The sequence below is a fragment of the Delftia sp. DS1230 genome (assembly GCF_040112715.1).
GTDB classification, from domain to species: domain Bacteria; phylum Pseudomonadota; class Gammaproteobacteria; order Burkholderiales; family Burkholderiaceae_C; genus Comamonas; species Comamonas tsuruhatensis.
In genome coordinates, this window is the sequence record NZ_CP157763.1 from 1194409 (window position 1) to 1420673 (window position 226265).

The 226265-nt window shown below is 66.2% G+C and carries 203 protein-coding genes and 5 tRNA genes (2 of these 208 only partly in view); 119 read left to right on the top strand and 89 right to left on the bottom strand.

Annotation, left to right across the window (positions count from 1 at the left end):
- From AAN986_RS05345 to AAN986_RS05385, 9 genes are all read left to right on the top strand, one after another.
- Positions 1-203: the final stretch of a type 4a pilus biogenesis protein PilO gene (locus AAN986_RS05345; RefSeq protein WP_016445539.1), read on the top strand. 478 nt of this gene lie to the left of the window's left edge; the window shows 203 of its 681 coding nt (coding positions 479-681); the start codon falls outside the window, past its left edge; the stop codon is at positions 201-203.
- Positions 200-748, top strand: a complete 549-nt coding sequence (locus AAN986_RS05350; RefSeq protein ID WP_034364816.1) for a pilus assembly protein PilP — start codon at positions 200-202, stop codon at positions 746-748. The genes AAN986_RS05345 and AAN986_RS05350 overlap by 4 nt, the downstream gene beginning before the upstream one ends.
- A complete protein-coding gene (locus tag AAN986_RS05355) occupies positions 745-2898 on the top strand; it encodes a type IV pilus secretin PilQ (protein WP_082138029.1) in 2154 nt (717 codons plus the stop codon). Before AAN986_RS05350 ends, AAN986_RS05355 begins: the two co-directional genes overlap by 4 nt.
- Positions 2899-2920: 22 nt before the next feature.
- Positions 2921-4348: an Ig domain-containing protein gene (locus AAN986_RS05360; protein WP_016445542.1), complete on the top strand. Its 1428-nt coding sequence runs from the start codon at positions 2921-2923 to the stop codon at positions 4346-4348.
- A 65-nt stretch (positions 4349-4413) separates the two neighbouring features.
- Entirely contained in the window at positions 4414-4944 is a 531-nt protein-coding gene (locus AAN986_RS05365) for a shikimate kinase (protein ID WP_016445543.1), read from the top strand.
- Positions 4945-5073: 129 nt separating this feature from the next.
- On the top strand, positions 5074-6192 hold the full coding sequence (gene aroB, locus AAN986_RS05370) for a 3-dehydroquinate synthase (protein WP_034364813.1): 1119 nt from the start codon (positions 5074-5076) through the stop codon (positions 6190-6192).
- Between the two features lie 65 nt (positions 6193-6257).
- Positions 6258-7436, top strand: a complete 1179-nt coding sequence (locus AAN986_RS05375; protein ID WP_047217115.1) for a deoxyguanosinetriphosphate triphosphohydrolase — start codon at positions 6258-6260, stop codon at positions 7434-7436.
- Between the two features lie 138 nt (positions 7437-7574).
- Entirely contained in the window at positions 7575-8195 is a 621-nt protein-coding gene (locus tag AAN986_RS05380; protein WP_016445546.1) for a DUF1415 domain-containing protein, read from the top strand.
- Positions 8192-9073 (top strand): SAM-dependent methyltransferase, encoded by an 882-nt coding sequence (locus AAN986_RS05385; RefSeq protein ID WP_047217114.1) that lies wholly within the window; start codon positions 8192-8194, stop codon positions 9071-9073. Before AAN986_RS05380 ends, AAN986_RS05385 begins: the two co-directional genes overlap by 4 nt.
- 19 nt (positions 9074-9092) lie before the next feature.
- On the opposite strand, the gene AAN986_RS05390 is transcribed toward AAN986_RS05385, so the two are convergent.
- Entirely contained in the window at positions 9093-10190 is a 1098-nt protein-coding gene (locus AAN986_RS05390; RefSeq protein WP_047217113.1) for an MBL fold metallo-hydrolase, read from the bottom strand.
- A 194-nt stretch (positions 10191-10384) separates the two neighbouring features.
- Between AAN986_RS05390 and AAN986_RS05395 the strand changes: the two genes are divergently transcribed.
- The 3 genes from AAN986_RS05395 to AAN986_RS05405 all read left to right on the top strand — a co-directional run bounded on the left by AAN986_RS05395 (position 10385) and on the right by AAN986_RS05405 (position 14402).
- Complete coding sequence (locus AAN986_RS05395; protein ID WP_043789997.1) at positions 10385-11800, top strand: alkaline phosphatase; 1416 nt, start codon at positions 10385-10387, stop codon at positions 11798-11800.
- Between the two features lie 191 nt (positions 11801-11991).
- Positions 11992-13509, top strand: coding sequence for an alkaline phosphatase (locus tag AAN986_RS05400; RefSeq protein WP_047217112.1), 1518 nt, complete (start codon positions 11992-11994; stop codon positions 13507-13509).
- A 95-nt stretch (positions 13510-13604) separates the two neighbouring features.
- The gene (locus tag AAN986_RS05405; RefSeq protein WP_047217111.1) at positions 13605-14402 is read left to right on the top strand and encodes a hypothetical protein; all 798 of its coding nucleotides are present in this window, start codon (positions 13605-13607) and stop codon (positions 14400-14402) included.
- A gap of 196 nt (positions 14403-14598) precedes the next feature.
- Here the strand turns inward: AAN986_RS05405 and AAN986_RS05410 are convergent, their stop codons facing one another.
- The 5 genes from AAN986_RS05410 to AAN986_RS05430 all read right to left on the bottom strand — a co-directional run bounded on the left by AAN986_RS05410 (position 14599) and on the right by AAN986_RS05430 (position 19189).
- Complete coding sequence (locus tag AAN986_RS05410; protein ID WP_017407531.1) at positions 14599-15606, bottom strand: tripartite tricarboxylate transporter substrate binding protein; 1008 nt, start codon at positions 15604-15606, stop codon at positions 14599-14601.
- Positions 15607-15770: 164 nt separating this feature from the next.
- Positions 15771-16511, bottom strand: coding sequence for an SDR family oxidoreductase (locus tag AAN986_RS05415; protein WP_016450985.1), 741 nt, complete (start codon positions 16509-16511; stop codon positions 15771-15773).
- Positions 16512-16518: 7 nt separating this feature from the next.
- Positions 16519-17730: a 3-oxoadipyl-CoA thiolase gene (gene pcaF, locus AAN986_RS05420; RefSeq protein WP_013800774.1), complete on the bottom strand. Its 1212-nt coding sequence runs from the start codon at positions 17728-17730 to the stop codon at positions 16519-16521.
- Between the two features lie 71 nt (positions 17731-17801).
- A complete protein-coding gene (locus AAN986_RS05425; RefSeq protein ID WP_026062883.1) occupies positions 17802-18461 on the bottom strand; it encodes a 3-oxoacid CoA-transferase subunit B in 660 nt (219 codons plus the stop codon).
- 26 nt (positions 18462-18487) lie between these two features.
- Positions 18488-19189, bottom strand: coding sequence for a 3-oxoacid CoA-transferase subunit A (locus AAN986_RS05430; protein ID WP_012207359.1), 702 nt, complete (start codon positions 19187-19189; stop codon positions 18488-18490).
- Positions 19190-19275: 86 nt separating this feature from the next.
- Here AAN986_RS05430 and AAN986_RS05435 point away from each other — a divergent pair, with 86 nt between their 5' ends.
- The 4 genes from AAN986_RS05435 to AAN986_RS05450 all read left to right on the top strand — a co-directional run bounded on the left by AAN986_RS05435 (position 19276) and on the right by AAN986_RS05450 (position 27380).
- A complete protein-coding gene (locus AAN986_RS05435) occupies positions 19276-20115 on the top strand; it encodes an IclR family transcriptional regulator C-terminal domain-containing protein (protein ID WP_047217110.1) in 840 nt (279 codons plus the stop codon).
- Positions 20116-20205: 90 nt separating this feature from the next.
- The gene (locus AAN986_RS05440; RefSeq protein ID WP_016445555.1) at positions 20206-20916 is read left to right on the top strand and encodes a transposase; all 711 of its coding nucleotides are present in this window, start codon (positions 20206-20208) and stop codon (positions 20914-20916) included.
- A 188-nt stretch (positions 20917-21104) separates the two neighbouring features.
- The gene (locus tag AAN986_RS05445; RefSeq protein WP_047217109.1) at positions 21105-25835 is read left to right on the top strand and encodes a glutamate synthase-related protein; all 4731 of its coding nucleotides are present in this window, start codon (positions 21105-21107) and stop codon (positions 25833-25835) included.
- A gap of 69 nt (positions 25836-25904) precedes the next feature.
- Entirely contained in the window at positions 25905-27380 is a 1476-nt protein-coding gene (locus tag AAN986_RS05450; protein WP_016445557.1) for a glutamate synthase subunit beta, read from the top strand.
- A 210-nt stretch (positions 27381-27590) separates the two neighbouring features.
- Here AAN986_RS05450 and tatC read toward each other — a convergent pair whose 3' ends face one another.
- The 10 genes from tatC to galE all read right to left on the bottom strand — a co-directional run bounded on the left by tatC (position 27591) and on the right by galE (position 34265).
- A complete protein-coding gene (gene tatC, locus AAN986_RS05455; protein WP_016445558.1) occupies positions 27591-28415 on the bottom strand; it encodes a twin-arginine translocase subunit TatC in 825 nt (274 codons plus the stop codon).
- Between the two features lie 150 nt (positions 28416-28565).
- Positions 28566-29063, bottom strand: coding sequence for a Sec-independent protein translocase protein TatB (gene tatB, locus AAN986_RS05460; protein ID WP_016445559.1), 498 nt, complete (start codon positions 29061-29063; stop codon positions 28566-28568).
- 21 nt (positions 29064-29084) lie between these two features.
- Positions 29085-29324 carry a Sec-independent protein translocase subunit TatA gene (tatA, locus tag AAN986_RS05465; protein WP_016445560.1) on the bottom strand — a complete coding sequence of 80 codons (240 nt, stop codon included), beginning with the start codon at positions 29322-29324 and terminating at the stop codon, positions 29085-29087.
- Between the two features lie 155 nt (positions 29325-29479).
- A complete protein-coding gene (locus AAN986_RS05470; protein WP_016445561.1) occupies positions 29480-29842 on the bottom strand; it encodes a histidine triad nucleotide-binding protein in 363 nt (120 codons plus the stop codon).
- 42 nt (positions 29843-29884) lie between these two features.
- The gene (locus AAN986_RS05475) at positions 29885-30916 is read right to left on the bottom strand and encodes a patatin-like phospholipase family protein (protein WP_016445562.1); all 1032 of its coding nucleotides are present in this window, start codon (positions 30914-30916) and stop codon (positions 29885-29887) included.
- 19 nt (positions 30917-30935) lie between these two features.
- Positions 30936-31328, bottom strand: a complete 393-nt coding sequence (locus AAN986_RS05480; protein WP_013800783.1) for a membrane protein — start codon at positions 31326-31328, stop codon at positions 30936-30938.
- A complete protein-coding gene (locus tag AAN986_RS05485; protein ID WP_016445563.1) occupies positions 31325-31738 on the bottom strand; it encodes a phosphoribosyl-ATP diphosphatase in 414 nt (137 codons plus the stop codon). Before AAN986_RS05485 ends, AAN986_RS05480 begins: the two co-directional genes overlap by 4 nt.
- Entirely contained in the window at positions 31735-32133 is a 399-nt protein-coding gene (hisI, locus tag AAN986_RS05490; protein ID WP_174538852.1) for a phosphoribosyl-AMP cyclohydrolase, read from the bottom strand. The genes AAN986_RS05485 and hisI overlap by 4 nt, the downstream gene beginning before the upstream one ends.
- Positions 32134-32377: 244 nt before the next feature.
- On the bottom strand, positions 32378-33178 hold the full coding sequence (gene hisF / locus AAN986_RS05495) for an imidazole glycerol phosphate synthase subunit HisF (protein WP_013800786.1): 801 nt from the start codon (positions 33176-33178) through the stop codon (positions 32378-32380).
- 76 nt (positions 33179-33254) lie between these two features.
- Positions 33255-34265 carry a UDP-glucose 4-epimerase GalE gene (galE, locus tag AAN986_RS05500; protein WP_047217108.1) on the bottom strand — a complete coding sequence of 337 codons (1011 nt, stop codon included), beginning with the start codon at positions 34263-34265 and terminating at the stop codon, positions 33255-33257.
- 234 nt (positions 34266-34499) lie between these two features.
- Here galE and AAN986_RS05505 point away from each other — a divergent pair, with 234 nt between their 5' ends.
- From AAN986_RS05505 to hisA, 29 genes are all read left to right on the top strand, one after another.
- Entirely contained in the window at positions 34500-37319 is a 2820-nt protein-coding gene (locus AAN986_RS05505) for a bifunctional glycoside hydrolase 114/ polysaccharide deacetylase family protein (protein ID WP_047217107.1), read from the top strand.
- The gene (locus AAN986_RS05510; protein ID WP_047217106.1) at positions 37285-41133 is read left to right on the top strand and encodes a tetratricopeptide repeat protein; all 3849 of its coding nucleotides are present in this window, start codon (positions 37285-37287) and stop codon (positions 41131-41133) included. The genes AAN986_RS05505 and AAN986_RS05510 overlap by 35 nt, the downstream gene beginning before the upstream one ends.
- 25 nt (positions 41134-41158) lie before the next feature.
- The gene (locus AAN986_RS05515; RefSeq protein WP_016445568.1) at positions 41159-41710 is read left to right on the top strand and encodes a hypothetical protein; all 552 of its coding nucleotides are present in this window, start codon (positions 41159-41161) and stop codon (positions 41708-41710) included.
- A gap of 22 nt (positions 41711-41732) precedes the next feature.
- On the top strand, positions 41733-43112 hold the full coding sequence (locus tag AAN986_RS05520) for a PelD GGDEF domain-containing protein (protein ID WP_047217105.1): 1380 nt from the start codon (positions 41733-41735) through the stop codon (positions 43110-43112).
- Entirely contained in the window at positions 43105-44127 is a 1023-nt protein-coding gene (locus tag AAN986_RS05525; RefSeq protein WP_016445570.1) for a hypothetical protein, read from the top strand. The genes AAN986_RS05520 and AAN986_RS05525 overlap by 8 nt, the downstream gene beginning before the upstream one ends.
- On the top strand, positions 44124-45680 hold the full coding sequence (gene pelF / locus AAN986_RS05530; protein WP_047217104.1) for a GT4 family glycosyltransferase PelF: 1557 nt from the start codon (positions 44124-44126) through the stop codon (positions 45678-45680). Before AAN986_RS05525 ends, pelF begins: the two co-directional genes overlap by 4 nt.
- Positions 45680-47053: an exopolysaccharide Pel transporter PelG gene (gene pelG / locus AAN986_RS05535; RefSeq protein WP_016445572.1), complete on the top strand. Its 1374-nt coding sequence runs from the start codon at positions 45680-45682 to the stop codon at positions 47051-47053. The genes pelF and pelG overlap by 1 nt, the downstream gene beginning before the upstream one ends.
- A 208-nt stretch (positions 47054-47261) precedes the next feature.
- Positions 47262-48068, top strand: coding sequence for an amino acid ABC transporter substrate-binding protein (locus AAN986_RS05540; protein ID WP_016445573.1), 807 nt, complete (start codon positions 47262-47264; stop codon positions 48066-48068).
- 131 nt (positions 48069-48199) lie between these two features.
- A complete protein-coding gene (locus AAN986_RS05545; RefSeq protein ID WP_012207336.1) occupies positions 48200-48853 on the top strand; it encodes an amino acid ABC transporter permease in 654 nt (217 codons plus the stop codon).
- Positions 48834-49622, top strand: a complete 789-nt coding sequence (locus tag AAN986_RS05550; RefSeq protein ID WP_082138028.1) for an amino acid ABC transporter ATP-binding protein — start codon at positions 48834-48836, stop codon at positions 49620-49622. The genes AAN986_RS05545 and AAN986_RS05550 overlap by 20 nt, the downstream gene beginning before the upstream one ends.
- Positions 49623-49840: 218 nt before the next feature.
- Positions 49841-50680, top strand: coding sequence for an ABC transporter ATP-binding protein (locus AAN986_RS05555; protein WP_016445575.1), 840 nt, complete (start codon positions 49841-49843; stop codon positions 50678-50680).
- Positions 50677-51459, top strand: coding sequence for a lipid asymmetry maintenance ABC transporter permease subunit MlaE (mlaE, locus tag AAN986_RS05560; RefSeq protein WP_016445576.1), 783 nt, complete (start codon positions 50677-50679; stop codon positions 51457-51459). Before AAN986_RS05555 ends, mlaE begins: the two co-directional genes overlap by 4 nt.
- Positions 51460-51502: 43 nt before the next feature.
- Positions 51503-51988 (top strand): outer membrane lipid asymmetry maintenance protein MlaD, encoded by a 486-nt coding sequence (mlaD, locus tag AAN986_RS05565; protein ID WP_016445577.1) that lies wholly within the window; start codon positions 51503-51505, stop codon positions 51986-51988.
- Positions 51985-52785 carry a VacJ family lipoprotein gene (locus tag AAN986_RS05570; protein WP_046239369.1) on the top strand — a complete coding sequence of 267 codons (801 nt, stop codon included), beginning with the start codon at positions 51985-51987 and terminating at the stop codon, positions 52783-52785. The genes mlaD and AAN986_RS05570 overlap by 4 nt, the downstream gene beginning before the upstream one ends.
- 115 nt (positions 52786-52900) lie before the next feature.
- Entirely contained in the window at positions 52901-53542 is a 642-nt protein-coding gene (locus tag AAN986_RS05575; RefSeq protein WP_016445579.1) for an ABC transporter substrate-binding protein, read from the top strand.
- A gap of 20 nt (positions 53543-53562) precedes the next feature.
- Complete coding sequence (locus AAN986_RS05580) at positions 53563-53850, top strand: STAS domain-containing protein (protein ID WP_047217101.1); 288 nt, start codon at positions 53563-53565, stop codon at positions 53848-53850.
- A gap of 73 nt (positions 53851-53923) precedes the next feature.
- The gene (locus AAN986_RS05585) at positions 53924-54853 is read left to right on the top strand and encodes an ABC transporter ATP-binding protein (protein ID WP_013800798.1); all 930 of its coding nucleotides are present in this window, start codon (positions 53924-53926) and stop codon (positions 54851-54853) included.
- Entirely contained in the window at positions 54850-55605 is a 756-nt protein-coding gene (locus tag AAN986_RS05590) for an ABC transporter permease (RefSeq protein ID WP_016445581.1), read from the top strand. The genes AAN986_RS05585 and AAN986_RS05590 overlap by 4 nt, the downstream gene beginning before the upstream one ends.
- Before the next feature lie 126 nt (positions 55606-55731).
- Entirely contained in the window at positions 55732-55980 is a 249-nt protein-coding gene (locus AAN986_RS05595; protein WP_012207326.1) for a BolA family protein, read from the top strand.
- 104 nt (positions 55981-56084) lie between these two features.
- Complete coding sequence (gene murA, locus AAN986_RS05600) at positions 56085-57353, top strand: UDP-N-acetylglucosamine 1-carboxyvinyltransferase (RefSeq protein ID WP_047217100.1); 1269 nt, start codon at positions 56085-56087, stop codon at positions 57351-57353.
- A complete protein-coding gene (gene hisG, locus AAN986_RS05605) occupies positions 57350-58000 on the top strand; it encodes an ATP phosphoribosyltransferase (RefSeq protein ID WP_047217099.1) in 651 nt (216 codons plus the stop codon). The genes murA and hisG overlap by 4 nt, the downstream gene beginning before the upstream one ends.
- Entirely contained in the window at positions 57984-58655 is a 672-nt protein-coding gene (locus AAN986_RS05610) for a DUF6348 family protein (protein ID WP_047217098.1), read from the top strand. The genes hisG and AAN986_RS05610 overlap by 17 nt, the downstream gene beginning before the upstream one ends.
- Positions 58656-58672: 17 nt before the next feature.
- Positions 58673-59989, top strand: a complete 1317-nt coding sequence (gene hisD / locus AAN986_RS05615; protein WP_013800800.1) for a histidinol dehydrogenase — start codon at positions 58673-58675, stop codon at positions 59987-59989.
- A gap of 77 nt (positions 59990-60066) precedes the next feature.
- Positions 60067-60372: a hypothetical protein gene (locus tag AAN986_RS05620; RefSeq protein ID WP_174538854.1), complete on the top strand. Its 306-nt coding sequence runs from the start codon at positions 60067-60069 to the stop codon at positions 60370-60372.
- Entirely contained in the window at positions 60369-60806 is a 438-nt protein-coding gene (locus AAN986_RS05625; protein WP_047217097.1) for a PIN domain-containing protein, read from the top strand. Before AAN986_RS05620 ends, AAN986_RS05625 begins: the two co-directional genes overlap by 4 nt.
- Before the next feature lie 53 nt (positions 60807-60859).
- Positions 60860-61984 (top strand): histidinol-phosphate transaminase, encoded by a 1125-nt coding sequence (gene hisC, locus AAN986_RS05630; RefSeq protein ID WP_047217178.1) that lies wholly within the window; start codon positions 60860-60862, stop codon positions 61982-61984.
- Entirely contained in the window at positions 61981-62586 is a 606-nt protein-coding gene (gene hisB, locus AAN986_RS05635; protein ID WP_047217096.1) for an imidazoleglycerol-phosphate dehydratase HisB, read from the top strand. Before hisC ends, hisB begins: the two co-directional genes overlap by 4 nt.
- A gap of 81 nt (positions 62587-62667) precedes the next feature.
- Positions 62668-63336, top strand: a complete 669-nt coding sequence (hisH, locus tag AAN986_RS05640) for an imidazole glycerol phosphate synthase subunit HisH (protein WP_017405475.1) — start codon at positions 62668-62670, stop codon at positions 63334-63336.
- A gap of 61 nt (positions 63337-63397) precedes the next feature.
- On the top strand, positions 63398-64138 hold the full coding sequence (hisA, locus tag AAN986_RS05645; protein WP_016445590.1) for a 1-(5-phosphoribosyl)-5-[(5-phosphoribosylamino)methylideneamino]imidazole-4-carboxamide isomerase: 741 nt from the start codon (positions 63398-63400) through the stop codon (positions 64136-64138).
- Between the two features lie 85 nt (positions 64139-64223).
- Here hisA and AAN986_RS05650 read toward each other — a convergent pair whose 3' ends face one another.
- Positions 64224-65408 (bottom strand): spherulation-specific family 4 protein, encoded by a 1185-nt coding sequence (locus tag AAN986_RS05650; RefSeq protein ID WP_043790009.1) that lies wholly within the window; start codon positions 65406-65408, stop codon positions 64224-64226.
- Between the two features lie 85 nt (positions 65409-65493).
- Here AAN986_RS05650 and AAN986_RS05655 point away from each other — a divergent pair, with 85 nt between their 5' ends.
- Positions 65494-66396, top strand: a complete 903-nt coding sequence (locus AAN986_RS05655) for a D-hexose-6-phosphate mutarotase (RefSeq protein WP_241150306.1) — start codon at positions 65494-65496, stop codon at positions 66394-66396.
- Between the two features lie 70 nt (positions 66397-66466).
- Here the strand turns inward: AAN986_RS05655 and AAN986_RS05660 are convergent, their stop codons facing one another.
- Positions 66467-67618: a Do family serine endopeptidase gene (locus tag AAN986_RS05660; RefSeq protein WP_016445593.1), complete on the bottom strand. Its 1152-nt coding sequence runs from the start codon at positions 67616-67618 to the stop codon at positions 66467-66469.
- A gap of 299 nt (positions 67619-67917) precedes the next feature.
- Between AAN986_RS05660 and AAN986_RS05665 the strand changes: the two genes are divergently transcribed.
- The 3 genes from AAN986_RS05665 to pdxA all read left to right on the top strand — a co-directional run bounded on the left by AAN986_RS05665 (position 67918) and on the right by pdxA (position 71253).
- Positions 67918-69243, top strand: a complete 1326-nt coding sequence (locus AAN986_RS05665) for an MFS transporter (protein WP_016445594.1) — start codon at positions 67918-67920, stop codon at positions 69241-69243.
- A 74-nt stretch (positions 69244-69317) separates the two neighbouring features.
- Entirely contained in the window at positions 69318-70079 is a 762-nt protein-coding gene (locus AAN986_RS05670; RefSeq protein ID WP_047217095.1) for a Nif3-like dinuclear metal center hexameric protein, read from the top strand.
- Positions 70080-70191: 112 nt separating this feature from the next.
- Positions 70192-71253: a 4-hydroxythreonine-4-phosphate dehydrogenase PdxA gene (gene pdxA / locus AAN986_RS05675; RefSeq protein WP_047217094.1), complete on the top strand. Its 1062-nt coding sequence runs from the start codon at positions 70192-70194 to the stop codon at positions 71251-71253.
- A 92-nt stretch (positions 71254-71345) separates the two neighbouring features.
- Here the strand turns inward: pdxA and mscL are convergent, their stop codons facing one another.
- Positions 71346-71774, bottom strand: coding sequence for a large conductance mechanosensitive channel protein MscL (gene mscL, locus AAN986_RS05680; protein WP_012207302.1), 429 nt, complete (start codon positions 71772-71774; stop codon positions 71346-71348).
- 149 nt (positions 71775-71923) lie between these two features.
- On the opposite strand from mscL, the gene petA reads away from it, so the two are divergent.
- The 6 genes from petA (at position 71924) to AAN986_RS05710 (ending at position 76255) form a co-directional block, all read left to right on the top strand.
- Entirely contained in the window at positions 71924-72520 is a 597-nt protein-coding gene (gene petA, locus AAN986_RS05685; RefSeq protein WP_016445597.1) for a ubiquinol-cytochrome c reductase iron-sulfur subunit, read from the top strand.
- Between the two features lie 14 nt (positions 72521-72534).
- Complete coding sequence (locus tag AAN986_RS05690) at positions 72535-73950, top strand: cytochrome bc complex cytochrome b subunit (protein WP_016451018.1); 1416 nt, start codon at positions 72535-72537, stop codon at positions 73948-73950.
- A gap of 17 nt (positions 73951-73967) precedes the next feature.
- Positions 73968-74723 (top strand): cytochrome c1, encoded by a 756-nt coding sequence (locus AAN986_RS05695; RefSeq protein WP_016445599.1) that lies wholly within the window; start codon positions 73968-73970, stop codon positions 74721-74723.
- Between the two features lie 104 nt (positions 74724-74827).
- Positions 74828-75439 (top strand): glutathione S-transferase N-terminal domain-containing protein, encoded by a 612-nt coding sequence (locus AAN986_RS05700; RefSeq protein WP_012207298.1) that lies wholly within the window; start codon positions 74828-74830, stop codon positions 75437-75439.
- 110 nt (positions 75440-75549) lie between these two features.
- Positions 75550-76080, top strand: coding sequence for a ClpXP protease specificity-enhancing factor (locus tag AAN986_RS05705; protein WP_017405520.1), 531 nt, complete (start codon positions 75550-75552; stop codon positions 76078-76080).
- A gap of 99 nt (positions 76081-76179) precedes the next feature.
- Positions 76180-76255: transfer RNA gene (locus AAN986_RS05710), tRNA-Thr, on the top strand.
- A gap of 69 nt (positions 76256-76324) precedes the next feature.
- Here the strand turns inward: AAN986_RS05710 and AAN986_RS05715 are convergent.
- Complete coding sequence (locus AAN986_RS05715; protein ID WP_016445601.1) at positions 76325-76630, bottom strand: hypothetical protein; 306 nt, start codon at positions 76628-76630, stop codon at positions 76325-76327.
- 310 nt (positions 76631-76940) lie between these two features.
- Here AAN986_RS05715 and secA point away from each other — a divergent pair, with 310 nt between their 5' ends.
- The 4 genes from secA to AAN986_RS05735 all read left to right on the top strand — a co-directional run bounded on the left by secA (position 76941) and on the right by AAN986_RS05735 (position 82750).
- Entirely contained in the window at positions 76941-79688 is a 2748-nt protein-coding gene (gene secA, locus AAN986_RS05720; RefSeq protein ID WP_047217093.1) for a preprotein translocase subunit SecA, read from the top strand.
- A gap of 150 nt (positions 79689-79838) precedes the next feature.
- Positions 79839-81071 (top strand): bifunctional glutamate N-acetyltransferase/amino-acid acetyltransferase ArgJ, encoded by a 1233-nt coding sequence (gene argJ / locus AAN986_RS05725; protein WP_017405522.1) that lies wholly within the window; start codon positions 79839-79841, stop codon positions 81069-81071.
- Positions 81072-81236: 165 nt separating this feature from the next.
- The gene (locus AAN986_RS05730) at positions 81237-82193 is read left to right on the top strand and encodes an ATP-binding protein (protein WP_047217092.1); all 957 of its coding nucleotides are present in this window, start codon (positions 81237-81239) and stop codon (positions 82191-82193) included.
- Positions 82194-82243: 50 nt separating this feature from the next.
- Positions 82244-82750, top strand: coding sequence for an NUDIX domain-containing protein (locus AAN986_RS05735; RefSeq protein WP_016445605.1), 507 nt, complete (start codon positions 82244-82246; stop codon positions 82748-82750).
- A 10-nt stretch (positions 82751-82760) separates the two neighbouring features.
- Here the strand turns inward: AAN986_RS05735 and AAN986_RS05740 are convergent, their stop codons facing one another.
- The 8 genes from AAN986_RS05740 to AAN986_RS05775 all read right to left on the bottom strand — a co-directional run bounded on the left by AAN986_RS05740 (position 82761) and on the right by AAN986_RS05775 (position 89570).
- Positions 82761-82997 (bottom strand): DNA gyrase inhibitor YacG, encoded by a 237-nt coding sequence (locus AAN986_RS05740; RefSeq protein WP_223275109.1) that lies wholly within the window; start codon positions 82995-82997, stop codon positions 82761-82763.
- A gap of 17 nt (positions 82998-83014) precedes the next feature.
- Positions 83015-83770, bottom strand: coding sequence for a cell division protein ZapD (gene zapD, locus AAN986_RS05745; RefSeq protein WP_016445607.1), 756 nt, complete (start codon positions 83768-83770; stop codon positions 83015-83017).
- Positions 83771-83859: 89 nt separating this feature from the next.
- Positions 83860-84498 carry a dephospho-CoA kinase gene (coaE, locus tag AAN986_RS05750; RefSeq protein WP_016445608.1) on the bottom strand — a complete coding sequence of 213 codons (639 nt, stop codon included), beginning with the start codon at positions 84496-84498 and terminating at the stop codon, positions 83860-83862.
- A gap of 14 nt (positions 84499-84512) precedes the next feature.
- Entirely contained in the window at positions 84513-85406 is an 894-nt protein-coding gene (locus AAN986_RS05755; protein ID WP_016445609.1) for an A24 family peptidase, read from the bottom strand.
- Complete coding sequence (locus AAN986_RS05760; protein WP_016445610.1) at positions 85406-86623, bottom strand: type II secretion system F family protein; 1218 nt, start codon at positions 86621-86623, stop codon at positions 85406-85408. Before AAN986_RS05760 ends, AAN986_RS05755 begins: the two co-directional genes overlap by 1 nt.
- Before the next feature lie 38 nt (positions 86624-86661).
- Positions 86662-88404: a type IV-A pilus assembly ATPase PilB gene (gene pilB, locus AAN986_RS05765; RefSeq protein ID WP_034364744.1), complete on the bottom strand. Its 1743-nt coding sequence runs from the start codon at positions 88402-88404 to the stop codon at positions 86662-86664.
- Positions 88405-88532: 128 nt separating this feature from the next.
- Positions 88533-88609: transfer RNA gene (locus AAN986_RS05770), tRNA-Pro, on the bottom strand.
- 31 nt (positions 88610-88640) lie between these two features.
- The gene (locus AAN986_RS05775; protein ID WP_043789750.1) at positions 88641-89570 is read right to left on the bottom strand and encodes a polyprenyl synthetase family protein; all 930 of its coding nucleotides are present in this window, start codon (positions 89568-89570) and stop codon (positions 88641-88643) included.
- 230 nt (positions 89571-89800) lie between these two features.
- On the opposite strand from AAN986_RS05775, the gene rplU reads away from it, so the two are divergent.
- The 4 genes from rplU to proB all read left to right on the top strand — a co-directional run bounded on the left by rplU (position 89801) and on the right by proB (position 92882).
- A complete protein-coding gene (gene rplU / locus AAN986_RS05780; RefSeq protein WP_012207284.1) occupies positions 89801-90112 on the top strand; it encodes a 50S ribosomal protein L21 in 312 nt (103 codons plus the stop codon).
- Positions 90113-90127: 15 nt separating this feature from the next.
- Positions 90128-90385 carry a 50S ribosomal protein L27 gene (rpmA, locus tag AAN986_RS05785; RefSeq protein WP_012207283.1) on the top strand — a complete coding sequence of 86 codons (258 nt, stop codon included), beginning with the start codon at positions 90128-90130 and terminating at the stop codon, positions 90383-90385.
- Positions 90386-90534: 149 nt separating this feature from the next.
- Positions 90535-91650: an Obg family GTPase CgtA gene (cgtA, locus tag AAN986_RS05790; RefSeq protein ID WP_016451026.1), complete on the top strand. Its 1116-nt coding sequence runs from the start codon at positions 90535-90537 to the stop codon at positions 91648-91650.
- Between the two features lie 83 nt (positions 91651-91733).
- Entirely contained in the window at positions 91734-92882 is a 1149-nt protein-coding gene (gene proB / locus AAN986_RS05795) for a glutamate 5-kinase (RefSeq protein ID WP_016445651.1), read from the top strand.
- Between the two features lie 71 nt (positions 92883-92953).
- On the opposite strand, the gene AAN986_RS05800 is transcribed toward proB, so the two are convergent.
- On the bottom strand, positions 92954-93640 hold the full coding sequence (locus AAN986_RS05800; RefSeq protein ID WP_016445652.1) for an RNA pyrophosphohydrolase: 687 nt from the start codon (positions 93638-93640) through the stop codon (positions 92954-92956).
- A 93-nt stretch (positions 93641-93733) separates the two neighbouring features.
- Between AAN986_RS05800 and AAN986_RS05805 the strand changes: the two genes are divergently transcribed.
- A complete protein-coding gene (locus tag AAN986_RS05805; RefSeq protein ID WP_349335599.1) occupies positions 93734-95479 on the top strand; it encodes a proline--tRNA ligase in 1746 nt (581 codons plus the stop codon).
- The gene (locus tag AAN986_RS05810; RefSeq protein WP_016445654.1) at positions 95476-96129 is read left to right on the top strand and encodes a lytic transglycosylase domain-containing protein; all 654 of its coding nucleotides are present in this window, start codon (positions 95476-95478) and stop codon (positions 96127-96129) included. The genes AAN986_RS05805 and AAN986_RS05810 overlap by 4 nt, the downstream gene beginning before the upstream one ends.
- Positions 96130-96189: 60 nt before the next feature.
- Here the strand turns inward: AAN986_RS05810 and AAN986_RS05815 are convergent, their stop codons facing one another.
- The 5 genes from AAN986_RS05815 to hemA all read right to left on the bottom strand — a co-directional run bounded on the left by AAN986_RS05815 (position 96190) and on the right by hemA (position 101630).
- The gene (locus AAN986_RS05815) at positions 96190-97563 is read right to left on the bottom strand and encodes a hemolysin family protein (RefSeq protein WP_016445655.1); all 1374 of its coding nucleotides are present in this window, start codon (positions 97561-97563) and stop codon (positions 96190-96192) included.
- Between the two features lie 212 nt (positions 97564-97775).
- Complete coding sequence (gene grxD, locus AAN986_RS05820) at positions 97776-98099, bottom strand: Grx4 family monothiol glutaredoxin (RefSeq protein ID WP_012207276.1); 324 nt, start codon at positions 98097-98099, stop codon at positions 97776-97778.
- A 116-nt stretch (positions 98100-98215) separates the two neighbouring features.
- Complete coding sequence (gene prmC, locus AAN986_RS05825) at positions 98216-99085, bottom strand: peptide chain release factor N(5)-glutamine methyltransferase (protein ID WP_047217090.1); 870 nt, start codon at positions 99083-99085, stop codon at positions 98216-98218.
- A gap of 10 nt (positions 99086-99095) precedes the next feature.
- Entirely contained in the window at positions 99096-100178 is a 1083-nt protein-coding gene (prfA, locus tag AAN986_RS05830) for a peptide chain release factor 1 (protein ID WP_047217089.1), read from the bottom strand.
- Positions 100179-100304: 126 nt separating this feature from the next.
- Positions 100305-101630, bottom strand: coding sequence for a glutamyl-tRNA reductase (hemA, locus tag AAN986_RS05835; protein ID WP_017405531.1), 1326 nt, complete (start codon positions 101628-101630; stop codon positions 100305-100307).
- A 72-nt stretch (positions 101631-101702) separates the two neighbouring features.
- Between hemA and AAN986_RS05840 the strand changes: the two genes are divergently transcribed.
- On the top strand, positions 101703-101978 hold the full coding sequence (locus tag AAN986_RS05840; RefSeq protein WP_047217088.1) for a hypothetical protein: 276 nt from the start codon (positions 101703-101705) through the stop codon (positions 101976-101978).
- 55 nt (positions 101979-102033) lie between these two features.
- Here AAN986_RS05840 and AAN986_RS05845 read toward each other — a convergent pair whose 3' ends face one another.
- Complete coding sequence (locus AAN986_RS05845; protein ID WP_047217087.1) at positions 102034-102957, bottom strand: LysR substrate-binding domain-containing protein; 924 nt, start codon at positions 102955-102957, stop codon at positions 102034-102036.
- Between the two features lie 140 nt (positions 102958-103097).
- Here AAN986_RS05845 and AAN986_RS05850 point away from each other — a divergent pair, with 140 nt between their 5' ends.
- The gene (locus tag AAN986_RS05850; RefSeq protein WP_016445661.1) at positions 103098-104090 is read left to right on the top strand and encodes a tripartite tricarboxylate transporter substrate binding protein BugE; all 993 of its coding nucleotides are present in this window, start codon (positions 103098-103100) and stop codon (positions 104088-104090) included.
- Positions 104090-104995 carry an N-formylglutamate amidohydrolase gene (locus AAN986_RS05855; protein WP_047217086.1) on the top strand — a complete coding sequence of 302 codons (906 nt, stop codon included), beginning with the start codon at positions 104090-104092 and terminating at the stop codon, positions 104993-104995. Before AAN986_RS05850 ends, AAN986_RS05855 begins: the two co-directional genes overlap by 1 nt.
- On the opposite strand, the gene AAN986_RS05860 is transcribed toward AAN986_RS05855, so the two are convergent.
- From AAN986_RS05860 to ugpB, 6 genes are all read right to left on the bottom strand, one after another.
- The gene (locus tag AAN986_RS05860) at positions 104992-107409 is read right to left on the bottom strand and encodes a DUF3772 domain-containing protein (protein WP_047217085.1); all 2418 of its coding nucleotides are present in this window, start codon (positions 107407-107409) and stop codon (positions 104992-104994) included. The genes AAN986_RS05855 and AAN986_RS05860 overlap by 4 nt on opposite strands.
- A gap of 150 nt (positions 107410-107559) precedes the next feature.
- Complete coding sequence (gene ugpQ, locus AAN986_RS05865; protein WP_047217084.1) at positions 107560-108324, bottom strand: glycerophosphodiester phosphodiesterase; 765 nt, start codon at positions 108322-108324, stop codon at positions 107560-107562.
- A 90-nt stretch (positions 108325-108414) separates the two neighbouring features.
- Positions 108415-109425 (bottom strand): sn-glycerol-3-phosphate ABC transporter ATP-binding protein UgpC, encoded by a 1011-nt coding sequence (ugpC, locus tag AAN986_RS05870; protein ID WP_016445665.1) that lies wholly within the window; start codon positions 109423-109425, stop codon positions 108415-108417.
- An 86-nt stretch (positions 109426-109511) separates the two neighbouring features.
- Positions 109512-110360: a sn-glycerol-3-phosphate ABC transporter permease UgpE gene (gene ugpE / locus AAN986_RS05875; RefSeq protein ID WP_016445666.1), complete on the bottom strand. Its 849-nt coding sequence runs from the start codon at positions 110358-110360 to the stop codon at positions 109512-109514.
- 2 nt (positions 110361-110362) lie between these two features.
- Complete coding sequence (gene ugpA / locus AAN986_RS05880) at positions 110363-111244, bottom strand: sn-glycerol-3-phosphate ABC transporter permease UgpA (protein WP_016445667.1); 882 nt, start codon at positions 111242-111244, stop codon at positions 110363-110365.
- 123 nt (positions 111245-111367) lie between these two features.
- Positions 111368-112672 (bottom strand): sn-glycerol-3-phosphate ABC transporter substrate-binding protein UgpB, encoded by a 1305-nt coding sequence (ugpB, locus tag AAN986_RS05885; protein WP_012207263.1) that lies wholly within the window; start codon positions 112670-112672, stop codon positions 111368-111370.
- A gap of 421 nt (positions 112673-113093) precedes the next feature.
- Between ugpB and AAN986_RS05890 the strand changes: the two genes are divergently transcribed.
- The 21 genes from AAN986_RS05890 (at position 113094) to AAN986_RS05990 (ending at position 136765) form a co-directional block, all read left to right on the top strand.
- Entirely contained in the window at positions 113094-117008 is a 3915-nt protein-coding gene (locus AAN986_RS05890) for an FAD/FMN-binding oxidoreductase (RefSeq protein ID WP_016445668.1), read from the top strand.
- Positions 117008-117463, top strand: a complete 456-nt coding sequence (locus AAN986_RS05895; protein ID WP_047217083.1) for an HIT family protein — start codon at positions 117008-117010, stop codon at positions 117461-117463. Before AAN986_RS05890 ends, AAN986_RS05895 begins: the two co-directional genes overlap by 1 nt.
- Positions 117464-117473: 10 nt before the next feature.
- On the top strand, positions 117474-117896 hold the full coding sequence (locus AAN986_RS05900; protein ID WP_047217082.1) for a DUF971 domain-containing protein: 423 nt from the start codon (positions 117474-117476) through the stop codon (positions 117894-117896).
- A 239-nt stretch (positions 117897-118135) separates the two neighbouring features.
- A complete protein-coding gene (gene ubiE / locus AAN986_RS05905; RefSeq protein ID WP_012207259.1) occupies positions 118136-118867 on the top strand; it encodes a bifunctional demethylmenaquinone methyltransferase/2-methoxy-6-polyprenyl-1,4-benzoquinol methylase UbiE in 732 nt (243 codons plus the stop codon).
- Between the two features lie 53 nt (positions 118868-118920).
- Positions 118921-119943, top strand: coding sequence for a TIM44-like domain-containing protein (locus tag AAN986_RS05910; protein WP_016445672.1), 1023 nt, complete (start codon positions 118921-118923; stop codon positions 119941-119943).
- Positions 119944-119973: 30 nt separating this feature from the next.
- A complete protein-coding gene (locus AAN986_RS05915; RefSeq protein WP_026062830.1) occupies positions 119974-120612 on the top strand; it encodes a hypothetical protein in 639 nt (212 codons plus the stop codon).
- Positions 120609-122174 (top strand): ubiquinone biosynthesis regulatory protein kinase UbiB, encoded by a 1566-nt coding sequence (gene ubiB / locus AAN986_RS05920; protein ID WP_016445674.1) that lies wholly within the window; start codon positions 120609-120611, stop codon positions 122172-122174. The genes AAN986_RS05915 and ubiB overlap by 4 nt, the downstream gene beginning before the upstream one ends.
- Positions 122175-122232: 58 nt before the next feature.
- The gene (locus AAN986_RS05925; RefSeq protein WP_047217081.1) at positions 122233-123681 is read left to right on the top strand and encodes a sodium:solute symporter family protein; all 1449 of its coding nucleotides are present in this window, start codon (positions 122233-122235) and stop codon (positions 123679-123681) included.
- Positions 123682-123858: 177 nt separating this feature from the next.
- On the top strand, positions 123859-125877 hold the full coding sequence (locus AAN986_RS05930) for a DUF11 domain-containing protein (RefSeq protein ID WP_047217080.1): 2019 nt from the start codon (positions 123859-123861) through the stop codon (positions 125875-125877).
- Positions 125878-126096: 219 nt separating this feature from the next.
- The gene (locus tag AAN986_RS05935) at positions 126097-126414 is read left to right on the top strand and encodes an FmdB family zinc ribbon protein (protein ID WP_016445677.1); all 318 of its coding nucleotides are present in this window, start codon (positions 126097-126099) and stop codon (positions 126412-126414) included.
- A 16-nt stretch (positions 126415-126430) separates the two neighbouring features.
- Complete coding sequence (locus AAN986_RS05940) at positions 126431-127054, top strand: DUF502 domain-containing protein (RefSeq protein ID WP_016445678.1); 624 nt, start codon at positions 126431-126433, stop codon at positions 127052-127054.
- A gap of 41 nt (positions 127055-127095) precedes the next feature.
- Positions 127096-128898, top strand: a complete 1803-nt coding sequence (gene aspS, locus AAN986_RS05945; RefSeq protein ID WP_016445679.1) for an aspartate--tRNA ligase — start codon at positions 127096-127098, stop codon at positions 128896-128898.
- A 79-nt stretch (positions 128899-128977) separates the two neighbouring features.
- Positions 128978-129799 carry a CsgG/HfaB family protein gene (locus tag AAN986_RS05950; protein WP_047217079.1) on the top strand — a complete coding sequence of 274 codons (822 nt, stop codon included), beginning with the start codon at positions 128978-128980 and terminating at the stop codon, positions 129797-129799.
- A gap of 8 nt (positions 129800-129807) precedes the next feature.
- Entirely contained in the window at positions 129808-130284 is a 477-nt protein-coding gene (nudB, locus tag AAN986_RS05955) for a dihydroneopterin triphosphate diphosphatase (RefSeq protein WP_046241037.1), read from the top strand.
- 27 nt (positions 130285-130311) lie between these two features.
- Positions 130312-131082, top strand: coding sequence for an endonuclease/exonuclease/phosphatase family protein (locus AAN986_RS05960; RefSeq protein WP_016445682.1), 771 nt, complete (start codon positions 130312-130314; stop codon positions 131080-131082).
- Between the two features lie 129 nt (positions 131083-131211).
- Entirely contained in the window at positions 131212-131934 is a 723-nt protein-coding gene (gene folE, locus AAN986_RS05965) for a GTP cyclohydrolase I (protein WP_016445683.1), read from the top strand.
- 105 nt (positions 131935-132039) lie between these two features.
- The gene (locus AAN986_RS05970) at positions 132040-132921 is read left to right on the top strand and encodes an EamA family transporter (protein ID WP_017406293.1); all 882 of its coding nucleotides are present in this window, start codon (positions 132040-132042) and stop codon (positions 132919-132921) included.
- A 14-nt stretch (positions 132922-132935) separates the two neighbouring features.
- Positions 132936-133799, top strand: coding sequence for a DUF429 domain-containing protein (locus AAN986_RS05975; protein ID WP_047217078.1), 864 nt, complete (start codon positions 132936-132938; stop codon positions 133797-133799).
- A gap of 42 nt (positions 133800-133841) precedes the next feature.
- Complete coding sequence (locus AAN986_RS05980) at positions 133842-134486, top strand: LysE family translocator (protein ID WP_016445686.1); 645 nt, start codon at positions 133842-133844, stop codon at positions 134484-134486.
- 97 nt (positions 134487-134583) lie between these two features.
- Positions 134584-135609: an AraC family transcriptional regulator gene (locus AAN986_RS05985; protein WP_026062612.1), complete on the top strand. Its 1026-nt coding sequence runs from the start codon at positions 134584-134586 to the stop codon at positions 135607-135609.
- 142 nt (positions 135610-135751) lie between these two features.
- A complete protein-coding gene (locus AAN986_RS05990) occupies positions 135752-136765 on the top strand; it encodes a tripartite tricarboxylate transporter substrate binding protein (protein ID WP_016445688.1) in 1014 nt (337 codons plus the stop codon).
- On the opposite strand, the gene AAN986_RS05995 is transcribed toward AAN986_RS05990, so the two are convergent.
- The 6 genes from AAN986_RS05995 to AAN986_RS06020 form a co-directional block, all read right to left on the bottom strand.
- Entirely contained in the window at positions 136752-138203 is a 1452-nt protein-coding gene (locus AAN986_RS05995) for an amidase (protein ID WP_016445689.1), read from the bottom strand. The two genes, AAN986_RS05990 and AAN986_RS05995, sit on opposite strands and share 14 nt — an antisense overlap.
- Before the next feature lie 100 nt (positions 138204-138303).
- On the bottom strand, positions 138304-139797 hold the full coding sequence (locus AAN986_RS06000) for an ABC transporter substrate-binding protein (RefSeq protein ID WP_034364072.1): 1494 nt from the start codon (positions 139795-139797) through the stop codon (positions 138304-138306).
- 136 nt (positions 139798-139933) lie between these two features.
- Positions 139934-140776 (bottom strand): ATP-binding cassette domain-containing protein, encoded by an 843-nt coding sequence (locus tag AAN986_RS06005; protein ID WP_034364074.1) that lies wholly within the window; start codon positions 140774-140776, stop codon positions 139934-139936.
- Positions 140773-141828, bottom strand: coding sequence for an ABC transporter ATP-binding protein (locus AAN986_RS06010; RefSeq protein ID WP_047217077.1), 1056 nt, complete (start codon positions 141826-141828; stop codon positions 140773-140775). Before AAN986_RS06010 ends, AAN986_RS06005 begins: the two co-directional genes overlap by 4 nt.
- 14 nt (positions 141829-141842) lie before the next feature.
- Entirely contained in the window at positions 141843-142760 is a 918-nt protein-coding gene (locus AAN986_RS06015; RefSeq protein WP_016445693.1) for an ABC transporter permease, read from the bottom strand.
- A complete protein-coding gene (locus AAN986_RS06020) occupies positions 142757-143719 on the bottom strand; it encodes an ABC transporter permease (RefSeq protein ID WP_016445694.1) in 963 nt (320 codons plus the stop codon). Before AAN986_RS06020 ends, AAN986_RS06015 begins: the two co-directional genes overlap by 4 nt.
- Before the next feature lie 290 nt (positions 143720-144009).
- On the opposite strand from AAN986_RS06020, the gene AAN986_RS06025 reads away from it, so the two are divergent.
- Positions 144010-144273, top strand: coding sequence for a YfhL family 4Fe-4S dicluster ferredoxin (locus AAN986_RS06025; RefSeq protein ID WP_016445695.1), 264 nt, complete (start codon positions 144010-144012; stop codon positions 144271-144273).
- Positions 144274-144277: 4 nt separating this feature from the next.
- On the opposite strand, the gene pth is transcribed toward AAN986_RS06025, so the two are convergent.
- From pth to AAN986_RS06060, 7 genes are all read right to left on the bottom strand, one after another.
- Positions 144278-144901 carry an aminoacyl-tRNA hydrolase gene (gene pth, locus AAN986_RS06030; protein WP_016445696.1) on the bottom strand — a complete coding sequence of 208 codons (624 nt, stop codon included), beginning with the start codon at positions 144899-144901 and terminating at the stop codon, positions 144278-144280.
- A 124-nt stretch (positions 144902-145025) separates the two neighbouring features.
- Positions 145026-145655 carry a 50S ribosomal protein L25/general stress protein Ctc gene (locus AAN986_RS06035; protein WP_047217076.1) on the bottom strand — a complete coding sequence of 210 codons (630 nt, stop codon included), beginning with the start codon at positions 145653-145655 and terminating at the stop codon, positions 145026-145028.
- Positions 145656-145827: 172 nt separating this feature from the next.
- Positions 145828-146787, bottom strand: coding sequence for a ribose-phosphate pyrophosphokinase (locus AAN986_RS06040; protein WP_026063011.1), 960 nt, complete (start codon positions 146785-146787; stop codon positions 145828-145830).
- Positions 146788-146831: 44 nt separating this feature from the next.
- A tRNA-Gln gene (locus AAN986_RS06045) sits at positions 146832-146908 on the bottom strand.
- Positions 146909-146937: 29 nt separating this feature from the next.
- A complete protein-coding gene (gene ispE, locus AAN986_RS06050; RefSeq protein WP_047217075.1) occupies positions 146938-147801 on the bottom strand; it encodes a 4-(cytidine 5'-diphospho)-2-C-methyl-D-erythritol kinase in 864 nt (287 codons plus the stop codon).
- A gap of 72 nt (positions 147802-147873) precedes the next feature.
- Positions 147874-148386, bottom strand: a complete 513-nt coding sequence (locus AAN986_RS06055; RefSeq protein ID WP_046240494.1) for an outer membrane lipoprotein LolB — start codon at positions 148384-148386, stop codon at positions 147874-147876.
- A 44-nt stretch (positions 148387-148430) separates the two neighbouring features.
- Positions 148431-150167, bottom strand: coding sequence for a tetratricopeptide repeat protein (locus AAN986_RS06060; RefSeq protein WP_338132700.1), 1737 nt, complete (start codon positions 150165-150167; stop codon positions 148431-148433).
- 113 nt (positions 150168-150280) lie between these two features.
- Between AAN986_RS06060 and mutM the strand changes: the two genes are divergently transcribed.
- The 3 genes from mutM (at position 150281) to mutY (ending at position 154518) form a co-directional block, all read left to right on the top strand.
- On the top strand, positions 150281-151108 hold the full coding sequence (gene mutM, locus AAN986_RS06065) for a bifunctional DNA-formamidopyrimidine glycosylase/DNA-(apurinic or apyrimidinic site) lyase (protein WP_016445702.1): 828 nt from the start codon (positions 150281-150283) through the stop codon (positions 151106-151108).
- 337 nt (positions 151109-151445) lie between these two features.
- Positions 151446-153443, top strand: coding sequence for a dynamin family protein (locus AAN986_RS06070; RefSeq protein ID WP_017405122.1), 1998 nt, complete (start codon positions 151446-151448; stop codon positions 153441-153443).
- A gap of 4 nt (positions 153444-153447) precedes the next feature.
- A complete protein-coding gene (mutY, locus tag AAN986_RS06075) occupies positions 153448-154518 on the top strand; it encodes an A/G-specific adenine glycosylase (protein WP_017405123.1) in 1071 nt (356 codons plus the stop codon).
- A 22-nt stretch (positions 154519-154540) separates the two neighbouring features.
- On the opposite strand, the gene AAN986_RS06080 is transcribed toward mutY, so the two are convergent.
- From AAN986_RS06080 to AAN986_RS06110, 7 genes are all read right to left on the bottom strand, one after another.
- Complete coding sequence (locus AAN986_RS06080) at positions 154541-154801, bottom strand: hypothetical protein (protein WP_017405124.1); 261 nt, start codon at positions 154799-154801, stop codon at positions 154541-154543.
- Positions 154798-156231, bottom strand: coding sequence for a cell envelope integrity protein CreD (gene creD / locus AAN986_RS06085; protein WP_047217073.1), 1434 nt, complete (start codon positions 156229-156231; stop codon positions 154798-154800). Before creD ends, AAN986_RS06080 begins: the two co-directional genes overlap by 4 nt.
- Positions 156232-156355: 124 nt before the next feature.
- Complete coding sequence (creC, locus tag AAN986_RS06090) at positions 156356-157816, bottom strand: two-component system sensor histidine kinase CreC (RefSeq protein WP_047217072.1); 1461 nt, start codon at positions 157814-157816, stop codon at positions 156356-156358.
- Between the two features lie 16 nt (positions 157817-157832).
- Positions 157833-158540 (bottom strand): two-component system response regulator CreB, encoded by a 708-nt coding sequence (gene creB / locus AAN986_RS06095; RefSeq protein ID WP_047217071.1) that lies wholly within the window; start codon positions 158538-158540, stop codon positions 157833-157835.
- A 45-nt stretch (positions 158541-158585) separates the two neighbouring features.
- Positions 158586-159488 (bottom strand): RNase adapter RapZ, encoded by a 903-nt coding sequence (gene rapZ / locus AAN986_RS06100; protein WP_016445709.1) that lies wholly within the window; start codon positions 159486-159488, stop codon positions 158586-158588.
- A gap of 4 nt (positions 159489-159492) precedes the next feature.
- Positions 159493-161268, bottom strand: a complete 1776-nt coding sequence (gene recN / locus AAN986_RS06105) for a DNA repair protein RecN (RefSeq protein ID WP_046986090.1) — start codon at positions 161266-161268, stop codon at positions 159493-159495.
- Positions 161269-161270: 2 nt separating this feature from the next.
- The gene (locus AAN986_RS06110; protein ID WP_016451050.1) at positions 161271-162167 is read right to left on the bottom strand and encodes an NAD kinase; all 897 of its coding nucleotides are present in this window, start codon (positions 162165-162167) and stop codon (positions 161271-161273) included.
- A gap of 30 nt (positions 162168-162197) precedes the next feature.
- Here AAN986_RS06110 and hrcA point away from each other — a divergent pair, with 30 nt between their 5' ends.
- From hrcA to AAN986_RS06125, 3 genes are all read left to right on the top strand, one after another.
- The gene (gene hrcA / locus AAN986_RS06115) at positions 162198-163202 is read left to right on the top strand and encodes a heat-inducible transcriptional repressor HrcA (protein WP_016445711.1); all 1005 of its coding nucleotides are present in this window, start codon (positions 162198-162200) and stop codon (positions 163200-163202) included.
- 67 nt (positions 163203-163269) lie between these two features.
- Positions 163270-163348, top strand: a tRNA-Ile gene (locus AAN986_RS06120).
- 178 nt (positions 163349-163526) lie between these two features.
- A tRNA-Arg gene (locus AAN986_RS06125) sits at positions 163527-163603 on the top strand.
- Positions 163604-163682: 79 nt separating this feature from the next.
- On the opposite strand, the gene AAN986_RS06130 is transcribed toward AAN986_RS06125, so the two are convergent.
- The 5 genes from AAN986_RS06130 to AAN986_RS06150 form a co-directional block, all read right to left on the bottom strand.
- The gene (locus tag AAN986_RS06130) at positions 163683-166061 is read right to left on the bottom strand and encodes a CHASE2 domain-containing protein (RefSeq protein WP_047217070.1); all 2379 of its coding nucleotides are present in this window, start codon (positions 166059-166061) and stop codon (positions 163683-163685) included.
- Between the two features lie 27 nt (positions 166062-166088).
- Positions 166089-167879 carry a FecR domain-containing protein gene (locus AAN986_RS06135; RefSeq protein ID WP_047217069.1) on the bottom strand — a complete coding sequence of 597 codons (1791 nt, stop codon included), beginning with the start codon at positions 167877-167879 and terminating at the stop codon, positions 166089-166091.
- Positions 167876-168589 (bottom strand): response regulator transcription factor, encoded by a 714-nt coding sequence (locus AAN986_RS06140; protein WP_047217068.1) that lies wholly within the window; start codon positions 168587-168589, stop codon positions 167876-167878. The genes AAN986_RS06135 and AAN986_RS06140 overlap by 4 nt, the downstream gene beginning before the upstream one ends.
- 95 nt (positions 168590-168684) lie before the next feature.
- The gene (locus tag AAN986_RS06145) at positions 168685-169977 is read right to left on the bottom strand and encodes a tryptophan--tRNA ligase (protein WP_017404606.1); all 1293 of its coding nucleotides are present in this window, start codon (positions 169975-169977) and stop codon (positions 168685-168687) included.
- Between the two features lie 75 nt (positions 169978-170052).
- Entirely contained in the window at positions 170053-170721 is a 669-nt protein-coding gene (locus AAN986_RS06150; RefSeq protein ID WP_026062180.1) for a site-2 protease family protein, read from the bottom strand.
- A 185-nt stretch (positions 170722-170906) separates the two neighbouring features.
- Here AAN986_RS06150 and AAN986_RS06155 point away from each other — a divergent pair, with 185 nt between their 5' ends.
- Positions 170907-172232: a methyl-accepting chemotaxis protein gene (locus AAN986_RS06155; RefSeq protein ID WP_047217067.1), complete on the top strand. Its 1326-nt coding sequence runs from the start codon at positions 170907-170909 to the stop codon at positions 172230-172232.
- 77 nt (positions 172233-172309) lie between these two features.
- Here the strand turns inward: AAN986_RS06155 and AAN986_RS06160 are convergent, their stop codons facing one another.
- Together AAN986_RS06160 and AAN986_RS06165 are read right to left on the bottom strand one after the other, a co-directional pair.
- The gene (locus AAN986_RS06160; RefSeq protein WP_016445718.1) at positions 172310-172954 is read right to left on the bottom strand and encodes an L-threonylcarbamoyladenylate synthase; all 645 of its coding nucleotides are present in this window, start codon (positions 172952-172954) and stop codon (positions 172310-172312) included.
- Between the two features lie 25 nt (positions 172955-172979).
- Complete coding sequence (locus AAN986_RS06165; protein WP_016445719.1) at positions 172980-173843, bottom strand: 3',5'-nucleoside bisphosphate phosphatase; 864 nt, start codon at positions 173841-173843, stop codon at positions 172980-172982.
- Between the two features lie 211 nt (positions 173844-174054).
- Between AAN986_RS06165 and AAN986_RS06170 the strand changes: the two genes are divergently transcribed.
- Positions 174055-175827 carry a methyl-accepting chemotaxis protein gene (locus AAN986_RS06170; RefSeq protein WP_046984442.1) on the top strand — a complete coding sequence of 591 codons (1773 nt, stop codon included), beginning with the start codon at positions 174055-174057 and terminating at the stop codon, positions 175825-175827.
- Positions 175828-175884: 57 nt separating this feature from the next.
- Here the strand turns inward: AAN986_RS06170 and AAN986_RS06175 are convergent, their stop codons facing one another.
- From AAN986_RS06175 to AAN986_RS06205, 7 genes are all read right to left on the bottom strand, one after another.
- Complete coding sequence (locus AAN986_RS06175) at positions 175885-176547, bottom strand: DUF799 domain-containing protein (protein ID WP_017407772.1); 663 nt, start codon at positions 176545-176547, stop codon at positions 175885-175887.
- 1 nt (position 176548) lies between these two features.
- Positions 176549-176923 (bottom strand): DUF4810 domain-containing protein, encoded by a 375-nt coding sequence (locus tag AAN986_RS06180; protein WP_034364091.1) that lies wholly within the window; start codon positions 176921-176923, stop codon positions 176549-176551.
- Positions 176920-177600 carry a CsgG/HfaB family protein gene (locus tag AAN986_RS06185; RefSeq protein WP_016445723.1) on the bottom strand — a complete coding sequence of 227 codons (681 nt, stop codon included), beginning with the start codon at positions 177598-177600 and terminating at the stop codon, positions 176920-176922. Before AAN986_RS06185 ends, AAN986_RS06180 begins: the two co-directional genes overlap by 4 nt.
- A gap of 98 nt (positions 177601-177698) precedes the next feature.
- Positions 177699-179417, bottom strand: coding sequence for a single-stranded-DNA-specific exonuclease RecJ (gene recJ, locus AAN986_RS06190; protein WP_047217066.1), 1719 nt, complete (start codon positions 179415-179417; stop codon positions 177699-177701).
- Between the two features lie 10 nt (positions 179418-179427).
- Positions 179428-180426: a phosphoglycerate mutase gene (locus AAN986_RS06195; protein WP_047217065.1), complete on the bottom strand. Its 999-nt coding sequence runs from the start codon at positions 180424-180426 to the stop codon at positions 179428-179430.
- Positions 180427-180492: 66 nt separating this feature from the next.
- On the bottom strand, positions 180493-181818 hold the full coding sequence (locus AAN986_RS06200) for a sulfatase-like hydrolase/transferase (RefSeq protein WP_047217177.1): 1326 nt from the start codon (positions 181816-181818) through the stop codon (positions 180493-180495).
- A gap of 44 nt (positions 181819-181862) precedes the next feature.
- Entirely contained in the window at positions 181863-182885 is a 1023-nt protein-coding gene (locus AAN986_RS06205; RefSeq protein WP_047217064.1) for a tripartite tricarboxylate transporter substrate binding protein, read from the bottom strand.
- Between the two features lie 180 nt (positions 182886-183065).
- Here AAN986_RS06205 and AAN986_RS06210 point away from each other — a divergent pair, with 180 nt between their 5' ends.
- The 3 genes from AAN986_RS06210 to lolD all read left to right on the top strand — a co-directional run bounded on the left by AAN986_RS06210 (position 183066) and on the right by lolD (position 185560).
- Positions 183066-183536, top strand: a complete 471-nt coding sequence (locus AAN986_RS06210) for a MarR family transcriptional regulator (RefSeq protein ID WP_016445728.1) — start codon at positions 183066-183068, stop codon at positions 183534-183536.
- A 61-nt stretch (positions 183537-183597) separates the two neighbouring features.
- Positions 183598-184851, top strand: coding sequence for a lipoprotein-releasing ABC transporter permease subunit (locus AAN986_RS06215; RefSeq protein WP_034347641.1), 1254 nt, complete (start codon positions 183598-183600; stop codon positions 184849-184851).
- Complete coding sequence (gene lolD / locus AAN986_RS06220; protein ID WP_013800885.1) at positions 184844-185560, top strand: lipoprotein-releasing ABC transporter ATP-binding protein LolD; 717 nt, start codon at positions 184844-184846, stop codon at positions 185558-185560. Before AAN986_RS06215 ends, lolD begins: the two co-directional genes overlap by 8 nt.
- A 43-nt stretch (positions 185561-185603) precedes the next feature.
- Here lolD and AAN986_RS06225 read toward each other — a convergent pair whose 3' ends face one another.
- Positions 185604-187070: a methyl-accepting chemotaxis protein gene (locus AAN986_RS06225; RefSeq protein ID WP_047217063.1), complete on the bottom strand. Its 1467-nt coding sequence runs from the start codon at positions 187068-187070 to the stop codon at positions 185604-185606.
- 214 nt (positions 187071-187284) lie between these two features.
- On the opposite strand from AAN986_RS06225, the gene AAN986_RS06230 reads away from it, so the two are divergent.
- The 9 genes from AAN986_RS06230 to AAN986_RS06270 all read left to right on the top strand — a co-directional run bounded on the left by AAN986_RS06230 (position 187285) and on the right by AAN986_RS06270 (position 198969).
- A complete protein-coding gene (locus AAN986_RS06230; protein ID WP_043782790.1) occupies positions 187285-188106 on the top strand; it encodes a TatD family hydrolase in 822 nt (273 codons plus the stop codon).
- Positions 188107-188176: 70 nt separating this feature from the next.
- Positions 188177-188722, top strand: coding sequence for a DNA-deoxyinosine glycosylase (locus tag AAN986_RS06235; protein WP_046984438.1), 546 nt, complete (start codon positions 188177-188179; stop codon positions 188720-188722).
- Positions 188723-188742: 20 nt separating this feature from the next.
- Positions 188743-189543 carry a hypothetical protein gene (locus AAN986_RS06240; RefSeq protein WP_016445733.1) on the top strand — a complete coding sequence of 267 codons (801 nt, stop codon included), beginning with the start codon at positions 188743-188745 and terminating at the stop codon, positions 189541-189543.
- 69 nt (positions 189544-189612) lie between these two features.
- Complete coding sequence (locus AAN986_RS06245; RefSeq protein ID WP_016445734.1) at positions 189613-191415, top strand: GspE/PulE family protein; 1803 nt, start codon at positions 189613-189615, stop codon at positions 191413-191415.
- A gap of 196 nt (positions 191416-191611) precedes the next feature.
- Complete coding sequence (locus AAN986_RS06250; RefSeq protein WP_016445735.1) at positions 191612-192100, top strand: tripartite tricarboxylate transporter TctB family protein; 489 nt, start codon at positions 191612-191614, stop codon at positions 192098-192100.
- Positions 192101-192115: 15 nt separating this feature from the next.
- A complete protein-coding gene (locus tag AAN986_RS06255) occupies positions 192116-193627 on the top strand; it encodes a tripartite tricarboxylate transporter permease (RefSeq protein ID WP_016445736.1) in 1512 nt (503 codons plus the stop codon).
- A 153-nt stretch (positions 193628-193780) separates the two neighbouring features.
- Positions 193781-195097 carry a DUF3422 domain-containing protein gene (locus AAN986_RS06260; RefSeq protein WP_016445737.1) on the top strand — a complete coding sequence of 439 codons (1317 nt, stop codon included), beginning with the start codon at positions 193781-193783 and terminating at the stop codon, positions 195095-195097.
- Between the two features lie 140 nt (positions 195098-195237).
- Positions 195238-196035, top strand: a complete 798-nt coding sequence (locus AAN986_RS06265; protein ID WP_016445738.1) for an SDR family oxidoreductase — start codon at positions 195238-195240, stop codon at positions 196033-196035.
- A 183-nt stretch (positions 196036-196218) separates the two neighbouring features.
- Entirely contained in the window at positions 196219-198969 is a 2751-nt protein-coding gene (locus AAN986_RS06270; protein WP_047217420.1) for an EAL domain-containing protein, read from the top strand.
- On the opposite strand, the gene AAN986_RS06275 is transcribed toward AAN986_RS06270, so the two are convergent.
- Positions 198944-199855 (bottom strand): DMT family transporter, encoded by a 912-nt coding sequence (locus AAN986_RS06275; protein WP_034364101.1) that lies wholly within the window; start codon positions 199853-199855, stop codon positions 198944-198946. The two genes, AAN986_RS06270 and AAN986_RS06275, sit on opposite strands and share 26 nt — an antisense overlap.
- 141 nt (positions 199856-199996) lie before the next feature.
- Between AAN986_RS06275 and AAN986_RS06280 the strand changes: the two genes are divergently transcribed.
- Positions 199997-200977, top strand: coding sequence for a quinone oxidoreductase (locus AAN986_RS06280; RefSeq protein WP_016445741.1), 981 nt, complete (start codon positions 199997-199999; stop codon positions 200975-200977).
- The gene (locus AAN986_RS06285; RefSeq protein WP_016451091.1) at positions 200974-201798 is read left to right on the top strand and encodes an NUDIX domain-containing protein; all 825 of its coding nucleotides are present in this window, start codon (positions 200974-200976) and stop codon (positions 201796-201798) included. Before AAN986_RS06280 ends, AAN986_RS06285 begins: the two co-directional genes overlap by 4 nt.
- Before the next feature lie 21 nt (positions 201799-201819).
- On the opposite strand, the gene AAN986_RS06290 is transcribed toward AAN986_RS06285, so the two are convergent.
- The 4 genes from AAN986_RS06290 to AAN986_RS06305 form a co-directional block, all read right to left on the bottom strand.
- Entirely contained in the window at positions 201820-203484 is a 1665-nt protein-coding gene (locus AAN986_RS06290; RefSeq protein ID WP_349335600.1) for a Na/Pi cotransporter family protein, read from the bottom strand.
- 258 nt (positions 203485-203742) lie between these two features.
- A complete protein-coding gene (gene lspA / locus AAN986_RS06295) occupies positions 203743-204258 on the bottom strand; it encodes a signal peptidase II (protein ID WP_016445744.1) in 516 nt (171 codons plus the stop codon).
- Positions 204259-204276: 18 nt separating this feature from the next.
- Positions 204277-207132, bottom strand: a complete 2856-nt coding sequence (ileS, locus tag AAN986_RS06300) for an isoleucine--tRNA ligase (protein WP_047217419.1) — start codon at positions 207130-207132, stop codon at positions 204277-204279.
- A gap of 105 nt (positions 207133-207237) precedes the next feature.
- Positions 207238-208287, bottom strand: coding sequence for a bifunctional riboflavin kinase/FAD synthetase (locus AAN986_RS06305; RefSeq protein ID WP_034399628.1), 1050 nt, complete (start codon positions 208285-208287; stop codon positions 207238-207240).
- A 157-nt stretch (positions 208288-208444) separates the two neighbouring features.
- On the opposite strand from AAN986_RS06305, the gene AAN986_RS06310 reads away from it, so the two are divergent.
- Positions 208445-209053, top strand: coding sequence for an HNH endonuclease (locus AAN986_RS06310; RefSeq protein ID WP_016445747.1), 609 nt, complete (start codon positions 208445-208447; stop codon positions 209051-209053).
- 9 nt (positions 209054-209062) lie between these two features.
- Here AAN986_RS06310 and AAN986_RS06315 read toward each other — a convergent pair whose 3' ends face one another.
- From AAN986_RS06315 to AAN986_RS06325, 3 genes are all read right to left on the bottom strand, one after another.
- Complete coding sequence (locus AAN986_RS06315) at positions 209063-210409, bottom strand: methyltransferase domain-containing protein (protein ID WP_016445748.1); 1347 nt, start codon at positions 210407-210409, stop codon at positions 209063-209065.
- A gap of 91 nt (positions 210410-210500) precedes the next feature.
- Entirely contained in the window at positions 210501-212570 is a 2070-nt protein-coding gene (locus AAN986_RS06320) for an ATP-binding protein (protein WP_047217418.1), read from the bottom strand.
- Positions 212558-214537: an ATP-binding protein gene (locus AAN986_RS06325; RefSeq protein ID WP_047217417.1), complete on the bottom strand. Its 1980-nt coding sequence runs from the start codon at positions 214535-214537 to the stop codon at positions 212558-212560. The genes AAN986_RS06320 and AAN986_RS06325 overlap by 13 nt, the downstream gene beginning before the upstream one ends.
- 168 nt (positions 214538-214705) lie before the next feature.
- On the opposite strand from AAN986_RS06325, the gene AAN986_RS06330 reads away from it, so the two are divergent.
- The 3 genes from AAN986_RS06330 (at position 214706) to AAN986_RS06340 (ending at position 219142) form a co-directional block, all read left to right on the top strand.
- Complete coding sequence (locus tag AAN986_RS06330) at positions 214706-215407, top strand: response regulator transcription factor (protein WP_016445751.1); 702 nt, start codon at positions 214706-214708, stop codon at positions 215405-215407.
- Positions 215408-215754: 347 nt separating this feature from the next.
- Complete coding sequence (locus AAN986_RS06335; RefSeq protein WP_235434587.1) at positions 215755-218070, top strand: IPTL-CTERM sorting domain-containing protein; 2316 nt, start codon at positions 215755-215757, stop codon at positions 218068-218070.
- 124 nt (positions 218071-218194) lie between these two features.
- A complete protein-coding gene (locus AAN986_RS06340) occupies positions 218195-219142 on the top strand; it encodes a bestrophin family protein (protein ID WP_047217415.1) in 948 nt (315 codons plus the stop codon).
- 102 nt (positions 219143-219244) lie between these two features.
- On the opposite strand, the gene AAN986_RS06345 is transcribed toward AAN986_RS06340, so the two are convergent.
- The 3 genes from AAN986_RS06345 to AAN986_RS06355 all read right to left on the bottom strand — a co-directional run bounded on the left by AAN986_RS06345 (position 219245) and on the right by AAN986_RS06355 (position 222401).
- Positions 219245-220360, bottom strand: coding sequence for an acyl-CoA dehydrogenase family protein (locus tag AAN986_RS06345; RefSeq protein WP_047217414.1), 1116 nt, complete (start codon positions 220358-220360; stop codon positions 219245-219247).
- Between the two features lie 69 nt (positions 220361-220429).
- Positions 220430-221611, bottom strand: a complete 1182-nt coding sequence (locus AAN986_RS06350; RefSeq protein WP_017405188.1) for an acyl-CoA dehydrogenase family protein — start codon at positions 221609-221611, stop codon at positions 220430-220432.
- A 109-nt stretch (positions 221612-221720) separates the two neighbouring features.
- A complete protein-coding gene (locus AAN986_RS06355) occupies positions 221721-222401 on the bottom strand; it encodes a YceH family protein (RefSeq protein ID WP_016445756.1) in 681 nt (226 codons plus the stop codon).
- Between the two features lie 96 nt (positions 222402-222497).
- Here AAN986_RS06355 and purN point away from each other — a divergent pair, with 96 nt between their 5' ends.
- Positions 222498-223076, top strand: coding sequence for a phosphoribosylglycinamide formyltransferase (purN, locus tag AAN986_RS06360; protein WP_016445757.1), 579 nt, complete (start codon positions 222498-222500; stop codon positions 223074-223076).
- A 7-nt stretch (positions 223077-223083) separates the two neighbouring features.
- Here purN and AAN986_RS06365 read toward each other — a convergent pair whose 3' ends face one another.
- Positions 223084-223356 (bottom strand): DUF1653 domain-containing protein, encoded by a 273-nt coding sequence (locus tag AAN986_RS06365; RefSeq protein ID WP_016445758.1) that lies wholly within the window; start codon positions 223354-223356, stop codon positions 223084-223086.
- Between the two features lie 92 nt (positions 223357-223448).
- Between AAN986_RS06365 and AAN986_RS06370 the strand changes: the two genes are divergently transcribed.
- On the top strand, positions 223449-224777 hold the full coding sequence (locus AAN986_RS06370) for an RsmB/NOP family class I SAM-dependent RNA methyltransferase (protein ID WP_047217413.1): 1329 nt from the start codon (positions 223449-223451) through the stop codon (positions 224775-224777).
- Between the two features lie 116 nt (positions 224778-224893).
- Positions 224894-226117 carry a fatty acid desaturase gene (locus AAN986_RS06375; RefSeq protein ID WP_016451099.1) on the top strand — a complete coding sequence of 408 codons (1224 nt, stop codon included), beginning with the start codon at positions 224894-224896 and terminating at the stop codon, positions 226115-226117.
- On the opposite strand, the gene AAN986_RS06380 is transcribed toward AAN986_RS06375, so the two are convergent.
- Positions 226092-226265 carry the final stretch of a hypothetical protein gene (locus AAN986_RS06380; RefSeq protein ID WP_016445761.1) on the bottom strand. 195 nt of this gene lie beyond the right edge of the window, so the window shows 174 of its 369 coding nt (coding positions 196-369); its start codon lies off the right edge, out of view — the gene reads right to left on this strand; the stop codon is at positions 226092-226094. The genes AAN986_RS06375 and AAN986_RS06380 overlap by 26 nt on opposite strands.

A 226265-nucleotide genomic window follows, 5' to 3' on the forward strand; every position in this document is an offset into this window, starting at 1 on the left:
GCTTTCATGACATCGGTTCATTCGCTTCCGACGTGGCCTACCTGTCTCGCATCGTGACCTTGAACAACTTGTCGATTGTCCCTGTGGGCAAGGACGGAAGCGAGGTCCTGAGCATGGAGGCGACGGCGCGAACCTTCCGCTATCTGGATGCCGATGAAGTGCAGGCGCAGCGCGCGGCTGCCGGGAAGGGCAAGAAGAAATGAGACACATGCGCTGCAGCGTCTTGCTTATGTTGTCTGGCTGTTTGGCCGTCTCGGGCTGCACTTCTTCTGATCAAGAGGAGTTGCAAACCTGGATGGCGCAGGAGAAAGCCAATGCAAAGCCTCGGGTCAAGCCTTTGGAAGAGCCCAAAGCGTTTACGCCCCAAGCCTACCTGGGGGCTGATGGCATGGACCCCTTCAATCCCTTGAAACTGATGCAGGTGCTGCGCAAGGAATCGGCCCAGACCAATGCGAATACCAGCCTGATTGCCGCAGAACTCAACCGCCGCAAGGAGCCGCTGGAAGCAGAGCCCCTGGATGCAATGACCATGGTGGGCAGCCTGGACAAGAAGGGTGTGCCTACGGCGCTGATCAAGGTAGGAGCCTTGCTGTATCAGGTTCGTGCAGGAAATTACCTGGGACAGAACTACGGAAAGATCACCCGGATCACGGAGACTTCCATCCAGTTGCGGGAAATCGTCCAGGATGGCAGCGGCGACTGGATAGAAAGAAATAGCACACTGGAGTTGCAGGAGGGAAGGAAATGATGGGTACACATCGCAGCATGTCTCATAAAGCTCGCTGGGGAATCGCCTTGGGCGGTTGGTTGCTGGGCTCTTTTGCATGGGCGCAGTCCGCGATAGAGTCGGTCTCCGGTTCCCTCCAGGGGAGCACCGAGGTGGTGCGCATCGAGCTTTCCGAAGCGCTGGTTGCGGACCCGACCGGATTTGCGATCCAGTCGCCTGCACGGATCGCGCTGGATTTTCCTGGCGCAACCAATGCGACGGGCAAATCGATGGTCGAGCTCAACCAGGGCAACCTGCGTTCCATCAATATCGTGGAGGCCTCGGGCCGTTCCCGGCTGGTGCTGAATTTGAAAACGGCGACTTCCTACCGCACTGAGCGCCAAGGCAAGGCGTTGCTGATCCTGCTGGATCCTGTAGCTGCGTCTGCTGCGGTGAAGCCTTCTGCACAGCAGGGTGTGTTCGAAGCCAAGACAGCCGTCGGTAGCGATGTCCAACCCATTCGGGATGTTGATTTCCGTCGTGGCAGCGATGGCTCGGGCCGCATCGTCGTGGGATTGAGCAATAGCCAGGTCGGCGTGGACCTGCGCCGCGAAGGCAAGGAACTGGTCGTCGATTTTCTGCGTTCCTCCCTGCCTGAAGGCTTGCGCCGCAAGCTGGATGTTGCGGATTTCGGAACACCGGTGCAGACAATCTCCTCGGTGCAGCAGGGGGAATCCGTGCGCATGCGTATCGCTCCCGTCGGTGACTGGGAGCACAGTGCCTACCAAAGCGACAGCCAGTTTGTGATCGAGGTCCGCCAGAAAAAGGTGGATGTGGGCAAGCTCACGCAGGGCCCCGGCTACAGCGGTGAAAAGCTCTCCCTGAATTTCCAGAACATCGAAGTGCGGTCCCTGCTGCAGGTGATTGCCGACTTCACGAACTTCAACATCGTGACCTCGGACACGGTTTCCGGGGCGCTGACCCTGCGTCTGAAGGATGTTCCCTGGGACCAGGCGCTGCAGATCATCATGGATGCCAAGGGCCTGGGCATGCGCAAGTCGGGCTCGGTGCTCTGGATTGCGCCCAAGGATGAGATCGATGCGCGCACCAAGCGTGACTATGAAGCCGCGATGGAAATCCAGAAACTGGAGCCGCTGCGCACCCAGAGCTTTCAGCTGAACTATGCGAAGGCGGCCGATATTCTTCAACAGATCAGCGCAAGCAGCGGTGGTGGCGGCGGGACTGGCGGAACCTCCACCAGATTTCTGTCTGAGCGCGGATCTGCGATTTCGGAGCCCCGAACCAACCAGCTGTTCGTGACCGACACAGCCACGAAACTGGAAGAAGTGAAGGTGCTGCTGGCGACACTGGACGTGCCTGTTCGCCAAGTGCTGATCGAAGCTCGTATCGTTGAAGCCCGTGACACATTTGGCCGTGCACTGGGCGTCCGTCTAGGCGGCGGGGATTTGCGGGCTCAACGCGGTGGCGATGGGGGATACAGCATTGGTGGGGATAACCGCGTGGCCATCGGTACGGGTTTTGACAATGCCAATGCTTCAGCTGGGGCAAGCGGGCAGGCTGTGAATACCTCGGGAAATTTTGTCAATCTGCCTGGGAAGCTGTCAAACGTGGCGAACTCCGGGACGTTTGCCATGTCTATTTTCAATGCGGCTGCAAATCGATTCCTGACTCTTGAGCTTTCTGCCATGGAGTCCGATGGCCAGGGAAAGATCATTTCCAGCCCGAGGTTGGTAACGGCTGATCAAACCAAGGCATTGATTGAGCAGGGTACTGAGTACCCCTACTCTGTGACTGCGCCTAACGGTGCGACGACCATTGCTTTCAAAAAGGCTGTTCTGAAACTGGAGGTGACGCCTCAAATCACTCCCGAAGGCGATATCATTCTGGACCTCGATGTCAACAAGGATTCACGTGGTGAGAGCACGTTGCAAGGCGTTGCCATCGATACCAAGCATGTGCGTACCCAGGTTCTTGTCCAGAATGGTGGAACTGTAGTGATCGGCGGTATCTTCGAGATGGAGGAGACCAATACGGAAAACAAGATTCCGCTATTGGGCGATGTCCCTGTTCTGGGGCATCTTTTCAAAAGTCGCGTGAGAGAGTCCCAGAAGCGGGAAATGCTGGTATTTATTACACCGAAGATGTTGGCTGACATCAGAAGTGCTCGTTGAATGTAGTAGGAGATAGATAATCATGCAAAAAATCATGTTCGGTGCCATGCTGGCACTCGGTCTGGCCGGGTGTGGTGGTGGTGGAGGGAGTGCTGGTGAGACAAATCAGCCGTATACCATTTCGCTGCGCGCAGATAAGACGCAGCTGCCGGTGAATATTGGAAATGCCGGTCCTGGTATTGGTGCTGATGCGGCATATACGACAACAATGTATGTCGAGGCTCGTCAAGGAAATATGCCTATTCCTGGTGGGGATGGCATTTTTCAATGCGCCGTAACTGCAGGTCTTGATTCGGCAGTTCTGTATTATCTTGATGGAACGGATAAAAAAGACGATAAAGGAAATATCTCAGCCAGTCGTTCCATTGTGCTGGGCTCCAACTCTGGTAGTGCCACTTTCCACTTGCACGCAATCGACAAGGCTGGTGTAGCAAGCGTGACTTGCACGGTGACCGATCCCCGCGATAAGCGCCAGGTGAGTGCTGTGACCAGTGTTAATGTCGGTGGCGCTGCGCAGGGCATTCCTGCCAGCACGCTGGCCGTGACCCAGACGCCTGGCTATCTGGGATCCCGCGACAACCTCTCCAATCTGCGAAATAACGTAGCACTGGAAGTGAAGGTGGTCGACGACCGCAATCAACCGGTCACTGGTACCAGCCCCAATGTGCAGGTTCGGATTTTGCCCAGCTCGGCTTATGAAGGTGCGCGCCTGATCTCTGGATCCAAGGCTGGCTCTTCGTTGCAAGTCAATTCGCTCAACGGCATCGCACAGCTGTCGCTTTCCAGTGGCCCCGATAGCGGCGCCATCGTGCTGGAAACGACCGTGGACCGCCGGGACAATGATGTCAGCAATGGCATTCAGGATCCCATCAGGGCCTATACCGTTGTGGGTGTCTACCATGAGATCGCCAAGACGCCTCTGGCCCTGCCTGATGGCTTGAGCATCACGGGTGTCAAGGACCAGCCTCTGGTGTACGGCTTTGCAGCAACAGGCGGCATTCCTCCTTACCGCTGGTCGACACTGGGCGGTGTTCCAGACGGTATGCGCCTGAGCAGCGACGGCGTGCTTTCCGGTACGCCGACGGTGGTCGGAACCTTCAACATGCTGGTACGTGTGCAGGACGCACAGGGCACCGTGGTCGACAAGACCGTGACCGTGACCATTGCGGCCAAGGCACCTCTGGCCTTCACTGCACCGACTATCTCTGGCGTCCGTGGTGTGGCCCTGGCGTACGCACTGTCGGCAACCGGCGGTACCGCTCCCTACACGTGGGTGAGTCTGGGTGGCACTCCCGAAGGGCTGGCGTTGTCCAGCGACGGCATCTTGTCGGGTACTCCGACGGCGGATGGCACCTTCAACATGATTGTGCGCGTCACGGATGCCGACAACACGGTGATCACGAGGAACATGACCATCACGGTGGCCAAGCCGGCAACCACGACGCCGTAAAGGCGATGCCGTTCACGGCCATGGGAGATAATTTTGATTTCCCATGGCCCGTGCGGTAACAGCAAATGGATGTTTCAGGCTTGGTAACCCGGGTGGCCCTGATCGGCCTGCCCGGCTCCGGCAAATCGACCATAGGGCGCCAGCTGGCGCGCCTGTGGTCGATGCGTTTTGTGGATTCGGACCATGTGATCGAGCAGCGCCTGGGCTGCAGCATCCGGGAGTTTTTCGAGCGTGAGGGCGAGCAGGCTTTTCGCGACATGGAGTCGCAGGTCATTGATGAGCTGTCGGCCTCCACATCCAGTCTGCTGTTGTCCACGGGCGGCGGCGTGGTGCTGCGCGAGCAAAACCGCCGCCATCTGCATGAGCGCACCCAGGTCTTCTACCTGGATTGCACGCCAGAGGATATCGCCGCACGGCTGCGCAACGATGTGACGCGGCCCTTGCTGCAGGTGGAGGATCCGGCGTTGCGCCTGCGCGAGTTGCTGCTGCAGCGCGAGCCCCTGTATCTGGAGACGGCGCACTTCGTGATCCAGACATCCGGCCTGTCTGTGGCGCAGGCCGCCCAGCGCATACGCATGCAGGCGGAACTGGCCTGAACGCTGCCCGCTGAAACACCAAAGGCCTCGGCACTTGCCGAGGCCTTTTTCTTTAAGATCGGCAGTTGCCGGGCGCGCTGCCGTGTCGCGGAAACCTTTTCATTCTTTCTCCCCTGGAGCGACATCATCTTGCCCCACGCCTCCTCCTCGCCTGCTGCCCAGGTCGTGACCATTGACCTGGGTGAGCGCTCCTATCCGATTGCCATCGGCACCGGCCTGCTGGACCAGGCAGCCACCTATGCCGCGCTGCCTTCTGCGGCACAGGCCGTCATCGTCAGCAACGATGTGGTCGCACCGCTCTATGAGCCCGCACTGCGCCGCGTGCTGGAGCAGCGCTACCGCAGCGTGCGGACCGTGGTGCTGCCCGATGGCGAGGCCCACAAGGACTGGCAGACGCTGAATCTGATCTTCGATGACCTGCTGTCCGGTGGTTGCGACCGCAAGACCGTGCTGTTCGCGCTGGGCGGCGGCGTCATCGGCGACATGACGGGCTTTGCTGCCGCCAGCTACATGCGCGGCGTGCCCTTCGTGCAAGTGCCCACCACGCTGTTGTCGCAGGTGGACTCGTCGGTGGGCGGCAAGACCGCCATCAACCATCCGCTGGGCAAGAACATGATCGGCGCCTTCTACCAGCCGCAGCTGGTGGTTTGCGATCTGGCCTCGCTGGACACGCTGCCCGTGCGCGAGCTGAGCGCCGGCCTGGCCGAGGTCATCAAGTACGGGCCCATCGCCGACATGGACTTCCTGGCCTGGCTGGAGGAGAACATGGATGCCTTGCTTGCCCGCGACCGCACTGCACTGGCGCACGCGATCAAGCGCAGCGTGGAGATCAAGGCCTGGGTGGTGGGGCAGGACGAGAAAGAGGCCGGATTGCGCGCCATTCTCAATTTCGGCCACACCTTCGGGCATGCGATCGAAGCCGGCATGGGCTACGGCAACTGGCTGCACGGCGAAGGCGTGGGCGCCGGCATGGTCATGGCGGCCGAGCTGTCGCAGCGCCTTGGCCTGGTGGATGCCGCCTTTGTGCAAAGGCTGCGCGTGCTGATCGAACGTGCGGGCCTGCCGGTGCGCGGCGCCGTGCTGGATGCGCGTGACAACGCTGGCCGCTATCTGGAGCTGATGCGCGTGGACAAGAAGTCCGAGGCGGGCGAGATCCGCTTCGTTCTCATTGACGGGCCGGGAAAGGCCGTCATGCGCTCGGCGCCCGATGCCTTGGTGCGCGAAGTCATAGACGCCTGCTGCGCCTGACGCGCGGCGCTGGGGGGCAAGCCGGAACTGCTAGAGTGCCCTTGTCAGCATGATGAGGCGATCGAATGCAGAAACAGGCCCTGGCCCCCTATGCCTGCAACCCGGCGTTCAGCCGGGGGCGGCGTTTCCCGGAGGCGCCTGCGCCCACGCGCAGCGACTTCCAGCGCGACCGGGACCGCATCGTCCATTCCTCGGCCTTCCGGCGCCTGGTCTACAAGACTCAGGTCTTCGTCAACCATGAGGGCGACCTGTTCCGCACCCGCCTGACGCACTCGCTGGAAGTGGCCCAGCTGGGCCGCTCGGTGGCCCGGTCGCTGCAACTGGACGAAGATCTGGTCGAGGCCATCTGTCTGGCCCACGACCTGGGCCACACCCCCTTCGGCCATGCGGGCCAGGATGCGCTCAATGCCTGCATGCAGCCGCATGGCGGCTTCGAGCACAACCTGCAAAGCCTGCGCGTGGTGGACCGGCTGGAAGAGCGCTATCCAGCCTTTGACGGCCTGAACCTGAGCTTCGAGACGCGCGAGGGCGTTCTCAAGCATTGCTCGCGCACCAATGCCGAGCACCTGGAGGCGCGCGAGCCCGGCGGGGTGGCGCAGCGTTTTCTGCTGGGCTGGCAGCCTTCGCTGGAGGCCCAGCTGTGCAACCTGGCCGATGCCATTGCCTACAACGCCCATGACGTGGACGATGGCGTGCGCTCCGGCCTGATCACCATGCCCCAGCTGTGCGAGGCTGTTCCCCTGTTCGCGCGCTATCACGACGCAACACTGGCCGAGCATCCTCAACTGGGCATGCCCCTGGCCGAGCGGCGCCTGCTGTACGAAAGCATCCGCCGCATGCTCAGCGATCAGGTCTATGACGTGATCGCTGCCACGCAGCAGCGCATTGCGCAGGCGCGGCCCTGTTCGGTGGACGAGGTGCGCGCCCAGCCTGGCCCTCTGGTGGGCTTCAGCGATACCATGAGGCAGCAGTCGCAACAGCTCAAGCAGTTCCTGTTCCGCAATCTCTACCGCCATGAGCAGGTGGTGAAGACCATGGAAGGCGCGCAGCAGGTGGTGGCCGAGCTGTTTGCGGCCTACATGGTCGAGCCCGACCGCATGAAGCCGCGCTTCGTGCAGCGGGCCATGCTGGCCGAGGACGTATCGGCGCGTGCGCGGGTGGTGGCCGACTTCATCGCCGGGATGACGGACCGCTACGCGGCCCGCGAGCATGAGCTGCTGACAGGCCTGCGCCTGCTGGGCTGAGAAATCCGAGCAACGGCGTCGCCGGGGCGGCGCGGCTAGAATGCGGACCCTGCGTGACAGGGCAGGGAAGGGTTCCTGGACGGTTTCGCAATGTCTGGGGGCGCAGTGCCCCCGTTCGCATTTTTGAAGGGCACAGCCATGACCGATACCAACCACGAGATTCGCGCGGCCGAGTTTCCGCCTGTCACCGTGATCGAGGATACGGTGCACTGGCTCGAAAAGGCCGTGATCGGCCTGAACCTGTGCCCCTTCGCCAAGGGCGTGCACATCAAGGGCCAGATCCACTACACGGTCAGCCAGGCCACCGACGCCGAAGGCGTGGCGGCAGACCTGCACCGCGAGCTGGAAGCCCTGGCCGAGGCCTCCCCGGACAAGCGCGACACCACGCTGCTGATCCTGCCGCACGCATTGCAGGACTTCCTGGACTTCAACGACTTTCTCGAAGTGGCCGACGCCATGGTCGAGGAGCTGGACCTGGGCGGCATACTGCAGGTGGCCTCGTTCCACCCGCAGTTCCAGTTCGAGGGCACCGAAGCCGACGACGTCACCAACTGCACCAACCGCTCGCCCTATCCCACGCTGCACCTGCTGCGCGAGGACAGCATAGACAAGGCGGTCGAGGTGTTCCCCGAAGCCGAATCCATCTACGAGCGCAACATGGAGACGCTGGAGAAGATCGGCATCGAAGGCTGGCTGGACCTGGGTGTGGGCGCGCGCTGCCCTATGGCGCACGCAGCCAAGCCGGGCGCTGCCGAATGAAGGCGCGCCAGGGCAAGCCTGCCGCAAAGCCCGAGCAGGATGTGACCGCGCAGCTGGGCCTCAAGCCCGGCCAGTCCATCGAACTGCTCAAGGCGCTGCACATCCTCACGCGCGAAGGCAAGATCAACCAGGATTCGCGGCGCAAGCTCAAGCAGGTCTACCACCTGTACCAGTTCATCGCCCCCATCCTCGAAGAACTGTCGGCCGACGACCATGCGGTCACCCTGGCCGACCACGGCGCCGGCAAGTCCTATCTGGGCTTCATCCTCTACGACCTGTATTTCAAGCCGCTGGGGCGCGGCCATATCTACGGCATAGAAACGCGCGCGCCGCTGGTGGAGGCTTCGCAGAAGCTGGCTGCCGAGCTGGGCTTCGAGCGCATGGGCTTCCTGAACATGTCGGTGGCCGAATCCACGCATGCCGACTTCATGCCTGCGCAATTCGACGTGGTCACGGCCCTGCACGCCTGCGACACCGCCACCGACGATGCCATCGCCTTCGGCCTGGAGAAGAAGGCCAAGGCCATGGTGCTGGTGCCCTGCTGCCAGGCCGAGGTCGCAGCCTGCCTGCGCCAGACCAAGGCGCTGAGCCTGACGCGCACGCCGCTGGCCGAACTGTGGCGCCATCCCATACACACCCGCGAAATGGGCAGCCAGCTCACCAACGTGCTGCGCTGCCTGTACCTGGAGGCCTGCGGCTACCAGGTCACCGTGACAGAGCTGGTGGGCTGGGAGCACAGCATGAAGAACGAGCTGATCATTGCGCGCTACACGGGGCAGAAAAAGCGCAGTGCGGTCGAGCGCATGCGCGCCATCCTGGCGGAGTTCGGCCTGCAGGATGCGATGGCACAGCGCTATCCGCTGCTGCAGGCAGCCTGAGCCGGTTGCCGCTGCAGTCTCAGGCCCCCGCCACGGCGCGGTACCAGGCGATGCCATCGGCATCGACGCTGCGCTGCACCTGCCCCGCATGCATCAAATGATTCAGGCAGGCCAGGCTTTCGCCCGTGGCCATGCCCAGCAGGGCGGGGCTGGATTCGCTGATCGGGCGTGAGAAGAGGGCGCCGAAGACATCGACGGCGCGACGCGGCTCGGCCAGGGCGGCCAGCAGCCGGTCGCTGGCACGCTCCTGGCCTGCCACCAGCGAATCGATGCGCGCATGCAGGCCGCGAAAGCAATCGCCGTGCGCGGGCAGGACGAGCACATCGTCGGGCACTTCGCGCCTGACCTTTTCCAGAGACTCCATCCAGTCGGCCATGGGGTTGGCGTCGGGTTCCATGGGGTGGACCGAGACGTTGGACGAGATGCGCGGCAGCACCTGGTCGCCCGAGATCAGCAGCTTGAGATCGGGGCAGTACAGGCTGGCGTGCTCGGGCGAGTGGCCGCTGCCGACCACCACGCGCCACAGGTGTTTTCCTATGCGCAGTTCCTCTCCATCGTGCAGGCGGCGGTAGCTGTCGGGCAGGGCATGGATGTGCTTGCCGAAGTTGCCGAAGCGGGCGCGGTAGGACTCCAGTGCGCTGTCGCTCCAGCCTGCGCGGCGGTAGAAGGCGATGGCGTCGGGCGGGGCCTCGCGGCTGCAGTCCGAGACCACGACGCGGCAGTTGAGGTACTCCAGGCGCGTCATGTACAGGGGCACATGGAACTTGCGCGTCAGCCATCCGGCCAAGCCCACATGGTCGGGGTGCATGTGGGTGACGAAGACGCGCGTCAGCGAGCGGCCATCGGTGGATTGGGAGAACAGCGCGCGCCAGGTGGCCACGCCTTCGTCGGTGCGCGCACCCGTATCGACGATGGCCCAGCCCTGGCCGTCATCGATGGCCCAGAGATTGATGTGGTCCAGCGCATAGGGCAGGGGCATGCGCAGCCAGAGCACGCCGGGCGCCACCTCCAGCGTCTGCCCGTGCTGCGGCGGCGCCTCGAACGGGTAGTCGAGCACCGGCCTGGGCGGCGCTTCCGGGGCCTGCGAGGCGATCGGGTCTTGGGCTGTCTGGTTCATGGGGTTCCTTGTTCCGTCGCTGGGTTTGCCGCAATGCTATCCGGCCCTCAGCGCCTTGCCTGCAACGATACGCCTGCCGGCCTGGGCTGACTGTCACTGGCTCGTCACGGGCTGTTCCTACAGTGCACAAATCAATCAACAGGGGGAGGGCGCGGCCTTGCCGCGGGGTCCCCTGCCTACAGAGGGATATCCGCATGAAACTGAAGATGTTGTGCAGCGCGCTGGCCGGTGCGTCGCTGCTGTTGAGCGCCTGTGGCGGCAGCGATGGATCGTCCGCTGCCACCCCGACCAAGAACGTGCTGTTCTTCCTGGGTGACGGCATGGGCATCACCACCATGACCGCCGCGCGCATCTACAGCGTGGGCGAAGACGGTGAGCTGACCATGGACAAGCTGCCCGAGACGGCCTTCGTCCACACCTTCTCGAACGACGCCCAGGTGACGGACAGCGCACCCTCGATGGCCGCCTACATGACCGGCGTGAAGATGAACAACGAAGTCATCTCCATGACGCCCGACACCAAGGCCACGGATGCCAGCGGCAAGGCCTATCACACCAACTACGACAGCACCTGCCCCAGCGGCAACGGCCAGGCCGTTCCCACGCTGCTCGAGCAGATGAAGTCCGCCGGCTACGGCACGGGCGTGGTCTCCACCGCGCGCATCACGCATGCCACGCCGGCAGCCACCTATTCGCATGTCTGCCACCGCGATGCGGAGAACACCATCGCCGCGGCCCTGGTGCCCGGCGGATCCGGCTACAACAGCAAGCTCGGCGACGGCGTGGACGTGATCCTGGGCGGTGGCTCGTACTACTTCACGCCCAAGGCCGACGGCGGCCGCCGCAACGACAGCCGCAACCTGATCGCCGAGTTCAAGACGCAAAAGTACAGCTACGCCGCCAACAAGAGCGAGTTCGACAAGCTGCCCGTGGACGGCAGCAAGATCGCCGGCCTGTTCACCAAGGACCACATGGCCTATGACCTGGACCGCGATGCGACCAAGGAACCGAGCCTGGCCGAGATGACGGGCAAGGCCATCGACGCGCTGTCGGCCAAGAAGAAGGGCTTCTTCCTGATGGTGGAAGGCGGCCGCATCGACCATGCACTGCACGCCACCAACGCGCGCCGCGCGCTGCAGGATACCGTGGCCTTCGACAACGCCATCCAGACCGCTTTGGACAAGATGGCCAAGCTTGATCCGGGCCTGAAGAACACGCTGATCGTCGTCACAGCCGACCATGACCACACGCTGCACCTGAACGGCTATGCCGCGCGCACCGGCAAGACCGAGGCCGGCAAGCCCGGCGTGCTGGGCCTGGTCAAGAACTACGTGGACGGCAAGGCCTCCACCGATGTGGATGGCAATCCCTACACCATCCTGGGCTTCGGCAACGGTCCCAAGCGCCTGGCCACGCGCGGCCCCATCGACGCGGCCACGCTGGAGAGCCCCGACTACCTGCAGGAGGCCGTGGTGCCCCTGGCCTCCGAAACCCACGGCGGCGGCGACGTGTTCCTGGGGGCTCAAGGCATGGGTGCCGATACGTTCTCGGGCGTGATCGACAACACGGCCGTGTTCAACCTGATCAAGAAGAGCATCGGCTTGCAATGAAACACCCCCTGAGCGACTGCGTCGCTTCCCCCTCTCTCGCTTCGCGGGAGGGGGACGACGCCCTCGCTGCGGGGCGGCCCTTGCTCGGCGTCCGCCGCCTGGGCCACGCCGGTTTCATGCGGTCCTAGCACGCTGTACGACCAGGGTCTTGTACCGCAATCAAGGCATTCAAAGTATTCAAGGAATTCCACATGCATCCGATCCTCCAAAAGACCTCCCTCGCCCTGGCGGCGGCCGGCGCGCTGGCGCTGCTGGCGCCTGCAGCCCATGCGGCTGGCGAGGCCAAGAACGTCATCTTCTTCCTCGGCGACGGCATGGGCCCGGTCACCGTGACCGCCGCGCGCATCTACAAGGGTGAAAAGCAGCTGGCCGAAAAGGCCGGCTCCCTGGCCAGCAGCGAACGCGCCACGCTGACCATGCAGTCCCTGCCCTACGCCAGCCGCATCAAGACCTTCTCGCGCGATGGCCAGACCACGGACAGCGCGCCCTCGATGGCCGCCTACATGACCGGCGTGAAGATGAACAACGAAGTCATCTCCATGTCGGCCGAGACCATGGCCTACGCGGCCAACGGCCAGCAGTACATCAACGGCGAGGACACCACCTGCCCGGCCGGCAACGGCCAGCCCGCGCAGACCCTGCTGGAGCTGTCCAAGGCCAAGGGCCGCGCCGTGGGCGCCATCTCCACCACGCGCGTGGGCCATGCGACGCCTGCGGCCACCTATGCCCATATCTGCAACCGCAATGGCTACAACAGCATTGCCGAGCAGTCCGTGCCCGGCCATGCCAACTACAACGCCAGGCTGGGCGACGGCATCGACGTGCTCATGGGTGGCGGCCAGCGCAACTACCTGCCCAAGTCGGTCAACCCCAGCAGCAAGCGCACGGACACGGCCAACCTCGTGGACATGATGAAGGCCAAGGGCTACGCCTATGTTGCCAAGGGCAGCGAGCTGGCGGCCCTGGACGCGACCAAGGCGCCCAAGCTGCTGGGCCTGTTCACGCAAAGCGAAATGGCCTACGAGCTGGACCGCGTCAAGCAAAGGCTGGACGAGCCCAGCCTGTCCGACATGACCGGCAAGGCGCTGGACGTGCTCAGCCGCAATGACAAGGGCTTCTTCCTGATGGTGGAAGGCGGCCGCATCGACCACGCACTGCACGGCACCAATGCCAAGCGCGCGCTGGAAGACACGCTGGCCTTCGACCGCGCCATCGAGACCGCCATGGCCTACATGGAAAAGAAGGATCCGGGCCTGAAGAACACGCTGATCGTCGTCACCGCCGATCACGACCACAACATGGTGTTCAACGGCTACTCCAGGATCGGCAACCCCATCCTGGGCAAGGTGCAGGACTACCAGAGCGGCCAGATGGCCAAGGCCCAGGACGGCAAGCCCTACACCACGCTGGCCTTCGGCAATGGCGGACGTCCCAACGCCACGGCCTCCAGCCAGGTCAATGCCGAAGATGGCAACAAGCCCTGGATCGCGCCCACGCGCGGCGCTGAGCGCCAGGACCTCAGCGTCGTGGACACCACGGACGACAACTACCTGCAGGAGGTGGGCCTGAACCTGGGCACGCCGGGCTCCGAGACCCATGGCGGCGGCGACGTGATGCTGTTCGCCGGCGGCGCGGGAGCCAAGATCTTCAAGGGCACGATGGACAACACCAAGGTGTTCTCCAAGGTCCGCGAAGCCGCTGGCCTGTAATTGTTTTCTCCTTCGTTGGCTGCTTGCCAACCCCTGGCCGGAGCCGTGGCACATGCGTGTGCCCGGCCCCGGTTTTTTCGCATTGGCTGGATTCCATGACGCTTTCCCTTCCGGCGCCGCGCGCGGCGCGCCACATCTACGCGGCCGCGCTGCTGGCCTGTTCCGTCTCCGCAGCATGGGCCGCCGAGCCAGCCAAGGCGGCGGCACCCGTACCCACGGCCGCAGTCCCTGCGGATTCCGTGGCGCGCACCACGGCCGCCGTACAGGCCACGCCCGAGGCCGACCTGCGCATCACCTACGAAGCCATGAGCGTGGGCAGCGACGGCGTGCAGCGCAGCAGCGTCTATACCAACCGCGTCTACCGCCGCAAGGCCCAGCTATGGATAGAGCGCGAAATGCCCGCCGCCCTGCGCCAGAGCCAGGAGCACGGCCATGACCACGCCCACGGCCCGCACGCCGGCCACGCCCATGACGAAGCCCGCGCCGCACCCCTGTCCATACGCCGCGCCGATGATGGCAAGGTGGGCGTGGAAGTCATCCTGGCCAAGCTGCGCCGCGTCATCAGCGTGGACCTGGCCCACCACGGCAACGTGGGCTACGGCGGCTCCTTCGACAACGTGTACTGGATCGTGCCTCCCACCGCGCTGCAGGGCATGGAGCGCGTGGGCAAGCCGCACAACGGCGTGCAGCGCTACCGCGGCAAGGCAGGCGAGCAGACCACTGTCATCGACTGGGACGTGGCCAACCAGTTCGCCCGCCGCGTGGAGCGCAGCGACTCCCACGGCACCGAGCGCATCGTCGTCACCGCCACCAAGCTGCCCGCACCGCTGGCCCAGCCCTGGAAGGCCATCGAAGGCTACGACAAGGGTGACTACTCCGACTTGCTGGATTGAACCCCAGCCCCCAACGCAAAAGAGCTGCCCGAAGGCAGCTCTTTTTTCATTCCAACGCTCAAGCGCACGGCGCAGGAAACCGGCGCAGCCTAAAGCGGGAGACACCGAGGAAGGGCCTGGGCCGGCCGCGCCGCCCCGCACCGAGGGTGTCGTCCCCCTCAGGGGGAAGCCGCGCAGCGGCTCAGGGGGAGGCCAGTTACACCTGCGCTCCAGAGTCTTTTACGACCTTGCTCCACTTCGTCGATTCGGCCTTGATGTAGGCGAGGAATTCGGCTGGCGTATCGATCACGACATCACCTCCCTGGTCGTTGATCTTCTTGACCACGGCCGGGTCCTTGAGCACCTTGGCAATTGCCGTGTACAGGCGCTGCTGCACGGCGGCTGGCGTCTTGGCCTGGGTCCAGAGACCGAACCACGAAGTGGCCTCGTAGCCGGGCACGCCGGCTTCGGCCACGGTGGGCACATCGGGCAGTTCGGGCGAGCGCTTGGCCGTGGTCACGGCGATGGGACGCAGCTTGCCCGAGCGCACATGCTGGATGGCCGAGGGCATGTTGTCGAACATGATGGCGATCTGGTTGCCCAGCAGGTCGGTGATGGCCGGGGCGCTGCCCTTGTAGGGCACGTGCACCATGTCCAGGCCCGTCATGGAGCGGAACAGCTCGCCCGACAGGTGGATGGAGCTGCCGCTGCCCGAGGAGCCGTAGTTCAGCTTGCCGGGGTTGGCGCGCGCGTAGGCGATCATTTCCTTGACGGTCTTGAACGGCTGGCTGGGGTGGGCTACCAGCAGGTTGGGCACGTTGGCCACGCGCGTCAGGGGCGAGAAGTCCTTGATGGGGTCGAAGCCGGGCTTGGCGTAGAGCGCGGCATTGATGGCATGCGTGCCCACGGTGCCCATGAACAGCGTGTAGCCGTCGGCCGGCGCACGTGCGGCGGCCACGGCGCCGATGTTGCCGCCCGCGCCGGGCTTGTTGTCCACGATCACGGTCTGGCCCAGCTCCTGCTGCAGCGCCTGGGCGACGATGCGCGCCAGGATGTCGGTGGTGCCGCCAGCGGCGAAGGGCACGAGGATGGTGATGGGCTTGCTGGGGAAGCCGTCCTGGGCCAGGGCGGCGGTGCCGGACAGGGCGCCGAGCGCGGTCAGGGATGCGGCTGCCAGCGCCTGCAGGCCACGGCGGCGGGTGAAACGGGTGGTTTGATCAAACATCGAGAGGTCTCCTGATTCGGCAATAAGGTGGATGGCCGGACCCGGCAACGCCGGGCTGGGCCAGGGCAATGCCCTGTGTGGCGCACGCCTGTGCAGGCGGGCGCTTCCAGTGGTTCTTCTTGAAGGGGGTTGTGCCTGGGAAGGCGTTCGGCTAAACGGGTCGGTCAGACGGGCGCCACGCCCAGCGTGGTGCCGCCGCAGATGTAGAGCACCTGGCCGGTGACGAAGCCGTTGTCGGGCGACAGGAAGAACAGCGCGGCGCGCGCCACGTCTTCCGGTGTGCCCATGCGGCCCACGGCAATGCTGTTGAGGATGCGCTGGGTCTGCGGCGCGCCTTCGGGGTTGCTCTTGGTGAACAGCTCGGTGGCGATGGGGCCGGGGCCCAGGGCATTGACCGTGATGCGGTCGCGGCCCAGCTCCATCGCCAGGGTGCGCGTCAGGCCGATCAGGCCGGCCTTGGTCGCCGAGTAGACGATGCGGTCGGGCTTGCCCAGCGCGGCGCGCGAGGACATGTTCACGATGCGGCCCTCGCCGCAGGCGCGCAGCGTGGGCAGGAAGGCCTGCACCAGCAGCATGGGCGCGCGCAGGTGCAGTCCCACCACGTCGTCGAGATGCTGGGTGCTGGCGTTGTCGATGGTGCCGGGGCGCGTGGCGCCCGCGTTGTTGACCAGGGCCACCACGTTGTGCGCGGCGGCAATGCGGGCCGCCGCCTCGGCGGTGGCCTGCTCGCTGGTCAGGTCGGCCTGGTAGCTCACCAGCAGCGGATGGCTCCAATCGGGCAGCACGTAGTCGAGGTTGACCACGGCGCGGCCCTGGGCCAGCAGGGCCTCGGCGATGGCGCGGCCGATGCCGTTGCTGGCGCCGCTGACCACGGTGACGGGTGTCTTGTTATCCACGGTGCTCATCGCAGTCTCAGACCTTTTCCAGGATCACGGCAATGCCCTGGCCCACGCCGATGCACATGGTGCACAGCGCGTAGCGGCCGCCCAGCGTGTGCAGCTGGTTCACGGCGGTGGTGGCCAGGCGGGCGCCGGAGGCGCCCAGCGGATGGCCCAGCGCAATGGCGCCGCCCCATTGGTTGACGCGGCGGTCATCGTCGGCAATGCCCAGATCGCGCAGCACGGCCAGGCCCTGCGCGGCGAAGGCTTCGTTCAGCTCGATCACGTCCATCTGCTCCAGCGTCAGGCCAGTCAGGGCCAGCACCTTGCGCACGGCGGGCGCGGGGCCGAAGCCCATGATGCGCGGTGCCACGCCGGCCACGGCCATGCCGACCACGCGGGCGCGCGGCACCAGGTTGTATTGCTGGGCGGCTTCCTCGTTGGCCAGCAGCAGGGCGCAGGCGCCGTCGTTCACGCCGCTGGCATTGCCGGCCGTCACCGTGCCATCCGGGCGCACCACGCCCTTGAGCTTGGCCAGCGCCTCGATGGTGGTGGCGCGCGGATGCTCGTCCTGGCTCACCACGATGGCGTCGCCCTTCTTCTGGGCAATGGACACGGACACGATTTCCTTGGCCAGGTAGCCGGCCGCGATGGCGGCGGCGGCCTTTTGCTGGCTGGCCAGGGCCATGCGGTCCTGGGCTTCGCGCTCGATCTTGAAGTCGTCGGCCACGTTCTCGGCCGTCTCGGGCATGGAGTCCACGCCGTACTGCTGCTTCATCAGCTTGTTGACGAAGCGCCAGCCGATGGTGGTGTCATAGACGGCGTTGCTGCGGCTGAAGGCGCTTTCTGCCTTGGGCATGACGAAGGGCGCACGGCTCATGCTTTCCACGCCGCCCGCGATCATCAGGCGGGCCTCGCCCGCCTTGATGGCGCGCGCGGCCGTGCCCACGGCGTCCAGGCCCGAACCGCACAGGCGGTTGATGGTGGCGCCCGGCACATCGATGGGCAGGCCGGCCAGCAGGGCGGACATGCGTGCCACGTTGCGGTTGTCTTCGCCGGCCTGGTTGGCGCAGCCGTAGAGCACGTCGGCCACGGCCGTCCAGTCCACGCCGGGGTTGCGCTCCATCAGCGCCTTGATCGGCACGGCGCCGAGGTCATCGGCACGCACCGGGGACAGGGCGCCGCCGTAGCGGCCGAAGGGGGTGCGGATGGCGTCGCAGATGAAGGCCTGGTTGGACTGGCTCATGGTGTCTCCTGGAAAAAGAATGAAGAGGTGCCGGGGTGCGCCGCAGCGCACCCACTGGGGGAGCGGAGGGATCAGGCCGTGGCCGTCGCGTCCTTGATGGGCAGGCCCACGATGGACTGCAGCTCGGCGTGCGAGAGGCCGGGCACGGTGTCGATCAGGCGCAGGCCCTCGGGCGTGCATTCCAGCGTGCACAGGTCGGTGTAGATGCGCTTGACGCAGGACAGGCCCGTGAGCGGGTAGCTGCAGGCCTCGACGACCTTGCATTCGCCGGTCTTGGTCAGCAGATCCATCATCACCCAGGTCTGGCGTGCACCCACGGCCAGGTCCATGGCGCCGCCCACGGCGGGAATGGCACCGGCCTCGCCCGTGCTCCAGTTGGCCAGGTCGCCCGTGGCCGAAACCTGGAAGGCGCCCAGCACGCAGATGTCCAGGTGGCCGCCGCGCATCATGGCGAAGCTGTCGGCATGGTGGAAATAGCAGCCGCCCGGCAGCAGGGTGACGGGCTGCTTGCCGGCATTGGTCAGGTCATAGTCCTCCTGGCCTTCGGCGGGCGCCGGGCCCATGCCCAGGATGCCGTTCTCGCTTTGCAGGATGACCTCGCGGCCGGCCGGGATGTGGTTGGCCACCTGGGTGGGCATGCCGATGCCCAGGTTGACATAGGCGCCGTCGAAGATGTCTTCGGCCACGCGCCGGGCCAGCTCTTGCTTGCTGCGTTTCTGGTAGCTGCTCATGCTCTTGCTTTCGGCGGTTGGGGCGCTCATGCGGTTTTCTTGAAGCCGCCGGCCTGGGTGGCCACGCGGTCGATCTTCACGATCTGGCTCACGTAGATGCCGGGCGTGACCACGGCCTCGGGGTCCAGCGCGCCCAGCTCCACGATCTCGTGCACGGTGGCGATCGTGTGCTTGGCCGCCGTGGCCATCACGGGCCCGAAGTTGCGGGCCGACATGCGGTAGGTGAGATTGCCCCAGCGGTCGCCCTTCTCGGCCTTGACCAGTGCCACGTCGCCGTGGATGGGATGCTCCAGCACATAGTGCTTGCCGTTGATCTCGCGCGTTTCCTTGCCGTTGGCCAGCTCCGTGCCATAGGCCGTGGGGCAGAAGAAGCCGCCGATGCCGGCGCCGGCGGCGCGCAGGCGCTCGGCCAGGTTGCCCTGGGGCACGAGTTCCAGCTCGATCTTGCCGCTGCGGTACAGGTCGTCGAACACCCAGCTGTCCACCTGGCGGGGGAAGCTGCAGATGATCTTGCGCACCTGGCCGCTCTTGAGCAGCGCGGCCAGGCCCTGGTCGCCGTTGCCCGCGTTGTTGTTGACCACGGTCAGCTCGCGTGCGCCCTGGGCGATCAGGCCGTCGATGAGTTCGGTGGGATTGCCCGAGGTGCCGAAGCCCCCGATCAGCACGGTGGAGCCGTCCTGGACGCCCGACAACGCCTCGGCGATGGTGTCGGTGATTTTGTTGATCACTTGCTTGTCTCCGGTATGCAGGCCGCTGGCGCTGCGCTAAAATGTTCGTATGTAGAACAAAAGTTCGCAGAAAGAATTATAGGGCCATGGAAAAAAATGCCGCTTCCGTAATTTCCACAGGTGGGGTTGAAGAAGAGGGCGGTACGCCGCGCCCCGGCGACAGCTATGTGCAGTCCTTTGCGCGCGGCCTGGGCGTGATCCGCTCGTTCAGCGCCGAGGCGCCCGCGCAGACGCTCAGCGAGGTGGCGGCGCGCACGGGGCTCACGCGCGCCGGGGCCCGGCGCATCCTGCTGACGCTGCAGACGCTGGGCTATGTGAAGAGCGACGGCAAGCTGTTCCAGCTCACGCCGCGCATCATGGAACTGGGCTTTGCCTACCTCAGCTCCACCCCGGTCTGGAACCTGGCCGAGCCCGTGATGGAAAACCTGGTCGACGAGGTCAAGGAGTCCTGCTCGGCTGCCGTGCTCGATGGGAGCGACATCGTCTATGTGCTGCGCGTGCATACCCACAAGATCATGAGCACCAACCTCAGCGTGGGCTCGCGCCTGCCGGCCTGCTGGACTTCGATGGGGCGCGTGCTGCTGGCCGGCGAGAGCGATGAATCCCTGCAGGCCCTGCTGGATGCGCGCGAGCGCCGGCAGTTCACGGCGCTGACCGAGCAGGACGACGAGCGCCTGCGCCAGCGCATTCTGGAGGTGCGCGCCCAGGGCTGGGCCCTGGTGGACCAGGAACTGGCCGAAGGCCTGATCTCCATCGCGGCGCCCGTGAAGAACGCGGCAGGGCGCACCGTGGCCGCGCTCAACATCAGCGGCCAGGCCAACCGCAACAGCGCCGAGATGATGCGCGTGCAACTGCTGCCCCGGCTGCTGGCTGCCACGCAGCTGGTGAGCCAGCTGCTGAGGGCCTCGTCGCGTCTTTCCCTGTAAAACGGAGTGTGGCGCAGTGCGGCAGCGCGGGGCGGGGCGCTCCATAATTGCCGCTCCACGCCCTGCACCCGCTTGCCTGCACCCAGCACCATGGCCCGCCTGCCCAGACTCACCATTGCGGATCTGCCGCACCACATCATCCAGCTCGGCAACAACGGCGCGGACATCTTCATCGATGCCCAGGACCGGGAGACCATGCTGGGGCTGCTGCGCGAGATGGCGCGCAGCTGCGAGCTGGCCGTGCATGCCTACGTGCTCCTGCCCAGCCAGTTCCACCTGCTGGCCACGCCGCGCACCGACGATGGCCTGCCCAGGTTCATGCAGGCCGTGGGCCGGCGCTATGTCCGCTACTTCAACGACCGCCACGGCCGCAGCGGCACGCTGTGGGAAGGCCGCTATCGCGGCACGGTGCTGCAGCCCAGCTGGCTGCTGCCCACCATGGTCTTCATGGACGACAGCCCCGTGCGCGCCGGCCTGGTCCAGCGGCCGGCCGACTGGCCCTGGTCCAGCTACGCGCACAACGCCGGCTTGCGCAGCGACGCGCTGATCCAGCCGCATGCCGTGTTCTGGGAACTGGGCAACACCCCGTTTGCGCGCGACGCGGCGTATGTGTCGGCCGTGGAAGAGGGCGTCAGCAGCGATGACGGCGAACGCATCAGCCAGTCGGCGCTGCGGGGCTGGGCGCTGGGCGATGAGCAATTCATTGCCGATTTACAACAGCGCACCGAGCGCCGCGTGACCCGCCAGCGCGCCGGCCGTCCGCCAGGACGGACCAATGAGCGCACCACAACAGTGCGTTAGTACCCACTGATGGCCTGCAAGTGCTTGATTCCTCATCGCAGGCCTCTGTGAAATAAATATGTCCCTTATTAATTTCCGATTTTTTTGTTCTGGAATTAATTGGGATCTGACCCTTATATAAATTTATTGCATGAGGTGATGCCTTGCCTTAATCTTGCGTTCCCTGCGAAAAATTTGAGGATTCCGCCATGACGACGGCTGCCGAGATCAAGCATCTCCAAGACCACGGTCTGTACTCCAAGAGCAACGAGCACGACGCCTGCGGCCTCGGCTTTGTTGCGCATATCAAGGGCGTCAAGCGCCATGACATCGTCACCGGCGCGCTCAAGATCCTCGAAAACATCGACCATCGCGGCGCCGTGGGCGCCGACAAGCTCATGGGCGATGGCGCGGGCATTCTGATCCAGATTCCCGACCAGCTCTACCGCGAAGAGATGGCAAAGCAGGGCGTGGCCCTGCCGCCCGCGGGCGAGTACGGCGTGGGCATGATCTTCCTGCCCAAGGAACACGCCTCGCGCCTGGCCTGCGAGCAGGAGATGGAACGCGCCATCAAGGCCGAAGGCCAGGTCCTGCTGGGCTGGCGCGATGTGCCCGTGAACCGCGACATGCCCATGTCGCCCACGGTCCAGGAAAAGGAACCCATCCTGCGCCAGGTCTTCATCGGCCGCGGCGCCGACGTGATCGTGCAGGACGCGCTGGAGCGCAAGCTGTACGTGATCCGCAAGACGGCCAGCGCCGCCATCCAGAACCTCAAGCTCAAGCACAGCAAGGAATACTACGTTCCCAGCATGAGCAGCCGCACCGTGGTCTACAAGGGCCTGCTGCTGGCCGACCAGGTGGGCGTGTACTACAACGACCTGTCCGACGAGCGCTGCGTCTCGGCCATCGGCCTGGTGCACCAGCGCTTTTCGACCAACACCTTCCCCGAGTGGCCGCTGGCCCACCCCTACCGCTACGTGGCCCACAACGGTGAAATCAACACCGTGCGCGGCAACTACAACTGGATGCTGGCGCGCGAAGGCGTGATGGCCTCGCCCGTGCTGGCCGAGGACCTCAAGAAGCTCTATCCCATCAGCTTCGCCGGCCAGTCCGACACGGCAACGTTCGACAACTGCCTGGAACTGCTGACCATGGCCGGCTACCCCATCAGCCAGGCCGTGATGATGATGATTCCCGAGCCCTGGGAACAGCACGAGTCCATGGACGAGCGCCGCCGCGCCTTCTATGAATACCACGCCGCCATGATGGAGCCCTGGGACGGCCCGGCCTCCATCGTGTTCACCGACGGCCGCCAGATCGGCGCCACGCTGGACCGCAACGGCCTGCGCCCCTCGCGCTACGTGATCACCGATGACGACCTGGTCATCCTGGCGTCCGAAGCCGGCGTGCTGCCCGTGCCCGACAGCGCCATCGTGCGCAAGTGGCGTCTGCAGCCCGGCAAGATGCTGCTGATCGACCTGGAGCAGGGCCGCCTGATCGAGGACGACGAGCTCAAGGCCAACATCGTCAACACCAAGCCCTACAAGCAGTGGATCGAGAACCTGCGCATCAAGCTGGGCAGCGTGGGCGGTGACACCCATGCCGGCCCCGAGGCCGCCAGCCTGCCGCTGCTCGAGCGCCAGCAGGCCTTCGGCTTCACGCAGGAAGACATCAAGTTCCTGCTGGCCCCCATGGCCAAGAACGGCGAGGAAGGCATCGGCTCCATGGGCAACGACAGCCCGCTGGCCGTGCTGTCGGACAAGAACAAGCCGCTGTACAACTACTTCCGCCAGATGTTCGCGCAGGTGACCAACCCGCCGATCGACCCCATCCGCGAAGCCATCGTGATGTCGCTGGTGTCCTTCATCGGACCCAAGCCCAACCTGCTGGACATCAACCAGGTCAACCCGCCCATGCGCCTGGAAGTGCACCAGCCCGTGCTGGACTTCGCCGACATGGCCAAGCTGCGCGACATCGAACGACACACGCAGGGCAAGTTCAAGAGCGCAACGATCGACATCACCTACCCGCTGTCCTGGGGCAAGCAGGGCGTGGAAGCCAAGCTGGCATCGCTGTGCGCGCAGGCCGTGGACGCCATCAAGGGCGGCGCCAACATCCTGATCATCAGCGACCGCCATGTGAGCGCCACCCAGGTGGCCATCCCCGCGCTGCTGGCGCTGTCGGCCATCCACCAGCACCTGGTGCGCGAGGGCCTGCGCACCACGGCCGGCCTGGTCGTGGAAACGGGCACGGCGCGCGAAGTGCACCACTTCGCCGTGCTGGCAGGCTACGGCGCAGAGGCCGTGCACCCCTACCTGGCCATGGAAACCCTGGCCGACATGCACAAGGAGCTGGGTGGCGACCTGTCGGCCGACAAGGCCATCTACAACTACGTCAAGGCCATCGGCAAGGGCCTGTCCAAGATCATGTCCAAGATGGGCGTGTCCACCTACATGTCCTATTGCGGCGCCCAGCTGTTCGAGGTGATCGGCCTGAACAGCGACACCGTGGACAAGTACTTCACCGGCACGGCCAGCCGTGTCGAGGGCATCGGCGTGTTCGAGATCGCCGAGGAAACCATCCGCAACCACCGCGCGGCCTTCGGTGACGATCCCGTGCTGGAGACCATGCTGGACGCCGGTGGCGAATACGCCTGGCGCGCCCGTGGCGAAGAGCACATGTGGTCGCCCGACGCCATCGCCAAGCTGCAGCATTCCACGCGCTCCAACAACTGGAGCACGTACAAGGAATACGCCCAGCTGATCAACGACCAGAGCAAGCGCCACATGACGCTGCGCGGCCTGTTCGAGTTCAAGTTCGACCCGGCCAAGGCCATTCCGCTGGACCAGGTCGAGTCGGCCAAGGAGATCGTCAAGCGCTTTGCCACGGGCGCCATGTCCCTGGGCTCGATCAGCACCGAGGCCCATGCCACGCTGGCCGTGGCCATGAACCGCATCGGCGGCAAGAGCAACACCGGCGAAGGCGGGGAAGATCCCCAGCGCTACCGCAACGAGCTCAAGGGCATCCCGATCAGGAAGGGCGAGACCCTGGGCTCCATCATCGGCGCCGACAAGGTCGAGGCCGACATCGAGCTGCAGGACGGCGACTCGCTGCGCTCCAGGATCAAGCAGGTGGCATCGGGCCGCTTCGGCGTCACGGCCGAGTACCTGTCGTCCTCGGACCAGGTGCAGATCAAGATGGCCCAGGGCGCCAAGCCCGGCGAAGGCGGCCAGCTGCCCGGCGGCAAGGTGTCCGACTACATCGGCAAGCTGCGCCACTCCGTGCCCGGCGTCGGACTGATCTCGCCCCCGCCCCACCACGACATCTACTCCATCGAGGATCTGGCCCAGCTGATCCATGACCTGAAGAACGTGGCGCCGCACGCCGACATCTCGGTCAAGCTCGTGTCCGAAGTGGGCGTGGGCACCATCGCGGCCGGCGTGGCCAAGTGCAAGAGCGACCACGTGGTCATCGCAGGCCATGACGGCGGCACGGGCGCATCGCCCTGGTCGTCCATCAAGCATGCGGGCTCGCCCTGGGAGATCGGCCTGGCCGAGACCCAGCAGACCCTGGTGCTCAACCGCCTGCGCGGCCGCATCCGCGTGCAGGCCGACGGCCAGATGAAGACCGGCCGCGACGTCGTCATCGGCGCGCTGCTGGGCGCCGACGAGTTCGGCTTCGCCACGGCGCCCCTGGTCGTCGAGGGCTGCATCATGATGCGCAAGTGCCACCTGAACACCTGCCCCGTGGGCGTGGCCACGCAGGACCCGGTGCTGCGCGCCAAGTTCTCGGGCAAGCCCGAGCATGTGGTGAACTACTTCTTCTTCATCGCCGAGGAAGTGCGCCAGATCATGGCCCAGCTGGGCGTTGCCAAGTTCGACGACCTGATCGGCCGTGCCGACCTGCTGGACACCCGCAAGGGCCTGCAGCACTGGAAGGCCCAGGGCCTGGACTTCTCGCGCCTGTTCGCCCAGCCCGAAGTGCCCGCCGACGTGGCGCGCTTCCATGTCGAAAAGCAGGATCACCTGCTGGACAAGGCGCTGGACGTGAAGCTCATCGAGCGCTGCAAGCCCGCCATCGAGAACGGCGAGCGCGTGCGCATCATGGAAGTGGCGCGCAACGTCAACCGCTCCGTGGGCGCCATGCTCTCCGGTGCCGTGACGCGCGTGCATCCCGAAGGCCTGCCCGATGACACCATCCGCATCCACTTCGAGGGAACCGGCGGCCAGTCCTTCGGCGCCTTCCTGTGCAACGGCATCACGCTGAACCTGCGCGGCGACGCCAACGACTACACGGGCAAGGGCCTGTCCGGCGGCCGCGTGGTGGTGCATGCCAGCCATGAATTCCGCGGCGACACGACGACCAACACCATCGTCGGCAACACCGTGATGTTCGGCGCCACCAGCGGCGAGGCCTTCTTCGGCGGCGTGGCCGGCGAGCGTTTCGCGGTGCGCCTGTCGGGCGCCACCGCCGTGGTCGAAGGCGTGGGCGACCACGGCTGCGAATACATGACCGGCGGCACCGTGGTGGTGCTGGGCAAGACCGGCCGCAACTTCGCTGCCGGCATGAGCGGCGGCGTGGCCTATGTCTACGACGAGGATGGCCGCTTCGCCGAGCGCTGCAACAAGGCGTCCGTCTCGCTGGACCAGGTGCTGCCCCATGACGAGCACCTGGCCCAGGTCTCGCCTGCCGTCTGGCACCGCCGCGAGACCGACGAGCGCCAACTGCGCGCGCTGATCGAGGCGCACAGCCGCTGGACGGGCTCCAAGCGCGCCCGCGATCTGCTGGACAACTGGGCGGCGGCCCGCTCCAAGTTCGTCAAGGTCTTCCCCAGCGAATACAAGCGTGCCCTGTCCGAGATGTACGAGCGCCAGGTGATGGAAGAGCCCGCCACGCCCGAGGTCGAGGAACACGCCAAGGAGGCGGTGGCCGCCAAATAACAAGGAAGCGAAGGATGCGGGCAGCGGCCCGCACCCATCCCTGCACCCCACACATCAGGACAACGAATCATGGGAAAGACCACCGGCTTCATGGAATATGAGCGCCTCGAGGAGGGCTATGCGCCCGTCGCCGAGCGCGTGAAGCACTACAAGGAATTCGTCATCGGCCTCGATGACAGCCAGGCCAAGATCCAGGGCGCGCGCTGCATGGACTGCGGCACGCCGTTCTGCAACAACGGCTGCCCGGTCAACAACATCATTCCGGACTTCAACGACCTGGTCTTCCACGGCGGCTGGAAGAGCGCCAGCGCCGTGCTGCACAGCACCAACAACTTCCCCGAGTTCACGGGCCGCATCTGCCCCGCACCCTGCGAGGCCGCCTGCACCCTGAACATCAACGACGACGCCGTGGGCATCAAGTCCATCGAGCACGCCATCATCGACCGTGCCTGGGCCGAAGGCTGGGTCAAGCCGCTGCCCAGCAGCCGCAAGACCGGCAAGAAGGTCGCCGTGGTCGGCGCCGGCCCCGCAGGCCTGGCGGCCTCGCAGCAGCTGGCCCGCGCCGGCCACGATGTGACGCTGTTCGAGAAGAACGACCGCGTCGGCGGCCTGCTGCGCTACGGCATTCCCGACTTCAAGATGGAGAAGTCGCACATCGACCGCCGCGTCGAGCAGCTCGTGGCCGAAGGCGTCAAGATCCGTACCGGCGTGCTGGTGGCGGGCAAGGACGGCCTGGGCGAAGACTCCAAGGTCACCAACTGGGCCAAGGAAACCGTCAGCCCCGAGCAGCTCATGGCCGAGTTCGACGCCGTGCTGCTGACCGGCGGTGCCGAGCAGTCGCGCGACCTGCCCGTGCCCGGCCGCGAACTCAAGGGCATCCATTTCGCCATGGAGTTCCTGCCGCAGCAAAACAAGGTCAACGCCGGCGACAAGCTCAAGGGCCAGCTGCGGGCCGATGGCAAGCATGTCATCGTCATCGGCGGCGGCGACACCGGCTCCGACTGCGTGGGCACCAGCAACCGCCATGGCGCCGTCAGCGTGACCCAGTTCGAGCTGATGCCCATGCCGCCCGAGCAGGAGAACAAGCCCCTGGTCTGGCCCTACTGGCCGATCAAGCTGCGCACCAGCTCCAGCCACGAGGAAGGCTGCGAGCGCGAGTTCGCCATCGCCACCAAGGAGTTCATCGGCGAGAAGGGCCAGGTCACGGCCGTCAAGACCGTGCGCATCGAAATGAAGGATGGCAAGATGGTCGAGGTGCCCGGCAGCGAGCAGGTGCTCAAGGCCGACCTGGTGCTGCTGGCCATGGGCTTCGTCAGCCCCGTGCAGGCCGTGCTCGATGCCTTTGGCGTGGACAAGGACGCACGCGGCAACGCCAAGGCCACCACCGACTTCACGGGCGGCTACGCCACCAGCGTGCCCAAGCTCTTCGCCGCCGGCGACGTGCGCCGCGGCCAGTCCCTGGTGGTCTGGGCCATCCGCGAAGGCCGCCAGGCCGCTCGCTCCATTGACGAGTTCCTCATGGGCACGTCCGACCTGCCTCGGTGAGATGCCAACCCCGGAAGGGGCTTGGCCATAGACAAAGAAAAAGCCCTTGGTGATGAACCAAGGGCTTTTTATTACAAATTCCTCGTGTTTCAGCGTAGGCCCTTGAAACTGGCGCGCCCTAAAGCGAGGGACACCGAGGAAGGGCCTGGGCCGGCCGCGCCGCCCCGCACCGAGGGTGTCGTCCCCCTCTGGGGGAAGGCGCGAAGCGACTCAGGGGGAGGGTTTATCCTCTGCGGGCTTGTCCACTGCGGTGCCGGGTTCGGCTTCTTCTTCCGGCGCCTTGGAGACGCGGCTGAACCAGCCGGCGCCCAGGATGCCGATCTCGTAAAGAATGCACATGGGCACGGCCAGGGCCAGCTGGGAGATCACGTCGGGCGGCGTGACCACGGCGGCGATGATGAAGGCCACCACGATGAAATAGCCGCGGAAGGACTTGAGCTTGGCGATGTCCACCAGGCCGAAGCGCACCAGCAGCATGACCACGATGGGCACCTGGAAGGCCAGGCCAAAGGCCAGGTACAGCGACAGGATGGCCTCCACATACGATGCAATGTCCGGCGTGGCCGCCACGCTGTCCGGGGTGAAGCCCTGGATGAAGGCGAACATCTTGTCGAGCACGAAGAACTGCACGAAGGCGATGCCGATATAGGCCAGCAGGCTGCCGAAGATGATCAGCGGCAGCGCAAAGCGCTTTTCATGGCTGTAAAGGCCGGGCGCCACGAAGGCCCACATCTGGTACATGATCCAGGGCAGCACGGCCAAGATGCCCACCATCATCAGTACCTTGAGCGGCACGAAGAAGGGGGTGAACACGCCGACTGCGATGAGCTTGGCATCGGGCGGCATGTGGGCCTTGATCGGGTGGGCGATGAAGTCGATCAGCCCGTTGGGGCCGGGCCATACGGCCAGCACGGCGATCGCCAGACCGATGCCGTAGATGCAGTAGAGCAGGCGGTCGCGCAGCTCCATCAGGTGCTGGACGAAAGGCTGCTCGGTGCCTGCCAGCTCGTCGTCTTTAGGTGGAATGTCGGACATGGTGCGAAACCGCGGCGGGCCGCAAGGGCGTCCACGGACCTGGTATGAAAAGCAGAAAGCCCGACGGATCGGGCAGGGTGGGGCGATGGCGGGTGCCCGGATGGCAGAGGCTGGGCCGGTTGCCTCGTGGCCCGCTGCGCGCCAGCATCTTCAGCGGGACTTCTGGGGACGAAAGCGCGCCACGCGCGCCGCGCCCGACTGCGCCTTGGTGCGCACGCCGGCACGGGCCTTGTACCACTGGGGCACGGCAGCACGCTTGAGGCGCCAGTTCTTGCCCGGGTGGCGGTAGGCCGGCGCCACGGCGCTGTACGTATCGCTGCCTGAATCGTAGGAAGAGGAGTCGTACGAGGAAGACGTGCCGTTGAGCGATGCCGTGGACTCGTTCCAGTCCTTCTCGAAATTGGCGGCCGAAGTGTGGATGGACTGCTCGACGTCACGCGCCGCGCCTTCCACCGTGTCCTTCATCTTGCGCAACTCGTCGAGTTCCATCGAACGGTTGACCTCGGCCTTCACATCGGAGACGTAGCGCTGGGCCTTGCCCAGCAGGGTACCGACGGTGCGCGCCACGCGCGGCAGCTTCTCGGGGCCGATGACCACGAGAGCCACGGCGCCGATCAGCGCCATCTTGGACAGACCGATATCAAACATGGAGGCTTGGCGTGCGGAGCATCAGCTCTTTTGCTTGGCTTCGACGTCGATGGTGGCCTTGTCGGTGGCTGTCTGGCCTGCAACCTGGCCAGGGGCAGCTGCGGGGGTGTCGGTGGAGGTCGAGCCGTCCTTCACACCGTCCTTGAAGCCCTTGACTGCACCGCCAAGGTCGGAACCGATGTTCTTCAGCTTCTTGGTTCCGAACACCAGAACCACGATGGCCAGGACGATCAGCCAATGCCAGATGGAAAACGAGCCCATGAGAATCTCTCCTAAGAATTGCAGATCATTTTAGACGCCGGGCCATGGCGGCAGTTCGCAAGGCCCCACAAAAGCCGTTCGGCCGGCGCATGTACGCAGAAGTCGCAAGCAAGAGGCGGGCCATCTTGCGCGCAAGCCTGCGTCCAGCAAAGGCTTCAGCCCTTCAGCCAGGGGCGGGGGCCGCCCATGACATGGATGTGCAGGTGGTGGACTTCCTGTCCGCCCTCGGTGCCCGTGTTGACCACCAGACGGAAACCGCCGTCGGGATACGGATTGCAGCCTTGCTCGGCGGCCAGGCGGGGCGCCAGCACCATCATGCGGCCCAGCAGCGCAGCGTCGTCGGCCTGGACCTGGGCCATGGAGGGGATGTGCTTCTTGGGCACCATCAGAAAGTGGATGGGCGCGCCGGGATGGATGTCGTGGAAGGCGAAGACTTCATCGTCCTCATAGACCTTGCGGGAAGGGATCTCGCCTTTGATGATGCGGCAAAACAGGCAGTTCGGGTCGTGGTCGTGCATGGCGCTACGGGAGTCCTGGGAAGCTGGCGGTGGATCGAAAAATCAGGGTGAATTGTCGTTGATGTGCAGTGTCTGGCGCACGCCGATGTCGCTGCGGTGCTGCTGGAGCCAGTGCTGCCCCTGCTCGCGCCCCAGTTCGAACAGCTCGCGCACGAAACGCATGTCGGAGCGCGTCTTGGTCGAGGCGCCGTAGCCCTTGAGCACCGCGCCGCCGTCCACGCGGTGCAGCAGCACCTTTTTGTAGCGTGCCGGGTCCAGCTTGCCCTGCTCCAGCAGGCGTTTGACGAATTCGATGGCGCGCAGCTCGGACAGCAGGCCGGCGTTGAAGGTGACCTCGTTCATGCGGTCCATGATGTCGGCCGCCGTGTTGGGCAGGTCGGTGTGCTCGATGGGATTGATCTGCACCAGCAGGATGTCGCTGGACGCCGTGCCGTAGATCAGGGGATACAGGGCGGGATTGCCCGAGAAACCGCCGTCCCAGTAAGGCTCGCCATCGATTTCCACGGCCTTGAACAGCTGGGGCAGGCAGGCCGAGGCCATGACCGCGTCGGCACTGAGCCTTCTGCCCGAAAAGATGCTTCCCCGGCCCGTGCGCACATTGGTGGCGCAGACAAAGACCTTGGGCACCACGCCCTCCACGGGCGGACGCGTCAGCGCCTCGAAATCCACGACCCGTTCGAGCAGCTTGCGCAGCGGGTTGATGTCCAGCGGGTTGGTCTGGTAGGGCGAGAAGAACTGGTTGAGCACACCCATGAAGGGGCTGCCCGGCAATGGCGCGCCCCACATCAGGCTGCCCATGGTGCCCACGCCTTCCCACAGTTCGGTCAGCGAGGCGCGGGCCAATTGGGCGCCCAGCGCCTGGGCGGCCACAGGATCGCTTTCCTGGCGCGCTGCCTGGGCAAAGCCCTGTGCCAGGGCCACGGCATTCATGGCGCCGGCGCTGGTGCCGCTGATGCCGTCGAAGACAAGGCTGCCGTCTTCCAGCAGTGCGTCCAGCACGCCCCAGGTCAGGGCGCCGTGCGAGCCCCCGCCCTGCAGGGCGAGGTTGATCTTGCAGGTCGGGGTGGAGGACATGGCGGGCGGGCCGGCGGCTTCAGCGGTCCACGGCCTGGTTGCGGTTCATGGCGACCATGCCGCGCACGATGCGGTACAGGAACCAGATGGAGATCACCGTCCAGGCGATCCAGCCGGGCACGAAGAACAGCAGCCACAGCGGTGCCGTGACCAGGTACAGGATGCCGGCCCAGATCACGCTGCGGATGCGCCACGAGAAATGGTTGGCCATCCAGCTGCCTTCGGCGTCGCCGCGCTTGACCAGGTCGATGATCAGGGCGATCACCAGCAGCGCGATGCTGGGCTGGGCGCCGGGCACGACGGCGGCCACGGCCACCACCAGGTGCAGCAGGTAGCTGACCCAGCCCCAGGCCTTGAGGCCTTCGATGCGGGACTGGTCCAGGGCACGGACTTCGATGTAATCGTCATTCATGGCAGCGGTCCTTTCTCGTTCACATCACGTTCCTGGGCCTTGCGCAGCGCCTTTTCCTCGATGCCGCTGGTGCCTTCGCGGCGCTCCAGCTCGGCGACGACCTGGGCGGGCGTCAGGCCATAGTGGGCCAGGGCGATCATGCTATGGAACCACAGATCGGCCACTTCGTAGAGGATTTTGCCGGCGTCCCCGCCATGGTCTGCGTCCTTGGCGGCCATGACGACTTCGGTGGCCTCTTCGCCGATCTTCTTCAAAAAGGCATCCGGGCCCTTGTGCAGCAGGCGGGCGACGTAGCTTTTGTCGGGGTCGCCGCCGTTGGCGGGCTTGCGGCTTTCGATGACGGCGGCCAGGCGCGCCAGGGCGTCCTGCGAGGAAGTGCTTGCGGTGTCGTTCATGTTCGTGGAATTCATTTGTAGATCGATTCGGGGTCTTTCAAGACCGGATCGACGGCCTGCCACTGGCCATCGCGCAGCACGCTGTAGAAGCAGCTGTGGCGCCCCGTGTGGCAGGCAATGCCGGGCTCGTGGCCGGTCTGGGTGATCTTGAGCAGGACCACGTCGTTGTCGCAGTCGATGCGCACCTCGTGCACGGTCTGCACGTGGCCCGATTCCTCGCCCTTGAACCACAGCTTGTTGCGCGAGCGGCTGAAATAGACGGCGCGGCCCAGCTCGGCCGTCTTGGCCAGGGCCTCGCGGTTCATCCAGGCGAACATCAGCACGTCGCCCGTGTCCTTTTCCTGCGCGATCACGGGCACCAGGCCCTGCGCATCCCATTTGACTTGATCTAGCCAGTTCATTGCCTGCATTGTGAATATCCTGGGTTGGAATCCCTGTGACAGCATTGTCAGGAATTGCCTGGATTGAAAATACACCCCCTGAGTCGCTTCGCGCCTTCCCCCTCTCTCGCTGCGCGGGAGGGAGACGACAGCCTTGCTGCGGGGCGGCCCTTGCTCGCTGTCCCTGGTCCCTTGGGCCGCGCCGGTTTCATGGGTTGTGGGCGGCGCGAGCGCCATGGAAAACTGAAATGAAGGAGTCCGCCGAAGCGCCGTATCAGAGGCGCACGGGCACGCCGCGCTCGGCCATGCGCTGCTTGGCCTGGCCCACGGTGAATTCGCCATAGTGGAAGATGCTGGCGGCCAGCACGGCGTCGGCGCCGCCCAGGGTCACGCCATCGGCCAGGTCGTCCAGCGAGCCCACGCCGCCGGAGGCGATCACGGGCACGGGCACGGCGTCGCTGACGGCGCGCGTGAGCTTCAGGTCGAACCCGGACTTGGTGCCGTCGCGGTCCATGCTGGTCAGCAGGATCTCGCCCGCGCCGCGGCGCGCCATTTCGGCGGCCCACTGCACGGCGTCCAGGCCGGTGTTCTTGCGTCCGCCGTGGCTGTAGACATCCCAGCCGGGGCCGGCGGCGCGGCCGTCGGCGCCGATGCGCTGCTCGTCTTCGGCGGTGCGGCGCTTGGCGTCGATGGCCACCACGATGCACTGCGCGCCGTACTTGTCGGAGGCGGCATTGATCACATCGGGATTGGCGATGGCGGCCGAGTTGAAGCTGGTCTTGTCGGCGCCCGCGTTGAGCAGGCGGCGCACGTCCTCGACGGTGCGCACGCCACCGCCCACGGTCAGCGGAATGAAGACCTGGCTGGCCACCGATTCGATGATGGGCAGGATCAGGTCTCGGCCATCGCTGGTGGCCGTGATGTCCAGGAAGGTCAGCTCGTCCGCGCCCTGGGCGTTGTAGCGCGCGGCGATCTCCACCGGGTCGCCCGCATCGCGCAGCTCCACGAAGTTCACGCCTTTGACGACGCGCCCTCCCGTGACGTCAAGACAGGGGATGATGCGTTTGGCAAGCATGGGCAGACTCGTGGCTAGGGCGTGAAACAAGGGCGAAAAGATACCACGCCCTCGGCGCCCGCAGGCGCTGCGGGGTTCAGCGCTTGAGACCTGCGGCCTGGCTTTGCCAGCGCCATGCGTCCTCGCACATGCGGTCCAGGTCCAGCATGGCCTTCCAGCCCAGCAGGCGCTCGGCCTCGGCGGGGTCGGCCCAGCACTGGGCCACGTCGCCGGGGCGGCGCGCCACGATCTGGTAGGGCACGGGGCGGCCGCTGGCGCGCTCGAAGGCCTTGACCATCTCCAGCACCGAGACCGGGCGCCCCGTGCCCAGGTTCACGGTCAGCAGGCCCTGCTGCTCGCGCAGATGGCGCAGCGCCGCCAGGTGGCCGCGCGCCAGGTCGGTGACGTGGATGTAGTCACGCACGCCCGTGCCGTCCGGCGTGGCGTAGTCATCCCCATAGACACTGAGCTGCTGGCGCTGGCCGATGGCGACCTGCGACACATAGGGCATGAGGTTGTTGGGGATGTCGCGCGGGTCCTCGCCGATCAGGCCGCTTTCATGGGCGCCCACGGGATTGAAGTAGCGCAGCCGTGCCAGGCGCCACTGGCCGGGCTCGGCGCGGTCCAGGTCGGCCAGCATTTCCTCGATCCACAGCTTGCTGCGGCCGTAGGGGTTGGTGGCAGACAGCGGGAAATCCTCGCGGATCGGCAGGCTGGCCGGGTCGCCGTAGACCGTGGCCGAGGAGGAGAACACCAGGCTGTGCACGCCCGCCGCCTGCATGGCCTGCAGCAGGGCGACCGTGCCGCCCACGTTGTGTTCGTAGTAGCGCAGTGGCTGGGCCACGGATTCGCCCACGGCCTTGAGTGCGGCGAAGTGGATCACCTCGCGGATGGAGTGCTCGGCAAACAGCCGGTCCAGCGCGGCGCGGTCGCGCACATCGCCTTCCACGCACAGTGGGCGCCGGCCCGTGATGCGTTCCATGCGGTCGAGCACGTCGGCGCTGCTGTTGCTGAAGTTGTCGTAGATCAGGTAGGGCTCGCCTGCGGCGGCCAGCTCCACGCAGGTGTGGGAGCCGATGAAGCCGGCGCCGCCTGTGACCAGGATCATGAATACCTCTCATTGGTGATTTTTTGGCGTGCCTAGTATCGCAATAACCCAGCTTCTCCCCGGGTTCAAGTGGGCTGAGCACAAAAGTAGGGAGAAAACACATTTGTAGACAAACAACGTTATGCTCGGCCCGCTTTTCGTCGGATTGACGATAGCTTTCATCAAATTGTTAAGAAATTTGATGCATAAAAACTATGAATTGATGGGGCATCACCACGCCCTGAGGAGAAGGCCATGAACGGTTTCCTGCGAAGCTGCCTGGTCTGCTGGGGGTTGCTGTGCGGCTGGGTGGTGCAAGCTGCCGAACCCGCGGTGGCTGTCTATTACGGGAACAAGGCATCGCTCAGTGAATTGAGCCTCTACGACATTGCCGTTGTGGAGCCGGGCCATGGCTATGACCCGGTCCGGTTTCGCAAGCAGGCCCCGGGCAGCGAGCTGTATGCCTACGCTTCCGTGGCCGAGGTGCAGCCCGAGCGCGCCTACTTCGGCAAGATTCCCGAGGCCTGGAAGATGGCGCGCAACGGCGCCTGGCAGTCCATCGTCCTGGACCAGACACCCGCGCAGTGGCCCGCCTTCTTTGCCGACGAGGTGATCGCGCCGCTGTGGAAGCAGGGCTTTCGCGGCTTCTTCCTGGACACGCTGGACTCCTACCGCCTGGCCACGAATTTCGACGAAAAGGCCCAGCAGGACGGCCTGGTGCGCGTCATCGAGACGCTGCACCAGCGCTATCCCGGCATCCGCCTGATCCTGAACCGGGGCTTCGAGATCGTGCCGCGCGTGAGGGACAAGGTACAGATGGTGGCGGCCGAGTCGCTGTTGCGGGGCTGGGATGCCAGCCTCAAGCGCTATGTGAACGTGCCCGAGAAAGACCGCGAATGGCTGCTGCAGCAACTGCAGACCATCCGCGAGCGCGACCGCCTGCCGGTGCTGTCCATCGACTACGTGGCCCCGCATGACCGCGACGCCACGCGTGAGACCGCCCGCCGCATTGCGCAGCTGGGCATCATCCCCTGGGTTTCCGATGCCGGGCTGCAGACCCTGGGCATAGGCCAGGTGGAGGCGGTGGCGCGCAGGGTGTTGATTCTCTACAACGGTGCCGACTATCCGTCCATCAACGGCGCATCGGCGCACCGCTTCCTGGAAATGCCCCTGAACTACATGGGCTACGTCGCCGACTACGCCGATGTGCGCGAGCCCCTGCCTGAAGGCGTGGCGCGTGACCGCTATGCCGGCGTGGTGAGCTGGTTCGGCGGCGCGGTGCCCGAGATGCGGGCCAAAAGCGTGCGGCAGTGGCTGGCCAACCAGGTGCAGCAGGGCATGCCGCTGCTGGTGCTCAATACGCTGGGCCTGTCACAGGACCGCACCATGTCGGCCGCCCTGGGCACGCGCAGCACGGAAGCGGCACCCGTGTTCCCGCTGCGGCGCGCCGAAAAGGCGCCGGTCATGGGTTTCGAGATACAGCCGGCCGAGCCAGCGCACGATTACGAAGGCTGGGAGTTCACGCCGCAGATGGCCAGGGGCAGCCGCGAGTTGCTGTCCTTCGACGACAAGCGGGGGCGCCGCTTCGTGTCGGCCGCCATCACGCCCTGGGGCGGCTTTGCACTCATGCCCTATGTGGTGGTGGGCATGCCGGGCACCGACCAGTCGCGCTGGGTGATCGACCCCTTCGCGCTGTTGCGCGAGGCGCTGCGCCTGCAGGACTTTCCGGTGCCCGACGTCACCACCGAGAACGGCCGCCGCCTGCTGCTGGCCCATGTGGACGGGGACGGCTTTCCTTCCAAGGCCGAGCTGCCGGGCACGCCCTTCGCGGGCGAGGTGCTGCGCCGCGAGATCCTGGAGCGCTACAGGATTCCGCACACCATCTCGGTCATCGAGGCCGAAGTCTCGCCGCAGGGCCTGTATCCGCAGTGGGCCGACCAGCTGGAGGGCATTGCCAAGCGCATCTTCGCCATGCCCCATGTCGAGATCGCCAGCCATTCCTATTCCCATCCCTTCTTCTGGGAGCCCGGGGCAGCGCCCGACGGGGATGACAGCAAGGAGGTGAACCTCAACCTCCACATCCCCGGCTACCAGATGGACATGAACCGGGAGATCAATGGCTCGGTCGACTACATCCGCAAGCGCCTGGCGCCGCCCGGCAAGCCGGTGGACGTGTTCCTGTGGACCGGCAACACGGCGCCCAGCGCCGAGGCCCTGGCCATCTCCGACGCGGCGGGACTGCTCAACATGAATGGCGGCGACACGGCCATCACGCGCAGCAATCCCTCGCTGACGGAGGTGCGCAGCTGGGGCCTGCGCAAGGGCGGCCATCTGCAGATCTATGCGCCCGTCACCAACGAGAACATCTACACCAACCTCTGGCACGGGCCGTTCTACGGCTTCGAGCGCGTCATCGAAACCTTCGAGATGACCGACGCGCCCCGGCGCATGAAGGCCGTGGACATCTACTACCACTCCTACTCCGCCAGCAAGCAGGCCAGCATCAAGGCCCTGCACAAGGTCTACCAGTGGGCGCTGGCGCAGCGGCTGAACCCGGTCTACAGCTCCGAGTACATCCGCAAGGTGCAGGATTTCTACGAATTCGCCATCGGCCGCGACGCGCAGGGCTGGCGCCTGCGGGGCCCGGGCCAGTTGCGCACGCTGCGCATGCCGCCCGGCATGGCCCTGCCGTCCATGGCTGCCAGCCGCGGCATCGCCGGCTATGCCAAGGGCACGGACGGCAACTACCTTCACCTGGCCGGCGGCGCCGGATACCTGGTGCAGCAGGATGCCGCAGGCGCGGCCGCCTCCGCGGCGCGCCCCTATCTGGTGGATGCCAATGCCCGGCTCACGCAATGGCTGCCCCAGGCCGATGGCGGCGTGCGCTTCACCCTGCAGGGCCATGTGCCGCTGGAGCTGCGCATGCACCTGCCGTCCGGCTGTGCGCTGAGTTCCCTGAACGCCGCCAATCCCCTCATTGCCGTGGCGGGTGCCGATACGGGCAGCTCCAACCTCCGTTCCTTCAGAAGTACCCATCACAGTGTTGAACTCCAAGCGCAATGCCGGGGGCTCTGAGCGCCCCGTCACGGTTCCCTTCTGGCTGATCGTGCTGCTGGCGGTACTGATCGGTGGCGCCCTGTGGATGCTGTTTCCCAAGCAGGATCTGGAGCGCCGGCTCTCCGTCACCGGAGATGATTCCGAGCTGTCCTACAACTACCTGAGCAACCTGCTCAAGAGCGACCCGGGCAATGAAAACCTGCGCGCCCTGCTCAAGGCCAAGGAGGAGCGCCTGAAAGCCATCAAGCTGGCGCGTGAAGAGGCCGCCAAGCAGGCGCTGCCCAGCGCCGCCGTCCAGGCCTGGGAGCGCTGGCAGGCCGCCTACCAGAACTATCTGGAGGCGCAAAAGCAGGACCATCGCGCCGGAGGGCAGGCCGATGCCCTGGCGCTCCAGGTGATGCAGGCGCTCAAGGAAGTCCCGCTGGCGGGTCTGACCCAGGAGCAGGCGCTGTACCTGGCCTCTTCGGCGCTGGTACTCAAGGACGCACCGCTGGCCCTGGGCATCTACGACGATGTGGCAGAGCGCCAGGCCGATCCCGCGCGCAAGGCGCAGGTCTATGAGTCCGCAGCGCGGCAGGCGCTGGGCATGTCGCTGTACGAGGAATCGGCCCGGCTGCTGCGCCAGGCCAGTGCCACCACCGAAGATGTCCCGCAGTCGCGCGCCTACCTCTGGCAGGCCCTGCAGGTGCTGCAGTCCGGCAACCGTGCCAGCGAAGCGCTGGCGCTGGCGCGCCAGCAGGAAGAACTGTTGGGCAGCGACCCGGAAACGCTGCGAAGGCTCATCGGCCTGGCGCGCGCGGCCGGCAACCGGGCCGAGGCCGAGCGCTATGCCAAGCGGCTGCTGCAGCTGTCCCTGCTGCAGCAATGGCAGGTGCAGGTGGCAGGCGCTTCGGGAGCCGGCCCGGCCGTAGCGTCCACAGTGGCCGATGACGGCGCCTGGGCACTGCAGCCCGTGGCCTGGACCGCCCCGGGCTGGCGCATGCTGCGCACGGCCGACCCCGCGCGCAAGCCGCCGCCGGGCCTGCCCTTTGACGACAAGACCTACCAGCTGGGCTACGAGGTGTTCCTCGAAAACCGCAACCTGGAAGATGCCTGGCGCGTGGCCACGGCCGCCGTGCGCCAGGCGCCGCAGGACATGGCCTGGCGCGAGCGCCTGGCCCAGGTGTCCGAATGGATGGGGCAGCAGCAGCAGGCCCTGGACAACTGGCTGGTCATTGCGCAGAACACGGGCCGTGAAGATGCCTGGAAGACGGTGATGCGCCTGGCGCCGGGCCTGTTCGACGACCGCGCCCTGATTGCCGGCCTGCGCCACCAGTTGAGCCGCCGTCCCCAGGATGCCGCGCTGCTGCAGGCGCTGGTCCAGGCCTATGAGCGCCAGGCCGAGCCGGGCGCGGCCATCGACTATCTGCAAAAGCACGGCAGTACGCCGCAGTCGCAGATTCTGCTGGCCCAGCTGGCCGAGCGCGCAGGCCGTCCGCCGCTGGCGCTGCAGGCATGGAAGCGCGTGCTCAGCGATCCCGAGCAGCGCACGCCGGCCCATGTCATGCCCGCCGCCGTGCTCGCGCTGCTGCAGGGCGAGCCGGCGCTGGGCCTGCGCTGGCTGGAAGACGCACAGACGCGCGTTCCGGCCGGCATGCAGGACGAAGGCGAGTACTGGCGCCTGCTGGGCGACCTGGCCCAGGACCAGCGCCAGGAGGCGCTGACGCTCAAGGCCTACCGCCGCCTGCTGCAGACGCCGCACGCCGGCATCAGCGACTACGACGAAGTGATCCGCCTGCTGCAGCGCGCCGACCGGCGCGAGGCGGCCCAGATGTCCCTGCATGCCTGGGAGCAGTTCCAGGACGTGCGCCATCTGACACAGGCCTTCTACCTGCTGGAGGACCAGGAGGACTGGACGCAGATCGGCCGCCAGGTCGAGCGCATCATGGCCGACCCGGCCTTGCTCAAGCGCCTGATGGGCCAGCCCACCTTCTTCCAGATCCTGGGCGCCTACTACCAGCGCACTGCGCAGCCGAAAAAGGCCATGGAAGCCTTCGAGAAGGGCCTGGCGCTGGACCCCGGCTCCACGCCGCTGCGCCAGGGCCTGATGTGGCTGCTGATCGACACGCAGAACGCGGCGGCCCTCAAGCTGCTGCTGGCGGCGGCCGAGCCCGTGTGGGCACGTGATGCCGACATGCACGGCGCCCTGGCGGCGGCCTACATGACGCTGTCGCGCCCGGCCGTTGCGCTGGAGCGGTATCTGAAGCCGCACCGCACGGAGCATGCCGACGACTTCCTGTGGATGATGCAGTACGCGGACGCGCTGGAGCAGAACCAGCAGGCGGACCAGGCCTGGAACCTGAGGCAGCAGCTGTGGCAGCGCGAGAAGGCGCGCACGCGTGCGCAGCAGGGCCCTTCGGCCGATGCGGCCCGCCGCTGGCTGACCGCCGAGGGCCTGGACGAGGTCCAGCGCCAGGCACGCAGCCGGCTCATGCTCTTTCATACCCAGGGCGATGCCGAATTCGCCCTGATGCGCGAGCTGCTGCGCATGGACCTGCAAGGCGGGCGCCGCGAGCATTCCGCCGCTGCGGCCGAGCTGGCCATCGCCTGGCTGCAGGAGCGCGGCGAATACCAGGCCGAGCGCGGCTACCTTTGGCAGCAGTACGCGCGCAGCCGCAGCAAGAGTGCCAGCGCACCGCTGTGGGCCGAGATCACGGTGGCCCTGGCGGAAAAGGATGTGGCCCAGGCCGGGCAGCTGCTGCAGCGCCATGACGAGGCACTGCCGCGCTACGACCGCATCAACGCGGCGGCCATGGTGGGCGATGTGCGGCTGGCGCAGACCGCGGGCTTCGAGAGCATGGCCTACCAGCCCGACGACGATCCCCTGCACCTGGGGCTGACCGAGCAGTTGCTGGCCTTCAGCGACTACGGCGGCCTGCAGTTGCGCAATCGCCGCATGGACGCCATCGACGAGCAGGTCTCGCGGCTGCGCTGGCATGTGGGTCTCAACCCCCGCTGGGCGCTGGACCTGGATGCCGAGGACGTGCGCCGCACGGTCAGCAAAAGCACCCTGGTGCGCGGACCCTCCCAGGAGTGGGGCATCGGCCTGCGCCTGACGCGCAAGACGCAGTCGGCCTCCAGCGAGTTCATGCTGGGCCGGCGCGAAAGCCTGGAGAGCTACACGCCGATGCAGTTCACGCAGACCTACAACGTGGACAGCCGCTGGAGCCTGCAGGCATCGCTGGGCCGGCACCTGGCCACGCAGGAAACGCTGGCCATGCGCATGGGCGGCATGAAGGACCGCGTGTCGCTGGGCAGCAGCTACCAGCTCTCGCGCCTGGACCAGATCACGCTGGAGCTGGCATCGGAGCGCTACCGCGTGCAAAGCGGCGCCCGCGTGGGCTCCGGCAACCATGCGATGCTGCAATACCTGCACACCTATCGCAGCGAGGCACCCACCCTGCAGTTCGGCGCCTTCACCTCCTGGCACCGCTACAGCCGCACCGACCCGGCGCTGCTGCAGGGCAGGGATGCGGCCATCCTGGGCTACCTGCCTGCGTTCAACGATCCCACCATCGACTATCTGTTGCCGCGCAGCTTCCGCTTCTCGGGCCTGCAGATGATGTTCAACACGGGCTACGAGCAGCAATACACGCGCGCGCTGCGGCCCTATGCCAGCCTGGCCCTGACGCACCACAGCATCAACGGCGCGGGCTACGAGCTGGGCATGGGCCTGGCCACCAGCCTGTTCGGCGGGGACCACCTCGCGCTGGGCCTGAACCTGTCCAAGTCGGGCATCAACACCGTCGGCAATACCCGCGAGCTGTTGCTCACCTACCGCCTCCACTACTGATCCGAAGACTTCAAGGAGCCTTTCCATGACACACCGCACTTCTTTTGCCTCCCGCCTTCGCGTGCTCACGGGTATGGCCCTTGTCGGCCTGCTGTCTGCCTGCTCGACCATCGACCGGGGCACGGCGCCCGCTCTGGAGACGAACGCCAGCTGGGCCGTGCTGCCCTTCGAGAACCACACCGAGACACCCATGGCCGGCAACCGCGCCGCCGCCATCGCCACGGCGCTGATCAATGCGCGCGGCGTGGGCCAGGTCAAGCGCTACACGGGCGATGCGCTGCAGGAGACGCTGTTCGACGGCCGCGACGCCAAGCGCCGCGAGGACGCCCTGGCCTGGGCGCGCGGCGAAGGCGTGCGCTATGCGCTGACGGGCGCGGTGGACGAATGGCGCTACAAGGTCGGAGTGGATGGCGAACCGGCCGTGGGCGTGACGCTGGAGATCGTGGACGTGGGCACCGGCGCCACCGTGTGGAGCGGCGCGGGCGCGCAAAGCGGCTGGAGCCGCGAGGCCCTGGCCGCCGTGGGCCAGAAGCTGATCCGCAATCTGCTGGGCACGGGCCTGGCCAACGCCCGATAAGCGCATCGAGGAACGATTTTCCATGCCAGACCAAGCCACCACGCCCAAGGCGGCACCGCATCCCGATGCACCGCGCCGAGCCGGCATTGCCGCGGAATTCAGGGGTTCGCCCCTGGGCCTGCTTGTGCAGACAAGCGCCAAGCCCTGGGTGGTGGTGGGAGAGACGCTGCTTTTGCCGTTGCTGGCCCTGTTGGTCGGCATGTGGGCCAACCCCGCCAACCCCCTGTGGGTGGAGGCGGAGTTTCCCTGGGCCTGGCTGGCGCCCGTGGTCGTGGCCCTGCGCTACGGGCCCGTTGCCGGCCTGTCGGCGTCCGGTGTGCTGCTGCTGGCATGGCTGGGCGTCAACCAGCGGGATCTGTCGCTGTTTCCCGAACAGTATTTCCTGGGCGGCCTGATCCTGGTCATGGTCGTGGGCGAGATCTCCAGCCTGTGGCGCGCGCGCATACGCCGTGCGCGCACGGCGCAGAACTACATGGACCAGCGCACCGAGCAGCTGATCCGCCAGCATTACCTGCTGCGCCTGTCACATGACCGCCTCGAGCAGGAGCTCATAGGCCGTCCCGTGTCCATGCGCGACGCCATCAACGTGCTCAGCGGCCTCAGCGGCGCCGAGGGCGATGCGCAAAGCCTGCTCAACCTGCTGGCGCGCTTCAGCCAGATCAGCGTGGCCAGCCTGGTGCCCGTGCGCAACGATGTGCTGGACCCCACGCCCATTGCCCAGCTGGGCGGCGAGCGGCCCATCCATGTCCATGACCCGCTGGTGCGCCAGGCGCTGGACAGCCATGTGCTGTGCCATATCTCGCAAAGCATGGCGCAAGGCCAGCAGACGCAGTACATCGTCGTGGCGCCCATGCTGGACCTGGAAGGCGAGATCTACGGCCTGCTGATGGTCGAGGAAATGCCTTTCTTCGCACTGCAGGAAGAAGCGCTGCAGACCATCAACCTGCTGCTGGGCTACTACACCGACAGCGTGGCCGCCAACAGCCTGGCCGCACCGCTGCTGCAGGCCTATCCCGACTGCCCGCCGCACTTCGCCTTCGAGGTGCAGCGCATGGAGCATGTGAACCGCAGCGCGCGCCTGAGTAGCGTGGTGGTGGCGCTGGAGCTGTCGCCGTCGGCCGTCCAGGCGCAGATGGCCCAGCAGATCATGCGGCTGGAGCGCATGCTGGACCGCTCCTGGCTGCAGGAGCGCGATGGCCGGCAGCTGCTGGCCATCTTCATGCCGCTGGGCACCAACGCCACGGCCGAGGGCTACCTGAACCGCATCGAGGCCTGGCTGGCCCAGCGCGGCGTGGCCTCGCTGGCCGATGCGGGCATCTTCCCGCGCACCATCTTGCTGGACCGCTGCTCGGCCATCAGCGTGCTGGAGCGGCTGCACCAGATGGGGCAAGGCCATGCTTAACCTCAAGCTGGCCCTGGGCGCGCTGGCCGCGGAAATCGCCTCCTGGAGCAGCCTGTGGCTGCTGCGCAGCCAGTCGGACGCCGCCCTGCTGGGCTATCTCATGGCCCATGGATTGGCCAGCGGCCTGCTGGCGCTCTGCCTGGCGCCGTTCCTGGCCACCTCGGCCAGGTCGGTGCGCCAGCGCCTGGCCCTGGTGGCGCTGATGGGGCTGTTTGCCTATGCCGTGCCGGTGGCCGGCATCCTGGGCGCCGTCGTGGCCACCATTGCGCTGCACACGCAGCGCGGCCCGCGCGGTGGCCAGCGCTTTCCGGTGATGCCCCTGCCCGATTTCGACCCGCACCAGCAGTCCGGAACCAGCCGCCGCCAGGCGGGCCTGCAGTCCTTCCTGGCCAATCCCAATGTGCCCGTCGCCTCGCGCATGCGGGCCATGGTGGCGCTGGGCAGCGTGCCGGGGCGCATTGCCTCGCCCATGCTGCGCACGGCGCTGGGCGATTCCAGCGAGGACCTGCGCCTGCTGGCCTACAGCATGCTGGACGCCAAGGAGCGCGAGATCAGCAAGACCATCCACCAGGAGCTTCAGCTGTTCGAGCATGCCCGCCAGTCCGAGGGCGATGCGCCCTGCGGGCCGCGCGGCCTGCAGGCGGCTCGGGCGCTCACCGACCTGTACGCGGAGCTGGTCTACCAGGGCGTGGCGCAGGGCGATGTGCGTGACCACGCCATCCAGCAATCCCTGCACTACTGCGACCTGGTGCTGGCCCAGCGGCCCGACAACGCGCTGCTGCTGTTGCGCCGTGGCCGGCTGTTGCATCTGCAGGGCAGGCAGGTGGAGTCGCTGGCCTGCTACGAGCGCTCGCTGGCGCTGGGCATGGAGCCCGCGCGCGTCGTGCCCTACCAGGCCGAGCTGCTGTTCGAGCGGCGCGAGTTCGCCAAGGCGCAGGCGCTGATGCGATCGCTGGACATCGAGCATGCCCTGCCGCGCCTGAAGCCCAGCATCCGCTACTGGAGTGCCTCATGAGCCGTGCGAGCCAGTTCCCCACGGCTGCCAGTGCGGACATCGCGCTGCTGCTGGAGGGCACGTTTCCCTATGTCAGCGGCGGCGTGTCCAGCTGGGTCAACCAGATCCTGCAGGCCTATCCCGAGCACCGCTTCGCCATCGTCTTCCTGGGAAGCCGGCGCGAGGACTATGGCGATTTCCGCTACGCGCTGCCGCCCAACGTGGTGCACTTCGAGCAGCATTTCCTCTTTGACGCCCTGCACTCCAACATCCAGCCTGCGCCCTCGCGCGGCCATCCCGAAGCCCTGGCCAAGGCCCGGGAGTTCCTGCAAGCGCTGGAGGCACATGACGGCAGTGACGAAAGCCGGGCCAAGGTGCTGGCGGCCATGCGCTCGATTGCGCTGGAACTGCAGCCCGGCGGCAGCCTGCCGCTGGAGGATTTCCTGCACAGCGAATTCGCCTGGGACCTGATCCGCGACAGCTACCGGCGCCACTGCACCGATCCATCGTTCGTGGACTTCTTCTGGACCGTGCGCATCATGCTGCAGCCGCTGTGGCTGATGGCGCGCATCGCCCACGGGCTGATTCCGGTGCGCGTGCTGCATACGGTCTCCACGGGCTATGCGGGGTTTCTGGGGGGGCTGCTGCACCATTCGCGCGGCCTGCCGCTGGTGCTGTCCGAGCATGGCATCTACACCAAGGAGCGGCAGATCGACCTGCTGCAGAGCACCTGGATCCGCGACAACCGCAACATCTTCCAGCGCGACCCCATGGAGGTGTCGTTCTTCCGGCAGATGTGGATACGGTTTTTCGACTGGATGGGGCGCTTTTGCTATGGCGCGGCCGATCCCATCATTGCGCTGTACGAGAACAACCGCCTGCGCCAGGTGGCCGATGGCGCGGCGGCAGAGCGCACGGTCAGCATTCCCAACGGCATCCGCATAGAGCGCTTTGTGCCGCTGCGCACCCAGCGGCCGGCCGAGACGCCGCCCGTGCTGTGCCTGATCGGCCGCGTGGTGCCCATCAAGGACATCAAGACCTTCATCCGCGCCATGCGCCGCGTGGTCAACCGGATGCCCCAGGCCCAGGCCTGGGTGGCCGGCCCCACGGCCGAAGACTCGGCCTATGCCGATGAATGCCAGAACCTCGTGGACAGCCTGGGCCTGCAGGCCAACGTACGCTTTCTGGGCATGCAGAAGGTGGAGGAGTTGCTGCCCAAGGTGGGCGTGGTCGTGCTGTCGTCCATCAGCGAGGCGCTGCCCCTGGTGATTCTCGAAGCACAGGCCGCCGGCGTGCCCGTGGTCAGCACCGACGTGGGCTCGTGCCGCCAGCTCATCGACGGGCTGGGGCCCGAGGACCAGGCCCTGGGCTCGTGCGGGCGCGTGGTCGGCATTGCCAACCCCGAGGCACTGGCCGATGCCTGCCTGGAGCTGCTGGCATCGCCCGGGCAATGGCAGGCCGCCAGCGCGGCCGGGATTGCGCGCGTGGAGCGCTACTACTCCGACCGGCTGCTGTTCGAGCGCTACAGGCAGGTCTATGACAGGGCGCTGCAACAGTCCGAGGAAAAACACTGATGGCCGGCATTGGATTCGAACTGCGCCACCTGCTGCGCAAGAACACGCTGACCAGCGTGCTCCAGGCCTACGCCTATGCGGGCGTCATCGGCTCGGGGCCGTGGGTGTTCTCCATCATCGGCATCCTGCTGGTGGGGGTGTTCAGCGTCAGCGTGGTGGCGCCGCCGCTGCTGGTCACGCAGTTCCAGACCTCGGTCACCTACCTGGTGGCCAGCAGCCTGATCCTGACCGGGGCGGCGCAGCTGGCATTCACGCGCTTTGTCTCGGACCAGCTGTTCCTCAAGAAGGACGAGAGCATCCTGCCCAACCTGCATGGCCTGCTGCTGGTCGTGGTGGCCACTGCCAGCGCGCTGGGCACGCTGGCGCTGTTCGTGGTGCTGCCGGGCCAGGGCCTGCTGTACCGCGTGCTGATGCTGGCGGGCTTCACGCTGATGTGCGTGGTCTGGGTCATGACCGTGCTGCTGTCGGGCCTCAAGCACTACCGGGCCATTGCCGGGCTGTTCGGCGCCACCTACCTGCTCATCGTGCTGCTGGCGCTGCCGCTGCGGTACTGGGGGCTGGAAGGGCTGCTGGCCAGCTTCGTGATCGGCCACGTGCTGCTGCTGGCCGGCATGTGGCTGATCGTGCTGCGCAGCTTTCCGCTGCAAAAGCGCTGGATCGCCTTCGACTTCACGCAGCGCTCGCTGATCTTTCCGGCGCTGATCGCCATCGGCGTGCTCTACAACCTGGGCATCTGGATCGACAAGTTCATGTTCTGGTACTACCCGCCGACCTCGCAGCAGATCATCGGCGGGCTCAGGGCCTCGCTGATCTACGACCTGCCGGTGTTCTTGTCCTACCTGTCCATCATCCCGGGCATGGCGGTCTTTCTGGTGCGCATCGAGACCGACTTCGTCGAGTACTACGACAAGTTCTTCGATGCCGTGCGCGGCGGCGGATCGCTCGAGTACATCGAGTCCATGCGCAACGAAATGGTCTACGCCATCCAGGCGGGCCTGGGCGAGATCGCCAAGGTGCAGACGCTGGCCGTTCTCGTCACCCTGGTGGCCGGACCGGCCATCCTGCAGTTGCTGGGCATCTCCCAGCTGTACCTGCCGCTGCTGCATGTGCAGGTGGTCGGCGCCGGGCTGCAGGTGGGCGTGATGGCCGTGCTCAACGTGTTCTTCTATCTGGACGAGCGGCGCATCGTCTTCATGCTGTGCCTGCTGCTGGTGGTGCTGAACATCGCCTTCACGGGCATTTCGCTGGCGCTGGGCGCCGCGTTCTATGGCTACGGCTTTTGCCTGGCCATGCTGGTGACGCTGTGCGTGGGCCTGTTCATGCTCTCGCGCGAACTCAACCGGCTCGAGTACAAGACCTTCATGCTGCAGTGACCGGCAGGCATCTCTCGCCCTTTGCCGATTTGCACGGTCTTGATCCAGCGTGTTGGCGGGGGGCGCCGGTCTGCGCGACAATACGGGATTCGGCGCCGGCACCCAACCGAGACAAAGGTTCCGCCAAGGAACCATTCATTACAACGATTGCGCACCTTGCGTGCAGCGGCCGCCGCCTTTCGCTTTTTCCACTCCAAAGCTTTAAGCCATGAAAAAACGCACCCTCTTGGCCATGGTGGCCCTGTCTGCACTGCTGGCAGCCTGCGGCAAGAACGAGTCCGCATCGACCGCCGCCGCGCCGGTTGCCGCCCCCGTGCCGGCAGCCATGACCAAGTTGGTGATCGGCCTGGACGACAACTTCCCGCCCATGGGCTTTCGTGACGACAAGAACGAGATCGTCGGCTTCGACATCGACATGGCGCGCGAAGCCGCCAAGCGCATGAACGTGGAGGTGGACTTCAAGCCCATCGACTGGAGCGCCAAGGAGGCCGAGCTGGTCGGCAAGCGCGTCGACGCGCTGTGGAACGGCCTGACCATCACCGAAGAGCGCAAGAAGAACATCGCCTTCACCGCGCCCTACATGGAGAACCACCAGATCATCATCGTGCGCGCCGACTCCGACATCAAGGACAAGGCTGGCCTGGCCGGCAAGGTCGTGGGCGCGCAGGATGGCAGCTCGGCCGTGGACGCCATCAAGAAGGACGCCGCCGTGGCCGCCAGCTTCAAGGACCTGAAGACCTTCGGCGACAACATCACCGCGCTGATGGACCTGTCGGCCGGCCGCCTGGACGCCGTCGTGGTCGACGAGGTCGTGGGCCGCTTCCACGTGGCCAAGAAGGCTGGCGAGTACCTGGTGCTCGAGGACAACTTCGGCACCGAGGACTACGGCGTGGGCCTGCGCAAGGAAGACACCGAAGTTCTGGGCAAGCTCGAAGCCGCGCTGGCCGAGATGAAGAAGGACGGCAAGGCCGCCGAAATCGCCTCCAAGTGGTTCGGCAAGGACATCATCAAGTAAATCCGGCACACCATGCGACCGGCAAGGCCAGCCTGGCATTGCCGGTCTTTTGCGTTCTGGGACGCACGCGCCCGTGGCTGCCCGGATCCTGCCGATGCCGGCGGGGCCGCGCACCGCACTGAGGCCATTCGATGGAATATGTAATCTCGCTCATGGGGCCGCTGTCCGCCGGCGCCCTGGTCACCCTCAAGCTCTTCGTCATCACCCTGGCGCTGTCCATTCCCCTGGGACTGTCGCTGGCGCTGATGCGCATCTCCCGCTTTCCCGCCCTGAGCCGGCTGGTCGGCGGCTACATCTGGCTGATGCGCGGCACGCCGCTGATGCTGCAGATGCTGTTCATCTACTTCGCGCTGCCCTTCGTGCCCGTGATCGGCGTGCGCCTGCCCGATTTCCCGGCCGCCGTCGTCGCCTTCGCGCTGAACTACGCCGCCTACTTCGCCGAAATCTTCCGCGCGGGCATCCAGTCCGTGGACCGCGGCCAGTACGAGGGCGCCAAGGTGCTGGGCATGAGCTACGGCCAGACCATGCGCCGCATCATCCTGCCGCAGATGTGGGCGCGCATCATCCCGCCCGTGAGCAACGAGACCATCACCCTGGTCAAGGACACCTCGCTCATCTACGTGCTGGCCCTGAACGATCTGCTGCGCGCGGCGCGCGGCATCGTGCAGCGCGATTTCACCATCACGCCCTTCGTGGTGGCCGCAGGCTTTTACCTCGTGATGACGCTGGTGCTGACCTGGATCTTTCAATACCTAGAAAAACGCCATGCCAAATACGACGCGTGATAGCGCGCCCGAGACCATGATCTCGGCGCAGAACATCTGCAAGGGCTTTGGCGGCGTGCCGGTGCTGCGCGGCGTTTCGCTGGAGCTGGCGCGTGGCGAGGTGGTGGCCATCATCGGTCCCTCGGGATCGGGCAAGAGCACCTTTTTGCGCTGCCTCAACCACCTGGAAACCATTGACAGCGGCCGTGTCGCCGTTGAAGGCGAAGTGCTGGTGGACAGCGGCGCCGACGGCCGCGCCCACTACGTGCCCGAGGCGCAGATCCGCCAGATCGGCCGCAAGATGGGCATGGTGTTCCAGTCCTTCAACCTGTTCCCGCACCTCACGGTGCTGGAGAACGTCATCGAGGCGCCGATCGTCGTCAAGGGCCTCAGGCGCGAGCAGATCGTGCCCAAGGCCGAGGCGCTGCTGCACAAGGTGGGCCTGCTGGAAAAGCGCGATGCCTATCCCAACCGTCTGTCGGGCGGGCAAAAGCAGCGCGTGGCCATTGCCCGGGCCCTGGCCATGGAGCCCGACATCCTGCTGTTCGACGAGCCCACCTCCGCGCTGGACCCCGAGCTGACCGGCGAGGTGCTGCGCACCATGCGCGAGCTGGCGCAGGAGCACATGACCATGCTGGTCGTGACCCACGAGATGGGCTTTGCCCGTGAAGTGGCCAATCGCGTGATCTTCATGGACAAAGGGGAGATCGTCGAGCAAGGCCCTGCGGAAGCATTCTTTGCGGCGCCGCGGCACACGCGGACCCAGGCATTCCTGCAGAACATGTTGTAAAAAAACATCTGTCCAGTCCGGATTTTCCCCAGGTCCAGAGAGCGTGCAACGCTTGTGTAGCAAGCAAAGCATGCTCTTTTTTTTATGGCGGTTTCTGCCATGACTTTTTGAGAAACATACACGGATGTATGTTTATCTCGGGCGGTGGTGAGCAAGCAGCGGCACCTGTCTGCACAATAGCGGGCTTGCCTGCGAACATTTATCGACCGCACCACAGCATGATCCCAACCGCCTCTTTCGTGGAGTTGCGCAACGTCACCTTCGGCTATGGCGAGCGTGTGATCCTGCGCGACCTGTCGCTGCAGGTGCCGCGCGGCAAAGTCACGGCCCTGATGGGCGCATCGGGCGGGGGCAAGACCACCGTGCTGCGCCTGATCGGCGGCCAGCAGCATGCCCAGCAGGGGCAGGTGCTGTTCGATGGCAAGGACGTCACCACCATGGACGCCGCGGGCCTGTACGCTGCGCGCCGGCGCATGGGCATGCTGTTCCAGTTCGGCGCCCTGTTCACCGACATGAGCGTGTTCGACAACGTGGCCTTCCCGCTGCGCGAGCACACCGACCTTCCCGACGAACTGGTGCGCGACATCGTGCTCATGAAGCTGCATGCCGTGGGTCTGCGCGGTGCGCGCGACCTCATGCCCAGCGAGATATCGGGCGGCATGGCCCGCCGCGTGGCGCTGGCGCGGGCCATTGCACTGGACCCCGAACTGGTCATGTACGACGAGCCCTTCGCCGGGCTGGATCCCATTTCCCTGGGCACCGCTGCCCAACTGATCCGAGAACTCAACGACGCCATGGGCCTGACCTCCATCCTGGTGTCCCATGACGTGGAGGAAACTTTCCATGTGGCCGACCATGTGGTCATCCTGGGCAACGGCGGTGTCGCCGCCCAGGGCTCGCCCGAGGAAGTCAAGGCCAATCCCGATCCGCTGGTGCAGCAGTTCATCCACGCACGCGCCACCGGCCCCGTACCCTTCCATTACCCCGGCGTGAGCGCCGAAGAGGATTTCGGCACGCCTGAAAGCCCGGTCAAGGCCAACGGCCGGAGGCGCGCATGAACCGGCTGCATCCCGCTCGCATCGGCGCGGCAGTGCGCCACCAGTTGACCCAGCTGGGCATGGGCACCCGCCTGTTCGGCCGCCTGCTCGCGCTGATGGGGCCGGCGCTGGGCAGGCCGCGGCTGATTGGCGACCAGATCCATTTCCTGGGCAACTATTCGCTGGCCATCATCGGCGTGTCCGGCCTGTTCGTCGGTTTCGTGCTGGGCCTGCAGGGCTACTACACCCTGCAGCGCTACGGCTCGGCCGAGGCGCTGGGCCTGCTGGTGGCGCTGTCCCTGGTGCGCGAGCTCGGCCCCGTCGTCACGGCGCTGCTGTTTGCCGGCCGTGCCGGCACGGCGCTGACGGCCGAGATCGGCCTCATGAAGGCCGGCGAGCAGTTGTCGGCCATGGAAATGATGGCCGTGGACCCCGTGCGCCGCATCCTGGCGCCGCGCTTCGTGGCCGGCCTGATCGCCATGCCGCTGCTGGCCGCTGTCTTCAGCGCCGTCGGCGTGATCGGCGGCTGGCTGGTGGGCGTGGTCATGATCGGCGTCGATGGCGGTGCCTTCTGGGGCCAGATGCAAAACGGCGTGGACTGGTGGTATGACCTGGGCAACGGCGTTCTCAAGAGCCTGGTGTTCGGCGTGGCGGTGACCTTCATCGCGCTGCTGCAGGGCTATGCAGCCAAGCCCACGCCCGAAGGCGTGTCCCGCGCGACCACGCGCACGGTGGTGATGGCCTCGCTGGCCGTGCTGGGGCTGGACTTCCTGCTCACGGCCACGATGTTCAGCCTTTGACCCGGCACCGAAGCCACCCCCGCAAAACAAGGAAAAACAAACCATGCAGCAATCCAAGAGTGATGTCTGGGTCGGACTGTTCGTGCTGATCGGCGCTGCGGCGCTGGTGTTCCTGGCGCTGCAGTCGGCCAACCTGCTGAGCCTGAGCTTCCAGAAAACCTACACGCTGACCGCGCGCTTCGACAACATCGGCGGACTCAAGCCCAAGGCGGCCGTGCGCAGCGCGGGCGTCGTCGTGGGCCGCGTGGAATCCATCACCTTCGACGATCAGGTCTTTCAGGCCAGCGTGACCATGGCCATGGAAAACCGCTACGCGTTTCCCAAGGACAGTTCCCTGAAGATCCTGACCAGCGGCCTGCTCGGCGACCAGTACATCGGCATCGAAGCCGGCGCAGATGACCACAACCTCAAGGATGGCGACCGCGTCGTCGCAACCCAGTCGGCCGTTGTGCTGGAAAATCTGATCGGACAGTTCCTCTACGGCAAGGCCGAGCAGGGTGGCAGCTCCGGTGCAGGAGGCAAAGAATGACAACCAACCATGAACAGGCGACCGTGGGTCGCCCTGCAGTCCAGGCAGCATCCTGGCAGCGCGCAGCCATGCTGGGCACATTGGCCGCCGCTTCGCTGCTCAGCGGCTGCGCCACCGCGCCGGGCGAGGCCCGCAATCCCCAGGACCCGTTCGAGCCGTTCAACCGCAGCGTCTACTCGTTCAACGACGGCCTGGACCGTGCCGTCCTGAAGCCGGTGGCCACGGCCTACCGCGACGTCACTCCGCGTCTGGCCCGCGATGGCGTGAGCAATTTCTTCTCCAACCTCAGCGATGTCTGGTCCTTCGTGAACAACGCGCTGCAGGGCCAGGCCGAAGGCGCCTACAACTCCGTCGTGCGGTTCTCGGTGAATACGGTCTTCGGCCTGGGCGGCTTGCTCGACATCGCCAGCGAGGCCGGCATCGAGCGCCAAAAGCAGGACTTCGGCCAGACCCTGGGTCGTTGGGGCGTGCCCACCGGGCCGTACCTGGTGCTGCCGCTGCTGGGCCCGTCCACGGTGCGTGACACGGCGGCTCTTCCGGTGGATGCCTGGGGCAACCCCATGTCGGCGATCAACGACATCCCGGTTCGCAACAGCCTGTATGTGCTGCGACTGGTGGATACACGTGCCCGCCTGCTCAATGCCTCCGACACGCTGGACTCCGTCGCGCTCGACCGCTACAGCCTGACGCGCGATGTCTACCTGAACCTGCGGCGTGGCAAGTCGGGTGATGACGGTCGCATCGAGGATTACGACGACGATGCCGGCAAGCTGCCGCCCGAAGACGGCGCGAAGTAAGCAGTTCGTAACATCCCGAGATGAAAAACGGCCGCTGCCTGACATGGCGCGGCCGGAAAAATGTGCAATATCAACCCGGTCCGGGGCATGAGGCCCTGCTGGGAAAGGAAGAGTGATGATCAATCGACGTGCCTGGAGCGCTGCCGCTGCAGCCATGCTGGCCATGGGAACCCTTGGCGCGGCACTGCCGGCCCGCGCAGCCGGCGAGACCCCCGATGCGCTGATCAAGCGTGTCTCCACCGACGTGCTGGAAACCATCAAGAAGGACCCCTCGCTGCGCGAGGGCGATGTCTCCAAGGTCAATGCGCTGGTCAATGACAAGGTCATGCCGTATGTGAATTTCCGCCGCATGACCTCCGCCTCGGTGGGGCCGGCCTGGCGCCAGGCCACGCCTGCGCAGCGCGAGAAGCTGGAGACCGAGTTCAAGGCCCTGCTGATCCGCACCTATTCGGGCGCGCTGACGCAGGTCAGCAACCAGACCATCAACGTCAAGCCCCTGCGCGCGGCAGCCGGCGACACCGATGTGCTGGTGCGCACCGAAGTGCTGGGCCGCGGCGAGCCCGTGCAGCTGGACTACCGGCTCGAGAAGTCCGGCGACGGCTGGAAGATCTACAACCTGAACGTGCTGGGCGTGTGGCTGGTGGAAACCTACCGCAACCAGTTCAGCCAGGAAATCAATGCCCGCGGCATCGACGGCCTGATCGAGACTCTGGCCACGCGCAGCAAGATGCCGGCCACGCCGCCCTCCAAGGGCTGACAGCCGCGGACGCACGCGCCATGCTGCAGCTCCCCCGTGAACTGACCTACCGCCAGGCGCGCAGCTGTCTCGTGCAGCTGCGGCCCCAGGTGCAGGCCTTCGACGGCGCCCAGGTGCGTGTCGATGCCAGCGGTGTCGAGGTCTTCGACTCGTCCGCACTGGCCGTGCTGCTGGCCTGCCGCCGCACCGCGAAGGCGGCAGACAAGCAATTGGTGGTCGTGGGCCTGCCGCAGGGCCTGCAGTCCATGGCGGCGCTGTATGGCGTCGACGGGCTGCTGGCCGACATGGCCGCATCCTCCCCCTCCTGAGCCGGCGCAGCGCGCCGCTGCAAAGAGCCCTGCAAGGCAGGTTTGGCTGCAAGGGCCTAGAATCGCGCCTCGCATGTCTGCCGTCTCATTCCAATCCATCTCCAAGACCTACCAGACCCCCAAGGGGGCCTTCCAGGCGCTCAACCACGTGAGTCTGGACATCGAGGAGGGCGAGTTCTTCGGCCTGCTCGGTCCCAATGGCGCTGGCAAGACCACGATGATCAGCATCCTGGCCGGCCTGTCGCGCGCCACCAGCGGCCGCGTGCTGGTCCAGGGCAGCGACGTGCATGCCGACTACTCGGCTGCCCGGCGCAAGCTGGGCATCGTGCCGCAGGAGCTGGTCTTCGATCCCTTCTTCAATGTGCGCGAGGCGCTGCGCTTTCAGTCCGGCTATTTCGGCGTCAGGAACAATGACGACTGGATCGACGAGCTGCTGCACAGCCTGGGGCTGACCGACAAGGCCAATTCCAACATGCGCCAGCTGTCCGGCGGCATGAAGCGCCGCGTGCTGGTGGCCCAGGCGCTGGTGCACAAGCCGCCCATCATCGTGCTCGACGAGCCCACGGCCGGCGTGGACGTGGAGCTGCGCCAGACGCTGTGGCACTTCATCGCACGCCTGAACCGCGAAGGCCATACCGTGCTGCTCACCACCCACTACCTGGAAGAGGCCGAGGCGCTGTGCAGCCGCGTGGCCATGCTCAAGCAGGGCAACATCGTCAAGCTCTCGACCATGTCGGATCTGCTCAAGTCCGCCTCCTCCAACGTGCTGCAGTTCAAGACCGATACCGCCTTGCCGCCGGCCCTGGCCGCACGGGCGCGGGTGACCGGCCGCATCGTGCAGATACCCGCCAACGACGCCAGCGATGTGGAGCGCCTGCTCGCCGCGCTGCGCGAGGGCTCCGTCGTGCCCGAGGACGTGGAAATCCGCCGCGCCGATCTGGAGGACGTCTTCATCCATGTGATGAATGAGCAGGGACAGACTTCGCAGGGAGCTTCGGCATGAACGGCTGGCAGACTCTGCTCAAGAAGGAAGTGCTGCGCTTTTGGAAGGTCAGCTTCCAGACCGTGGCCGCACCCGTGCTCACGGCCGTGCTCTATCTGCTGATCTTCGGCCATGTGCTCGAAGGCCGGGTGCTGGTGTACGACCGCATCAGCTACACGGCCTTCCTGATCCCTGGCCTGGTGATGATGAGCGTGCTGCAGAACGCCTTCGCCAACAGCTCCTCCAGCCTGGTGCAGAGCAAGATCATGGGCTCCATGGTCTTCGTGCTGCTCACGCCGCTGTCGCACTGGGCCTGGTTCGGGGCCTATGTGGGAGCGTCGGTGTTGCGCGGGCTGCTGGTGGGCGCGGGCGTGTTCGTCGTCACGCTGTACTTCGCCATTCCCGAATTCACGGCACCGCTGTGGATTCTGGTCTTCGGCCTGCTGGGCGCGGCGCTGCTGGGCACGCTGGGTGTGATCGCCGGCCTGTGGGCCGACAAGTTCGACCAGATGGCGGCCTTTCAGAACTTCCTGATCATGCCCATGACGTTCCTGTCGGGCGTGTTCTATTCGATCCAGTCCCTGCCGCCTTTTTGGCAAAAAGTCAGCCATCTGAACCCGTTTTTCTACATGATCGACGGTTTCCGCTACGGCTTCTTCGGCCAGAGCGACGTATCGCCCTGGGTCAGCCTGGCCATCGTCGGCTCGGCCTGGCTGGCGGTGAGTGCCCTGGCCGTGCATCTGCTGCGCATCGGCTACAAGATCCGCGGCTGAGGTTTTTCCTCAGGCTGCGGCGGGCGCTGTGCCGGCATTTTCGAACCCACCCATGAACAGGCGGCCGGCGCCCGGCGCCGCCGCCAACCAAGGCCATGCCGCGATGCATGGCAGGAAAGCTTCCCCATGACTGCAGACCAACTCAAGGAACTGATCGCCACCGGCCTGCCTTGCGAACACATTGCGCTGGAAGGCGACGGACGGCACTGGTTTGCCACCATCGTCTCGGCCCAATTCGAGGGCCAGCGCCTGCTGCAGCGCCAGCGCCTGGTCTACGCCACGCTGGGCCAGCGCATGCATACCGACGAGGTCCATGCGCTGTCCATGAAGACCTACACGCCCGCCGAGTGGGCTGCCCAGGCTGGCCAGGCCTGAGCGCACAGCCCGGTCACGACGCCTCAGACTTTCTGCCGCAACTGGTCGATACGGCCCGTGCGGCATCTCCCTTTTCCCGATTTCCAGATTCAAGTCTGTCAGCCATGGACAAACTCCTGATTCGCGGTGGCCGAGCGCTGCATGGCGAGGTGACGGTCTCCGGCGCCAAGAATGCCGCCCTGCCCGAGCTGTGCGCCGCGCTGCTGTCGTCCGAGCCCGTCACCCTGCGCAATGTGCCGCGCCTGCAGGACGTGGCCACCATGCTCAAGCTCATCCGCAACATGGGTGTCGGCGCCGAGCACGATGACAGCGGCACCGTGCGCATCAACGCCGGCTCTCTGTCCAACCCCGAGGCACCCTACGAACTGGTCAAGACCATGCGCGCCTCGGTCCTGGCCCTGGGCCCGCTGCTGGCCCGATTCGGCCAGGCCCGCGTGTCGCTGCCCGGCGGCTGCGCCATCGGCTCGCGCCCCGTGGACCAGCACATCAAGGGCCTGCAGGCCATGGGTGCCGAGATCGTTGTCGAGAACGGTTACATGCACGCGTGCCTGCCCGGGCATCTCAAGCGCCTGCAGGGCGCCCGCATCACCACCGACATGGTGACGGTCACGGGCACCGAGAACTTCCTGATGGCCGCCGTGCTGGCCGAAGGCGAGACGGTGCTGGAAAACGCCGCCATGGAGCCCGAGATCGGCGACCTGGCCGAAATGCTCATCAAGATGGGCGCAAGGATCGAAGGGCACGGCACCAGCCGCATCGTCATCCAGGGCGTGGAGCGGCTGAGCGGCTGCGAGCACCAGGTGGTGGCCGACCGCATCGAGGCCGGCACCTTCCTGTGCGCCGTGGCGGCCACGGGCGGCGAGGCGCTGCTGCGCAATGGCCGTGCCGACCACCTGGGCGCGGTCATCGACAAGCTCAAGGACGCTGGGGCCGAAGTGTCCGCCGAGGAGGGCGGCATCCGCGTGCGCGCTGCCGGCAAGCTCAAGGCCCAGAGTTTCCGCACCACCGAGTACCCGGGCTTTCCCACCGACATGCAGGCGCAGTTCATGGCGCTGAACCTGGTGGCCGAAGGCTGCAGCATGGTCACCGAGACCATCTTCGAGAACCGCTTCATGCACGTCGACGAGATGCTGCGCCTGGGCGCGCAGATCACCACCGACGGACGCGTGGCCACCATCACCGGCAGCCAGTCGCTGTCGGGCGCGGCCGTCATGGCCACCGACCTGCGCGCTTCGGCCAGCCTGGTCATCGCCGGCCTCGTGGCCAAGGGCGAGACCCTGGTCGATCGCATCTATCATCTGGACCGCGGCTACGATCGCATGGAAGACAAGCTGCGCGGCCTGGGTGCCGACATCGAAAGAGTTTCCCAATGACCATCACGATTGCCCTGTCCAAGGGCCGCATCTACGACGAAACCGTGCCGCTGCTGGCCGCTGCCGGCATCTCGGTCACCGAAGACATTGAAAAGTCGCGCAAGCTGATCTTCGAGACCAACCAGAGCCACGTGCGCGTGGTGCTGGTGCGCGCCTCCGACGTGCCGGTCTACGTGCAGTACGGCGGCGCCGACCTCGGCGTGGCCGGCCTGGACTCGCTGATCGAGCATGGTGCCCAGGGCCTGTACCAGCCCCTGGACCTGAAGATCGCGCGCTGCCGCGTCAGCGTCGCCGTGCGCAACGGCTTCGACTACGCGCTGGCCGTCAAGCAGGGCGCCCGTCTGCGCATCGCCACCAAGTATCCCGAGATCGCGCGCAACTTCTTCGCCACCAAGGGCGTGCACGTGGACATGGTCAAGCTCTACGGCTCCATGGAGCTGGCCCCGCTGACCGGCATGGCCGACGCCATCGTCGACTTGGTGTCCACTGGCAACACGCTCAAGGCCAATGACCTGGTCGAGGTCGAGCCCATCATGGAGATCAGCTCGCGCCTGGTGGTCAACCAGGCGGCGCTTAAGCTCAAGCGCGAGCCGCTGCGCCACATCATCGATGCCTTCGCCGAGGCGGTAAATGGCCCCAGGGGCTGAGCCCGGCGATCCGGCGAAGGAGGCGCTTGCGCTGTGTTTCGCCGCGCATGGCCTGCCCTGCGAGGAATACAACGGCTGGCTGCTGCCTGGCGGCCAGGCACCAGGCGTGCTGGCTGATTGGCGCGGTGCCTACCTCGGCCATCCCCTGGTCGGTTCCCTGGCCGTGGTGGTCCGCCTGCCGGACGAGCACGAGATCATCGAGAATTTCACGGGCCTGGGTGAAGGCCTGCAGGGAATGCACGACGCATTCGGCCACTTCGCTGTCAGCGACCTGCATGTGATGCTCTCCGCCCTGTGGACGGCGCGCGATGAGGATGCCGTGCCAGCCGAGGCCTGGCAGGCCCAGGGCAGGCACTGGCAGGCCTATCCGGGCCCCTGGCATCTTCGCAACGATGCCCCGCTGCCCGAAGGCATCGCTGAGCGCCTGCGCGCCTTGATCGAGGCCGAGGCGCTGGACAAGGACGAGGACCTGCACTGGTTTCGCTTCTTTGTCGGGCAGAACAATGGTGATTTCACCATTGAAGCGCTCAAGGACAATCAGAAGTGGCCCAGCGCTGAGGCCCTGCTGCGCGACCAGGACTGGCCCCTGCGCGACGGCTACTACGGCGCGCGCCTGTTCTTGATACTGAAGCACGGCTGCGAGACGGCCTGCTAGACCCCAAGGAAACCACAATGGAATATGTAGCTGCCCCTGCCCGCCTGTCGACTGCGGACGCCAACTTCGAACACGATTTTGCGCAGCGCCTGCATTGGTCGGCAGACACGGACGCGGCCATCGAGCAGCGCGTGGCCGACATCCTGGCCGATGTGCAAAAGCGTGGCGATGCGGCCGTGCTGGAGTACACGGCGCGCTTCGACGGATTGCAGGTGGACGGCATGGCAGCGCTGGAGCTGACGCAGGCCGAGCTCAAGGCCGCCTTCGACAGCCTGGGCGACGAGCAGCGCGATGCGCTGACGGCCGCTGCCCAGCGCGTGCGCACCTACCACGAGGCCCAAAAGCGCGCCAGCGGCGAGAGCTGGAGCTACCGTGACGCCGATGGCACCCTGCTGGGCCAGAAGGTCACGCCGCTGGACCGCGTGGGCATTTATGTGCCCGGCGGCAAGGCGGCCTATCCGTCCAGCGTGCTGATGAATGCCATTCCGGCCCACGTGGCTGGCGTGCAGGAAATCATCATGGTCGTGCCCACGCCGCGCGGCGAGAAGAATGCCCTGGTGCTGGCTGCCGCCTATGTGGCGGGCGTCACGCGCGGCTTCACCATCGGCGGTGCCCAGGCCGTGGCGGCCCTGGCCTACGGCACGGCCACCATCCCCAAGGTGGACAAGATCACCGGCCCCGGCAATGCCTATGTGGCCAGCGCCAAGAAGCGGGTGTTCGGCACCGTGGGCATCGACATGATTGCCGGCCCCAGTGAAATCCTGGTGCTGGCCGACGGCAGCACGCCGCCCGACTGGGTGGCCATGGACCTGTTCAGCCAGGCCGAGCATGACGAGCTGGCGCAAAGCATCCTGCTGTGCCCCGATGCCGACTACATCGCCGCCGTCCAGCGCGAGATCGACCGCCTGCTGCCCGAGATGCCGCGACGCGCCATCATCGCCAAGAGCCTGAGCGACCGGGGTGCCCTCATCCTCACGCGCGACATGCAGGAGGCCTGCGCCATCAGCAACCGCATCGCGCCAGAGCACCTGGAAGTCTCCAGCAACGATCCCCACCAGTGGGAGCCGCTGCTGCGCCATGCAGGCGCCATCTTCCTGGGGGCCTACACCAGCGAAAGCCTGGGCGACTACTGCGCCGGCCCCAACCATGTGCTGCCCACCAGCGGCACGGCGCGCTTTTCCTCGCCGCTGGGGGTCTATGACTTCCAGAAACGATCCAGCCTCATCGAGGTCAGCGAGCAGGGCGCCCAGACCCTGGGCCGCATCGCCTCGGTGCTGGCGCATGGCGAAGGCCTGCAAGGCCATGCGCGCGCGGCCGAAATGCGCCTGAAGTAGACACTCGCTTCCTATTGGACGAAGGCGCCGTCACCGAAAGGGGCGGCGCTTTTTGCTGCCTGAACGCTAGAGCAAGTATGTCAAGAATCGACACGAAATCAGTGGAGCACGAATTTCGTGTAGACTTGCACCCTGTGAAGAACCTCACCATCACCGTCGAAGACAGCGTGCTCGAATGGGCCCGCATCGAGGCCGCGCGCCGCGGCACCAGCGTCTCGCGCATGGTGGGCGACTTCATGGCCGAGATGCAGCGCCGCGAGGACGCCTACGAGCGCGCCTACCTGGCCTGGCGCACCGACGAGCGCGGCTGGGACGGCGGCCAGCCGTCATCCACGCAGCCCGCCCAGCGCAGTGCCGCGCTGCGCCGCGAGGGCCAGGCATGAACACCGTCTTCGTCGATACCTCCGTGCTGGTCGCTGCCGAAGACACGGGGCAGGGCGCCTTGCATGCCGCCGTGCTGCAGTGGCTGGACCTGCTGTGGCGCACGCGCAGCGGGCGCACCGGCAGCCAGTCGCTGTGCGAGTTCTATGAACAGGTCACCACGGCCGCCCAGCCTTTGCCGCAGGGCGATGCGCGCGCCGCCATCCGCCGCTACCAGACCTGGACGCCCTGGAAGACCGATGCCGCCACGCTGGAGACCGCCTGGGCCGTGCAATCGCGCCACCAGCTGGCCTTTGGCGACTGCCTGGCCGTGGCCTGCGCCCAGCACAGCGGCTGCGAGCAGATGCTGACCCTGCACCTGCCGCACGGCGCCCAGTTTGGCGGCGTCGCCATGGTGCACCCGCTGCACCAGGCGCCGCTGCAGCAGCAGGCCTGAGCGGCTTCGCTGATGGATTTCCTCCCCCACCGACTCGTGAAAGTGTGCATGCCATGACAGCTTCCATTCCGCAGGTTCAGGCCCTGGCCCTGGAGCGCATCCGCGCCGATGTCCGCTCCATGCATGCCTACCATGTGCAGCCCTCGCAAGGCCTGCTCAAGATGGACACGATGGAGAACCCCTTCCGCCTGCCCCCTGAATTGCAGGCTGCGCTGGGCGAACGCCTGGGCCGGCTGGAGATCAACCGCTACCCTGGCGAGCGCCAGGAAGTGCTCAAGGACATGCTGGCCCGCTACGCGCAGGCGCCGGCCGGCAGCGCCGTGCTGCTGGGCAATGGCTCGGACGAGATCATCACGCTGCTGGCCCTGGCCTGTGCCCAGCCTCATGCCGAGGGCCGCGCCACCATGCTGGCGCCCATGCCGGGCTTCGTCATGTACCCCATGAGCGCCAGGCTGCAGGGCCTGGACTTTGTGGGCGTCAATCTGACGGCCGACTTCGAGCTGGACGTGCCCGCCATGCGCGCCGCCATTGCCGAGCACCGCCCCGCCATCACCTATATCGCCTATCCCAACAATCCCACGGCCACGCTCTGGGCCGAGGCCGATGTGCAGGCCGTGATCGACGCGGTCGCCGCCATCGGCGGCCTGGTCGTCATGGACGAGGCCTACCAGCCCTTCGCCCGCCGCAGCTGGGCAGAGAACATGCGCGCCGATCCGGCCCGCAACGCCCATGTGCTGCTGATGCGCACGCTCAGCAAGTTCGGCCTGGCCGGTGCGCGCCTGGGCTACCTGATCGGCCCGGCCGCCATCGTCGGCGAGATCGACAAGGTGCGCCCGCCCTACAACATCAGCGTGCTCAACTGCGAGACGGCCATCTTCGCGCTGGAGCACGAGGCGCTGTATGCGCAGCAGGCCGTGGCCATCCGCGCCGAGCGCCAACCGCTGATCGATGCGCTGGCCACGCTGCTGGGTGTGGAAAAGATCTGGCCATCCGAGGCCAACATGGTCTTGCTGCGCGTGCGCGATGCCGCGCGCGCCCAGGCCGAGATGAAGGCCCGGGGCGTGCTGGTGAAGAATGTCTCTGCCATGCACCCGCTGCTGGCCAACTGCCTGCGACTGACCGTGGGCACCCACGAAGAAAACGCCCAGATGCTGGCGGCCCTGAAGGAATCCCTATGAGCAATGCAGCTCCCGCACGCACCGCCGAAGTGCAGCGCAACACCGCCGAGACCCGGATCAAGGTCGCCATCAACCTGGACGGCACGGGCAAGGCCAGCCTGCGCTCGGGCATCGGCTTTCTGGACCACATGCTCGACCAGATCGCGCGCCATGGCCTGATCGACCTGGACATCGAGTGCGAGGGCGACCTGCACATCGACGGCCACCACACGGTGGAGGACATCGGCATCACCCTGGGCCAGGCCTTTGCCAAGGCCGTGGGCGACAAGAAGGGCATCCGCCGCTACGGCCACGCCTATGTGCCGCTGGACGAGGCCCTGAGCCGCGTGGTCATCGATTTCTCGGGCCGTCCCGGGCTGCACATGGACGTGAAATTCACGGCCGGCAGCATCGGCCAGCTCGACACCCAGCTGGTCTACGAATTCTTCCAGGGCTTCGTCAACCATGCGGGCGTGACCCTGCACATCGACAACCTCAAGGGCTTCAATGCCCACCACCAGTGCGAGACCATCTTCAAGGCCTTCGCACGCGCCCTGCGCTTTGCGCTGGAGCATGACGAGCGCATGGCCGGCGTCATCCCCTCGACCAAGGGCGCTCTGTAAAGAGAAGCGATTGGCATCGGCCAGAACTTGATCTGACCGGGCAATCCCGCCGAAAATCCGACAGAACACGCGCCACACGCTATGAGTTTGACTGACAACACCGTCGCCGTCGTCGATTACGGCATGGGCAATCTGCGCTCGGTTTCACAGGCCGTGCGCACGGCCGCCGCCGATTCCGGCTGGCAGGTCGTTGTGACCTCCGATCCCGAGGTGGTCCTGGCCGCCGACCGCGTCGTGCTGCCGGGCCAGGGCGCCATGCCCGACTGCATGCGCGAGCTGCGCGAATCCGGCCTGCAGGAAGCCGTGCTGCATGCCGCTGCCAACAAGCCCCTGTTCGGCGTCTGCGTGGGCATGCAGATGCTGCTGGACCACAGCGACGAAGGTGACGTGCCCGGCCTGGGCCTCATCCCCGGCAACGTGCGCAAGTTCGATCTGGCGGGCCGCACCCAGGCCGATGGCAGCCGCTTCAAGGTTCCGCAGATGGGCTGGAACCGCGTGCACCAGACGCACAACGCCGGCCATGCCCACCCGCTGTGGCGTGGAATTCCCGAAGACAGCTTCTACTACTTCGTGCACAGTTTCTATGCCGTGGTGCAGCAGCCGCAGCATTGCGCTGCGCAGGCCGACTACGGCGGGCGCTTTGCCTGCGCCATCGCGCGCGATAATATTTTCGCCACGCAGTTTCACCCCGAAAAAAGCGCTGACCAGGGCCTGGCCCTGTTCCGCAACTTTCTGGGCTGGAAGCCCTGAATCCCCTTTTCTTCCCCGCACCGGCCGCTGAATCCCAGGCCTTCATTGCTCGCAAACCATCATGCTGCTCATTCCTGCCATCGACCTCAAGGACGGCCACTGCGTACGCCTCATCCAGGGTGATATGGACCAGTCGACCACGTTCGGCGAAGACCCGGCCATCATCGCCCGCCGCTGGCTCGACGCCGGCGCGCGCCGCCTGCACCTGGTGGACCTCAATGGCGCGTTTGCGGGCCAGCCCAAGAACCTTGCGGCCATCAAGGCCATCCTCAAAGAGGTGGACGGCCGGATTCCGGTGCAGCTCGGCGGAGGCATCCGTGATCTGGACACCATCGAGAAATACATAGATGCCGGCATCAGCTACGTGATCATCGGCACCGCTGCCGTGAAGAACCCCGGCTTTCTGCAGGACGCCTGCAGCGCCTTCGGCGGCCATGTGATCGTCGGACTCGACGCCAAGGACGGCAAGGTCGCCATCGACGGCTGGAGCAAGCTCACGGGCCAGGACGTGCATTCGGTGGCCAAGCGCTTCGAGGACTGGGGTGTGGAGTCCATCATCTACACCGACATCGGCCGCGACGGCATGCTCACGGGCATCAACATCGATGCCACCGTCAATCTTGCCCAATCGCTGAAGATCCCCGTCATCGCCTCGGGTGGCCTGGCGGGCATGGCCGACATCGAGGCGCTGTGCAAGGTCGAGGACGAAGGCATCGAGGGCGTGATCTGCGGTCGCGCCATCTACTCGGGCGATCTCGACTTCGCCGCAGCGCAGGCTCGCGCCGACGAACTCACGGCCTGAGCGGCCTGCGTCTTCTCGATATTCCCGGGCGCCTGTCCCTGACAGGCGCCCGCGCTGCATTCAGCGCCGGGGTTTCAAGCGGCCTCTACGAGCAGGCGGGAAGGGCTTGCCCGGCATTGGTGGCGCGCACGGTCTGCACAAAGGCATCCCAGTAATTCGGCAGCCCGGCCCAGGGGTTGCCCACGCCGGTGCTGGGCTCGAACTCCAGCTGGGTCACATAGATCCATCCCGCCTGGTAGCGTGCCGAGGCGGCCGACTGCACGGCCGTCTGCATGGCCGCGCAGCCCGACACGTTGTGCACCAGCGAGGCCTGGTGGCTATTGGCCAGCCCGTACAGCCAATCGAAACTGGTCGTGCGCGGATCGTAGGTGGCGTACGTGGAGCCCTTGCCCTCGAACGTGGTCAGCACATCGGCCACATCGGCATAACCGGCCACGGGCACGAGGCCCGGATTGCCGATCACGATCAGGTCGGGATTCTTGGCCTTGATGTACTGGTAGATGCTGCGGTAGAAGTCCAGCCGGTTGGCGGTGGCCGCCATCTCGTCAATGAAGAAGCCCTTGACCAGGCCTGCGCCGTAGTGCGTGAAATAGTTGTCGATATTGGCCTGGATGCTGGCCAGCGATCGCGTGCCCGTGCCATAGCTGGAGCTCACATAGCCCACCAACTGCCCGCCCGCGTTGGCAAAAGCGGTTGCGGCGCGCGTGATGTTCGCATCCGGGCCACTGAAAATGCCGTTGGCCGGGTTCAGGATGGCCGTCATCTGCACGGTCGGATTTGCCTGGGCGCTGGCTGCCAGCGCATTCCAGGCCGTGGCCCCCGCGCCCGTGGGATAGAAATACGCAGGCACCAGCACCCGCAGCGGCGCAGGAGCCGGGCGCAGATAGAAGGTCTGCGAAGCGCTGCCCGTGCGGCTTCCCACGGTGGCGCTGGCCTGCACCTGCTGGCGGCCCGGCGTGGCGCCGGTCAGGGAGGCAGTTGCCACGCCGGAGCTGGTCAGCGCCGAGGTGCTGACGCCTGTGGCTGCGCTGAAGCTCACCACGGTTCCATCGGCGGCATTCACGCCATCTGCGAGAACACCTGCGCGCAGGGTCAGTGCCGAGCCTGCAGTCACCACATCCCTGGCGGCAGGGGCCGTCCATTGCACGGTGACCGAGGTCACTCCGGGCTGGCCGGTGCCGCCGCCATCGCCCCCGGTGCCGCCGCCAGCGCTGCTGTCACCACCACCGCCTCCGCCGCAGGAAGCCAAGGAGGCGGCCAGGGCGAGCATGCCGAGTCGCAGGACAAGAGGAGAGGGAGCGTGGGAGCGTTGCATGACAGAGGAAGGCTGGGCGGGGGAAAGGCTATATTCAAGCATGAAAGTTACATCTTCCTTTCCCGCAGTAACAGCTTTACCTGCGGCCGCGCAAGCTCCCGGCGCCTGCGCTGATGCATGGCAGGGCCTGCCCGCCATCCGCCTGCGCCTGGCCTGCGGCGATGCTGCCCTGGTGGCCTTGCAGGGGGCGCAACTGCTGTCCTGGCAGGCAGGTGGCGAGGAGCAACTGTTCCTGAGCCCTCATGCCGCCCATGACGGCCACACACCCATACGCGGCGGCATTCCGGTCTGCTTTCCCCAGTTCAACCAACGCGGCCCGCTGGTCAAGCACGGCTTTGCGCGCACCCTGCCGTGGCAGGCTGATGCAGCACAGGCCGAGGTTCTTGCCGGCGATGGCTTGTTCCTGCGGCTCAGGCTCGCCGACACGCCGCAGACGCGCGCCGTCTGGCCGCATTCCTTCGAGACCTGGCTGGAGGTGACGCTGTTGCCCGGCCGGCTTGACGTGGAGCTGGTAGTGCACAACCGGGGCGACACGCCTTTGGCTTTCACTGCCGCCTTGCACAGCTACCTGCGCGTGGCGGACGTGGAGCAATGCCGGCTGCAAGGCCTTGACGGCCTGCCTTACTGGGATGCCGTGGCCGACACCCATCCCACGCAGCACGGTGACGTGCGCTTTGGCGAAGAGCTCGATCGCGTCTACCCCCGGCCCGGGAACGCCATGGAGCTGGCCGCACTTGGCGGCGGCTTGCGGATCTCGCAGGATGCCGCCTGGACCGAGACCGTGGTCTGGAACCCCGGCCCCGCGCTGTGTGAACGTCTGCCCGACATGCCGCCGCAGGGGTGGCGGCAGATGCTGTGCGTGGAGGCCGCCGCCATCGATGCGCCCGTGCATGTGGCGCCCGGCGCGCAATGGCGCGCGGCCCAGCGCCTGCACAAGCTGTAGCTCAGCACCGGCCCTGCAATGAAAAAGCGCCTGTGAACAGGCGCTTTTTTCGTTGGGGCGGGGGGCCGGGTCAGCGGCGCTGCATGCGCTGTGCCGACTGCGCAGGGCGCAGGCCCGGGGTGATCTGCAGCTCCACGGGGCCTTCGCCACGGCGCACATCGAATTTCGCGGCCTCGCCGGGCTTGAGCGCGGCCACGGCGGTCAGCAGTTCGGACACATTGCGGATGGGCTTGTCGCCCACCTGCACGATCACATCGCCCGGGCGCATGCCGGCCTGGGCAGCGGGGCCTGCCTGCAGCACGCCGGTGATGATCACGCCGGAGTCGGCCTTCACGCCAAAGGTCTCTGCCAGCTCCGGCGACAGCTCATTGGGCTCCACGCCGATCCAGCCGCGCACCACGCGGCCGTCCTTGACGATGCCGTCCAGCACCAGCTTGGCCGTGGACACGGGAATCGCAAAGCCGATGCCCATGCTGCCACCCGAGCGTGAATAAATGGCGGTATTGATGCCCAGCAGATTGCCGCTGGCATCCACCAGCGCGCCGCCCGAATTGCCGGGGTTGATGGCGGCGTCGGTCTGGATGAAGTTCTCGAAGGTATTGATGCCCAGCTGACTGCGGCCCAGTGCACTGACGATGCCGCTGGTCACCGTCTGGCCCACGCCGAAGGGATTGCCGATGGCCAGCACGCGGTCGCCCACGTCGATCTGGTCGGAATTGCCCAGAACGATGACGGGCAGCTTGTCCAGGGCGATCTTGAGCACGGCCAGGTCGGTCTCGGGATCGGTACCGATCACCTGGGCCTTGGCCTGGCGGCTGTCGGTCAGCGTGACCTCGATGTCATCGGCGCCCTCGACCACATGGTTGTTGGTCAGGATGTAGCCGTCCGGGCTGATGATCACGCCGCTGCCCAGGCCTGCCTGCTCCTGCGTGCCCTGGTCGCCGAAGAAGAACTGGAACCACGGATCGTTGCTGCGCGGATGCCGTACCGCCTTGCTGGTGTTGATGCTCACCACGGCCGGCGCTGCCTTCTTGGCCGCAGGTGCAAAGCTGCCCGGGCTGACTTCTCCGACGGGCGTGGCCGGCGCCTCCAGCAACGCAATGCCCGCGTTGCTGCGCACGGCGCCGCGGCGCAGCCAGTCCGGCTGCAGGGTGGCAACGACGAAGTAGGCAGCCACCAGGATGGTGACCGCCTGCGAAAACAGCAGCCAGGTGCGTTTCATGAAGTGTGGTGTTCTGTGCGGGAGGACAAGGCCCCATTGTGAGGCATGTCGTGAGCGGGGCGGTGGGCCGGCGGGCGAGCACCAAAGCCGCGCTCCCCGCACAGCTACAGTACAAACCCTAGAATCCCCCGACGACTGCGCCACGCCGCGTTCGCTGTTGCGCCGGCCCACAAGCCGGCCCCAAGAGAGAGCCAAGTCCTCCGATCCCGAAGTCTTGCAGAACGATCTGCCGCCGCACGCCCATCCGTTGCCGTGGCATCCACCGCGCCGTCCTGCTGTTCGATCCCTGGAAAAAAACCATGACTACGCTTGACCAAGCGCAGCCGGGCATGGCCCCTGCTGTTGCGACCGCACGTCCTCTCAACCGACAGGACTACAAGACCCTGGGCCTGTCGGCCCTGGGCGGCACCCTGGAGTTCTACGACTTCGTCGTTTTCGTTTTCTTCGCCAATGTCATCGGCAAGCTGTTCTTCCCGGCCGAGATGCCGGACTGGCTGCGCCAGCTGCAGACGCTGGGCATTTTTGCGGCGGGCTACCTGGCCCGGCCCATCGGCGGCATTCTGATTGCGCACTTTGGCGACATCCTGGGCCGCAAGAAGATGTTCACGCTGTCCATCTTCCTGATGGCCGTGCCCACGCTGGTGATCGGCCTGCTGCCCACCTATGCCTCCATCGGCATTGCAGCGCCGATTTTGCTGCTGGCCATGCGCGTGCTGCAGGGCGCTGCCATTGGTGGCGAGATGCCGGGCGCCTGGGTCTTCGTGGCCGAGCATGCGCCGGCGCGCCACTATGGCTTTGCCATCGGCTCGCTGACTTCGGGCATCACGGGCGGCATTTTCCTGGGCTCCATCATCGGTGTCTGGCTCAACAGCACCTACAGCGCCGAGGAGATCCACGACTGGGCCTGGCGCATGCCCTTCATCCTGGGCGGCGTGTTCGGCCTGGTGTCGGTCTATCTGCGCAAGTTCCTGCATGAGACACCCATCTTCCAGGAGCTGATGGCGCGCAAGCAGGCCGACCGCGAACTGCCGCTCAAGACCATCGTGCGCGACCACCGCCAGGCCTGCGTGCTGGTGGCGCTGATGACCTGGGTGCTGTCCACGGCCATCGTGGTGGTGGTGCTGTTCACGCCGGCCTATCTGCAGAAGGTCTTCCACATCGACGCGGCCCTGGCCATGAAGGCCAACGCCGTGGCCACGGTGACGCTGACGCTGGGCTGTGTGTTCTGGGGCTGGCTGTCCGACCGGATGGGCACGCGTGTGGCCATGGTCACGGGCTGGCTGGGCATGACAGTGACGGCCTATGCGTTCTATCTGAACCTGCCGGGCACGGCGTCCTCGCTGGTGTGGAGCTATGCGCTGGTGGGCTTTTTCGTGGGCAGCATTGCGCTGCTGCCGGTGGTGGGCGTGCGCGCCTTCCCGGCCGAGGTGCGTTTCACGGGCCTGTCCTTTGCCTACAACATGGCCTATGCGGTGTTCGGCGGCATGACGCCCATGCTGGTGTCCGTGTGGCAACAGGTGGATGTGATGGCGCCGGCCCACTATGTGGCGGCCATGGGCATCCTGGGCGCGGCCATCGGCTTCTGGCCCCTTGCCTGCCGTGGTTGGCAACCCAGGCGCGGCTGAGCTTGGCAGTGGAATGAAGGGCAGCATGGCTGCCCTTTTTCCTGTGCGCCGCATGGATCGCTGACAATCCTTTCATGAGCACCACGCGACAAGAACTCCTGGCCCACTTCGACGGTTTGCTGCAGCCCGAGCGCTTCAAGGACTATGGTCCCAACGGCCTGCAGGTGGAGGGGCGCGGCGAGATCCGCCGCATCGTCAGCGGGGTGACGGCCAGCCGCGCGCTGATCGAGGCGGCCATCGAGGCGCAGGCCGATGCCATCTTCGTGCACCACGGCCTGTTCTGGCGCGGCATGGATGGCCGCATCACGGGCTGGCTCAAGGAGCGCATCCGCCTGCTGCTGGCCCACGACATCAATCTCTTTGCCTACCACCTGCCGCTGGATGCCCATCCGCAATGGGGCAACAACGCGCAGCTGGGTGTGCAGCTGGGGCTTGAGGGCCAGGCAACGTTTGGCGAGCAGAACCTGGGCTGGATGGCCGCGGCGGAGTTTGCCGACGCGGCGGCGCTGGGCAAGCATGTGGAGCAGGCGCTGGGGCGCACTCCTGTCTGCGTGGGGGGAGAGCGCCTGCGCCCCATTCACCCCATTCGCCGCATTGCCTGGTGCACGGGCGGCGCACAAGGTTTCTTCGAGGCCGCGATTGCCGCTGGGGCCGATGCCTTCATCACGGGCGAGATTTCCGAGCCGCAGGCGCACCTGGCGCGCGAGACGGGCGTGGCCTTCCTGGCTGCCGGCCACCATGCGACCGAGCGCTACGGCGCGCCGGCCCTGGCGGGGCAGGTGGCATTGGAGCTGGGGCTGGAGCACCGTTTCATCGAGATCGACAATCCGGCCTGATGCTGGTCTGTTATTGGCCCGTTGTTCGCCTACTATCGGCCCGCCCAAGGGGCGAGGCCCTTTGCTGCAAGCGCGGTGCGAATGACCGGCTTGCCTGATCCGGATACCGAAAATGCCTGATTCCACACAGTCCACGGCCTTGATGGCCATCACCCAGGGCGACTCTGCCGGGGTGGGGCCCGAGACCATCGCCAAGGCGTTCATGGACGCGCCCGAGCAGATGCGCGGCTGCTTCGTCGTCGGCGAGTTGCAGACGCTGCGGCGGGCCGCGGCGGTTGCGGCGCGTGCGCGTGATGGCGACAACGCCATTCCCATGCCCGTGGCCGTCATCGAGTCGGCTGAGCAACTAAGGCAGGTGCCGCCCCATTGCATCCCTTTGCTGGAGCTGCCCGGGCTGCCCGGTCCTGCGCCCTGGGGCCAGGTGAGTGCCAGCGCCGGTGACGCGGCTGCGCGTTGCGTGGTCTGGGCTGCGCGGGCTGCCTTGCGCGGCGAGATCGCGGCTCTTGTGACGGCGCCCCTGCACAAGGAGGCGCTGCATGCTGCGGGCGTGGACTTTCCTGGTCATACCGAGCTGCTGCAATTCGAGGCTGCGCAGCATGCGGGTGTAGGCTTGGACCGCATGCCGGTGCGCATGATGCTGGCCAACGATGAGCTGCGCACGGTGCTGGTCAGCATCCATACCTCGCTGCGCAAGGCGATCGATGCGGTAACGAAGGACAACCTGCTGCAGACCTTGCGCATCACGCATGAGGCCCTGTCTCGCAGCCTGGGCCGCCCGCCGCGGATCGGTGTGGCAGGGCTGAACCCGCATGCGGGCGAGGGCGGCCTGTTCGGCAGCGAGGAGGTCGAGATCATCGCCCCGGCCATCGCCCAGGCGCGCGCCGAGGGCCTGGACGCCCATGGACCTTTTGCGCCCGATACGGTGTTCATGCGCGCCCGCAATGCGCGCGGCCACCCCGGTGAGTTCGACGTGGTGCTGGCCATGTACCACGATCAGGGACTGATTCCCGTGAAGTACCTGGGCGTGGAAAAGGGCGTGAATGTCACATTGGGGCTGCCGCTGGTGCGCACCAGTCCGGACCACGGCACGGCTTTTGATATTGCGGGGCAGGGTGTTGCAGAGGCCGGAAGCCTGATTGAGGCCGTGCGAATGGCGCGCAAATTGGCAGCTTGAATGGCTAGCCCAAGCATCGGGAATCCGCAGTAATGGAAAACGCCCGTGGCAACCATGCCACGGGCGTTTTGATTTGCGTCAAAACACGGATTTCAGCGCTTGAGGCTGTCGCGAATCTCGCGCAGCAGCACGATGTCTTCGGGGGTGACGGGCGCGGGAGCGGGGGCTGCCGGTGCCTCGCGGCGCAGGCGGTTGATCTGCTTGACCATCATGAAAATGATGAAGGCCAGGATGATGAAGTTCACTGCCACCGTGATGAAGTTTCCATAGGCAAATACGGGGACGCCGGCCTTCTTGAGCGCATCGAGCGTCATCGCCGTTCCGGGGGGTACGCTGCCCAGCACGACGAACAGATTGGAGAAGTCCAGCTTGCCGAAAACCAGGCCCACGACCGGCATGATCAGGTCGTTTACCACGGAATCAACGATTTTGCCAAACGCTCCACCAATGATGACGCCCACGGCGAGATCTACCACGTTTCCCTTAACTGCGAACTCACGAAATTCCTGCATCATGCCCATGGCTGGCTCCATCTGGAAAGAGTTTGAGATAGCGCAGTATTGCGCGGCTTTGGAGCCTGTCAACGGCACAAGCAGCATGGAATAACCATACTCGCCCCGCTACAATTTATTGTTGACCCCAACTCAAGCGACGTAGTTCGAGGAACCCCATGAGTGACACTCCAATCGACTCCAGCAAGCGGACGTGGATCATCACGTCGGCGTGCGCTGGTGCGGTGGGCGGCGTGGCGACAGCCGTCCCGTTCGTGAGCACCTTCCAGCCATCCGAGAAGGCCAAAGCCGCCGGGGCTGCAGTGGAGGTCGATATCTCCGCCCTCAAGGACGGCGAGAAGCTCACGGTCGAGTGGCGCGGCAAGCCCGTCTGGATCATCAAGCGCACGCCTGACCAGATCAAGGAGCTGCCCGAACTGGACAGCCAGTTGGCCGATCCCCAATCCAAGCGCCACCCTGAAGAGTTCACGCCGCCCTATGCGATGAACGAGGCCCGCTCGATCAAGCCCGAAGTGCTGGTCGTCGTCGGCATCTGCACGCATCTGGGCTGCTCGCCTTCCGACAAGTTCCAGCCGGGCGCCCAGCCCTCGCTGCCCAGCGACTGGAAGGGCGGCTTCCTGTGCCCCTGCCATGGCTCGACCTTCGACATGGCTGGCCGTGTCTTCAAGAACAAGCCGGCTCCCGACAACCTGCAGGTGCCGCCGCACATGTACCTGTCGGAGACCAAGCTCCTCATTGGTGAAGACAAGGCTTGAGGGAGACAAGAACAATGGCCCACGAATTCAAGGACATCGATCCGAATGCGCCCGCCGGCGCCAAGCTCACGAACTGGTTCGAGAACCGTTTTCCCACGGCTTTCGACGCCTATCGCGTGCACATGTCGGAGTACTACGCTCCGAAGAACTTCAACTTCTGGTACATCTTCGGCTCGCTGGCGCTGCTGGTGCTGGTGATCCAGATCGTCACCGGCATCTTCCTGGTGATGCACTACAAGCCGGACGCCGAGAAGGCGTTCGCCTCGGTGGAGTACATCATGCGCGATGTGCCCTGGGGCTGGCTGATCCGCTACATGCACTCCACGGGTGCGTCGGCCTTCTTCGTCGTCGTCTATCTGCACATGTTCCGCGGTCTTCTGTACGGTTCGTACCGCAAGCCGCGCGAACTGGTCTGGATCTTCGGCTGCGCCATCTTCCTGGTGCTGATGGCCGAGGCCTTCATGGGCTACCTGCTGCCCTGGGGCCAGATGTCGTACTGGGGCGCCCAGGTGATCGTGAACCTGTTCTCGGCGATCCCCTTCATCGGCCCTGACCTGGCGCTGCTGATCCGTGGCGACTACGTGGTGGGCGATGCCACGCTCAATCGCTTCTTCAGCTTCCACGTGATCGCCGTGCCCTTGGTGCTGCTGGGCCTGGTCGTGGCCCACTTGCTGGCGCTGCACGATGTGGGCTCCAACAACCCGGATGGCATCGAGATCAAGGGCCCCAACGCGCCCAAGGACGCCAAGGGCCATCCGCTGGACGGCATCCCCTTTCATCCCTACTACACGGTGCACGACATCTTCGGCGTGACGGTGTTCCTGTTCCTGTTCTCGGCCGTGGTGTTCTTCGCGCCCGAGTTCGGCGGCTACTTCCTGGAGTACAACAACTTCATCCCGGCCGATCCGCTGAAGACGCCTTCGCACATTGCGCCGGTCTGGTACTTCACGCCGTTCTACTCGATGCTGCGTGCCATCACCAGCGAGATGATGTACGTGCTCATCGCCTGCGTGGTGCTGGGTGCGGGCTTTGGCGTGCTCAAGTCGCGCCTGCCGGCCGCCGTCAAGGGTGTGGTCGCCATCGTGGCCCTGGGTGTCATCGCCATGATGCTGTCCATCGATGCCAAGTTCTGGGGTGTGGTGGTGATGGGCGGTGCCGTGATCATCCTGTTTGCGCTGCCCTGGCTCGATTGCAGCCCGGTCAAGTCCATCCGCTACCGCCCGAGCTGGCACAAGTATCTCTACGGCATCTTCGTGATCAACTTCGTGATCCTGGCCTATCTCGGCGTGCAGCCGCCTTCGCCCATCGGCGAGCGCGTGTCCCAGGTCGGAACGCTGTTCTACTTCGGCTTCTTCCTGCTGATGCCATGGTGGAGCCGTCTGGGCAAGACAAAACCCGTTCCCGATCGTGTGACGTTCAAGCCGCACTGAAGCTGGAGAGAACAACAATGAAGAAACTGATTCTCACGTTGATCGCGGCCCTGGGCATCGTGACCGGTGCACAGGCTGCCGAAGGCGGCATCGCCTGGGACAAGGCCCCGGGCAAGACGAATGACACAGCATCGCTGCAAAACGGCGCCAAGCTGTTCGTCAACTACTGCCTGAGCTGCCACTCGGCCGCATTCATGCGCTTCAACCGGCTGCAGGACATCGGGCTGACCGAGCAGGAAATCAAGGACAACCTGCTTTTCACCACCGACAAGGTCGGCGAGACCATGAAGGCGGCCATCAACCCCAAGGAAGCCAAGGAGTGGTTCGGCGCCAATCCTCCGGACCTGACGGTGATCGCACGTTCGCGTGCCGGCCACAACGGCACGGGCGCCGACTACCTCTACACCTTCCTGCGCACCTTCTACCGCGACGACACCAAGGCCACGGGCTGGAACAATCTGGCCTTCCCCAGCGTAGGCATGCCCCATGCGCTGTGGCAACTGCAGGGCGAGCGCCGCGCCATCTTCGAAGAAGCCGAGGAGCACGGTGTGAAGACCCAGGTTTTCAAGGGGTGGGAGCAGGTCTCTCCTGGCAGCATGAGCGCAGTGCAGTACGATCAGGCAGTTGGCGATCTGGTGAACTACCTGCAATGGATGGGTGAGCCGGCACAGAACAGCCGCACCCGCATTGGCGTGGGTGTGCTGCTTTTCCTGGCGGTCTTCATCTTCATCGCATGGCGCCTCAACGCCGCGTTCTGGAAAGACGTCAAATAAAACCGTGACTGCAGAAGGCCGTGCAAGCAATTGCTGCGGCTGAACTGTGTGCAGAGTGGGCGCCGCGAGCGACCCACTCTTTTTGATTTTTAGGAGCCTCCACCATGATGGTGCTTTATTCGGGAACGACCTGCCCCTTTTCACACCGTTGCCGCTTCGTCCTGTTCGAAAAAGGCATGGACTTCGAGATCCGCGATGTGGACCTGTTCAGCAAGCCTGAAGACATCAGCGTGATGAATCCGTACGGCCAGGTGCCCATCCTGGTCGAGCGCGACCTGATCCTGTACGAATCGAACATCATCAACGAGTACATCGACGAGCGCTTCCCGCATCCCCAACTGATGCCCGGCGACCCGGTGGACCGCGCCCGCGTGCGCCTGTTCCTGCTGAATTTCGAAAAGGAACTGTTCGTCCACGTGAGCACGCTTGAGGAGCGCAACGTCAAGGGCAACGAAAAGGCCATCGAGAAGGCCCGCGCCCACATCCGCGACCGCCTGACGCAGCTGGCTCCCGTGTTCCTCAAGAACAAGTACATGCTGGGCGAGAACTTCTCCATGCTGGACGTGGCCATCGCCCCGCTGCTGTGGCGCCTGGACTACTACGGCATCGAGGTGTCCAAGAACGCCGCCCCGCTGCTCAAGTACGCCGAGCGCATCTTCTCGCGCCCTGCCTACATCGAAGCGCTGACGCCTTCCGAGAAGGTGATGCGCAAGTAATTCGCATCGGTTGACGACTGATTGCGCGGGCAGGGAAGGCGGTCAACCGGTCGCCATCCTGCCCGTTTTCGTGTTCCGACCACTCAGACCACTCATTTCCTGGGATCGTCATGACTGCCCCCGAAGCAACTTCCACCCGCCCCTACCTGATCCGGGCACTGTACGAGTGGTGCACCGACAACGGCTTCACGCCCCACATCGCCGTGCGTGTGGACCGCAATGTGCAGGTGCCGCGCGAGTTCGTGCGCGACGGCGAGATCGTGCTCAACGTCAGCTACGACGCCACCAGCGGCCTGCAGATGGGCAATGATTTCATCAGCTTCACGGCCCGCTTTGGCGGCAAGCCCCGCGAAATCATGGTGCCCGTGGAGCAGGTGATGGCCATCTACGCACGCGAGACCGGGCAAGGCATGGCTTTCCCGGCGCCGGAGCCCGAGGCCGAAGCCGACAACGATGTTTCGCCCGGGCAGGCGTCCGATGAGCCTGTGCCACAGGACGCCGCCGCTGAGGTGCCGGCCGAGCCTGCATCCGACGAGCGCGTGGTGCAGCTGGTGAGCATCCACAGCGAAGGTGATGACGAAGAGCCACCGCGCACGCCGCCGCCTTCGGGCACGCGGCCTTCGCTGAAGCTGGTCAAGTAGGTTTTTCGCATCGGCGCGCATGCCGTTGCTCCCGCAAGCGTGCTTGGCCCCATCGGGAAAGTCTGAGGCAGCATTTTTCTGCGCTAGAATGCGTGCTTCGCCGGTTTAGCTCAGTTGGTAGAGCACCCGCCTTGTAAGCGGTAGGTCGTCAGTTCGAATCCGACAACCGGCACCAGAAGGTCTCCTCAGGAGGCCTTTTTTCATTTCCGCGCCCCGATTTCAGCAGCCGCTCTTCAGTGGCCGGTCAGGCCTGGACCTTGAGGCGGATCTCGGCCACATCCCAGCCCTTGGTGCGCAAGTGGGCGGCCATGGCCGGCAGCAGCTGGCGTATCTTGGCCGCTGCCGCGTTGTTGCGCACCAGCAGGCACCAGGTGCTGCCCTCGATGGGGCCTGCCTGCAGGCTGTCGCGCAGCAGCGGCGGCACCAGGGGCAGGATGGCCGTCAGGCGATTGCTGGAGTCGCGTGTGAGCTGGGCGAGCCGAGCCAGTGTCGGCGAGTTCTCGACAGCGTGCAGGGCGGTGACGGCGTGGTTGCGGCGTGTGAAGGTCATGGGCTTGAAGGCTGGTCAGGCAGCGTAGGCATGCGCCAGCCGGGACCCTCGTTATAGCAGCATCTGCAAGGCAGCGCGGGTCCGGGAATTCGGGTTCAGGGCTCTGCGGCCGCATGCGTCGGCCTGCCTGGAAGAGGGTTGGACAGAGACAGTTAGAATCAATTGTTCGGTTCTCGCTTCAGCCCGGCCGCATGTGTTCTCCAGCAGGGTACTTGCAGGCAGGTGGAGCGGCCCCATCTGAAATCCAACAATCTAGGGATTCCAGGCACACCGCAGTCCGCTTCAGCGGGTGGCGGTGTGTCTTTTTCGCATGGCCACCAACTTCCTCACCAAACTATTCGGCAGCCGAAACGATCGGCTTCTCAAGCAATACCGCAAGACGGTCGTTCGCATCAATGCGATGGAGCCCGACTACGAGAAGCTCAGCGACGAGGATCTGCGCGCAAAGACGCAGGAATTCAAGGAGCGTGTGGCCAAGGGAGAGTCGCTGGACGACCTGCTGCCCGAAGCCTTCGCCGTGGTGCGCGAAGGGTCCAAGCGTGTCATGAAGATGCGCCACTTCGACGTCCAGTTGCTGGGCGGCATGGCACTGCACTACGGCAAGATCGCGGAAATGCGCACCGGCGAAGGCAAGACGCTGACCGCCACGCTGCCGGTCTACCTGAACGCACTGTCGGGCAATGGCGTGCACGTGGTGACGGTGAACGACTATCTGGCCAACCGCGATGCCACCTGGATGGCCAAGCTGTACAACTTCCTCGGCCTGTCGGTGGGCATCAACCTGCCCAACATGCCGCGCGAGGAAAAGCAGGCCGCCTACAACAGCGACATCACCTACGGCACGAACAACGAATACGGCTTCGACTACCTGCGCGACAACATGGTCTACGAGTCGGGCGACCGCGTTCAGCGCGTGCTCAACTACGCCATCGTCGACGAGGTGGACTCCATCCTGATCGATGAGGCCCGCACGCCGCTGATCATCAGCGGTCAGGCCGAGGACCACACGGCCATGTACGTGGCCATGAACAAGATCGTGCCCAACCTGGTGCGCCAGGAAGGCGAGGCCGATCCCCGCACGGGCGAAGGCGTGACCAAGCCCGGCGACTTCACGGTGGACGAAAAGAGCCACCAGGTATTCCTGACCGACCAGGGCTACGAAGCCGCCGAGCGCCTGCTGGGCCATGCCGGCATGATTGCCGAGAGCGCCTCGCTCTACGACCCGGCCAACATTACCCTGGTCCACCATCTGTATGCGGCGCTGCGCGCCAACAACCTCTACCACCGTGACCAGCACTACGTGGTGCAGAACGGCGAGATCGTCATCGTCGACGAGTTCACGGGCCGCCTGATGGCGGGCCGGCGCTGGAGCGATGGCCTGCACCAGGCTGTCGAGGCCAAGGAAGGCGTGACCATCCAGGCCGAGAACCAGACCATGGCCTCGATCACCTTCCAGAACTACTTCCGTCTCTACGGCAAGCTGGCAGGCATGACGGGTACGGCCGATACCGAAGCCTACGAATTCCAGGAAATCTACGGCCTCGAAACCGTGGTGATTCCGCCCAACCGTCCCAGCAAGCGCGACGACCAGCTCGACCGCGTCTACAAGACCACGCGCGAGAAGTACGAGGCGGCGATCCGCGACATCCGCGAATGCCATGAGCGCGGCCAGCCCGTGCTGGTGGGTACGACCTCGATCGAGAACTCGGAAATCATCGACGAGCTGCTCAACAAGGAAAACCTGCCCCACCAGGTGCTCAACGCCAAGCAGCACGAGCGCGAGGCCGACATCGTGGCCCAGGCCGGCCGTCCCGGCATGATCACCATCGCCACCAACATGGCCGGTCGTGGTACCGACATCGTGCTGGGCGGCAACATCGAAAAGCAGGTTGCGGCTGTCGAGGCCGATGAATCCCTGTCCGAAGCCGAACGCCAGCAGCGCATCGAACAGATGCGCGCCGACTGGAAGATCGAGCATGACAAGGTCTCGGCCCTGGGTGGCCTGCGCATCATCGCCACGGAGCGCCATGAATCTCGCCGTATCGACAACCAGCTGCGTGGCCGTTCGGGCCGCCAGGGCGACCCCGGCTCCTCGCGCTTTTACCTGAGCCTGGACGATGCGCTGATGCGCATCTTCGCGGGCGACCGTGTGCGCGCCATCATGGACCGCCTGAAGATGCCCGATGGCGAAGCCATCGAAGCCGGCATCGTGACCCGCTCCATCGAAGGCGCTCAGCGCAAGGTCGAGGCCCGCAACTTCGACATCCGCAAGCAGCTGCTCGAATACGACGACGTGTCCAACGACCAGCGCAAGGTGATCTACCAGCAGCGCAACGAGATCCTCGATGCCTCGGACCTGCACGAGATGATCACGGTGATGCGCGATGACGTGGTGTCCGACCTGGTGCGCCAGTACGTGCCCGCCGAGTCCATGGAAGAGCAATGGGACCTGGCCGGCCTGGAAAAGGCGCTGGAAAGCGAATGGCGCATCCAGCTGCCGCTGCAATCGCAAGTGCAGTCCGCGCATGCCATCACCGACGAGGAGATCCTCGAGAAGGTGCTGCAGGCTGCCCGTGAAGTGTTCGAGGCCAAGGTCGAGCTGATCGGACGCGAGAACTTCACTCAATTCCAGCGCGCCGTGCTGCTGCAAAGCTTTGATACCAACTGGCGTGACCACCTGTCCGCGCTGGACTATCTGCGCCAGGGCATCCACCTGCGTGGCTATGCCCAGAAGCAGCCCAAGCAGGAATACAAGCGCGAGGCTTTCGAGCTGTTCCGCCAGCTCATCGACCAGGTCAAGACCGAAGTCACGCGCGTGCTGATGACCGTGCAGGTGCAGTCGCGCGAACAGGTGGAGCAGGCCACCGAGGCCATGGAGCAGCGCAGCGCCCACAGCCTGGAGCACATGACCTATGGCGCTCCCTCGGATGGCGACATCGGTGGCTCCGTCGAAGACGAGCCGCTGGAGTTGCCCGAAGGCGCTCGCGTGGGCCGCAATGATCCCTGCCCCTGCGGCAGCGGCAAGAAGTACAAGCAGTGCCACGGCAAGCTGTCGTGATGCGGCCGGCGTCGTAAGACGCCGCAAGACACGGAAAACGGCACGGATGCACTCCGTGCCGTTTTCTTTTTTAAGGTCGATGAAATACGTGCCGCCCCGGTTTGTTCCGATAATGGAGCGCGTTTTTCTTTCACTGTAGGAAGCCCCTCAATGCCTGTGAATCTCTCCGCTCCCGTGCACGCCGACCTGTTGGCGATCAACGGCGTTCGCATCGGCGTCACCGAAGCCGGTGTGCGCAAGGCCAACCGCAAGGACCTGTCCGTGTTCCTGCTCGACGAGGGCGCTTCGGTGGCGGGTGTGTTCACGCAGAACCGTTTCTGCGCAGCGCCCGTGCAGGTCAGCCGCGAGCACTTGGCCCAGACGTCCGGCGCCATCCGTGCCATGGTCATCAACACAGGCAATGCCAATGCCGGCACCGGCGCTGACGGACTGGCGCGCGCGCGCCGCACCTGTGCGGATCTGGCTGCGCTGCTGCAGCTCAAGCCCGAGCAGATCCTGCCGTTCTCCACTGGCGTGATCATGGAAGAGCTGCCCGTGGATCGCATCGCCGCCGGCCTGCCAGCTGCCATCGCAGCAGCCAAGGCCGACAACTGGGGCACGGCCGCCGAAGGCATCATGACCACCGACACCCTGCCCAAGGCCTTCAGCCGCGCCGTGGATATTGGCGGCAAGCGTGTGAGCATCACCGGCATCAGCAAGGGTGCAGGCATGATTCGCCCCAACATGGCGACCATGCTGGGCTTTCTGGCCACCGACGCCGCCATCGCACCCGAACTGCTGCAGCCTCTGGTCAAGGAACTGGCCGACGGATCTTTCAACCGCGTGACCATCGACGGCGACACGTCGACCAACGACTCCTTCGTGCTGGTGGCCACGCACAAGGCCGGCAATGCGCAGATCACTTCGCTGACCAGTGCCGAAGGCCTGGCCCTGAAGGCTGCATTGCTGGATGTGTCGCGCCTGCTGGCCCAGGCCATCGTGCGCGACGGCGAAGGCGCCACCAAGTTCATCACCGTCAAGGTGGAGGGCGGCAAGACCGAGGCTGAGTGCCGCCTCGTGGCCTATTCCATCGCGCATTCACCCCTGGTCAAGACGGCGTTCTTTGCCAGCGATCCGAACCTGGGCCGCATCCTTGCGGCGGTGGGCTATGCTAGCATCGACGATCTGGACCAGACCAAGATCGACCTGTACCTGAACGATGTGCATGTCGCAGTCAATGGCGGCCGCAACCCTGCCTATCAGGAGGAAGACGGCCAGCGCGTGATGAAGCAGCAGGAGATCATCGTGCGCGTGCTACTGGGCCGAGGGCAGGCCGAGCAGACCGTGTGGACCTGCGATCTGAGCCACGACTACGTGAGCATCAACGCCGACTACCGCTCCTGACTCTCCACCCACCGTGCCGCAGGCAGTCGCAGGGCATCTGCCTTGCCTCTGCCAGCCTTCAATGGCGGCCGGCGCGCAAAAGCTCTGGCGTTGGCATGAGATCCATCTCGATTCCCGGGCATATCCAGCGTCGGTGGCCGTGAGATCCGTATTCGAGAGACATCCATGACATTGCCCACAGAAGCCGTCGCCGCCCCCTTGCTGCAACTCGTGCAGCGCGCCGAGCAACTGATGCAGCGCATCGAGGCCATCCTGCCTCAGCCGCTGCAATCCCCCGCAGACTGGAATACCGCCATCGCCTGGCGCTATCGCAAGCGCGCCAACGGCTGCGGTTTGCTGGAGCCCGTGCGCCATGTCGGCGCCATGCAGCTGTCCGACCTGCAGAACATCGATGTGCAAAAGGACAAGATCGCGCGCAACACCGAGCAGTTCGTGACCGGCCGCACGGCCAACAACGTGCTGCTCACCGGCGCGCGCGGCACGGGCAAATCCTCGCTGATCCGTGCCTGCCTGCATGCTTTTGCTTCGCAGGGCCTGCGCCTGATCGAGGTGGACAAAGCCGATCTGACCGACCTGCCCGACATCGTCGATGTGGTGGCCGGCCGGCCCGAGAAGTTCGTCATCTATTGCGACGACCTGAGCTTTGAGGAAGGCGAGCCTGGCTACAAGGCCATGAAGTCCATTCTGGATGGATCGGTCAGCGCCGCCAGCCCGAACGTGCTGGTCTATGCGACCAGCAATCGCCGCCATCTGCTGCCGGAGTACCAGTCCGAGAATCTGACCTACCAGCGCGGCGAGGATGGGGAGCTGCATCCCGGAGAGGTGATCGAGGAAAAAATCTCGCTGTCCGAGCGTTTCGGCCTGTGGGTGAGCTTCTACCCGTTCAGCCAGGATGAGTACCTGCGCGTGGTGGCACAGTGGCTGGAGGCCCTGGGCCTGGACCAGGCCACGATCGAGGCGGCACGCCCGGAGGCCCTGGTCTGGGCGCTGGAGCGCGGTTCACGCAGCGGTCGCGTGGCCCACCAGTTTGCGCGCGACTATGCGGGCCGTGCCGAGCGCCCGAACCAGCGCCAGACCGGCATCGCCGATGTCCAGGGGTTGGCTGAAGAGGCTGAACTCTGAGCACCTGCTGCCTGGCCCTGGGCTGGGCAGACTTTTTTGCGAAAGATCAAGTGACTGAAAAAGAAATCTCCCCCAAGGCCCGCGCTGAGGCGGCCGAGTCGCAGGCGCCAGTGCGGCGCAAGCACACCGAAGTCGCCGTTGGCGTGCTGCTTCGTGAGTCCGATGGCGCGTTGCTGATCACCAGCCGTCCGCCGGGCAAGCCGTATGCAGGCTACTGGGAGTTTCCGGGCGGCAAGATCGAAGCCGGTGAGACCGTGGAGCAGGCCTTGCGCCGCGAGATGCAAGAGGAACTGGGCGTAGAGATCGCGGCCGCTGAAGTCTGGAAGGTGACCGAGCATGACTATCCGCATGCCCTGGTGCGCCTGCACTGGTGCAAGGTCACGCGCTGGAGCGGGGAGTTCGAGATGCGTGAAGGCCAGCAGATGGCCTGGCAGCAACTTCCGCTGCAGGTGCATCCGGTGCTGCCAGGTGCCTATCCGGTGCTGCAGTGGCTGAGCGAGGAACGCGGGCTGCCTTTCGATGCCGGGTTCTACGAGGCAGGCCAGCCGAAAGCCTGATCGGGCCTGATCAAGGCTCGGTGCGAGGATCGCCGAAGGGCGCATCCTCGGGCGGCATCGGTGCAGGCACGCGGAATTCCTCATTGGCCCATGCGCCCAGGTCGATCTGGCGGCAGCGTTCGCTGCAGAAGGGGCGGAAACGGTTGGCTGGTGCGAACAGGCTGGGGCCTGCACAGGTCGGGCAGCGCACCGTGGGGCCGGCAGAAGAGAGGCTGGCGGGCTGGGGGGCGGGGGCGCTCGAGGGCATGTCGGCCGTCTTGTCCATCAGCTGCAAAGCGTGACCTCGAACGAGGCATCTTCGCTGCAGGGTTGAGGCTTGGCGCCGTTCTCGGGGCGGAGCAGGCGCACCGAAACCAGCAGGCGGTTGCCGCTGATCTCCGGAACCAGATTCAACGACGGGTCTATGCGCAGGCGCAGCAGCTGAAAGCTGCGGCCGGGCGGCATGGCCTGCTGGAACACGCCTTTTTCGGCAGCCACCCATTGCGGCACGCCGGTTTCGCGCAGCAGCTTGAGCAGCAATTGCAGCGACTGACCCAGCGGGGTCAGGGTGCTGGCCCAGTCCTCCAGATCGCGCAGGCGTATCTGGGGATCATGGAACTGCCAGGCGTGATAGGCAGGAAGGTCGAAGCCGCAGGTGCCGCCGGGGATGCCGATGCGGCTGCGCACGGCCATCAGCCACTCGTTTTCAGTCAGGGTCTGGCCGGCCTTGCCGTTCTGGGCATTGAGCTGGGCAAAGCACTGCTCCACATGGCGTGAGACCTGGTCAAGCATGTGCTCGGCAATGTCGGGATTGCCGCGCAGGCTGTCGAGCAGGCTTTTGTGGCGCTCAAGGTCCTTGAGCACGTCCGTCTTCAGGTCGGTACGTGCCGCCACGTCCATGATCTCGAAGATGGTGACCAGCGCAAAATGGTGATCGATGGAATGAGCGCGCGACAGCAACTCGCTCAGGCGGCGATATAGCTGTTCCAACCGGAGGTAGGTCCTCAGGCGCTCATTGAAAGGATATTCGTACAGGATCACGCTTGCTGGGCTCCTCGGGGTGCACAGGAATCAGCTGTCTACGTCGTGCACATGCTGAATTACACGCACAGGCCAAGCCATGGCGTGCATCATAGCCCGAACCATGCAGAGATTCGATCGGTGCATGCGCGCAAAGCCTCTATCGTCATGGCCTCGTCGTTGTAGAGCACCCAGTCGGCGGCTGCCAGCCGTGCCGCACGTGTGGCCTGGGCCGAGATGATGGCCTGCACCGCCTCGCGTGGCAATCCGTTGCGCGCGATCACGCGAGCGATCTGCGTTTCGGTGCGGCAGTCAACGACCAGCACCGCATCAAGCATGGCAGGCCAGCGGCCGGACTCCACGAGCAAGGGAATGTCATGCACGATAAGTCGGCACCCAGCCACTGTGGCCTGCTCCACTTGCCGGGACGTCTGCTGCGCCACGAGGGGATGGACGATGGCCTCCAGCTGCTGTCGTGCCGAGGGCTGCTGAAAGACCAGTTCGCGCATGCGCGTGCGGTCCAGGGCGCCGCTGGCGTCAATCAGTTCGGGCCCGAAGACGCGCGCTATCTCGGGCAGAGCAGCACCTTCGGGGGCGGTGAGGCTGCGAGAGATCTGGTCGGCATCGATCACGGCCGCTCCGCGCAAGCCCAGTTGCGCTGCGACGGTGCTCTTGCCGCTGCCAATGCCGCCCGTCAGGCCCAGCCGAAACGGGCGTGCAAGCAAGGGCGGGGCGATGCTGGGGGCCATGCCGCAGTGTTGAATCAAAGGCCCAAGGCCGCCAATAGGGATTGCAGCATCTGCTGCGGTCCGAACACCATGGCTGCAAAGCCGGCGCCCGCCAGAAAGGGGCCGAAGGGAACATAGCCGCCCTCACGCAGGCGGCTGTTGATCTTCAACGCGATGCCCACGATGGCGCCAATCACCGACGAGATCAGGATGATGGGCACGAGTGCCTGCCAGCCGAACCAGGCGCCCAGCGCGGCAAACAGCTTGAAGTCGCCGTAGCCCATGCCTTCCTTGCCGGTGGCCAGCTTGAAGGCCCAGTAAACCAGCCACAGCGAGAGATAGCCCGCTGCAGCGCCCCATACCGCGTCGGCCAGAGGCACGGCGGTCCAGTGCAGCGCCGACGACAGCAGTCCGGCCCACAGCAAGGGCAGGGTGATGTCGTCGGGAAGCAGTGTGGTGTCCCAGTCGATCAATGCCAGGCTCAGCAAGGCCGCACTGAAAAGGCACCAGGCAGCGCCTGTGGGCGTGATGCCCCATTGCGCCGCACAGTAGGCAAACAGCGCGGCGCAGGCCAATTCCACCAGCGGATAGCGGATGCTGATCGACGCCTTGCATTCGGAGCACCGGCCTCGCAGCGCCAGATAACTGAGCACGGGAATATTCTCGTACCAGTGGATGGCATGGCCGCAATGCGGGCAGCGCGAGCGGGGGCGGCTCAGGCTCAGGGGCGCCTCGGCAGGCGGCGGCGCTGTGGCGGGCGATGGCGTGGCGGAGGATGAAGATTGCTCTTGCGCCCATTGGGCGCATTCCGCATTCCATTGCTGCTCCATCATGCGGGGCAGCCTATGCACCACCACGTTGAGAAAGCTGCCAACCAACAGGCCCAGCAGGCCGCCCAATGCAGCCTGCATCCAGAGTTCCAAAACCATCAGACCACCTGGCCCAGCTTGAAGATGGGTAGATACATCGAAACCACGATGCCGCCGATGAGGGTGCCCAGGAAAACAATGATGATGGGCTCCATCAGACTGGACAGGCCAGCCACCATGTCATCGACCTCTTCTTCATAGAAATCGGCCGCCTTGCCCAGCATATGGTCGATAGAGCCGGATTCCTCGCCGATGGCGCACATCTGCAGCACCATGGACGGAAAGACATTGGCATTGGTCATGGCCACGGTGAGACTGGTGCCGGTGGAGACTTCCTGCTGGATCTTTTCCGTGGCATTGGCATACACGGCATTGCCGGATGCGCCGCCGACAGAATCCAGTGCCTCGACCAATGGGACGCCCGCGGCAAACATGGTCGACAGCGTGCGCGTCCAGCGTGCGACGCAGGATTTCTCGATCAGCACGCCAAAGACCGGCACCTTCAGCAGCGTACGGTCCATGAATTGCTGCATGCGCTCGTTGCGCTTCCAGGCCTGCATGAAGAAGTAGAGACCGCCGCCAATCACGCCGAAGATCAACCACCACCATTGGACAAAGACATCGCTGATGCCCATCACGAACAGCGTCGGTGCCGGCAGGTCGGCGCCGAACGAGGTGAACACTTCCTTGAAGGCCGGGATCACGAAGATCATGATGATGGTCACGACGATGAAGGCCACGACGATGACCGAGATCGGGTACATCAGCGCCGATTTGATCTTGGACTTGATGGCCTCGGTCTTCTCCATGTACGTGGCCAGGCGGTCCAGCAGGGCTTCCAGGATACCGGCCGCTTCGCCCGCCTCCACCAGATTGCAGTAGAGGCTATCGAAGTACATGGGGTGCTTGCGATAGGCCGCGTTCAGCGAGGTGCCGGTCTCCACGTCGGCGCGAATATCGGCCAGAAGGCGCGTCACGCTGGGGTTGGTGTTGCCCCGTCCGACAATGTCGAAGGCCTGAAGCAGCGGGACGCCCGCCTTCATCATCGTTGCCATCTGGCGGGTGAACAGCGCAATGTCCTTGGGCTTGATCCTCTTGCCCCCGCGTGTGCGGCGCTTCTTGATCTTGCTGGGCAGCACGCCCTGGCGGCGCAGCATGGCCTGGACCTGGTTGATGCCCCCGGCCCGGGTCTCGCCTCGGATGATCTTGCCGTTGCGATCCTTGCCTTCCCATTCGAAGACAAATTCCTTGATTCCCTTGGACGCGGCTGTGGCCATCGTGCTCCCTCGTTTGTTGTCTGCGCTGTCCGCGCTATTTACTCATTGGTGACTGCCAGCACTTCTTCGAGCGAGGTCAGTCCCTGTCTGGCCTTGTGCAAACCCGAGCCACGCAGCGACCGCACGCCTTCGCGCTTGGCCTGTGCGGCGATCTCCAGCGCACTGCCGTCCTGCAGGATGATGCGCTGGATTTCCTCGCTGATAGGCATCACCTGATAGATGCCTACGCGGCCCTTGTAGCCGTTGTTGCATGCCGGACAGCCGACGGGCCTGTAGGTGACCCAGCTGCCGTCAATGTCCGCATCGTCGTAGCCTGCATCGATCAGGGCCTCCCGCGGAATGTCAGCCGGCTCCTTGCATTGAGGGCACAGGCGCCTGGCCAGGCGCTGGGCGGTGATCAGGATCACGCTCGATGCGATGTTGAAGGGCGCAATGCCCATGTTGCGCATGCGCGTCAACGTGGTCGGTGCGTCATTGGTGTGCAGGGTGGACAGCACCAAGTGGCCGGTTTGCGCTGCCTTGATCGAGATGTCGGCCGTTTCCAGATCGCGGATTTCACCGACCATGATGATGTCGGGATCCTGGCGCAGAAAAGCCTTGAGCGCAGTGGCAAAGGTGAGGCCGGCCTTTTCGTTCACATTGACCTGGTTGACGCCGGGCAGGTTGATTTCCGAAGGATCTTCCGCCGTGGCGATGTTCACGCCGGCCTTGTTCAGCAGGTTCAGGCAGGTGTACAGCGACACTGTCTTGCCCGAGCCGGTGGGGCCTGTGACCAGAATCATTCCGTAGGGGCGGCTGATGGCTTCAAGCAGGCGTGCCTTCTCCTCGGGTTCATAGCCCAGGGCGTCGATGCCCATCCTGGCCGAGCTCGGGTCCAGGATACGGATCACGATCTTCTCGCCGAAAAGCGTGGGCAGCGTGCTGACGCGAAAGTCGATGACGCGGTCCGGGCCGACCTTGAGCTTCATGCGCCCGTCCTGCGGGACACGCTTTTCCGAGATGTCCATGCGCGAGATCACCTTGATGCGCGAGGCCAGCTTCTCCTTGATGGCAATGGGCGGCGATGCAATTTCACGCAGCTCGCCGTCAATGCGAAAGCGCACCCGGTACTGGTGCTCGTAGGGTTCGAAATGCAAGTCCGACGCGCGCATGTTGAAGGCGTCGAGCAGCATTTTGTGCAGGAACTTGACGATGGGCGCATCTTCGACGTCTGCTGCGGCCGAGTTGTCCTTTTCCTCTGCCACCTCATCAGGCTTGAGGTCGCCGAACTCGAAGTCGCCGCTGCCGCCATAGCTGTCCATGGCCTCGCTGGCGCTTTTGTTCTGCTGCGCGATCAGCCGCTCCAGCTTGTCGGCCTCGACGATGATCCAGTCCACGCCCAACTGGGTGGTGAACTTGATCTGCTCGGCGGCTTCCTGCTGCGTCGGGTCGGCGGTGGCCACCGTGAGGCGGTTGCCGCGCTTGCTCAGAGGCAGGACGCGATAGGTGCTGATGATCTTGGCGTCCAGCAGATCCTGCGGCAGGCGCATGGCGTCGACCGCATCAAGATCGAGCAGCGGCGCGCTGAACATGGTGGAAACCGTCTCCGCCACTTCCAGGGCAGAGAGGGTGCCGGCGACGCTCAGTTCTGCAATGAACGAGGTGCGATTGGTGGCGGCCTTGCCGGCAGCCGCTTCCGCTGCCTGTTGCGATACCTTGCCTGCTGAAATCAGAGCCCGCCCGATGCCGGGAAGCGATGCGACAGCGGATGCATTCTTGAGCGAGGAGTCAGCAACAGCCATGTAGCAAGACGTGTGAGAGGAAAGGACATTTATCCTATCATCACTGAGCACTTGGAATGCCAGACACACTGTTACACGCCTGGGTCTTGAACCTGGCGCAATGGTGTGATGGAGATGGAATGACCAGATGGTCGGGGTGAGAGGATTCGAACCTCCGGCCTCTACGTCCCGAACGTAGCGCTCTACCAGGCTAAGCTACACCCCGTTGCTTTTGTAGAAAAAGCGAGCAGCCTGAATCAGGTGCGTCGCTCCAAAAGCTGAGACGCCAATTGTAGCAAACTTGCCGTATGCAAATTGCTTGGGAGCACATTTATTGCGTCGATGGCGCGGCGTGCCTCGGCATGTGCGGCCTCACGTGCCACGTCCAGCGCACCTGTGCTGCGCACGATATCCACTACGGCAGTCAGTTGCTCGGTGGAGCCCTGTTCGATGGCGGCGCGCACGATGGCGGCCTGCTCAGGCGTGCCGCGTTGCATGGCGGCAATCAGGGGGAGGGTGCATTTGCCTTCGCGCAGGTCATCGCCCAGGTTCTTGCCCATTTCCTGGGCATCGCCTGCATAGTCGAGTACGTCGTCAATGATCTGGAAGGCCGTGCCCAGCGCCTGGCCATAGCTGGCGCAGGCCTGCTCGATTTCGCGGGGCGCGTCGGCCAGCACGGCGCCCAGCTGGGCGCTGGCCTCGAAGAGTTGGGCGGTCTTGGAGCGGATGACGTGCAGATAGCCTGCTTCGTCCAGCGAGGCATCGTGCGTGTTGATCAGCTGCTGGACCTCGCCCTCGGCGATCACGTTGGTGGCATCCGAGAGAATCTTGAGCACGCGCATGCTGCCGACTTCCACCATCATCTGGAAGGAGCGCGAGTGCAGGAAGTCGCCGACCAGCACGCTGGCCGGATTGCCGAAGGTCTCGTTGGCCGTCGGGCGGCCGCGACGCAGCGTGGATTCATCCACGACGTCGTCGTGCAGCAGGGTGGCTGTATGAATCAGTTCGACCACGGCAGCCAGGACATGCCTGTCCTTGCCTTCGTATCCCAATGCATTGCAGACCATGAGCAGCAGGGCGGGCCGCAGGCGCTTGCCGCCTGCAGCGATGATGTACTGGGAGATCTGGGCAATCAGCGGGACGGTGGTCGTCAGGCGCTGGGCAATCACATGATCCACCTCGCGCATGTCGTCAGTGATCAGGGCAAGCGGATTGGGGGTGGAGAGAGCTGTGGTCAAGGTACTGCGGGCGCCAAGTGGATCGCCAATTATAGGAAGAGCGACCCTGCCTGCGACCCGCTCTGGCGGTTGTTTGGGCGAAGGAGGGGAGCGCTTCATGCAAGGAATGTGAGTGCGTGCTAGAATCTCCGGCTTCCGTGGAAATTCGTTCGCGGAACTCTCAAATTCAAGAGGTTTAAATGTACGCAGTCATAAAAACCGGCGGCAAGCAGTATCGCGTTGCAGCTGGCGAAAAGATCAAGGTAGAACAGATTGCTGCGGACGTAGGCCAAGAAGTTGTGATCGATCAGGTTCTGGCAGTCGGCAACGGCGCTGAAATCAAGGTCGGCACACCTCTGGTGTCCGGTGCGTCTGTCAAGGCAACCGTGGTTGCTCACGGCAAGCACGACAAAGTGCACATCTTCAAGATGCGCCGTCGTAAGCATTATCAGAAGCGCCAAGGCCATCGCCAGCAGTTCACCGAGCTGCAGATCGTGGCGATCGCTGCTTAATCCAGGAGCTGAGTCATGGCACAGAAAAAAGGCGGCGGCTCTACGCGAAACGGGCGCGATTCCAAGCCCAAAATGCTCGGCGTGAAGGCTTTTGGTGGTGAGTTGATCACCGCCGGCTCGATCATCGTGCGCCAACGTGGCACCAAGTTCCACCCCGGCGACAACGTCGGCGTGGGCAAGGACCACACCCTGTACGCTCTGGTGGACGGCCATGTGTCGTTTGCTGTCAAGGGTGCACTGTCCAAGCACACGGTCAACGTGACGGCTGCCTAAGCTCTGTCACTTCGACGCTCGAAGCCCCGACCTGTCGGGGCTTTGTCGTTTCAGGAGGGCGGTGCATCGTGCGCTCGTCCCCTTTTCCGTCTCTGAGGTGTGGCCTGGGGCTGTCTGGTGCACACTGCTTTTTGTAAACTGGATGCCTCATGAAGTTCGTCGACGAAGCTTATATCGACATTGCTGCCGGTGATGGCGGCAATGGCTGCGTGTCATTCCGGCACGAAAAATACAAGGAATTCGGTGGTCCCGATGGAGGAGATGGCGGCCGTGGAGGCCATGTCTACGCGGTGGCCGACGTCAATCTCAACACCCTGGTGGACTACCGCTTCTCGCGTCGCCACGATGCCACGCGCGGCGAGCACGGCAAGGGCTCGGACATGTTCGGTGCCGCAGGCAACGACATCACGCTGCGCATGCCGGTTGGCACCATCATCAGCGATGCCGAAACCGGGGAGGTGCTCTACGAACTGTTGACGCCCGGCGAGGTGGTGACCATTGCCAAGGGCGGCGATGGCGGCTACGGCAACCTGCGCTTCAAGAGCGCCATCAACCGCGCGCCACGGCAAAAGACGCCTGGCTGGCCCGGTGAGCGCAAGAACCTCAAGCTGGAACTCAAGGTTCTGGCCGACGTGGGTCTGCTGGGCATGCCCAATGCGGGCAAATCCACTTTCATCGCCGCAGTCTCCAATGCGCGTCCCAAGATTGCCGACTATCCGTTCACCACGCTGCATCCCAATCTGGGCGTGGTTCGTGTTGCCGCCGAGCAAAGCTTTGTGGTGGCCGATATCCCCGGGCTGATCGAAGGCGCGTCGGAAGGTGCCGGCCTGGGCCACCAGTTCCTGCGTCACCTGCAGCGCACCCGATTGCTGCTGCATGTGGTGGACCTGGCGCCGTTCGATGACAGCGTGGATCCTGTGGCCCAGGCCAAGGCCATCGTGGGCGAGTTGCAGAAGTACGATGCCGAGCTGTACAACAAGCCGCGCTGGCTGGTGCTCAACAAGCTGGACATGGTGCCGGCCGAGGAGCGCGCCGCACGCGTCAAGGACTTCGTCAAGCGCTTCAAGTGGAAGGGTCCGGTGTTCGAGATTTCCGCCCTGACGCGCGAAGGCTGCGAAGTGCTGATCCGCACCATCTACAAGCATGTGCATGAACAGCAGCAGATCGAGGCCGGTCCCAAGGAAATCGACCCACGCTTCGTCGAAGTCGAGGGTGATGGCGTGGATCTCACCGACCCGCGTTTTGCTCCCCGCGATTCCGAGTAAGAGCGGCCTGTCCCACCCATTGCCTTGATCACAACAGCGGCGGGGTCTGCCTCGGCCTGCGCTGCAAGAATCACTATCCATCCATGTCTTCCAACTTGTTGCGTGATGCCCATCGCATCGTGGTCAAGGTCGGCTCCAGCCTGGTGACCAATGAAGGTCGCGGTCTTGATGAGGCCGCGATCCAGGAATGGAGCCGCCAGCTGGCGGCCCTGGTGCGCGGGGATGAAAGCCATGGAGGCCGGCGGCGCGAGGTGATCATGGTCTCCAGCGGCGCGGTGGCCGAAGGCATGAAGCGTCTGGGCTGGATTGCACGGCCCAAGGAGATTCATGAACTGCAGGCCGCTGCGGCCGTGGGGCAGATGGGCCTGATACAGATGTACGAGTCCAAGTTGCGCGAACAGGGCATGGGCAGTGCGCAGGTGCTGCTCACGCATGCCGACCTCGCGGACCGCGAGCGCTATCTCAACGCGCGCAACACCTTGCTGACGCTGCTGGAGCTGGGCATCGTGCCGGTGATCAACGAGAACGACACCGTGGTCAACGACGAGATCAAGTTCGGTGACAACGATACCTTGGGCGCTTTGGTTGCCAATCTGATCGAGGCCGATGCCCTGGTCATCCTGACCGATCAGCGAGGCCTTTACAGCGCCGACCCGCGCAGCAATCCCGATGCGCGTTTCATCGATGTGGCCAATGCCGGCGACCCGGCGCTGGAGGAGATGGCCGGAGGCGCGGGCTCGTCCATTGGCAAGGGTGGGATGATCACCAAGATCCTCGCGGCCAAGCGCGCGGCGGGCTCGGGTGCTTCAACCGTCATCGCCTGGGGGCGTGAGCAGGACGTGCTGGTGCGTCTGGCGGCAGGCGAGTCCATCGGCACGCTGCTCCTGGCGCAGACGCACAAGAACCAGGCGCGCAAGCAGTGGATTGCAGACCATCTGCAACTGCGCGGCTCCGTGTCCGTGGATGCCGGCGCCGTGGCCAAGCTGCGCGACGAAGGCAAGAGCCTGCTGCCCATCGGCATGGTGAATGTGGATGGCGAGTTCGCCCGTGGCGATGTGATCGCGGTGCGCGATGCCCTGGGTATCGAGGTGGCGCGCGGGCTGGCCAACTATGCAAGTGCCGAGGCGCGGCTGCTGTGTCGCAAAAGCTCGGTGGAGATCGAGCGCCTGCTGGGCTATTCCGCAGGCCCGGAGATGGTGCACCGCGACAACATGGTGATTGCGGGGCACTGAGGCGCCAGACCCTCAAGGCCAAGAAAAAGCGCACCCTCGGGTGCGCTTTTGCGTATGGCTCTGGCCCGGTTTCAGGCCTTGCCTGGGTCGGGTTGCAGGGCTTGCTGCCCCGACTGTGGATCAGGATCGAAACAGGCGCCAGGCGGCAACTCCATGCCGGGATTGACGCGAAAGCTGCCTGAGCGTGCTGGATGCAAACCCGGCGCAGTGTATGTCTCAGGACCCTGTTCATGGGCTTCCCTGGGGCGCATGCCGCTGCGCAGATAACGGTTGCGTTGCTGTTCGCCGCGGGGCAGGAACCGGGCCAGCTCGGTCAGGGCCATCTCATAGACGCCGCGCTTGAACTCCACCACCACGTCCAATGGCACCCAGTAGTCATTCCAGCGCCAGGCGTCGAATTCGGGGTGGTCGGTGGCACGCAGGTTCAAATCCCAGTCGTGACCCATGAGCTGCAGCAAATACCAGATCTGCTTCTGGCCTTTGTAGTGTCCGCGCGCATCGCGGCGGATGTACCGGTCTGGCACCTCGTAGCGCAACCAGTCCCGGGTGCGGGCGACCACGCGAACGTGGTTGGGCATCAACCCCACTTCCTCATGCAGTTCCCGGAACATGGCCTGTTCGGGTGTCTCCCCCCGGTCAATGCCGCCCTGTGGAAACTGCCAGCTGTGGGTGCGGATGCGTTTGCCCCAGAACACCTGGTTCTTTTGGTTGAGCAGGATGATGCCGACGTTCGGGCGAAATCCGTCCCGGTCAAGCATAATCGAACCCCAATTTTCTGAATTGTGTCCATTATGCACGGTGCCTTGCCAGCGGCAAGCACGCTGCCCCGATTCCCGCGAAGCCCCTGATCCATGAAAGCCTCCCAATTTTTCATCTCCACCCTCAAGGAAGCTCCGGCCGACGCCGAAGTGGTCAGCCACAAGCTCATGACGCGGGCCGGCCTGATCAAGAAGCTGGGTGCAGGCATCTACAACTACATGCCCATGGGGCTGCGCGTGATCCGCAAGGTCGAGGCCATCGTGCGCGAGGAAATGAACCGTGCCGGTGCCGTGGAAGTGACCATGCCCGTGGTCCAGCCTGCCGAGATGTGGGAGGAGACCGGCCGCTTCGAGAAGATGGGCCCCGAGCTGCTGCGCATCAAGGACCGCCATGGCCGCGACTTCGTGATCCAGCCCACCAGCGAAGAGGTGGTGACGGACATTGCGCGCCAGGAGCTCAAGAGCTACAAGCAGCTGCCCAAGAATTTCTACCAGATCCAGACCAAGTTCCGCGATGAGCGCCGCCCGCGCTTTGGCCTGATGCGTGGCCGCGAGTTCATCATGAAGGACGCCTATTCCTTCGACAAGGACCGTGATGCGGCCCAGGTCAGCTACCAGACCATGCGCGCGGCCTACAAGCGCATCTTCGACCGCTTCGGCCTGCAGTACCGTGCCGTGCGTGCAGACAGCGGTGCCATCGGCGGCGATCTGAGCGAGGAATTCCAGGTCATCGCTTCCACGGGCGAGGACGCCATCGTCTACTGCCCGAGCAGCGACTATGCCGCCAATATCGAAAAGGCCGAGGCCCTGGCGCCTGCGGGTCCCCGTCCCGCTGCGGCCCAGGCGATGACCAAGGTGGCGACGCCCGGCAACAGCACCTGCGAATCTGTCGCATCCCAGCTGGGCCTGCCGCTGTCGCAGACGGTGAAGTCCCTGGTGCTGGCCACCGACAAGCTCGACGACAAGGGCGAGGTGGCAGGCAGCCAGATCTGGCTGCTGCTGCTGCGCGGTGATCATGAAATGAACGAGATCAAGGTGGCCAAGGTGCCGGGCCTGGACGTGGGCTTCCGCTTTGCCACTGTGGCCGAGATCGAGGAGCACTTCGGTTGCCAGCCCGGCTACCTGGGCCCGATCGGCCTGAAGCAGCCCGTGAAGCTGGTCGTGGACCGCGAGGTGGGCGTGATGGCCGACTGGGTCTGCGGCGCGAACGAGGCCGACTTCCACATCACCGGCGTGAACTTCGGCCGCGACCTGCCCGAGCCTGATGTGGTGGCCGACCTGCGCAACGTGGTGGCTGGCGACAAGTCTCCTGATGGCGCAGGCGAGCTGGCCATTGAGCGCGGAATTGAAGTCGGCCATGTGTTCTACCTGGGTACCAAGTACTCCCAGGCCATGAACGCCACCTTCCTGGCCGAGAACGGCAAGCCCTCGCTGTTTGAAATGGGCTGCTACGGCATTGGCGTGACGCGCCTGCCCGCTGCAGCCATCGAGCAGAACCATGACGAGCGCGGCATCATCTGGCCCGACGCGATTGCGCCCTTCACCGTGGTGGTCTGCCCCATTGGCATGGACCGCAGCGAACCCGTGAAGGAAGCTGCCGAGAAGCTGCATGCCGAGCTGCTGGCACTGGGTGTGGACGTGATCCTGGACGATCGTGGCGAACGTCCGGGCGCCATGTTTGCCGACTGGGAGCTGATTGGCGTGCCGCACCGCGTGGTGCTGTCCGACCGGGGCCTCAAGGAAGGACAGCTCGAGTACCAGCATCGCCGCGACACGGAAGCGACCAAGCTGGCCGCCGCCGATGTGCTGGGCCATCTCAAGCAAAGGCTGGGCCTGTGAGCCAGGCGCCCGTGGTGACGCGACGCGATTGCCTGCGCCTGGCGGCTTCGCTGGGCTCGGCACCGCTGCTCGGCGGGCTGGCCGCGCCCGCCTGGGCCGGTGGCCAGCTGGAGGAGCCGCTGGCCGATTCGGTGCGCACTGCGCTGAGTTCCGCCGTCACGGGATCGGCGCCGCCCGAGCTGCGCTTTGCCTCCACCGAGGCCCGGCTGGACTACCTTCGCTGGCTCACGGCCAGCAGCGAGCGCCTGCGTTCGCGCAAGCCGGAGCTGGCGACGAGGCTGGAGTTCCTGCAAACCGTCTGGTACGAGTCCAAGCGTGCCGGCCTGGAAGTCTCTCTGGTGATGGGGCTGGTGCAGGTGGAGAGCGCGTTCCGCAAGTTCGCCATCTCCAGCGTGGGTGCACGCGGCTACATGCAGATCATGCCGTTCTGGATGCGGCTGATCGGCGATGGAGACATCGGCAAGCTGTTTCACATGCAGACCAATCTGCGCTTTGGCTGCGTGATCCTGCGCCACTATCTGGACCGCGAAAAAGGCGATGCCTACATGGCGCTGGGCCGCTACAACGGCAGCCGGGGACAGCCCCAGTACCCGAATGCGGTGTTCGCTGCGCAGCGGCGCTGGGAGATAGAGCCCTCGCGCTCGGCTTGAGGGCCGCGCAGCGCCGCCGAGCGGCTGCGCGGCTGTTGTTCTGCTGTTCTGCGTTGCCCGTCAGGACGACGTCTCCGACGACATGCTGGATACCTTGGCCACGGCCGCTGCCGTGTCGCCGGCGTTGGGCGGCGCGGCCGGGCTGCTGGCGGACATGCGCGTGACCAGCACCTGGTCGATGCGGTAGCTGTCCACGTCCATGACCTCGAAACGGTAGCCGCCCCATTGCACGGTGTCGGTGCGCCTGGGAATGCGGCGCAGCATCACCATGAGGAAGCCGCCCAGGGTCTCGTAGTCCTCGGCGTGGGGCAGCTCGTCGAGTTCCAGGGCCTGCATCACATCCTCGACGGGCGTGACGCCGTCGATCAGCCAGGAGTTCTCGTCGCGGCGCAGGATCTGCTCCTCGTCGCCCGGGCTGACCAGGCCGCCCATCACCGTGCTCATCACGTCATTGAGCGTGACCACGCCGACCACCAGGCTGTATTCGTTGACGATGACGGCAAAGTCCTCATGCACCTGGCGAAACTGCTCCAGCACCTCGGCCAGCGTCAGGCGGTCCGGCACGACCAGCACCTTGTGGACCAGGGAGTCGTCCATGAGCGACAGGGGCTGGTTGTTCAGCGCGCGCTGGAACAGGTCCTTGGCATCGACATAGCCGACGATGTGGTCGATGTCGCCATCGCAGACGGGGTAGGTGGAAAAAGGTTCTTCGGCAATGCGGACCCGGATCAGTTCGTCGGGGTCGTCACGGTGGAAGTAGGCGATGCGGTCGCGCTGCGTCATGGCCGAGCCGATGGTGCGCGAGTCCAGCTCGAACAGGTTGGCGATCACCTGCTGCTCCTTCGCGGCCAGCACGCCGGCGCGCGCGCCAGCTTCGGTCATGGCCAGGATGTCTTCGTGCGTGATGCGGTCGTCGCGCACTGTGGGCAGGCCTAAGAGCTTGGCAACGGCGTCCGCCAGGTGGTTGAAGCACCAGACCAGGGGCTTGAGCACGGCCATGCACCAGAGCATGGGGCGCAGCACGCGGATGGCCAGGGCTTCGGGCTCGGCCATGCTCAGGCGCTTGGGCAGCAGGTCGGCAAAGAGGATGAACAGCGAGGTGACGGTGGCGAACGAGAGCAGAAAGCCCACGGTCTGTGCCCGGCTCTCGGGCAGCCAGAGCATGAGCAATTCGGCCAGATAGGGCGTCAATGCCCCTTCGCCCACCACGCCGCCCAGGATGGCGACGGCATTCAGCCCAATCTGCGTGACCGTGAAGTACTCGCCCGGCTGGGCCTGCATCTTCATGACCTGTTCGGCGCGTGGCTCCCCGTCCTCCGCCATCTGCCGAAGCCGCAGGCGCCGCGAGGCGGCCAGCGAGATCTCGGCCACGGAGAAGAAGGCACTGGTCAGTATCAGTGCGACGATCAACAGCAGACTTTGGGACAGACTCATAGGCAAGGCGGAGAAGCGGGCGCAGGCGCGGTTTTCCGGATGTGAAAGATGTGTCCATTCGACCACACATCACATGCCCCTGGCCTTGTGGCATGCCCGGGCAGTGCGCTGGCAGTCCGGTACGGGCGAAAAAAAGCCACCCAAGGGTGGCTTGATTCTGCGCAGCAGCGGGCGCAGGCGGGTTGCTGCGCGCGAGTCGCAAGCCTGCGAACTCAGGCCTTGGGTGCCAGCAGCTGCTGCAACTCGCCGGATTCGTACATCTCCATCATGATGTCCGAGCCGCCGATGAACTCGCCCTGCACGTAGAGCTGGGGGATCGTGGGCCAGTTGCTGTAGTCCTTGATGCCCTGGCGGATTTCCTGGTCCTCGAGCACGTTGACGGTGGAGATGTCCTTGGTCTCCACGCCGCAGGCCTTGAGAATCTGGATGGCGCGGCCCGAGAAACCGCACATGGGAAAGCTGGCGCTGCCCTTCATGAACAGCAGGATGTTGTTGCTTTTGACCAGTTGGTCGATGCGTTGCTGGGTGTCGCTCATCTGTGTGGTGCTCCGGGGTCGTGGTGGGCGCCGCAGGCGCGGCGGCATGGATGGGATTATTTCACTCTCGGCGCGGACTTTGAAAGCATGCGGGATTGCTACGCCCAGGCCAGAGCTCAGGTCAGAGCTCTGGCCTGCCCTTGCCATTGCCCGCCCGTGCAGCGGGCAATGCCGCCCAGGTCGTGGCGATGCTGCACGTCGCCAAAGCCGGCATGGCGCAGCAGGGCGGCCACGGCATCGGCCTGGTCCCAGCCATGCTCCATCAGCAGCCAGCCGCCCCGGGCCAGCAGCGCGGGCGCCTGGGCGATGATGGCGCGGATATCGGCCAGGCCATCGGCGCCGCTGGCCAGAGCCGACAGCGGCTCATGCTCCAACGCCAGCAAGTGCGGATCGTCGTCGCGGATATAGGGCGGATTGCTGACGATGAGGTTGAACGGCGCCTGGCCTGCCAGCGGCTCCAGCCAGCTGCCATGCGCAAACCGCACGCCCAGCTGCAGGCGCGTGGCATTGGCGCTGGCCACGGCCAGCGCGTCGGCACTGGCATCCACGGCCCACACGGTGGCGCCGGGACGCTGGCTCTGCAGGGCCAGGGCAATCGCTCCGCTGCCGGTGCCCAGATCCGCAACACGGCATGCGGGGCCGCTCGGGGCCTGGGCGGGTATCAGCTCCAGCGCCCAGTCCACCAGGGTTTCGGTATCGGGGCGAGGGTCGAGCACGCGTGCGTCCACGGCCAGATCCAGCCCGTAGAACTCCTTGTGGCCCACCAGGTAGGCGACGGGCTCCCCGCTCAGCCGCCGTGTGCACAGCGCGGCATAGACGCCGGCCTGGGGCGCGGTCAGCGCGTCCCCGTCGTGGGTGAGCAGCCAGGCGCGGCCGCCGGCCTGGCGTCCGAGCACATGCAGCAGCAGCATTTGCGCGTCGATGCGCGCAAGCCCCTGGGCCTGGGAGTGCTGCAGAGCCTCTTTGATGGTGGGTAGGTTGGCCATGGCCCGCGCCTCAGCTGTTGACCTGCAGCTCGGCCAGCAGTTCGGCCTCGCGTGCGGCCTGCAGCGCGTCGAGCACGTCGCCCAGGTCGCCTTCCATCACGGCCAGCAGCTTGTAGATGGTGAGGTTGATGCGGTGGTCGGTGAGCCGGCCCTGGGGGAAGTTGTAGGTGCGGATGCGGTCGCTGCGGTCGCCGCTGCCGATCAGGCCCTTGCGCAGCGCGGCCTCCTTGGCCTCGCGCTCGCTGCGCTCCTTTTCCTGCAGGCGCGCCTGCAGCACCTGCAGGGCCTTGGCCTTGTTGCTGTGCTGGCTGCGGCCGTCCTGGCACTCGGCGACGATGCCCGTGGGCAGGTGGACCACACGCACGGCCGAGTCGGTCTTGTTGATGTGCTGGCCGCCAGCGCCGCTGGCGCGGAAGGTGTCGATGCGCAGGTCGGCCGGGTTGAGCGTGATGACCTGGGTTTCGTCCGGCTCGGGCATGACGGCGACGGTGCAGGCGCTGGTGTGGATGCGGCCCTGGGTCTCGGTGGCAGGCACGCGCTGCACGCGGTGGCCGCCGGATTCGAAGCGCAGGCGGCCGTAGACATCCGTGCCTTCCACGCGCAGCACCACTTCCTTGTAGCCGCCCAGCTCGCTTTCGTTGGCGCTCATGATCTCGACCTTCCAGCCCACGGCGTCGCAGTGGCGCGTGTACATGCGGGCCAGGTCGCCTGCGAACAGGGCAGATTCATCGCCACCCGTGCCCGCGCGGATTTCCAGGTAGGCGTTGCGCGCGTCGTCGGGGTCCTTGGGCAGGAGCAGGCGCTGCAGTTCATCTTCCAGCTGCACCAGCTCGATCTCTGCGCCGGAGATTTCCTCGCGCGCCATTTCCTCCATGTCGGGATCGTCCAGCATGTCCCTGGCAGAGGCCAGATCGGCCTCGCGCTGGCGGTAGCGTGCATAGCGGCCGGCAATGGCCGTCACATCGGCATGCTCGCGCGAGATGGCGCGGTACTGCTTCATGTCGCCCATGATGTCTTCGCGCGAGAGCAGGAAGTCGAGTTCTTCAAGGCGCTGGGCGTAGCGCTCCAGTTGTTGGCGCAGAAAGTCTTGCATGGTGTGAGGCGATGGTGCGAAGGGCTGCGCGGGGCAGCGCTGCGGCGGGGGAACGAGGTGGCCGGAAGTGGGCCGAGGCGCCAGAGACCCGCGGGTGCGCGGCTCTCTGAAGGGAGGCGAGCGCCGCTAGAGCGCCTTGTCGGGAGTCGTGCCGCGCGGACCGCCTGGCGCGGAGCGCAGGAACAGGCGCGAGACCGTGTCCATGGTCTGGGTGCGCTGGTCGGCGTCACCCTTGTGCAGCTCGGCCAGGGTGCCGTGCAGCATTTTCTGCGTGAGGCCGCGCGACAGGGCCTCCAGCACGGTGTCTATGTCCTCGCCCTTGGCCAGCAGCTTCTTGGCCCGTGCAATCTCCAGCGCACGCCATTCGTCGGTCTGGGTGTTGAGCTGCCGGATCAGCGGCACCACGCCGGCCTGCGGGCGGCGCTGGTCCAGCCAGTGCATGAAGCTTTGCACGCCGTGGTCGATGATGACTTCGGCCTGCTCGACCGCCGCCTGGCGCTGGGCCTGGCCCGTGCGCACCACCGTGGCCAGATCGTCCACGGTGTAGAGGTAGACGTCGCGCAGGTCCTTGACCTCGGATTCGATATCGCGCGGCACGGCCAGATCGACCATGAACATGGGGCGGTGCTTGCGCTTCTTGAGCGCGCTTTCCACGGCGCCCAGGCCGATGATGGGCAGGCTGGAGGCCGTGCAACTGATCACGGCATCGTATTCATGCAGATGCTCGGGCAAGTCGGCCAGCCGCATGGTGCCGGCGCCAAACTGGGCGGCCAGCTTTTCGCCGCGCTCCAGCGTGCGGTTGGCGATCATGATCTGCTTGGGGTGGCGGGCCGCGAAATGGGTGGAGACCAGCTCGATCATCTCGCCCGCGCCCACGAACAGCACGCGGATCTGGGAGAGGTCTTCGAACAGCTGGCCGGCCAGCCGCACGGCGGCAGCGGCCATGCTGATGCTGTGGGCACCGATTTCGGTGGAGCTGCGCACTTCCTTGGCCACCGCGAAGCTGCGCTGGAACAGCTGGTTCAGCGTGCTGCCCAGGGCGCCTGCGTTCTCTGCGGCGCGCACGGCATTCTTCATCTGGCCCAGGATCTGGGCCTCGCCCAGCACCATGGAATCGAGCCCGCTGGCCACGCGGAAGGCATGGCGCGCCACATGGCCGTCTTCCAGCAGATAGGAGTGCGAGCGCAGCAGTTCGGACGAGATGCCGCCGCTGTTGGCCAGCCAGTGCAGCGTGTGGTCCATGGCCGGCATTTCGGCCGCGCAGTAGATCTCGGTACGGTTGCAGGTGGAGAGAATGGCGGTCTCGACGGCGCTGTGCTGGCGGCCCGGGCCGGTCAGCGATTCGCGCAGACCCTGCAGCGTGGGCACGATCTGGTCGAGCGCGAACGCGAAACGTCCCCGCATATCAAGCGGAGCCGTGTGGTGGTTGATGCCGAGTGCCCAGACTGCCATAACCCGGGATTATAAAATTTCGCGCAGTTTCAGGCATCCCTGAACACAACACCCTGGAATCGGAGCCCGCACATGGGATGGATTGCGAGTACGAATCATTGGCTGAACTTCCTGGCGCCTGCACTTTTCCTGTCGCCGGCCCTGATGTTGTGCGCGCTTTTGATCTATGGGAAATCGCAGCAATCCATGGCCTGGTGGTCACAGGTTGCTATCAATTTCATTGTTGGTGCACTGGTGCTGCTGGCGGGGCTGTGGTGGTTCGGGCGCGATGCAAAGATGGCCACCTATGCTGCGCTGGTCGTGGTGATGGCGCTTTGCCAGTGGGTGCTTTCACGCGGCTGGCGCTGATGGCTGACAGCAAAGATTGATGCAGATCAACGGAAGAGGGCGTTTCTCCTGGCGATCAGGGGCCTGAGACTGCGGCTGGAGGCACGGCGCACGGCGCGGCCTGCTCCAGCAGCCATTCGCGGAACTGCGCAAAGGCTTCGGAAGGTGCCCGCGTGGCGGGACGGCACAGAAAGTAGCCGCGTTCGATGTGGACGGGCGCAGGCAAGGCAAGGGCCACGCGGCCGGCGGCCAGGTCTTCCTCGACCAGGCAGCGCTGCACCAGGGCCACGCCCATGCCGGCGGCCACGGCCTGTACCAGCAGGGCCACCAGCTCGAAATCGGCTGCCGGTGCGGGGCAGGGTCCGGGCAGGTTCAGATGGGACATCCAGCGGGCCCAGTTGCCCGGATAGTTGGTGTGGAACAGCAGCGGGCGTGCTAGCACGTCCCGGGGGCTGCGGATGGGCCGCGGGCCCTGCAGTTCTCTCGGATGGCAGATGGGCACCAGATCGCGGCCCACCACATAGTCGGCCACCACATGGGCGGGCCAGGGCTCGCTGCCCACGCGCAGCCAGCCGTCTATCTCGGCGGCCGACAGCGGATCGTCGCGCCGATAGGGCGCGAACGACAGGGCGATGCCCGGATGCAGGGCGTTGAAGTGCGGCAGGCGCGGAATCAGCCAATGGCTGAACAGCGTGGGCACCACCGACAGCCGCAGTTGCGGGCCGAAGTGGCGCCTGCGTGCGGCCGCGGATGCCGATTCGATGGCGTGTACGGCGGGCTCCACGGCCTGCAGGTATTCGCGGCCGGCTTCGGTCAGCACGCTGCGCCGGCCCTGGCGCTCGAAGAGGGCAAAGCCCAAGTGCTCTTCCAGCCGGGCGATGGCGCGGCTGATGCCGCCCTGGGTGACATACAGCTCCCGGGCCGCCAGCGAATAGCTGCCCAGGCGCGCGGCCGCCGCGAAGGCGTGCAGCTCGGAAAGCGAGGGGGAGTGCATGCGCATGACGGGCGCAATTATGACGGTTGGTCATGGTTGCTTGCCGTCTTGTCTCTTTTCGCGGATGCGGCGGCTGTCCAGAATCAGCGCCTGTCCCGCAGAGCCCGTGCTTTGCCGCCACCCCCAACCAAGATAGGAAACATCCCATGGCAATGCGCCGCACCCTGTTGTCCAGCCTGGCCGCCTGCGCCGCCACCGCTCTTCTGGCTCCCGCCGCCTGGGCCCAGGGCCCGGCGGCCGACTATCCCAGCCGTCCGATCCGCCTGGTCGTGCCGTTCGGAGCCGGTGGCTCCACCGACATGGTGGCGCGCCTGCTGGCCGAGAAGATGAGCGTGATCCTCGGCAAGTCCGTGGTGGTGGACAACCGCGGCGGGGCCGGCGGCTCCATCGGCGCTTCCGAAATCGCGCGTGCCGCGCCGGACGGCTACACCATCGGCATGGCCACGGTGAGCACGCACGGCTCCAACCCGGCGATCTTCCGCAAGCTGCCCTATGACCCGATCAAGGACTTCGCGCCCATCACCAATGTGATGTCGGTGCCCAGCGTATTCGTGGTCAACGCCAGCGTGCCCGCCAAGACCATGAAGGAGTTCATCGCCCTGGCCAAGGCCAATCCGGGCAAGTACAGCTTTGCCTCGCCGGGCACGGGTTCGCTGGGCCACGCCAATATCGAGAACTTCATGAACCTGGCGGGCATCGACCTGCTGCACATCCCCTACAAGGGCGCGGGCCAGGCCATCACCGATGCGCTGGGCGGCCAGGTCAATGCCATGACGGACAACCTGCCCTCCACGCTGCCCCACATCAAGGACGGCAAGCTGCGACCTCTGGCGGTGCTGGCCTTCAAGCGCGCCGATGTGCTGCCCGACGTGCCCACGTACACCGAGCTGGGCTTTGCGCAGATGGGCGATGGCGGCTGGTTCGGCCTGGTTGCGCCGGCCGGCACGCCGCGCCCCATCATCGACAAGCTCAATGCCGCCGCGCACAAGGCCATGGCCATGCCTGACTACCTGGAAAAGCAAAAATCCATCTCGGGCGAATCCATGGGCAACACGCCCGAGGAATTCGCCAAGCAAATCAAGGCCGCCATCGAGCGCTACACGGCCGTGGCCAAGCGCGCCAACATCAAGCTCGACTGATGGACCGCATGGCACAGTCGGATTTCCTGCGCCCCCGGCCGGACACCCCGGTCGTGGTGCATCCCGCAATGGGCGAGGCGCTGCCCATCGTCTGCGACTCGCCGCACAGCGGCACCTCCTATCCCGAGGATTTCGGCCACGCCGTGCCCATGTCCCTGCTGCGCCGTGGCGAGGACACGCATGTGGCCGCGCTCTGGGACCAGTGGCCCGCGCATGGCGCGACGCTGATCGAGGCCACCTTTCCGCGCACCTACATCGACCCCAACCGCAGCGAGGCCGACCTGGACCCGGCCCAGATCGACGGCCAGTGGCCCGTGCCCCTGGCGCCCAGCGTCAAGACGCGCCAGGGCCTGGGCCTGATCTGGCAGCGCATCAGCCGCGACGGCGTGGCAACGCCGCTGTATGACCGTCCGCGCACGGTGGCCGAGGTGGAGCACCGCATCGCGCGCTACTGGCGTCCCTACCATGCGGCGCTGGCGCAGGCCATCGATGACAGCGTGCAGCGCTTTGGCGGTGTCTGGCACCTGAACCTGCACTCCATGCCCAACGATGTCTACAAGCGCCTGGGCCGTACCGACGCGCCGCCGCTGGCCGACTTCGTGCTGGGCGACCGCGACGGCACGACCTGCGCGCCCGAGTTCATCCAGCTGGTGGGCGAGACGCTGGCGGGCTTTGGCTATAGCGTGGCCTACAACGAGCCCTACAAGGGCGTGGAGCTGATCGGGCGCATAGGCCAGCCGCACCTGGGCCGGCACAGCCTGCAGATCGAGATCCGCCGCCCGGTCTACATGGACGAGGACACGCGCGAGCCCAATGCGGGATTCGAGCCGCTGCGCGGCCATCTGCGTGAGCTGATGGCCGTGGTCGCGGCGCATGTGCGATCGGAAATGGCAAGGCGCGGCTAGGCCGGGCTGGCCGGATCACCGGGCATGGTCGGCGTGCCCGGCGTACCTGTCACCACGGGTGCCGCCACCGAGGTGGTGGCCGGTGGCGACAGGTACAGGCCTGCGCCCTTGAGCGAGGCCAGGATGCTGAACAGCACATCGCTGCGCACGCCACCCGCATTGCGCGGATTGCCGACGTAGCCGATGGCCAGGAAGGTCAGCGTGCCGTTGGCGATGCCTTCGAGCTGCACCAGGGGCTCGGGCGTGTCCAGAATGCCTTCATGCGCGCGAAAGGCTTCCAGGATCAGTGTGCGCATGCGCTCGGCATCGGTGTCCAGCGGTGCGGGAAGGCGCAGCAGCACCCGCCCGGGCGCGCCGGCCAGCGTCATGTTGCGCACGGTCTTGGTGATGAATTCCGAGTTGGGCACGATGACGGTGGAGCGGTCGCCAAGCTGGATCTCGGTCGCGCGCACGTTGACGCGGCGCACGTCGCCCTCGGTATCGCCCAGCACCACCCAGTCGCCCACCTTGACGGGCCGCTCGGCCAGCAGGATCAGGCCCGAGATGAAGTTCTGCACGATGGCCTGCAGGCCGAAACCAATGCCCACCGACAGCGCACTGGCCACCCAGGCGATGCGCTCCACGCTGATGCCCAGCCCCGCCAGCGCCACGGCCACCACGAAGATGCCGCCCACATAGCCCAGCAGCGTGGTGATGGAGCTGCGCATGCCAGGCTCCAGCGAGGTGTTGGGGAAGTAGCGGTCCGTCAGCCAGCGCTTGATCACGCGGATCACGATCAGGCCGGTGACGATCACGGCGAATGCGGTGAACAGGGCCTGCGGCGCCATGGTGAAGTCGCCCACCTTGAGACTGTGGTTCACCGTGCTGCCGCGGCGAAACACCTCGTCCGGCCCCGTGCCCAGCGGGGCCAGCAGGGCGATCACCATGTAGAACAGCAGGGCCACGCGCAACAGTCCCGAGACCAGGACCGAGGCCTGGTCCAGCAGCCGGCCCTCAATGCCCAGGCCCTGGTTCAGCCGGGTGCCGAAGCTGCCCTTGGACGACAGAAGGGCCTCGCACAGATCGTCGCCGAGCTGGAACAGCAGGTAGGTGGTGGCAAAGACCACGCCGGTCCACACCATCTGGCGTGCCAGCGTGCCGGCCAGCGCCACATAGCCGGTCACGGCCAGTGCAATGGTGGCAATGCTGGCCACCGCCGCGCAGGCCACGAGCAGTCCCACCCACAAGGGCCGGGGCGGCGCGGGCTCCGCCTGGGCGCCGTCTTCCTGCGCTACTGGCGCCGGCGCGCGCAGATGCCGCAGGGCCAGCATGACCACGGCCGAAATCAGCAGGGCCGACAGGGCGTGCACCGTGACCTCGGCGGCCAGGCTGGCGCCGATGATGGCGTTGACCTCGGTCACCAGGCCGTTGATCGCGGCACCTGCCGCAATCCACCAGGGGTAGGGGCTGAGCCGCTCGGCCAGCTCGTCCGACACGCCGGGCAGGCGCCATGAGCTGCGCTTGCGCGACAGCAGGGTCTGGCCCAGCGACACCACGAAGGCGCCGAACAGCGTGACCTGCACGCTGGCCTTGGCCAGCGCGTCCAGCGACTCGCCGAAGCCATCGCTGGCCTTGAGCACGCTCCAGGCCAACTGCGCCGCCAGGCCGATCAGCAGCGTGTTGATCACCACCGTGGCTGCCGCGCGCAGCGAGCGGCGCAGGCGGCCGCTGGGCAGGCGTGCGGGCGCGGCGCGCACCAGCAGGCGCTCGGCCAGCCAGGGGCCGAGCAGGGCGATCAGCAAGGCAGCGGCCAGGCTGGCGATAAAGCCGCCCCGGCGATCGGAGGCCAAGGTAGAGCTCACCGATTGGCGCAGCTCGCGCCCCAGCCCCTGCAGGCGCGCCGCGTCCAGGGGCGCGGCGGTGCTCAGATTGCGCCAGAAGGGGCGGCCCAGCGGTGAATCGGTGCGGGCCGTCAGCGCGGCCTGGAATTGCTCGCGGCGCTGGCGTATCAGCTCGTTGCCGCGCTGGTCGGCATCGACCGACACCAGCCGCGCGAGTTTGAGTTCGGAATCCACGGCACTGCGTTGCTTGGCCAGGCTGGCGCGCTGCTCGGCCACATCGGGCGCATCGGCGGGGGCGCCTTTTTCGGGTGCTGGTCCCAGGCCGGCCAGGCGCGAATCGATATCGGCCAGTTCCTCGGTGCGGCGGGCCGCCACCTGGTCGGCTGCCGTGCCAATGGCTGCAGCCTCGTCCAGCAGCTTGCGGCCGTCATCGTCCTCGGCCAGCTTGCGGGGAATGGCGTCCAGCTGCTTGCGCAGATCGTCTACGCTGGGCAGGGCGGGCCGGCCGTCTTCTGCGGTCGCGCCCGCGGCTGTGGCGCCGTCCTGGGCCAGGGCCGGGCCGGGTGCAGACAGGAGCAGCATCGCCAGAGCCATCAGCCAGATGGCCAGGCATGGGCGAAGGGCCTGTGCCCACGTGGGGCGCTGCGGAAGAGGGCTGCAGGGCGGTGTCATGGACGCACATTGTGCGGCGGGCCGCTGCAGCGGTTGTTTCCAAAGGTCCTGCCCCGCCAGCCGGCAGCCGTCTCAGCGCGATGCGGGACTGAACATATCGACACGGTCGGTGATGACGCCGTCCGTGCCCAGGTCGATCAGGCGCTGTGCGGCCCATTCGTCGTTGACCGTGTAGCTGCTGCAGCGCAGGCCCGCGCCATGCACCTTGGCGACCAGGGCTGCATCCCACAGCTCGTGGTTGAGCACCATGGCTGCGCAGCCCAATTCCAGCGCGGTGCGCAGGTCGGCGTCGCCCGTGGCGTCTGCCAGCCTGTCCACCAGCAGGCCGCGCGGAATGTGGGGCGCCGTGTCGCGTGCGCCCTTGAGGGCATCGGTCTTGAACGAGGTGAACAGCGGCGGGACCCGGTCCTGGGGCCAGATGCGGTTCATCAGCTCGCCCGTGGCGCGGCCCGTGGCCTCTTCCTGGCCGGGCGTGGGCTTGATCTCCACGTTCAGGAAAAAGTGGTTGGCCAGGCACCAGCGCGCCAGGGCTTCCAGCGTGGGCAGGGCCTCGCCCGCGTAGGCGCGCGAATGCCAGCTGCCGGCGTCGAGCTGGGCGATCTCGCCCATGGACAGGTCGCCACCCGTGCCGTGGCCGTTGGTGGTGCGCTCCAGCGTGGCGTCGTGCATCAGGAACAGCACGCCGTCGGCAGACAGCTTGGCATCGCACTCGAACATGCGATAGCCGTGCGCGGCGCCCAGGCGGAAAGCGGCCATGGTGTTTTCGGGCGCCAGCTTGCCGGCGCCACGGTGGGCCACCCACAGGGGGTAGGGCCAGGATTTCAGGTTCTCGGTCATGGCGAGTCCGTCAAAAGAAGGGAGCTTGGATGGAAAAAGAGAGCCTCTGGGGCTCTCTTGGAAAAGGTCGGAGAGCCGGCCTTCAGGGGATCAGATCCGCTTGCCGCTTTCTGCGTCGAACCAGTGCAGGCGACGCTCTTCGGAAGGACGCACGCGCATGGTCTCGCCGGACTTGGGGAAGGGCGCGCCTTCGTCGATGCGTACCGTCATCGTCTCGCCATTGAGCGAACCATAGACCAGGCGCTCGGCGCCCAGCATTTCCACGGTGTCCACCTTGATTTCCCAGCCGCCTTCGTTGACGACGACCAGGTGCTCGGGGCGGATGCCCAGGATGCGGCCGGCCGTGCCGCCGGGCGCGTTCTTGAGCAGGTTCATCGGGGGCGAGCCGATGAAGCTGGCCACGAAGGTGGAGGCAGGCGTGTGGTAGACCTCTTCGGGCGTGCCGAACTGCTCCATCACGCCGCCGTTCATGACGATCATGCGCTGGGCCAGGGTCATGGCCTCGACCTGGTCGTGGGTCACGAACAGGCTGGTGATGCCCAGCTCGGCGTGCAGCTTCTGGATCTCGATGCGGGTCTGGCCGCGCAGCTTGGCGTCCAGGTTGGACAGCGGTTCGTCGAACAGGAAGACCTTGGGCTGGCGCACGATGGCGCGGCCCATGGCCACGCGCTGGCGCTGGCCACCCGACAGCTGGCGCGGCTTGCGGTCCAGCAGGTGCGACAGCTCCAGGATCTTGGCGGCCTTGTCCACGCGGCGCTTGATCTCCTCGGGCGGCACCTTGGCGATCTTCAGGCCGTAGGCCATGTTCTCGTAGTTCGACATATGCGGGTACAGCGCATAGTTCTGGAACACCATGGCGATGTCGCGCTTGGCCGGTTCCACGTCGTTGACGACCTTGTCGCCGATCAGCAGCTGGCCGTCGGAGATCTCTTCCAGGCCCGCCACCATGCGCAGCAGGGTGGACTTGCCGCAGCCCGAAGGGCCGACGATGACGACGAACTCGCCGTCCTGGATTTCGGCGTTGACGCCGTGCAGTACCTGGTTGGCCGACGGGCCGTGGCCGTAGCGCTTGATCAGGTTGCGAAAGGAAATGGATGCCATACGAAGATTCTGGTTGAGTCGCAGAGCGAAGGGCGCTGGCGCTTGCTCTGCGGGGTTCTATACGGTGGGTGGGGGCGGTGGACGGCTTACTTTTCGGTGTCCACCAGGCCCTTGACGAACCAGCGCTGCATCAGGATCACCACGGCAGCGGGCGGCAGCATGGCCAGCAGGGCCGTCGCCATCACCACGTTCCAGTCGTTGCCGGTATCGCCGCTGGCCACCATGCGCTTGATGCCGATGACCACGGGGTACATGTCTTCCGAGGTGGTCACGAGCAGCGGCCACAGGTACTGGTTCCAGCCGTAGATGAACTGGATCACGAACAGCGCCGCGATCGAGGTCTTGGACAGCGGCACCAGCACATCCTTGAAGAAGCGCATGGGGCCGGCGCCATCGATGCGGGCGGCCTCCACCAGCTCGTCCGGCACCGTCAGGAAGAACTGGCGGAACAGGAAGGTGGCCGTGGCCGAGGCGATCAGCGGAATCGTCAGGCCGGCGTAGCTGTTGAGCATGCCCAGCGTGGAGACGACTTCGTAGGTGGGGCCGATGCGCACTTCCACGGGCAGCATCAGGGTCACGAAGATCAGCCAGAAGCAGATCTTCTTGAACGGGAAGCGGAAGTACACCAGTGCGAAGGCCGACAGCAGCGAGATCGCGATCTTGCCCACGGTGATCACCATGGCCGAGACGAAGCTGATCCACATCATGCGTGCCACGGGCGCGCTGGAGCCAGGGCCCGAGCCGCCGAACAGCGCGGCCTTGTAGGTTTCCCAGAAGTTGCTGCCGGGCACCAGGGGCATGGGCACCTGGATGATGTCCTGCGGCGTGTGCGTGGAGGCCACGAAGGCCAGGTACAGCGGAAAGCCGACGATCAACACGCCCAGCACCATGATCAGGTGCGAGAAAAAGGTCAGAAGAGGACTGCGTTCAACCATGATCAGTACTGCACTTTCTTCTCAACATAGCGGAACTGGATCACGGTGAGTGCAACCACGATCACCATCAGCACGACGGATTGGGCAGCCGAGCCGCTCATGTCCATGGCCTTGAAGCCATCGTGATAGACCTTGTAGACCAGGATGGAGGTGTCCTGGCCCGGACCGCCCTGGGTCGTGGCGTCCACGATGCCGAAGGTGTCGAAGAAGGCATAGACCACGTTCATCACCAGCAGGAAGAAGGTGGTGGGCGACAGCAGCGGGAACTGGATGTCCCAGAAGCGGCGCATGGGGCCCGCGCCGTCGATGGCGGCGGCCTCGATCAGCGACTTGGGGATGGACTGCAGGCCCGCAAGGAAGAACAGGAAGTTGTAGGAGATCTGCTTCCAGATCGCGGCGATTACGATCAGCGTCATGGCGTTGCCGGAGTTCAGCAGGTGGTTCCAGTCATAGCCGATCATGCGCAGCGCATAGGCCACGACGCCGATGGACGGCGAGAACATGAACACCCACAGCACGCCTGCCACGGCGGGCGCCACCGCATAGGGCAGCAGCAAGGCGGTCTTGTAGGCGAGCGCACCCTTGATCACGCGGTCCGCAAAAATGGCCAGCATCAGCGACAGCGCGATGCCGAACACCGCCACCAGCAGGGAAAAGATGGCCGTGGTCTTGAACGAGGCCAGGTAGGCAGGGTCATCCAGCAGATGCTGGAAGTTGGCGAAGCCCACCCATTCGGTGGAAAAGCCAAACGTATCCTGCGCCTGGAAAGACTGCACGATGGCCTGGCCTGCGGGCCAGAAAAAGAAGACCAGCACGATGACCATCTGTGGTGCTATCAGCAGCCACGGCAGCCAGGCGGATCGAAAAAGAACGCGTTTTTCCATGACGGAACTCGGTAGAACAAAACAGCCCGCAAACCGGATGGCCGTGGGGCCGCCGGTTGCGGGCCTGTGATGCACGGTGCGGGCTGCCTGCGCAGCGGCCACACCGCAGATCACATGGGAGGATTACTTGTTGGCCCGGGCGAAGCGGCCCAGTTGCTCGTTGCCACGGGTGACAGCGGTGTCCAGTGCCTGCTGGGGAGTCTTCTTGCCGGTCCAGATCTGTTCGGTTTCCTCATCGATGATGGTGCGGATCTGAACGAAGTTGCCCAGGCGGATGCCGCGCGACTTGTCGGTGGTCTTGCGGATCATCTGCGTCACGGCGGTGTCGGTGCCGGGATGCTTTTCGTAGAAGCCCGAAGCCTCGGTCAGCTTGTACGCAGCGGTGGTCACGGGCAGGTAGCCGGTGCGCTGGTGGCTGGCGGCCTGGATCTTGGTGTTGTTCAGGAAGTTGAAGAAGTCAGCCACGCCCTTGTAGCGTTCGGCGCTCTTGCCAGCCATCACCCACAGGGAAGCACCGCCGATGGCCGTGTTCTGGGGGGCGCCCTTCACATCGGCGTAGTAGGGCAGCTGCGACTGGCCGAAGGCGAACTTGCCTTCCTTGACCACGCGGGCGTACAGGCCGGAGGAGCCCGTGATCATCGCGCACTCGCCGGAAGCGAAGGCGGCGTCGGGCACGTTGCCGCGGCCCTTGTAGACGAAGCTGCCGTCCTTGGCGGCCTTGGCCAGGTTCTCGAAGTGCTTGACGTGCAGCGGCGAGTTGAACACCAGCTTGGCATCGGTGCCGTCAAAGCCGTTGTTCTTGGTCGCGTACAGGGTGTTGTGCCACAGCGAGAAGCTCTCCAGCTGGGTCCAGCTCATCCAGCTCGTGGTCAGTGCGCAGCGGTGGCCCGAGGCCTTGAGCTTTTCAGCGGCGGCGAACACTTCGGGCCAGGTCTTGGGCGGCTTGTTCTCGTCCAGGCCCGCCTTCTTGAAGGCGTCCTTGTTGTAGTAGAAGATGGTGGTCGAGCTGTTGAGCGGGTAGCTCATCATCTGGCCGTTGGGGGCGGTGTAGTAGCCGGCCACGGCGGAGATGTACTCGCCCTGGTCGAACTTGAAGCCGCCGTCGTTCATGACCTTGGTGACCGGAACCACGGCACCCTTGGAGGCCATCATGGTGGCCGTGCCCACTTCGAAGACCTGCAGGATGTCAGGTGCATTGCCGGCGCGGAACGCGGCGATGGCAGCTGTCATGGACTCGTCATACTGGCCCTTGTAGGTCGGCACGATCTTGTACTGGGTCTGGCTGGCGTTGTACTCCTTGGCCAGGTCGTTCACCCAGTCGCCCAGGGCCGCGCTCATCGAGTGCCACCACTGGATTTCGGTTTGGGCTTGTGCCGAGATGGTGGTGGCCGCGATCGCGGCCGCCATGGCCAGTTGCTTCAGTTGCATGAGGACTCCTCTAGTTCGGTGACGGTTTCAGACCGCTGCCACGGTAAGGCAGGGGCATGACATGTCTGTGTCATTGTTTTCGGATGCTTCTTACCGCACTACAGGCCAAACCCGGTGAGCCGCTGGTCCCGTATGTCAGTCGTGTGACAAAAAATGACACGCGAAGCGGCGCTATTTTAGGTCAATACCATTTCGTTTCAAAAGCACGGGTTGTTCGTATTGGCTCGTTTGTGCTCTTTCTGTATAAGGCCGGTTCGCCGTGGCGTGTCTGCCCCGTGGTGTTGGCGAGGGCTGGCGTCTCAGGGCAAGACGGCGAGCCGCCCAGAGCCCCGTAGGAAGCGGGCCTTCGAGGGGCTCGCTTAAAATTGCGCTCCCACTTGGCTTAGCGGCGCCCCTAGAGCGCCAGACACGGTCTACCCCCATGAATGTACCGATTGCGTTGGCGGCCCTGCAGGCACAGGCAGCCGAACCTGCACGTCTGCGAGAGATTCCCTACAACTACACCTCGTTTTCCGATCGCGAGATCGTGATCCGCCTGCTGGGTACTTCCATGTGGGATGTGCTCAACCAGCTGCGCCAGGAGCGGCGCACGGGCCGCTCCGCCCGCATGCTCTACGAGGTGCTGGGGGACATCTGGGTCGTCCAGCGCAATCCCTACCTGCAGGACGACCTGCTGCACAGCCCCGATCGCCGCAAGGCGCTGGTGGAAGCCCTGGAGCACCGCCTGGGCGAGATCGACAAGCGCCGTGCTCCGCAGCAGGACCCCGTGCGCGATGCGCTGGTGGGCCAGCTGGTGGATGCGGCGCGCCGCGCCGTGCATGAGTTCAACGCCACCTTCGTCGAGGCCGAGCAACTGCGCCGCCGGGTGCAAAAGAGCCTGGGCCGCCACACGGCCAAGGACAACATCAAGTTCGACGGCCTGTCGCGCGTGGCCCATGTGACGGACGCCACCGACTGGCGCGTCGAGTATCCCTTCGTCGTGCTCACCCCCGATACCGAAGCCGAGATGGCCGCCCTGGTGCGTGCCTGCATCGAGCTGCGCCTGACCATCATTCCGCGCGGCGGCGGCACGGGCTACACGGGCGGCGCGATCCCGCTGACCTGGCGCAGCGTGGTGATCAACACCGAAAAGCTCGAGGCCATGACGGAGGTGGAGATGCGCCGCATCCCCGGCGTGGACCACGAGGTGCCCACCATCTTCACCGAGGCCGGAGTGGTCACGCAGCGCGTGGCCGATGCGGCCGAGCGCGCGGGCTTCGTCTTCGCCGTGGACCCCACATCGGCCGAGGCCTCGTGCATCGGCGGCAACGTCGCCATGAATGCGGGCGGCAAGAAGGCCGTGCTCTGGGGCACGGCGCTGGACAACCTGGTGTCCTGGCGCATGGTCACGCCCGATGCGCAGTGGCTGGAAGTCACGCGCGTGGGCCACAACCTCGGCAAGATCCATGACGCCGAGATGGCCAGCTTCGAGCTGCAGTACTTCGAGGCCGACGGCAAGACCCCCATCCGCAGCGAGCGGCTGGACATTCCCGGCCAGAAATTCCGCAAGGAAGGCCTGGGCAAGGACGTGACCGACAAGTTCCTGTCGGGCCTGCCCGGCATCCAGAAGGAAGGCTGCGACGGCCTGATCACCAGCGCGCGCTGGGTGGTGCACCGCATGCCCGAGCACACGCGCACGGTCTGCATGGAGTTCTTCGGCAACGCCAAGGACGCCGTGCCCAGCATCGTCGAGATCAAGGACTTCATGTTCGCCGAGCAAAAGCGCTCGGGCGTGCTGCTGGCCGGCCTGGAGCACCTGGACGACCGCTACCTGAAGGCCGTGGGCTACGCCACCAAGAGCAAGAAGGGCAACGGCCATCTGCCCAAGATGGTGCTGCTGGGCGACATTGCCGGCGACAACGCCGACGATGTGGCCCGCGTGGCCGCCGAGGTGGTGCGCATCGCCAACTCGCGCAACGGTGAGGGCTTCACCGCCGTCAGCGCCGAGGCGCGCAAGAAATTCTGGCTGGACCGCAAGCGCACGGCCGCCATCTCGCGCCACACCAACGCCTTCAAGATCAACGAAGACGTGGTGATCCCGCTGCCCCGCATGTGGGAGTACACGGACGGCATCGAGCGCATCAACATCGAGCTGTCGCTGCGCAACAAGCTCAAGCTGTGCGACGCGTTGACGGACTTCTTCCAGCACGGCGACCTGCCCCTGGGCAAGCAGGACGATGCGGGCGACATCCCTTCGGCCGAACTGCTGGAGGACCGCGTGCAGCAGGCCCTGGCCCTGGTGGCCGACGTGCGCACGCTGTGGCAGGGCTGGCTGGACAACGTGGAAAACCTCTTCCAGCAACTGCAGGATCACACGCTGCGCGCGAGCTGGAAGACCCAGCTGAAGGCGCCCATGGCCCAGATCTTCGCGGGCGCGGCCTTCCAGCCGCTGCTGGCCGAAGTCAACGCCATTCACCAGCGCGTGCTCAAGGGCCGTGTCTGGGTGGCGCTGCACATGCACGCCGGCGACGGCAACGTGCACACCAACATTCCGGTCAACAGCGACGACTACGAGATGCTGCAGACCGCCCATGAGGCCGTGGCGCGCATCATGGTGCTGGCCCGCCATCTGGACGGCGTGATCTCGGGCGAGCACGGCATCGGCATCACCAAGCTGGAATTCCTCAGCGACGACGAACTGGCGCCCTTTGCCGCCTACAAGCAGCGCGTGGACCCCGAAGGCCGCTTCAACAAGGGCAAGCTGATCCGCAACGAGAAGCTGCAGGCCGTGGTGGGCCAGAGCCATGATGGCCGCTCGCCGCGCGAATCGCTGATGTTCGCCGACCTGACCAACGCCTACACGCCCAGCTTCGGCCTGATGGGGCACGAGTCGCTGATCATGCAGCAAAGCGACATCGGCGCCATTGCCGACTCGGTCAAGGACTGCCTGCGCTGCGGCAAGTGCAAGCCCGTGTGCGCCACCCATGTGCCGCGCGCCAACCTGCTGTACAGCCCGCGCAACAAGATCCTGGCGACCTCGCTGCTGGTCGAAGCCTTTCTGTACGAGGAGCAGACGCGCCGCGGCGTGTCGCTGCGCCACTGGCAGGAGTTCGAGGACGTGTCGGACCACTGCACGGTCTGCCACAAGTGCTTCAACCCCTGCCCGGTGAAGATCGACTTCGGCGACGTGACCATGAACATGCGCAATCTGCTGCGCAAGATGGACAAGAAGAGCTTCCGGCCCGGCAACAAGCTGGCCATGGCCATGCTCAACGCCACCAATCCGGACACCATCAAGTTCATGCGTTCGGCCATGGTCGGCGTGGGCTTCAAGGCCCAGCGCCTGGCCTCCGACGTGCTCCACAGCCTGGCCAGGAAGCAGACCCAGCATCCGCCGGCCTCGGTGGGGCGCGCGCCGCTCAAGGAGCAGGTGATCCACTTCGTCAACAAGAAGCTGCCGGGCGGCCTGCCCAACAAGACGGCGCGTGCCCTGCTGGACATCGAGGACAAGGACTACGTGCCCATCATCCGCAGCCCGCAGACCACGAACGCGGACACCGAGGCGGTGTTCTACTTCCCCGGCTGCGGCTCCGAGCGCCTGTTCAGCCAGGTGGGCCTGGCCACCCAGGCCATGCTCTGGCATGCCGGCGTGCAGACCGTGCTGCCACCCGGCTACCTGTGCTGCGGCTATCCCCAGCGCGGCAGCGGCCAGTTCGACAAGGCCGAGAAGATGATCACGGACAACCGCGTGCTCTTCCACCGCGTCGCCACCACGCTCAACTACCTGGACATCAAGACCGTGGTGGTCAGCTGCGGCACCTGCTACGACCAATTGCAGGGCTACGAGTTCGGCAAGATTTTCCCGGGCAGCCGCATCATCGACATCCACGAGTACCTGCTGGAAAAGGGCGTGACGCTGCAGGGCAAGGAGGGCTACCTCTACCACGACCCCTGCCACTCGCCCATGAAGCTGCAGGACCCCATGAAGACCGTCAAGGCCCTGGTCGGCGACGGCGTGATCAAGAGCGAGCGCTGCTGCGGCGAATCGGGCACGCTGGGCGTCACGCGCCCCGACATCTCCACGCAGATCCGCTTCCGCAAGGAAGAGGAACTCAAAAAGGGCGAGGCCGCGCTGCGCGCCAGCGGCGCCCTGGCCGAGAAGGACAACGTGAAGATCCTCACCAGCTGCCCCAGCTGCCTGCAGGGCCTGTCGCGCTACGGCGGCGACATGAACAACGGCCTGCTGGAGGCCGACTACATCGTGGTCGAGATGGCGCGCCAAATCCTGGGCGAGAACTGGATGGCCGAATATGTTCAGCGCGCCAACGCCGGCGGCATCGAACGGGTTTTGGTCTGATGGCTGCTTCCGCTTCCTGCCCCCTGTGCGCCACAGAAGGCGGCGTGCCCGTCTGGCGCGGCCGGCGCCTGCGAGTGATCCGCGCCCAGGAAGAGGGCTTCCCGGCCTTCTACCGCGTGGTCTGGAATGCGCATGTGGCCGAGTTCTCCGACCTGGATGCCGCCGACCGCCAGCACTGCATGGATGCCGTGGTCGTGGTCGAGCGCGTCTTGCGCGAGCGCCTTGCTCCGGCCAAGATCAACCTGGCGGCGCTGGGCAACATGGTGCCGCACCTGCACTGGCATGTGGTTGCGCGCTTCGAATGGGACAGCCATTTTCCGGGCTCGGTCTGGGCTGCTGCCCAGCGCCCGCGCAATGGCGAGCGCGAGGCCGAGGTGGCAGCGCGCTTGCCAGCCATTGACACGGCGCTGTCGCAGGCACTCGATGCCTGGCAGCAGCACCCCGCCACTGAATGAGGAGCACCGCATGGCCGGCCTGACCCCTGACACCCCAACTCCCGAAGCCCTGACCGTGCACGGCGCATCGCGCGTGCTGGAAGTGGCCTATTCCGACGGCGCAAGCTTTCGCATTCCCTTCGAGCTGCTGCGCGTGTACTCCCCCTCGGCCGAGGTGCAAGGCCATGGCCCGGGCCAGGAAGTGCTGCAGACCGGCAAGCGCGACGTGGCCATCACGGCCATTGAGCCCGTGGGCAACTACGCCATCAAGCCTTTCTTCAGCGACGGGCATGAAAGCGGCCTGTACACCTGGGAATACCTCTACGAACTGGGCCGCCGCCAGGACGAGTTCTGGGCGCAGTACCTGGACCGCCTGCAGGAATCCGGCATGGACCGCGACACCCCCATGCCCGGCAAGGCCGGCGGCGGCGGGCACGGCTGCGGCAGCCACTGACGCAGTACGCACGCAGGGGCCGGGGCGCGGCATCTGCCGCGCCGTTCCCGCAGCGCCACATTCAGGACCTTTGCACAGCACAGGGTTATTGGGGGTGGTGCTATATTAAAAATAGCTTGAAAGTCTTTGTTTGAAGGCGTTTCAGGCTGTTTGTTCTTGATAACCCTTGCCCGGCAAAGCCCGTGGCCACACGGGGTTGTCGCTGTACGCATTACTACTGCTTGCTTAGCATCGTTGTTATGAGCACCACACATTTCGGATTCCAGTCGGTGGACGAGCGCGAGAAGGCCAGCCGCGTGCGCGGCGTGTTCGACTCGGTCGCTTCGCGCTACGACGTCATGAACGACCTGATGTCGGGTGGTCTGCACCGTGCCTGGAAGGCCTATACGGTGATGGTGGCCAACCTCAAGGAAGGCGACAAGGCGCTGGACATCGCGGGCGGCACGGGCGACCTGGCCCTGGCCTTCGCCAAGAAGGTCGGCTCCACCGGCCAGGTGGTGCACACCGACATCAACGAAGCCATGCTGCGCGTGGGCCGGGACCGGCTGATCAACAAGGGCGTGATCCTGCCCACCATGGTCTGCGATGCCGAGGCCCTGCCGTTTCCGGACAACCATTTCGATCTGGTCAGCGTGGCCTTCGGCCTGCGCAACATGACGCACAAGGATGCGGCGCTCAAGGAAATGAACCGCGTCCTGCGCCCCGGCGGCAAGCTGCTGGTGCTGGAATTCTCCAAGGTGGCCAAGCCCCTGGAGAAAGCCTACGACTGGTACTCCTTCAAGATTCTTCCGGCCATGGGCAAGCTCGTGGCGGGCGATGACGCCAGCTACCGCTATCTGGCCGAGTCCATCCGCATGCACCCCGGCCAGGAAGATCTCAAGCGCCTGATGCAGGAATGCGGCTTCGGCCATGTGGACTATCACAACATGACGGGCGGCATTGCCGCGCTGCATGTGGGAATCAAGTGCTGAGCGCGTGAGGTGCTCGGTGAGGTGACGGCAACACGATTATTCGAGGAGATGACATGAAAAAGCTATGGTCTATGGTCTTGGTCGCAATGCTGGTGGTGGTCCACGGCACGGCCGACGCCAAGCGCATGGGCGGTGGCGGATCGGTGGGCAAGCAGTCGAGCAACGTGACGCAGCGTGAAGCCGCGCGCGCGCCGACACAGAACACGCCGCCGCAGAACGCCGCCACACAGAACGCTGCAGGCAAGCCGGCCACTGCACCGGCAGCTGCTCCCGCCAAGAAGCCCTGGGGCGCCATGCTTGGCGGCCTGGCCGCTGGCCTGGGCCTGGCCTGGCTGGCGAGCTCGCTGGGCCTGGGCGCCGCCTTCGGCCAGTTCCTGCTGATCGGCCTGCTGGCCCTGGTCATCATGGTGGTGGTGGGCATGGTCATGCGTTCGCGCCGTGCAGCGGCTGGAGCGCAGCAGGCATCGTCCAGCCCCTTTGCCTTCCAGAACGCAGCGCCTGCCGGTGCCGGCAATATCGGTGGCAACGTGGACAGCGCACCGCTGGCACGCCAGTACAACCCCGAGAAGGTCGGCAACGACGCATCGGCCCGTCCCTGGGAGCAGAACCATCAGCCGGCCGCCCTGGCTGCAGGCTCGGGCTCCGGCGTGCAGATCGGCTCGGCCCTGGCAGGCTCGCAGAACTGGGGTGTGCCTGAAGGCTTCGATACCGAGGGCTTCCTCACCGCTGCCAAGCGCAACTTCGTCACGCTGCAATCGGCCTGGGACCGCTCCGACATCGCGTCGCTGCGCGCCATGATGACCGACGAGATGCTGACCGAGATCCGTGGCCAGCTCAGCGAACGCGAGGCCCAGCGTCCCGGCCAGCCCAACCAGACCGACGTGGTCATGATCGACGCCCAACTGCTGGGCATCGAGGACCTGGGCAATGACTACATGGCCAGCGTGGAATTCTCGGGCATGATCCGCGAAGACGCCTCGGCAGGTCCCACGCCCTTCCGCGAAGTCTGGAACATGACCAAGCCCAAGAGCGGCAGCAGCGGATGGCTGGTCGCCGGAGTCCAGGCATTGCAGTAATTCCTCTCACTTCGGGAATAATCGGGGACTATGGCAACACAGTCCCCTTTTTCTTTCCTGAACGGCCTCATGGAACGCGTGATGGCCGGCCCGCAACCGCCGCAATGGCTGGTCAGCGAGGTGCATCAGCGCATCGTGCTGTTCCTCAACCATGTGCTGATGCAGGAAAAGGAGGCCACCGAGCGCCTGGTGCGGCAAAAGGGCCGCGTGGCGCGCGTGCAGTGGCGCGGCTACTCCATGGCCCTGCAGATCACGCCGGCCGGCCTGTTCAACGTGGCGCCTGAAGACGCGCAGCCCGATCTGCTGCTCGAAGTGACCGAGACCTCCGCACTGGCCCTGGCCCAGGTGGCCCTGCGCGGCGACAAGCCCTCCATCCGCATCGAAGGCGACGTGCAACTGGCCGCCGACATCAACTGGCTGGTGGACCACGTCGAATGGGATGTGGAGGAAGACCTCGCCCGCATCATCGGCGATGCGCCCGCGCACACCGTGGCCAAGGTGGCCCGCAGCGCTGCCCAGGCACTGCGCCAGTTCGTGGGCGCCCGCATGGCCGGCAAGCCCGATGCCGATGCCCCCGCCCCTGAAGCCGCACGTTCGGCAGCGCCCGCCAGCGCGCCCGTTGGTTCCCCCGTGGTGTCCCTGCCCGGTTTCGAGAACGACAAGCCATGAGCCGGTTTCTTCGCGGGCTGACCATCCTCTGGGTGGTGTTCCGCTACGGACTCGACGAGCTGGTGCTGTCGAGCTTCGAGCATCCCTGGATGCGCCGCGCACGCGCGGTGCTCACCCTGGGCCGCCGGCTGGACAAGCCGCGCGGCCAGCGCCTGCGCGAGGCGCTGGAGGAGCTGGGCCCCATCTTCGTGAAGTTCGGTCAGGTGCTGTCCACGCGCAGCGACCTGATGCCGCCCGACGTGGCCGAGGAGCTGGCCCGGTTGCAGGACCGCGTGCCGCCCTTCGATTCGCAGATTGCGGTGGACACCATAGAGCGTGCCTTCCGCAAGAAGCTGGACCAGATCTTCGTGAGCTTCGAGCGCGAGCCGGTGGCCAGTGCCTCCATCGCGCAGGTGCACTTTGCCGTGATCAGCGACCGCAACGGCGTGCAGCGCGATGTGGCCGTCAAGGTGCTGCGCCCGGGCATGAAGGCCGTGATCGACAAGGACCTGGCGCTCATGCACATGATGGCGCGCTGGGTCGAGCGGCTGTCGGCCGACGGCAAGCGCCTCAAGCCCCGCCAGGTCGTGGCCGAATTCGACAACTACCTGCACGACGAGCTGGACCTGATCCGCGAAGCCTCCAACGCCGCGCAGCTGCGCCGCAACATGGAAGGCCTGGACCTGGTGCTGATCCCCGAGGTGTACTGGGATTTCTGCCGCAACGACGTGATGGTCATGCAGCGCATGAAGGGCGTGCCCATCAGCCAGGTCGAGCGCCTGCGCGAGGCCGGGGTCGACATCCCCAAGCTCGCACGCGACGGCGTGACCATCTTCTTCACCCAGGTGTTCCGCGACGGTTTCTTTCACGCCGACATGCACCCGGGCAACATCATGGTCAGCCTGGAACCCGAGACCTTCGGGCGCTATATCTCGCTGGACTTCGGCATCGTCGGCACGCTGACCGAGTACGACAAGGAATACCTGGCGCAGAACTTCACGGCGTTCTTCCGTCGGGACTACAAGCGCGTTGCCGAGCTGCACATCGAAAGCGGCTGGGTGCCGCCGAGCACGCGCGTGGACGAGCTGGAAGCCGCCATCCGCGCGGTGTGCGAGCCGTATTTCGACCGTCCGTTGGCAGAGATCTCGCTGGGCATGGTGCTGATGCGCCTGTTCCAGACCTCGCGCCGCTTCCATGTCGAGATCCAGCCGCAGCTGGTGCTGCTGCAAAAGACGCTGCTCAACATCGAAGGCCTGGGCCGCCAGCTGGACCCCAATCTGGACCTGTGGAGTACCGCCAAGCCCTTCCTCGAAAAATGGATGCTGGACCAGATGGGCCCGCAGCGGCTGTGGCGCGAGCTGCAGGCCGAGGCGCCGCGCTACGCCAAGCTCATTCCCGAGCTGCCGCGCCTGATCCATCGCCGGCTCACGCGCAACTCCGGCGAGCACGACGAACTGCTCAAGGAACTGCTGCAGCAGCAAAAGCTCACCAACCGCCTGCTTCAGGCCATCGTCAGCGCGGGCATAGGCTTTGTGATCGCGCTGATCCTGCTGCAACTGGTGGTGCGCCTGCGCTGGTACTGAGAACACCGACGGGTTTCAAGCCCTCTGACTTTTCCCACTTTGAATCAGGAGTGCCAGCGTGCTGCTCTCAATGGTGATCGCCTACCTGTTCGTGACCATAGCCATTGGCCTGTGGGCGGCCAGGCGGGTCAAGAACACGGCCGACTTTGCAATTGCCGGGCGCCATCTGCCCATGTACATGATCATCACCACCACGTTTGCCACGTGGTTCGGCTCGGAGATCGTGCTGGGCGTGCCCGCCAAGTTCATCGAGGGCGGCCTGCGCGGCGTGGTCGAGGACCCGTTCGGCGCGGGCATGTGCCTGATCCTGGTGGGCCTGTTCTTCGCGGGCAAGCTGTACCGCATGACGCTGCTGACCATCAGCGACTACTACCGCCACCGCTATGGGCGCTCCATCGAGATCGTCTGCTCGCTGATCATCATGCTCAGCTACCTGGGCTGGGTCTCGGCCCAGGTCACGGCGCTGGGCCTGGTTTTCAACCTGCTGTCGGGCGGTACGGTCAGCATTCCCGTGGGCATGGCCATCGGCGTGGTGTCCATCCTGGCCTACACGCTGTTCGGCGGCATGTGGTCGGTGGCCGTGACCGATTTCCTGCAGATGATCATCCTCGTGGTCGGACTCGTGGTACTGGCCTGGTTTGCGGGCGACATGGCCGGTGGTGCCGACAAGGTCATCGACCTGGCCGTGAGCCGCGACTTGTTCCAGTTCTGGCCCGAACCCAGCTGGCATGACATCCTCTTCTTCTTTGGCGCGGCCATCACCATGATGCTGGGCTCCATCCCCCAGCAGGACGTGTTCCAGCGCGTGATGTCGGCCAACAGCGAAAAGGCCGCCACGCGCGGTACCGTCATCGGCGGCACGGCCTATATCTTCTTTGCCTTCGTGCCCATGTTCCTGGTGACCAGCGCGCTGATCATCATGCCGCAGGAGGCGGCGGAACTGCTCGGGCAGGACCCGCAGAAGGTGCTGCCCACCCTGGTCATGGACAAGATGCCCTTCGTCATGCAGGTGCTGTTCTTTGGCGCGCTGCTGTCGGCCATCAAGTCCTGTGCCTCGGCCACGTTGCTGGCACCCAGCGTGACCTTCACCGAGAACATCTGGCGCCAGTTCCGCACCCAGGCCAGCGACCGGGAAATGCTGCTGGCCATGCGCATCAGCGTGCTCGTCTTCAGCATCTGCGTGCTGGCCTACTCGATCAAGATGGAAGGAACGCCCATCTATGAGTTGGTCTCCAGCGCCTACCAGGTGCCGCTGGTCGGTGCCTTCGTACCGCTGGTCTTCGGGCTGTACTGGAAGCGCGCCACCACGCAGGGCGCCATTTGCGCCGTGGCACTGGGCATTGGCGTGTGGGTGGTCTTCATGGCCACGCCGGCTTTGCACGAGGCATTTCCGCAGCAATTGGCCGGACTGCTGGCGGCTGTGACGGGGATGTTGGCCGGGTCACTGGCACCGCAGTGGCTGGCCAATCGCAGCGCAGACATTCTTGAATTCAGCCCCGAAAGGTAAGCGCCGTCACACCATCATTTTCAAAAACAATTGATGACAATCATCAATAGTTATTAACTATATATTCAGCGGCTGGGATTGTGGAGGTCCCGGAATGCTGACTTGGGTGGTGTGAAGCACAGGTCGTGACAGTACGGCGGACCTCCGAATAGCAAACGCTTGGGAGGAAGCACCGTCATGAAAACACTCAAACTGATTGCGAGGGCTCGCCGGCTGAAGCTGCGGCCTGTCGCTGGCGTCCGGTTCCGATGGAGTTGGCTTGGAGGCGCCTTGCTTGTGCCAGCCCTGTGCGGCCAGGTGGCAATGGCTGCACCGAGGATCCCGGTCGCGCCGGTCATTGTCTGGAGCGAGGATTTCGAAAACCCGCAGACACCCCCCATCGACACGGAGGGGCGGGATCTGCTGGCCTACAAGGGCGCGGCCCCTGCGGGACAGACGTACACCGCCGACCCCCTGTACCGGATGAGCGCCAACCAGTGCAATGGCATAGTGACGTCCTTCAGCCAGGCTCCAGGTTCGACGGTGATGATTGCGGCCTGCTCGGACCATGGCAATTGGAACAACCTGCAGCAGATGGCCGAGGTCGCCGGGCGCTATCAGGGCCAGAGTGCGGCGGCTGCACGCAACAATCACGTCATGGCAATGCTTACAGCGAATGGGACCTTTCCTGCTGGCGCAATTGCCTTTCGCACCGCCACCAATATTGCACAAAGTGCCAGCAGCAGATTCCTCACGGCCCGTACCGATGTGGTGGCGACCTTCTGCTCGTCGGGATTTGTCGCCCCGCTGCTGCGTTTTTCCCTGATCAATGACGCTGGTACGGAGCTGCCCATCTCCACGACCGCGATCAATCCATGCGTGGGTGGACAGTCATTCAATACAACACCTATCGGTATTGCCGGCACCCAGACCGCTGTGGCCCAGACGGTGACTTCTCCGGGAGCACTGCTCTTCAGCGGGACCTCTGTCGGGTTTGTTCTGCACAACGACCAGACCGGCTCCATGGGCAACGATTCGTCGATCGACAACGCGCAGATCATCGATGTCACGCCGCAACTGGACAAGGCCTTCTCGCCTGCCAGCATCCAACTCGGGCAGGTCTCCCGGCTGACCATGACCATCACCAATACGACCGATCTGCTGCGCAAGCAAGGCTGGTCGTTTACCGACAACCTGCCTGCAGGACTGGTCGTCGAGGGCAATGCCAGCACCACCTGCCCCGGCACGACCGTGCAGGCGGCAGCAGGCGGCAGCATCGTGACCGTGTCCAACGGAGACCTGGCCCAGGGCGCCGCCTTCTGCGAGGTGAGCCTCGACGTGCGTCCGACCGCGACAGGCAGCTTCACCAACGGTCCTTCCAACCTCAGTCTTATTGGCCTGAACCAGCCGGCCACACTGGCTGTGCTGGCGGTTGCGCCAGCGGCCGACATGCAGGCCACCTCCATCACGCTTCCCCTGACCATGACGGTGGGCGCGCCGGTGTCCGGCAGCTTCAGCTGCACCAATGCCGGCCCCAGTGAGGCCACGGCGGCCTCGTGCGTGATCTCCGGCCTGCCCGCCGGGGCGACCACGTCCTGCACACCCAGCGTTCCCACGGCCTCGCCATTGGCATCGGGCGGCAGCATTGCCTGCACGGTGCAGTTCACGCCCACCACAACGGGCACCATCGCGGCCTTGGTGACGGCGAGCAGCAGCACCGTGGATCCGGTGCCGGCCAACAACACCAAGGCACACCCCTTCAATCCCGTGGAGCGGGCCGACATGCAGGCCACCAGCGTCACGCTGCCGGCCACCGCCAACGTGGGTGTTCCCGTGAAGGGCTCTTTCGTCTGCACGAATGCCGGCCCCAATGCGGCGGCCTTTGCCAATTGTTCCATCGCAGGGCTGCCGGCAGATGCCAGCACCTCATGCACGCCTGCGGTGCCGACAGGCACGCCGCTGGCCTCGGGTGCCAGCATTTCCTGCACGGTGAGCTTCACGCCCACCACGCAGGGCAGCCTCACAGCCACCGTGACGGCGGTCAGTGGAACCACGGACCCGGAGCCGGCCAACAATTCGCGTGACCAGGAGTTGGTGGTTGCTGCCGCGTTGGCGCCGGAGCCGGTCCCCGCCACCGGGGTGCCTGCCCTGGTGCTGATGGGCCTGGCCGTCATGCTGGCGGGCCTGGGAACGCAGCGAGGCCGGGTACGGCGCTGAGCACGGATGCGGCAAGCCCCCGGCAGCGGGGGCGGTCGGGCCTGATGGAATGCCAGTCTTCGCGACTGGCATTTCTCATTGGAGGCCACCAGTTGCCGGCCCTGTACGCGCGCCTTGTGGCCTGCCCCGCCTGGGCCATTGGGCTTGAGACAGCCGCAGTATCGGACGGATGCCTATAATCGAAAGTTTTGCATCTTCCCTCGTATTAGCATTAGCGCCATGCCTATTTATGCATACAAGTGTGGCTCCTGCGGTCATGCCAAGGACGTGCTGCGGAAAATCTCGGATGCCCCGCTGACGACCTGTCCGGCCTGCGGGGCCGAGACCTTCTCCAAGCAGCTGACAGCTGCCGGCTTCCAGCTCAAGGGCTCGGGCTGGTATGCGACCGACTTCAAGAACAGCGGTGGCAAGAGCGCCGCCGCACCGGCTCCCGCAGCCGATGCTCCTGCCTCGGATACTTCTGCCGCACCAGCGGCAACTGCGTCCGCGCCCGCTGCGGCCCCTGCATCTGCCTCCGCGCCCGCAACGGCCCATTGATCAAGGCTTGCATTTCATGTCCGCTCTGCGCAAATGGCTGTTCGCCGGCCTGCTGGTGATCGTTCCGCTGGTGATCACGCTGGGCGTGCTCAACTGGATCATCGGCACGCTCGACCAGACGCTGACCATCCTGCCCGAGGCCTGGCATCCGGATCGGTTGCTGGGCTTCCATATCCCCGGCTTCGGTGTCGTGCTGACGCTGCTGATCCTGCTCGTGGTCGGTGCGGCGGCCAGCAACTTCATCGGCCGCAAGCTCGTGTCCTGGGGCGATGCGGTGGTCAGCCGCATTCCTGTGGTGCGCTCCATCTATTCCAGCGTCAAGCAGGTGTCCGATACCGTGTTCTCGGACAGCGGCAATGCGTTTCGCACCGCCGTGCTGGTGCAGTGGCCGCGTGAAGGCGTCTGGACCGTGGCCTTCGTCACCGGCTCGCCCAGCGGGGAGGTTGCCGCCTACCTGCGCGACGAATACCTGAGCGTCTTCGTGCCGACCACGCCCAACCCGACGGGCGGCTATTTCGTCATCGTTCGCAAGAGCGATTGCATCGAACTGGAAATGAGCGTGGATGCCGCGCTCAAGTACATTGTTTCCATGGGCGTGGTGACTCCACCGGATCTCGCAGTGCCCGCGGAACCCAAATAACAAACTGTCGCGCCCTTGCCGGGCGCAGGAAGCTTTTCATCATGGCCATGCGCTCCCACTACTGCGGTCTCGTGACCGAAGCCCTGATGGGCGAAACCGTTACCCTGTGCGGCTGGGTGAACCGTCGCCGCGACCATGGCGGTGTGATCTTCATCGACCTGCGCGACCGCGAAGGCTATGTGCAGGTGGTCTGCGATCCCGATCGCGCCGAGATGTTCAAGACCGCCGAAGGCCTGCGCAACGAGTTCTGCGTGCAGGTCAAGGGCCTGGTGCGCGCACGTCCCGAAGGCACGACCAACGACAAGCTCAAGAGCGGCCAGATCGAAGTGCTGTGCCATGAGCTGAACGTGCTCAACGCCTCGGTCACCCCGCCGTTCCAGCTGGACGACGAGAACCTGTCCGAGACCGTGCGCCTGACCAACCGCGTGCTGGACCTGCGCCGCCCCTACATGCAGCGCAACATGATGCTGCGCTACCGCACGGCCATCCAGGTGCGCAACTTCCTGGACAAGGAAGGCTTCATCGATATCGAAACGCCCATGCTGGGCAAGAGCACGCCCGAAGGCGCGCGCGACTACCTGGTGCCCAGCCGCGTGCACGACGGCGAGTTCTTCGCCCTTCCGCAGTCGCCCCAGCTGTACAAGCAGATGCTGATGGTGGCCGGCTACGACCGCTACTACCAGATCACCAAGTGCTTCCGCGACGAAGACCTGCGCGCCGACCGCCAGCCCGAGTTCACGCAGATCGACTGCGAGACCTCGTTCCTGGGCGAAGAGGAAATCCGCGCCATCTTCCAGCGCATGATCACCGAGGTCTTCAAGACCCAGCTGAACGTGGATCTGGGCGAGTTCCCGATGATGACGTACCAGGAAGCGGCCTTCCGCTTCGGCTCGGACAAGCCCGACCTGCGCGTCAAGCTCGAGTTCACCGAACTGACCGAGGTCATGAAGGACGTGGACTTCAAGGTGTTCTCCACGCCCGCCACGACCAAGGGCGGCCGCGTGGTGGCACTGCGCGTGCCCGGCGGCTCGCAGATCTCGCGCGGCGAGATCGACCAGTACACCGAATTCGTCAAGATCTACGGCGCCAAGGGCCTGGCCTGGATCAAGGTCAACGAAGTGGCCAAGGGCCGCGATGGCCTGCAGTCGCCCATCGTCAAGAACCTGCATGACGCGGCCCTTGCCGAAATCCTCAAGCGCACGGGTGCACAGGACGGCGACCTCATCTTCTTCGGCGCCGACAAGGAAAAGATCGTCAACGACTCCATCGGCGCGCTGCGCCTGAAGGTGGGCCACAGCGATTTCGGCAAGGCCAACGGCCTGTTCGAGGACCGCTGGGCGCCGCTGTGGGTGGTGGACTTCCCCATGTTCGAGCACGACGAGGAAAACGACCGCTGGGCGGCCGTGCACCACCCGTTCACCTCGCCCAAGGACGGCCACGAGGAACTCATGGTCACCGATCCGGGCAACTGCCTGGCCAAGGCCTACGACATGGTCCTGAACGGCTGGGAGCTGGGCGGCGGCTCGGTGCGTATCCACCGCGCCGACGTGCAGAGCAAGGTGTTTGACGCGCTCAAGATCTCGCCCGAAGACGCTCGCGCCAAGTTCGGCTACCTGCTGGACGCGCTGCAATACGGCGCCCCCCCGCACGGCGGCCTGGCCTTCGGCCTGGACCGCCTGATCACGCTGATGACGGGCGCCGACTCCATCCGCGACGTGATCGCCTTCCCCAAGACCCAGCGCGCCCAGGACCTGCTGACGCAGGCACCTTCGCCCGTGGACGAAAAGCAGCTGCGCGAGCTGCACATCCGCCTGCGCAATCCGCTGGCGGCCACGCAGGGCTGAGGAGCAGGCTTCACGGCTTGACAGGAACGGCAGGAGCTGGCGCAGCTTCTGCCGTTTTTCTTTTTTGCGGAGAGCTTTCATGCGTTTTCAAGGCATTGCATCGGTGGCGCTGGCGTTGGCGGTGTCGGCAGGGCTGGGCCTGTCCGGTTGCGGCGAGAAGAAGACCGAGCTGGGGCAGGGCGGTTCGGAGATCACGGGCTCTGCCGGGCCGCTGGGGGCGAACAACGGGTCGCGCGAACTCGTGCGCTGCGATGCGCCCGTGGCCACGCTGGCCCTGGCCGAGAATCCCAACGGCTACGTCATGGGCTCAGGCTATCAGCTGCCGGCCTCGCCCGTTCCGCTGGTCAAGCTGCTGGCCCAGCAAAGCGGGTGCTTTCGCGTGGTGGACCGGGGAGCGGGCCTGCGCGGCACGGTGCAGGAGCAGGACCTGAAGAATTCCGGCGTGCTGCGCGAGAACTCCACGGTGCGCAAGGGCCGGGGCTACGAGGCCCAGTACACGCTGACGCCCAGCCTGACCTTCAGCGAGCAGGACGCGGGCCGCGGGCTGGCCGGTGTGGTCGCCATGATCCCGGTGCTGCGAGACATTGCAGGGCTGGCCGGCCTGGTCGAGCAGGTCAAGTTCAAGGAGGCGCAGACCGCGCTGCTGCTGTCGGACAACGAAACCACCGAGCAGGTGGCCGCTGCCACGGGTGCAGCCCGCACCACCGATCTGGGCGTGGGCGGCATGGTGCTGGGCCGCCTGGGCGCTGCGGGCGCGGGCTGGAGCAATACCAACGAGGGCAAGGTCATCGCCGCTGCCTTTCTGGATGCGCACAACCAGCTGGTCTTTCAGGTGCGCGCGCTGCGGGCCAAGGAGCTGCCACCGCCGGTGGCCACCAAGGCCGGGCAGGGCAGGAACTGAGGCCAGCCATGGCCGGCCACAAGATCCCCGAGTCGGTGCTGGTCGTCATCCACCGTGATGACGGCCAGGTGCTGCTGATGCGCCGCACCGCTGCGGCGCCTGAGGGCGGGGAGTTCTGGCAGTCGGTGACGGGCAGCAAGGACCATGAGGGCGAGTCCTGGCGTGAGACCGCGGTGCGCGAGGTGCGGGAAGAAACCGGCATCGATGCCGAGGCGCCCGGCTGCCTGCTGCAGGACTGGGCGCTGGAGAACATCTACACCATCTACCCTGCCTGGCAGCACCGCTATGCGCCCGGTGTATGGCACAACCGCGAGAGGGTTTTCGGGCTGCGGATTCCGTCCTACACCCCTGTGTTCTTGAATCCGAGGGAACATACCGCATCTGCTTGGCATCATTGGCGTGAGGCTGCCCAGCGCTGCTATTCACCGTCCAATGCGGAGGCCATCTTGCTGCTTCCACGTTTTTCCCCAACGAAGCCGGACTGAACCCCTCACCTGCGTTCCCGAACCGCCATGACTGAAAACGCGAATTCCCATCAGGTGGACCCCGGCCCGTCGATACTGCGCGTCGCGACCTACAACATCCACAAGGGCGTGCAGGGCATGGGTCCCGCGCGCCGCCTTGAAATCCACAACCTGGGCCACGCCGTGGAGCAGCTCGATGCCGACATCGTCTGCCTGCAGGAAGTGCGCAAGATGAACCACAAGGAGGCCGCGTACTTCGAGCGCTGGCCCCAGGTCTCGCAGGCGGAGTATCTGGCTCCCCTGGGCTATGAGGCCGTCTACCGCACCAACGCCTACACCCGCCACGGCGAGCACGGCAACGCGCTGCTGACCCGCTGGCCCGTGGTGGGCCACCAGCACGAGGACATCTCCGACCACCGCTTCGAGCAGCGTGGCCTGCTGCATGTGGAGGTGGAAGTGCAGAACCGGCGCGTGCACACCATCGTGGTGCACCTGGGGCTGATCCCCGGCAGCCGCGTGCGCCAGGTCTCCCAGCTCAAGCGCTTCATCGAGCGAGAGGTGCCGCCCGGCGCGCCCGTGGTGGTGGCTGGCGACTTCAACGACTGGGGTGGCCAGATCAAGCGCATGCTGGGCGGTTTCGGCCTGTACGAATACGACGAATTGCCCAGCGTGCCCACCTATCCCTCGCGCCTGCCGCTGGCCCAGCTGGACCATGTCTATGTGCGCGGCCTCACGCCGCTGGGCCTGCATGTGCCCAAGGGGCGCATCTGGTGGCGCATGTCGGACCATCTGCCGCTGATTGCGGAATTCCGCCTCTAGCCCTGGCCGCTCTGACACACGCCACTCTTTTGCTATCGAATTGATAGCTTTCGGGGCGGGCAGAACCTGCGTTTGGGTGGAAAATCCCTTGCGTGCCATGCTGCGGGTTTCGCTGTTACCATGCCAGCCATGTTCAGAGAACTCGTCGACATGAAACAAGACAGCCAGGCCGAGGGCACCCCCGTCTCGGTCAAGATCCGCGAACGACTGAAGCAGGCGCAAAAGCGCTTTCATGCGAACGACAACATCTCCGAATTCATCGAGCCCGGTGAACTCGAGCAGCTGCTCGACGAAGTCCAGGAAAAGATGCAGGGCGTGCTCGACAGCATGGTCATCGACACCACGCACGACCACAACACGCGCGCCACGGCGCGCCGCGTGGCCAAGATGTATGTCAACGAGGTGTTCCGGGGCCGCTATGTGGCGCAGCCCGCCATCACCGAATTCCCCAACGCTGAGCACCTCAACGAGCTGATGATCGTCGGCCCGATCACGGTGCGCAGCGCCTGCAGCCACCATCTGTGCCCGGTGATCGGCAAGATCTGGATCGGCGTGCTGCCCAACAAGAACACCAATGTCATCGGCCTGTCGAAGTACGCGCGGCTGGTGGACTGGATCATGGGCCGCCCCCAGATCCAGGAAGAGGCCATCATCCAGTTGGCCGACCTGATCCTCGACAAGACCCGCCCCGACGGCCTGGCCGTGGTCATGGAGGCTTCGCACTTTTGCATGTCCTGGCGCGGTGTGCGCGAGATGGACAGCAAGATGCTGAACTCCGTCATGCGCGGCGCCTTCCTCACCAACCCGGAACTGCGCCGCGAGTTCCTCTCGCTGGTGTCCAGCCGCAAGTAAATCCCCGGGGTGGCGTCCCCGGACGCCTCACACAACACCCCAGGCTGCGCAGTGCGCGGCCTTTTTTCTTTCCCGCGCCCCGCCCCGCTTTCCCCGGACCTGCCCATGTCGCTGCAAGCCTTTGCCCTGATCATCATTGCCGGCCTCATCCATGCCGGCTGGAACATCGTGGCCAAGAAGGCGGGCGGTGATTCGCGCTTTGCCTTCTTCACCTCGGTCATCATGATGGTGATCTGGGCGCCACTGGGCTGGTGGGTGGGGCGCGATGTGGTGCCGACATGGGGGCGCAGCGAATGGCTGGTGGTGCTGGCCAGCGGCCTGCTGCACGTGGCCTACTACGTGACCTTGCTGCGCGGCTACCGCAGCGCCGATCTCACCGTGGTCTATCCGCTGGCGCGCGGCTCGGGGCCGCTGCTGTCGTCCATGGTGGCCATCCTCTTTCTGGGTGAGCGGATTTCCTCGTTGGGCGTGCTGGGCATTGCCGGCGTGGTGGTCGGCGTCTTCCTGATCGCGGGAGGCCCCGGCCTGCTGCGCGCGCGCCATGATCCCGAAGCCCGCGAACGGCTCAGGATGGGCCTGTGGTACGGCCTGCTGACGGGCGCCTTCATCGCCAGCTACACCGTGGTGGACGGCTATGGCGTGAAGCTGCTGCTGATGTCGCCCATCCTCATCGACTACATGGGCAACTTCGTGCGCGTGTTCCTGCTGGCGCCCGTGGTGCTGCGCGACCTGCCCACGGCCCGGCATCTGTGGCGCGCGCAGTGGCGCTTCGCGGCCCTGGTGGCGCTGATCAGCCCCATCGCCTACGTGCTCGTGCTCTACGCCATGCAGGATGCGCCCATGTCGCACGTGGCGCCTGCGCGCGAAGTCTCCATGCTGTTCGCGGCGCTGATCGGCGGGCACATGCTGCGCGAAGGCGATCGCCTGGCACGCATTGCGGGCGCCGTGTGCATTGCCGTCGGTGTGACGGCGCTGGGCCTGGGCTGAGCACCATGGCGGCAATGCGGGTACTGGGCTGCGATTTCAGCAGCCGACCTACGGCGCGCAAGCCCATCACCATGGCCCTGGGCCGCCTGCTGGCTGGGGACACGGTGGTCCTGCAGGATTTGCTGGAGTTCGCCTCGCTGGACGCATGGGCCGCCTGGCTGGCCCGGCCCGCCGATTCGGCGCAGTCGGCGCAGTCAGCCTGGGTGGGCGGTTTCGACCTGCCTTTTGCCCTGCCGCGCGAACTGGTGGAGCAGCTGGGCTGGCCCACGGAATGGGCGGCCTGCATGGACCACTATGCCGGCCTCACGCGCCAGGCCATACGCGAGCAGTTCAAGGCCTTTTGCGCGGCGCGGCCCGCAGGCGGAAAGTTCGCGCACCGGGCCACGGACGGGCCTGCCGGTGCCAGCCCTTCCATGAAATGGGTGAACCCGCCCGTGGCCTACATGCTGCATGCCGGGCTGCCCTTGCTGCGCGCGGCCGGCGTGCACCTGCCGGGCCTGCAGCCTCCCGGCAAAGGCGATGCGCGCCGCGTGGCGCTGGAAGCCTACCCGGGCATGCTGGCGCGCGCCGTGATCGGCCGCCTCAGCTACAAAAGCGACGAACCCGCACGGCAAACGCCCGAACGCCATCAGGCGCGCGTGCAATTGCTGGCGGCGCTGGAGCGCGGCGACAACCCGCTGGCGTTGCGCCTGCGTATCGACGCCGAAGAAACCCGCAACCAGTTGCTGGCGGACGGCAGCGGAGACCGGCTGGACGCCGCAATCTGCATGCTGCAGGCCGCCTGGGCTGCGGCCCGCCATGCGCAGGGCGATGCGCTCTACGGGTTGCCGCACGACCTGGACCCGCTGGAAGGCTGGATCGTCACGGCCCAGGCCTGATCTGCGCCGCACTGAAATACTCGAATCGGGAAGAGACAAGCGATGCCCACCTTTGAAACCTTGCTGGCCTTTTTCGGCGTGGCCGTGCTGCTGGGCCTGAGCCCGGGGCCTGACAACCTGTTCGTGCTCATGCAATCGGCCCAGCGCGGCTGGCGCGTGGGCCTGTGCGTGGTACTGGGCCTGTGCCTGGGGCTGGTGGTGCATACGGCGGCGGTTGCGCTGGGTTTGGCGGCGCTGGTGGCTGCGTCGCCCCTGCTGTTCACCGCCATCAAGCTGTGCGGCGCCGCCTACCTGGCCTGGCTGGCCTGGGGTGCGCTGCGCGCCGTGGCCCGGCCGGGCGAGATGCCGCAGGCCGGCGCAGCCGACCCGCTGACCCCCGCACGAGCGCTGCGCTGGGTGGGGCGTGGCGTGGTGATGAACCTCACCAACCCCAAGGTGCTGATCTTCTTCCTGGCCTTTCTGCCGCAGTTCGCGGACCCCGCGCGCGGCGGCGTGGCCACGCAGGTGATGGTGCTGGGCTGCGTGTTCATGCTGGCGGCGCTGCTGGTGTTCGGTGCCATCGCATGCTGCTCGGGCTGGTTCGGCGTGCTGCTGCAGCGATCCGTGCGTGCGCAGAACTGGCTCAACCGCGTGGCCGGGCTGGTGTTCCTGGGCATGGCGGTGCGGCTGGCGCTGGTGCAGCGCTAGGGCCTGTTCACACTAGTGCGGGGCCGTGGCACAGTCCCTCCATGCTTTTTCGCTCACGCCCCTTGGCGCCATGAGCAGCGGCGTCCTCATCAAACCCATGCCACAGACCACGGCCCACACCATTGCCATCGTCCAGGTTTTGCAGATCGTGCAGGGCGTGCAGCGCAATGGCATGGATGTGCCAGCCATCCTGCGCCGCGCCGGCATTGCGCCTGCCCTGCTGGATGCGCCGCTGTCACGCGTGACCCAGGCGCAGTACGCGGCGCTGATCCGCGTGCTGCGCCGCGTCTGCCGCGACGAGCTGTGGGGCCTGTGCCGCCATCCGCTGCCCGTGGGCAGTTTTGCCCAGGCCTGCCGCACCATGCTGCCTTGCCGCACGCTGGGCGAGGCATTGCAGGCCGGGCTGCGTTTCTACCGCCTGGTGCTGCGCGACTTCGCGCCCCGGCTGCAGGTCGTGGACGGCGTGGCCCGCATCGCCATGGTGTCGCTGCGCGAGCGCGATGCGCCGCTGGCCTATGCCGAGCGGTCCTTCTGCTTTCTGGGCTATGGCGTCATGTCGTGGCTGGTGTCGCGCAGGATAGAGCTGACGGGCGTGTGCGCGCCGGCCGGCGCCAGCATGCCGTATGGCACGGAGGCGCAGCGCCTGTTCCTGGCGCCGCTGCAGCGCGACCGCGACTTCACGGGGCTGGAGTTCGATGCGCGCTGGCTGGAGCTGCCCGTGGTGCAGACCCCTGAGAGCCTGGCCGAATTCCTGGACCAGGCGGCCATGGGCCTGGTCATCCGCTACCGCGACCGCACGCGCCTGGGCGAGCGCATCCGCCGCCTGCTGCGCCGCGATCTGGCGGGCGAGCTGCCTTCGCTGGAGCAGGTCGGCGCCGCGCTGTCCATGACGCCGCAGACGCTGCGCCGCCGCTTGCGCGACGAAGGCCTGGGTTTCCAATCTCTCAAGGACGACCTGCGCCGCGACGCGGCCATCGAGCTGCTGAACCGGCCGGAGCTGACGCTGGCCGATATCGCCGCGCGCGTGGGGTTTGCCGAGGCCAGCACCTTCCACCGCGCCTTCAAGGGCTGGACCGGCCTGCCGCCGGGCGCCTACCGGCAGGCCCAGCATCGCGGCCGCTGATCTTTTTTGCCAATCATTTTGAGACGATCGGCGATTGGTGGCTGAAGGCCTGGTGGCCACACTGTCCATGGACCCTGCCACTGCGGCAGGGCACACCGCCCCGCCAACGAGGGCGGAGCACCGAAGGACAAGGAGACAAGCCATGGAATCGAGCCGACGCGGCTGCCTGCGGGCGGCGCTGGCATGCGCTGCCAGCGCCTCACTGGGTGCCGCCCTGGGAACGGCATCGCCGATCGCCTTTGCACAGCCGGCAGGCGGTGCCTACCCGTCCAAGCCGCTGCGCATGGTGATTCCCTACCCGGCAGGCGGCGGCACCGACATCATCGGGCGCATCATTGCCCAGCAACTGAGCCAGGCCTGGGGCCAGCCCGTGGTGGTGGAGAACCGGCCGGGCTCCAGCGGCATCATCGGCGGCGACGTGGTGGCCAAGTCGCCGCCAGACGGCTACACGCTGCTGCTGGGGATCACGGCCATGATCCAGTCGCCTGCGCTGTACGCCAGGATGCCCTATGACGTGCTCAAGGACTTTGCCCCCGTATCGCAGGTGGCCCTGTCCTCGGACCTGTTCGTGGTGCCGCGCGACGTGCCGGCCACGACGCTGCAGGAGTTCATCGCCCTGGTCAAGGCCCATCCGGGCAAGTACAGCAACGGCAATTACGGCAACGGCACCTCCTCGCACATGCATGGCGAGCTGCTGCGCGCCCGGGCCGGGCTGGACCTGGCGCTGATTCCCTACAAGGGCGCGGCGCCGCTGGTCAACGACGTGCTGGGCGGGCAGCTGTCGTCGGGCTTCATCGATGTGTCCTCGGCCAATGCGCACCTGAAGTCGGACAAGATCCGCATCCTGGCCATCACCGGCATGCAGCGCCATCCGGCGCTGCCCGAGGTGCCCACGTTTGCCGAGCTGGGCCTGGCCGGCTTCGAGGCCAATGGCTGGTTCGCCACCTTCGTGGCGGCGGGAACGCCCCGGCCCATCGTGGACCGGCTCTCGGCGGAGGTGCGGCGCATCGTGGCCACGCCCGAACTCAGCGGCCGCCTGGCCTCCATGGGCCTGCGCCCGGTGGGCGGCACGCCCGAGGAATTGGCCTCCGTCATGGCGCGCGACATGCCGCGCTGGGCGCGCATCGTGAAGGAGGCGGGAATCAGGCTGGAGTAGCCGATGCAGTCTGCGCCCGGTCCTGGCCCGACTGAACGGGCTGTGGCCAGGCGGGCTGGGGTGGGCGCAACTGCTCCAGCACCCGGCTGAGCCGGAGCACGCCCAGGTCGTCGAACCGGCGGCCTGCGATCTGCACGCCTATGGGCAGCTGCCCGTCATGCCCGCAGGGCACGGATGCGGCGGGCTGTTCGGACATGTTGTAGGGCACGGTAAAGGCAATGTGCTCCAGCGGCCGCAGCGGGTCGTTGGTGGGGCTGGGCAGGTGGGCCGGGAAAGCCGTGATCGGCGCCACGGGCGACAGCACATAGTCGTAGGCCGCCGTGGCCCGCACCGTGGCCGTGCGCAGAAGGTGCGACTGCTGGCTGGCCACGAACAGCTGCGTGGCTGTCAGTGGCGCGGCACTGTCGGCCCATTCGCGGATGAAGGGCAGGATCACGCGGCGCTGCGCATCCGTCAGCGACTGGATTTCCACATGCGATCGCATGCGCCAGAAATGGTCGAGGCCGTCGAGCATGTCGCGGGTGAGCCAGGGCTCGATGCGCTCGATGTGCGCGCCGGCCGATTCCAGCCAGGCCGCAGCCTGCTCCACCACGGCGCGCACGCGGGGCTGCAGGGGCAGGCCGCAGCCGGCATCCAGCAGCAGGCCTATGCGCAGGCCGCGCACCTGGGCAGGGTCCATGTCGAAGCTGTGCCATGCAATCTCCTGGTGCGGCAGGCCCATGCTGTCGCGTGCATCGGGCAGGGACAGCACCTGCATCATCAGCGCGGCGTCGGCCACGCTGCGGGTCATGGGACCTGCGCAGCGGCCGGTGTAGGGCGGGTCTATGGGCACGCGGCCCAGGCTGGGCTTGAGGCCGAAGATGCCGCACCAGCCCGCCGGCAGGCGGATGGAGCCGCCGATGTCCGTGCCCACGTGCAGCGGCCCGTAGCCGGCCGCCGCAGCGGCGCCCGCACCGGCGCTGGAGCCGCCCGGCGTCTTGTCCGGATCCCAGGGGTTGAAGGTGTTGCCGTGCAGCGAGGACAGGCCGGACGACAGCATGCCGTAGTCGGGCATGGTGGTCTTGGCGAAAAGGATGGCGCCTGCCTCGCGCAGGCGTGCAGCGGGTGGGGCATCCAGCGGGGCCGCGACCTGCGGCATGGCGGCCGTGCCCACGGGCGTGGGATCGCCGCGCGTGGCGATGTTGTCCTTGACCGTGGCGGGAACGCCGTCGAGCAGGCCGGCCGGCTCGCCACGCAGCCAGCGGGCCTCGCTCTCGCGGGCCCGGGCCAGGGCGGCCTCGGGGCGCAGCAGGTAGGTGGCGTGCAGGGCCGGCTCCCAGCGCTGCACATGGGCCAGCAGGTCGTGCATGACCTCGACGGGCGAGAGGCTGCGGTCCCGGTAGGCGCGCAGCAGCGCATGGGCGGGCAGGTCGTGCAGGGCCTGTGTCGTTCCAGTCATCGCGGCTTCCTCGAAGATGGCGGTTCTTGCGGCAGATCTGGCGCAGTGTGGCCCGGTGCCACCGGCGCGCCTGTCGCCTGTGGCTCAGCCTGTGCGCGGTTCAGGTGGCCCAGGACAGTGCGGAGAGATCGTTGACGAAGACGGGCATGTCCTTCCACAGTCCGCGCAGGTTCTTGTTGGCCACGGTGACCCATTGCGGCGTGTAGAGGAAGGCGTGCACGCAATCCTGGGCCAGCAGGCGCTGCGCATCGCCCAGCAGGCGCGAGCGGTCGGCGGGGCGCGAGGCGTTCTTGATCTTGTCGTACAGCTCGTTGAACTGGGACGACTGGTAGCCCCAGTAGTAGTCGGGCTTGGCGAAGTTGCCCAGGTCGAAGGGCTCGACATGGGAGATCAGCGTCAGGTCGTAGTTCTTGAGCGTGTAGGTGCCCGACAGCCACTGCGCCCATTCGACGTTCTGCAGCTTGGCGCGGATGCCGATCTTGGCCAGCTGCGCGGCAATCACCTCGCCGCCCTGGCGCGCGTAGGGCGTGGGCGGCAGGGTCATGGTCAGCTCCAGCGGCGTCTTGACGCCGGCCTCGGCCAGCAGCGCCTTGGCCTTTTCCACGTCGAAGGGGTTGATGCCCGTGGTGTCCACGTAGCCGAAGGCCGTGGGCACGTAGTAGCTGCCAATGGGCAGGCCGTAGCCGTCGCCCGCGCCGTCGATGACGGCCTTGCGGTCGATGGCGGCGGCGATGGCGCGGCGCACCCGCGCATCGTTCAAGGGCTTGCGCGCGTTGTTCATGGCCAGGATGGTCTTGGCCCGCGAGCCGCTGACCACGACCTGGAAGCGCCCGTTGGCCTTGAACTGGGCCACGCTGCGCGGCGTGACGCGCGGGAAGGCGTCGACATCGCCGGCCAGCAGTGCGGCCACCTGGGCTGCAGGGTCGGAGATGAAGCGGAAGGTGGCACGGCGAATGCGCAGGCCGGGGGCCGTGCGGTACCGGGGCCAGGCCGTGAGCGTGACCGAGGCGCCCTTGTTCCAGTTGCCCAGCTGGTAGGGGCCCGTGCCCACGGGGCGCGTGGCGTTGGTGGCAGCGCTCTTGGGCTCCACGATGATGGAGGTCGCCTGCCCCAGCACGAAGAGGAAGTCGGGGTCGATGTCCTTGTTGGTGACGACCACCGTGTGGTCATCCACCACGCGCGTGGACAGGGCGGCGAAGGTGCGCTTGTCCTTGTTGGTGCTCTTGTCGTCGCCCGCGCGGTCGAAGGAGTACTTCACGCTGTGGGCGTTGCAGGGCTCGCCGTTCTGGAAACTCACACCCTTGCGCAGGCGGAAGGTGTAGGTCTTGAGGTCGGGCGAGACCTCCCAGCTTTCGGCCAGCAGCGGGGAGACGCTGCCGTCCGGATTGATCTTGGTCAGCGTCTCGAACAGGTTGTAGAGCACGATCTCGCCAATGGACGATGCGGCGCCGGCCGTGGGGTCCAGCCCCGGCGGCTCCAGCGTCATCGCCAGCGTGACACTGTCCTTGCGGCCCTGGGCCAGCGCAGGCCAGGGCATCAGCAGGGGCAGGCCGGCAGCAGCGGAGCTGGCCAGCAGGGAACGGCGATTGAACATGAACAGGTCTCCGGAAATTCTTGCAGATGGGTCATGGGCCGCTGGCTGCGGCCTGCAGCAGTGTTTTTACACCAGGGCGCACGTGCGCGTGGCCATGAGGGCCCGGTCCGCGCCGGTGGTTGTCAGCTTTCGGCTTTCAGGCGCGGTGCTGCAGGGCGATGCGTGGCACGGCCCGTACCAGGGCCTGGGTGTAGGGATGCTGCGGGGCGTGGAACAGTTGCTGCGGAGCCCCGCGCTCGACGATGCGGCCTTCGCTCAGCACGATGGCGTCGTCGCACAGGTGCTGGACCACGGCCAGGTCGTGGCTGATGAACAGGTAGGACAGGCCCAGCTGCTGCTGCAGATCGCGCAGCAGGTTCAGTACCTGGGCCTGCACCGAGACGTCGAGGGCGCTCACGGGCTCATCGGCCACGATGAGGCGGGGCCGCGTGACCAGGGCGCGTGCAATGGCGATGCGCTGGCGCTGGCCGCCCGAGAATTCATGCGGGTACTTGTCCAGGTCCTGCACGCGCAGCCCGACCTGCTCCAGCGTGGCGCGGGCCAGGTCGCGCCGGGCTGCGCGCTCGGGCGGTGCAGGCTGGGCGGTCAGGGGCTCGCAGACGATGTGTTCCACCGTCATGCGCGGGTCCAGCGAACCGTAAGGATCCTGGAACACCATCTGGAAATCGCGGCGCGCCATGCGCAGTGCCTGGTTGCCGAGCCGGTGCAGATCCTGGCCCAGCAGCTGCACGCTGCCGGCGCTGGGAGTGTCCAGCGCCATGACCAGGCGTGCCAGCGTGGACTTGCCGGAACCCGACTCGCCCACCACGCCCAGGCTGCGCCCCGCCGTCAGCGTGAAATCCACGCCGCGCAGCGCATGCACCTGCTCCGGCGCACGCCACAACGAGCGGCGTGGCAGCCGGTAGCTGCGGGCCAGGTCCGTCACCTGCAGCAGGGGCGGCTCGGCAGCGGCCGGTGCCTGGCGGTCGTGCTCCGTCATGTGCTGCGGCCCTGCGTATGCATGCCCGGCGCAATGGCCTCGGAGCGCAGGCAGCGCACCACATGCGGCTGTGCCCAGGCCTGCAGGGCAGTGGGCGTGGGCCGCTGCGGGCGCTCCAGCACCAGGGCGCGCGGGCGCTCGCTGTGGCAGGTGGGCTCGGTATAGCTGCAGCGGCCCGCGAAGGCGCATCCGGCTGGCAGGTCCACCAGCTCGGGCACGGTGCCGGCAATGGTGGGCAACCGCGCCGGCGGCTGGTGGCCTGGTCCCGAAGGCTCCAGCTGCGGCCTGGCGGCGAACAGGCCGCGCGTGTAGGGATGGGCGCGGCGCGCGAAGATGGCCTCGGTCATGCCGCTTTCGACCACGGTGCCGCCGTACATCACCTGCAGCTGCTCCACGTTTTGCGCGATCACTCCCAGATCGTGCGAGATCAGCAGCAAGGCCATGGAGTGCTCTGCCACCAGTTCCTGCAGCAGATCCAGGATTTGCTGCTGCACGGTCACGTCCAGCGCCGTGGTAGGTTCGTCGGCGATCAGCAGGTCGGGCCCGCAGGCCAGGGCCATGGCGATGGTGATGCGCTGGCGCTGGCCGCCCGAGAACTGGTGCGGATAGTCGTCAAAGCGCTGGGCTGCGCGGGCAATGCCCACGCGCTCCAACAGGGCCACTGCGCGCTCGCGCGCGGCCTGGCGGCCCAGGCGCTGGTGGTGGCGCAGCGGCTCGGCCACCTGGCGGCCGATGCCGTACACGGGGTTGAGGGCCGTCATGGGCTCCTGAAACACCATGGCCATGCGGTTGCCGCGCAGGCGGCACAGCGCGCGCTCGTCCATGTCCAGCAGCTCCTGGCCGTTGAGCCGGATGCTGCCGTCCACCTGCGCATGCTCCGGCAGCAGGCCCATCAGCGCCAGGGCGGTCAGCGACTTGCCGCAGCCCGACTCGCCGATCAGGCCCAGCGTGGCGCCGCGCTCCAGGATGAATTCCAGGTTCTGCACGGCACGCGCGCGGCCGCGCGGGGTCTGCAAGGTGATGGTGAGGCCGGAGACTTCGAGCAGGGGCATGGCGCGTGTCTTCCTCAGCGCTGGCGCGACAGGCGCGGGTCGAGCAGATCGCGCAGCCCGTCGCCCAGCAGGTTGAGCCCGAGCACGGACAGTGCAATGGCCAGGCCCGGCCACACGGCCAGCAGCGGCGCCTGGAACATGAGGGTCTGGGCCTCGCTGAGCATGCGGCCCCAGGACGCCTGGGGCGGCTGCGTGCCCAGGCCCAGATAGGACAGGGCGGCTTCGGCCAGAATGGCCAGCGCGAACTGTATGGTGGCCTGCACCACCAGCACGGGCAGGATGTTGGGCAGCACATGGCGCCAGGTGATGCTGGCGCGGCCATGGCCGCAGGCGCGTGCAGCCAGCACGTATTCACGTGCCCAGACCGCCTTGGCCGATGCCCGCGTGATGCGCGCAAAGGTGGGAATGTTGAAGATGCCGATGGCAATGATGGCGTTGACGATGCCCGCGCCGAACACGGCCGTGAGCATGATGGCCGATAGCAGCGCAGGAAAGGCGAAACTGAAATCGGCCAGCCGCATGATGGCCTCTTCCACCCAGCCCCGGCAGGCCGCGGCGACCAGTCCCAGCACCACGCCCATCGACAGCCCGATGCCCACGGCGATCACGCCGACCAGGATGGAACTGCGCGCGCCCAGGAACAGCAGCGAGGCCACATCGCGCCCATAGGCATCGGTGCCCAGCCAGTGCAGGCTGCCGGGTGCGGCCAGCTTGGCATCCAGGTCCATGTCGTAGGCCGAGCCCGGCGTCCACCACAAGGACAGCAGCGCGGTGAGCAGCAGCAGCGCGGTCAGCATGGCACCCAGCATGAAGCTGCGGTGGCCCAGCATGCGCCGGCCCAGGCTGGCCGGCCTGCTGAGGGTGACCGCCCGCGTGGGCCGATGGCCCGGTGGCGCAGCGGTCGGCGAAACAGGGTTGCCTGGCTGGCTCATATGTCGCTGGCCTCGATGCGTGGATCAATGGCTGCATACAGCACATCCACGATGAAGTTGATGACCACCACCATGGCCGCCAGCAGCAGCACGCAGTTGCGCACGACGATGAGGTCGCGGTTGGCGATGGACTGGAAGATCAGCCGGCCCAGGCCCGGCAGGTAGAACACGTTCTCCACCACGATGGTGCCGGCCAGCAACTGGGCAAACTGCAGCCCCATGACCGTGAGCACGGGAATCATGGCATTGCGCAGCACGTGGCCCCAGAGCACGGCGCGGCGCGGCAGGCCCTTGGCGCGGGCCGTGCGCACGAAGTCCTCGCGCAGCACTTCCAGCACGGCCGAGCGCGTGATGCGCGCCAGGATGGCCGCCTGCACCACGGCCAGCGAGATCGCCGGCAGCAGCAGGGCCTGCAGTGCGGGCAGGACGCCGCCGCCATCGGCCTCGCTCCAGCCTGGAAAGCCGCCTGCGGAAAACCATTGCAGCTTCACCGAGAACACCAGGATCAGCAGGATGGCGAACCAGAAATTCGGGATGGCAATGCCGATCTGCGCCAGGCCCATGACGCCCAGGTCGCCCCATCGGTTGTGGCGCGAGGCGGCATAGATGCCCGCTGCCAGGGCCAGCACGGTGGTGATGAGCATGGCCATCACGGCCAGCGGGGCGGTCACTGCCAGGCGCTCCAGCACCAGATCGCTGACCGGTGTGCTGTAGGCGTAGCTCAGTCCCATGTCGCCATGCAGCAGTCCCTGCAGCCACTGCAGGTAGCGCTGCCAGGCTGGCTGGTCCAGTCCCAACTGCTCGGCCAGCGCCTGCACGGCCTCGGGGGCGGCATCGGGCCCCATCAGCGTCTGGGCCGCATTGCCGGGCAGCACTTCCAGCACGCCGAACACCACGGCCGAGGCGCCCAGCAGCGTGGCTGCCAGCATCAGCAGGCGCTTGAGCAGGAAGACGCTCATGGGCAGTCGGCCTTGGCACGGTGTTGGGCTGTCACGTCGGCGGAATGTGTGTGGGTGGTTCTTGGCGGGCCCGAATGGTAATGCGCACGGCCCATGCGCGCAGCATAGCGGCCTTTGAAGGTGCATCGCTCCGTGCCGATCCGGCGCGTATGCTTGCCCGTGCAGCCTTCATGCGTATGAAGGGGGCAGGATAATGGCGCAATGACTGATGCCACCTTGCTGCAAGGCCCGTTCGGGATGCAAGGGCCTGCCCGGCCCGGAGCGTGGCGTGCGCTTGCGAGGGACCTGCCATGGCTTTGATGATCACCGACGAATGCATCAACTGCGATGTCTGCGAACCTGAGTGCCCCAACGATGCAATCTCCATGGGCGAGGAGTACTACGAGATCGAGCACAGCAAGTGCACGGAATGCGTGGGGCATTTCGATGAACCCCAGTGCGTGCAGATCTGCCCCGTGGCCTGCATTCCCGTGAATCCCGCCCACGTGGAAGACCGCGAGACGCTGATGCAGAAATACCTGCGTCTGCAATCCCAGGCTCCCGCCGCTTCCTGATCGCTCAGCCCTTGTCGCTCTCGGCTGTGGCCGGGCGCACGGGCTTGGGGCGTGGAGGCTTGGTGGTGTGGATCAGCAAGGTCGCCTTGTCCATGTCGCCCGCCTGCAGCTCGGGCCAGGCCTTGAGCGAATGGGCAATGCTGTCCTCGATCAGCTGGCGCTGGTCGGGCGCGGGCTTCTTGAGCACCCAGTTGGCGACTTCGGCCTTGTGCCCCGGGTGGCCTATGCCGATGCGCAGCCGCCAGTAGTCGGCCGAGCCCAGCTGGGCATGGATATCGCGCAGGCCGTTGTGGCCGCCGTGGCTGCCGCCGCGCTTGAGCTTGACCTGGCCTGGGGCGAAGTCCAGTTCGTCATGGACCACGAGGACCTCCTCGGGCTGGATCTTGAAAAAGCGCGCCAGCGCGCCCACCGATTTGCCGGACAGGTTCATGAAGGTCTGCGGCTCGAGCAGCCAGACACTCTCGCCACGCACGCTGGCGCGGGCCATGAGGCCGAAGTAGCTGCGCTCGGGCACCAGGTGGACCTTGAGTTCGCGCGCCAGCGCATCTATCCACCAAAAACCCGCGTTGTGGCGGGTGTCCTCATACTCCGGCCCGGGATTGCCCAGGCCGACAAACAATTTGATCATCGGGCGATTATCTCCATGGCGGCCGCAGCAGGCAGGCGATGGTGTTCACCATGCAAAAGGCCCACGCGAGGTGGGCCTTTTGCAGGTTGCGGCAGCCGCAGCCGCCGCAAGGGAAAGCCAAGAATTACTTCTTGCCCTTCTTTGCCGGAGCGGCCGGAGCCGCTGCGGGAGCTGCGGATGCATCAGGAGCCACTTCGGGCAGCTTGATGGAGATCAGGGCCGGGTTCTTGTTGGAGCCGCGCACCACAGCCTTCACGCCGTTGGGCAGCTTGACGTTCTGCAGGCCCAGGGTCGACTTGGAGGTCAGGCCGCTCAGGTCCACCTTGATGAACTCGGGCAGTTGAGCGGGCATGCACACCACGTCCAGTTCATGGATCAGGGGAGTGATGGTGCAGTTCTCGACCTTGACGGCCTGGGACTGTTCCATGCCCTCGAAGTGCAGCGGCACCTTCAGGTGAACCTTGGTCTTGTCGTCAACGCGCTGGAAGTCCACGTGCAGGATCAGCTGCTTGTAGGGGTGGAATTGCACGTCGCGCAGCACGACCTTGGAGGTCTGGCCGTTGACTTCCATGTCCAGAATGCTGGAATGGAACACTTCCTTCTTCAGGGCGTGCCACAGGGCGTTGTGATCGATCTCGATCAGTTGGGCTTCGGCAGCACCGCCGTAGACGATGCCAGGGGCCTTGCCCGAATTGCGCAGACGGCGGCTCGCACCCGTACCTTGCTTGGCGCGCTCAAAAGCGACGAATTGCATAACTAACTCCTAGATGGATGGACCGCGACCAGCCTCATCCGTTGATAAAAGAACGCCTGCCCCGTGCGGAACAGGCTGCTCTTGCGGTGTCCCGGGATGGTCCTGAAACCATCCCGGAACGCGCAAACCTCCCGAAGGAGGTTTGCTGGTTCAGACCACAGGGGCCGATATTTTATTCGGAGAACAGGCTTAGCACCGAATCGCCGGTGGAAATCCGCTGGATTGTCTGGGCAATCAGGGGGGCCACGGACAGTTGGCGGATCTTGCCGCAAGCCTGGGCTTCGGCGCTCAGAGGAATGGTGTTGGTCACCACGACCTCGTCCAGTGCACTGCCGTTGCCGATGCGCTCGATGGCCGGACCCGAGAAGATCGGGTGCGTGCAATAGGCGTAGACGCTCTTGGCACCACGCTGCTTGAGCACTTCGGCTGCCTTCACCAGGGTGCCGGCGGTGTCGATCATGTCATCCATGATCACGCAGTTGCGGCCGTCGATGTCGCCGATCACGTGCATGACTTCGGAGACGTTGGCCTTGGGGCGGCGCTTGTCGATGATGGCCAGGTCGCAGCCCAGCTGCTTGGCCAGCGCACGGGCACGGACCACGCCACCCACGTCGGGCGAGACAACGATCAGGTCTTCGTAGTTCTTCTGGCGCAGATCGCCCAGCAGCACCGGCGTGGCATAGATGTTGTCCACGGGGATGTCGAAGAAACCCTGGATCTGGTCTGCGTGCAAGTCCATGGTCAGCACGCGCTCGACACCCACGGCCTGCAGCATGTTGGCCACGACCTTGGCCGTGATCGGCACGCGGGTGGAGCGCGGGCGGCGGTCCTGGCGGGCGTAGCCGAAGTAGGGAATCACCGCGCAGATGCGCTCGGCCGATGCACGCTTGAGGGCGTCCACCATGACCAGCAGTTCCATCAGATTGTCGTTGGTCGGTGCGCAGGTCGATTGCACGACGAAGACGTCGCGCGTACGCACGTTCTGCTTGATCTCGACGGCGACTTCTCCATCGGAGAAGCGACCCACGTCGGCTGCACCCAGCGTGGTGCCGAGGTGCTGAACGATTTCAGCGGCCATGCCAGGATTGGCATTGCCGGTGAAGACCATGATGTCAGGATGATGTGAATGCATTGAGCGCCCCAGTACGATGGGTTTGCCTTGACGCGAAAGACGTTTGGCAGGGGAGGAAGGACTCGAACCCTCGCATGCCGGAATCAAAATCCGGTGCCTTTACCAACTTGGCGACTCCCCTACACAGGCCCTCTGCCGCAGGCAGACAGCCTATAAACTCTCATCTTTGAGCCAATCCTTGAGGGGATGGACCTGCAGATTTCTGCAAACTCTGACATTCCAGACGCCTGGGGCATTCTCGAAGTCGATTGTTTGCGTCAGTGGTGCAAATACTGCACTTCCCGAGCCCGTCATTCTAGCACGCAGTTTGAAGGACTTGAGCCAATCAATGGCTTTTTTCACTTCAGGCTGCAGCCTTTCGGCGACGGGCTGCAAGTCGTTCTGGCCAAAGCCATAGTGATCTGCAGCAAAGTCAGCGATTGTAGCATGGGCATGATCGCGCTTGAGGTCGGGGGCGCGGAAGATGGACAGGGTTTCCAGTCCCGCCTCGGGCTTGACCACCACGAACCGCTGGGGCGGCAGGGCATGGCTGTGCTCCAGCGGCGTGATGTGCTCGCCTATGCCCTCCACCCAGGCGGAGCTGCCGCACAGAAAGAAGGGCACATCTGCGCCCAGACCCAGTCCAATGCGCTGCAGTTCGCGCCGGGTCAGGTTCAGTTGCCACAGGCGGTTCAGCGCCATGAGGGTGGATGCCGCATCCGACGATCCTCCGCCCATCCCGGCCTGTGCCGGCAGGCGCTTTTCCACGCCTATGTGCACGCCCTGGCTGCAGCCGGTGGCCTGTTGCAGCGCGCGTGCGGCCCGCATGATGAGGTCGTCGGCAGGAAGGGCCATGCCCGAGAGGTCCTCGCGGCTGACGTTGCCGTCGCCGCGCTTGTCGAAGTGCAGCGTGTCGTGCCAGTCCAGCAGCATGAAGACCGATTGCAGCAGGTGGTAGCCATCGTCTCGGCGGCCGGTGATATGGAGGAACAGGTTGAGCTTGGCCGGAGCCGGCACGTCGTGGAGCGAGCGCATGGGCTGGAGAGGATGAGAGGGATGGAGGCGGGTGCGGCGGGATGGGGGTGCAGAGGGCGCGCCCGGCGCAAATCAGGGTGTGTCGAGCACGATGCGCAGCGCTGCCGGCGGCTGCGGGTCATGGCGCCGGGCGGACAGGCGGCCCTGCTCCATGCGGGAGAGGTCGACCTGCCAGCCTGCGGCTGCGGTGGCCCGGCCCCGCAGCCAGTCGAACAGGGCAGCGATGGGCAGGTCGCTGCCCGTCAGCTCTTGCACCAGCGTGGGCAGCGAGTCCGAGGTCTTGCGGTCCTCGCCTTGCTGCAGGCTGGCCTGTCCTGGCGCCCAGAGCAGGCGCGCCAGCGTCGATCCCAGGGGGGTGAACAGCAGCAACTCGCCGCGCTGGGGGGTGCCCAGCAGCTCGAAGCCTGCGCTGAAGGATTGGTTCTGCGCATCTTCCACCTGCAGCGCCAGTCGGCCCGACCAGTGCCCGGCGGCGGCCGGTGCTGCTGCATCGGCCTGGAGCTGGCGGGGTGGCAGGGCGCAGCCGGCCAGAGTCAGCAGCGCCGTGGCAGCAGCCGTGGCGCACAGCTGCCGGCGGATGAGCATGGGGCGCAAACGATGGGGCACGGGGTGGGGCACGGCGCGGCGGCTCAAAGCGAGACGCCCAGGCGGCGCAGGGTGTCGCGCAGCGTGGTGTTGTCGGGGCTGGAGGCCAGGCCCTGGCGCCAGATCTTCTGCGCGCGTTCGCGATCGCCCTTGACCCAGAGCACCTCGCCCAGGTGCGCCGCGATCTCCACGTCGGGGCGGGAGGCGTAGGCGCTTTCAAGCAGCTTGAGCGCTTCGTCCAGGTTGCCTTGGCGGAATTTCACCCAGGCCAGGCTGTCGGTGATGAAGGGGTCGCCTGGCGACATCTCCAGCGCCTTGCCCACGAGCTTTTCTGCTTCGTCCAGATGGATGCCGCGCTCGGCGAAGGAGTAGCCCAGCGCGTTGTAGGCATGCTGGAAGTCGGGCCGACGCGCGATGATGCCGCGCAGCAGCCGCTCCATTTCGTCATGCTTGCCGATGCGCTCCGCGAGCAGGGCCGTGTCGTAGGCCAGTTCGGCGTCTTCGGGGTCCTGTTTTTGCAGCTCGGCCTGCAGCGCATAGGCCTGGGCATTCTGATTGGCGTCGCGCAACAACTGCACTTCGGCCAGGCGCTTGAGCCGTTGCTGGCTGGGGCCGCTGGCAGGCACGGCTTCGATCAGGGCGCGCGCTTCCTTGAGCTTGCCCTGGCGTGCAAGCAGGCTCGCTCGGCGCGCCTGCACGCTCAGCAGGTTGGGGGCATCGTCGATGCGGCGCAGCAGGGCATCGGCCTCGTCGAACCTGCCTTGCTTTTCAGCGATCTGTGATTGCAGCAGGTAGTACTGGGACTGGCCGGCGCTGCGCGCCACGCCGGCAGGAATCTGCGGCACGAGCTTGCCGAAGCGCTCGGTGGACGCCTGTGCCGCACCCACATCGTTCGTTTGCAGCTGCAGGGCGGCCAGCGTGGCCCAGGCTTCGGCGTAGTCGGGCGAATCCATGGTGATGGAGACCAGTTGCTGCCGGGCCTCTTCCAGGCGCTGCTGACCCAGCAGCACGCGGGCATAGGCCATGCGCATCTGGGCTGACGGGTTCTTGGCCAGGTAGCGCTTGACGATGGGTTCCGCCTCCGGCATGCCGGCTTCCAGCAGCTCCATGGACAGCAGGGCCACGGGGCCTGTGTCGGGTGTCAGCGCCTGGGCCTTTTGCACGGCCTGCATGGCTGCGGCCTTTTGCCCGGCGCCCAGGCGCATGTGGCCGATGGTGGCCCAGGCCAGCGGGCCGCTGGCCAGATTGTCGGTTTCGCCGGCCATAGCCTGCTCGACCACATCGGCAGCAAGGGCCTTGTCGCTGGCGTTGTTGTAGAGCTGGGTGATGCCCAGATAGGTGGCGGGCTTGGACGGAGCCGGCGTGGCCTCGATCTCGCGCTTGAGATAGCTGCCGGTATCGGCGATGCGGTTCAGCGCCACCAGGATCTGGAGCACGAAGCGGTTGGCATCGCGTGACTGGGGAAAGGCGTCCAGCCAGGCGCGGGCATTGGCCAGTGCGCGCTCACCGGAGCGCGACTGCAGCGCCAGTTCCGTGCCACGGCGGTACAGCTGCTCGCTGCCGCTGGTGCGCGCAGCCTCCATCATCATGGCCTGGGCATCGCCCAGCGCGCCTTCGCTGGCAGCGATTTCGCCGACCAGGATCTCGTAGAACAGTTCGGCGTTGAGCGCTGCGCGCTCCTCTTCGGCAGACGCGGCGGCGGACGATGGAGGTTCCGGGGATTCCGTCTCGATGGTGGCTGCGGTCTTGCCAGGCAGTGCCCAGGCAGTGGCGGAACCCATGGCCAGGGCTGCTGCCACGGCGAGTCCCTGAAGGCGAAGGCGATGATCCATCGAATCATAATAATCGAAGCCTCGGCCCGCATTTCGCACAACCTCAGTACAACCCGGATCGCATGCCCGAATTGCCAGAAGTAGAAGTCACGCGGCGTGCGTTCGCCTCGCAGATCGCCGGAGCGCGCATTGAATCCGTGGCGCTGGGCAAGCCATTGCGCTGGCCTCTGGGCATTGCCCCCGAGCTTCTGACCGGGCGCGAGGTGCACAGCGTGCGCCGGCGCGGCAAGTACCTGCTGATGCAACTGAGCGAAGGCCTGCTCATGCTGCATCTGGGCATGTCGGGCAGCCTGCGTTTCGTGGCGCCGCACGAGTTGCCGCTGGGTCCGGCGGGCGCGCATGACCATTTCGATCTGCACACCAGCAAGGGCCAGCTGCGCCTGCACGATCCGCGCCGGTTCGGTGCGGTGATGTATGTGCCGGCCGAGAACGATCCCTGGGCGCGCAGGCTGCTGGACCATCTGGGAATGGAGCCGCTGGATGACAGCTTCCTGTTCGAGACCTTCAAGGCCGGTCTGAAGGCCAGCCGTACGCCCATCAAGCAATTGCTGCTGAGCGGCAGCGTGGTGGTGGGCGTGGGCAATATCTATGCGTCCGAAGTGCTGTTCATGGCACGCATTGCGCCCACGCAGCCGGCCTGCGAGGTGGGGCCGCGCAAGGTGCGCCGGCTGTTCGAGGAGATTCGCCGCGTGCTGGAACTGGCGGTGGAGCAAGGAGGCACGACGCTGCGTGATTTCTCGGCGCCCGACGGCATGGCAGGCCACTTCCAGCTGCAGGCCAAGGTGTATGGCCGCGAGGGCCAGCCCTGCACGCATTGCGGCTCGCCCATACAGCTGCTGCGCCAGGGCCAGCGCAGCACCTACTTTTGCGCGCGGTGTCAGAAAGCGTGAGATGGCCTCAAAAAGAGGAGCGGATTCTCAACGTCTCGTAACGCTTGTGGAGGCCAATCTGCGCGAGATTCATATCGGGTCTGTGCGGGAGGCTCACATTTCTGAAAAATCACCCTCAGCCGCGCTGGATTGATGGTGAAATATTGTTTCATTTGTAAATAAACGATGTTTTGCCCTGAATCCCCCCGTTCCAGGGGCCGGCCTTGGGGCGCTGCTGCGGGCAAAACGGGGCGACGGTGCTATATTTTGACGAGAAAAGGCATCACGCTTGCGGCGCAATGTCGAGGCGATCACTAAGCATCGGCAGGCATTGGCGATGCAATGGCGGGGGAAACACGTGGGACCATCATTCAACGAGCAATTCGACCAGCACGGCGCATGGCGCCGTGGCTTTGCGCAGCAATTGCATGCGCTGCGCGAATGGTTGCAGTCCCAGGAGCTGCTGGATGTCGCTGTGCAGGAGCGGCTGCAGCGGCTGGAAGCCCAGGTGCGCGGCGACAAGGTCATGGTGGCTTTCGTGGCCGAGTTCTCCCGCGGCAAGTCCGAGCTGATCAACGCAGTCTTCTTCGCCCACTACGGCCGCCGCCTCATGCCGGCCAGCGCAGGTCGCACCACCATGTGCCCGGCCGAGCTGGGCTGGGAAGCCGAACTGCAGCCCAGCCTGCGCCTGCTGCCCATCGATACGCGCGAATCGCTGGAAAGCCTGGGCCAGTGGCGCGCCCGGCCGGAGGCCTGGCTGCAGCTGCCGCTGGATGTGAACAATGCCCAGCAGATTGCCGACACGCTGGCCAAGGTGGCCGAGGTGCGCAAGGTGTCGGTGGATCTGGCGCGAACCTGGGGCTTCTGGCATGACGATGACCAGGGCGGCAATCCCTTCGTGGATGAGCAGGGCCTGGTGGAGGTGCCCATGTGGCGCCACGCGCTGATCAACATGCCCCATCCCCTGCTCAAGCAGGGGCTGGTCATTCTGGATACGCCCGGCCTGAATGCCGTGGGTGCCGAGCCCGAGCTGACCGTCAACCTCATCCCCCAGGCCCATGCCGTGGTCTTCGTGCTGGCGGCCGATACCGGCGTGACCAAGTCCGACCTGGCCATCTGGCGCGACCATGTGCTGCCGCCCGATGCGGCGTCGGGCCAGCAGGCACTGGCCGATTCGCGGCTGGTGGTGCTCAACAAGATAGATACGCTGTGGGATAGCCTCAGCTCCGCGACGCAGGTGCAGGCCCAGCTGCAGCGCCAGCGCCAGGAATCGGCCCAGATGCTGGGCCTGCCTGTGGAGCGGGTGTTGCCCGTGTCGGCACAAAAGGGCCTGGTGGCCAAGGTCTCCGGCAACGAGGCGCTGCTGCAGGCCAGCGGGCTGCCCATGTTCGAGAACATGCTGGCCGAGGGCATCATGGGCCAGCGCCAGAAGGTGCTGCAGACGGCTGTCAGGGCCAATGTGCAGCAGTTGCAGGTCGAGGTGGAGCGCGTGCTCAATATCCGCCGCCGCGACCTGGACGACCAGATGGCCGAGCTGCGCAGCCTGCGCGGCAAGAACGCCAGCGTGATTGCCTCCATGCGCAACCGCATCGAGAGCGAGCAGCGCGATTTCGATGCCAGCGCCGCCAGGATCCAGGCCGTGCGCCTGGTGCACATGCGCATGCTGCGCGACATCTTCCGCCAGCTCGGTTCCAGCGCGCTCAAGCAGGAACTGGTCGATCTCAAGGAGGCGCTGGAGCAGCGCGGCCTGAAGCTGGGCGCGCGCAAGGTCTACGCGGAAACCTTCGAACGCCTGCGCACCGTGGCGACCCGGGCCCAGGCGCAGGCCGGCGAGATCCAGTCCATGCTGGGCGCGACCTTCAAGGAACTCAATGCCGAGTTCGGCTTCTCGCTGCAGGCTCCTGCGCAGCTGGAGCTGACCGAGTTCGGCGGCGACCTGCAGCGCATCGAGGCCAGCTACACCCAGTACCTGGGCCTGGGCCACGCGCTCAGACGCAGCAATCCCGCGTTTGCCCAGCGGCTGATCAAGGCCCTTGCCATGCGTCTGCGCACGGTCTTCGAGTCTGCGGCCAACGACGTGGACATGTGGAGCAAGTCCGCCACGGCCCAGCTGGATGCCCAATTGAAAGAGCGCAAGCGCAGCTTTGCCCGCCGCATCGAAGCGGTGGACCGCATCCAGAATGCGGCTTCGGGCCTGGTCGAGCGCATTGCCGAAATCGAGGCCGCCGACGAACAGCTCACGGCCTTGCAGCTGCAGCTGGGACAGGCCACCATGGAACTGCTGCAACCCCTGTCGCCCACGCCCGCCTTCCCCGGCCTGGCAAAGGCTGCACAGGAAACTTCACTGACTGCTTGATATCTTGACCTTTCCCTCGATTGCCACGCCCGTCGTGCAGTGGCAGGCGTCGCATGGACGCAATCACCTGCCCTGGCAGCAGACGCGCGATCCCTACCGCGTCTGGCTCTCTGAAATCATGCTGCAGCAGACCCAGGTGAGCACCGTGCTGGGCTACTACCAGCGCTTCCTTGATGCCTTTCCCGATGTCGCCAGCCTCGCGGCCGCACCGCAGGATGCCGTGCTGGCGCTGTGGAGCGGCCTGGGCTACTACAGCCGTGCGCGCAACCTGCACCGCTGCGCCCAGGCTGTGGTCCAGGAGTGGGGTGGTGCCTTTCCACGCAGGGCCGAGGATCTGGCCACGCTGCCCGGCATAGGCCGGTCCACGGCGGGCGCCATCGCGTCCTTTTGCTTTTCCGAGCGCGTGCCCATCCTCGACGCCAATGTGCGGCGCGTGCTCACGCGCGTGCTGGCTTTCGATGCCGATCTGGCCGTGGCCAGGAACGAGCGCGAACTGTGGGACCTGGCCCAGCAGCTGTGCCCCACCGAGGACCTGCAGCAGGCCATGCCCCGCTATACCCAGGGCCTGATGGACCTGGGTGCCACCATCTGCACGCCGCGCAAGCCCAGCTGCCTGGTCTGTCCGCTGCAGCCGCAGTGCCGGGCGGCCCGCTTCGGCAATCCCGAAAACTACCCCGTGCGAACGCGCAAGCTCAAGCGCAGTTCCGAGGCCTGGTGGCTGCTGATCGCCGTGGACGGGCAAGGCCGCGTCTGGCTGGAGCGCCGCCCGCAGCAGGGCATCTGGGCGGGCCTTTATGCGCCTCCTGTGTTCAATGAACGCGAGGCGCTGGAGCAGGCCGCCGCACGGCACTGGCCCGCCGCACGATCCGCCGACTGGACCGAGCTGCCGGCTTTCCTGCATGTGCTCACCCACCGTGATTTGCATCTGCATCCGGTGCGCGTGCCTGTCCATGGCAGCGGCCCGGATGCTGCCATGGCAGACGGCCAGGGCTGCTGGGCCGATGCCAGGGCCTGGGCCGACATGGGCCTGCCGGCCCCGGTGCGCAAGCTGCTGGATGCGCAGTTTGCGGGCTGAAGCCCAAGGCCGCCGCGTCTTCCTAGAACGTGCGGCGCGGCAGGAGCAGGGCGCAGCGCAGCAGCATCCACGCCAGCCATTGTTCACGTGCGCCCGGCTTGCGCCGTGCGCGTGCGGCGGCCTCGGCAATGTGCAGACGCAGGCTGAACAGGGCCTGGCGGTCGCCCCTTTGCACCGCCTGGTGCCAGGCCTGCTCGCAGCGCTGGCGTTCCAGCGCCTGATCGAGCGGGCTGCGCACGCCGGGCACATCGGCCGTGCCATGGGTGTCGGTGAGGACGTTCATGGCTGCAGCGCTCCCACGGTTGGGCGGGTGCCTGCGTCTGCATCGCCGCGGTCGCCATCCTGCCGGCCAAAGGCATACCAGTCCACATGCCGTGTGCAGACCATGATCAGGGCCAGCACGGCGAACAGCGCGATGGAGCCCACGATGAGCGCGCTTTGCTCCAGCTGCAGCAGCACATACAGCAGGCCGTAGAGCGAGGCGATTCCCGCAGCAAACGGCAGGCCGCGCTGCAGGCTGCCCAGGATGTGGCTCGCGTAGTAGGCCAGCAGCAGCACGCAGGCCGAGGCAGCAATGCCGTAGGCGCTGGCAAATCCCATGTGCTCCGACAGGCTGATCAGCAGCAGGAAGAAGCTGCACAGCGCCGATCCCACCAGCAGGTACTGGATGGGGTGCACGCGCAATTGCTTGAGCACCTCGAACAGGCCGACGGCCACAAAGGTCAGCACCACGAAGAGCAGGCCGTACTTGGTGGCCCGGTCGCTCAGCGAGTAGGCGTTGATGGGGTCCACGAAGTCGGTGTCCAGCGACTCCAGGCAGGGGCCGCTGCTGGGCGCGTGCGCCGTGGCGGCGTATTCCTCCATGTCGCGGCGGCCTGGCTGGCACAGCGGTTGCTGGTCGGTGAAGGCCTGGCGCGCGGAAGAGGCCAGTGCCGAGAGATTCCAGCTGGCGTTGAATCCCTTGTCGCTGACTTCACGCCGGTTGGGCAGGAAGCTGCCGCCGAACGAGGGGTGGGGCCAATCGGCCGACAGCTGGACCTGGCTGTGGCTGCCCAGCGGCACGAATGCCAGCTTTTCGGTGCCCACCAGTTCCAGGGCAATCTTCAGCTCAAGGGGCTCGTCCTTCTTGAGCAGGGCAGGCGCCAGCTCCGCCTGCAGGCCTTGCGAGTAGCGTTCCAGCGAGGTGCCGGGTCCCACGTCCAGGCTCTTGCCGCCGGCCTCGATGGTGGCCGAGCGTATGCCGCGCGGATCGGTCAGCGACAGCGCCACGCGCAGTGCGCCGCAGCGCACGGCCTGGTTGGCTGCCGCTTCGATGGACGGCTTTTCCAGGTAGTGCGCGGCATGGGTGAAGCTGGCGCTGATGCTGTCCTGCATGGCGTAGGTGCTGACTTGGTGCAGGCCGCGCGAGCGCTCTTCCATGCGTGCCGTTGCCTCATGGCGCAGTTGGTCGGGCAGCAGCATGCGCTGGAACTGGCGCGTGGTCCATTCCGTCTTGCTGCCCTTTTCTATGCCGGTGGTCTCGGTGCAGTTTTGCACCAGCACCGGTCCCATCAGCGTCTGGCGTCCGGCCAGGCTGGCGACCACGCCCTGCACGGCGTTGTCGCGGTTGCGTATGCGGTCGCGCACCACGTCATGTACCAGGCCCAGGCCCAGCATCAAAAGGCCCAGCATGACCAGCAGGGCCACGCCTTTGGCAAGCAGTCGGTTCTTCATTCCACATCCCGTTCGTTGATCGTGGACGCAGTCTGGGCGGGGGCTGTGTGGCCGGAATGAAGTCTGTGAAGTGAAGGTGAAGTCGGGTTCGCGCCTCCAAATCCGAGTGAACAGGCCCTGGAGGTCAGGGTGTCCGCTGTGGCCAGTTCAGCGTGACACGCAGGCCCGGGTGGGCGTTGGCGGCCTGCATGCTGCCGCCGTGCAGCAGCATGATGCGCAGCACGATGGACAGGCCCAGTCCCGTGCCGCTGCGCTCCCCGTTGGGGCGGGGGGTGGTGAAAAAGCGTTCGCCCAGCCGGCCGAGTAGCGCCTCGGGCACACCGGGGCCGTGGTCGCGCACGCTGACGCGGCCGGGCTCCAGGTCCACGTGGATGCTGCTGCCCTCTGGGGCGAAGTCGATGGCGTTGCTCAGCAGGTTGCTGAGGGCCAGCACCACCAGGTCCTGCTCCCAGGGGCCGCTGCTGTCCTGGCCGTGCAGCACCAGCCGGATGCGGCGCTGGTGCGCTGCGCTGTGGACTTGCGCCATGGCCTGTTCGGCACAGGCCTGCAGGCTGCAGGCCGTGTGCGCGTGCAGGGCGCGGCGCTGCTCCAGCTGGCTCAGGCGCAGCAACTGGTCCACGAGGTTTTGCAGGCGCTGGCACTGGTCCACCACCTGGCGCGCGAACAGCTCGCGGTCGGCGGCTGGCAGGTCTTCCTGCAGCAGCTCGCCTGCGCCACGGATGGCAGCCACGGGGCTCTTGAGTTCGTGCGTGAGGGCGCGCACATAGCCCTCGATGTAGTCGCGCCCCTCCAGGCGGCTGCGCATGTTCTCCATGGCACGGGCCAGTTCGCCCAGCTCGCCGGGCATGCGCGGGGCTTCGGGCATGGGGGGCGCCGTGGTGGGCGAGGCGGCCTCGTTGAGCGTGGGCGCCTGTACCTGCTGGGCATAGCTGCGCAGGCGCCGCACATGGATGACCAGCCACCAGGTCACGGCAAAGCCCACGCCGGCCGACAGCAGGAGGAACAGCAGGCCGCCGCGCAGCATCTTGCTTTCCGCGCTGTCCACGATCTTCTGCACCGAGTGCGCGGGCTTGGAGGCCGTGAGCACGCCCGCAATGCGGCCTTCCACCATGATGGGGGCCGACACATACATGACGCTGCTGGCCTCGTCGTTCTGCACCTCGCGCGTGGTGCGCGCGCCGTATTCGCCGCGCAGCGTGCGGTGCACGTCGCGCCAGCGCGAGTAGTCGGCGCCCTGGTCCAGGCCGGCCGAGTCGAACAGCACCAGGCCTTGCTGGTCGGTGATGGTGACGCGCATGTCCAGGCTGGTCTTGCGCGTGTCCCAGATCCAGACCTTGACGGTCTGGTTGGCATAGGCCTGCATGTGGTGCGCGAAGCGGCTGTCCGCGGGGCTTTGCTGCAGCACGCCGCTGGCCATGTCGTCGCTGGCCAGCGCGGCCAGGGCGTAGGCGGTTTCGACCAGCGTGTCCTCGGTCACCTTGCGCACGCTGGGCTTGACCTCGACCATGAAGACGCGCAGCACGAAGAATGCGGCCAGGCCGTTGATGACGAAAAAGGCGAAGAACAGCCGCAGTCCGAGGCGCATGGCGTGCGGCGGCGCGTCAGCCCGGCAGCGTCAGGCTGTAGCCCATGCCGCGGTGGGTGGTGATGAAGTCCTGCTGCGGCACCTGGGCACGCAGCTTGGCGCGCAGGGTCTTGACGTGGGTGTCCACGGTGCGGTCCGTGCTGTCGCTGTCCTGGCCCCAGATGCTGTCGAGCAGGAACTCGCGGCTCAGGATGCGCCCGGGGCGCTCCAGCAGGCAGCGCAGCAGCTGGTACTCGCGCCGCGTCAGCTCCAGGGGCACGCCCTGCATGCGCACGCGCTGGCCTTGCGTATCGATGCTGAACAGGGCATCTGCCGGCGGCGCTGTGCTGGATGTGGGCGCGGGCTGCAGGCGCTGCGCACGGCGCAGCAGGGCGCGGGTGCGGGCCACCAGCTCGCGCGGGCTGAAGGGCTTGGTCAGGTAGTCGTCGGCGCCCAGCTCCAGGCCCAGCACGCGGTCCATTTCCTCGCCGCGTGCGCTGAGCACCAGCAGCGGCACGGCGGCGCCGGCCTGGCGCAGTTCGCGGCACCAGTCCAGGCCGTTGCCATCGGGCAGGCCCACGTCCAGCAGCAGGGCATCGGGCGGCTGCGCCTGCCATTGCGCGCGTGCATCGGCCAGCTGCAGGCAGTGGCGCACGGCGATGCCGTCACGCTCCAGCGCATAGCAGACGGTGCGCGCGATGGCGGGATCGTCCTCCACCAGCAACACGCGCGGGGCGTTCGTCATCGGCATGCCTTGCATCGCAGTACTCCGGGAGCGGACCCTGGCGCTTCAGATGTCGTGCGCAAGCAGGTCGGCAGGCTTGGGGGTGGGCCGGCTGTCCAGCGAGCGGTGCCGGCACAGCGTGGGCCAGCGCGGGGCGAAGTGCCGCGCCAGTTCCTCGACCAGGAAGACCGAGCGGTGCTGGCCCCCCGTGCAGCCGATGGCCACGGTGACATAGCTGCGGTGATTGCTGGCCATCATGTCCAGCCAGGATTCCAGGAACTGCTGGATGTCGCGGCGCATCTGGTCCACGCCGGGCTGCTGGCGCAGGAACTCGGCCACGGGCGCATCCATGCCGGTCAGCGGGCGCAGCTGGGGTTCGTAGTGCGGATTGGGCAGCATGCGCACATCGAATACATAGTCGGAATCCGAGGGCAGGCCGTGCTTGAAGCCGAAGGACTGGAAGACCAGGGTCATCTGGCCCACCGGGGCCGCAATCAGCTCCTTGATATAGCTTTGCAGCTGGGACGAGCGCAGGTGGCTGGTGTCGATGACATGCGATTTCTCGCGCAATTCGCCCAGCAGTTCGCGCTCGGTTTCTATGTCCTGCACCAGGGCGCGGCGGCCCTCGGCGACAGGCCCTTGCGACAGAGGATGGCGGCGCCGCGTTTCGGAGAAGCGCCGCACCAGGGTGCCCGTGGTGGCGTCCAGAAAGACCAGGTGGGGCACGACACCCTGGCGCTGCAGCCGCTCCAGCTGCCCGGGCAGGTGGGGCAATCCCCCGGCGCTGCGCGCATCCATGGCGATGGCCACCTTGTTGCTGTGGCGGCCGTGCTCCAGTTCGACGAAGGCGGACAGCAGCTCGGGAGGCAGGTTGTCCACGCAGTAGTAGCCGGCATCCTCCAGCGCATGCAGGGCGACGGATTTGCCCGATCCGGACATCCCGGTGATCAGCACGATCTCAAGCGACATGGCATCAGCCTCCATTGGTGTTGCGCGCGCCGTTGGCCGCACGGCCCGGCTTGGGCCGGGTACGCTGCGCGTCGGCCTGCGGCCGCTGCCGGCCGGGCCTGCGCGGCGCCGGGCGGGGCGGGGGTGCCTGGCGCGCCATGGCCAGCATTTCGCGGGCATGGGCCATCGTGGTTTCGGACTGGCGCTCGCCGCCCAGCATGCGGGCCAGCTCTGCCTCGCGCGCGGTGCTGTCCAGCGGCTGCACGGTGCTGAGCGTGCCCTGCCTTGCGCGCTGCTTGGCCACCAGATAGTGGTGGTCGGCACAGGCCGCGACCTGCGGCAGATGGGTGACGGACAGCACCTGGCGCGATCGGCCCAGCGCATGCATGAGGCGGCCCACGGTCTCGGCGACGGCGCCGCCCACGCCCGAGTCCACCTCGTCGAAGATCAGCGTGCCGGCCTCGCCCAGCTCGCTGGTGGTCACGGCAATGGCCAGCGAAATGCGCGACAGCTCGCCGCCCGACGCCACCTTGGCAATCGGCTTGGGGCTGGCTCCAGGATGGCCGGCGACCAGGAAGGCCACGCTGTCCACGCCAAAGGCACCGGGAGAATCGGCTGTGGACAGGGCGGCCTCGAACAGGCCGCCTTCCATGCCCAGGCCCTGCATGGCCTGGGTGATGGCGCGCGACAGGCGCGGCGCAGCCAGGGCGCGTTGCTGCGACAGCACCCGGGCGCTGGCCTGGTAGTGCTGCTGCGCGGATTGCTCTGCAGCGTGCAGGGCCTCGATGTCCACGGCGGCATCCAGCTGCTGCAGCTCCTGGCGCCAGCCGGCCAGCAGTGCCGGCAGCTCATCGGGCGTGCGGCGGTAGCGGCGCGCCAGCTGCATCCACAGCGACAGGCGTGCATCCAGCTCGGCCAGGCGTTCGGGGTCCAGGTCGGCGCGGCGCAGATAGGCCTGCAGCGAATGGCGCGCATCCTGCACCTGGGCCGTGCACGAGGCCAGCACGTCGGCGATGTTCTGGAACTCGGGCTCCAGGTGTTCCTGGTTCTGTATCAGATGGCTGGCGCGGCCCAGCGGAGTGATCACGCCGGCCTCGTCGTCCTCCAGCATCTGCAGCGTGGTCTGGGCGGTGTCTATCAGGGTCTGGGCATGCGACAGGCGCGTGTGCTGGGCATTGAGCTCGTCCCACTCGTCGGCCTGCGGGGCCAGCTTGTCGAGTTCGGTGATCTGCCACTGCAGCCGTTCGCGTTCGCGCTGCAGGCTGTCCTGGGCTGATTGCGCATGCTGCAGGGCTTGTCGTGCCTGGCTCCAGCGGCTCCAGCAGGCCTGGACCTCGCGGCTGTCTATGCCCGCATAGGCGTCCAGCAGCGCGCGTGCTGCGTCGGGCCGCGTGAGGCTTTGCCAGGCATGCTGGCCGTGGATGTCGATCAGCTGCTCGCCCAGTGCGCGCAGCTGCGTGGCCGTGGCCGGCGTGCCGTTGATCCAGGCGCGGCTGCGGCCCTGGGTGTCCACTGTGCGCCGCAGCAGCAGGCTGTTGTCCTCGCAGGCCAGGCCTGCCGCCTCCAGCCAGGGGCGCAGCCGCGCGCAGCCGTCGAACTCCACGCAGATATCGGCCTGGGGGCAGCCTTCGCGCACCACGTCGGCGTCGGCGCGGGCGCCCAGGGCCAGCTGCAATGCATCGATCAGGATGGATTTGCCGGCGCCGGTCTCGCCGGTCAGCACGGTGAAGCCCGCATGCCAGTCCAGATCCAGGGCCTGCACGATCACGAAGTCGCGCAGCACGATGCGCTTGAGCGCCATGGTCAGGCGCCTCCCTCGTTCCAGCCCAGTTTCTTGCGCAGCGTGGCGAAGTAGTTCCAGCCCTTGGGGTGCAGAAAGCGCACGCTGTGGTGGGCGCGGCTCACGAGGATGCGGTCGCCGTGCTGCAGCGAGGCCAGCGACTGCATGTCGAAATTGGCGCTGACATCGCGCCCGGCCACGACTTCGATCGTGACCTCGTTGGCATCGGACAGCACGATGGGGCGATTGGACAGGTTGTGCGGCGCAATGGGTGCCATGACCCAGGCGGGGATGGACGGATGCATCATCGGCCCGCCGGCGGACAGCGCATAGGCCGTGGAGCCCGTGGGCGTGGCCACGATCAGGCCGTCGGCGCGCTGGTTGGAGACAAAGCGGCCGCCGACCTCGATGCGCAACTCCACCATGCCGGAGGTGCCGCCGCGGTTGACCACCACGTCGTTCATGGCCAGGGCCTCGAACACGCATTCGCCCTCGCGGATCACGCGGGCGCACATCAGGGGACGCAGGTCTTCTTCGTACTCGCCCTGCAGCATGGGGGTGAGCGTGGCCTCGAAGTCCTCCAGCGCGATGTCGGTGACAAAGCCCAGGCGGCCCTGGTTCACCCCGATCAGGGGCGTTCCGTATTGCGCCAGGTGCCGGCTCACGCCGAGCATGGTGCCGTCGCCGCCGACGACCAGGCCCAGGTCGCAATGCCTGCCCAGGCCATCGACATCGAGGGTGGGGTAGTCTGTGAGCCCTGCGTGCAGGGCCGATTGGGTATCGAGCACGACTTCGCAGCCCTGGCGCCTGAGGAAGTCCGCAATGCGCTCGAGCGCGTTGCTGGCATTCTCGGACGGGGCGCTTGCGCTGGGAGCGTGGTACTTCCCGATCAAGGCAACGTGGCGAAACGTGGACGTCATTTCTGGAAATTACATCATTAAAATCATCACATGCTCGACGAACGTGCCAAGTTGTTGCTCAAAGCGCTGATCGAGCGTTACATCGCTGACGGCCAGCCTGTGGGCTCGCGGACCCTGTCGCGTGCGTCGGGGCTTGAATTGTCGCCTGCCACGATACGCAATGTGATGGCTGACCTCGAAGACCTGGGGTTGATCATCAGTCCGCACACCTCGGCCGGCCGCATTCCGACCGCCCGGGGCTACCGGCTGTTTGTGGACACCATGCTCACGGCGGACCGTGCAGATATCGTGACGCCCGAGCTCGTGCCCGAGCAGCCGCAGAAAGTCATCGCCAACGCCGCCAATCTGCTGTCCAGCCTTTCCCAGTTCGTGGGCGTGGTGCTGGTGCCTCGCCGTACCTCGGTGTTTAAGCACATCGAATTCGTGCGACTGTCGGAGCGGCGCTTTCTGGTCATCATCGTCTCGCCCGACGGTGACGTGCAAAACCGCGTCATCTTCACCGACGTGGATTACTCTGCCTCCCAGCTGATCGAGGCATCGAACTTTCTCAACAGCCACTACGCAGGCCTGGCCATGGAAGAGGTGCGCGAGCGCCTCAAGGGCGAGGTCGAGCTTTTGCGCGGCGAGGTGGCCACCCTCATGCAGGCAGCCGTCAACGTGGGCACGGAGGCCATGACCAGTGCCCAGGAGGACGTGGTCATCGCGGGCGAGCGCAACCTGCTGTCGGTCAGCGATTTCTCCAGCGACATGGGCAATCTGCGCCGCGCCTTCGACCTGTTCGAGCAAAAGACCCAGATCCTCAGGCTGCTGGATTTCTCCAGCCAGGCCGAAGGTGTGCGCATCTACATCGGGGGCGAAAGCCAGGTCGTGCCCTTCGAGGAGCTGTCCGTGGTCAGCGCGCCCTACGAGCTCGATGGCAAGGTGGTGGGCACGCTGGGCGTGATCGGCCCCACCCGCATGCACTACGACCGCATGATCCAGATCGTGGACATCACCTCCAAGCTGGTCAGCAACGCGCTGAGCCACAAGCGCTGAGCCGCGCAGGTTAGGATCTACAATAGCCGTTTGCCATGGCGTGCATCCGCGCTGCCTTGGTGAATCAGGGGCCTTAGCTCATGCTTGGTTAGAGCAGCGGACTCATAATCCGTTGGTGCCCAGTTCGACTCTGGGAGGCCCTACCATCCATTGGTATGAAAAAGCCTGCCGCCTTTCCGGGCGGCAGGCTTTTTTGCTGGGAGCGACGCTGCCGGCTGGCATGGCTGCGCCCGGCTGCCGTTGAATGCGACTTCCAGGTTTTTTGCAGAAATATGGCGCTTTTGCCTGGAAGCTCCAAAACCCGCTGCTACAATGCGAAGCGTTGCGGCTGTAGCTCAGCTGGATAGAGTACTTGGCTACGAACCAAGGGGTCGTGGGTTCGATTCCTGCCAGCCGCACCAAAAAACGCAAAGCCCTGAAGTTAAAAGACTTCAGGGCTTTTTCGTTTTCACGGGCCATCCGCCGGGATGACACCCCCGGTCAGGCTTGCTGCGCCTTCGGCAGCACGATGCTGAAGGTGCTTCCCTGGCCTGGCGCGCTTTCTATCTGCAGCTGCCCGCCATGGCGGGCAGCCACGGTGCGTACAAAGGCCAGCCCAAGGCCTGCGCCGTCCAGGTGCTGATGGTGGTCCAGGCGCTCGAAGGGCTGGCTCAGGCGGGCGACGGCCTGTGCATCCATGCCGGGTCCGTGGTCCCGGATGGCGATGCGGCAATGGCCGGCGTCCTGCAGCAGTAGGCATTGCACCGTGGCGCCGCTTGCCGGTTGCCCGTGCGCTCCGTACTTGATGGCGTTGCCGATCAGGTTGACGGCTGCGCGGTGGAGCATGCCCGGGTCGCCCAGCACGGGGCATTCCTGCTCGGGCAGGCTGAATTCCAGCTGCACATGGGCGGCGCTGGCCTGGGCCCAGCAGCTTTCCACGGCCTGGTCCAGCACCAGGCCCAGGTCCAGCTGCTGCCGGCGCAGCGCCTGCTGCTGGGCACGAGCCAGGTGCACGAAATCGTCGGCCAGCTGCAGGGAGGCCTGGGCATAGCCTTCGATGCGCGGGAGCAGCATGCCCAGGTCGGGCGCTTGTACGGAACCACGCTGCATCTCCAGCAAGGTGATGATGGATGCCACGGGCGCCCGTATGTCGTGCGAGATGAACTGCATGGCCTGGTCGCGCTGGGCCTGGGCGCTGCGCAGATCGCTGATATCGACCAGGGTGATCAGCCAGCCTGTGGTGGGCGGAGCCTCGAAGGCCTGGACCAGCAGCATCAGGCTGCGGCCGCGGCCGTCGCGCCCCTCGCTGCTGAGCGGCAGGCCGCCGGCGGCAAGCGCCCTGGCCGTGAGCAGCGGGCTGCCGGCTTGCGGGCCGGGCGCCGTGTCCAGCGCCCGCAGGCCATCGAGCAGCCTGGGAAGGGAGTCGCCAGCGCGCAGGTCGTGATCCAGGCTGCGCGCATAGGCATGGGCCGCGGCATTGGCCAGCAGCACATGGCCCTGGCGGTCGCAGACAAAGGTGGGCGAGGGCAGCTGGCGCAGGCTTTCGCTGACGAAATGGTGCAGGGCGCGCAGTTGCCGCGAAGCCTGCTCGACGGCGGCAATGCGCTGGTCCAGCAGGTCGCCGCCCAGGCGCAGCGCGGTGGGCAGGCCCTGGCCCTGCAGGTCTCGCAGTTCCAGCGCCAGAAAGCGGGCGGCGGCGCGCAGGCGCAGCCAGCTCCACAGCGGATAGGCCAGGGCCAGGCCCAGCAGGGCTGCGGCAGGGGCCGTCTGCACCTGCCAGATGCGTGGTGCCAGCCCGGCCAGCGACAGGCAGGCCAGGGCCAGCAGCGCGCAGGCCAGCATGCCGCCCGAAGGGCCCAGCCAGGCCAGGGCCAGCAGGGCCAGCAGCACGGCTGCGGTGTTGAGCGCACGGTCCAGCCCCGCCGAAGCGCGGTGTACGTGCGAGCCCTGCAGGCTGCCGTTGAGCACATGGGCCAGCATTTCCACGCTGGAGATGGGGCGCGCGCTGGCACCCAGCGGTGCGGTGAACTGCGCTCCCAGTCCGGCGGCCGTCGTTCCTATGAGCACGTATTTGCCGCGAAATGCCGCAGCAGGAATGCGGCCGCGCAGCACGTCGATGTACGAATAGGTGGTGAAGGGCGAGCGGTCACGCGCGCCCTGCTCGGGCCTGGCCTGTGCGAAGGCAATGATCTCCCGCTGGCGGCGCTGCCATGCGGGTGTGCCGGGGTCCAGCGGCGGCACGGGTTCGGGGCGGGCGCATGCGCGGCCGTGCTGGCCCACGCAGTGCAGGGCCAGCGCCATGTGCCACCAGGGCTGCTGCGCGCTGCCTTCAATGGCATGGAAGCTGCGCACGGCGCCGTCGGAATCCACGGGCAGCTGGGTGTGGCCCAGCGCTGCCGCAGCCTGTGCAAAGGCCGGCAGCGGATCCGTGCCCGGCGCCACGGGCAAGGCGGTGCGGCCGCTGCGCTGCAGGACGTGCGCCAGCAGCAGATCATCGCCTGGATAGTCCAGATCTTCTTCGCTGAGCATCACGTCCAGGCCGATGGCGCGCGGCGGGGCCTGGCTGATGCGCTCCAGCAGGCCCGCGTGCAGGGCACGCCGCCAGGGCCAGCGGCCTATGGCGTCGATGCTGGCATCGTCGATGGCCACGATGACGATGTCCTGAGATGCCTTGGGGCGGTGCAGCCAGCTGGCCGTGTCCTGCACCAGTCCGTTGATGCGCTCCAACTGCCCGTCACCGCTGAGCCAGAACACCAGGGACAGCAGTCCCGCCGCCAGCAGCAGCCAGTCCCGCCGCAGCCCCCGGCCACGCGCGGGCGCCGGCTGCACCTGCTGCGCCGGCGTGGCGGGACTGTCAGGCGAAGGCGGCAGGGTGGACAAGCGCGGTCAAGGATTGAACGGGTGCGGTTACTGGCGCTGCAGGCGCTCTCCGCTGCCCGATTGCATCATCTCGCCGCTGGCATCGACGATCCAGCTGCCGGTGCGGAACTGGCGTGCGGCCGAGAAATCGCTGCGCAGGCCGTTGGCGTCCTCGATCTGCAGCCGCAGGTAATAGCTGCCTGCGGGCAGGTCCTCGGTGCTCCATTGCGGCTGGTCGGTCCAGAGGTCAACCAGCGGCGCGGTGAACTCCTGGTCGCGCGCCACCATCACGTGGTAGCGCTGGCCGGGCTCGCCACTCCAGCGGATCTGGCGGCTGCCCTCGGCGGGGCCGTCGCCCATCTGCAGCGCGCTGGCCGAGGGCTGGGGCGGCACGGCCGCCAGCTGCATGGCCTGGGCTGCGGCGAACGGGCCCTGGTCGGGCTTGCCGTCGGCCAGCGTGCGGATGCTGGCGGCGCGCCAAAGATAGCGGCCGGCCGGCAGCCGGGCCAGCGCGGCTGCGGGCAATGTGCAGTCGTTCAGGTCGCGCGCGTCGATGGCGGGTTCGGCAAAGCCGGCCTGGGCATCGGCAGAAACGACCTGGATGCGGTAGCGCACGGCGCCCACCACCTTGGTGCACTGCAGGCCGGCGCGGCCCAGGCCCACGGTGGCGTCGGCCTGCGGTGATTCGTACAGCGGCGGCACGGGATGGGCCTTGACGCGCAGGGCGCGCCGGCTGGCTGCACCCGGAATGCCCTGGGCGTCGATGCCGCGCAGGGACAGTACATAGTCGCCATCGTCCACGCCTGCCAGGCGCAGCGGTGAGGCCGTGGCCTGGAAGCTGGCGCTGCGCAGCACCTGGGTCATGTCCGCGTCGCGCGACAGCTGCAGCTGGTAACGCACGGCGCCGGGCAAGGCCGGCAGGGGCAGGCTGATCCAGTTGGCGTCTTCCGCCAAGGCGGGCCAGGCGGTGATGTCGGGCGCACCCAGCATGGGGCGGGGTTGGCCGACGCGGCCGTCTGCCGCCACGGCCACGCCCTGGCCGGGGTGCAGCAGCGCATCGCCGGAAGGTGCGCCAGAGGCGTCCGAGCCCACGGCGACCGTGCCTTCATCGACGGCGGCCGCTGTCCTGCCTGCCGCATCGGTCTGCACCAGGAAACGCGTGCCCCGCACGCTGGTCGATGCCGCAGGCGTGCGCACTTCGAAGCGGCGCTGGGCATTGCCCTGCTCGGGGGGGACCGAGGCCTCCACGCTGCCTTCTCGCAGGTCGATCACGGACTGCAGGCTGCCGGCCCGGCCCTTGCGGCGCATCTGGCGCAGCAGGACATCGGACTGCGACTGCACGCGCACCAAAGAGCCATCGGCCAGGCGCACGGCCACAAAGGCGTCCGGCGCAAGCTGCAGTCGATCGCCTTCCTGCAGCGTCTGTCCCTTGCGCAGGACCTGGCCTGCGTCTTCGGCCGAGCCGCCTTGCGTGTCGGCCAGATGGTCGAGCGCGCGTGTGCTGCGCGCATCGCCCTGCACGAATTCCACGGAGGCCACGGCGGCGCGCAGCAGGCGCACGGGAATCTCCAGCACGGAGCCGGGCCGCAGGCGGTACGGGTTGGCCACGCCGTTGTGCTGCTGCAGCTGGGTCCACTGGCGTGCATCGCCCAGGTAGCGGCTGGCCAGCTGTTCCAGGGTGTCGCCTGTGGCTACGCGGTGGGCGAGCATGTCGCCGCCGCTGGCGGCGGGTTTGATCTGGGCCTGTGTGGCGGCAGCGCCCAGCAGGGCCAGGCTTGCCAGCAGGCAGGCCCGCGCGACGGGCCCGCGCAGGCTGGCGGCGAGCAAGAGTCTGTTCATGGTGTTTGAGGTGCCGCCTGCAATGCCTCGTCAGGCACGTCCAGGCGGTAGCCGTAGCCGTACACGGCGCTGATGGCGTAGGGCTGACCGGCGCGCAGGTTCAGCAGCGCGCGCAGGCGCGAGATATGTGTGTCCAGCGAGCGCGACTGCACTTCGGCGTTGTGGCCCCACACGGCTTCGCGCAGGTGTTCGCGCGACAGCAGGCGGCCCTGGTTCTGGAACAGCGTCAGGGCCAGCGTGTATTCGCGATGCGTCACCTCGATGGGCTGGCCATTCACTTCCAGGCTGTTGGTGGTGGTGAGGAACCGGAAGGGGCCGAACTCCAGCACGCTTTGCGTGTTCACCGGATAGGCGCGGCGCAGCAGGGCGGCCATGCGCGCGCGCAGCTCGCCGTGGCGCACGGGCTTGACCATGAAATCGTCTGCGCCGCAGGACAGGCCTTCGACGATGTCGGCCTCTTCGCTGCGGTGGGTGATGATGAGGATGGGCAGCTCGCGGCTCACATGGCCACGCGTCCACCGCACCAGGTCCGTTCCTTCCATGTCCGGAAGGTGCCAGTCCACGATCAGAAGGTCGAAGCTCTCGCGGCGCAGTTCCAACTGCAGGGCCGAGCCCGTCTGGTAGGTGTGGCAGCTGTGGCCCGTCTCCAGCGCAACCTGACGCAGCATCTCCAGTTGCAGCGGATCATCGTCCAGAGCAGCGATACGCATCCCAATGTCCTTTCACGCAAGCGCCAGAATCCCGGGCGCAGGGCTTGCGGGCAAGACTGCCCGCAAATATGCGGTTTCTCAAGCGAAGCTTACCCTTACTCCGAAGCATCGCGCAGTTGCTGCAGGGCGGCCAGCACCAACTGCGCGTCGGCGGGCTGCAGCCGGGACTGCAGTGCGGACAGGGCCGCCTCGCCTTCCCTTTGCAGTTGGCCGATGGCCTGGCCGGCTTCCTTGGGGGCGTCGAAGCCCAGGCTTTGCAGCAGCAGCTGGCCGTCGGCAGCCACGAGCTTGAAGTAGAACTTGCCGTCGGCTTCGCGGTATTGCTTGAACTGGGGTAGGGCCTGCTTCGCGGCCTTGGCCTTGGCGGCCACGGGGGCCTGGGCCAGGCTGCGCAGGCCGACGGCCGAGCGCAGTTCGCGGATCAGGGGCAGGGTCTCGCGGCGGGCCTTGGTGGCGCCGGCCTGCAGGATGTCCTCCAGTTCGCCCGGATGGGCCACCAGGTGCTCGTAGCGCTCGCGCATGGGGGCCAGCTCGCGGTCGATGCGCTCGAACAGCTGCTGCTTGGCGTCGCCCCAGGCAATGCCTTCGGCGTACTGGCGGCGCAGCGCCTCGGTTTCTTCCTCGCTGGCAAAGCCCTGGTAGATCTGGAACAGGGCCGAGCCCTCGACTTCCTTGGGCTCGCCGGGCGTGCGCGAATCGGTGGTGATGCTGCCGATGAGCTTGCGCAGCTGCTCGCGCGTGGAGAACAGCGGGATGGTGTTGTTGTAGCTCTTGCTCATCTTGCGGCCGTCCAGGCCGGGCAGCGTGGCCACGTTGTCCTCGACCTGTGCCTCGGGCAGCGTGAAGAACTCGCCGCCATAGATGTGGTTGAAGCTGGAGGCCATGTCGCGCGCCATCTCGATGTGCTGGACTTGGTCGCGGCCCACGGGCACCTTGTGGGCGTTGAAGGCCAGGATGTCGGCAGCCATCAGCACGGGGTACATGAACAGGCCGGCAGTCACGCCGTCATCGGTCTCGGCGCCGTCCGCGTGGTTCTTGTCCACGGCCGCCTTGTAGGCGTGGGCGCGGTTGAGCAGGCCCTTGCCGGTCACGCAGGTCAGCAGCCAGCACAGCTCGGGGATCTCGGGGATGTCGGACTGGCGGTAGAAGGTCACATGCTCGGGGTCCAGCCCCGCCGCCAGCCAGCTGGCCGCGATCTCGATGGTGGAGCGCTGCACGCGCGCCGGGTCCTGGCACTTGATCAGTGCGTGGTAGTCGGCCAGGAAGTAGAAGTTCTCCACCTCGCGCGAGCGGCTGGCCGCGATGGCCGGGCGCAGCATGCCGGCATAGTTGCCGAGGTGCGGGGTTCCGCTGGGAGTGATGCCGGTGAGGAAACGGATAGTGCTCATGACGGGAGACTGCGACAGGCAATAGAGAGAAAAGAAGGGAATCTGACGGGCAGGCTGGGCGGGTCTGCCGCGCGTTCAGCGCAGCAGCGCGATCAGCGGCGTCAACGCGAGATCGATCACGGCATAGCCGAGATCCATCAGCGGCCGCAGCCACAGGCTGCCGACCACGCCGGCGATGACCAGTCCCATGACGATGAAGAATCCCCAGGGTTCGATCCGCGCCACCCATTGCGCCTGGCGCCAGGGCAGCAGGCCGACGAGGATGCGCCCGCCGTCCAGCGGCGGCAGCGGGAAGAGGTTGAAGGCCCACATCACCAGATTGACCAGGATGCCGGCGCGGCACATTTCAATGAAGAAGCGCTCGCCCACTCCCGATCCGACCAGAACCACGAGCAGCACGCCCCACATCAGCGCCTGCACGAAATTGGAGGCCGGGCCCGCCAGGGCCACCCAGATCATGTCGCGCTTGGGGTTGCGCAACTGGTCGAAGCGCACGGGCACGGGCTTGGCGTAGCCGAACAGGAAGGCGCCCGAGGTGGCGAAATACAGCAGCAGCGGCATCAGGATGGTGCCGATGGGGTCGATGTGCTTGATGGGGTTGAGCGTGATGCGTCCCATCATGGCGGCCGTGTTGTCGCCGAAGTGGCGTGCGGCATAGCCGTGGGCAGCCTCGTGCACCGTGATCGCGAAGAGCACGGGCAGGGCATAGATGAGTACGGTCTGGATGAGGTTGGAGATGTCCACGGCGGGCATTGTCTCAGACGGCGGCCACCCTTGCCGCTGGGCACCGCCAGAGCCCGTGCGCAGCGCTGCGGCCGACCGGATATGGTGGTTTCCCGCGGATTGGCAACAGCCGCCTCTATGTTGCAAAATGAAACAGCAATGCGATGGGCGAATCAACAGGTTTTTCACCAAGGCCCTCGGGCCATATGGACAAGAGGTGGCACGTGGGCGTACTGGGCTTGGGCAGGCTGCCGATAGGCTGGCGGCTGGTGATTGCGTTCGGCGGTATCAATCTGCTGGTGTTCACGATGATGGCGGTCACGGTGCTCTCGCTGGGGCAGGCCGAGCAGGCGTTGGCGGCCGGCGGGGCGACCACGGTGGCCGAGCAGGCGCTGGTGCACACGCGCTGGTGGGTGCTGGGCCTGGGGGCGGCCGTCTGCACACTGGCCCTGGTGGCCTGGTTCAGCCTGCGGCGCGGCATCGTGCAGCCGCTGGGCCAGGCCATCCTGATTGCCGAAACGGTGGCCGCCGGCGACCTGAGCCAGGAGTTTTCGACCGAGCTGCAGGGCGACTTCGGCCGCCTGCTGGGCGCGCTGGGCACCATGGAAGACACGCTGACCGAGCTGGTCGGCCGCATCAAGCAGTCCACGGATTCCATCGGCCTGTCGGCCGGTGAGATCGACGCCGGCAACACCGACCTGTCGCGCCGCACCGAGGCCCAGGTCTCGGCGCTGGCCCAGACGGCGGCCAGCATGGAGCAACTCACGGCCACCGTGCGCCAGAACGCGGAGCGCGCGCATTCGGCCAGCGGCCTGGCCGTCGATGCATCGTCCACGGCCAGGCGCGGGGGGGCCGTGGTGGGCGAGGTGGTGCAGACCATGGAGGCCATCAGCGGCAGCTCGCGCAAGATCGTGGACATCATCCAGGTCATCGAAGGCATTGCCTTCCAGACCAATATCCTTGCGCTGAACGCGGCCGTGGAGGCGGCACGCGCGGGCGAACAGGGTCGGGGCTTCGCCGTGGTGGCCAGCGAGGTGCGCAGCCTGGCCGGCCGTTCGGCCGAGGCTGCCAAGCAGATCAAGGAACTGATCACCACCAGCGTGCGCCAGGTGGAAAGCGGCGCGGGCCTGGTCAACCAGGCGGGCGCCACCATGCAGGAGATTGTCGGCGCCGTGGGCCAGGTCTCGGGCCTGCTCGGCGAAATGTCGCAGGCCCTGCGCGAGCAAAGCGAAGGCATTGCCCAGGTCAACGCCGCCGTGGGCCACATGGACAGCGCCACCCAGGAGAACGCGGCCCTGGTGCATCAGGCCTCGCGTGCGGCCTCAGCGCTGAGCGAGCGCGCCCAGGAGCTGGAGCAGGCCGTGGGCGCCTTCAAGCTCGATGACGAGCCGCAGGACGCTGGCGCTGGCGTGCGGGTGCAGCCGCAGAAGCCGTCGATGGCTCCCGCCGCAGTCTTGTCCGCCGCTGTGACGAGGCCGTTGCAGCGCGCGCCGGCTGCTGCACCCCGGCCCCTGGAGTGGGCGCAGCACTGAACGCCTTTCAGGATCAAGCTGCAAAAACAGACGCCGGGCATGCCCGGCGTTGATGCTTGTGCGGGGGGTGGGGTGATTCAGGTCATTTCCAGGCCCAGGGCCTCCAGGCTGCCCCGGCCTTGCCGCACCACGGTGGGCGGATTGCCCAGGGCCATGGGCACCAGGTCGATCACCGTGGTCGGCTCCGAGGGGCAGGCACCTGCATCGACGATGGCATCGAGCTCGTGGGGAAAGCGCTCCAGGATGGCATCCGCGTCATGCAGGGCCTCGGTCTCTCCGGGCGGGATCAGCGTGGTGGCGATCAGCGGCTCGCCCAGCTGCTCCAGCAGCAGCTGCGTGCCCTTGCGGTCCGGCACGCGCAGGCCGATGGTCTTGCGCGAGGGGTGGCTCAGGCGCTTGGGCACTTCCTTGGAGGCTTCCAGGATGAAGGTGTATGGCCCCGGTGTGGCCAGCTTCAACAGCCGGTACTGGCGGTTGTCCACGCGCGCATGGCTGGACAGCTCCGACAGGTCGCGGCACAGCAGCGTGAGGTGGTGCTTGTCGTTGATCTGGCGGATGCGGCGCAGCCGCTCCACCGCAGGGCGGTCGTCCAGATGGCAGACCAGTGCATAGCTGGAGTCCGTGGGAATGGCCAGGATGGCGCCCTGGCGCAGCATGTCGGCGGCCTGCTTGATGAGACGGGGCTGGGGATTGTCGGGGTGGGCTTCGAAGCGTAGGACCATGGTGTGCGTTGTTTGCGGGAAGGGCTCAGGCCGGCTGAATGCGCTCGCCCAGCAGTTCCCATACCGGCGTCAGCTGGCCCGGCAGGTAGGGCAGGTCGCCCAGGTCGGTATGCGACTCCTCGGGGCTGTGGAAGTCGCTGCCGCGCGAGGCAGCCAGGCCGAACTCGCGGGCCATGTCGGCATAGACGGCGTACTCGCTGGGGCGGTGGCTGCCGGTGACGACCTCCACGCCCTGGCCCCCATGGGCCTTGAATTCGGAAAACAGCGCGTACTCCTCGTTGGCCGTCAGCGCATAGCGGGCCGGGTGGGCGATCACCGCCACGCCGCCGGCCTGCGTGATCCAGCGCACGGCGTCGGCCAGGCGCGCCCAGGTATGGGGCACGTAGCCGGGATGGCCTTCGGTCAGGTAGTGGCGGAACACCTCGCCGGTGTCGCGGCAGCGGCCGGATTCCACGAGAAAGCGCGCGAAATGCGTGCGCGAGATCAGCGCGGGATTGCCGGCAAAGCGCAGCGCGCCTTCGTAGCTGCCTTCAATGCCGGCCAGCTCCAGCTGGCGGGCCATCTCGCGGGCGCGGGGACCGCGTCCGTCGCGCGTGGCATGCAGGCCTTCGACCAGGGCCGGGTCGTCTGCGTCAAAGCCCAGGCCCACGATGTGCACCGTGGTGCCTGCAAAGCTCACCGAGATCTCTGCGCCCGTCAGGTAGTCCAGGCCGCAGGCGCGCGCTGCGGCGGCTGCGCGGTGCTGGCCGCCGACCTCGTCATGGTCGGTCAGCGCCCACAGCTGCACGCCGCGGGCTGCGGCACGTTCGGCCAGTTGTTCAGGCGTCAGCGTTCCATCCGAGACCACGGAGTGGCTGTGCAGATCGGCATTCAGATAGGACTTGGGCACCGGCCCATTGTAGGTGTCGGTCCTTTTCCGAGCCTGGCGCTGCGGCTGGGGACTTCCCTGAGTGCGGGTTTACCGCCCTCAATAGTGACAGCGGCATGACGATGATCAGCCAGGCGCCGTCAAGGGTGGACAAGAATGATTGCCCGGAGCGAAGGTCGGCGGGGCGCCATGGCCAGGCTCCGGCATTGTTAGAAAAAAGATCGGTTTTTCCATGAATCTGAATCAAATCACCGTCGCCCAGAAACTCTGGGCCCTGGTGCTGGGACTGCTGGTGAGCATGCTGGCGGTCAATGGCGGCATCCTGTTCTATCTGCACGGAGTCAACGAGAAGATCAACACCGACGTGATGACCGCGCAGCGCGGCGCCACGCTGGCGCGCGAGTGGCGGCATCTGACCCAGATGAGCGTGGAGCGCTCCATCGTCGCGGCCATGTCGCCCGACGAGACGCTGGCGGCGCAGCAGCGCGCGCTGATGAGCAAGGGCATAGAACGCATCAACGTGCTGCAAAAGCAGGTGGGCGAGCTGCAGCTCGATGCCAAGGGCAAGCAGGCGCTGGAGGCCGTGGCGGCCGAGCGCCGGGAAACGCTCAAGGCCAACTCGGCGGCCCAGGATGCGCGCAAGGCCAGCGACTTCGCCTCCACCTTCGACATCGTGGAAAAGCAGCTGCGCCCGGCGGCCGAGCGCTACAACACGGCGCAGGAAGCCTTTGTGCAGCAGCAGGAGCGCCAAAGCGAGCTGGCGCGCGAGGAGGGCGTCGCCCACCGCACCCGGGCCTACTGGATCGGCGCCCTGGCCAGCGCGCTCATCGTGGCCCTGGGCCTGTTCATGGGCATGGCCATCATGCGTTCCATCACACGGCCGCTGGACCAGGCCGTGGCGCTGGCCGACGGCATTGCCGCAGGCGATCTCACGGGGTCGGTGCAAAGCAACCGGGGCGATGAGCTGGGCCATCTGCTGCAGGCGCTCAACGGCATGGCCCAGCGGCTGCGCGGCGTGGTGGGCGAGGTGCGTTCGGGCGTGGAGTCCGTGTCCACGGCCTCCAACCAGATCGCCAGCGGCAACCAGGACCTGTCCTCGCGTACCGAGCAGACGGCGGCGAATCTGGAGGAGACGGCGGCCAGCATGGAGGAGCTGACGGCCACCGTCACCCAGTCGGCCGATACGGCGCGCCAGGCCAACCAGCTGGCCGCCACGGCCGCGCAGGCGGCCGAGCAGGGCGGTGCCGTGGTGGCCCAGGTGGTCACCAGCATGCAGCAGATCACGGACAGCAGCCGCAAGATCGCCGACATCATCGGCGTGATCGACGGCATTGCCTTCCAGACCAACATCCTGGCGCTCAACGCCGCCGTGGAAGCGGCCCGCGCCGGCGAGCAGGGCCGGGGCTTTGCCGTGGTGGCCGGCGAGGTGCGTTCGCTGGCGCAGCGCAGTGCCGAGGCCGCCAAGGAGATCAAGCTGCTGATCACCACCAGCGTGGACAACGTGCAGTCGGGCTCGCAGCAGGTGGAGCAGGCGGGGCGCTCCATGGAGGAAATCGTCTCCAGCGTGCGCCGCGTCAGCGACCTCATCGGCGAGATCACAGCCTCGTCCACCGAGCAGCGCGACGGCATTGGCCAGGTCAACCAGGCCGTGAGCCAGCTCGACCAGATGACGCAGCAGAATGCGGCCCTGGTCGAGGAATCCAGCGCGGCTGCGCTGGCCATGCAGGACCAGGCGCGGCGCCTGTCCGAGGTGGTGGCGGTGTTCAAGCTGGGGCAGGAAGGCAGTGCGCTGGCACCGGCCCGGGCGCAGGCGCCCGCCAGTTCAGCCGCCGTGGCGCGCCGACCGGCAGCAGCCCCTGCAGCGGCGGCGCGTCCCGCGCCCGCGGCACGCCCGGCTGCCGCCGTGCGCAATGCACCGGCGCCCCAGATCCAGCCGCCTGTGGCCAAGGCGCCCGCCCGGGCACCTGCCAAGGCCGGCGCGGACGACGACTGGGAGACCTTCTAGCGGGAGGAGCGGGGATGCAGGCCGGCGCGTCCATGTGCGCCGGCTTGCAGGCCTTCGTCAGTTGCGCGGTTTGCCGTAGTCGGGCGAGCGCGGGCCCGGCAGCAGTCCGCGCTGCGCCATGGGCGACAGCAGGCGCTGGTTGGCGATGGAGGCGATCTGCACGCTGCGGTCGTTCATGGTGTCCAGGATCTGGTTGAGCAGTGCCGTCACCAGAATGCCGACCAGTCCGCCGCCCGAGCTTTGGCCTTCGGCACTGGAGGCCGTGGCGCTGCCGTCCCACAGCTGTGTGCCGGTACGCAGGTCCACCAGTTTGGCGTCCAGCGTGACCACCGAGGCGCTGCTGATCACCGCATAGCTGGTGCCGTAATTGCGGATGTTCAGGTACAGGGCCGCATCGGCGCCAAAGATTTCACGGAGCTTGGCCACGGGCAGTTCCTGGGCGTCGTCGGCGCTGACGATGCCGTTCTGGCGGAACATTTCCTCGGTGACCGCCACGGGCAGGACGTAGTAGCCAGCCTCTGCCAGCGGCAGCGTGATCTGCGACAGCACGCCGGCCGGCGCATTCACTTCCGGCGACTGGTTCAGCGCGGGCATGACCAGGATGGATGCAGGCTTGGATGCCCGCAGTGCCGAATAGTCATAGGGCGCAGTGGTGGCGCACCCGGTCAGTGCGACGGTCATGGCCAGGGCCAGGGTCTTGATGTGTGTGCTCAGGCGCATCTCAATCCTTGCGGGCCGTGAAGGTTTGCAGCAGCGTGTCCATGAACTTGGCGGATTCGGGGAAATGCTGCTTTTCCTCTGCCAATTGCTGCACCGTCTTTTCGTTGTTGCCGGTCCGGGAATACAGCATGGCCATATGGGCGCGATAGCCGGGGGGCAAAGCCTTTCCCTCGGCCTGCACCTTCAGGCGGGTTTCTTCCAGCTTGAGCAATTGGTCCTCGGCGCCTGTGCTTCCGTCATCCTTGAGGTATTGATAGACCTGGGGCTGGTAATCGTTCCAGGCATACAGAGGCTGGCGCGGTGCGGCGCAGCCGGCCAACGAGGCGCAAACGGCCAGTGCAGCCAGGGTTGCGGCCGAATGGGGAATCTGCTTCATTGCGCGGGCTTCCATGCACCGCTGTCCATGCCGGCCGCCAGCTTGTCCACGGCTTCGCGGATGGCCAGATCCAGCACCTTGCCATTGAGTGTGGAGTCATAGCCGGCCGTGCTGCCGAATCCCACGATTTCCCGGTTCGACAGGCTGTATTCGCCTGCGCCCTGCACCGAATAGACGACTTCGGAGGTCTGCACCCGGACGATGTTCAGGCTGACCTTGGCATAGGCCACCTGCTCCTTGCCACGGCCGAGCACGCCGAAGAACTGGCGGTCCCCGACCACCTTGCGGCCGAACTCGCTCACGTCGCCGGTCACGACGTAGGTGGCGCCCTTGATCGCCTGCTCCTGCCGGTTGAAGCCCGCTTCCTGGCGGGTCTCGGACATGTTGTCGCGGTCCAGCACGCTGAATCGGCCGCTTTGCTGCAGGTGGGTTACCAAGATGGTTCTGGCCTGGCCACCGAGGCGGTCGACTCCGTCCGAGAAAATGCCGCGCTGGAAGCTGGAGCGGTTGTCGAACTTGCCCACGGAAATGGGGCTGCGCGGGCCTTGATAGGCGCTGTATGCAGAAGCGGGTTTGGCCGTTTCAAGCGTGCGCGATTGCTCGGTGGTGGCGCAGCCGGAAAGGCCGGCGGCCAGGGTGATGGCAATGGCCGTGCAAGGCCACAGGCGAGAAGTCATGAGTTTTTCCCCGGTTTTCTTGGAATGAATTTGCAATAAATTGTTGCAAAAAACCGGGGATATTAACCGAGCGGCGCCGTGAAGGGCCGGTGGGATCTCTAGGAAATGTCCGAATGAACGCCCTCGATCAGGAATTGCACCTTGCGCTCTCCGCGCCATTCATTGATGTCCATGCGAAATGCAATGCAGGCCGATGACGGCAGCGGGTCGGTATGGCCGAACCAGATGCCGTCCACGGTTTCGCCCTGATGGCGCAATTGCAGTTTCAGGTGCTTTTCCCCGACCAGGCGCTGTGACAGCACTTCCAGCTGTTCACTGAAGGTGGGAGGCGCAAAGCCCTGGCCCCAGACCGCGAGATTGAGCTGCTCGACCATTTCCGGCTTGCGGAAATCCGGGTCCAGAGGCCCGTCGGTTTCTATGCGCCGCGTCAGCGTGGCCGCGTCCAGCCATTCCTGGGCCACCTGGGCCAGGGCCTTCTCGAACACGGCGAATCCGGCTTCGGCAATGGTGCAGCCGGCCGCCATGGCGTGGCCGCCGAAGCGCAGCAGCAGGCCAGGGTGGCGCTTGGATACCAGGTCCAGCGCGTCGCGCAGGTGAAAGCCGGGAATGGAGCGGCCCGAGCCCTTGAGTTCATGCTCGTGCCCCGGCGCGCCGCTGGCTGCGAAGACGAAGCTGGGCCGGTGCATGCGGTCCTTGATGCGCGAGGCCACGATGCCGACCACGCCTTCGTGGAAATCGGGGTCGAACACGCTGATGGCCGCCGGCGGCGTCATGCCGTCCGTGCACAGGCCCTCGGCCATGAGCAGGGCCTGCTCGCGCATGCCGCCTTCCAGCTCGCGGCGCTCGCGGTTGATGGCGTCCAGCATCTGGGCCAGGTTGGCTGCGCGGCCTGCGTCGTCCGTGGTCAGGCACTCGATGCCGATGGTCATGTCGGACAGCCGGCCTGCGGCATTGATGCGCGGGCCCAGGGCAAAGCCGAAGTCGAACGTGGTGGCCGCAAAGGCCTTGCGGCCGGCCGCGTCGAACAAGGCCTGCAGGCCCGGCTGCATCTGGCCTCGGCGTATCTGCTTGAGGCCCAGGGCGACCAGGCGGCGGTTGTTGGCGTCCAGCTTCACCACGTCCGCCACGGTGCCCAGGGCGACCAGGGGCAGCAAGGCCTCCAGACGGGGCTGGCTGGTCTTGTCGAAGCGGCCGCGCGCGCGCAGTTCGGCTCGCAGGGCCAGCAGCACGTAGAACATCACGCCGACACCGGCCATGGACTTGCTCTCGAAGCTGCAGCCGGGCTGGTTGGGGTTGACGATGGCGTCGGCCAGCGGCAGGTGGTTGCCGGGCAGGTGGTGGTCGGTGACGACCACCTGCAGGCCCAGGGACTTGGCCTCGGCCACGCCTTCGACGCTGGCAATGCCGTTGTCCACGGTGACCATCACGTCGGCGCCGGTTTCCTTGACACGGCGCGCGATGGGGGGTGTCAGGCCGTAGCCGTCCACCACGCGGTCGGGCACCAGGTAGCTGACCTCGGCCGCGCCCAGCATGCGCAGGCCGCGCCAGCCCACGGCGCAGGCGGTGGCGCCGTCGCAGTCGTAGTCGGCCACGATGCACAGGCGCAGGCCGCGTTCTATGGCGTCGGCCAGCAGTTGCACGGCGGCGTCCATGCCCAGCAGGCCCGAGGGGGCCAGCAGGCGCGCGGGCGTGTCGTCCAGTTCGTCGGCGGAGCACACGCCGCGTGCGGCGTAGAGCTGGGCCAGCAGCGGGTGGACACCGGCCTGGCGCAGTGCCCAGGCCTGCTGCGCAGGGATCTCGCGGGGAATGATTTTCATGGGCAGTGTGTCAGAGCATGCGGCCCAGGTCGGGCAGGGCGCGGGGGCCGAAAAGGCCCGCCAGCCTGTCCAGCCAGCGCGGCGGGCGGCTGCTCCATGCGATGGCATGGCGTTCGCCGCACAGCGTCAGCGTGAGCGGGTGGCCTGCGCGCACGCGCTCCAGCAGGCGGGCGATGAGCCCGGCGTCCAGCGCCTTCCAGGCCTCGCGCCACGCAGCGGGGTTGCCCTGCAGGGCTGCGGCGTGAAGGTCGTCCAGGCATTGCACGGCGGCCTTGGCGCCGGTGGCCGAGCCGGGCTGCAGGCGCCCGGCGCCGTGGACCCAGAAGGCGTTGATGGGCACCTGGCCGCGCGCGGCGCGGGCGTCGTTGAAGACATGGGTATAGAGCAGCATCTGCACCTCGCTTTGCAGGCGGTGCAGGGCGCGCGCCTGCTGCGCATCGGGCAGCCAGGGCCGCACGTCGCGGCCGATGACGCGGTCCATGGAGGCCGTGGCCAGGTCATCGAACAGCGCACCGCGCGCCAGCCAGCGCTGCGGCTGCTGGTACTCCAGCACGATGCCGTCGTCAGCGAACCAGGGCGCCAGCAGGGCCAGCAGCTGGCGGGATTCCTCATCGCTGAGGGGTGTGGTGGCGGGATCGCTCTGGTGCACCTGGTCTGCGCCTATGTGCCAGTGGCAGGGCGTGACATAGGCGCAGGCCTGCGCCGTCTCACCGGCCTGCCAGGCGGCCCAGGCAATCAGGCCCGGTGCATCGGGCAGGCCCAGCGAGTGCGCCAGGGCGCGTTCGTGGGGGGGAGAAAAATCCATCTCCGTGCCGGTCTGTGCGGGCGCGGGCTGCATCAGCGCCAGCAGGGATTGGAGATGGGGCAGCTCCAGTCCGCCCCAGACGGCCGCGACGGCAGCGTCATCCGCTGCATCCGAGGACGGACCGCCGGCATAGGGAATGATCCATTCGGTCGTTTCCTCCAGCGGGGCTTGGGTGGAGGACACCAGGGGCGCGGTCAAAAGCATGGCCGCTATTGTCGGGCATGGGGTGCCGCAGTGCCGGCGCCTTCGTTTTTCCCCTTGGAGCGCGGTTCAGCGCTGGGGCATGTCGCGGGCCGAAGAGACCAGGCTGACCGTGGCCTCCTCGGGGATGGACGGCATGCCCTGGTTCCAGTCTTCCCAGGCGCTGCGCATGGCGGCCAGACGCTCGGGCGCGCGCACTGCCTGGTTGGCGCGCTCGCGCTCGTCGCTGGCCAGGTCGAACAGGTAGTCGATGCCGTCCACGCGCAGGTACTTCCAGTCGCCGTCGCGCAGCGCGCGTTGGCCGCGGTGCTTCATGCGCCAGTGCAGGGTGCGTGGGAATTCGGCATCTTCGGCCCGCAGCACGGGCAGCAGCGAGATGCCGTCCAGCGCATGGCCCTCTGGCGCCTGCACGCCGGCGGCATCCAGCACCGTGGCCGACCAGTCCATGCTCATGCAGTGCTGGGGGCTGCTGCGGCCCGCCGCTATGACGGCTGGCCAGTGCGCGATCCAGGGCACGCGTATGCCGCCCTCGGTCAGGTCCATCTTGCCGCCGACCAGGGGCCAGTTGTCGGAGAAGCGTTCGCCGCCGTTGTCGCTGGTGAAGACGATGAGGGTGTTGTCCAGCTGCCCGTTGGCGCGCAACGCCTCGACGATCCAGCCTATGCCTTCGTCCATGTGGTGGATCATGCGGCGGTACTGGTGGATGTTGCCGCCGTCCAGGTGGGCAATGCCTGCGCCCAGGGCCTCGGCCGTGCTGCGGTCATCGCGCGTTTCCCAGGGCCAGTGCGGCGCCGTGTAGTGCAGGCTCAGGAAGAAGGGCGCATCGCCTTGGGCCATGCGGTGGACGAAGTCCACGCTGCGCTGCGACAGCAGGTCGGTCAGGTAGCCCTCGTCGTGGTGCTCCTCCTCGCCCACCCACAGGTCGTGCTGGCCCGAGCTGCTCAGGTGGGTGAAGTAGTCCACGCCGCCTGACATGGGGCCGAAGTATTCCTCGTAGCCCGAGCGCAGCGGGCCGAAGTTCGGCGGGTAGCCCAGGTGCCACTTGCCGATCAGCGCCGTGCGGTAGCCCGCATTCCTGAGCATCGATGCGACGGTGGGCATGTCCGGCGGCAGGCCCAGCTTCTCGCCCAGCGGCGTGCCGCGTGTCCTGCTGTTGATGGGCTCCTCGGCCGCGCCGCGCAGGCGGTACTGGTAGCGCGCCGTGGCCAGGGCAAAGCGCGTGGGAGAGCACACGGGCGAGTTGGCATAGCCCTGGGTGAGCCTGAGGCCGCCGGCGGCCAGGCGGTCGAGCACGGGCGATACCGGGCCGAAGTCGGCCGCCCGGCCGCCGTAGCAGCCGAGGTCGGCATAGCCGAGGTCGTCGGCCACGATGAAGAGGATATTGGGACGGGACATGGAAATGCGCTCTGTGCAGGGTCGTGGGCGGGAAGCGGCGGCGCTCATTCCATCTTCATTCCGGTGGACTGGATCACGGTCCGGTAGCGGTCGGCCAGCGCCTGTATGCGTTCGGCGGCGGCCGGGCCGGTCAGGCCTTCATAGAACAGGTCGTTGGCGCGCATGCGCTCGCGCAGCGCCGCATCCTTCATGGCCTTTTCCAGCGCGGACTGGATCCTGGAGACCAGCGGCTCGGGCGTGGCGGCCGGCACCCACAGGGCGAACAGTACTTCCTGCTCCAGGTCCTTGTGGCCCAGCTCGCCCACGGTGGGCACGCCGGGCACCAGCGGGTTGCGCTGGCGCGTGGTCACGGCCAGCGGCACGACCTTGCCGGCCGCCACCTGGCCCAGCATGGCCGAGGAGCTGATGATGCCGCCGTCCACCTCGCCCGCCAGCACGGCCGTGCTGGCCGGGGCGTTGCCCTTGTAGGGCACGTGGCTGACCTTGGCGCCCGTGGCATGGGTGAGGATGGCCGAGGCCAGATGGCCCGGCGTGCCGTAGCCGGCCGAGCCCAGCGTCAGGCCGCTTCTCTTGCCCTGGGCGATGAACTGGTCCAGGGTCCTGAGGCCTGTGCGTGGGTTGACGGCCACCATCATTCCCTGCGAGGCGATCATCATCACGGGACGCAGGTCCGTGCCCTTGAACGGCATGCTCTTGTAGATGAAGGGATTGACGGTGAAGGTCGTGTCGATGCCGACCAGCAGCGTGTAGCCGTCGCCGGGCGCCTTGGCCGCGTTGTCGGTGCCGATGTTGCCGCCCGCGCCGGGCCGGTTGTCCACGACGAAGGGCTGTTTGAGTTCACGCTGCAGTACCTCGCCCAGGCTGCGCGCCAGGATGTCGGCGGCGCCGGCGGGCGCGAAGGCGACGACGATGCGCACGGGTTTGGCGGGCCAGGCGGCAGCATCGGCGGCCGCATCGGCCCGGGCGCCAGCGCCGGAGCCCAGGCCCAGCAGAAGGGCCAGGCCGGCCCGCAGCAGCGGGCCGCGCAAGGCATGGGTGGCATGGGTGGCTTGGAACAGGGAAAACATGGTCGGCGAACTTTCTGCGCTGCGGGGGCGCCGGGCTTTGCGAGAATCCCCAGGCCGGCTCCGGACGGTGGCTCCCGTTGTCTCCTTTCCGGACGGGGCCACTGTAGAAGTCCCTGCAGCAATTGATCTAATCAACTGTTCCCCGTGAATACCCGTCCAGCCCCCACGTCCATCCAGCAGATGCTGCTGTTTCGCATCAACCGCTACTTTGGTGCGGCCGGCGGCGTGGCCATGCGCATGTGCGAGGCGCATTTCGGCATCACGCGCCGCGAGTGGGGCGTGATGGCCACGGTGGCTGCCAACGAGGGCCTGCTGTCGTCGGAGCTGGCCGAACGCGCGCAGCTGGACCGCGCACGCACCTCGCGCGCCCTCAGCGGGCTGGAGGAAAAGGGCTGGGTGCAGCGCAGCCCCCTGCCCGGCGACCGCCGCCGCGTGGCCGTGTCGCTGACGGCCGAGGGGCGGCGCATGTACGGCCTGATCCTGCCGCGCATGGCCCAGATCCACCTGGACCTGGTGTCCGTGCTCAGCGACGAGGAACTTGAACAATTCGACACCTTGCTGGCCAGGCTGCAGCGCCATGCGCTGACGCTGGAGGCAGAGGGCCGCTACGACGCCCTGCCGCGCGTGGACCGCGGACGGCACCGGCGCTGACACGCCGACGGCAAAGCCTGCCGCCATGCAGGGCCTGCGGGCGATGACACAATGCATGCCCATGCAATTTCCCTACGAACTGGCCGTCGGCTGGCGCTACACCCGGGCCGGGCGCGCCACGCGCCGCAACGGCTTCATCTCGTTCATCTCCGGCGTCTCCATGCTGGGCATCGCCCTCGGTGTCGCGGCGCTGATCATCGTGCTCAGCGTGATGAACGGCTTCCAGAAGGAAGTGCGCGACCGCATGCTCAGCGTGGTCTCGCACATCGAGATCTTCGCGCCCCAGGGTGCGGCGCTGCCCGATCTGGAGCGCACCATGCGCGAGGCGCGCGCCAACCCCGACGTGCTGGGCGCCGCACCCTTCGTCGCGGCCCAGGCGCTGCTGGCGCGTGGCGAGGACATGAAGGGCACCCTGGTGCGCGGCATCGATCCGGCGCGCGAGGGCGAGGTCACCGACGTGGCCGCCACCAATGCCGAGGTGCTCCAGCGCCTGGTGCCTGGCGAGTTCAACGTGGTGTTGGGCGTGGAGCTGGCGCGCTCGCTGGGCGTGCGCCAGGGCGACATGGTCACGCTGATCGCCCCGGGCGGCCAGGTCACGCCGGCCGGCGTGGTGCCGCGCCTCAAGCAGATGCATGTGGCAGGCACCTTCGACTCCGGCCACTACGAATACGACTCGGCCCTGGTGATGATGCATTACGAGGACGCGCAGCGCCTGTTCCGCCTGGAAGGGCCGACCGGCATCCGCCTGAAGCTCAAGGACCTGCACGAGGCGCCGCGCGTGGCCATGGAGCTGGCCCACACCATCACCGACCGCCTGCTGATCCGCGACTGGACCCAGCAGAACCGCACCTGGTTCGCGGCCGTGCAGCTGGAAAAACGCATGATGTTCATCATCCTCACGCTCATCGTGGCCGTGGCTGCGTTCAACCTCGTGTCCACGCTGGTGATGACGGTGACCGACAAGCGCGCCGACATCGCCATCCTGCGCACGCTGGGCGCCTCGCCGTCCAGCATCATGGGAATCTTCATGGTGCAGGGCGCCATGGTGGGCGTCATCGGCACCTTCGCGGGCCTGCTGCTGGGCCTGGGCATTGCCTTCAACATCGATGTCATCGTGCCGGCCATCGAGCGCCTGCTGCATGCCAACTTCCTGCCCAAGGACATCTACCTGATCAGCAAGATGCCCAGCGATCCGCAGTACAGCGACATCATGCCCATTGCCGTGATCTCCCTGGTCCTGGCCTTTGTCGCCACCATCTATCCCAGCTGGCGCGCCAGCCGCGTGAACCCCGCCGAGGCGCTGCGCTATGAATGAAGTGAATGTGATGCCCGGTTTCGAAGTGTCCCAGCAGGGCGCCGTGGTCCTCGATGCGCGCGGCCTGACCAAGCGCTTCGCCGAAGGACGGCTCAACGTGCAGGTGCTGGCAGGTGTCGACCTGCAGGTGCGTGCGGGCGAGACGCTGGCCATTGTCGGCGCCTCGGGCTCGGGCAAGAGCACGCTGCTGCACCTGCTGGGCGGGCTGGATGCCCCCACCAGCGGCAGCGTCACCCTCAAGGGCGAGCCCCTGCATGAACTCAGCGCCCAGAAGCAGGGTGCGCTGCGCAACAGGCACCTGGGATTCATCTACCAGTTCCACCATCTGCTGCCCGAATTCAGCGCCCAGGACAACGTGGCCATGCCGCTGCGCATACGCCGCGACGACAGGGCCGAGTGCATGGAGCGCGCCGCACGCATGCTGGCGGCCGTGGGCCTGGGCGAACGCATGCTGCACCGGCCGGCCGAGCTGTCGGGGGGCGAGCGCCAGCGCGTGGCCATTGCCCGCGCCCTGGTCACGCAGCCTGCCTGCGTGCTGGCCGACGAGCCCACCGGCAACCTGGACCGCAGCACGGCCGACACCGTGTTCCGCCTGATGCTGGAGCTGGCGCGCAGCCATGGCACGGCCTTTGTGATGGTCACGCACGACGAGCAGCTCGCGGCGCGCTGCGACCGCATGGTGCGCCTGGTGCAGGGACAGCTGGCCTGACCCTGTACTGGGTCCTGCGTGCGCCGTCCTGCGCGCTCCGGCGTCAGGCCATGCGCAGCAGCTTGCCGCCCATGTGCGGCGTGCGCACAGGCACCACGGTGGGCGCTGGCGCCGCCTTGATCTGCGGGGCCTCGGGAACCATGGCCGCCGGCAGCGACTTGCGCACGGGTTGCGCGCGGGGCGTGTCGCCGATGTTTACGCTCTGGGCCGTCAGGTCGGCCGTGACCTCGCGCAGCCGCGCAGACTGCGCCATGGAGGCCTGCACCACGTCGCCCATGATGGCCGTGACCTGGTGGGAGGAATCCACGATTTCCTGCATGGTCCCGCCGGCCTGTCGCACCTGCTCGGCGCCCAGAGCCACCTGCTCCACCGAGGTGTGGATGAGCTGCTTGATCTCCTTGGCGGCGGCGGCACTGTTCTGCGCCAGTGCCCGCACCTCGCCGGCCACCACGGCAAAGCCCCGGCCCTGCTCGCCGGCGCGGGCCGCCTCCACGGCGGCGTTCAGCGCCAGGATATTGGTCTGGAAGGCGATGCCGTCCATCACGCCGATGATGTCGTTGATCTTGCGCGAGCTGGCGCTGATGGACTCCATGGTGCCCATGACCTCGTGCACCGTGCGCCCGCCCTGCTCAGCCACCCGGCAGGCCTGGCGGGCCAGTTCATTGGCCTGGCCTGCGTGCTCGGCGCTTTCGCTCAGGCCCTGCATGGCCTCGCCCAGGGTCTGCGCGGCCGTGAAGCGGCGCGTGATATCGCGGGCGTACTTGACTACCTTGAAGGGCCGGCCGTCGGCATCGAGGATGGGGTTGTAGCTGGCCTCGATCCAGACCTGGCGGCCGTGCTTGCCGATGCGCAGGTACTGGCCTGCATCGTGCTGGCCGCTGCCCAGCTTGCGCCAGAACTGCGCGTATTCGGCGCTTTGGCGCTCATGGGGCTGGACGAACATGCTGTGGTGCCGCCCGACGACCTCGTCCAGCGTGTAGCCCATGGCCTGCAGGAACAGGCGGTTGGCATGGAGGATGTTGCCGTCCAGGTCGAACTCGATGATGGCCTGCACCTTGGAGATGGCCGCCAGCTGGCCTTCGGCATCGGCGTTGCGGCGCTGCTGCTCGGTGATGTCGGTGGCGTACTTCACCACCTTGAAGGGCCTGCCATGGCGATCGAAGATGGGGTTGTAGCTGGCCTGCAGCCAGACATCGCGCCCGTCCTTGGCAATGCGGCGGTAGCGTCCCGCGTCGTGGATGCCATTGCCCAGGCGCTGCCAGAACGCGGCGTACTCGGGCGACTCGCTCATCTGGTGGTCCACGAACATGCGGTGGTGCTGGCCGATGACCTCGCCTTCCTCATAGCCCATGGTGTCCAGGAAGTTCTGGTTGGCGGCCAGCACATGGCCTTGCAGATCGAACTCGATCACGGCCTGGGACTTGTGGATGGCTGCCAACTGCCCATCCAGTTCCGCCTGGCGGCGTGCGCCACCCAGGTCCAGGATCCGACTCCATGCTGAGCGCTTCATGGGAAATTCCTCTCTCCAAAGAATGCCTGCCGGTGTTGCGAGAGCTCGACGCGGGGATGTAAATGTTTCTTTATGTATTTATATGGACCGCCAAGTGTTTCGGGTATTGATTTTGTCAAACGGAGCCAGCTCGCAATAAGCTCGGGGTTTGCCCTTGGTTTTCGCCTTGCCTGCCTCTGGCGGGCCGGGTGCAGGCCGGTGGCATGATGCGGCCATGCCCGCCTGGATAGACACCCATTGCCACCTTGACGCCCCTGAATTCGATGCCGACCGCGATGCCGTGCGCGCGCAGGCGGCCGAGGCAGGCGTTGCACATCTGGTGATTCCGGCCGTGGCGCGCGAGCACTGGGACGCGGTGGTGGCGCTGGCGCGGCGCCATGGCGACAGCTATGCGCTGGGCATCCATCCGCTGTACACGCCCAATGCCCGCGAGCAGGACATTGCCGCATTGCGCGAGACGCTGGCGCGGCTGCGCGGCGATGCGCAACTGGTGGCCGTGGGCGAGATCGGCCTGGACTTCTTCGTGCCCGGGCTGGATGCGGACCGGCAGATCTGGTTCTACGAGCAGCAGATCGCGCTGGCGCGCGAGTTCGACCTGCCCGTCATCCTGCATGTGCGCAAATCCAGCGACCGGCTGCTCAAGACCCTGCGCGCGCGGCCTGTGGCGGGCGGCATTGCCCATGCCTTCAACGGCAGCGTGCAGCAGGCCCAGGCCTTCATCGACCTGGGCTTCAAGCTGGGCTTTGGCGGGGCAGTGACCTATGACCGGGCGCTCAAGCTGCGCGAGCTGGCAGCCGCCCTGCCGCTGGATGCGCTGGTACTGGAAACCGATGCCCCCGACATTCCGCCGCACTGGCTCTACACCACGGCCGGGCAGCGTGCCCGGGGCCAGGCCCAGGGCCGCAACACGCCGGCCGAGCTGGCACGCATTGCGGATGTGATTGCGCAACTGCGCGGCATTACGCCCCAGGCCCTGGCCGAGGCCACGGGCCGCAACGCGCGTGCCGCGCTGCGCGGCCTGCCCGCCATGGCCTGAGCCTGGGCCGCGCATGCCCATGAGCGGTCTTGCCGCCCGCTGCGAGCAGCCCGGCGAGTGCTGGGCGACAATGCCGGCCATGTCCTTGACCGTTCCCGACCTGCCGCCCCCCGGCACCCCGCGCTGGCAGGGCCTGGCGCCGGTGGCCGATGCGCGGACCCGGGCCCTGGTGCTGGGCAGCTTTCCCGGCCTGCGCTCGCTGCAGCAGCAGCAGTACTACGCCCATCCGCAAAACCAGTTCTGGCCCCTGCTCCAGGCCTTGTGGCCCGAGTATCCGCAGCCCGGCCGAGATGACTATGCGGGCCGCTGCGAATGGCTGCTGGCCCGGGGCCTGGGGCTGTGGGATGTGTACGCCAGCTGCGAGCGCGAAGGCAGCCTGGACAGCGCCATCCGCGCTGCCCAGGTGAACGACTTCGCTGGGCTGCGCACGCACTGCCCGCAGTTGACGCTGGCCTTGCACAACGGTGGCGAGAGCTACAAGCACGCCGGCCGCACGCAGGCCCTGGGCCTGGCTGCCGTGAAGCTGCCATCGACCAGCCCGGCCAACGCGAGCTGGCGTTTCGAACGCAAGGTCCAGGCCTGGCGCGAGGCGCTGGCTCTCCATCAACTGCTCTGAATCTTTCCATTTTTCCCGACGTGATACGCAAGACCCGTGGCGCCGCCAAGGCCGCCCCTTCCTCTCCCGCCAACGCCGCAGACGCCGAGCTGCCCGAAGTCAGCGTCTCCGACGATGGCGATGTGCGCCACCTGCACCTGGGCACGCCCTGGATACAGGGCTCCATGCGCATACGCGAGCCCTTCGAGATCGAGCTGGAGTACGTGCAGCGCATGATGGGCTGGCTGCTGTTCATGGAACCCGCCAGCGTGGCCGGCCGCCATGCCATGCAGCTGGGCTTGGGCGCCGCAGCCATCACCAAGTTCTGCCACAAGAAGCTGCGCATGCGCACCACGGCCATCGAGCTGAACCCGCAGGTGCTGGCCGTGTGCCGCAGCTGGTTCAAGCTGCCGCCCGACAGCGACACGCTGCGCGTGGTGCTGGCCGATGCGGCCCAGGAAATCCGCAAGAGCCAGTGGCTGGGCACGGTCGATGCGCTGGCCGTGGATCTCTATGACCACGATGCGGCCGCGCCCGTGCTGGACAGCGCCGAGTTCTATGCCGATTGCCGCAATCTGCTGACCGAGGACGGCATCATGACCGTCAACCTGTTCGGCCGCACCTCCAGCTACGAGCGCAGCCTGGCACGCATGGCCGAAGCCTTTGGCGAAGAGGCCATGTGGGCCTTCCGCCCCACGCGCGAAGGCAACACCGTGGTGCTGGCCCAGCGCACGCCGCGCGCGCTCGACCCCGCAGCGCTGCAGGCCGCCAGCGCCCAGGTGCAGGCCCGCTGGGACCTGCCCACCACGCGCTGGCCCAAGATCTTCGTGCGGCCCTGGTAGAGCGGGCTGGCCGGGCAGGGAGGCCGGCAGGCTTACCATAGGGCGCAGTTCAGCTTCCGGCCCAACGCCATGTCCGACCCGACCTCCACCGCACAGCCCACAACCGCCGTCGCTCCGCGCAATCCTTCGGGGCCCCTGGACTGGCGCAGGCTGGTGCAGTGGCTGCAGGCCGACGGCGTGATCACGGCCGAAGAGGCCCAGCGCACCGTGGCGCGCTGCTCGCAGGCCGAGAGCACCCAGCACCCGCTGGTCCGGCTGGCCAACGTGGGCGTGGCCCGGGCCGGTGACGGGCGCGCGCTGGACATCGAGGAGCTGACCCAGTACCTGGCGAGCCGCAGCGGCCTGGCCTACCTGCGCATCGACCCGCTGCGCGTGGATGCGGGCCGCGTGGGCGAAATCATGAGCGCCAGCTATGCCGAGCGCCACAAGGTGCTGCCCGTGCAGGTGTCGCCGCAGGAAGTGGTGGTGGCCACGGCCGAGCCGTTCATCGACGACTGGGTGGCCGAGGTCGAGCGCCAGGCGCGCCGCAAGGTGCGCCGCGTGCTGGCCAGTCCGGTGGACCTCAAGCGCTACACGGGCGAGTTCTTCGCCTTGGCCAAGTCGGTGCGCGCTGCCGAGAAGGCCGGCGGTGCGGCCAGCGCGGCCAGCTTCGAGCAGCTGGTGGAGCTGGGCAACAGCAGCAAGCAGCTCGATGCCAACGACCAGGGCGTGGTGCGCGTGGTGGACTGGCTGTGGCAATACGCCTTCGACCAGCGCGCCAGCGACATCCACATGGAGCCCCGGCGCGACCAGGGCGTGATCCGCTTTCGCATCGACGGCGTGCTGCATCCGGTCTACCAGGTGCCCATGGGCGTTCTCAATGCCATGGTCTCGCGCGTGAAGCTGCTCGGGCGCATGGACGTGGTGGAAAAGCGCCGTCCCCAGGATGGGCGCATCAAGACCCGCAACCCGCGCGGCGACGAGGTGGAAATGCGCCTGTCCACGCTGCCCACGGCCTTTGGCGAAAAGCTGGTGATGCGGATCTTCGACCCCGACAACACGGTCAAGGACCTGGACGCCCTGGGCTTCACCAGCCATGACGCCCAGCGCTGGAACGAGCTGGTGCGCCGCCCGCACGGCATCATCCTCGTGACCGGTCCCACGGGCTCGGGCAAGACCACCACGCTGTACTCCACGCTCAAGCGCGTGGCCACGGAGGAGGTCAACGTCAGCACCGTGGAGGACCCGATCGAAATGATCGAGCCCAGCTTCAACCAGACCCAGGTGCAGACGCAACTGGACTTCGGCTTCACCGAGGGACTGCGTTCGCTGATGCGCCAGGACCCGGACATCATCATGGTGGGCGAAATCCGTGACCTGGCCACGGCCGAGATGGCCGTGCAGGCCGCGCTGACCGGCCACCTGGTGTTCTCCACGCTGCACACCAACGATGCGCCCAGCGCCGTGAGCCGGCTGATGGAGCTGGGCGTGCCGCCCTACCTGATCAACGCCACGCTGCTGGGCGTGCTGGCCCAGCGCCTGGTGCGCACGCTGTGCCCGCAATGCAAGCAGCGCGACGAGGAGACTTCGGCCGCCACGCTGGCCGAGGCCGTGCGGCCCTGGAAACTGTCAGGCAGCTACCAGCCCTACAAGCCCGTGGGTTGCGTGGATTGCCGCATGACGGGCTTTCGCGGGCGCATGGGCCTGTACGAGCTGCTGACCGTGAGCGAGGCGCTCAAGCAGCAGATCCACACCTCGCCGTCCATGGATGCGCTGCGCCGCCAGGCCGTGCAGGACGGCATGCGTCCGCTGCGCCTGGCCGGAGCCCTGCGCGTGGCCGAAGGCGTGACCACGCTGCAAGAGGTCATGGCCAGCACGCCCCTGCTGGGCTGACTGGCGGATAAAAACGTAAGTGCCTGCTCTTGCGCAGGCCGTTGCCAATGATGGATGGGGTGCCTGGCATGGGCACCCTTTTTTCCTCATGCGGGTAGGACATGAGGGTATGCCCTTTGTAGGTGGAATCCACATTCGGACACAGTTTTTCTGAACGCAAAATCGCCGGGTCGTGATTCCGTAAGGAGACATTCTCGTGAAAATCAAGAGTCAGAAAGACTTTTTTTCCGGCGTGATGTTTTTGGTTGTCGGCCTCGCTTTTGCGATCGGCGCAACCAACTACACCGTCGGCACCGGTGCCCGCATGGGCCCGGGCTACTTCCCGCTGATCCTGGGTGTGCTGATGTCCATTCTGGGCACGGCCATCTGCTTCTCCGGCCTGACCAAGGGACCCTCCGGCGGTGACAAGATCGGCAAGTGGGCGTGGAAGCAGGTGTTCTTCATCCTGGCCGCGAACTTTGCCTTCGGCATCCTGCTGGTCGGCGTTCCCAATCTGGGCATTCCCCAGTTCGGTCTGATCGTCGCCATCTACGCGCTGGTGTTCATCGCCAGCCTGGGCGGCCATAGCTTCAACTTCAAGGAAGTGGCAATTCTGGCCACCGTTCTTGCCGTAGGCAGCTATGTGGCCTTCGTGTGGGCACTGAATCTGCAGTTCCCCGTCTGGCCCAGCTTCATCACCGGCTAAGCAGGAGCATCGTCCGTGGAACTTTTTCAGAACCTGGCGACCGGCTTCGGCGTCGCCTTCACTTTCCAGAACCTGATCTACTGCTTCGTCGGCTGTCTGCTCGGTACGCTCATCGGCGTGCTCCCAGGCATCGGCCCCGTGGCAACGATCGCCATGCTGCTGCCAGCGACCTACGCCCTGCCTCCGGTGGCGGCGCTGATCATGCTGGCCGGTATCTACTACGGTGCGCAGTACGGTGGCTCGACCACCGCCATTTTGGTGAACCTGCCGGGTGAATCCTCGTCCGTGGTGACCGTGATCGACGGCTACCAGATGGCCAGAAAGGGGCGAGCGGGACCCGCTCTCGCTGCCGCAGGACTCGGCTCGTTCTTCGCAGGCTGCGTGGGCACCGTGATCCTGGCCGCCTTCGCGCCTCCGCTGACGGAAGTGGCCTTCAAGTTCGGCCCTGCCGAGTACTTCTCGCTGATGACCCTGGGCCTGATCGGCGCCGTGGTGCTGGCTTCGGGCTCGCTGCTCAAGGCCATTGCGATGATCGTGCTGGGCCTGCTGCTGGGCATGGTCGGTACCGACGTGAACTCCGGTGTGGCCCGGTACAGCTTCGACATTCCCGAACTGACCGACGGTATCGACTTCGTCGTGATCGCCATGGGCGTGTTCGGCTACGGCGAAATCATTGCCAACCTGTCCAAGCCCGAGGACGAGCGCGAAGTGTTCGCAGCCAAGGTGACGGGCCTGATGCCCACCGCCGAGGACTTCAAGCGCATGCTGCCTGCCATGCTGCGCGGCACGGCCCTGGGTTCTGCCCTGGGTATCCTGCCCGGTGGCGGTGCCATGCTGTCGGCCTTTGCTGCCTACACCATCGAGAAGAAGACCAAGCTCAAGCCGGGCGAAGTCCCCTTCGGCCAAGGCAACATCCGTGGCGTGTGCGCGCCCGAGTCGGCCAACAACGCAGGTTCGCAGACCTCCTTCATCCCGCTGCTGACGCTGGGCATTCCGCCCAACGCCGTGATGGCACTGATGGTGGGCGCGATGACCATCCACAACATCCAGCCGGGCCCGCAGGTGATGACCAGCAACCCCGAGCTGTTCTGGGGCCTGATCGCCTCGATGTGGATCGGCAACCTGATGCTGATCGTCCTGAACCTGCCGCTGATCGGCGTCTGGATCAAGCTGCTGACCGTGCCCTACCGCTGGCTGTTCCCGTCCATCGTGCTGTTCTGCGCGATCGGCGTGTACGGTACCAACAACAACACCTGGGACGTGTGGATGGTGGGTATCTTCGGCTTCGTGGGCTATGTGTTCCACAAGCTGGGCACCGAACCGGCTCCCTTGCTGCTGGGCTTCATCCTGGGCCCGATGATGGAAGAAAACCTGCGCCGTGCGCTGCTGCTGTCGCGTGGCGACTGGAGCGTGTTCGTGACCCGTCCGATCTCGGCCGGCCTGCTGCTCGCCGCCGTGGTGCTGCTGGTGGTGGTGCTGATGCCCGCAGTGAAGAACAAGCGCGAAGAAGCATTCGTCGAGGATTGATCGCCTCAGCGCTGCAACCATGTTGCTTGACGGCCCTTCGGGGCCGTTTTTTTTTGCGTCGACGAGAAATGCACGTGAAAGCTGTTGATCCCGGATGGCAGGAGGACGCAGCGCCCGTGCCTGCACAATAGCGCGCAGTCTTTCGAGGTCACGATGTCCCCACTTCTGTCATCCCAGCACCCGCTGCGCGTGCTGCTGCACAACGAGATCCATGCGCGTCCAGCCGAGGAAATGCAGGCGCCGCTGGCCATCACCCACGTGGTGATGCTCACCGACGCGGCCCAGCGCGAGGCCAGCCGCGCCCATGTGGCCACCCTGCTGCGCAACCACCACCTGCCCCCGCCCGATGCGGCGACCACGCATGTGCTCATCGATCTGGGCGCCTTTCACCTGCGCTGGGAGCTGCACACGGAATTCGTCTGCTGGACCTTCAGCAAGCCCATGTCGCAGGCCGGCATGGACGATGTGCGCGAGCCCGAGGCCGCCATCGACTACGTGCCGCGCGACTGGCTGGCTGCATTGCCTGGCCAGTGCCTGAGCGGCCTGCACCTGTGGGCCTTGCAGGAACAGGCGATCAACGAGCCGCACCTGGTGCGCCACCTGCTGCAGGAAGACACGCTGGTGGGCGCACGCGTGGCCGGCGATGCGGGCAAGGTCTACACGGACTTCGCCATCCATGCCGATGGCTTCTCGCGCATGCTGCTGCTGGCCGGCGAATCGCTGTCGCCGCGCCGCCTGGGGCGGCTGGTGCAGCGCCTGCTGGAGATCGAGACCTACCGCATGGCGGCCTTGCTGGGCCTGCCTGCCGCCCGCCAGGCCGCTGCCGTTCTGGCCACGGCCGAGCGGGACCTGGCGGCCCTGGCCCATTCCATCCGCCTGGCGGACCGCGATGCCGAGCCGGCGCTGCTGGACCGGCTCACGCGCCTGGCCGGGCAGGTGGAGAGCGAGTACGCCACCACGCACTCGCGCTTTTCCGCCAGTGCGGCCTATTTCGAGCTGGTGGACAAGCGCATTCAGGACATTCAGGAATCACGCATCGACGGCATACAGACCATCCGCGAGTTCATGGACCGGCGCCTGACGCCGGCGCGCAGCACCTGCGAATGGGCGGCGCGGCGGCAGAACGCGCTGTCCGAGCGCGTCTCGCGCGTCAGCAGCCTGCTGCGCACGCGCGTGGAGATCGAGCAGCAGCAAAGCAGCCAGCAACTGCTGGGCGCCATGAACCAGCGCCAGGACATGCAGCTCAAGCTGCAGTCCACGGTGGAAGGCCTGTCCGTGGCCGCCATCACCTACTACTTCACGGGCCTGATCAGCTATCTGGCCAAGGGCGCCAAGGCCCTGGGCTGGCCCTGGTCGCCGGAGAGCACGGCCGCCGTCGCCATTCCCGTGGTGGCGCTGGGTGTGTGGTGGTCCTTGCGCAGGCTGCACCACAGGCTGTTCCGTGGCCAGCACGGCGGCGGCGCGCATTGAAGGCAGCGCCAGGGGCTCGCCGGTGTGCCGGCGAGTTCACGTTTTCTCACGTTTGGCGTGAAAGCGTCGAAGCCTCGCGCACAATGTGCGCTGCCGTTCTGCAAGGATCGAGCAAGGTTGTGTTTGTTCAGGAGTGAGACATGGATCTGGGAATCGCGGGCAAGTGGGCCCTGGTATGTGGCGCCAGCAAGGGCCTGGGCTTTGGCTGTGCCAAGGCGCTGGCGCAAGAGGGTGTGAACCTGGTGATCAATGCGCGCAATCCCGAGGCCCTGCAGGAGGCCGCGGCCAGCCTTGCGGCCCTCGCGCCGCAGGTGAAGGTGCTGGCCGTTGCCGCCGACATCACCACCGAGGAAGGCCGTGCCGCCGTGCTGTCGGCCGCCGGCGGCCCGGGCGTGGATTTCGATATCGTCATCACCAATGCGGGCGGCCCGCCTCCCGGCGATTTCCGTGACTGGGACCGCGCGGCCTGGCTCAAGGCCGTGGACGCCAACATGCTCACGCCCATCGAGCTGATCAAGGCCACGGTGGACGGCATGGCGGCACGCGGCTTCGGCCGCATCGTCAACATCACGTCCAGCGCCGTGAAGGCGCCCATCGACATCCTGGGCCTGTCCAACGGCGCGCGCAGCGGCCTCACGGGCTTTGTGGCGGGCCTGGCGCGCAGCGGCATCGCGGCCAAGGGCGTGACCATCAACAACCTGCTGCCCGGCAAGTTCGACACCGACCGCCTGCGCACCACCTTCACGGCCGCCGCCAACAAGAGCGGCAAGAGCCTGGACGATGTGCGCCTGGTGCAGCAATCCCAGGTGCCGGCGCGCCGCTTCGGCACGCCCGATGAATTCGGCGCCATCTGCGCCTTCCTGTGCAGCGCCCACGCAGGCTACATGACGGGCCAGAACATCCTGCCCGACGGCGGCCTGTACGCAGGAACCTTCTGATGCGCCAGGGCACTGCGACCATGACCGCCTCCGGAGCCCGCAAGCCCCGGACAGTGCCAGGCATGGCCGCGCAGTTGCAAACGGGCGGCGGACAGGGGCGGTCTTGAAAACCCCGGCCCTGCATCGCGGCCAGCGGCCTCGCCGCAGCCTGCCCATGTCGCATGCCATGCAGGGAGCCTGGAGATGAGCGAACTGTCCCACCAGACGGACTGGTCGCAGGCGATTGCAGGCCCCTCCGCGCGCCCGGCGGCTGCGCTCAGTCCCCCAGGCGTGCGCCATACCCTGGGCCTGATGCTCGTGCTGCTGACGGTGGCCCTGGCGGCCGCCGTCGTCTGGCTGCTCAGCGGCATGCGCACCACCGCGCAGGAAGAGGCATCGCTGCGCCTGGTGCGCTTTGTGCTCGGCACCGAGGCGGCCATCAGCCGCAGCCTTGAATCCCTGGACGCACTGGCCATGGGGGTGGATGAATGGCTGGGTTCGCGCGATCCCGCATTGGCCTCGCAGCCGCAACTGCAGGAGATGCTGCACGCCATGGAGCGGCAGAACACGCTGGCGCGCCGCGCCTCCGTGCACGACTCCAAGGGCCGCGAGCTGGCGGCTTCTGGCGATGGCCCGGCCATTGATCTGCCGGCCCAGGCCTGGGAGCGCCTTGCGGCCCAAAGCCGCTCAGAATTGCTGGCCAGCCCGCCCTCCGTGGCGCCGCAGCCGCCGGGCGGCGAGCGCATGCTCTATCTGGTGCGCCCGCTGAGCCGTGCGCAGCAGGGTGGCTATGTGCTGATGCAGGTGCCGGTGGCGGCGCTGGGCGCGGTGCTGGCCCAGGGCGGCGTGCTGGACGGACTGGAAGTCACGCTGGAGCAGGGCAGCGGCGAGCTGCTGCTGTCCATGCCCCCCTACGGCGAGGCCTCGGCTGCGCGGTTGCTGCCGGCGACATCGCAGTTGGCGTCCAGCGGCGTCATGCCCATGGCCGCACGCCTGAGCCGCGTGCCCGCCCTGGTGGCCGCGCATCCGCTGCCCAAGGGCAATCTGTGGGTCACGGCCAGCCTGCCCATGTCCTCCGTGCTGGCGGGCTGGCGTGTGGCGGCCTGGCTGATGGTGCTGGCCGTGATGATCTTCGGCGTGCTGCTGGCCATACTGGGCTGGACGGTCCACCGCTACATGGATCGCCTGCATGCCGCGCGCCGTCAGGCACAGCGCTCCGAGCAATGGCTGGACCAGGCGCTGGACAGCATGGTCAGCGGCTTTTTGCTGCTGGATTCACAGCAGCGCGTGCTGCGCTGGAATCGCTGCTACGAGGAGATGTTTCCATGGCATGCGGATCAGCTGGAGCCCGGCCGGCCCCTGCAATCCCTGCTGGATGCCAGCCCCAGCGCGGTGGGTCTGGTGGCGTCGCCAGAGCAGATCGATGAGGCGAAGGACCTGCACCGGCAACTGGTGCTGCGTCCTGGCGTCCCCATGGAGCAGCAACTGGCCAGCGGCCGTTTCGTGCAGATGACGGCGCGCCCGGCTGCCGAGGGCGGCGTGGTCATCACCTACAACGATGTCACCGATATCCGGCTGGCCACGGCCGAGATCGAAAGCCTGGCCTTCTACGATCCGCTGACCAGCCTGCCCAATCGCCGCCTGCTGCTGGATCGCCTGGCCCAGGCCACGGTGCTGGCTGCGCGTGAAGGCTGGACCGGGGCGCTGCTGTTCCTGGACCTGGACCAGTTCAAGATGCTCAACGACACGCTGGGCCATGAAGTGGGCGACCAGCTGCTGCAGCAGGTGGCGCACCGGCTGCGCAGCGCCGTGCGCTCTTCGGACACGGTGGCGCGCCTGGGGGGCGATGAATTCGTGGTCATGCTCTGCGAGCTGTCGCACGAGCCTGCCGAGGCGGCCACGCTGGCCCAGCGTATTGGCGAGAAGATCCTGGCGCGGCTCAACCAGTCCTATGTGCTGGGTGCCCACCTGCACCGCAGCGCCTGCAGCATTGGCGCCACGCTGTTCGGCCGCCAGCCGCAGTCGGCGGCCGAGCTGCTCAAGCAGGCGGACATCGCCATGTACCAGATCAAGGCGCGCAACGGCAGCGGCCTGTGCTTCTTCGATCCGCAGATGCAGGTGGAGATCCACCAGCGCGTGCGCATGGAGGGCGACCTGCGCCAGGCCCTGGCGCAGTCCCAGTTCGAGCTGCACTACCAGCCCCAGTTCACGCTGGCAGGTGAGGTCATCGGTGCCGAAGCCCTGCTGCGCTGGCGCCACCCCGAGCGCGGCCTGGTGCCGCCCGGCATGTTCATCGCCGTGGCTGAGGAAAGCGAGATCATCGTGCCGCTGGGCATGTGGGTGGTGCGCACGGCCTGCGAGCAGCTGGCTGCCTGGCAAAAGGATGCGCGGCTGCGCCATCTGCAGGTGGCCGTGAATGTCAGCGCCCGCCAGTTTCGCCACCAGGACTTTGCCTCCCAGGTCATCGAGCAGGTGCGCAGCGCAGGCATCGCCCCCCATCTGCTCAAGCTGGAGCTGACCGAGTCGCTGGTGATCGAGAACGTGCAGGAGTCCATCGCCAAGATGAAGCAGCTGCGCAGCCATGGCGTGTGCTTTTCCATGGACGACTTCGGCACCGGCCATTCCTCGCTGACCTACCTCACCCAGCTGCCGCTGAACCAGCTCAAGATCGACCAGTCCTTCGTGCGCCACCTGGGCATGCGCCATACCGACGATGTGATCGTGCAGACCATCATCGGCATGGCTCGCAACCTCAACCTGGATGTGATCGCCGAAGGCGTGGAAACGCTGGAGCAGCGCGCCCTGCTGGCGCACTACGGCTGCGAGTACTTCCAGGGCTATCTGTTCAGCCCGCCCGTTCCCATCCGCGCGTTCGAACAGCTGCTGGCCAAGGTGCCCGTGCGCACCGCGGCACACGGCCTGCCCAAGGCTATCCCCGGCGCGAAGACACCATGATGCCGCCCACGATGAGTACGAACGCCAGGCCGTGGTACAGGCGCGGCGCTTCGCCCAGCAGCGCGATCGACAGCAGGGCGGTGAACAGCGGGATCAGATTGCCGAAAAAGCCCGCCACGGCCGGGCTGCTGCGCTGCACGCCCAGCCCCCAGAAACGGTAGGCCAGGATGGCCGGGCCCAGGGCGATGAACAGCAGTGCCCCGCCCAGAGGCCAGCCCCACTGAATGTGGAACTGCCCCATGGCCATCTCGCCGCCCGTGAACAGGCCGGACCAGCCCAGGCCGAAGACCATCTGGGCCAGCAAAAATCCTGCCCAGTCCGAGCGCAGCCGCTGCGGGACCTGCGCCTTGGACAGCAGCCAGGTGTAGAGGGCCCAGACCATGGTGGCCAGCACCATGAACAGATCGCCGGGCACGAGCTGCAGATGCAGCAGCAGCTCGGGATCTCCGCGCGACAGCACCACGGCCACGCCCAGCATCGACAGCAGTGCGCCCAGCAGTTGGCGCCGGCTGACGGGAATGCCCCAGACGATGCGGCCCAGGGCCAGCATCCACACCGGCATGCTGGAGCTGACCAGGGTGACGTTCAGCGGCGTCGAGGTCTTGAGCGCCAGATACAGCAGCGCGTTGTAGCAGCCGATGCCCAGCAGGCCCAGCACGGCGAACTGCCGCCAGTGGCTCCAGGTGCCGCTGCTGCGGCCCAGTGCCCATCCTGCCAGCGGCACAAGCAGGACAAAGGCAATGGCCCAGCGCAGGAAGTTCAGCGCAAACGGCGAGATCAGGTCATGGACCAGGCGACCCACGATGGCGTTGCCGGCCCACAGCAGGGGCGGCAGCGTCAGGATGGCGGCGGTGGACAGCTTCAGCGGCGGGCTCGTGTGGCTCATAGGCCCGCCACTATAGGTGCTGCGAACGCTCTTTGCCGGCCTTGCGCCAGTCCTGTGCGGGCCCGGTGCAGCGTCTTTCGCGTGGCCTCCCGAAACATGGCACGATGCCGCTCTTGTTGGTTTTTTGCAGGAGTGCATCCCATGGGTATTGCAGTGCAGATCCGCCACAACGGCGGCCCCGAAGTCCTGGAGCTGGTGCAGGTCGCCGTGGGCGAGCCCGGGCCGGGCCAGGTGCGCATACGCCACCATGCGGTGGGCCTGAACTTCATCGATGTCTACCAGCGTTCGGGCCTGTACTCGCTGCCCATGCCCTTGAGCCTGGGCATGGAGGGCGCAGGCGTGGTCGAGGCCGTGGGAGAGGGCGTGCAGCACCTGGGCGTGGGCGACCGCGTGGCCTATGCCAGCAATCCGCCGGGCAGCTACAGCGAAGTGCGGGTCATGCCCGCCATGTGCGTGTGCCGCCTGCCCGACGCCATCGCGTTCGAGACGGCTGCCGCCATGATGCTCAAGGGCCTGACGGCCCAGTACCTGCTCAAGAAATGCATTCCGGTGGAGGGCCTGGCACCGGGTGATGCCGTGCTGTTCCACGCGGCGGCCGGTGGCGTGGGCCTGATTGCCTGCCAATGGGCCAGGGCCATGGGCCTGCAGCTCATCGCCACGGCAGGCTCGGACGAGAAGTGCGCGCTGGCCCTGGCCAACGGCGCGGCCCATGCCATCAACTACCGCAGCGAGAACTTCGCCGAACGCGTGCAGGAAATCACGGGCGGCCAGGGCGTGAAGGTGGTCTACGACAGCGTGGGAAAGGACACCTGGGAAGGCTCGCTGGCCTGCCTGCGGCGCTTTGGGCTGATGGTCAGCTTCGGCAACGCATCCGGTCCCGTGGCGCCTTTCGCACCCGCCGTGCTGGCCGCCAAGTCGTTGTATGTGACGCGCCAGACCCTGTTCTCCCACATCACCAGCCGCGAGGCCACCCAGGCCATGGCCGACGATTTGTTCGCCGTGGTGGAAAGCGGTGCCGTGAAGATCCACATCGACCAGCGCTATCCGCTGGCTGAAGTGCGCCAGGCCCATCTGGACCTGGAGGCACGCAGGACCACGGGCTCCACCATCTTGCTGCCATGAACGGGGAAAAGAGCCCAGCCGACCCAGGCGTGCAGGCATGGCTGAACCGGGTGCGCGCCGCAACCCGCCAGCCTGCGCTGCAGCCGCGCCGGCCGCTTCAGGTGGCGGCAGAGGAAATCGGTTCGCTGGAAGATGGGCTGGCTGCGCAGTTGCCGGACGGGGTGATGCAGGCCCATGGCGTGGCGCTGCGGCAGCAGGCCGGCCACTGGCACCTGCAGGGCGAAGGTGATGCCACGGCCCTGCTCAACGCCCTGGCACGCGTGCTGCGAGCCTGCGGCCACAGCGGCCCCTGGCGCGATGAGCAACTGGCCGTGTGCAACGTGCAGGGTCAGCGCATTGGCACCGTGGAGCGTGGCGCCGTGCGTCCGCTGGGCATTGCCACCCTGGCCGTGCACCTGGTGGGCGAGACGGCCGACGGCCGCATCTGGGTGCAGCAGCGCGCCGACAGCAAGCCCACCAACCCCGGCATGTGGGACACGCTGATGGGCGGCATGGTGGCCGCGCACGATACCCTGGAACAAGCCGTGCAGCGTGAAACCTGGGAAGAGGCCGGCCTGCGCGTGGGCGAGCTGCAGGGCCTGCGCCATGGCGGCCACGTACTGTTCGAGCGCCCCAGCGACGAGGCCGAGGGCCGTGGCTTCATGCGCGAACGCATCGACTGGTTCAGCGCCACCGTGCCGGCTGCGCTGGAGCCCAGCAACCAGGATGGCGAGGTGCAGGCCTTTGCACTGATAGAGCGCGACCAGCTCGTGCAATGGCTGCTGCAGGACCGCTTCACGCCCGAGGCCGCCCAGGTGCTGGCGGCCTGGCTGGGCTGGTGAACGGGCAAGGCTTGCGGCGCCTCAGCGCGCCGCCTTGTCCAGCGCCGATTCCTTGAGCCGGCTGGGCGCCAGGGCGCCGGCCGATTCCAGGATGGGATAGGCCACAGAGCACAGCAGCGAGTTGATGCGCTTGAGGTCGCTGATGAGGTCGATGTGCAGCGAGCTGGTCTCTATGCTGGAGACGGTGTTGTCGGACAGGCGGGCCAGGTGGGTGGCCGAGTAGGCCAGTTCCAGATCGCGAAAGCGCGCCTTTTCCTCCAGCAGCTTCTGGGCCTCGCGCACATTGCCATTGAGAAAGACGCTCATGGCCAGGCGCAGGTTGTCCAGCAGGTGGTGCAGCAGCTCGCGGATCTCCTGCGTGCCGGCCTCGGAAAACTGGCGGCCCTTCTTGATCTTCTTGTCCTCGATGTCCAGCAGAACGCGCTCGATGATGTCGCCGATCTGCTCCATGTTGATGGTGAAGCTGATGATTTCGGTCCAGCGCTGGCCCTCGCGTTCGTCGAGTTCGGCGCGCGAGATCTTGGTCATGTAGTACTTGATGGCCGAGTACAGGTCGTCCACCGTGCCTTCGAGTTCGCGCAGCTCCTGGGACAGCTTGAGGTCGTCGGTCTCCAGCACGCGCTGCATGCCGATCAGCATGGACTCGACCATGTCGGCCTGGTGCAGGGCCTCGCGCGCGGCGCAGGAAATGGCCAGCGACGGCGTGCTCAGCGCCGAGGGGTCCAGGTGGCGGGGCCGCAGCAGGCTGGTGGAGCTGGCCTCGGGCTTGGGCAGCAGGGCCGTCACCCAGCGCGCCACGGTCTGCGTCAGGCCGATGAAGCACAGGCTGTTGAAGATGTTGAAGGTCAGGTGGAACAGCACGATGTTCTGGCCCTTGCCGTCGATCAGCGGCATCACATAGGTGGCCCACAGCCCTAGGAAGGGCGCCACGATGGCCACGCCCATGATCTTGAACAGCATGTTGCCGATGGTGACCTGGCGCACTTCCACGCTGGACTTGGCCGTGGTCAGCACGGCCACCAGGCCGCTGCCGATGTTGGCACCCAGCGTCAGGCCCAGCGCCACTTCCATGGGAATCGCGCCCGAGCTGGCCATGGCCGCGATCAGCAGCACGATGGCCAGGCTGGAATAGGCCATCACGGCCAGCAGCGCACCCAGCAGCAGCTCCATGAAGATGTCGCTGGTGACAGAGGCCAGCAGGGTGCGCACGGCGGGGGCTTCCAGCAGCGGCTCGGTGGCATCGACCACCAGGCGCAGGGCCAGCAGCATCACGCCCAGCCCGATGAGCACGCGGCCTATGCGCCCGGCCGTGGTGTCCTGGCGCGTGATGAACAGCACCACGCCGACAAAGATGAACAGCGGCGACAGCCAGGACAGGTCGGTGGAGAACAGCACGGCCATCAGCGCCGTGCCCACGTCGGCGCCGCGCATCACGGCCAGCGCGGCCGGCAGCGAGATCAGGCCCTGGCCCACGAAGGCCGAGGTCATCAGCGAGGTCGCCGTGCTCGACTGCACCAGCGCAGTCACGCCCAGGCCGGACAGCGCGGCCGAGAAGCGGTTGCTCATGCTGTGGGCGAGCAGGTTGCGCAGGTTGGCGCCGAACACCCGCAGCACGCCGGTGCGGACCATGTGCGTGCCCCAGACCAGCAGGGCGATGGCGGCCAGTAGATTGAGTAAGTGCTTCATGTGCTGTGAGCGGAGAAGCGGACCAATATAACCCCGGTCCCGGCTTGCGCGCAGGAGAGTCGGCCGCATGAGCGCACAGTTTGGTGCGAAATAAGGAAAATTGTAGAAATAAAACGAATCGAAAAGAATTTCGGTTGACCCAAAACGCACTCAGGAAAACCCGAGGAAAACCCGCCGGCATGCAGCCGGTGGCCCCCTCAATGAAAAAGCCCCTCGCAAGAGGGGCTGGCGGCGGCTCCGGTTGCGGCAGGGATCAGATCAGGCGCCCTTGGCCCGCCGTGCGCGCAGTACCTCGTCCAGGATCAGCAGGGCCGCGCCCACGCTGATGGCGATGTCGGCCGCATTGAAGGCCGGAAAGTGCGAACGGCCCCAGTAGAAGTCCAGGAAGTCCACCACGTAGCCGTGCTGCAGGCGGTCCACCACGTTGCCGATGGCACCGCCCAGGATGCTGGCCAGCGAGAAGCAAAACAGCTTCTGCCCCGGATGCTTGCGCAACTGCCAGACGATGAGCAGCGTGGCCGCCGCGCCGATGCCCACGAACAGCCAGCGCTGCCAGCCACCGGCTCCAGCCAGGAACGAGAAGGCCGCCCCCGTGTTGTGGGCCCGCACGATGTTGAAAAAGCCCGTGATCGGCGTCCAGTCGCCCAGCTGGTAGGCATCAAGGATCCACTGCTTGGTGAGCTGGTCGATGGCGATGATCGCCAGCGACCAGGCCAGCCAGGGCCAGATGCGGCGGCTGCGGGATTCGGGGACTGCGGCAAAGCTAGGGGTCATGGCAGCGCCTCGGTGGGATTACGCCTTGCGGCGCTCTTCGCCGGCACCGTGCAGGTTGCTGTCGCAACGGCCGCACAGGCTGGGGTGCTCGGGGTTGATGCCCACGTCGGCGCGGTAATGCCAGCAGCGGTCGCACTTGGCATGGCTGCTGGGTGTGACGGCGGCCTGCAGCGTCTCGCCCGCCAGGGCCTCGGCGGCCGAGGTGATGAAGACGAACTTCAGGTCGTCGCCAAGGCTTTGCAGCAGGGCCAGGTCTTCGGGCTGCGCCGAGACACGGACTTCGGCCTGCAGCGAGGAGCCGACCCGGCCTTCGGCGCGCACGGCCTCGATGTCCTTGTTCACCACGTCGCGGATCTCGCGCAGGCGGGCCCACTTGGCCAGCAGGGCCTCGTCGCCGGCCGGCAGGTCGGTGTAGGTCTCCAGGAAGATGGACTCGCTGTTGCCGAAGACCTTCCAGGCCTCTTCGGCCGTGAAGGACAGGAAGGGCGCCATCCAGCGCAGCATGGCGTGCGTGATCTGGTGCAGCGCGGTCTGGGCGCTGCGGCGGGCCAGGCTCTTGGGCGCGCTGGTATACAGGCGGTCCTTGAGCACGTCCAGGTAGAAGCCGCCCAGGTCTTCCGAGCAGAACAGCTGCAGCTTGGCCACCACGGGGTGGAATTCATAGACCTTGTAGTGGGCCAGCACCTCGGCCTGGAACTGGGCCGCGCGGGCCAGGGCCCAGCGGTCGATCTCCAGCAGCTCTTCGGTGGCAACCGAGTCTTTCGCCGCGTCGAAGTCGCTGACGTTGGCCAGCAGGAAGCGCAGCGTGTTGCGGATGCGGCGGTAGGCGTCCACCACGCGGGCCAGGATCTTGTCGTCGATGCCCAGGTCGCCCGAGTAGTCGGTCGAGGCCACCCACAGGCGGATGATCTCGGCGCCCATCTTGTTGCTCACGTCCTGCGGGGCGACGGTGTTGCCCAGCGACTTGGACATCTTCTTGCCCTGGCCGTCCACGGTGAAGCCGTGGGTCAGCAGGCCGCGGTAGGGCGCGCGCCCGAAGATGGCCGAGGCCAGCAGCAGCGACGAATGGAACCAGCCGCGGTGCTGGTCATGGCCTTCCAGGTAAAGGTCGGCCTCGGGGCCCTGGTCGTGGTGCATGTCGGCGTGCGTGCCGCGCATCACATGCCAGAAGGTGGAGCCGGAGTCGAACCAGACTTCGAGGATGTCGGTGCTCTTGGTGTAGTGCACGGCTTCCTCGGCGCCCAGGATGTCCTCGGCCGTCACGCGGCTCCAGGCCTCGATGCCGCCTTGCTCGACCATGGCGGCGGCCTGGTCGATGATCTCCATGGTGCGCGGATGCAGTTCGCCGCTGTCCTTGTGCAGGAAGAAGGGCAGGGGCACGCCCCAGCTGCGCTGGCGCGAGATGCACCAGTCGGGCCGGCCGGCGATCATGTCCCGCAGGCGGGTCTTGCCGTTCTCCGGGTAGAACTGGGTGTGCTCGATGGCTTCCAGCGCGATCTGGCGCAGCGTCTGCGCGGGCTTGTCACCGGGCTTGGTGAACACGCCCTCGCCCTCATCCATGCGGATGAACCACTGGGCGGCGGCGCGGTAGATCACCGGCGTCTTGTGGCGCCAGCAGTGCGGGTAGCTGTGGGTGATGGTCGTGGTATCCAGCAGGCGGTCGCCCAGCTTGAGCGCATCGATGATGACGGGGACGGCCTTCCAGATGTGCTGGCCGCCGAACAGCGGCAGCTCGGGTGCGTAGACGCCGTTGCCCTGCACGGGGCTCAGGATGTCATCGCGCGTCATGCCGTTGTTCATGCAGCTGTTGAAGTCGTCCACGCCGTAGGCGGGGGCCGAGTGCACGATGCCGGTGCCGTCATCGGCCGTGGCGTAGTCGGCCAGGAACACGGGCGAGACGCGGTCAAAGCCCTTGTCCACGTGGGCCAGCGGGTGCTTGAACTGCAGGTGGTCCAGCTTCCTTCCCACGGCGGTGGCAAGGACCTGGCCTTCGAGCTTCCAGCGTGCCAGGCATTTGTCGACCAGGGCGGAGGCCACGATCAGCAGGCCGCGCTCGGTATCCACCAGGCTGTATTCCAGCTCGGGGTTGACGTTGAGCGCCTGGTTGGCGGGGATGGTCCAGGCCGTCGTCGTCCAGATGACGATGAAGGCGGGCTTGGCCAGCGAGGTCAGCCCGAAGGCGGCCGCCAGCCTGTCGGGCTCGGCCGTGGGGAACATCACGTCCAGCGTCTGGCTTTGCTTGTCGGCGTACTCGATCTCGAACTCGGCCAGCGAGGAGCCGCAGTCAAAGCACCAGTACACCGGCTTGAGGCCGCGGTAGACGAAGCCGCGCTCCATGACGCGCTTCAAGGCGCGCAGCTCGGCGGCCTCGTTGGCGTAGTTCATGGTCTTGTAGGGATGGTCCCAGTCGCCGAGCACGCCCAGGCGCTTGAAGTCCACCATCTGCTGGGCGATCTGCTCGGTGGCGAATGCACGGCTCTTGGCCTGCATCTCGTCGCGCGGCAGATTGCGGCCATGCAGCTTTTCGATGGCGTTCTCGATGGGCAGGCCGTGGCAGTCCCAGCCCGGCACGTACATGGCGTCGAAGCCCTCGAGCTGGCGGCTCTTGACGATCATGTCCTTGAGCGCCTTGTTCACCGCATGGCCGATGTGGATCTTGCCGTTGGCGTAGGGCGGGCCGTCGTGCAGGATGAACTTGGGCGCACCGTGGCGCGCATCGCGCAGCTTCTTGTAGATGCCCTTGTCCTCCCATTCCTGGACCCAGCCCGGCTCGCGCTTGGGCAGATCGCCGCGCATGGGGAAGGGCGTGTCGGGCATGTTCAGCGTGGCGCGATAGCCCGCATTGGCGTTGGGAGAGACTTTCGAATCAGACATGGAGAACCTTGAAAGCAGGCCAGAGCCCGGACCGTCTGGTCCAGGCACGGGAAAAAGGGGAGGAAGCCTGGTGCGCACCCGCGCCCGGGCAGGTGACGGAGATCGTCAAATTCGGTCGCGCGTGGTCTGGCGACGGGTCTCGGTGTAGATGGGTGTGTGGATGGTGGCGAAGAACGCGCGCGCGTCATCGCAGTCCTTGGCGATGCCGGCGGTGAGGGCGTCGAGACTGTCGTACTTCAGCTCGTCGTGCAGTTTGTGCAGAAGTTCCACGCGGATGATTTTACCGTAGGCCTCTTCGCCACCCGGCGCGCCGGGCCAATCGAGGCAGTGGGTTTCCAGCAGGACGCGCCCGCCGTTGACATCCGTCGGGTCCAGGGAAGGGCGCACACCGAGGTTGGCCACGCCGCGCAGAGGACGCTCATGCAGTCCGTGGACCAGCACCGCGAAGATGCCGCTGGCCGCGGGCTTCCAATGGTTGAAGCGCAGGTTCAGCGTTCGAAAGCCGTCGCCCGCGCCCTGGCGGCTTTCGGCCAGGCTGCGGCCCAGCTTGCGCCCGTGGACCACATGGCCGGAGATGGTGTAGGGATGACCCAGCAGCCGCGCCGCATCCTGCATGCGCCCCTCGGCCAGGGCGCAGCGCACATGGGTGCTGGACACGCGCAGGCCATGCACTTCGTAGCTGTTCATGCGGGCCACGTCAAAGCCCTGGCGCTGGCCTGCCGCGTCCAGCATGGCGTAGTCGCCCGCGCGCTGGGCGCCGAAGCGGAAATCGTCGCCGACCAGCACGTATTTCGCGCCCAGGCCGGCCACCAGCACCTCATCGATGAAGGCCTGGGGCGCCTGGCTGGCCAGCGCCCGGTTGAAGGGCAGCACCACGGTCTGGTCCACGCCGCAGCGCTGCAGCTCCGACAGCTTGTCGCGCAGCGTGCCTATGCGCGCCGGCGCGATCTCGGGCCGGCCCAGGGCCTGGGCGAAGTAGTCGCGCGGATGGGGCTCGAAGGTCAGCACGCAGGTGGGCACGCCACGCTGGGCAGCTTCAGCCGACAGCAGGGCCAGCATGGCCTGGTGACCCCGGTGAACACCATCGAAATTGCCGATGGTGACGGCGCAGGCCGGTTCTCGCCCTGGATGGTTGAAGCCTCGAAAAATCTTCATGGGACGCTTTGTTTTCAATAGCGGCTGGCACGCGCGCAGCCAGCGCAGGCTGTCAATCCGACACGGAAACAGAGTATATTGCCTCGATAAGGCCTGCCTTGCAGGCCCTGTGCACTGGCTGCATTCCCGTTCACCTTGGTGTCAGAGGAGGCGTGTCGTGAAGGTCTTGAAGCTGTCGGCCCAAGGGCTGCCCCAATCCTGGATTACGCTGGAGCAGGCGGCGCTGCATTACGCGGCGGACGATGTGCGCTGGGAGTCCGGCGGGGAAGTCGCCTGTTTCCGCGGTGGCCACAATGCCGTCACGGGCTGCCAGTCGGTCATTCACATCAACAGCATCATCGGCACGCGCGGTGCGCCCTCCATCAATCCGCACAGCCTGCAGCCGGGCCTGACCAACGGCAAGCTGTTCGCACGCGACCGCTGCATCTGCGCCTACTGCGGCCGGGTCTTCCACGAAAACGACCTCACGCGCGAACACATCGTGCCCATCTCCGCAGGCGGCGGCCATCACTGGATGAATCTGGTGACTGCCTGCCGTTCCTGTAACCACCGCAAGGGCGCCCGCACGCCTGAACAGGCGCGCATGCCCCTGCTCTACACGCCCTATGTACCCAGCCTCTGGGAAGACTTCATCCTGCGCAACCGGCGGATTCTGGCGGACCAGATGGAGTTTCTGCTTCTGCATGTGCCCAGAAGCTCGCGCTGGGCGCGCGATAGCCTCGTCGGGGACGGTGGGGCGCCCACGCACGAGGTGGCGTGGGCTTGATGAGAACTGTCAGGCAGCGGTCTTGGTTGCGGTCACGACGAAGCCCTGAACCGGTTGCCCGCCTTCCTGCCGCAGCACCAGTTCCTCAGTCGATACGCTGAAGCCCGCTTGCTTGCACAGTGCTTCGATATGGCTGCGCTTGTGGGCGTAGCGTTGGCTGTTTTGCAGCACCAGGTCGGGGCCGTCTTCTGGCGCAGTTTCGCAGGAGAAGATGAATTCGCCACCCGTCTTCAGAATGCGCGCCGCATTGGGGATGACCGTAGCTGCATCGCCAACGTAGATCAGTACATCGAGGCAGGTGATCACGTCATACTCGCTGTCCGGAGTGTCGCGCAGGGCATCCAGCAGGCTCACGTTGTGGAAACGGTCATAGATGCCGTGCCGTGCCGCCTGTTCGATCATTTTCACGGAACTGTCCACGCCGATCAGGAAGCCCTGCATGGAGCCCAGACAGACACCCAGCAGGCCTGTGCCACAGCCCAGGTCCAGCAGGTTAAAGTCCTTTTCTGGATTGCGCGCGACCAACTGTTCTGCGACGCGTTTGGGCAGCTGGTAGCCGAGGCCACGCACCATGTGCATATCGTATTGCTCGGCCATTCCGTCGAACAAGGGCCTGTGCATCTCAACAGGCTGGTGTGCCGGGGTTTCGCCCCGGGCCAGGGCTGCGTAGTAGATCAGCGTGGCGTCCTCGGGGGATCGTTCCTGCAGCATGCGGATGTCAGGCTGTGCCGCAGCAGGCTCGCCGCGTGCGATGCAGGCCTTGATTCGGCCAATGCGCAGTGACGGCTGCTCGGGCTGCTCCTGTACCAGGGCGTCCCAGATCTGCCCTGCCTCGGCGTGTTGCTGCAGGCTGCTCAGATCGTTGGCCAGATACTGGCGCAGCATGGTGTCGCCGGGAAATAGCTCCAAGCCTCTGCGCAGGTGCTCCACGGCCATTGCGGTATGACCGGCGCGGTGGGCGATGTCCACCACGCCTGCCAGTACCTGCGGATTTCCAGGCTCGATGCGCGCCACTTTCTCAGCCAGTTCCAGAGCAGAATCGAATTGGCTGCGACGAGCCCGATAGAGCGCGGTTTCCAGCAGGCCTGGTCCCCACATGGGCGCCAGTTCGAGGCAGCGTTCGAATGTCTCTTCGGCTTTGGCGTGATTGCCGGCTTTCTCCGCCATCAGCGCCGCCAACATGAAGACGCGTGCGTCGTTCGGCATCTGGCGCTGGGCCTTGTTCAGGGTCTGTGCGGCTTTCTTCAGATTGCCTTGCTCAATCTGTTGGCGGGCCGCTTCCAGATGCTTGCGATTGATGTCGACGGGGGTAGAGATAACGCTCATGGACAGAAAAATAGGTGTGCGCGGGCGCATGGGCCGGAGGTGGCTTGGAGCACGCGTTCCAAACAGGGATTGCGCCAGTGGCTAACTTTTCATTATCGTGGATTCTCCAGGGCGCCTTGTTTCAAGCCGCTGTCTGCAAGGTTTTGGACTGCGCAGCGGCAGCGGGATGCGGCGGCAGCGTGAGCGTGAAGCTCGTGCCGCCCTCCGGTGAAGGTGCCGCCTGTATGTCGCCGCCATGCAGTCGCGCAATGCGCCGGGCGACCCACAGGCCCAGGCCGAAGCCGCGGGCCTGGTCGGAGCGGTGGCCGCGCTCGAAGCGCTCGAAGATGCGCAGCGCCAGCTCGGGCGCCAGGCCTGGGCCCTGGTCGCTGACGGTGAGTTCCAGCTGACCACGGTCGTCGGTGCGCGCGCGCACGGTGATTTCTCCGGCCTTGGCGTACTTCACGGCGTTGTCCACGAGGTTGGACAGTGCGATGCGGATGAGCGTGGAGTCGCACTCCCAGGTAGCGGGCGCCTGCGCGCTGTCCAGGCGCAGACGGTGGCGGCGGGACCAGTGCACGAGCTGCGCGGCATCATCGACCAGCTCCATGACGGGAGCGCGGTGCAACTGCAGCCTGAAGGCGGGAGCGTCCAGGCGGTCGCTGATCAGGCAGTTGTCCACCAGGGCCGTGAGGCGTCTGCAGGCGCGCCGGATCTGGGCGGCGCGTTCGAGCTGGGAGTCGATGTCGGGGGAGGGAAAGGAAAGTTGCTCGGTGGCGGCACTGTCCACCACGGCCAGCGGCGTGCGGAACTCATGGTTGACCATGTTGAAGAACTGCCGCTGCTCCAGTCGCAGCGTGCGTTCGCTGTGCAGCGCCGCCTGCAGCGCGTTCTGCGCCCGCAGCAGCTCGGCCGTGCGCAGCCGCACGCGCTCTTCCAGCGCATGCTCGGATTTGGCCAGGGATTCGAGCAGTTGTGCCTGGCGCGCCATGGAGTCCCGGAATTTCTGGATCAGGCTGGCGCCGACGGCCACGGTGATCACGATGTTGACCAGCAAGGTGTTGAGCTGCCAGAAAACGCTGGTCTCTATGGTGGGCAGGCTGGCAAGGCCCACATAGGCTGCCGTCACATACAGTCCCATGAGCCCGTACATGGTGCTGGGAACGACCATCAGCACATGGACCAGGCTGGCACGATCGCGCAGCAGATTGCTCCATGCGACCACCGCAAACAGCGCGCTGATGGCCCAGGGCGCGCCGACCCCTATCCAGGCCCAGTCCTGGTAGCGGCCGAGCGGGATGCTTGGCAGGCACAGCAACGGGATGATTCCCAGGGCGAGCAGGGCCCGGTCCATGCGCCGCCAGCGTGTGTCGCGGGTCAGCAGCTCGCGCATCTGCCAGGCCAGGGCGGCGGGAAGCATCAGGGTGCCAAGGCTGACGCACAGATGGCCCCAGTGCGCCAGATGGTCGGGCAGCCAGATCTGCAAGTAGCCCCGGTCGCTGGCGCCATGGATCAGTACGGCGATGGCTGCCACGGCCATGGCGGCCAGTTTGCGCAACCGCAAGGCCAGGGCTGCCCCGATGATCAGCAGGGCCAGCATGAGGTTGATGCCCTGGTGGATGCCCGATGCCCATTCCACGGCCGAGAACTGCGTCATCAGACCGCTGCTGCGCCAGATCGTGGCGTCCAGCTGCATGGGGCTTGAGGTCTGCACGCGCAGGATGAAGGGCTGGTCCGTGTACAGCGGAAACACGAGCTGGCGCACATGGACCCGTGGTTCGCCGGTTGCCGTATCGCCGCTGCTGCGCATGCGCCAGGCGCCGTCCATGTACTGGTACAGCGCGACCTGGTCCAGGTAGCTGGGCAGGATCTCCAGCCACAGAGGGTCCTGCTCGGGGTCGATCTTCCCGGCCGCGATATAGGGAGCCTGCACCTTGAGCCAATACACATCGCGCGTGTAGCCCTTGTTCAGCGGTGTGTCCAGCGCGGTGAAGTCCGTATCGGGCAGTGCTGCCACCTGGTCGATGGTGAGGCTGCCCTGCGCATCGACAAGCGCCAGCATGGGCAGGTCCGTGCCCAGCTGCAGGCGCTTGGCTGGAAGGGACTGCCAGGCCGGACTGAGGATGAAGCAGACCACCAGCACCAGCGAAAACACCAGCCAGCCCGGCAGCGCCAGACGGTTCAGGACACGCAGCAGGTTCAGGATGCGCATGGCGAGGCGGGCTGTGTTGCAGCTGTGGCAAGGCCGCTGTCTTCGGGAATGCTGCAGGGCAGCGTCAGCGTGAAGCAGGTGCCGCCGCCCGCAGCTGGCGTGACCTGCACATCGCCGCCGTGCATCTGGGCCACGCGCCGGGCCACCCACAGGCCCAGGCCGAAGCCTCGGGTCTGGTCCGAGCGCTCTCCGCGCTCGTGCAGCTCGAAGATGCGCTGCGCCAGCTCGGGCGCCAGGCCAGGGCCCTCGTCGCTGACGGTGAGCTCCAGCCGGCCCTGCCCGTCCAGGCGGGCACACACGGCGATTTCGCCGGCCTGGGCGTATTTCACGGCGTTGTCCACGAGGTTGGACAGGGCGATGCGCACCAGCGTGGGATCGCACTGCCAGGAGGCGGGGATGCCGGCAGTCTCCAGCCTCAGATGATGGCGGCGCGACCAGTGCACGAGCTGTACGGCATCGTCGATCAGGTCCGTCACCGGAACCCGGTCGAGCTGCAGCCGGAACGCAGGCGCGTCCAGGCGGTCGCTGACCAGGCAGTTGTCCACCAGGGCCGTGAGGCGCCTGCAGGCACGCCGGATCTGGGCGGCCCGCTCCAGTTGGGAGTCGATGTCGGTGGACGGAAAGGTCAACTGCTCCGTGGCCGCGCTGTCCACCACGGCCAGCGGCGTGCGGAATTCATGGTTGACCATGTTGAAGAACTGGCGCTGCTCCAGCCGCAGGGTGCGTTCGCCGTGCAGCGCGGCCTGCAGCGCGTTCTGTGCATGCAACAGTTCGGCCGTGCGTGTGCGTACCCGGCCTTCGAGCGCGTGCTCGGAGCGGGCCAGCGACTCCACCAGTTGCGCCTGCCTGTCCATGGAGTTCTGGAATTTCTCGACCAGGCTGGCGCCCACGGCAATGATGATGAGGATGTACAGCAGCAGCGATTCCAGTTGCCAGTACATGCCGGCTTCGATGTCGGAGGACACCAGCCCCGTGAACGCTGCAGCCACGTGGATGCCCATGACCGCATGCAGCGTGTAGGGAATCAGCACCAGCAGGTTGACGATGCTGGGGCCCTGGCGGAGCAGGTTCTTCCAGGCCACCAGAGCGCTCAGCATGCTGGCCATCCAGGGGACGCTGACTCCTAGCCAGGCCCATTGCGTGTAGTGCCCCATGGGAATGCTGAGCAAGGCCAGCAGGGGCGCCAAGGTCAGCAGCACCAGCATGCGGTCGATGCGGCGCCAGATCGTGCCGCGCGTCAAGGTCTCGCGTGCCTGCCAGGCAAAGGCGGCAGGCAGCAGGAAGACGCCCACGCTCACCCAGATATCCGCATGCGGCGCCCAGGGCTCGGGCAGCCACAGCTGGGCATAGCCGCGCACATTGGCGTTGTGGGTCAGAACCACGAACGCCAGCAGCGTCATGGCCATCAGGCTGCGCATGCGAAGGGCCAGGGCTGCGCCGGCGATCAGCAAGGTCAGCACCAGGTTCACGCCCTGGTGCACCCCCGAGGCCCACTCCACGCTGGACAACCAGGCCATCAGCCCCGTGCTGCGCCAGACCGTGGCGTACAGCTGCATGGCGCTGCTGGTCTCGATGCGCAGCACAAAGGGCTGGCCGGCGCGCAGTGGAAACACCAGCTGGCGCACATGGATGCGCTGGGCCATGGGCACCGTGTCACCGCTTTCGCGTGCCTGCCACAGGCCATTCGCCTGCTGGTAGAGCGTGACCCTGTCCAGATAGGTGGGCGTGATCTCCAGCCACAGCGGATCATTGCCGGCCAGCGCACTGGCGGGTGCGAGGGCAGGCATGGCAACCCTCACCCAGTAAGCCTGGCGGGTATAGCCCTCGTTCAGAGGCGTGCGCCGGGTTTCGAAGGCATCATCGGGCAGGGCCGCGACCTGTTCAATGGTCATGCTGCGGCCCGCATCGGCAAGCACCTGCATCGGCAGGTCCTTGCCCAGACGCAGTCCCTTGTCAGGGGGAGACATGGTTGCCGGGCTCAGCACGAAAAATGCGAGCAGTCCGAGCGATACCGTGATCCATGCAATAAAAGTAAATTTTTGTGTGTTTCTCTGAACTGTGAGCATTCGAGAGTGTTCGTGCATGGCGGCGGACGTTCACCCCAATGAAAATCCGCGCACCAATAGGCAAACATCATGCAGCAGACACTAGAGCCATCGATCGAGTTCACCGTCGCCGTCGTAGAGGACGACGAGGATATTCGTATCAATGTGTGTCGATTTTTAACAAAGTCTGGCCTGCATGCCTGGGGCACGGATTCTGCAGAAGACTTCTACATAAAGCTACTGCGCGAAAAGGCAGATCTGGTCGTCGTCGACCTGGGTCTGCCCGGCGAGGACGGGCTGAGCCTGGTCAAGCGCCTGGCCGAGCAGGAGATCCCCGTGGTGGTGCTCACGGCACGCGGCGATCTGGACAGCCGCATTGCCGGCCTCAATGCCGGCGCGCTGCAGTACTTCGTCAAGCCCACCGACATGAACGAGCTGGTGGCCGGCATCCGCTCCCAGCTTCGCCGCAACACCGGTCAGCCGGGCAGGGCGTCCGCCCCATTCCTGACCTGGCGCCTTGACCCCCTGTCGGCCTGCATGGTCGCACCCAACCATCAGATCATTGCCCTGACCAGCCGCGAGCTGGAATTGCTCGGCTGCCTGATGGCCACCCCCGGGACCATGGTGTCCAAGCAGACCCTGATCGAGGCCATGGGCTATGCCGATGTGGATGACGGTTTTCATCGCATTGAATCGCAGCTGACGCGGCTTCGCCGCAAGACCCTGGATATCTCCGGGCTGGCCCTGCCGGTGAGGGCCGTGTTCGGTCGAGGGCTGGTGTTCGTGCCTTAGGCGCCTTTTTCTTCTCCATTTCAGCTTTTTGAACCGCTGCCGTCCGGGCACGCGGAAGGGATTCGTTCGCCCATTTTTTTGCTGCAAAAGCGCGTGCGCGTGATTGGGCGGCTTGGTGCTGGCGGTGTGCGCAAGCCGGCGGCGTGGGCCGTCGGGGTTTTCATCCGTGATCAAACACACATGAAGAGAGGAATGGTATGGCGAGACAGAGTTTGCATATCCGGCCCACAGGGCCGCGCATGAACGCTTGGAGGCAGGCGAGACGCCTGATCGCGGCTGGCACCCTGGCGGTGATCGGTGCGGGGGCACAGGCGGCGTTTCTGAATGGTGATTTCGAGACGGGAGACTTGACTGGCTGGACGGCTCAGGCCTGGACCAACAATGGGACCCAGACCAATCCGAAGAGCCTGAGCGAGTTGCTTTTGCAGCCGCCCGGCAGCAAGGTTCATCTGGTCGAAATCGACAGCGGCTCGGAAGGCGCTGCAGACGAAGTCCTGTTCCGGGGTGACGCTGGCCAGTCCGCCCTCAAACTGACTTTGGCAGGCTCCCACTCTGCCCGCATCAACCTCAAGGCGAACAGCACCACCCCAGCCAGCAACGTGATACCGCGGTCCAACAATGTCACGGGGGGACTCGCCGGCTGGACCCAGCAGGTCAATACGGCAAGTTCCATCACCCAGGAAGTGACGCTGACTGCGGATGACATCGACCAGGACGGCAAGATCCACATCCGATTTGTCGCGGCGCCCGTGCTGGAGTACGCCAGCAATCACGGAGGCGAGGATCGCCCCTACTTTGCCATCTCGCTGGTCAAGACCTATGACGCCCAGACCGCCACGGATCTGACGGGCTCACCCCAGGAGTTGTTCTTCAAGTACCACTACGGCGGCGAGCCGGGAGCACCCTGGAAGACCTTTACCGACAAGGGCGGTGCCATCCAGAACTACACCGACCCCCAGGCCTACGATGTCGCTCCTGGCAATGCCTACCTGCGGGTAGGCGACAAGGTCAGGCTGCAGGCCGTGGCCTCGGCCTGCAGTGCCGGTGGCCACGCAGGCCATCTGTACGTTGACAACTTCGGCACGACCCTGCCCAAGACCTTGTGGATCAGCGCGTCCGGGCCTGTCAGCGCGCCCAAGGCGGACGGCACGGAGATCACCTACACCTATACCTATACGAACAACGGCAGCACCCCGGTGAACAACGTGAAGGTCACGCCCGCCATGCCCGTGGGCACGGATGCGGGCGTCAGTCCGACCACGTTCGTGTCGCTGGCCGGCGACGGCGGTGCTTGCACGGCCCCGGCCGTGGGCAGTTCAGACCCTGCCCAGTGCAACTTTGGGACCCTGGCACCCGGGCAGTCGGGCACGTTCACGATGACCGTGAAGGTTCCTGCGGGCACGCCGTCAGACCAGATCAACAACGGCAACTACACCATCGGAGGCGACCTGACCTCGACCCTGCTCGGTGCCATGGTGCAGACCCAATTGCTGGCTCCCGCGGCGAGCAGCGACATGGTGCCTGAGGTCTCCGGACTCCCGCCCACCGCCGTGGTCGGCGTGCCCTACACCGGCAGCTTCTCCTGCAAGAACGATGGTGCAGCCAGCGCAGGCCAGGCCATCTGCGATGCTTCCGGTCTGCCCCCTGGCGTGACGGCAGGCCAATGCACGATAGACGGCACGGCCTGGATGCAGCCCGCCGTGGTGCCTGCGGGCAAGACGGTGGTCTGCCAGGTCTCCGGCACACCGACGGGTCCAGGCGGCAGCTCGACGGTCACGGTGACCACGGGCGGCGACAACGATCTGACCCCGGGCAACAACACGGCCACGTCGAACATCGCGGTCACCACAACGCCGGACATGCAGGTCAATCTGAGCGGACTGCCCTCCACCTCGCCGCTGAACATTCCCTATAGCGGCAGCTTCACCTGCAGCAACCAGGGCCTGGCCAACGCCGTGAGCGGCACCTCCTGCGCCGTCACCGGCCTGCCGGCTGGCGTGACGCAAGGCGCATGCTCCATCAGCCCCGGCAATGCCGCGTGGGTGGCGGGCAATGCGGTGCCGGTGGGAGCCACGGTCACCTGCCAGGTGAGCGGTACGCCCACAGCCGCAGGTTCGTCCACGGTCACGGGCACCACGGGCGCAACGGATGATTCGAATGCGGCAAACAACACCGCGACCATGAATGTGTCCACCGTTGCAGTGCCCGACATGGGCGTCGATCTGAGCGGCCTGCCGACCGCGTTCACTGCCGGCACGCCCTACAGCGGCCGTTTTGTCTGCAAGAACCAGGGCTCGGCCGATGCATCGGCAGGGACCTCGTGCGCAGTCACGGGACTGCCGCCTGGCGTCAGCCAGGGCGCTTGCCGCATCAGCCCCTCCAATGCAGCCTGGTCCGCAGGGGATGCCGTGCCTGCGGGCGCCAGCGTGACCTGCACGGTCAGCGGAACGCCCAGCTCCGTGGGGGCGGTGGCACTGACGGGCAGCACCGGTGCGACCGGAGATGCCAACCCGGCCAACAACACGGCTTCCCGCGCGGTGGCCGTGGCCGTATCGCCCGCCTCCATCCCCACCCTCTCCGAATGGGGCCTGATCCTGATGTCCGGCTTGATGGGCATCATGGGCTGGGGCATGGTGCGCCGCCGCCGCTTCAACGCGCTGTGACCGGCAACCGGTCGTGACGCAGGGCGCCCTTCGGGGCGCCTTTTTTTTGGTTCGGAGCATGGCCGCAGCCCATTGACATGCTCAATATGTGATCGAATAAGGGTTTATACCTAGCATTCGCCCCATGATCGTCCGTGATCGCCCCGCCGGCCTCAGGCTGTTTCTGATTTTGCGGGGCTCGGTGCTCCAGCGCATCCAGGTCACGCTGCTCGTGAACATCGTGTTTGCCGCCATCATCACCCTGGTGCATGGCAATCTCTTCGACGTGAAGATCACGGTGACGCCCATCCCTTTCACGCTGATCGGCCTGCCGCTGGCCATCTTCCTGGGCTTTCGCAACAACACCGCCTATGACCGCTACTGGGAAGGCCGCAAGCTCTGGGGCGAGATGGTGATCTGCGCGCGCACGCTGGCGCGCCAGTGCCAGAGCCTGATTGCGCTGGACACGGTGCCCGATCCCCGGCGTCGCGACAGCGATGTGCGCGTGCGCATGGTGCACCGGGCTGTTGCCTTCGCGCATTCGCTGCGGTCCCAGCTGCGGGGCCTGCACGACGATGCCGAAGCCGGCCGCTGGCTCGTGGGCAGGGAATGGCGCCAAATCCAGGCCCTGCCGCTGGAGCAGCGCTGCGACGCACTGATGATGTCCATGGGGCATGACCTGGCGCAGTGTGTGCGCCGTGGCGAGATGGAACCCTGCCTGGCCGCGTCCATGGACAAGACCTTCACACGCATGACGGCCGCTGCCGCCTCGTGCGAGCGCATACGCAACACGCCCATGCCGTTCTCGTATGCGCTGCTGCTGCACCGCACGGCCTATATGTACTGCTTTCTGCTGCCGTTCGGCCTGGTGGACACGACCGGGTTCATGACGCCTTTCGTCGTGGCCATCGTGGCCTACACCTTCTATGGGCTCGACGCCCTTGGCGATGAACTCGAAGAGCCCTTTGGCCTGGAGAGCAACGACCTGCCGCTGGACACCATCTGCCGCTCCATCGAGATCAGCCTGGGCCGCACGCTGGGCGAGACGGATCTGCCCGCGCCGCTCAGGCCCGAGGGCTACAGGCTGACCTGAGGCGGCGGGCAAGCATGGGAAAAAGCAAAGGCCCATGAAAAGCCCATGAAAAAGCCCCGCAGTTTCCTGCGGGGCCTGGTGGTCTGAAGCGGGACCCGAGGCTCAGGCAAACACGCCGGCCGTGTCCTGCATCTTCCCGGACACGATGCCCAGATGGTGCAGCGTGTCCCCACCCGTCATCTCCATCTGCGTCAGGCGCTTGAAGTAGTGGCTGCCTGCGTACTCGTCGGTCACGCCGATGCCGCCGTGCAGCTGCACCGACTGCTGGCCCACATAGCGCAGCGACTGGCCCAGCTGGACCTTGGCGCGCGCGATGGCCACGTGGCGCTCCGCCTCGGGCGTGTTCATCTTGAGGCTGGCGTAGTAGCTCATGGAGCGGGCCAGCTCCAGCTGCATCTTCATGTCCGCCACGCGGTGGCGCAGGGCCTGGAAGCTGGCGATCACCGTGTTGAACTGCTTGCGCTGGTTCATGTACTCGGTGGTGAGCTTCAGTGTCTGCTCCATGGCGCCCACGCCTTCGGCGCACAGGGCGGCGTTGGCCACGTCCTGGGCCAGCGTCAGGGCGGCCAGGCCCTCGGTCGTCACCAGCGTGGCGGGGGCCGCCTGGCAGCGCAGCTCGGCGGCGCGGCTGCCATCCTGGGTCCGGTAGCCCTGGGTGCTGACGCCGCTGGCGCCGCGCTCCACCAGGAACAGGGCGATCTTGCCGTCCAGCTGGGCCGGCACCAGGAAGGCATCGGCCGCGTCGCCTGCGGGCACCACGCTCTTGGTGGCATCCACCGTGTAGCCGCTGCCGCTCTTGCCGGCCGTGGCCGCGCAGACGTCGAGCCGGTAACGGGCCTGGCGCTCCTGGTGTGCCAGCACGACCAGGGCCTCGCCGCTGGCCACGCGCGGCAGCCACTGGCCGGCCACGGAGGCGTCGGCATGCTGGCCGAGTACGCTGGATGCCACGAAGGCCTGTGCCAGCGGCTCCATCACCAGACCGCGGCCCAGCTCTTCCATCACCACCATCACGTCGGTGGCGCCCTGGCCCAGGCCGCCGTGCTCCTCGGGCACGGTCAGTGCCGTCAGGCCCAGCTCGGCCAGCTCGCCCCAGGCCTCGCGCGAGAAGCCGCCGGCCTCGACGATGGAGCGGCGGCGCTCGAAGGTGTAGCCCTTGTCCACCCAGCGGCGCACCGCGTCGCGCAGTTGCTGCTGGTCATCCGAAAAATCAAAGTCCATTTTCTGTCTCCCGAAGCTGATCGAAGCGCGTCCGGCGCACTTCTGGGGTCAGCGAAACTCCAGCCAAAATCAGCCCAGCACCGTCTGAGCGACGATGTTTCTCTGGACCTCGTTGGAGCCGCCGTAGATCGTCGTCTTGCGCATGTTGAAATAGGTCGATGCCAGCGGCGCGTTGTCCGCCACGCCGCCGGGGAAGTCGCCCTGCCAGCCGGCTTCCATGGCTTCTTCGATGAAGGGCAGGCTGAAGGGGCCTGCGGCCAGCATCATCAGCTCGGAGTAGCGCTGCTGGATTTCACTGCCCTTGATCTTGAGCAGGCCGGCGATGTCCAGCGGGTTCTTGCCCGATTTCTCGGCCGACAGCACGCGCAGCACCAGCATCTCCAGCGCCACCACGTCGACTTCGAGCTTGGCGATCTCGTCGCGGAAACGCTGGTCCTCATAGACGCCTTCGGCCTTGGCGATGCGCTTGAGGCGTTCCAGCTCGCGCTTGGCGCGGTTCACGTCGGCGATGTTGGTACGCTCGTGGCTGAGCAGGTGCTTGGCGTAGGTCCAGCCCTTGTTCTCCTCGCCGATCAGGTTCTCGGCCGGCACTTCCACATTGTCGAAGAAGACCTCGTTGACCTCGCACTCGCCGTCCAGCAGCTTGATCGGGCGCACGGTCACGCCAGGGCTCTTCATGTCCACCAGCAGGAAGCTGATGCCGGTCTGGGGCTTGCCCTCGTTGCTGGTGCGCACCAGGCAGAAGATCCATTCGCCGTACTGGCCCAGCGTGGTCCAGGTCTTCTGGCCGTTGACGATGTACTTGTCGCCCACGCGCTCGGCGCGGGTCTTGACGCTGGCCAGGTCCGAGCCCGAGCCCGGCTCCGAGTAGCCCTGGCTCCACCACACTTCGCCGCTGGCAATGCCGGGCAGAAAGCGCTGCTGCTGCTCGGGCGTGCCGTAGGCCATGATCACGGGCGCCACCATCACGGGGCCGAAGGGAATGATGCGCGGCGCGCAGGCCAGGGCACATTCCTCCTCGAACAGGTGCTTTTGCACGGCGTTCCAGCCGGGTCCGCCGAACTGCTTGGGCCAGCCGTAGCCCAGCCAGCCTTTCTTGCCAAGAATCTTGGCCCAGTTCTGCAGGTCGTCGCGCGTCAGGCGCAGCGAATGGCGCACCTTGTGCGCGATGTCCTGGGGCAGGTTGGCCCGCACCCAGGCGCGGACTTCCTCGCGAAAGGACTGTTCTTCAGGGGTAAATGCCAGGTCCATGGACTGTGTCTCCTTCAATCCCGGCTTTTGTAGCACGCGCGTTCTTTTTTGAACTGTCCAGGGCGTGACAACCTATGGCAATCCCTGATGGCTTCACGGCCGCCGGATATCAGGCAGGCTGATCGGGTTCTTCCAGACCCAGCTGGGCGTAGACATGTGCCAGACGTGCCTGCAGCTGGCGTACCTGGGCTTCCAGATCGACCACGCGCTGGGCCAGGGCATCGCCGCGTGCGCCTGCTGCCGCAGGGGCCGAGGCGATCGCGTTCACGTCCACGGGGCCGCACAGCAGGTGGGCCCAGCGTTGTTCGCGCGCGCCGGGCGCGCGGGGCAGCAGGACGACCAGCGGGCCGCCTTTTTCCTCGCTGCGCTCGCGCAGCTCTTCCAGGAAGGCTTCGACCGAGGAGATGTCGGCAAAGCGGTGCCAGCGCTCGGAGTTGATGCGCAGCTCGCCAGCCGTCTGCGGGCCGCGCAGCATCAGCAGGGACAGCAGCACGGCGCTCTGGTCGGGCACACCCACGCCGCGCGGGAAGTTGTGTTCCCAGCGCGTGGCGCGTGCGCTGCTGATCTGCACGGACATGGTGCGCAGGCGCAGGCTGTCCAGCGCTTCCTGGGCTTCGCCCTCGCTGACTTCCATCACCGGATCGCGGCTGCTTTTCTGGTTGCAGCCCGTCACCAGTGCGTTGAGCGTGAGCGGGTAGCTGTCGGGCACGGTACGCGCCTTCTCCATCAGGGTGGCCAGCACGCGGGCTTCGACGGCGGTCAAGGGGGTGGAGCGGGGATCGAATGGCATGGGTCTGAGGGCAAGAGGTGACAAGGCCCGGCAGGGCCATGGGCCTTGCCGGGGCTGGCGCAGGCCGCGCGGCCCGCGGTGCGACAATCGCCGCCCATGAAAAATATCGTGATCCTGATCTCGGGCGGCGGCTCGAACATGGCTGCCATTGTGCGTGCTTCGCAGCAACAGGACTGGGCGCGGCGTTATGGCGCCCGCGTGGCCGCCGTGGTCAGCAACAAGGCCGAGGCTTCGGGCCTGGTTTTCGCGCGCGAGCAGGGCATTGCCACCGAGGTGCTGGACCACCGCCCGTTCCCCAGCCGCGAGGCCTTCGACGCCGAGCTGGCCCAGGTGATCGACCGGCACGCGCCCGCGCTGGTCGTGCTTGCCGGCTTCATGCGCATCCTCACGCCGGGCTTCGTTGCGCATTACGAAGGTCGCATGATCAACATCCACCCCTCGCTGCTGCCCGCCTTCACGGGCCTGCACACGCACCAGCGGGCCATCGATGCAGGCTGCCGCTTCGCCGGCTGCACCGTGCACCGCGTGACGGCCGAGCTGGATGTGGGCCCCATCCTGGAGCAGGCCGTGGTGCCCGTGCTGCCCGGCGACACGGCCCAGGCACTGGCCGCGCGCGTGCTGGTGCAGGAGCACATCATCTACCCGCGCGCCGTGGCGCAGTTGATGCGGGGCTAGGGTCTGCTCACAGGCCTTCGCTCTGAAAGGCCTGCTGCTCCACTTCGGGGCAGCGTGCAAAGCGGGGCTGCTCCACGCCGTTGATGACCACGGTTTCGTTGAACATGGCGGCCGGCCGCACCCACAGGCCGCGCTCGCCGTAGAGCGCGCGGTACAGGGTCATGGACTCGCGCGTTTCGCTGTGGCGCACGGTGGCAAGCACCTCGTAGGGAGCGCCCTTGTAGTGGCGGTACAGGCCCGGGGGCGTGGCAATCAGAGGGGGCAGGTCGTCATCGGTCATGGGGCTCCATGGTAGCCGTGCCAGCCCGGCGTTGCTCCGGGTTCCGACCTGCGCCCCTCTCGGATTTGCAAGGCAGTGGGACAATCGCGGCCATGCATCCCAAACAGCTTCTCGACGCCTGCGCCGAACTGGTCAAGCGCACCCTGACTTTCGAACATCCGGCCGACGCCGTGGTGTCACGCTTTTTCCGTGAAAACCGCAACCTGGGCCCGCGCGAGCGCGCTGCGCTGGCCGAGACCGCCTACACCGTGCTGCGCAAGAAGCTGCTTTTTGAGAGCCTGGCGCGTTCTGGCAGCGGCTCGCGTGAACGCAGGCTGGCCATTTTGGGCTTTGCCCACAGCCAGGAGGCACTGGCCCGCGTGGCTGGCAAGACCGAGCAAGGTGTCAAGGACGCGCGCAGCTTCGTGCGCGCCGCGCTGTCGCCGCAGGAGCTGCAATGGCTGGACGCCTGCGAGGCCGTGTGTCCCGACGAACTGATGGAGCCGCACCGCCACAACCTTCCCGAATGGCTGGTCGCGCCGCTACAGCAGCAACTGGGCGATGACTTCTGGGCCTTTGCCCAGAGCATGGAGCAGGCCGCGCCGCTGGATCTGCGCGTCAATGCGCTGAACGCCAAGCGTGCCGATGTGCAAAAGGAACTGGCCGATGCCGGCATCGCCGCCGAAGCCACGCCTTACTCGCCCTGGGGCCTGCGTGTGCAGGGCAAGCCGGCGCTGGCCCGGATGGACGCTTTCACGCGCGGTGCCATCGAGGTGCAGGACGAAGGCTCGCAACTGCTGGCGCTGATGCTCGATGCCAAGCGCGGCGAAATGGTGGTCGATTTCTGTGCAGGCGCAGGCGGCAAGACCCTGGCCATTGGCGCTTCGATGCGCAGCACGGGGCGTCTGTACGCCTTCGATGTCTCGGGCCACCGGCTCGAGGCCCTGAAGCCGCGCCTGGCGCGCTCGGGCCTGTCGAACGTGCACCCCGCGGCCATCGCCCATGAGCGCGACGACCGCGTCAAGCGCCTGGCCGGCAAGATCGACCGCGTGCTGGTCGATGCCCCCTGCTCGGGCTTGGGCACGCTGCGCCGCAACCCCGACCTCAAGTGGCGCCAGTCGGCCAAGGCCATCGAGGAACTCACGCAAAAGCAGGCGGCCATCCTGGCCAGTGCTGCGCGGCTGGTCAAGCCGGGCGGGCGCCTGGTCTATGCCACCTGTTCGGTCCTGCCCCAGGAAAACGAAGCCATCGCCGACGCCTTTGCAGCGGAGCACTCTGACTTCGTGGCCATGGATGCCGGAGAACTTCTGGCCCAGCTCAAGGTGGAGCGGGGCGATGTGCTGTGCAGCGGCGGCGAGACCGGCACGCAGTACCTGCGCCTGTGGCCCCAGCGCCATGAGACGGACGGGTTTTTCGCCGCCGTTTGGACCCGGAAGCCGTAACTTGCAGACGCAATAAGCTGTAAATCGCGGGAGATTGCCGAACGCCTTCACGGGGGGCTCGCCTAAAATTGAGGCATCGGTGCCACTGGGCGCCGGCTTTGGCAAAGGCTTGGGTCATGTCTGTGGATTTCGCGTCGGTTTGGAATATTGCCCTGGACTGGATGGCCCATGGCCTGTGGCAGCTGTCGTGGTGGCAACTGCTGCTGTATGCCCTGGTCACCACCCACGTCACGATTGCGGGCGTCACCATCTTCCTGCACCGCTGTCAGGCCCATCGTTCGCTGGACCTGGGGCCGGTGCCCTCGCATTTCTTCCGGTTCTGGTTGTGGTTGGGCACGGGCATGGTTACCAAGGAGTGGGTGGCCATCCACCGCAAGCACCACGCCAAGTGCGAAACCGAGGACGATCCCCACAGCCCGCAAACGCGCGGGCTGGATACCGTGATGCGCCAGGGCGCGGAGCTGTACCGCGAAGAGGCCAAGAACGCCGAGACGCTCAGGAAGTTCGGCCACGGCACGCCCGACGACTGGATCGAGCGCCATCTCTACAGCCGGCATTCGATCTGGGGGCCTTCTCTGATGCTGGTCATCAACGTGCTGCTGTTCGGCGCCATCGGACTGACCATCTGGGCCGTGCAGATGGCCTGGATTCCGTTCTGGGCTGCCGGCGTGGTCAACGGCCTGGGCCATTTCTGGGGCTACCGCAACTTCGAGGCCCAGGACGCCAGCACCAACCTCGTGCCCTGGGGCCTGGTCATCGGCGGTGAGGAACTGCATAACAACCACCACACCTATCCGACCTCGGCCAAGTTCTCGGTGAAGCGCTATGAGTTCGATGTGGGCTGGGCCTACATCCGGGCGATGCAGGCGGTCGGCTGGGCCAAGGTCAAGAAAACGCCGCCCAGGCTGGTCATGGGCGCCATCAAGCCTGTGGCCGACGAAAAGACGCTGGAGGCCGTGATCGCCAACCGCTACGAGGTCATGGCCCGCTATGCGCGCGGCGTGCGTGCCGCCGTGCAGTTCGAACTCGATGCGCTCAAGCAGCGCAAGGCGCAGCAGGCCGACCTGTCCTTGCTCAGGACGGCGCGCCGCTGGCTGCACCGCGATGCCGACAAGGTGCCCGCCCAGGCGCAGGACCAGCTGGCCCAGGCGCGCGCCGCCCATCCCGTGCTGGACCAGATGCTGGTCATGCGCGAGGAGCTGCGCCAGCTGTGGCTCAACACCTCGCTGTCGCGCGAGCAGCTGACGGCCCATCTGCAGGCCTGGTGCCATCGCGCCGAGGCCAGCGGCATTGCCGCGCTCAAGGAGTTCTCGGTCAAGCTGCGCGCTGCCCACGCCTGAAGCTGCGAAGCCAGCCGGCAAGCGTCCATTCCCGGGGCCGCATCTTCTCTTCGGAGGCGATGCGGCTTTTTGCTGCGGGGTTCGGCTGCAGTTCCAGACCTGCCGTGGCCTGGGACACGGAGCGGACTCTTATCCGCAGGTCCGCGCC

Bases quoted from the DNA above. Each gene is read 5' to 3' on its own strand.
- AAN986_RS05350 (WP_034364816.1), top strand. From the start codon at position 200: ATGAGACACATGCGCTGCAGCGTCTTGCTTATGTTGTCTGGCTGTTTG.
- AAN986_RS05355 (WP_082138029.1), top strand. From the start codon at position 745: ATGATGGGTACACATCGCAGCATGTCTCATAAAGCTCGCTGGGGAATC.
- AAN986_RS05360 (WP_016445542.1), top strand. From the start codon at position 2,921: ATGCAAAAAATCATGTTCGGTGCCATGCTGGCACTCGGTCTGGCCGGG.
- AAN986_RS05365 (WP_016445543.1), top strand. From the start codon at position 4,414: ATGGATGTTTCAGGCTTGGTAACCCGGGTGGCCCTGATCGGCCTGCCC.
- AAN986_RS05375 (WP_047217115.1), top strand. From the start codon at position 6,258: ATGCAGAAACAGGCCCTGGCCCCCTATGCCTGCAACCCGGCGTTCAGC.
- AAN986_RS05380 (WP_016445546.1), top strand. From the start codon at position 7,575: ATGACCGATACCAACCACGAGATTCGCGCGGCCGAGTTTCCGCCTGTC.
- AAN986_RS05385 (WP_047217114.1), top strand. From the start codon at position 8,192: ATGAAGGCGCGCCAGGGCAAGCCTGCCGCAAAGCCCGAGCAGGATGTG.
- AAN986_RS05390 (WP_047217113.1), bottom strand. From the start codon at position 10,190: ATGAACCAGACAGCCCAAGACCCGATCGCCTCGCAGGCCCCGGAAGCG.
- AAN986_RS05395 (WP_043789997.1), top strand. From the start codon at position 10,385: ATGAAACTGAAGATGTTGTGCAGCGCGCTGGCCGGTGCGTCGCTGCTG.
- AAN986_RS05400 (WP_047217112.1), top strand. From the start codon at position 11,992: ATGCATCCGATCCTCCAAAAGACCTCCCTCGCCCTGGCGGCGGCCGGC.
- AAN986_RS05405 (WP_047217111.1), top strand. From the start codon at position 13,605: ATGACGCTTTCCCTTCCGGCGCCGCGCGCGGCGCGCCACATCTACGCG.
- AAN986_RS05410 (WP_017407531.1), bottom strand. From the start codon at position 15,606: ATGTTTGATCAAACCACCCGTTTCACCCGCCGCCGTGGCCTGCAGGCG.
- AAN986_RS05415 (WP_016450985.1), bottom strand. From the start codon at position 16,511: ATGAGCACCGTGGATAACAAGACACCCGTCACCGTGGTCAGCGGCGCC.
- pcaF (WP_013800774.1), bottom strand. From the start codon at position 17,730: ATGAGCCAGTCCAACCAGGCCTTCATCTGCGACGCCATCCGCACCCCC.
- AAN986_RS05425 (WP_026062883.1), bottom strand. From the start codon at position 18,461: ATGAGCAGCTACCAGAAACGCAGCAAGCAAGAGCTGGCCCGGCGCGTG.
- AAN986_RS05435 (WP_047217110.1), top strand. From the start codon at position 19,276: ATGGAAAAAAATGCCGCTTCCGTAATTTCCACAGGTGGGGTTGAAGAA.
- AAN986_RS05440 (WP_016445555.1), top strand. From the start codon at position 20,206: ATGGCCCGCCTGCCCAGACTCACCATTGCGGATCTGCCGCACCACATC.
- AAN986_RS05445 (WP_047217109.1), top strand. From the start codon at position 21,105: ATGACGACGGCTGCCGAGATCAAGCATCTCCAAGACCACGGTCTGTAC.
- AAN986_RS05450 (WP_016445557.1), top strand. From the start codon at position 25,905: ATGGGAAAGACCACCGGCTTCATGGAATATGAGCGCCTCGAGGAGGGC.
- tatC (WP_016445558.1), bottom strand. From the start codon at position 28,415: ATGTCCGACATTCCACCTAAAGACGACGAGCTGGCAGGCACCGAGCAG.
- tatB (WP_016445559.1), bottom strand. From the start codon at position 29,063: ATGTTTGATATCGGTCTGTCCAAGATGGCGCTGATCGGCGCCGTGGCT.
- tatA (WP_016445560.1), bottom strand. From the start codon at position 29,324: ATGGGCTCGTTTTCCATCTGGCATTGGCTGATCGTCCTGGCCATCGTG.
- AAN986_RS05470 (WP_016445561.1), bottom strand. From the start codon at position 29,842: ATGCACGACCACGACCCGAACTGCCTGTTTTGCCGCATCATCAAAGGC.
- AAN986_RS05475 (WP_016445562.1), bottom strand. From the start codon at position 30,916: ATGTCCTCCACCCCGACCTGCAAGATCAACCTCGCCCTGCAGGGCGGG.
- AAN986_RS05480 (WP_013800783.1), bottom strand. From the start codon at position 31,328: ATGAATGACGATTACATCGAAGTCCGTGCCCTGGACCAGTCCCGCATC.
- AAN986_RS05485 (WP_016445563.1), bottom strand. From the start codon at position 31,738: ATGAATTCCACGAACATGAACGACACCGCAAGCACTTCCTCGCAGGAC.
- hisI (WP_174538852.1), bottom strand. From the start codon at position 32,133: ATGCAGGCAATGAACTGGCTAGATCAAGTCAAATGGGATGCGCAGGGC.
- hisF (WP_013800786.1), bottom strand. From the start codon at position 33,178: ATGCTTGCCAAACGCATCATCCCCTGTCTTGACGTCACGGGAGGGCGC.
- galE (WP_047217108.1), bottom strand. From the start codon at position 34,265: ATGATCCTGGTCACAGGCGGCGCCGGCTTCATCGGCTCCCACACCTGC.
- AAN986_RS05505 (WP_047217107.1), top strand. From the start codon at position 34,500: ATGAACGGTTTCCTGCGAAGCTGCCTGGTCTGCTGGGGGTTGCTGTGC.
- AAN986_RS05515 (WP_016445568.1), top strand. From the start codon at position 41,159: ATGACACACCGCACTTCTTTTGCCTCCCGCCTTCGCGTGCTCACGGGT.
- AAN986_RS05520 (WP_047217105.1), top strand. From the start codon at position 41,733: ATGCCAGACCAAGCCACCACGCCCAAGGCGGCACCGCATCCCGATGCA.
- AAN986_RS05525 (WP_016445570.1), top strand. From the start codon at position 43,105: ATGCTTAACCTCAAGCTGGCCCTGGGCGCGCTGGCCGCGGAAATCGCC.
- pelF (WP_047217104.1), top strand. From the start codon at position 44,124: ATGAGCCGTGCGAGCCAGTTCCCCACGGCTGCCAGTGCGGACATCGCG.
- pelG (WP_016445572.1), top strand. From the start codon at position 45,680: ATGGCCGGCATTGGATTCGAACTGCGCCACCTGCTGCGCAAGAACACG.
- AAN986_RS05540 (WP_016445573.1), top strand. From the start codon at position 47,262: ATGAAAAAACGCACCCTCTTGGCCATGGTGGCCCTGTCTGCACTGCTG.
- AAN986_RS05545 (WP_012207336.1), top strand. From the start codon at position 48,200: ATGGAATATGTAATCTCGCTCATGGGGCCGCTGTCCGCCGGCGCCCTG.
- AAN986_RS05550 (WP_082138028.1), top strand. From the start codon at position 48,834: ATGCCAAATACGACGCGTGATAGCGCGCCCGAGACCATGATCTCGGCG.
- AAN986_RS05555 (WP_016445575.1), top strand. From the start codon at position 49,841: ATGATCCCAACCGCCTCTTTCGTGGAGTTGCGCAACGTCACCTTCGGC.
- mlaE (WP_016445576.1), top strand. From the start codon at position 50,677: ATGAACCGGCTGCATCCCGCTCGCATCGGCGCGGCAGTGCGCCACCAG.
- mlaD (WP_016445577.1), top strand. From the start codon at position 51,503: ATGCAGCAATCCAAGAGTGATGTCTGGGTCGGACTGTTCGTGCTGATC.
- AAN986_RS05570 (WP_046239369.1), top strand. From the start codon at position 51,985: ATGACAACCAACCATGAACAGGCGACCGTGGGTCGCCCTGCAGTCCAG.
- AAN986_RS05575 (WP_016445579.1), top strand. From the start codon at position 52,901: ATGATCAATCGACGTGCCTGGAGCGCTGCCGCTGCAGCCATGCTGGCC.
- AAN986_RS05580 (WP_047217101.1), top strand. From the start codon at position 53,563: ATGCTGCAGCTCCCCCGTGAACTGACCTACCGCCAGGCGCGCAGCTGT.
- AAN986_RS05585 (WP_013800798.1), top strand. From the start codon at position 53,924: ATGTCTGCCGTCTCATTCCAATCCATCTCCAAGACCTACCAGACCCCC.
- AAN986_RS05590 (WP_016445581.1), top strand. From the start codon at position 54,850: ATGAACGGCTGGCAGACTCTGCTCAAGAAGGAAGTGCTGCGCTTTTGG.
- AAN986_RS05595 (WP_012207326.1), top strand. From the start codon at position 55,732: ATGACTGCAGACCAACTCAAGGAACTGATCGCCACCGGCCTGCCTTGC.
- murA (WP_047217100.1), top strand. From the start codon at position 56,085: ATGGACAAACTCCTGATTCGCGGTGGCCGAGCGCTGCATGGCGAGGTG.
- hisG (WP_047217099.1), top strand. From the start codon at position 57,350: ATGACCATCACGATTGCCCTGTCCAAGGGCCGCATCTACGACGAAACC.
- AAN986_RS05610 (WP_047217098.1), top strand. From the start codon at position 57,984: ATGGCCCCAGGGGCTGAGCCCGGCGATCCGGCGAAGGAGGCGCTTGCG.
- hisD (WP_013800800.1), top strand. From the start codon at position 58,673: ATGGAATATGTAGCTGCCCCTGCCCGCCTGTCGACTGCGGACGCCAAC.
- AAN986_RS05620 (WP_174538854.1), top strand. From the start codon at position 60,067: ATGTCAAGAATCGACACGAAATCAGTGGAGCACGAATTTCGTGTAGAC.
- AAN986_RS05625 (WP_047217097.1), top strand. From the start codon at position 60,369: ATGAACACCGTCTTCGTCGATACCTCCGTGCTGGTCGCTGCCGAAGAC.
- hisC (WP_047217178.1), top strand. From the start codon at position 60,860: ATGACAGCTTCCATTCCGCAGGTTCAGGCCCTGGCCCTGGAGCGCATC.
- hisB (WP_047217096.1), top strand. From the start codon at position 61,981: ATGAGCAATGCAGCTCCCGCACGCACCGCCGAAGTGCAGCGCAACACC.
- hisH (WP_017405475.1), top strand. From the start codon at position 62,668: ATGAGTTTGACTGACAACACCGTCGCCGTCGTCGATTACGGCATGGGC.
- hisA (WP_016445590.1), top strand. From the start codon at position 63,398: ATGCTGCTCATTCCTGCCATCGACCTCAAGGACGGCCACTGCGTACGC.
- AAN986_RS05650 (WP_043790009.1), bottom strand. From the start codon at position 65,408: ATGCTCGCCCTGGCCGCCTCCTTGGCTTCCTGCGGCGGAGGCGGTGGT.
- AAN986_RS05655 (WP_241150306.1), top strand. From the start codon at position 65,494: ATGAAAGTTACATCTTCCTTTCCCGCAGTAACAGCTTTACCTGCGGCC.
- AAN986_RS05660 (WP_016445593.1), bottom strand. From the start codon at position 67,618: ATGAAACGCACCTGGCTGCTGTTTTCGCAGGCGGTCACCATCCTGGTG.
- AAN986_RS05665 (WP_016445594.1), top strand. From the start codon at position 67,918: ATGACTACGCTTGACCAAGCGCAGCCGGGCATGGCCCCTGCTGTTGCG.
- AAN986_RS05670 (WP_047217095.1), top strand. From the start codon at position 69,318: ATGAGCACCACGCGACAAGAACTCCTGGCCCACTTCGACGGTTTGCTG.
- pdxA (WP_047217094.1), top strand. From the start codon at position 70,192: ATGCCTGATTCCACACAGTCCACGGCCTTGATGGCCATCACCCAGGGC.
- mscL (WP_012207302.1), bottom strand. From the start codon at position 71,774: ATGGGCATGATGCAGGAATTTCGTGAGTTCGCAGTTAAGGGAAACGTG.
- petA (WP_016445597.1), top strand. From the start codon at position 71,924: ATGAGTGACACTCCAATCGACTCCAGCAAGCGGACGTGGATCATCACG.
- AAN986_RS05690 (WP_016451018.1), top strand. From the start codon at position 72,535: ATGGCCCACGAATTCAAGGACATCGATCCGAATGCGCCCGCCGGCGCC.
- AAN986_RS05695 (WP_016445599.1), top strand. From the start codon at position 73,968: ATGAAGAAACTGATTCTCACGTTGATCGCGGCCCTGGGCATCGTGACC.
- AAN986_RS05700 (WP_012207298.1), top strand. From the start codon at position 74,828: ATGATGGTGCTTTATTCGGGAACGACCTGCCCCTTTTCACACCGTTGC.
- AAN986_RS05705 (WP_017405520.1), top strand. From the start codon at position 75,550: ATGACTGCCCCCGAAGCAACTTCCACCCGCCCCTACCTGATCCGGGCA.
- AAN986_RS05715 (WP_016445601.1), bottom strand. From the start codon at position 76,630: ATGACCTTCACACGCCGCAACCACGCCGTCACCGCCCTGCACGCTGTC.
- secA (WP_047217093.1), top strand. From the start codon at position 76,941: ATGGCCACCAACTTCCTCACCAAACTATTCGGCAGCCGAAACGATCGG.
- argJ (WP_017405522.1), top strand. From the start codon at position 79,839: ATGCCTGTGAATCTCTCCGCTCCCGTGCACGCCGACCTGTTGGCGATC.
- AAN986_RS05730 (WP_047217092.1), top strand. From the start codon at position 81,237: ATGACATTGCCCACAGAAGCCGTCGCCGCCCCCTTGCTGCAACTCGTG.
- AAN986_RS05740 (WP_223275109.1), bottom strand. From the start codon at position 82,997: ATGCCCTCGAGCGCCCCCGCCCCCCAGCCCGCCAGCCTCTCTTCTGCC.
- coaE (WP_016445608.1), bottom strand. From the start codon at position 84,498: ATGGCCCCCAGCATCGCCCCGCCCTTGCTTGCACGCCCGTTTCGGCTG.
- AAN986_RS05755 (WP_016445609.1), bottom strand. From the start codon at position 85,406: ATGGTTTTGGAACTCTGGATGCAGGCTGCATTGGGCGGCCTGCTGGGC.
- AAN986_RS05760 (WP_016445610.1), bottom strand. From the start codon at position 86,623: ATGGCCACAGCCGCGTCCAAGGGAATCAAGGAATTTGTCTTCGAATGG.
- pilB (WP_034364744.1), bottom strand. From the start codon at position 88,404: ATGGCTGTTGCTGACTCCTCGCTCAAGAATGCATCCGCTGTCGCATCG.
- AAN986_RS05775 (WP_043789750.1), bottom strand. From the start codon at position 89,570: ATGCGCGAGGTGGATCATGTGATTGCCCAGCGCCTGACGACCACCGTC.
- rplU (WP_012207284.1), top strand. From the start codon at position 89,801: ATGTACGCAGTCATAAAAACCGGCGGCAAGCAGTATCGCGTTGCAGCT.
- rpmA (WP_012207283.1), top strand. From the start codon at position 90,128: ATGGCACAGAAAAAAGGCGGCGGCTCTACGCGAAACGGGCGCGATTCC.
- cgtA (WP_016451026.1), top strand. From the start codon at position 90,535: ATGAAGTTCGTCGACGAAGCTTATATCGACATTGCTGCCGGTGATGGC.
- proB (WP_016445651.1), top strand. From the start codon at position 91,734: ATGTCTTCCAACTTGTTGCGTGATGCCCATCGCATCGTGGTCAAGGTC.
- AAN986_RS05800 (WP_016445652.1), bottom strand. From the start codon at position 93,640: ATGCTTGACCGGGACGGATTTCGCCCGAACGTCGGCATCATCCTGCTC.
- AAN986_RS05805 (WP_349335599.1), top strand. From the start codon at position 93,734: ATGAAAGCCTCCCAATTTTTCATCTCCACCCTCAAGGAAGCTCCGGCC.
- AAN986_RS05815 (WP_016445655.1), bottom strand. From the start codon at position 97,563: ATGAGTCTGTCCCAAAGTCTGCTGTTGATCGTCGCACTGATACTGACC.
- grxD (WP_012207276.1), bottom strand. From the start codon at position 98,099: ATGAGCGACACCCAGCAACGCATCGACCAACTGGTCAAAAGCAACAAC.
- prmC (WP_047217090.1), bottom strand. From the start codon at position 99,085: ATGGCCAACCTACCCACCATCAAAGAGGCTCTGCAGCACTCCCAGGCC.
- prfA (WP_047217089.1), bottom strand. From the start codon at position 100,178: ATGCAAGACTTTCTGCGCCAACAACTGGAGCGCTACGCCCAGCGCCTT.
- hemA (WP_017405531.1), bottom strand. From the start codon at position 101,630: ATGGCAGTCTGGGCACTCGGCATCAACCACCACACGGCTCCGCTTGAT.
- AAN986_RS05840 (WP_047217088.1), top strand. From the start codon at position 101,703: ATGGGATGGATTGCGAGTACGAATCATTGGCTGAACTTCCTGGCGCCT.
- AAN986_RS05845 (WP_047217087.1), bottom strand. From the start codon at position 102,957: ATGCGCATGCACTCCCCCTCGCTTTCCGAGCTGCACGCCTTCGCGGCG.
- AAN986_RS05850 (WP_016445661.1), top strand. From the start codon at position 103,098: ATGGCAATGCGCCGCACCCTGTTGTCCAGCCTGGCCGCCTGCGCCGCC.
- AAN986_RS05855 (WP_047217086.1), top strand. From the start codon at position 104,090: ATGGACCGCATGGCACAGTCGGATTTCCTGCGCCCCCGGCCGGACACC.
- AAN986_RS05860 (WP_047217085.1), bottom strand. From the start codon at position 107,409: ATGGCTCTGGCGATGCTGCTCCTGTCTGCACCCGGCCCGGCCCTGGCC.
- ugpQ (WP_047217084.1), bottom strand. From the start codon at position 108,324: ATGACCGAGAACCTGAAATCCTGGCCCTACCCCCTGTGGGTGGCCCAC.
- ugpC (WP_016445665.1), bottom strand. From the start codon at position 109,425: ATGGCATCCATTTCCTTTCGCAACCTGATCAAGCGCTACGGCCACGGC.
- ugpE (WP_016445666.1), bottom strand. From the start codon at position 110,360: ATGGTTGAACGCAGTCCTCTTCTGACCTTTTTCTCGCACCTGATCATG.
- ugpA (WP_016445667.1), bottom strand. From the start codon at position 111,244: ATGGAAAAACGCGTTCTTTTTCGATCCGCCTGGCTGCCGTGGCTGCTG.
- ugpB (WP_012207263.1), bottom strand. From the start codon at position 112,672: ATGCAACTGAAGCAACTGGCCATGGCGGCCGCGATCGCGGCCACCACC.
- AAN986_RS05890 (WP_016445668.1), top strand. From the start codon at position 113,094: ATGAATGTACCGATTGCGTTGGCGGCCCTGCAGGCACAGGCAGCCGAA.
- AAN986_RS05895 (WP_047217083.1), top strand. From the start codon at position 117,008: ATGGCTGCTTCCGCTTCCTGCCCCCTGTGCGCCACAGAAGGCGGCGTG.
- AAN986_RS05900 (WP_047217082.1), top strand. From the start codon at position 117,474: ATGGCCGGCCTGACCCCTGACACCCCAACTCCCGAAGCCCTGACCGTG.
- ubiE (WP_012207259.1), top strand. From the start codon at position 118,136: ATGAGCACCACACATTTCGGATTCCAGTCGGTGGACGAGCGCGAGAAG.
- AAN986_RS05910 (WP_016445672.1), top strand. From the start codon at position 118,921: ATGAAAAAGCTATGGTCTATGGTCTTGGTCGCAATGCTGGTGGTGGTC.
- AAN986_RS05915 (WP_026062830.1), top strand. From the start codon at position 119,974: ATGGCAACACAGTCCCCTTTTTCTTTCCTGAACGGCCTCATGGAACGC.
- ubiB (WP_016445674.1), top strand. From the start codon at position 120,609: ATGAGCCGGTTTCTTCGCGGGCTGACCATCCTCTGGGTGGTGTTCCGC.
- AAN986_RS05930 (WP_047217080.1), top strand. From the start codon at position 123,859: ATGAAAACACTCAAACTGATTGCGAGGGCTCGCCGGCTGAAGCTGCGG.
- AAN986_RS05935 (WP_016445677.1), top strand. From the start codon at position 126,097: ATGCCTATTTATGCATACAAGTGTGGCTCCTGCGGTCATGCCAAGGAC.
- AAN986_RS05940 (WP_016445678.1), top strand. From the start codon at position 126,431: ATGTCCGCTCTGCGCAAATGGCTGTTCGCCGGCCTGCTGGTGATCGTT.
- aspS (WP_016445679.1), top strand. From the start codon at position 127,096: ATGGCCATGCGCTCCCACTACTGCGGTCTCGTGACCGAAGCCCTGATG.
- AAN986_RS05950 (WP_047217079.1), top strand. From the start codon at position 128,978: ATGCGTTTTCAAGGCATTGCATCGGTGGCGCTGGCGTTGGCGGTGTCG.
- nudB (WP_046241037.1), top strand. From the start codon at position 129,808: ATGGCCGGCCACAAGATCCCCGAGTCGGTGCTGGTCGTCATCCACCGT.
- AAN986_RS05960 (WP_016445682.1), top strand. From the start codon at position 130,312: ATGACTGAAAACGCGAATTCCCATCAGGTGGACCCCGGCCCGTCGATA.
- folE (WP_016445683.1), top strand. From the start codon at position 131,212: ATGTTCAGAGAACTCGTCGACATGAAACAAGACAGCCAGGCCGAGGGC.
- AAN986_RS05970 (WP_017406293.1), top strand. From the start codon at position 132,040: ATGTCGCTGCAAGCCTTTGCCCTGATCATCATTGCCGGCCTCATCCAT.
- AAN986_RS05975 (WP_047217078.1), top strand. From the start codon at position 132,936: ATGCGGGTACTGGGCTGCGATTTCAGCAGCCGACCTACGGCGCGCAAG.
- AAN986_RS05980 (WP_016445686.1), top strand. From the start codon at position 133,842: ATGCCCACCTTTGAAACCTTGCTGGCCTTTTTCGGCGTGGCCGTGCTG.
- AAN986_RS05985 (WP_026062612.1), top strand. From the start codon at position 134,584: ATGCCACAGACCACGGCCCACACCATTGCCATCGTCCAGGTTTTGCAG.
- AAN986_RS05990 (WP_016445688.1), top strand. From the start codon at position 135,752: ATGGAATCGAGCCGACGCGGCTGCCTGCGGGCGGCGCTGGCATGCGCT.
- AAN986_RS05995 (WP_016445689.1), bottom strand. From the start codon at position 138,203: ATGACTGGAACGACACAGGCCCTGCACGACCTGCCCGCCCATGCGCTG.
- AAN986_RS06000 (WP_034364072.1), bottom strand. From the start codon at position 139,797: ATGTTCAATCGCCGTTCCCTGCTGGCCAGCTCCGCTGCTGCCGGCCTG.
- AAN986_RS06005 (WP_034364074.1), bottom strand. From the start codon at position 140,776: ATGACGGAGCACGACCGCCAGGCACCGGCCGCTGCCGAGCCGCCCCTG.
- AAN986_RS06010 (WP_047217077.1), bottom strand. From the start codon at position 141,828: ATGCCCCTGCTCGAAGTCTCCGGCCTCACCATCACCTTGCAGACCCCG.
- AAN986_RS06015 (WP_016445693.1), bottom strand. From the start codon at position 142,760: ATGAGCCAGCCAGGCAACCCTGTTTCGCCGACCGCTGCGCCACCGGGC.
- AAN986_RS06020 (WP_016445694.1), bottom strand. From the start codon at position 143,719: ATGAGCGTCTTCCTGCTCAAGCGCCTGCTGATGCTGGCAGCCACGCTG.
- AAN986_RS06025 (WP_016445695.1), top strand. From the start codon at position 144,010: ATGGCTTTGATGATCACCGACGAATGCATCAACTGCGATGTCTGCGAA.
- pth (WP_016445696.1), bottom strand. From the start codon at position 144,901: ATGATCAAATTGTTTGTCGGCCTGGGCAATCCCGGGCCGGAGTATGAG.
- AAN986_RS06035 (WP_047217076.1), bottom strand. From the start codon at position 145,655: ATGCAATTCGTCGCTTTTGAGCGCGCCAAGCAAGGTACGGGTGCGAGC.
- AAN986_RS06040 (WP_026063011.1), bottom strand. From the start codon at position 146,787: ATGCATTCACATCATCCTGACATCATGGTCTTCACCGGCAATGCCAAT.
- ispE (WP_047217075.1), bottom strand. From the start codon at position 147,801: ATGCGCTCGCTCCACGACGTGCCGGCTCCGGCCAAGCTCAACCTGTTC.
- AAN986_RS06055 (WP_046240494.1), bottom strand. From the start codon at position 148,386: ATGCTCATCCGCCGGCAGCTGTGCGCCACGGCTGCTGCCACGGCGCTG.
- AAN986_RS06060 (WP_338132700.1), bottom strand. From the start codon at position 150,167: ATGGGTTCCGCCACTGCCTGGGCACTGCCTGGCAAGACCGCAGCCACC.
- mutM (WP_016445702.1), top strand. From the start codon at position 150,281: ATGCCCGAATTGCCAGAAGTAGAAGTCACGCGGCGTGCGTTCGCCTCG.
- AAN986_RS06080 (WP_017405124.1), bottom strand. From the start codon at position 154,801: ATGAACGTCCTCACCGACACCCATGGCACGGCCGATGTGCCCGGCGTG.
- creD (WP_047217073.1), bottom strand. From the start codon at position 156,231: ATGAAGAACCGACTGCTTGCCAAAGGCGTGGCCCTGCTGGTCATGCTG.
- creC (WP_047217072.1), bottom strand. From the start codon at position 157,816: ATGCGCCTCGGACTGCGGCTGTTCTTCGCCTTTTTCGTCATCAACGGC.
- creB (WP_047217071.1), bottom strand. From the start codon at position 158,540: ATGACGAACGCCCCGCGCGTGTTGCTGGTGGAGGACGATCCCGCCATC.
- rapZ (WP_016445709.1), bottom strand. From the start codon at position 159,488: ATGTCGCTTGAGATCGTGCTGATCACCGGGATGTCCGGATCGGGCAAA.
- recN (WP_046986090.1), bottom strand. From the start codon at position 161,268: ATGGCGCTCAAGCGCATCGTGCTGCGCGACTTCGTGATCGTGCAGGCC.
- AAN986_RS06110 (WP_016451050.1), bottom strand. From the start codon at position 162,167: ATGACGTCCACGTTTCGCCACGTTGCCTTGATCGGGAAGTACCACGCT.
- hrcA (WP_016445711.1), top strand. From the start codon at position 162,198: ATGCTCGACGAACGTGCCAAGTTGTTGCTCAAAGCGCTGATCGAGCGT.
- AAN986_RS06135 (WP_047217069.1), bottom strand. From the start codon at position 167,879: ATGAACAGACTCTTGCTCGCCGCCAGCCTGCGCGGGCCCGTCGCGCGG.
- AAN986_RS06140 (WP_047217068.1), bottom strand. From the start codon at position 168,589: ATGCGTATCGCTGCTCTGGACGATGATCCGCTGCAACTGGAGATGCTG.
- AAN986_RS06145 (WP_017404606.1), bottom strand. From the start codon at position 169,977: ATGAGCACTATCCGTTTCCTCACCGGCATCACTCCCAGCGGAACCCCG.
- AAN986_RS06155 (WP_047217067.1), top strand. From the start codon at position 170,907: ATGGACAAGAGGTGGCACGTGGGCGTACTGGGCTTGGGCAGGCTGCCG.
- AAN986_RS06160 (WP_016445718.1), bottom strand. From the start codon at position 172,954: ATGGTCCTACGCTTCGAAGCCCACCCCGACAATCCCCAGCCCCGTCTC.
- AAN986_RS06170 (WP_046984442.1), top strand. From the start codon at position 174,055: ATGAATCTGAATCAAATCACCGTCGCCCAGAAACTCTGGGCCCTGGTG.
- AAN986_RS06175 (WP_017407772.1), bottom strand. From the start codon at position 176,547: ATGCGCCTGAGCACACACATCAAGACCCTGGCCCTGGCCATGACCGTC.
- AAN986_RS06180 (WP_034364091.1), bottom strand. From the start codon at position 176,923: ATGAAGCAGATTCCCCATTCGGCCGCAACCCTGGCTGCACTGGCCGTT.
- AAN986_RS06185 (WP_016445723.1), bottom strand. From the start codon at position 177,600: ATGACTTCTCGCCTGTGGCCTTGCACGGCCATTGCCATCACCCTGGCC.
- recJ (WP_047217066.1), bottom strand. From the start codon at position 179,417: ATGAAAATCATTCCCCGCGAGATCCCTGCGCAGCAGGCCTGGGCACTG.
- AAN986_RS06195 (WP_047217065.1), bottom strand. From the start codon at position 180,426: ATGCTTTTGACCGCGCCCCTGGTGTCCTCCACCCAAGCCCCGCTGGAG.
- AAN986_RS06200 (WP_047217177.1), bottom strand. From the start codon at position 181,818: ATGTCCCGTCCCAATATCCTCTTCATCGTGGCCGACGACCTCGGCTAT.
- AAN986_RS06205 (WP_047217064.1), bottom strand. From the start codon at position 182,885: ATGTTTTCCCTGTTCCAAGCCACCCATGCCACCCATGCCTTGCGCGGC.
- AAN986_RS06210 (WP_016445728.1), top strand. From the start codon at position 183,066: ATGCTGCTGTTTCGCATCAACCGCTACTTTGGTGCGGCCGGCGGCGTG.
- AAN986_RS06215 (WP_034347641.1), top strand. From the start codon at position 183,598: ATGCAATTTCCCTACGAACTGGCCGTCGGCTGGCGCTACACCCGGGCC.
- lolD (WP_013800885.1), top strand. From the start codon at position 184,844: ATGAATGAAGTGAATGTGATGCCCGGTTTCGAAGTGTCCCAGCAGGGC.
- AAN986_RS06225 (WP_047217063.1), bottom strand. From the start codon at position 187,070: ATGAAGCGCTCAGCATGGAGTCGGATCCTGGACCTGGGTGGCGCACGC.
- AAN986_RS06230 (WP_043782790.1), top strand. From the start codon at position 187,285: ATGCCCGCCTGGATAGACACCCATTGCCACCTTGACGCCCCTGAATTC.
- AAN986_RS06235 (WP_046984438.1), top strand. From the start codon at position 188,177: ATGCCGGCCATGTCCTTGACCGTTCCCGACCTGCCGCCCCCCGGCACC.
- AAN986_RS06245 (WP_016445734.1), top strand. From the start codon at position 189,613: ATGTCCGACCCGACCTCCACCGCACAGCCCACAACCGCCGTCGCTCCG.
- AAN986_RS06260 (WP_016445737.1), top strand. From the start codon at position 193,781: ATGTCCCCACTTCTGTCATCCCAGCACCCGCTGCGCGTGCTGCTGCAC.
- AAN986_RS06265 (WP_016445738.1), top strand. From the start codon at position 195,238: ATGGATCTGGGAATCGCGGGCAAGTGGGCCCTGGTATGTGGCGCCAGC.
- AAN986_RS06270 (WP_047217420.1), top strand. From the start codon at position 196,219: ATGAGCGAACTGTCCCACCAGACGGACTGGTCGCAGGCGATTGCAGGC.
- AAN986_RS06275 (WP_034364101.1), bottom strand. From the start codon at position 199,855: ATGAGCCACACGAGCCCGCCGCTGAAGCTGTCCACCGCCGCCATCCTG.
- AAN986_RS06280 (WP_016445741.1), top strand. From the start codon at position 199,997: ATGGGTATTGCAGTGCAGATCCGCCACAACGGCGGCCCCGAAGTCCTG.
- AAN986_RS06285 (WP_016451091.1), top strand. From the start codon at position 200,974: ATGAACGGGGAAAAGAGCCCAGCCGACCCAGGCGTGCAGGCATGGCTG.
- AAN986_RS06290 (WP_349335600.1), bottom strand. From the start codon at position 203,484: ATGAAGCACTTACTCAATCTACTGGCCGCCATCGCCCTGCTGGTCTGG.
- lspA (WP_016445744.1), bottom strand. From the start codon at position 204,258: ATGACCCCTAGCTTTGCCGCAGTCCCCGAATCCCGCAGCCGCCGCATC.
- ileS (WP_047217419.1), bottom strand. From the start codon at position 207,132: ATGTCTGATTCGAAAGTCTCTCCCAACGCCAATGCGGGCTATCGCGCC.
- AAN986_RS06305 (WP_034399628.1), bottom strand. From the start codon at position 208,287: ATGAAGATTTTTCGAGGCTTCAACCATCCAGGGCGAGAACCGGCCTGC.
- AAN986_RS06315 (WP_016445748.1), bottom strand. From the start codon at position 210,409: ATGCGCCCGCGCACACCTATTTTTCTGTCCATGAGCGTTATCTCTACC.
- AAN986_RS06320 (WP_047217418.1), bottom strand. From the start codon at position 212,570: ATGCGCATCCTGAACCTGCTGCGTGTCCTGAACCGTCTGGCGCTGCCG.
- AAN986_RS06325 (WP_047217417.1), bottom strand. From the start codon at position 214,537: ATGTCTCCCCCTGACAAGGGACTGCGTCTGGGCAAGGACCTGCCGATG.
- AAN986_RS06330 (WP_016445751.1), top strand. From the start codon at position 214,706: ATGCAGCAGACACTAGAGCCATCGATCGAGTTCACCGTCGCCGTCGTA.
- AAN986_RS06340 (WP_047217415.1), top strand. From the start codon at position 218,195: ATGATCGTCCGTGATCGCCCCGCCGGCCTCAGGCTGTTTCTGATTTTG.
- AAN986_RS06345 (WP_047217414.1), bottom strand. From the start codon at position 220,360: ATGGACTTTGATTTTTCGGATGACCAGCAGCAACTGCGCGACGCGGTG.
- AAN986_RS06350 (WP_017405188.1), bottom strand. From the start codon at position 221,611: ATGGACCTGGCATTTACCCCTGAAGAACAGTCCTTTCGCGAGGAAGTC.
- AAN986_RS06355 (WP_016445756.1), bottom strand. From the start codon at position 222,401: ATGCCATTCGATCCCCGCTCCACCCCCTTGACCGCCGTCGAAGCCCGC.
- purN (WP_016445757.1), top strand. From the start codon at position 222,498: ATGAAAAATATCGTGATCCTGATCTCGGGCGGCGGCTCGAACATGGCT.
- AAN986_RS06365 (WP_016445758.1), bottom strand. From the start codon at position 223,356: ATGACCGATGACGACCTGCCCCCTCTGATTGCCACGCCCCCGGGCCTG.
- AAN986_RS06370 (WP_047217413.1), top strand. From the start codon at position 223,449: ATGCATCCCAAACAGCTTCTCGACGCCTGCGCCGAACTGGTCAAGCGC.
- AAN986_RS06375 (WP_016451099.1), top strand. From the start codon at position 224,894: ATGTCTGTGGATTTCGCGTCGGTTTGGAATATTGCCCTGGACTGGATG.